The 224,299-nt window shown below is 59.2% G+C and carries 216 protein-coding genes, 6 tRNA genes, 1 pseudogene and 1 other annotated feature (2 of these 224 running past the window's edge); of the genes and pseudogenes, 130 read left to right on the top strand and 93 right to left on the bottom strand.

What is annotated here, in order from left to right:
• The 3 genes in view from CFBP5499_RS04755 to CFBP5499_RS04765 are tightly spaced (each overlapping or abutting the next) and all read right to left on the bottom strand, a layout consistent with a single transcriptional unit that may run on beyond the window.
• A protein-coding gene (locus CFBP5499_RS04755; RefSeq protein ID WP_080825378.1) for an LPS-assembly protein LptD crosses the window boundary here: on the bottom strand, positions 1-2,041 show its 5' portion. The gene continues 341 nt to the left of window position 1, outside the view; only the first 2,041 of its 2,382 coding nucleotides appear in the window; it begins with the start codon at positions 2,039-2,041; its stop codon lies off the left edge, out of view.
• On the bottom strand, positions 2,041-3,129 hold the full coding sequence (gene lptG, locus CFBP5499_RS04760) for an LPS export ABC transporter permease LptG (protein WP_080825377.1): 1,089 nt from the start codon (positions 3,127-3,129) through the stop codon (positions 2,041-2,043). The genes CFBP5499_RS04755 and lptG overlap by 1 nt, the downstream gene beginning before the upstream one ends.
• Positions 3,126-4,295 (bottom strand): LptF/LptG family permease, encoded by a 1,170-nt coding sequence (locus CFBP5499_RS04765; RefSeq protein ID WP_080825376.1) that lies wholly within the window; start codon positions 4,293-4,295, stop codon positions 3,126-3,128. Before CFBP5499_RS04765 ends, lptG begins: the two co-directional genes overlap by 4 nt.
• 298 nt (positions 4,296-4,593) lie before the next feature.
• On the opposite strand from CFBP5499_RS04765, the gene CFBP5499_RS04770 reads away from it, so the two are divergent.
• Positions 4,594-6,087 (top strand): leucyl aminopeptidase, encoded by a 1,494-nt coding sequence (locus CFBP5499_RS04770; protein WP_080827387.1) that lies wholly within the window; start codon positions 4,594-4,596, stop codon positions 6,085-6,087.
• A 25-nt stretch (positions 6,088-6,112) separates the two neighbouring features.
• Positions 6,113-6,562, top strand: coding sequence for a DNA polymerase III subunit chi (locus CFBP5499_RS04775; RefSeq protein ID WP_080825375.1), 450 nt, complete (start codon positions 6,113-6,115; stop codon positions 6,560-6,562).
• A gap of 129 nt (positions 6,563-6,691) precedes the next feature.
• On the opposite strand, the gene CFBP5499_RS04780 is transcribed toward CFBP5499_RS04775, so the two are convergent.
• Positions 6,692-7,618, bottom strand: coding sequence for a Gfo/Idh/MocA family protein (locus tag CFBP5499_RS04780; RefSeq protein WP_080825374.1), 927 nt, complete (start codon positions 7,616-7,618; stop codon positions 6,692-6,694).
• A gap of 458 nt (positions 7,619-8,076) precedes the next feature.
• Here CFBP5499_RS04780 and CFBP5499_RS04785 point away from each other — a divergent pair, with 458 nt between their 5' ends.
• On the top strand, positions 8,077-10,014 hold the full coding sequence (locus CFBP5499_RS04785; RefSeq protein WP_080825373.1) for an EAL domain-containing protein: 1,938 nt from the start codon (positions 8,077-8,079) through the stop codon (positions 10,012-10,014).
• A 108-nt stretch (positions 10,015-10,122) separates the two neighbouring features.
• On the opposite strand, the gene CFBP5499_RS04790 is transcribed toward CFBP5499_RS04785, so the two are convergent.
• On the bottom strand, positions 10,123-12,006 hold the full coding sequence (locus CFBP5499_RS04790) for an ABC-F family ATP-binding cassette domain-containing protein (protein WP_080827386.1): 1,884 nt from the start codon (positions 12,004-12,006) through the stop codon (positions 10,123-10,125).
• A 69-nt stretch (positions 12,007-12,075) separates the two neighbouring features.
• Positions 12,076-13,122 carry a GGDEF domain-containing protein gene (locus tag CFBP5499_RS04795; protein ID WP_175416619.1) on the bottom strand — a complete coding sequence of 349 codons (1,047 nt, stop codon included), beginning with the start codon at positions 13,120-13,122 and terminating at the stop codon, positions 12,076-12,078.
• Positions 13,123-13,379: 257 nt separating this feature from the next.
• Between CFBP5499_RS04795 and CFBP5499_RS04800 the strand changes: the two genes are divergently transcribed.
• Both CFBP5499_RS04800 and ndk read left to right on the top strand, forming a co-directional pair.
• Positions 13,380-14,075, top strand: coding sequence for a glutathione S-transferase family protein (locus tag CFBP5499_RS04800; protein ID WP_080825372.1), 696 nt, complete (start codon positions 13,380-13,382; stop codon positions 14,073-14,075).
• 103 nt (positions 14,076-14,178) lie between these two features.
• Positions 14,179-14,601 carry a nucleoside-diphosphate kinase gene (ndk, locus tag CFBP5499_RS04805; RefSeq protein WP_003502118.1) on the top strand — a complete coding sequence of 141 codons (423 nt, stop codon included), beginning with the start codon at positions 14,179-14,181 and terminating at the stop codon, positions 14,599-14,601.
• A 318-nt stretch (positions 14,602-14,919) separates the two neighbouring features.
• Here the strand turns inward: ndk and CFBP5499_RS04810 are convergent, their stop codons facing one another.
• Positions 14,920-15,429 (bottom strand): hypothetical protein, encoded by a 510-nt coding sequence (locus tag CFBP5499_RS04810; protein WP_080825371.1) that lies wholly within the window; start codon positions 15,427-15,429, stop codon positions 14,920-14,922.
• On the bottom strand, positions 15,426-15,983 hold the full coding sequence (locus tag CFBP5499_RS04815) for a CGNR zinc finger domain-containing protein (RefSeq protein ID WP_175416620.1): 558 nt from the start codon (positions 15,981-15,983) through the stop codon (positions 15,426-15,428). Before CFBP5499_RS04815 ends, CFBP5499_RS04810 begins: the two co-directional genes overlap by 4 nt.
• A 54-nt stretch (positions 15,984-16,037) precedes the next feature.
• Between CFBP5499_RS04815 and CFBP5499_RS04820 the strand changes: the two genes are divergently transcribed.
• Entirely contained in the window at positions 16,038-16,934 is an 897-nt protein-coding gene (locus tag CFBP5499_RS04820; protein WP_080825370.1) for a branched-chain amino acid ABC transporter permease, read from the top strand.
• A gap of 61 nt (positions 16,935-16,995) precedes the next feature.
• On the opposite strand, the gene CFBP5499_RS04825 is transcribed toward CFBP5499_RS04820, so the two are convergent.
• The 5 genes from CFBP5499_RS04825 to CFBP5499_RS04845 form a co-directional block, all read right to left on the bottom strand.
• A complete protein-coding gene (locus tag CFBP5499_RS04825) occupies positions 16,996-17,451 on the bottom strand; it encodes a molybdenum cofactor biosynthesis protein MoaE (RefSeq protein ID WP_080825369.1) in 456 nt (151 codons plus the stop codon).
• A gap of 4 nt (positions 17,452-17,455) precedes the next feature.
• Entirely contained in the window at positions 17,456-17,710 is a 255-nt protein-coding gene (moaD, locus tag CFBP5499_RS04830; protein WP_080825368.1) for a molybdopterin converting factor subunit 1, read from the bottom strand.
• Positions 17,710-18,297, bottom strand: a complete 588-nt coding sequence (gene pgsA, locus CFBP5499_RS04835) for a CDP-diacylglycerol--glycerol-3-phosphate 3-phosphatidyltransferase (RefSeq protein WP_080825367.1) — start codon at positions 18,295-18,297, stop codon at positions 17,710-17,712. The genes moaD and pgsA overlap by 1 nt, the downstream gene beginning before the upstream one ends.
• A 103-nt stretch (positions 18,298-18,400) precedes the next feature.
• Positions 18,401-20,446, bottom strand: a complete 2,046-nt coding sequence (uvrC, locus tag CFBP5499_RS04840) for an excinuclease ABC subunit UvrC (protein ID WP_175416621.1) — start codon at positions 20,444-20,446, stop codon at positions 18,401-18,403.
• The gene (locus CFBP5499_RS04845) at positions 20,443-21,231 is read right to left on the bottom strand and encodes an SDR family oxidoreductase (RefSeq protein ID WP_080825366.1); all 789 of its coding nucleotides are present in this window, start codon (positions 21,229-21,231) and stop codon (positions 20,443-20,445) included. Before CFBP5499_RS04845 ends, uvrC begins: the two co-directional genes overlap by 4 nt.
• A 348-nt stretch (positions 21,232-21,579) precedes the next feature.
• Here CFBP5499_RS04845 and CFBP5499_RS04850 point away from each other — a divergent pair, with 348 nt between their 5' ends.
• Positions 21,580-22,236: an outer membrane protein gene (locus tag CFBP5499_RS04850; RefSeq protein ID WP_080825365.1), complete on the top strand. Its 657-nt coding sequence runs from the start codon at positions 21,580-21,582 to the stop codon at positions 22,234-22,236.
• A gap of 115 nt (positions 22,237-22,351) precedes the next feature.
• Here the strand turns inward: CFBP5499_RS04850 and CFBP5499_RS04855 are convergent, their stop codons facing one another.
• Together CFBP5499_RS04855 and CFBP5499_RS04860 are read right to left on the bottom strand one after the other, a co-directional pair.
• Positions 22,352-22,948 (bottom strand): glutathione S-transferase, encoded by a 597-nt coding sequence (locus CFBP5499_RS04855; protein WP_080825364.1) that lies wholly within the window; start codon positions 22,946-22,948, stop codon positions 22,352-22,354.
• 31 nt (positions 22,949-22,979) lie between these two features.
• A complete protein-coding gene (locus CFBP5499_RS04860; RefSeq protein WP_080825363.1) occupies positions 22,980-23,738 on the bottom strand; it encodes a ribonuclease T2 family protein in 759 nt (252 codons plus the stop codon).
• Between the two features lie 198 nt (positions 23,739-23,936).
• Here CFBP5499_RS04860 and CFBP5499_RS04865 point away from each other — a divergent pair, with 198 nt between their 5' ends.
• A complete protein-coding gene (locus CFBP5499_RS04865) occupies positions 23,937-24,884 on the top strand; it encodes a lysylphosphatidylglycerol synthase domain-containing protein (RefSeq protein ID WP_080825362.1) in 948 nt (315 codons plus the stop codon).
• 4 nt (positions 24,885-24,888) lie between these two features.
• Here CFBP5499_RS04865 and CFBP5499_RS04870 read toward each other — a convergent pair whose 3' ends face one another.
• Positions 24,889-25,752, bottom strand: coding sequence for a 23S rRNA (adenine(2030)-N(6))-methyltransferase RlmJ (locus tag CFBP5499_RS04870; RefSeq protein WP_080825361.1), 864 nt, complete (start codon positions 25,750-25,752; stop codon positions 24,889-24,891).
• A gap of 41 nt (positions 25,753-25,793) precedes the next feature.
• Here CFBP5499_RS04870 and CFBP5499_RS04875 point away from each other — a divergent pair, with 41 nt between their 5' ends.
• Together CFBP5499_RS04875 and CFBP5499_RS04880 are read left to right on the top strand one after the other, a co-directional pair.
• A complete protein-coding gene (locus tag CFBP5499_RS04875; protein WP_175416622.1) occupies positions 25,794-28,019 on the top strand; it encodes a molybdopterin-containing oxidoreductase family protein in 2,226 nt (741 codons plus the stop codon).
• Between the two features lie 64 nt (positions 28,020-28,083).
• A complete protein-coding gene (locus tag CFBP5499_RS04880) occupies positions 28,084-28,710 on the top strand; it encodes an NUDIX domain-containing protein (RefSeq protein WP_080825360.1) in 627 nt (208 codons plus the stop codon).
• On the opposite strand, the gene CFBP5499_RS04885 is transcribed toward CFBP5499_RS04880, so the two are convergent.
• From CFBP5499_RS04885 to CFBP5499_RS29905, 7 genes are all read right to left on the bottom strand, one after another.
• Complete coding sequence (locus CFBP5499_RS04885; protein ID WP_080825359.1) at positions 28,707-29,105, bottom strand: type II toxin-antitoxin system VapC family toxin; 399 nt, start codon at positions 29,103-29,105, stop codon at positions 28,707-28,709. The two genes, CFBP5499_RS04880 and CFBP5499_RS04885, sit on opposite strands and share 4 nt — an antisense overlap.
• Positions 29,105-29,344, bottom strand: a complete 240-nt coding sequence (locus CFBP5499_RS04890; protein ID WP_080825358.1) for a type II toxin-antitoxin system Phd/YefM family antitoxin — start codon at positions 29,342-29,344, stop codon at positions 29,105-29,107. The genes CFBP5499_RS04885 and CFBP5499_RS04890 overlap by 1 nt, the downstream gene beginning before the upstream one ends.
• Before the next feature lie 102 nt (positions 29,345-29,446).
• Entirely contained in the window at positions 29,447-30,382 is a 936-nt protein-coding gene (locus CFBP5499_RS04895) for an omptin family outer membrane protease (RefSeq protein ID WP_080825357.1), read from the bottom strand.
• 131 nt (positions 30,383-30,513) lie between these two features.
• A complete protein-coding gene (gene purN, locus CFBP5499_RS04900; RefSeq protein WP_080825356.1) occupies positions 30,514-31,188 on the bottom strand; it encodes a phosphoribosylglycinamide formyltransferase in 675 nt (224 codons plus the stop codon).
• Positions 31,185-32,258, bottom strand: a complete 1,074-nt coding sequence (purM, locus tag CFBP5499_RS04905; protein ID WP_080825355.1) for a phosphoribosylformylglycinamidine cyclo-ligase — start codon at positions 32,256-32,258, stop codon at positions 31,185-31,187. Before purM ends, purN begins: the two co-directional genes overlap by 4 nt.
• Positions 32,259-32,380: 122 nt before the next feature.
• Positions 32,381-33,175: a class I SAM-dependent DNA methyltransferase gene (locus CFBP5499_RS04910; protein WP_080825354.1), complete on the bottom strand. Its 795-nt coding sequence runs from the start codon at positions 33,173-33,175 to the stop codon at positions 32,381-32,383.
• Between the two features lie 80 nt (positions 33,176-33,255).
• Positions 33,256-33,396 carry a hypothetical protein gene (locus tag CFBP5499_RS29905; RefSeq protein ID WP_158523270.1) on the bottom strand — a complete coding sequence of 47 codons (141 nt, stop codon included), beginning with the start codon at positions 33,394-33,396 and terminating at the stop codon, positions 33,256-33,258.
• 51 nt (positions 33,397-33,447) lie between these two features.
• On the opposite strand from CFBP5499_RS29905, the gene CFBP5499_RS04915 reads away from it, so the two are divergent.
• From CFBP5499_RS04915 to CFBP5499_RS04935, 5 genes are all read left to right on the top strand, one after another.
• Positions 33,448-34,605 carry an AI-2E family transporter gene (locus CFBP5499_RS04915; RefSeq protein WP_080825353.1) on the top strand — a complete coding sequence of 386 codons (1,158 nt, stop codon included), beginning with the start codon at positions 33,448-33,450 and terminating at the stop codon, positions 34,603-34,605.
• A 2-nt stretch (positions 34,606-34,607) separates the two neighbouring features.
• Positions 34,608-35,336: a DnaA regulatory inactivator HdaA gene (gene hdaA, locus CFBP5499_RS04920; RefSeq protein ID WP_080825352.1), complete on the top strand. Its 729-nt coding sequence runs from the start codon at positions 34,608-34,610 to the stop codon at positions 35,334-35,336.
• Positions 35,333-37,636, top strand: a complete 2,304-nt coding sequence (locus CFBP5499_RS04925) for an RNA degradosome polyphosphate kinase (protein WP_371506522.1) — start codon at positions 35,333-35,335, stop codon at positions 37,634-37,636. Before hdaA ends, CFBP5499_RS04925 begins: the two co-directional genes overlap by 4 nt.
• Entirely contained in the window at positions 37,633-39,156 is a 1,524-nt protein-coding gene (gene ppx / locus CFBP5499_RS04930; RefSeq protein ID WP_080825351.1) for an exopolyphosphatase, read from the top strand. Before CFBP5499_RS04925 ends, ppx begins: the two co-directional genes overlap by 4 nt.
• Before the next feature lie 219 nt (positions 39,157-39,375).
• The gene (locus CFBP5499_RS04935) at positions 39,376-40,299 is read left to right on the top strand and encodes a hypothetical protein (protein WP_080825350.1); all 924 of its coding nucleotides are present in this window, start codon (positions 39,376-39,378) and stop codon (positions 40,297-40,299) included.
• Between the two features lie 357 nt (positions 40,300-40,656).
• Here CFBP5499_RS04935 and CFBP5499_RS04945 read toward each other — a convergent pair whose 3' ends face one another.
• The 4 genes from CFBP5499_RS04945 to CFBP5499_RS04960 all read right to left on the bottom strand — a co-directional run bounded on the left by CFBP5499_RS04945 (position 40,657) and on the right by CFBP5499_RS04960 (position 45,073).
• Positions 40,657-41,685, bottom strand: coding sequence for an adenylate/guanylate cyclase domain-containing protein (locus CFBP5499_RS04945; protein ID WP_080825349.1), 1,029 nt, complete (start codon positions 41,683-41,685; stop codon positions 40,657-40,659).
• 180 nt (positions 41,686-41,865) lie between these two features.
• On the bottom strand, positions 41,866-42,459 hold the full coding sequence (locus CFBP5499_RS04950; protein WP_175416623.1) for a hypothetical protein: 594 nt from the start codon (positions 42,457-42,459) through the stop codon (positions 41,866-41,868).
• An 81-nt stretch (positions 42,460-42,540) separates the two neighbouring features.
• Positions 42,541-43,701, bottom strand: a complete 1,161-nt coding sequence (gene rnd, locus CFBP5499_RS04955) for a ribonuclease D (RefSeq protein ID WP_080825348.1) — start codon at positions 43,699-43,701, stop codon at positions 42,541-42,543.
• Between the two features lie 82 nt (positions 43,702-43,783).
• Positions 43,784-45,073: an MFS transporter gene (locus tag CFBP5499_RS04960; protein WP_080825347.1), complete on the bottom strand. Its 1,290-nt coding sequence runs from the start codon at positions 45,071-45,073 to the stop codon at positions 43,784-43,786.
• A gap of 191 nt (positions 45,074-45,264) precedes the next feature.
• Here CFBP5499_RS04960 and aspS point away from each other — a divergent pair, with 191 nt between their 5' ends.
• The 4 genes from aspS to CFBP5499_RS04980 all read left to right on the top strand — a co-directional run bounded on the left by aspS (position 45,265) and on the right by CFBP5499_RS04980 (position 50,919).
• The gene (gene aspS / locus CFBP5499_RS04965; RefSeq protein WP_080825346.1) at positions 45,265-47,052 is read left to right on the top strand and encodes an aspartate--tRNA ligase; all 1,788 of its coding nucleotides are present in this window, start codon (positions 45,265-45,267) and stop codon (positions 47,050-47,052) included.
• 2 nt (positions 47,053-47,054) lie between these two features.
• Positions 47,055-47,531: an FUSC family protein gene (locus CFBP5499_RS04970; RefSeq protein ID WP_080825345.1), complete on the top strand. Its 477-nt coding sequence runs from the start codon at positions 47,055-47,057 to the stop codon at positions 47,529-47,531.
• Positions 47,532-47,786: 255 nt separating this feature from the next.
• The gene (gene creD, locus CFBP5499_RS04975) at positions 47,787-49,229 is read left to right on the top strand and encodes a cell envelope integrity protein CreD (protein WP_175416624.1); all 1,443 of its coding nucleotides are present in this window, start codon (positions 47,787-47,789) and stop codon (positions 49,227-49,229) included.
• A gap of 78 nt (positions 49,230-49,307) precedes the next feature.
• Positions 49,308-49,363, top strand: a sequence feature (sul1 is cis-regulatory element that is thought to sense ions involved in sulfur or methionine metabolism; They are found in Alphaproteobacteria).
• A 74-nt stretch (positions 49,364-49,437) separates the two neighbouring features.
• Positions 49,438-50,919 (top strand): SulP family inorganic anion transporter, encoded by a 1,482-nt coding sequence (locus tag CFBP5499_RS04980; protein ID WP_080827379.1) that lies wholly within the window; start codon positions 49,438-49,440, stop codon positions 50,917-50,919.
• A 40-nt stretch (positions 50,920-50,959) separates the two neighbouring features.
• Here the strand turns inward: CFBP5499_RS04980 and CFBP5499_RS04985 are convergent, their stop codons facing one another.
• Entirely contained in the window at positions 50,960-52,150 is a 1,191-nt protein-coding gene (locus CFBP5499_RS04985) for a hypothetical protein (protein WP_080825344.1), read from the bottom strand.
• A 229-nt stretch (positions 52,151-52,379) separates the two neighbouring features.
• Between CFBP5499_RS04985 and parC the strand changes: the two genes are divergently transcribed.
• Entirely contained in the window at positions 52,380-54,632 is a 2,253-nt protein-coding gene (parC, locus tag CFBP5499_RS04990; protein WP_080825343.1) for a DNA topoisomerase IV subunit A, read from the top strand.
• Positions 54,633-54,754: 122 nt separating this feature from the next.
• Here the strand turns inward: parC and CFBP5499_RS04995 are convergent, their stop codons facing one another.
• The 3 genes from CFBP5499_RS04995 to hemB form a co-directional block, all read right to left on the bottom strand.
• Positions 54,755-55,513 (bottom strand): arginyltransferase, encoded by a 759-nt coding sequence (locus CFBP5499_RS04995; RefSeq protein ID WP_080825342.1) that lies wholly within the window; start codon positions 55,511-55,513, stop codon positions 54,755-54,757.
• Between the two features lie 176 nt (positions 55,514-55,689).
• The gene (locus tag CFBP5499_RS05000; protein WP_080825341.1) at positions 55,690-56,148 is read right to left on the bottom strand and encodes an RDD family protein; all 459 of its coding nucleotides are present in this window, start codon (positions 56,146-56,148) and stop codon (positions 55,690-55,692) included.
• 97 nt (positions 56,149-56,245) lie between these two features.
• Positions 56,246-57,259 carry a porphobilinogen synthase gene (gene hemB, locus CFBP5499_RS05005; protein ID WP_080825340.1) on the bottom strand — a complete coding sequence of 338 codons (1,014 nt, stop codon included), beginning with the start codon at positions 57,257-57,259 and terminating at the stop codon, positions 56,246-56,248.
• A 173-nt stretch (positions 57,260-57,432) separates the two neighbouring features.
• Between hemB and CFBP5499_RS05010 the strand changes: the two genes are divergently transcribed.
• The 14 genes from CFBP5499_RS05010 to CFBP5499_RS05075 all read left to right on the top strand — a co-directional run bounded on the left by CFBP5499_RS05010 (position 57,433) and on the right by CFBP5499_RS05075 (position 70,343).
• Positions 57,433-57,870 carry a DUF6163 family protein gene (locus CFBP5499_RS05010; RefSeq protein ID WP_006312832.1) on the top strand — a complete coding sequence of 146 codons (438 nt, stop codon included), beginning with the start codon at positions 57,433-57,435 and terminating at the stop codon, positions 57,868-57,870.
• Positions 57,871-58,104: 234 nt separating this feature from the next.
• Entirely contained in the window at positions 58,105-58,614 is a 510-nt protein-coding gene (gene ldtR / locus CFBP5499_RS05015; protein WP_175416762.1) for a transcriptional regulator LdtR, read from the top strand.
• 157 nt (positions 58,615-58,771) lie between these two features.
• Positions 58,772-58,981, top strand: a complete 210-nt coding sequence (locus tag CFBP5499_RS05020) for a hypothetical protein (protein WP_130932445.1) — start codon at positions 58,772-58,774, stop codon at positions 58,979-58,981.
• 5 nt (positions 58,982-58,986) lie between these two features.
• Positions 58,987-60,318 carry a L,D-transpeptidase family protein gene (locus CFBP5499_RS05025; protein WP_080825336.1) on the top strand — a complete coding sequence of 444 codons (1,332 nt, stop codon included), beginning with the start codon at positions 58,987-58,989 and terminating at the stop codon, positions 60,316-60,318.
• 355 nt (positions 60,319-60,673) lie between these two features.
• The gene (gene glyA / locus CFBP5499_RS05030) at positions 60,674-61,963 is read left to right on the top strand and encodes a serine hydroxymethyltransferase (protein ID WP_080825335.1); all 1,290 of its coding nucleotides are present in this window, start codon (positions 60,674-60,676) and stop codon (positions 61,961-61,963) included.
• Positions 61,964-61,975: 12 nt separating this feature from the next.
• Positions 61,976-62,455, top strand: a complete 480-nt coding sequence (gene nrdR / locus CFBP5499_RS05035; RefSeq protein WP_006312828.1) for a transcriptional regulator NrdR — start codon at positions 61,976-61,978, stop codon at positions 62,453-62,455.
• A 2-nt stretch (positions 62,456-62,457) separates the two neighbouring features.
• Positions 62,458-63,702: a bifunctional diaminohydroxyphosphoribosylaminopyrimidine deaminase/5-amino-6-(5-phosphoribosylamino)uracil reductase RibD gene (ribD, locus tag CFBP5499_RS05040; protein WP_137066248.1), complete on the top strand. Its 1,245-nt coding sequence runs from the start codon at positions 62,458-62,460 to the stop codon at positions 63,700-63,702.
• Complete coding sequence (locus CFBP5499_RS05045) at positions 63,702-64,337, top strand: riboflavin synthase (RefSeq protein ID WP_080825334.1); 636 nt, start codon at positions 63,702-63,704, stop codon at positions 64,335-64,337. The genes ribD and CFBP5499_RS05045 overlap by 1 nt, the downstream gene beginning before the upstream one ends.
• 1 nt (position 64,338) lies before the next feature.
• Positions 64,339-64,929, top strand: coding sequence for an NAD(P)H-dependent oxidoreductase (locus CFBP5499_RS05050; protein ID WP_080825333.1), 591 nt, complete (start codon positions 64,339-64,341; stop codon positions 64,927-64,929).
• Between the two features lie 53 nt (positions 64,930-64,982).
• On the top strand, positions 64,983-65,615 hold the full coding sequence (locus CFBP5499_RS05055; RefSeq protein WP_080825332.1) for a LysE family translocator: 633 nt from the start codon (positions 64,983-64,985) through the stop codon (positions 65,613-65,615).
• Positions 65,616-65,790: 175 nt separating this feature from the next.
• Entirely contained in the window at positions 65,791-66,237 is a 447-nt protein-coding gene (locus CFBP5499_RS05060; RefSeq protein ID WP_006312824.1) for a 6,7-dimethyl-8-ribityllumazine synthase, read from the top strand.
• 4 nt (positions 66,238-66,241) lie between these two features.
• Complete coding sequence (gene nusB / locus CFBP5499_RS05065) at positions 66,242-66,739, top strand: transcription antitermination factor NusB (RefSeq protein WP_010971444.1); 498 nt, start codon at positions 66,242-66,244, stop codon at positions 66,737-66,739.
• Positions 66,740-66,761: 22 nt separating this feature from the next.
• Positions 66,762-67,985: an MFS transporter gene (locus CFBP5499_RS05070; protein WP_080825331.1), complete on the top strand. Its 1,224-nt coding sequence runs from the start codon at positions 66,762-66,764 to the stop codon at positions 67,983-67,985.
• A gap of 219 nt (positions 67,986-68,204) precedes the next feature.
• A complete protein-coding gene (locus CFBP5499_RS05075) occupies positions 68,205-70,343 on the top strand; it encodes a sodium-translocating pyrophosphatase (RefSeq protein ID WP_080825330.1) in 2,139 nt (712 codons plus the stop codon).
• Between the two features lie 75 nt (positions 70,344-70,418).
• On the opposite strand, the gene CFBP5499_RS05080 is transcribed toward CFBP5499_RS05075, so the two are convergent.
• Positions 70,419-70,949 carry an outer membrane protein assembly factor BamE gene (locus CFBP5499_RS05080; protein WP_080825329.1) on the bottom strand — a complete coding sequence of 177 codons (531 nt, stop codon included), beginning with the start codon at positions 70,947-70,949 and terminating at the stop codon, positions 70,419-70,421.
• 270 nt (positions 70,950-71,219) lie between these two features.
• On the opposite strand from CFBP5499_RS05080, the gene CFBP5499_RS05085 reads away from it, so the two are divergent.
• The 8 genes from CFBP5499_RS05085 (at position 71,220) to CFBP5499_RS05120 (ending at position 76,887) form a co-directional block, all read left to right on the top strand.
• Complete coding sequence (locus CFBP5499_RS05085) at positions 71,220-71,759, top strand: ubiquinol-cytochrome C chaperone family protein (protein ID WP_080825328.1); 540 nt, start codon at positions 71,220-71,222, stop codon at positions 71,757-71,759.
• Between the two features lie 8 nt (positions 71,760-71,767).
• Positions 71,768-72,331 (top strand): YceD family protein, encoded by a 564-nt coding sequence (locus CFBP5499_RS05090; protein ID WP_080827378.1) that lies wholly within the window; start codon positions 71,768-71,770, stop codon positions 72,329-72,331.
• A gap of 100 nt (positions 72,332-72,431) precedes the next feature.
• Positions 72,432-73,493, top strand: coding sequence for a phosphate acyltransferase PlsX (plsX, locus tag CFBP5499_RS05095; RefSeq protein ID WP_006312806.1), 1,062 nt, complete (start codon positions 72,432-72,434; stop codon positions 73,491-73,493).
• 4 nt (positions 73,494-73,497) lie between these two features.
• Positions 73,498-74,469: a beta-ketoacyl-ACP synthase III gene (locus CFBP5499_RS05100; protein ID WP_080825327.1), complete on the top strand. Its 972-nt coding sequence runs from the start codon at positions 73,498-73,500 to the stop codon at positions 74,467-74,469.
• A 243-nt stretch (positions 74,470-74,712) separates the two neighbouring features.
• Positions 74,713-75,051 (top strand): integration host factor subunit alpha, encoded by a 339-nt coding sequence (locus CFBP5499_RS05105; protein WP_003502236.1) that lies wholly within the window; start codon positions 74,713-74,715, stop codon positions 75,049-75,051.
• Positions 75,052-75,325: 274 nt separating this feature from the next.
• Entirely contained in the window at positions 75,326-75,859 is a 534-nt protein-coding gene (locus CFBP5499_RS05110) for a MerR family transcriptional regulator (protein WP_080825326.1), read from the top strand.
• An 84-nt stretch (positions 75,860-75,943) separates the two neighbouring features.
• Positions 75,944-76,669, top strand: a complete 726-nt coding sequence (locus tag CFBP5499_RS05115; protein WP_080825325.1) for a thermonuclease family protein — start codon at positions 75,944-75,946, stop codon at positions 76,667-76,669.
• Between the two features lie 132 nt (positions 76,670-76,801).
• Positions 76,802-76,887, top strand: a tRNA-Leu gene (locus CFBP5499_RS05120).
• Positions 76,888-76,993: 106 nt separating this feature from the next.
• Here the strand turns inward: CFBP5499_RS05120 and CFBP5499_RS05125 are convergent.
• Entirely contained in the window at positions 76,994-77,524 is a 531-nt protein-coding gene (locus CFBP5499_RS05125; RefSeq protein WP_080825324.1) for a DUF4142 domain-containing protein, read from the bottom strand.
• Between the two features lie 252 nt (positions 77,525-77,776).
• Between CFBP5499_RS05125 and CFBP5499_RS05130 the strand changes: the two genes are divergently transcribed.
• From CFBP5499_RS05130 to CFBP5499_RS05165, 8 genes are all read left to right on the top strand, one after another.
• The gene (locus CFBP5499_RS05130) at positions 77,777-80,281 is read left to right on the top strand and encodes a heavy metal translocating P-type ATPase (RefSeq protein ID WP_175416625.1); all 2,505 of its coding nucleotides are present in this window, start codon (positions 77,777-77,779) and stop codon (positions 80,279-80,281) included.
• A 12-nt stretch (positions 80,282-80,293) separates the two neighbouring features.
• Entirely contained in the window at positions 80,294-81,304 is a 1,011-nt protein-coding gene (locus tag CFBP5499_RS05135) for a 2Fe-2S iron-sulfur cluster-binding protein (RefSeq protein WP_175416626.1), read from the top strand.
• Positions 81,305-81,315: 11 nt separating this feature from the next.
• Entirely contained in the window at positions 81,316-81,804 is a 489-nt protein-coding gene (gene cueR / locus CFBP5499_RS05140) for a Cu(I)-responsive transcriptional regulator (RefSeq protein ID WP_080825323.1), read from the top strand.
• Positions 81,805-81,877: 73 nt separating this feature from the next.
• Complete coding sequence (locus tag CFBP5499_RS05145) at positions 81,878-82,822, top strand: ABC transporter permease (protein ID WP_080825322.1); 945 nt, start codon at positions 81,878-81,880, stop codon at positions 82,820-82,822.
• Complete coding sequence (locus tag CFBP5499_RS05150; RefSeq protein WP_080825321.1) at positions 82,812-83,717, top strand: ABC transporter permease; 906 nt, start codon at positions 82,812-82,814, stop codon at positions 83,715-83,717. The genes CFBP5499_RS05145 and CFBP5499_RS05150 overlap by 11 nt, the downstream gene beginning before the upstream one ends.
• Positions 83,718-83,856: 139 nt before the next feature.
• Complete coding sequence (locus CFBP5499_RS05155) at positions 83,857-84,924, top strand: ABC transporter ATP-binding protein (RefSeq protein WP_080825320.1); 1,068 nt, start codon at positions 83,857-83,859, stop codon at positions 84,922-84,924.
• An 11-nt stretch (positions 84,925-84,935) separates the two neighbouring features.
• Entirely contained in the window at positions 84,936-85,946 is a 1,011-nt protein-coding gene (locus tag CFBP5499_RS05160; protein ID WP_175416627.1) for an ABC transporter ATP-binding protein, read from the top strand.
• Positions 85,947-86,185: 239 nt separating this feature from the next.
• Positions 86,186-87,679: an ABC transporter substrate-binding protein gene (locus CFBP5499_RS05165; protein ID WP_080825318.1), complete on the top strand. Its 1,494-nt coding sequence runs from the start codon at positions 86,186-86,188 to the stop codon at positions 87,677-87,679.
• A gap of 427 nt (positions 87,680-88,106) precedes the next feature.
• Here the strand turns inward: CFBP5499_RS05165 and CFBP5499_RS05170 are convergent, their stop codons facing one another.
• Both CFBP5499_RS05170 and CFBP5499_RS05175 read right to left on the bottom strand, forming a co-directional pair.
• The gene (locus CFBP5499_RS05170) at positions 88,107-88,361 is read right to left on the bottom strand and encodes a heavy-metal-associated domain-containing protein (RefSeq protein ID WP_080825317.1); all 255 of its coding nucleotides are present in this window, start codon (positions 88,359-88,361) and stop codon (positions 88,107-88,109) included.
• A 107-nt stretch (positions 88,362-88,468) separates the two neighbouring features.
• Complete coding sequence (locus CFBP5499_RS05175; protein WP_173986721.1) at positions 88,469-89,926, bottom strand: TrkH family potassium uptake protein; 1,458 nt, start codon at positions 89,924-89,926, stop codon at positions 88,469-88,471.
• A gap of 80 nt (positions 89,927-90,006) precedes the next feature.
• Here CFBP5499_RS05175 and ilvA point away from each other — a divergent pair, with 80 nt between their 5' ends.
• From ilvA to CFBP5499_RS05190, 3 genes are all read left to right on the top strand, one after another.
• Complete coding sequence (ilvA, locus tag CFBP5499_RS05180; protein WP_080827374.1) at positions 90,007-91,281, top strand: threonine ammonia-lyase; 1,275 nt, start codon at positions 90,007-90,009, stop codon at positions 91,279-91,281.
• A gap of 74 nt (positions 91,282-91,355) precedes the next feature.
• Positions 91,356-91,667: an HlyU family transcriptional regulator gene (locus CFBP5499_RS05185; protein WP_080825316.1), complete on the top strand. Its 312-nt coding sequence runs from the start codon at positions 91,356-91,358 to the stop codon at positions 91,665-91,667.
• A 117-nt stretch (positions 91,668-91,784) separates the two neighbouring features.
• Positions 91,785-93,050 carry a GGDEF domain-containing protein gene (locus tag CFBP5499_RS05190; protein WP_080825315.1) on the top strand — a complete coding sequence of 422 codons (1,266 nt, stop codon included), beginning with the start codon at positions 91,785-91,787 and terminating at the stop codon, positions 93,048-93,050.
• 40 nt (positions 93,051-93,090) lie between these two features.
• Here the strand turns inward: CFBP5499_RS05190 and CFBP5499_RS05195 are convergent, their stop codons facing one another.
• Positions 93,091-93,708: an FMN-dependent NADH-azoreductase gene (locus CFBP5499_RS05195; RefSeq protein WP_080825314.1), complete on the bottom strand. Its 618-nt coding sequence runs from the start codon at positions 93,706-93,708 to the stop codon at positions 93,091-93,093.
• A 151-nt stretch (positions 93,709-93,859) separates the two neighbouring features.
• Here CFBP5499_RS05195 and CFBP5499_RS05200 point away from each other — a divergent pair, with 151 nt between their 5' ends.
• Complete coding sequence (locus tag CFBP5499_RS05200) at positions 93,860-94,828, top strand: LysR family transcriptional regulator (protein ID WP_080825313.1); 969 nt, start codon at positions 93,860-93,862, stop codon at positions 94,826-94,828.
• A gap of 90 nt (positions 94,829-94,918) precedes the next feature.
• Here CFBP5499_RS05200 and CFBP5499_RS05205 read toward each other — a convergent pair whose 3' ends face one another.
• The 3 genes from CFBP5499_RS05205 to CFBP5499_RS05215 form a co-directional block, all read right to left on the bottom strand.
• Positions 94,919-96,907, bottom strand: coding sequence for a bifunctional 2',3'-cyclic-nucleotide 2'-phosphodiesterase/3'-nucleotidase (locus CFBP5499_RS05205; protein WP_080827373.1), 1,989 nt, complete (start codon positions 96,905-96,907; stop codon positions 94,919-94,921).
• A gap of 184 nt (positions 96,908-97,091) precedes the next feature.
• Positions 97,092-97,427, bottom strand: a complete 336-nt coding sequence (locus CFBP5499_RS05210; RefSeq protein ID WP_080827372.1) for a PilZ domain-containing protein — start codon at positions 97,425-97,427, stop codon at positions 97,092-97,094.
• A 98-nt stretch (positions 97,428-97,525) separates the two neighbouring features.
• On the bottom strand, positions 97,526-97,993 hold the full coding sequence (locus CFBP5499_RS05215) for a DUF1203 domain-containing protein (RefSeq protein ID WP_080825312.1): 468 nt from the start codon (positions 97,991-97,993) through the stop codon (positions 97,526-97,528).
• A gap of 163 nt (positions 97,994-98,156) precedes the next feature.
• Here CFBP5499_RS05215 and CFBP5499_RS05220 point away from each other — a divergent pair, with 163 nt between their 5' ends.
• Positions 98,157-99,041, top strand: coding sequence for a DUF4344 domain-containing metallopeptidase (locus CFBP5499_RS05220; protein WP_130932444.1), 885 nt, complete (start codon positions 98,157-98,159; stop codon positions 99,039-99,041).
• Positions 99,042-99,092: 51 nt separating this feature from the next.
• A pseudogene (locus CFBP5499_RS05225) lies at positions 99,093-99,736 on the top strand (dihydrofolate reductase family protein).
• Positions 99,737-99,808: 72 nt separating this feature from the next.
• Here CFBP5499_RS05225 and sseA read toward each other — a convergent pair.
• The 4 genes from sseA to CFBP5499_RS05245 all read right to left on the bottom strand — a co-directional run bounded on the left by sseA (position 99,809) and on the right by CFBP5499_RS05245 (position 104,596).
• Complete coding sequence (sseA, locus tag CFBP5499_RS05230) at positions 99,809-101,230, bottom strand: 3-mercaptopyruvate sulfurtransferase (RefSeq protein ID WP_080825311.1); 1,422 nt, start codon at positions 101,228-101,230, stop codon at positions 99,809-99,811.
• 16 nt (positions 101,231-101,246) lie between these two features.
• The gene (locus tag CFBP5499_RS05235; protein ID WP_080825310.1) at positions 101,247-101,984 is read right to left on the bottom strand and encodes an alanyl-tRNA editing protein; all 738 of its coding nucleotides are present in this window, start codon (positions 101,982-101,984) and stop codon (positions 101,247-101,249) included.
• Positions 101,985-101,996: 12 nt separating this feature from the next.
• The gene (locus CFBP5499_RS05240) at positions 101,997-103,034 is read right to left on the bottom strand and encodes a cysteine synthase A (RefSeq protein WP_080825309.1); all 1,038 of its coding nucleotides are present in this window, start codon (positions 103,032-103,034) and stop codon (positions 101,997-101,999) included.
• 122 nt (positions 103,035-103,156) lie between these two features.
• Positions 103,157-104,596, bottom strand: coding sequence for a cryptochrome/photolyase family protein (locus tag CFBP5499_RS05245; RefSeq protein WP_080825308.1), 1,440 nt, complete (start codon positions 104,594-104,596; stop codon positions 103,157-103,159).
• A 188-nt stretch (positions 104,597-104,784) separates the two neighbouring features.
• Here CFBP5499_RS05245 and CFBP5499_RS05250 point away from each other — a divergent pair, with 188 nt between their 5' ends.
• The 3 genes from CFBP5499_RS05250 (at position 104,785) to CFBP5499_RS05260 (ending at position 106,332) form a co-directional block, all read left to right on the top strand.
• Positions 104,785-105,066, top strand: a complete 282-nt coding sequence (locus tag CFBP5499_RS05250) for a DUF982 domain-containing protein (protein ID WP_173986733.1) — start codon at positions 104,785-104,787, stop codon at positions 105,064-105,066.
• Between the two features lie 151 nt (positions 105,067-105,217).
• Complete coding sequence (locus CFBP5499_RS05255) at positions 105,218-105,775, top strand: methylated-DNA--[protein]-cysteine S-methyltransferase (RefSeq protein WP_080825306.1); 558 nt, start codon at positions 105,218-105,220, stop codon at positions 105,773-105,775.
• A gap of 113 nt (positions 105,776-105,888) precedes the next feature.
• A complete protein-coding gene (locus tag CFBP5499_RS05260) occupies positions 105,889-106,332 on the top strand; it encodes a TIGR02594 family protein (RefSeq protein WP_010971481.1) in 444 nt (147 codons plus the stop codon).
• A 65-nt stretch (positions 106,333-106,397) separates the two neighbouring features.
• On the opposite strand, the gene CFBP5499_RS05265 is transcribed toward CFBP5499_RS05260, so the two are convergent.
• The gene (locus tag CFBP5499_RS05265) at positions 106,398-106,637 is read right to left on the bottom strand and encodes a hypothetical protein (protein WP_080825305.1); all 240 of its coding nucleotides are present in this window, start codon (positions 106,635-106,637) and stop codon (positions 106,398-106,400) included.
• 170 nt (positions 106,638-106,807) lie between these two features.
• On the opposite strand from CFBP5499_RS05265, the gene CFBP5499_RS05270 reads away from it, so the two are divergent.
• Positions 106,808-107,197 (top strand): DUF2934 domain-containing protein, encoded by a 390-nt coding sequence (locus CFBP5499_RS05270; RefSeq protein WP_080825304.1) that lies wholly within the window; start codon positions 106,808-106,810, stop codon positions 107,195-107,197.
• Positions 107,198-108,042: 845 nt separating this feature from the next.
• On the opposite strand, the gene CFBP5499_RS05280 is transcribed toward CFBP5499_RS05270, so the two are convergent.
• A tRNA-Asn gene (locus CFBP5499_RS05280) sits at positions 108,043-108,117 on the bottom strand.
• Positions 108,118-108,293: 176 nt separating this feature from the next.
• On the opposite strand from CFBP5499_RS05280, the gene CFBP5499_RS05285 reads away from it, so the two are divergent.
• On the top strand, positions 108,294-108,569 hold the full coding sequence (locus CFBP5499_RS05285; protein ID WP_080825302.1) for a hypothetical protein: 276 nt from the start codon (positions 108,294-108,296) through the stop codon (positions 108,567-108,569).
• A 5-nt stretch (positions 108,570-108,574) separates the two neighbouring features.
• On the opposite strand, the gene CFBP5499_RS05290 is transcribed toward CFBP5499_RS05285, so the two are convergent.
• Positions 108,575-109,219 carry an exopolysaccharide biosynthesis protein gene (locus CFBP5499_RS05290; RefSeq protein WP_080825301.1) on the bottom strand — a complete coding sequence of 215 codons (645 nt, stop codon included), beginning with the start codon at positions 109,217-109,219 and terminating at the stop codon, positions 108,575-108,577.
• 510 nt (positions 109,220-109,729) lie between these two features.
• Here CFBP5499_RS05290 and CFBP5499_RS05295 point away from each other — a divergent pair.
• From CFBP5499_RS05295 to CFBP5499_RS05320, 6 genes are all read left to right on the top strand, one after another.
• A complete protein-coding gene (locus tag CFBP5499_RS05295; RefSeq protein ID WP_080825300.1) occupies positions 109,730-110,317 on the top strand; it encodes a YqaA family protein in 588 nt (195 codons plus the stop codon).
• A 137-nt stretch (positions 110,318-110,454) separates the two neighbouring features.
• The gene (locus CFBP5499_RS05300) at positions 110,455-111,009 is read left to right on the top strand and encodes a dual specificity protein phosphatase family protein (RefSeq protein WP_175416763.1); all 555 of its coding nucleotides are present in this window, start codon (positions 110,455-110,457) and stop codon (positions 111,007-111,009) included.
• A 280-nt stretch (positions 111,010-111,289) separates the two neighbouring features.
• A complete protein-coding gene (locus tag CFBP5499_RS05305; RefSeq protein ID WP_080825298.1) occupies positions 111,290-112,402 on the top strand; it encodes an ABC transporter substrate-binding protein in 1,113 nt (370 codons plus the stop codon).
• A gap of 114 nt (positions 112,403-112,516) precedes the next feature.
• The gene (locus CFBP5499_RS05310; protein ID WP_080827370.1) at positions 112,517-113,569 is read left to right on the top strand and encodes a FecCD family ABC transporter permease; all 1,053 of its coding nucleotides are present in this window, start codon (positions 112,517-112,519) and stop codon (positions 113,567-113,569) included.
• Complete coding sequence (locus CFBP5499_RS05315) at positions 113,566-114,387, top strand: ABC transporter ATP-binding protein (RefSeq protein ID WP_080825297.1); 822 nt, start codon at positions 113,566-113,568, stop codon at positions 114,385-114,387. Before CFBP5499_RS05310 ends, CFBP5499_RS05315 begins: the two co-directional genes overlap by 4 nt.
• Complete coding sequence (locus CFBP5499_RS05320; RefSeq protein ID WP_080825296.1) at positions 114,384-114,839, top strand: pseudoazurin; 456 nt, start codon at positions 114,384-114,386, stop codon at positions 114,837-114,839. Before CFBP5499_RS05315 ends, CFBP5499_RS05320 begins: the two co-directional genes overlap by 4 nt.
• Before the next feature lie 124 nt (positions 114,840-114,963).
• Here CFBP5499_RS05320 and CFBP5499_RS29910 read toward each other — a convergent pair whose 3' ends face one another.
• The 3 genes from CFBP5499_RS29910 to CFBP5499_RS05335 all read right to left on the bottom strand — a co-directional run bounded on the left by CFBP5499_RS29910 (position 114,964) and on the right by CFBP5499_RS05335 (position 115,861).
• Complete coding sequence (locus CFBP5499_RS29910) at positions 114,964-115,167, bottom strand: hypothetical protein (protein ID WP_173986742.1); 204 nt, start codon at positions 115,165-115,167, stop codon at positions 114,964-114,966.
• Between the two features lie 219 nt (positions 115,168-115,386).
• Positions 115,387-115,647 carry a hypothetical protein gene (locus tag CFBP5499_RS29915; RefSeq protein ID WP_175416628.1) on the bottom strand — a complete coding sequence of 87 codons (261 nt, stop codon included), beginning with the start codon at positions 115,645-115,647 and terminating at the stop codon, positions 115,387-115,389.
• 137 nt (positions 115,648-115,784) lie between these two features.
• Positions 115,785-115,861: transfer RNA gene (locus tag CFBP5499_RS05335), tRNA-Pro, on the bottom strand.
• 229 nt (positions 115,862-116,090) lie between these two features.
• Here CFBP5499_RS05335 and CFBP5499_RS05340 point away from each other — a divergent pair.
• On the top strand, positions 116,091-116,627 hold the full coding sequence (locus CFBP5499_RS05340; RefSeq protein ID WP_080827369.1) for a DUF1269 domain-containing protein: 537 nt from the start codon (positions 116,091-116,093) through the stop codon (positions 116,625-116,627).
• Positions 116,628-116,697: 70 nt separating this feature from the next.
• Here the strand turns inward: CFBP5499_RS05340 and CFBP5499_RS05345 are convergent, their stop codons facing one another.
• From CFBP5499_RS05345 to uppC, 6 genes are all read right to left on the bottom strand, one after another.
• On the bottom strand, positions 116,698-117,339 hold the full coding sequence (locus CFBP5499_RS05345; protein WP_080827368.1) for a hypothetical protein: 642 nt from the start codon (positions 117,337-117,339) through the stop codon (positions 116,698-116,700).
• A 172-nt stretch (positions 117,340-117,511) separates the two neighbouring features.
• The gene (locus tag CFBP5499_RS05350; RefSeq protein ID WP_003521552.1) at positions 117,512-117,661 is read right to left on the bottom strand and encodes a hypothetical protein; all 150 of its coding nucleotides are present in this window, start codon (positions 117,659-117,661) and stop codon (positions 117,512-117,514) included.
• Between the two features lie 77 nt (positions 117,662-117,738).
• Positions 117,739-118,980 carry a polysaccharide biosynthesis O-antigen ligase family protein UppF gene (gene uppF / locus CFBP5499_RS05355; RefSeq protein ID WP_080825295.1) on the bottom strand — a complete coding sequence of 414 codons (1,242 nt, stop codon included), beginning with the start codon at positions 118,978-118,980 and terminating at the stop codon, positions 117,739-117,741.
• Positions 118,977-120,530 (bottom strand): polysaccharide biosynthesis glycosyltransferase UppE, encoded by a 1,554-nt coding sequence (gene uppE / locus CFBP5499_RS05360; protein ID WP_080827367.1) that lies wholly within the window; start codon positions 120,528-120,530, stop codon positions 118,977-118,979. The genes uppF and uppE overlap by 4 nt, the downstream gene beginning before the upstream one ends.
• Positions 120,531-120,752: 222 nt before the next feature.
• Complete coding sequence (gene uppD / locus CFBP5499_RS05365; protein WP_080827366.1) at positions 120,753-121,895, bottom strand: polysaccharide biosynthesis type 4 glycosyltransferase UppD; 1,143 nt, start codon at positions 121,893-121,895, stop codon at positions 120,753-120,755.
• Positions 121,896-121,912: 17 nt separating this feature from the next.
• On the bottom strand, positions 121,913-122,485 hold the full coding sequence (uppC, locus tag CFBP5499_RS05370) for a polysaccharide export protein UppC (RefSeq protein ID WP_080825294.1): 573 nt from the start codon (positions 122,483-122,485) through the stop codon (positions 121,913-121,915).
• A gap of 210 nt (positions 122,486-122,695) precedes the next feature.
• On the opposite strand from uppC, the gene uppB reads away from it, so the two are divergent.
• On the top strand, positions 122,696-124,957 hold the full coding sequence (gene uppB / locus CFBP5499_RS05375; protein WP_080825293.1) for a polysaccharide biosynthesis protein UppB: 2,262 nt from the start codon (positions 122,696-122,698) through the stop codon (positions 124,955-124,957).
• A gap of 18 nt (positions 124,958-124,975) precedes the next feature.
• Here uppB and uppA read toward each other — a convergent pair whose 3' ends face one another.
• Entirely contained in the window at positions 124,976-126,205 is a 1,230-nt protein-coding gene (gene uppA, locus CFBP5499_RS05380) for a polysaccharide biosynthesis GNAT family N-acetyltransferase UppA (RefSeq protein ID WP_080825292.1), read from the bottom strand.
• 95 nt (positions 126,206-126,300) lie between these two features.
• Complete coding sequence (locus CFBP5499_RS05385) at positions 126,301-126,513, bottom strand: DUF2842 domain-containing protein (protein WP_080825291.1); 213 nt, start codon at positions 126,511-126,513, stop codon at positions 126,301-126,303.
• A 142-nt stretch (positions 126,514-126,655) separates the two neighbouring features.
• On the opposite strand from CFBP5499_RS05385, the gene CFBP5499_RS05390 reads away from it, so the two are divergent.
• Complete coding sequence (locus tag CFBP5499_RS05390; protein ID WP_173986852.1) at positions 126,656-127,759, top strand: COX15/CtaA family protein; 1,104 nt, start codon at positions 126,656-126,658, stop codon at positions 127,757-127,759.
• Between the two features lie 6 nt (positions 127,760-127,765).
• Here the strand turns inward: CFBP5499_RS05390 and CFBP5499_RS05395 are convergent, their stop codons facing one another.
• The 6 genes from CFBP5499_RS05395 to CFBP5499_RS05420 form a co-directional block, all read right to left on the bottom strand.
• Positions 127,766-128,611, bottom strand: coding sequence for an aminoglycoside phosphotransferase family protein (locus CFBP5499_RS05395; protein WP_080825289.1), 846 nt, complete (start codon positions 128,609-128,611; stop codon positions 127,766-127,768).
• On the bottom strand, positions 128,608-129,540 hold the full coding sequence (gene argC / locus CFBP5499_RS05400) for an N-acetyl-gamma-glutamyl-phosphate reductase (protein WP_080825288.1): 933 nt from the start codon (positions 129,538-129,540) through the stop codon (positions 128,608-128,610). Before argC ends, CFBP5499_RS05395 begins: the two co-directional genes overlap by 4 nt.
• 70 nt (positions 129,541-129,610) lie before the next feature.
• A complete protein-coding gene (gene speB / locus CFBP5499_RS05405; protein ID WP_080825287.1) occupies positions 129,611-130,564 on the bottom strand; it encodes an agmatinase in 954 nt (317 codons plus the stop codon).
• A gap of 131 nt (positions 130,565-130,695) precedes the next feature.
• Positions 130,696-131,163, bottom strand: coding sequence for a 30S ribosomal protein S9 (gene rpsI, locus CFBP5499_RS05410; RefSeq protein ID WP_003496509.1), 468 nt, complete (start codon positions 131,161-131,163; stop codon positions 130,696-130,698).
• 2 nt (positions 131,164-131,165) lie between these two features.
• Positions 131,166-131,630, bottom strand: coding sequence for a 50S ribosomal protein L13 (gene rplM, locus CFBP5499_RS05415; RefSeq protein WP_006312738.1), 465 nt, complete (start codon positions 131,628-131,630; stop codon positions 131,166-131,168).
• Between the two features lie 252 nt (positions 131,631-131,882).
• Positions 131,883-132,719 (bottom strand): EamA family transporter, encoded by an 837-nt coding sequence (locus CFBP5499_RS05420; RefSeq protein WP_080825286.1) that lies wholly within the window; start codon positions 132,717-132,719, stop codon positions 131,883-131,885.
• Between the two features lie 902 nt (positions 132,720-133,621).
• Here CFBP5499_RS05420 and CFBP5499_RS05430 point away from each other — a divergent pair.
• From CFBP5499_RS05430 to CFBP5499_RS05440, 3 genes are all read left to right on the top strand, one after another.
• Positions 133,622-134,056 carry a CoA-binding protein gene (locus CFBP5499_RS05430; RefSeq protein ID WP_080825285.1) on the top strand — a complete coding sequence of 145 codons (435 nt, stop codon included), beginning with the start codon at positions 133,622-133,624 and terminating at the stop codon, positions 134,054-134,056.
• A 73-nt stretch (positions 134,057-134,129) separates the two neighbouring features.
• Positions 134,130-135,413 carry an O-acetylhomoserine aminocarboxypropyltransferase gene (locus CFBP5499_RS05435; RefSeq protein WP_080825284.1) on the top strand — a complete coding sequence of 428 codons (1,284 nt, stop codon included), beginning with the start codon at positions 134,130-134,132 and terminating at the stop codon, positions 135,411-135,413.
• 13 nt (positions 135,414-135,426) lie between these two features.
• Positions 135,427-135,771 (top strand): cupin domain-containing protein, encoded by a 345-nt coding sequence (locus tag CFBP5499_RS05440; protein WP_080825283.1) that lies wholly within the window; start codon positions 135,427-135,429, stop codon positions 135,769-135,771.
• 38 nt (positions 135,772-135,809) lie between these two features.
• Here CFBP5499_RS05440 and CFBP5499_RS05445 read toward each other — a convergent pair whose 3' ends face one another.
• Positions 135,810-137,057 carry a cytochrome P450 gene (locus CFBP5499_RS05445; protein WP_080825282.1) on the bottom strand — a complete coding sequence of 416 codons (1,248 nt, stop codon included), beginning with the start codon at positions 137,055-137,057 and terminating at the stop codon, positions 135,810-135,812.
• Positions 137,058-137,144: 87 nt separating this feature from the next.
• On the bottom strand, positions 137,145-138,392 hold the full coding sequence (locus CFBP5499_RS05450) for a GGDEF domain-containing protein (protein WP_080825281.1): 1,248 nt from the start codon (positions 138,390-138,392) through the stop codon (positions 137,145-137,147).
• A gap of 449 nt (positions 138,393-138,841) precedes the next feature.
• On the opposite strand from CFBP5499_RS05450, the gene clpP reads away from it, so the two are divergent.
• From clpP to CFBP5499_RS05480, 5 genes are all read left to right on the top strand, one after another.
• The gene (gene clpP, locus CFBP5499_RS05455; protein ID WP_003502355.1) at positions 138,842-139,474 is read left to right on the top strand and encodes an ATP-dependent Clp endopeptidase proteolytic subunit ClpP; all 633 of its coding nucleotides are present in this window, start codon (positions 138,842-138,844) and stop codon (positions 139,472-139,474) included.
• Between the two features lie 289 nt (positions 139,475-139,763).
• Positions 139,764-141,041: an ATP-dependent Clp protease ATP-binding subunit ClpX gene (clpX, locus tag CFBP5499_RS05460; protein ID WP_003496489.1), complete on the top strand. Its 1,278-nt coding sequence runs from the start codon at positions 139,764-139,766 to the stop codon at positions 141,039-141,041.
• Between the two features lie 414 nt (positions 141,042-141,455).
• The gene (gene lon / locus CFBP5499_RS05470) at positions 141,456-143,873 is read left to right on the top strand and encodes an endopeptidase La (protein WP_137066250.1); all 2,418 of its coding nucleotides are present in this window, start codon (positions 141,456-141,458) and stop codon (positions 143,871-143,873) included.
• A 288-nt stretch (positions 143,874-144,161) separates the two neighbouring features.
• On the top strand, positions 144,162-144,437 hold the full coding sequence (hupB, locus tag CFBP5499_RS05475; protein ID WP_006312721.1) for a DNA-binding protein HupB: 276 nt from the start codon (positions 144,162-144,164) through the stop codon (positions 144,435-144,437).
• A gap of 342 nt (positions 144,438-144,779) precedes the next feature.
• Positions 144,780-146,978: an esterase-like activity of phytase family protein gene (locus CFBP5499_RS05480; protein ID WP_080825279.1), complete on the top strand. Its 2,199-nt coding sequence runs from the start codon at positions 144,780-144,782 to the stop codon at positions 146,976-146,978.
• Positions 146,979-147,182: 204 nt separating this feature from the next.
• On the opposite strand, the gene CFBP5499_RS29920 is transcribed toward CFBP5499_RS05480, so the two are convergent.
• Together CFBP5499_RS29920 and CFBP5499_RS05485 are read right to left on the bottom strand one after the other, a co-directional pair.
• A complete protein-coding gene (locus CFBP5499_RS29920) occupies positions 147,183-147,320 on the bottom strand; it encodes a hypothetical protein (protein WP_173986760.1) in 138 nt (45 codons plus the stop codon).
• A 322-nt stretch (positions 147,321-147,642) separates the two neighbouring features.
• A tRNA-Val gene (locus CFBP5499_RS05485) sits at positions 147,643-147,718 on the bottom strand.
• A gap of 118 nt (positions 147,719-147,836) precedes the next feature.
• Between CFBP5499_RS05485 and CFBP5499_RS05490 the strand changes: the two genes are divergently transcribed.
• The 26 genes from CFBP5499_RS05490 to dnaE all read left to right on the top strand — a co-directional run bounded on the left by CFBP5499_RS05490 (position 147,837) and on the right by dnaE (position 175,733).
• Positions 147,837-148,076: a hypothetical protein gene (locus CFBP5499_RS05490; RefSeq protein WP_130932443.1), complete on the top strand. Its 240-nt coding sequence runs from the start codon at positions 147,837-147,839 to the stop codon at positions 148,074-148,076.
• Between the two features lie 87 nt (positions 148,077-148,163).
• Positions 148,164-148,240, top strand: a tRNA-Asp gene (locus CFBP5499_RS05495).
• A 41-nt stretch (positions 148,241-148,281) separates the two neighbouring features.
• Positions 148,282-148,358 (top strand) — tRNA-Asp (locus CFBP5499_RS05500).
• A gap of 439 nt (positions 148,359-148,797) precedes the next feature.
• On the top strand, positions 148,798-149,163 hold the full coding sequence (locus CFBP5499_RS05505; protein ID WP_003496469.1) for an NADH-quinone oxidoreductase subunit A: 366 nt from the start codon (positions 148,798-148,800) through the stop codon (positions 149,161-149,163).
• Positions 149,154-149,738 (top strand): NuoB/complex I 20 kDa subunit family protein, encoded by a 585-nt coding sequence (locus CFBP5499_RS05510; protein ID WP_003496467.1) that lies wholly within the window; start codon positions 149,154-149,156, stop codon positions 149,736-149,738. Before CFBP5499_RS05505 ends, CFBP5499_RS05510 begins: the two co-directional genes overlap by 10 nt.
• Before the next feature lie 21 nt (positions 149,739-149,759).
• A complete protein-coding gene (locus CFBP5499_RS05515) occupies positions 149,760-150,362 on the top strand; it encodes an NADH-quinone oxidoreductase subunit C (protein ID WP_080825278.1) in 603 nt (200 codons plus the stop codon).
• Positions 150,359-150,787, top strand: coding sequence for a GFA family protein (locus CFBP5499_RS05520; protein ID WP_080825277.1), 429 nt, complete (start codon positions 150,359-150,361; stop codon positions 150,785-150,787). The genes CFBP5499_RS05515 and CFBP5499_RS05520 overlap by 4 nt, the downstream gene beginning before the upstream one ends.
• A 1-nt stretch (position 150,788) precedes the next feature.
• Positions 150,789-151,979 carry an NADH-quinone oxidoreductase subunit D gene (locus CFBP5499_RS05525; protein WP_020012326.1) on the top strand — a complete coding sequence of 397 codons (1,191 nt, stop codon included), beginning with the start codon at positions 150,789-150,791 and terminating at the stop codon, positions 151,977-151,979.
• Positions 151,979-152,239 (top strand): hypothetical protein, encoded by a 261-nt coding sequence (locus tag CFBP5499_RS05530; RefSeq protein WP_080825276.1) that lies wholly within the window; start codon positions 151,979-151,981, stop codon positions 152,237-152,239. Before CFBP5499_RS05525 ends, CFBP5499_RS05530 begins: the two co-directional genes overlap by 1 nt.
• Before the next feature lie 16 nt (positions 152,240-152,255).
• Entirely contained in the window at positions 152,256-153,353 is a 1,098-nt protein-coding gene (locus CFBP5499_RS05535; protein WP_080825275.1) for an NADH-quinone oxidoreductase subunit E, read from the top strand.
• A gap of 10 nt (positions 153,354-153,363) precedes the next feature.
• Positions 153,364-154,668 (top strand): NADH-quinone oxidoreductase subunit NuoF, encoded by a 1,305-nt coding sequence (nuoF, locus tag CFBP5499_RS05540; RefSeq protein WP_080817174.1) that lies wholly within the window; start codon positions 153,364-153,366, stop codon positions 154,666-154,668.
• Positions 154,669-154,817: 149 nt separating this feature from the next.
• Positions 154,818-156,899 carry an NADH-quinone oxidoreductase subunit NuoG gene (gene nuoG / locus CFBP5499_RS05545; protein WP_080825274.1) on the top strand — a complete coding sequence of 694 codons (2,082 nt, stop codon included), beginning with the start codon at positions 154,818-154,820 and terminating at the stop codon, positions 156,897-156,899.
• A gap of 13 nt (positions 156,900-156,912) precedes the next feature.
• Positions 156,913-157,959, top strand: coding sequence for an NADH-quinone oxidoreductase subunit NuoH (nuoH, locus tag CFBP5499_RS05550; protein ID WP_080825273.1), 1,047 nt, complete (start codon positions 156,913-156,915; stop codon positions 157,957-157,959).
• A 36-nt stretch (positions 157,960-157,995) separates the two neighbouring features.
• Complete coding sequence (gene nuoI, locus CFBP5499_RS05555; RefSeq protein ID WP_004441327.1) at positions 157,996-158,487, top strand: NADH-quinone oxidoreductase subunit NuoI; 492 nt, start codon at positions 157,996-157,998, stop codon at positions 158,485-158,487.
• 137 nt (positions 158,488-158,624) lie between these two features.
• On the top strand, positions 158,625-159,239 hold the full coding sequence (locus tag CFBP5499_RS05560) for an NADH-quinone oxidoreductase subunit J (RefSeq protein WP_035217664.1): 615 nt from the start codon (positions 158,625-158,627) through the stop codon (positions 159,237-159,239).
• A 29-nt stretch (positions 159,240-159,268) separates the two neighbouring features.
• A complete protein-coding gene (gene nuoK / locus CFBP5499_RS05565; RefSeq protein ID WP_003502389.1) occupies positions 159,269-159,577 on the top strand; it encodes an NADH-quinone oxidoreductase subunit NuoK in 309 nt (102 codons plus the stop codon).
• A gap of 7 nt (positions 159,578-159,584) precedes the next feature.
• Complete coding sequence (gene nuoL / locus CFBP5499_RS05570; protein WP_080825272.1) at positions 159,585-161,582, top strand: NADH-quinone oxidoreductase subunit L; 1,998 nt, start codon at positions 159,585-159,587, stop codon at positions 161,580-161,582.
• Complete coding sequence (locus CFBP5499_RS05575) at positions 161,582-163,093, top strand: NADH-quinone oxidoreductase subunit M (RefSeq protein WP_080825271.1); 1,512 nt, start codon at positions 161,582-161,584, stop codon at positions 163,091-163,093. Before nuoL ends, CFBP5499_RS05575 begins: the two co-directional genes overlap by 1 nt.
• Before the next feature lie 18 nt (positions 163,094-163,111).
• Positions 163,112-164,554, top strand: a complete 1,443-nt coding sequence (gene nuoN, locus CFBP5499_RS05580) for an NADH-quinone oxidoreductase subunit NuoN (protein WP_080827364.1) — start codon at positions 163,112-163,114, stop codon at positions 164,552-164,554.
• 26 nt (positions 164,555-164,580) lie between these two features.
• On the top strand, positions 164,581-165,321 hold the full coding sequence (locus tag CFBP5499_RS05585; protein ID WP_175416629.1) for a biotin--[acetyl-CoA-carboxylase] ligase: 741 nt from the start codon (positions 164,581-164,583) through the stop codon (positions 165,319-165,321).
• Positions 165,322-165,528: 207 nt separating this feature from the next.
• The gene (locus CFBP5499_RS05590) at positions 165,529-167,196 is read left to right on the top strand and encodes a ribonuclease J (protein ID WP_080825268.1); all 1,668 of its coding nucleotides are present in this window, start codon (positions 165,529-165,531) and stop codon (positions 167,194-167,196) included.
• Positions 167,197-167,373: 177 nt separating this feature from the next.
• Entirely contained in the window at positions 167,374-167,643 is a 270-nt protein-coding gene (locus CFBP5499_RS05595) for a DUF1467 family protein (RefSeq protein WP_080825267.1), read from the top strand.
• Between the two features lie 667 nt (positions 167,644-168,310).
• Positions 168,311-169,633, top strand: a complete 1,323-nt coding sequence (gene proS / locus CFBP5499_RS05605; RefSeq protein WP_080827363.1) for a proline--tRNA ligase — start codon at positions 168,311-168,313, stop codon at positions 169,631-169,633.
• Between the two features lie 127 nt (positions 169,634-169,760).
• On the top strand, positions 169,761-171,068 hold the full coding sequence (locus CFBP5499_RS05610) for a lipoprotein-releasing ABC transporter permease subunit (RefSeq protein ID WP_080825266.1): 1,308 nt from the start codon (positions 169,761-169,763) through the stop codon (positions 171,066-171,068).
• Positions 171,069-171,083: 15 nt separating this feature from the next.
• Positions 171,084-171,767 (top strand): ABC transporter ATP-binding protein, encoded by a 684-nt coding sequence (locus tag CFBP5499_RS05615; protein WP_130932442.1) that lies wholly within the window; start codon positions 171,084-171,086, stop codon positions 171,765-171,767.
• Between the two features lie 465 nt (positions 171,768-172,232).
• Positions 172,233-175,733 carry a DNA polymerase III subunit alpha gene (gene dnaE / locus CFBP5499_RS05625; protein WP_080825265.1) on the top strand — a complete coding sequence of 1,167 codons (3,501 nt, stop codon included), beginning with the start codon at positions 172,233-172,235 and terminating at the stop codon, positions 175,731-175,733.
• A gap of 11 nt (positions 175,734-175,744) precedes the next feature.
• Here the strand turns inward: dnaE and CFBP5499_RS05630 are convergent, their stop codons facing one another.
• The 3 genes from CFBP5499_RS05630 to CFBP5499_RS30445 all read right to left on the bottom strand — a co-directional run bounded on the left by CFBP5499_RS05630 (position 175,745) and on the right by CFBP5499_RS30445 (position 178,797).
• On the bottom strand, positions 175,745-176,983 hold the full coding sequence (locus CFBP5499_RS05630; RefSeq protein WP_080825264.1) for a L,D-transpeptidase family protein: 1,239 nt from the start codon (positions 176,981-176,983) through the stop codon (positions 175,745-175,747).
• Between the two features lie 170 nt (positions 176,984-177,153).
• Positions 177,154-178,437 carry a DNA polymerase IV gene (locus CFBP5499_RS05635; RefSeq protein ID WP_080825263.1) on the bottom strand — a complete coding sequence of 428 codons (1,284 nt, stop codon included), beginning with the start codon at positions 178,435-178,437 and terminating at the stop codon, positions 177,154-177,156.
• 168 nt (positions 178,438-178,605) lie between these two features.
• Positions 178,606-178,797, bottom strand: coding sequence for a hypothetical protein (locus tag CFBP5499_RS30445; RefSeq protein WP_233284200.1), 192 nt, complete (start codon positions 178,795-178,797; stop codon positions 178,606-178,608).
• Here CFBP5499_RS30445 and CFBP5499_RS30450 point away from each other — a divergent pair.
• Both CFBP5499_RS30450 and CFBP5499_RS05645 read left to right on the top strand, forming a co-directional pair.
• Complete coding sequence (locus CFBP5499_RS30450) at positions 178,741-178,899, top strand: BrnT family toxin (RefSeq protein WP_233284178.1); 159 nt, start codon at positions 178,741-178,743, stop codon at positions 178,897-178,899. The two genes, CFBP5499_RS30445 and CFBP5499_RS30450, sit on opposite strands and share 57 nt — an antisense overlap.
• On the top strand, positions 178,865-179,125 hold the full coding sequence (locus CFBP5499_RS05645; RefSeq protein ID WP_080825262.1) for a BrnA antitoxin family protein: 261 nt from the start codon (positions 178,865-178,867) through the stop codon (positions 179,123-179,125). The genes CFBP5499_RS30450 and CFBP5499_RS05645 overlap by 35 nt, the downstream gene beginning before the upstream one ends.
• Positions 179,126-179,147: 22 nt before the next feature.
• Here the strand turns inward: CFBP5499_RS05645 and CFBP5499_RS05650 are convergent, their stop codons facing one another.
• The gene (locus tag CFBP5499_RS05650) at positions 179,148-179,456 is read right to left on the bottom strand and encodes a DUF3572 domain-containing protein (protein WP_080825261.1); all 309 of its coding nucleotides are present in this window, start codon (positions 179,454-179,456) and stop codon (positions 179,148-179,150) included.
• Between the two features lie 131 nt (positions 179,457-179,587).
• Here CFBP5499_RS05650 and CFBP5499_RS05655 point away from each other — a divergent pair, with 131 nt between their 5' ends.
• Together CFBP5499_RS05655 and CFBP5499_RS05660 are read left to right on the top strand one after the other, a co-directional pair.
• The gene (locus CFBP5499_RS05655; protein WP_003496409.1) at positions 179,588-179,959 is read left to right on the top strand and encodes a response regulator; all 372 of its coding nucleotides are present in this window, start codon (positions 179,588-179,590) and stop codon (positions 179,957-179,959) included.
• A gap of 18 nt (positions 179,960-179,977) precedes the next feature.
• Positions 179,978-181,348 carry a PleD family two-component system response regulator gene (locus tag CFBP5499_RS05660; RefSeq protein WP_080825260.1) on the top strand — a complete coding sequence of 457 codons (1,371 nt, stop codon included), beginning with the start codon at positions 179,978-179,980 and terminating at the stop codon, positions 181,346-181,348.
• Between the two features lie 892 nt (positions 181,349-182,240).
• Here CFBP5499_RS05660 and rpmG read toward each other — a convergent pair.
• The 6 genes from rpmG to topA form a co-directional block, all read right to left on the bottom strand.
• Positions 182,241-182,408 carry a 50S ribosomal protein L33 gene (rpmG, locus tag CFBP5499_RS05670; RefSeq protein ID WP_003496403.1) on the bottom strand — a complete coding sequence of 56 codons (168 nt, stop codon included), beginning with the start codon at positions 182,406-182,408 and terminating at the stop codon, positions 182,241-182,243.
• A 90-nt stretch (positions 182,409-182,498) separates the two neighbouring features.
• Complete coding sequence (locus CFBP5499_RS05675) at positions 182,499-183,665, bottom strand: MFS transporter (protein WP_175416764.1); 1,167 nt, start codon at positions 183,663-183,665, stop codon at positions 182,499-182,501.
• A gap of 17 nt (positions 183,666-183,682) precedes the next feature.
• On the bottom strand, positions 183,683-184,309 hold the full coding sequence (locus CFBP5499_RS05680) for an NUDIX hydrolase (protein ID WP_233284189.1): 627 nt from the start codon (positions 184,307-184,309) through the stop codon (positions 183,683-183,685).
• 62 nt (positions 184,310-184,371) lie between these two features.
• Complete coding sequence (locus CFBP5499_RS05685; protein WP_080825256.1) at positions 184,372-184,815, bottom strand: DUF983 domain-containing protein; 444 nt, start codon at positions 184,813-184,815, stop codon at positions 184,372-184,374.
• A gap of 55 nt (positions 184,816-184,870) precedes the next feature.
• Positions 184,871-187,225, bottom strand: coding sequence for a ribonuclease R (gene rnr / locus CFBP5499_RS05690; protein WP_080825255.1), 2,355 nt, complete (start codon positions 187,223-187,225; stop codon positions 184,871-184,873).
• On the bottom strand, positions 187,222-189,900 hold the full coding sequence (topA, locus tag CFBP5499_RS05695; protein WP_080825254.1) for a type I DNA topoisomerase: 2,679 nt from the start codon (positions 189,898-189,900) through the stop codon (positions 187,222-187,224). Before topA ends, rnr begins: the two co-directional genes overlap by 4 nt.
• 259 nt (positions 189,901-190,159) lie before the next feature.
• Here topA and CFBP5499_RS05700 point away from each other — a divergent pair, with 259 nt between their 5' ends.
• Entirely contained in the window at positions 190,160-190,393 is a 234-nt protein-coding gene (locus tag CFBP5499_RS05700) for a hypothetical protein (protein ID WP_080825253.1), read from the top strand.
• Here CFBP5499_RS05700 and dprA read toward each other — a convergent pair.
• From dprA to CFBP5499_RS05725, 5 genes are all read right to left on the bottom strand, one after another.
• On the bottom strand, positions 190,346-191,488 hold the full coding sequence (gene dprA / locus CFBP5499_RS05705; RefSeq protein WP_080825252.1) for a DNA-processing protein DprA: 1,143 nt from the start codon (positions 191,486-191,488) through the stop codon (positions 190,346-190,348). The two genes, CFBP5499_RS05700 and dprA, sit on opposite strands and share 48 nt — an antisense overlap.
• 22 nt (positions 191,489-191,510) lie before the next feature.
• Positions 191,511-192,128 carry a glycerol-3-phosphate 1-O-acyltransferase PlsY gene (gene plsY / locus CFBP5499_RS05710; RefSeq protein WP_175416631.1) on the bottom strand — a complete coding sequence of 206 codons (618 nt, stop codon included), beginning with the start codon at positions 192,126-192,128 and terminating at the stop codon, positions 191,511-191,513.
• Between the two features lie 48 nt (positions 192,129-192,176).
• Positions 192,177-193,469 (bottom strand): dihydroorotase, encoded by a 1,293-nt coding sequence (locus CFBP5499_RS05715; RefSeq protein ID WP_080825251.1) that lies wholly within the window; start codon positions 193,467-193,469, stop codon positions 192,177-192,179.
• Positions 193,466-194,407 (bottom strand): aspartate carbamoyltransferase catalytic subunit, encoded by a 942-nt coding sequence (locus CFBP5499_RS05720; protein WP_080827360.1) that lies wholly within the window; start codon positions 194,405-194,407, stop codon positions 193,466-193,468. Before CFBP5499_RS05720 ends, CFBP5499_RS05715 begins: the two co-directional genes overlap by 4 nt.
• 243 nt (positions 194,408-194,650) lie before the next feature.
• Positions 194,651-195,082 (bottom strand): hypothetical protein, encoded by a 432-nt coding sequence (locus CFBP5499_RS05725; protein ID WP_080825250.1) that lies wholly within the window; start codon positions 195,080-195,082, stop codon positions 194,651-194,653.
• Between the two features lie 366 nt (positions 195,083-195,448).
• Between CFBP5499_RS05725 and CFBP5499_RS05730 the strand changes: the two genes are divergently transcribed.
• The 5 genes from CFBP5499_RS05730 (at position 195,449) to CFBP5499_RS05745 (ending at position 199,375) form a co-directional block, all read left to right on the top strand.
• On the top strand, positions 195,449-197,101 hold the full coding sequence (locus CFBP5499_RS05730) for an acyl-CoA dehydrogenase family protein (RefSeq protein ID WP_080825249.1): 1,653 nt from the start codon (positions 195,449-195,451) through the stop codon (positions 197,099-197,101).
• A gap of 139 nt (positions 197,102-197,240) precedes the next feature.
• Positions 197,241-197,852, top strand: a complete 612-nt coding sequence (locus CFBP5499_RS05735) for a GNAT family N-acetyltransferase (RefSeq protein WP_080825248.1) — start codon at positions 197,241-197,243, stop codon at positions 197,850-197,852.
• A 154-nt stretch (positions 197,853-198,006) separates the two neighbouring features.
• On the top strand, positions 198,007-198,651 hold the full coding sequence (locus CFBP5499_RS05740; protein ID WP_080825247.1) for a TetR/AcrR family transcriptional regulator: 645 nt from the start codon (positions 198,007-198,009) through the stop codon (positions 198,649-198,651).
• A 248-nt stretch (positions 198,652-198,899) separates the two neighbouring features.
• Complete coding sequence (locus CFBP5499_RS29925) at positions 198,900-199,061, top strand: hypothetical protein (protein ID WP_158523269.1); 162 nt, start codon at positions 198,900-198,902, stop codon at positions 199,059-199,061.
• The gene (locus tag CFBP5499_RS05745) at positions 199,058-199,375 is read left to right on the top strand and encodes a DUF6105 family protein (RefSeq protein ID WP_080825246.1); all 318 of its coding nucleotides are present in this window, start codon (positions 199,058-199,060) and stop codon (positions 199,373-199,375) included. Before CFBP5499_RS29925 ends, CFBP5499_RS05745 begins: the two co-directional genes overlap by 4 nt.
• Here the strand turns inward: CFBP5499_RS05745 and ruvX are convergent.
• Both ruvX and CFBP5499_RS29930 read right to left on the bottom strand, forming a co-directional pair.
• Complete coding sequence (ruvX, locus tag CFBP5499_RS05750) at positions 199,327-199,806, bottom strand: Holliday junction resolvase RuvX (RefSeq protein ID WP_080825245.1); 480 nt, start codon at positions 199,804-199,806, stop codon at positions 199,327-199,329. The two genes, CFBP5499_RS05745 and ruvX, sit on opposite strands and share 49 nt — an antisense overlap.
• 14 nt (positions 199,807-199,820) lie before the next feature.
• The gene (locus CFBP5499_RS29930; RefSeq protein ID WP_167305589.1) at positions 199,821-200,123 is read right to left on the bottom strand and encodes an alkylphosphonate utilization protein; all 303 of its coding nucleotides are present in this window, start codon (positions 200,121-200,123) and stop codon (positions 199,821-199,823) included.
• Positions 200,124-200,207: 84 nt separating this feature from the next.
• Here CFBP5499_RS29930 and CFBP5499_RS29935 point away from each other — a divergent pair, with 84 nt between their 5' ends.
• The 3 genes from CFBP5499_RS29935 (at position 200,208) to gatA (ending at position 202,863) form a co-directional block, all read left to right on the top strand.
• Positions 200,208-200,912: a metal-dependent hydrolase gene (locus tag CFBP5499_RS29935; protein ID WP_175416632.1), complete on the top strand. Its 705-nt coding sequence runs from the start codon at positions 200,208-200,210 to the stop codon at positions 200,910-200,912.
• Between the two features lie 125 nt (positions 200,913-201,037).
• Entirely contained in the window at positions 201,038-201,325 is a 288-nt protein-coding gene (gatC, locus tag CFBP5499_RS05760) for an Asp-tRNA(Asn)/Glu-tRNA(Gln) amidotransferase subunit GatC (RefSeq protein WP_003521472.1), read from the top strand.
• Between the two features lie 56 nt (positions 201,326-201,381).
• The gene (gene gatA / locus CFBP5499_RS05765) at positions 201,382-202,863 is read left to right on the top strand and encodes an Asp-tRNA(Asn)/Glu-tRNA(Gln) amidotransferase subunit GatA (RefSeq protein ID WP_080825243.1); all 1,482 of its coding nucleotides are present in this window, start codon (positions 201,382-201,384) and stop codon (positions 202,861-202,863) included.
• Positions 202,864-202,923: 60 nt separating this feature from the next.
• Here the strand turns inward: gatA and CFBP5499_RS05770 are convergent, their stop codons facing one another.
• Positions 202,924-203,181 carry a YjhX family toxin gene (locus CFBP5499_RS05770; protein ID WP_080825242.1) on the bottom strand — a complete coding sequence of 86 codons (258 nt, stop codon included), beginning with the start codon at positions 203,179-203,181 and terminating at the stop codon, positions 202,924-202,926.
• A gap of 274 nt (positions 203,182-203,455) precedes the next feature.
• On the opposite strand from CFBP5499_RS05770, the gene CFBP5499_RS05775 reads away from it, so the two are divergent.
• Positions 203,456-203,965 carry a GNAT family N-acetyltransferase gene (locus CFBP5499_RS05775; RefSeq protein WP_080825241.1) on the top strand — a complete coding sequence of 170 codons (510 nt, stop codon included), beginning with the start codon at positions 203,456-203,458 and terminating at the stop codon, positions 203,963-203,965.
• Here CFBP5499_RS05775 and CFBP5499_RS05780 read toward each other — a convergent pair.
• Positions 203,947-204,279 carry a DUF1294 domain-containing protein gene (locus tag CFBP5499_RS05780; protein ID WP_175416765.1) on the bottom strand — a complete coding sequence of 111 codons (333 nt, stop codon included), beginning with the start codon at positions 204,277-204,279 and terminating at the stop codon, positions 203,947-203,949. The genes CFBP5499_RS05775 and CFBP5499_RS05780 overlap by 19 nt on opposite strands.
• Before the next feature lie 151 nt (positions 204,280-204,430).
• Between CFBP5499_RS05780 and gatB the strand changes: the two genes are divergently transcribed.
• The 5 genes from gatB to CFBP5499_RS05805 all read left to right on the top strand — a co-directional run bounded on the left by gatB (position 204,431) and on the right by CFBP5499_RS05805 (position 208,188).
• Entirely contained in the window at positions 204,431-205,936 is a 1,506-nt protein-coding gene (gene gatB, locus CFBP5499_RS05785) for an Asp-tRNA(Asn)/Glu-tRNA(Gln) amidotransferase subunit GatB (RefSeq protein ID WP_080827359.1), read from the top strand.
• Between the two features lie 206 nt (positions 205,937-206,142).
• The gene (locus tag CFBP5499_RS05790; protein ID WP_080825239.1) at positions 206,143-206,640 is read left to right on the top strand and encodes a GNAT family N-acetyltransferase; all 498 of its coding nucleotides are present in this window, start codon (positions 206,143-206,145) and stop codon (positions 206,638-206,640) included.
• Positions 206,637-207,110, top strand: a complete 474-nt coding sequence (locus tag CFBP5499_RS05795; protein WP_080825238.1) for a GNAT family N-acetyltransferase — start codon at positions 206,637-206,639, stop codon at positions 207,108-207,110. The genes CFBP5499_RS05790 and CFBP5499_RS05795 overlap by 4 nt, the downstream gene beginning before the upstream one ends.
• A 109-nt stretch (positions 207,111-207,219) precedes the next feature.
• The gene (locus CFBP5499_RS05800; RefSeq protein WP_080825237.1) at positions 207,220-207,618 is read left to right on the top strand and encodes an NADH:ubiquinone oxidoreductase subunit NDUFA12; all 399 of its coding nucleotides are present in this window, start codon (positions 207,220-207,222) and stop codon (positions 207,616-207,618) included.
• A 132-nt stretch (positions 207,619-207,750) separates the two neighbouring features.
• Positions 207,751-208,188: a DUF2155 domain-containing protein gene (locus CFBP5499_RS05805; protein ID WP_080825236.1), complete on the top strand. Its 438-nt coding sequence runs from the start codon at positions 207,751-207,753 to the stop codon at positions 208,186-208,188.
• Positions 208,189-208,201: 13 nt separating this feature from the next.
• Here CFBP5499_RS05805 and aat read toward each other — a convergent pair whose 3' ends face one another.
• The 5 genes from aat to CFBP5499_RS05830 all read right to left on the bottom strand — a co-directional run bounded on the left by aat (position 208,202) and on the right by CFBP5499_RS05830 (position 212,026).
• Positions 208,202-208,816 (bottom strand): leucyl/phenylalanyl-tRNA--protein transferase, encoded by a 615-nt coding sequence (aat, locus tag CFBP5499_RS05810; RefSeq protein WP_080825235.1) that lies wholly within the window; start codon positions 208,814-208,816, stop codon positions 208,202-208,204.
• A gap of 6 nt (positions 208,817-208,822) precedes the next feature.
• A complete protein-coding gene (gene accC, locus CFBP5499_RS05815; RefSeq protein WP_080825234.1) occupies positions 208,823-210,169 on the bottom strand; it encodes an acetyl-CoA carboxylase biotin carboxylase subunit in 1,347 nt (448 codons plus the stop codon).
• A gap of 12 nt (positions 210,170-210,181) precedes the next feature.
• Positions 210,182-210,670: an acetyl-CoA carboxylase biotin carboxyl carrier protein gene (gene accB / locus CFBP5499_RS05820; RefSeq protein WP_080825233.1), complete on the bottom strand. Its 489-nt coding sequence runs from the start codon at positions 210,668-210,670 to the stop codon at positions 210,182-210,184.
• A 25-nt stretch (positions 210,671-210,695) separates the two neighbouring features.
• The gene (gene aroQ, locus CFBP5499_RS05825) at positions 210,696-211,133 is read right to left on the bottom strand and encodes a type II 3-dehydroquinate dehydratase (RefSeq protein WP_080825232.1); all 438 of its coding nucleotides are present in this window, start codon (positions 211,131-211,133) and stop codon (positions 210,696-210,698) included.
• A 125-nt stretch (positions 211,134-211,258) separates the two neighbouring features.
• Positions 211,259-212,026 (bottom strand): DsbA family protein, encoded by a 768-nt coding sequence (locus CFBP5499_RS05830; protein WP_080825231.1) that lies wholly within the window; start codon positions 212,024-212,026, stop codon positions 211,259-211,261.
• 173 nt (positions 212,027-212,199) lie between these two features.
• Here CFBP5499_RS05830 and CFBP5499_RS05835 point away from each other — a divergent pair, with 173 nt between their 5' ends.
• The gene (locus tag CFBP5499_RS05835; protein WP_173986857.1) at positions 212,200-213,357 is read left to right on the top strand and encodes a pyridoxal phosphate-dependent aminotransferase; all 1,158 of its coding nucleotides are present in this window, start codon (positions 212,200-212,202) and stop codon (positions 213,355-213,357) included.
• 29 nt (positions 213,358-213,386) lie between these two features.
• On the opposite strand, the gene CFBP5499_RS05840 is transcribed toward CFBP5499_RS05835, so the two are convergent.
• On the bottom strand, positions 213,387-214,070 hold the full coding sequence (locus CFBP5499_RS05840) for an ArsR/SmtB family transcription factor (protein WP_080825229.1): 684 nt from the start codon (positions 214,068-214,070) through the stop codon (positions 213,387-213,389).
• A 74-nt stretch (positions 214,071-214,144) separates the two neighbouring features.
• On the opposite strand from CFBP5499_RS05840, the gene CFBP5499_RS05845 reads away from it, so the two are divergent.
• The 3 genes from CFBP5499_RS05845 to CFBP5499_RS05855 all read left to right on the top strand — a co-directional run bounded on the left by CFBP5499_RS05845 (position 214,145) and on the right by CFBP5499_RS05855 (position 215,665).
• Positions 214,145-214,471, top strand: a complete 327-nt coding sequence (locus tag CFBP5499_RS05845; protein WP_080825228.1) for an NIPSNAP family protein — start codon at positions 214,145-214,147, stop codon at positions 214,469-214,471.
• Positions 214,468-214,833, top strand: coding sequence for an antibiotic biosynthesis monooxygenase family protein (locus tag CFBP5499_RS05850; RefSeq protein WP_080825227.1), 366 nt, complete (start codon positions 214,468-214,470; stop codon positions 214,831-214,833). The genes CFBP5499_RS05845 and CFBP5499_RS05850 overlap by 4 nt, the downstream gene beginning before the upstream one ends.
• A 127-nt stretch (positions 214,834-214,960) precedes the next feature.
• Entirely contained in the window at positions 214,961-215,665 is a 705-nt protein-coding gene (locus CFBP5499_RS05855; protein ID WP_080825226.1) for an SDR family oxidoreductase, read from the top strand.
• Positions 215,666-215,776: 111 nt separating this feature from the next.
• Here the strand turns inward: CFBP5499_RS05855 and CFBP5499_RS05860 are convergent, their stop codons facing one another.
• Complete coding sequence (locus tag CFBP5499_RS05860) at positions 215,777-218,695, bottom strand: Rne/Rng family ribonuclease (protein WP_080825225.1); 2,919 nt, start codon at positions 218,693-218,695, stop codon at positions 215,777-215,779.
• Positions 218,696-219,340: 645 nt separating this feature from the next.
• On the opposite strand from CFBP5499_RS05860, the gene CFBP5499_RS05870 reads away from it, so the two are divergent.
• From CFBP5499_RS05870 to prfB, 3 genes are all read left to right on the top strand, one after another.
• Entirely contained in the window at positions 219,341-220,600 is a 1,260-nt protein-coding gene (locus tag CFBP5499_RS05870) for an N-acetylmuramoyl-L-alanine amidase (RefSeq protein WP_080825224.1), read from the top strand.
• A 326-nt stretch (positions 220,601-220,926) separates the two neighbouring features.
• On the top strand, positions 220,927-223,374 hold the full coding sequence (locus CFBP5499_RS05875; protein ID WP_080825223.1) for a penicillin-binding protein 1A: 2,448 nt from the start codon (positions 220,927-220,929) through the stop codon (positions 223,372-223,374).
• Between the two features lie 99 nt (positions 223,375-223,473).
• Positions 223,474-224,299, top strand: a protein-coding gene (gene prfB, locus CFBP5499_RS05880) for a peptide chain release factor 2 (protein WP_113519808.1) whose coding sequence is annotated in 2 segments (ribosomal slippage) — positions 223,474-223,542 and positions 223,544-224,299 — 1,131 coding nt in all (it continues 306 nt past the right edge of the window). Because the reading frame shifts where the segments join, the coding sequence is not laid out codon by codon here.

Genomic DNA, 224,299 nt, shown 5'->3' on the forward strand with positions numbered 1-224,299 from the left:
TGACCTGCGTGTAGCTGAGCTTGCCGTTGATGCGGCGATCCGAATAGCTGATGCCCGTTTCCGACCGGTTGATTTCGAAATTGTCCTTGTCGAGACGCAGGCTCGAGGACAGCGAAAGACCGATCGGTGCATCGAAGGCAGCCATGGCGACATAATCCGAACGATCGGATTCGAGGCCGGAATTGGCGCCCACATTCAGAAGGTCGTAGGAGGCGAAGGAATTGTCGCCCGCCAGATGGAAGGACTGACCGGCAATCGCACGAATGCCGTAACCATTGTCGAACGTGCCGTTATAACGGAAGCCGATATTCGCACGCGTGCCGCCTTCGATGCGGTCGAAGCCGGAGAACTTGTCGCGCTCGAACAGGTTGGTAGCGTCGAATACGAAGGCCTGCGCATCCTCGTTCGGGAAACGACCGGCATATTGCTCGTTCGGCCGCACGAAAATCTGCGCGATCGGCTCGATCACATGGCTGCTGTTGAGGGCCGTGAACAGCCAGGGATAACGCACTTCAAGGCCACCGGTGACCATGCCGCGCAACGCCGCATCGTCATGGATCATGCCTTCATAAGCATAGGAGGTGCCACCGGAGGTGAAGCTCGCCGCGGTCATGTCGGTCCACAGCGCGTCGCCGCGCGCTGCAAGGATCGGCGTGATCTGCAGGCCGCTATCCATCGTGAGGGTGCGCTTCCATTCCGCTTCGGTTGACAGGCGCGTATACGAGCCTTCCAGACCGTTGAAGCGCGGGAAACCGCCCATCGCGTAAGAATCCTGCGTCGTACGGCTGATGCTCGTGAAGTTCGTGGTCAGCGAAAGCTCGCCGCCATAGATCGGGTCCGGCAGGAAGTAACGATAGTCTACGACCGGATGAACGATCGCCTGCTTGCGTTCCTTGAGCTCCGAATTATCCGTGTCCTGAACGTTGAAGTAATAACCGCGGGCATCGAAGCTGTTGCGCTCGCCAGTGCCGGCCAGATAAATCTGGTTGGTCTGGACGTCGTTCTTGTAACCCTTCAGGCTGTAGGTACGCGAGAAGTTATTGTCGGTCTGCACCATGGCATCCCAGCCGAAGGCCCAGCGGGGATTGATGCTGAAATCACCCTTCGTCGCCACCATGCCGCGCTCATCGTTCAACGCGTCACTCGTTCCGGAGATGAACGTATCCGAGGATTGCTGGCTGATGCCGGCAATCGTCAGCGTGTGCATGCCGGTTTCGAAACGCTGGCGCAACTCGGCCTGGAGAAGCAGGCCCTGTTTTGTGTAATAGGTCGGCGTGACCGTGACGTCGGACGTATCGGACAGAACCTGGAAATAGGGGACACCGATACCGAAGCCGAGCTTGTTGGTCATGCTCATCTGCGGGAACAGGAAACCGGACTTCCGCTTGACCGTATTATCCGGAACCGTGAGGAACGGGATATAGGCGATCGAATGGCCGAAAAGCTGCAGGCGGGCCTTTTCCAGCCGCACCGTATGGGTCTTGCCGTCCTGAATGACGCGCTCAGCCTTGACCTGCCATAGCGGCGCCTTTTCAGGGCGTTCGGCGCAAGGCAAACAGGCGGTGTAGACGCCGTTGTTGAGGACCATCATGTCGCTGTTGAGACGCTCGGCGCTTTCGCCCGCGATACGGGTATTGTCCGTGGTCTCGACGCGCAGGGCATTCACGAAGCCCTGACCGAAATCGTCGGTGACGTCCATTTCGTCGGCATAGATCTTGTTGCCGCCCGGCTCGACCAGTTCGATGTTGCCATGGGCAATCACGCGACCGGTCTGCTGGTTGTATTCCACTTGCTGGGCCACCATGCGGTAGCCCGAATATTTCATGCGAACCACACCCTTCGCGATGACGCGCTGGGCATCGCGGTTATAGGTCAGTTCATTTGCTGTAAGCAGGAGTTTCGAATCGTCTTGGCTTGCCGACGCGAGCAGTCCATCCTGGCCGAAAGCGACCGGGCTGGATGCCAAATACGCGCACACAGCGGCACCTGTCAGAAGGGCCGTCCAAAGCCGCCTGATATTCCCGCGGTCATATACCGCCACTAGCCGTCCTCCTGATGAAGCAGAATGGTTGCCCCCAAAGCCAACGCCACGATGACTGGAACCCAGACAGCGACGCTGGGAGGGACAACACCACCACTCCCGAATGCCCTTACGAGCACGGTTACTACATAAAGCACGAAGCCGGAAACGATTCCACCCAGAATCACGGAGCGCGATTGGGCGAAGCGGCTGAACTTTAATGAAACGGTCGCGGCGATCAAGGTCATCGCGACCAGAAGCAGGGGCGTCGATAGCAGGAAATGATACTGCGTCTCAAGCGCCTTTGAAGATAGTCCAAAGGACTTTGCAACTTCGATCTTGTGAGAAAGGTCAAAGAAAGCAACGGTTTCCGTCTGCGTCATGCGCTCTTGAACGAATTCCCGTCTCAGATTGGTACTGATCCGTGTGCTTTCTTGCCGAACTGGCACATGTCCGGCGCGCGTTTCCGAAACGCCGTTAAGAAGCCAGTAACCATCTTCCAATTTAGCCGACTTCGCATCCTTCCGCGAGACGATGTTTCCGTCCTTGTCGAGGTCGATGAGAACCACGTCGAGAAGCATCGTTCCGTTGTCTTCGAAGCTCTTGGCGCCGATGATCGTATCCTGGCCGCCGCTCGACTGGCGCATCCACGGAATGATCTCCTGCTGGCGGCCGCCGCCTGCTTCGTTGCGCAGGCCGGCCTCCATGGCCAGCGACTTGTTCTGGCCCCATGCGGCGATGGGGTTGAGGACCATGATCGACAGGATACCGATGAAAACCGCACCGAGCACGAAAGGGAGGATGAATTGCCATGCGGAAATGCCGGCCGCACGCGTCACCACCAGTTCGTAACGCCGGTTGAGCGAGATCAGCGTCGTCATGCCGACGAAAAGCGCGATGAAGGGAACGGTCTGTTGCAGGATCAGCGGCAGGCGAAGCGCCGTCAGGCCGAGGGCGGCCGGAACGGAGTAGCCGGGCAGGCCGGACATGCGCCGAGCCGTTTCGCTGAAATCGGCGAGATAGATGATCGACGATACGCCGAGCAGGAACCAGACTGCGGTGATCAGATATCGCTTCAGGAAATAGCGGGCGAGCGTGTTGAAAATCATAGGCTACCGCTCCCCGAGTTTTTTGCCATTCGGCTGGAGAAGAGGCGGCGCAGGCGACCCGCCGCATCCGCGATCACCTTCGGCATTTTCGGCTTGCGGCCGGTCATCAGTACGAAGGCAGCTGCGGCACCGCTGAGACCCGGCACGGCATAGACCAGTGGAATGAAGGCAGCGCTCTGCTTGATCTGGTTGGTGACGTAAAAACCGAGCCAGCGCAGCATGAAGGCCGTCACCAGCGCTGCGACCATCGGATGCAGGCGCGCTTCGCGGTGCGACCGGGAATCGGCGGCGATGACGAGCGAAATCAGCGCGAAGGAAAAGGCGAACATCCAGTCCGACAGACGCTTGTGCAACTCGCTGCGGAAGGTCTCCGGCGAGCGCTTGTAGCTCGCATTGTTCTCGTCCGGCGAGAGAAGGAAGCTGAGGCTCGCATCACCGGGCGAAAGCGACGGCTCCGAATCCTGTTTTTCCGACATGGTCGAAAGGTCGAAGGCATAGGACAGGAACTTGACGATCGAGACCTTGCCGTCGGGCGTCTTCTGCTGCACTTCGCCGTCTCGCATGGTCAGCGACGTGCCGCTTTCATCGATCATGCCTTCCTTGGCATAATAAATAAGGTCGAAATTCGGATCGCGACGGTCGGCCACGAACAGGCCCTTGAGGATGCGGCCCTGCCGCTGGGCGATCTGCACATACAGGCCGTCCTGAATAGTGCGGAAGGTCTTTTCCTCGATGACCGAAGACAAGAGATCGGCATAGGCGGCAGCCACCATTTGCCGCGCGGAATTGCGGGCGGGCGGCTCGATGAAATTGGTGATGGTGAAGGAAAACAGGCTGAGAACGGCGGCCAGAATGAGAACCGGGCGATACATCACCGAACGCGGCGCTCCGGCCGCATCGATGATGGCAAGCTCGGAATCATTGTTCATCGTCGTGAAGATTTGGGTGATGCCGATGACAAGCGCGAAAGGCAGCACCACGGGGATAAGCGTCGGCAGGATCATCGTCGCGAGCGCCATGAAGGAACCCATCGACTGGCCCGTATCGGTGACGAGATTGATTCTCTGGAGAACCTGGATGGTCCAGATGATGGCCAGCACCGGCAACAGCGCGACCAGAAACATCTGCGTTGTCCGCCGCAGGATATAGTTCTCGAGAAGCTTCATACGGCCCTGTTCGACATTGTTTTTTCGTGCGATCGCTCGCCGAATTTCCGCCTATCTAATAGCATCGTTGGCGATTGGCTATTCCGGCATGCTCACAAATATGTTTTGCGCGATGATTTTTCCACGCCCTGTGTCTTTTTGTGGAACAAGCTGTCGGTTTCATGACGTGATATCGTCGTCCACAAAAATGCCTTTCCTTTAACGACTGTAGGCCTTTAAAGAATGCGGGGTTGCGCCCCGGGCCGAAAAGGCCATGATCACGCGCATCGTGCAAGTTGTAGAAGAAGAGCAGGAAAACATGTCCGCTAAATTCGATATTTCTTTCGCCAATTCCGCCTCGCTGGAAAATGCCCTGGCCATCGTGCTGCAGGCCTCGGGCGAGGCGCAGGCCGTCGCCGGTGCTTCCGAGGCTGATCCGGGTGGTGTGATCGAGAGGGCGTCGAAGATTTCCGGCTTTTCCGCAAAGGCGATGGCGACGCTCGACGTCATCGCGCCGCAGGGTTCCGCCGCCGACCGGCTGCTCGTCATCGGGCTCGGCAAGCCGTCGAAGCTGGTCGCCCATGACTGGCTGCGCGCCGGCGGCACCGCGGCTGCCCATTTCAAGAAGTCGGACAAGGTCGTTATCTATCTCGATGCCCCGGGCGTTGAGGTGAGCGCCGAAGCGGCCGCGGATTTCGCGCTGGGCCTGCTGCTGCGCGCCTATAGTTTCGATGCCTATAAGACCAAGAAGAAATCCGATGACGAAAAGACGCCGAAGAAAGTCGACGTCACCATCGTAACCGCCGCCCATAAGGACGCGGAAAAGGCGTTTGCCGTGTCGGAAGCCGTGGCTGGCGGCGTGGTACTGGCGCGTGATCTCGTCAACCTGCCGCCGAACGTGCTTGGTCCCGTCGAATTCGCCGAAAAGGCTGAGGAATTGCGCAAGCTCGGCGTTGATGTCGAGATTCTCGGCGAAAAGGAGATGAAGAAGCTCGGCATGAATGCGCTTCTCGGTGTTGCGCAGGGTTCGGCCCGCCCGCCGCGGCTGGCGGTCATGCAGTGGAACGGCGGTTCCAAGAAAGATGAACCCATTGCCTTCGTCGGCAAGGGCGTCGTTTTCGACACCGGTGGCATTTCGCTGAAGCCCGGCCTCAACATGGAAGATATGAAGGGTGATATGGGCGGCGCTGCTGCGGTCACCGGCCTGATGCATGTGCTCGCGGCCCGCAAGGCCAAGGCAAATGTGATCGGCGTCATCGGCCTTGTGGAAAACATGCCTGATGGCAATGCCCAGCGTCCCGGTGATATCGTCACCTCCATGTCCGGCCAGACCATCGAGATCATCAATACCGATGCCGAAGGCCGGCTGGTTCTGGCCGATGCGCTCTGGTACACCAAGGATCGCTTCAACCCGAAATTCATGATCAACCTCGCCACGCTGACGGGCGCGATCACTGTCGCGCTCGGCAATCTGCAAGCCGGTCTTTTCTCCAATGACGACGAACTGGCCGCGCGGCTTGCTGAGGCGGGAGAGGCGACGGCCGAGAAGCTGTGGCGCATGCCGCTCGGCAAGGATTACGACAAGATCATCGATTCCAAATTCGCCGACATGAAGAACAGTTCCGGCCGGCTGGCGGGCTCCGTCACTGCCGCGCAGTTCCTCAAACGTTTCGTGGGCGAAACACCGTGGGCGCATCTTGATATTGCCGGTACTGCCATGGGTTCGCCGCTGACCGAGATCAACCAGTCCTGGGGATCGGGCTACGGCGTGCGTCTGCTGAACGAACTCGTTCGTGCCCACTACGAAGATTGAAGCGAGCGGAGCGGCAAGTCTGCGAATGACTGAAATTCTGTTCTACCATCTGACGGAATCGAAGCTGGAGGACGCGCTGCCGCCTTTGCTCGAGAAATCGCTGGAACGCGGCTGGAAGGTCGCGATCCAGACGGTGGACGAGGAGCGCCGCGATTTCCTCGAGACACATCTGTGGACCTTTCGCGACGATAGTTTCCTGCCGCACGCCACCGACGCTTCACCTGCACCGCAGAGCCAGCCGATTCTTTTGACCGCATCGGTCGAAAACGGCAATGCGGCAAACGTGCGCTTTCTGGTCGACGGCGCCGAGCCGCCGCCGGTGGAGACCTATGAGCGTGTCGTGTTCATGTTCGACGGATATGACGCCTACCAGCTGGAAATGGCGCGTAACCACTGGAAAACGCTGAAGGCAGAGGGGCATTCCCTGACCTATTGGCAGCAGTCGCCGGAAGGTCGCTGGCAGAAAAAGGCCTGATCCGCCAAGGATCGGACGGCACTTCTGTCGCAGCGGCGATTAAGCCTGTAACAAGCCAAAAAAACAGGGCGCGACCGCTTCGTCAGCCGCGCCCTCTGAGGCTTGTATTCCGGGAAGCGTTCAGGCTTCTCAGTCGTAGAAGGAATCCACGAATTTGTGGCGGCCGAGCAGGAAGGCATCGGCCACATGGGTCAATGGCGCGAGGTCAACGTCCGATCGGCTCGCCTTGATGATCTCGGCGAAGCGCTCGTAAAGAGCCGGATATTCCCGTTCCGGCTGGGACAGTTTTTCCTCGCCGTTGATCGAGAGCTTCGCGCCGCCTTCGGACAACACCATCTGTCCCGCTGCCGTTTCGGCAACGATATCCCAGCTCTGCTTGCCGGTCTGGCGCCAGTCGAATTCGGCATGGACAGGCGTTTTCGCAACGTCGGAAAAATGCAGGTCGGCTGCGATCGGGGCGTCGCGGTTTTCCGGGAATTCCAGCGTCGCCTTGGTCAGGAACAGCGCGCGCGGCAGGATATGGGTGATGATCGACAGCGCATTGATGCCGGGATCGAACACGCCGAGACCGCCCGCCTGCCAGATCCAGGCCTGGTTCGGGTGCCAATGGCGAACATCCTCTTTCCAGATGACATGCACGCTGTCGATTTTCGTCGAGGCCAGAAACGCCTTCGCCGCCTCGACCGCCGGTGCATAACGGGAATGCCAGCTGGCAAACAGCGAAAGGCCCTTCGAATCCGCCAGGCGAACGAGATCCTGCACTTCCGAAAGTGTCGCGCCCGGAGGTTTTTCAAGGAAAACATGCTTGCCGGCATTCAGCGCCGCGTAAGCCGCCTCGTAACGATATTGCGGCGGCATGCACAGTGAAACCGCATTGATCGCCGGTTCTGCCTCCAGCATGGCCTCGATGGTGCCATAGGAAGAAACACCGTCCACGGTGCCGTGGCGGCTCGCGGTGCAGATCAATTCAAAATCCGGATTGCCTGCGATGGCGGGAAGATGCTGGTCGCGAACGATTTTGCCGACGCCGACGATGGCAAGCTTGGTGGCTGACATGGAGAGGAATCCGTTTGAGTGCTGCATGGGATAAAGTGTGACTTTACGGGTTTTTAGCAGAAACAGCCGAAGGGGCAAGGCGATGATCCAGCCCGTCGCGTCATTTTTTGTATCGCCGGGATGTGGCGTAATATTTAACTGTATATTCGAAATTAATAATAGGTGCAGTGCAGTAAGTATTTTTCTGGATAAGCGTCATTTCATTGAAATTTATATTTCAATTATGCTCTTTTGCGGTAATCTCCAACAGATTATTGCTCGTTATTTATTTTATTTTGATTTTTCCTTCAGGGCGGGGCTTGATGATTATATTGCAAAACGTAAGTGTAGGCGGTGTCTGCGATGCCCTTGCCCACGCTTAGGTCGGCTTTTTACCAATTGACCGCACGCGAAATCCAGCGTCCTTATCAAGGCGTGCTGCAATTCCGCTGCTGCCGTCATCCGGCGGTGAATTGCCGATGATGGAATTGATCTTCACCCAGGCATCCGCTTCAGCGGCCGAGCTTCCATTTCTGCTTCTTCAGGCCGCGGCTGTTGTCGGTATGGTGTCCATATTGATGCTGTTGCGACGAGACGTGGCAATCACTGACGCGCGTTACAGAATTTACTACGGCTTTGTGTTTGGAGTGGCCGGTTTTTTATTGACGATGCTGGTCTCCGACTTCATCAAGCTGCCCTCGAAGCCCTATATCCGCTCCGACCTGCTGTTTCTTGCCGGGGTGTTGGGCTCCTGGCAGGGAGGGCTGATAGGTTTCGCGTTGATTTCCGCAGGGCGCTTCCTGTTCGGTGGTCCGGCATTATTCGGCGCTGCCATTTTGGACATGAGCGTCATCTCGGCGTCTGGCATTGCCATGTATGCGTGGATGCGCGGCCGAAGCCTGACCGACCTCGGCATTCTGGAGATTGGTGGCGTCTTCGCGATCAGGATTTTCGCCGCCTTGCTTGCTGTGTCCTTGACCTTTGGTCTCGACATGATTGGTCAGGAGGTGTTTCTGAGTAACGTCGGGCGGCGCATTGTCGGCTCATCCGTGGGTCTGCCTATGATCGCGTGCCTTTTTCTGCTGCTGCGCAGTGAAGCGCGGGCGCGGGAGGCGGCAAAGAAACGCGATCTTGCGGCACGCACAGATTCCTCGACGGGCCTGCCCAACCGGCGTGCCCTTAGAGATCATATCGAACTGGTCATTCAACGGACGCCTTCGGCTCCCCATGCTCTTCTTTTGATCGAAATCGTCAACATCGCCGATGTCGCAGCCTATCAGGGCGAGGACTGGGCGGATTTATTCTGGCCCAAACTGGCGCAAGAAATCTGCGATGGCGATAATGGGCTCCTGTCGAAGTTCCAGACGCCGCAAAGCTTCATGTTCAGCGATGCAACGCTCGCGGTCCTCATAGAAGGGGTCTCATTCGAGAAATCGGAGAGCGCCCATCTGGTCATGCATCTACATGAGGCGCTGATCGCTTTTTCCCGCTCCACCGAGGCAGGCCCAGTTCCGCATCTGAAGATCGGGGCAGCGAATTTGGATAGGCTCTCCCATCAGAACATCGCATCATTTCTCAAACACCTCAGCCTCGCCCTGCAGAGAAGCGAAAGCGTCGTGCAGATATTCCCCTTTTCTTTTGCCGAAAAGGCGGCGCGGGACGAGGGTGTCCGGCAGATGCTGGTCGGGTGGATCAAGAATGGAAACCCGCCGATACTTTACCAGCCGAAGTTTGAAATCCATACTCGCCGCATGATTGGCGCCGAGGCGCTTTTACGTGCGGTCGATGCGCATGGGCAAACGCTTTCGCCCTACTACGTGCTGGAAATCGCCGAGCGTCACCGACTGCTGGCGGAATTCGAATGGTCGACCATCGACGCGGTGGTTCGAGACCTTGCGAAGTTACAGGATGTTGATCCTGATTTTCATCTTGCCGTGAATGTCTCCGCTTCGTCCCTTGCGATGCCATGTTTCGGGGAGAGGGTGGTGGCATTGCTGCTGACGGCGGCGGTGCCTGCGCACCGTCTATCGATCGAGGTGACGGAAATGAGCAAGATGCCGAGCATCGATGCCGTGCAACACAACTTCGATACGCTGATTGCGGCTGGCATAAGATTGGCACTCGATGATTTTGGCACCGGTTACGCGGCGCTCACCTTACTGGCAAGGTTTCCCTTCGAAGAGGTGAAGATCGATCATTGGATGACATCAAGGCTCGACCAGGCGCGCTTCAGGGACGCCGTCGTGCTCGCCTTCGAAAGCGCCGAACGATATGGCGCCAAGCTGGTGACGGAAGGCATAGAGACCGAAGAGCAGTGCCGGATACTGATGCAGATGGGAATCCGTTTCGGCCAGGGCTATCTCTATTCGCCTGCTGTCCCGCTTCAGCGCCTGTTTCGCCAGAGGAGATGCGCGTAACACATCGCGGTAGGACGTCGCCATGAGTTACCCTCGCAGCCGCAGACAGCGAGGGGGCTCATCCGGCGGGGACGGGGGGCATATGAGCCTCCCGTCGTTATCGCATCATCACGATGCCATCGCATCCTCGTATTCGCTCGAAAGCAGCAGCCATTGCTCCTCGGCGTCCGAAAGCTTGGCAGCGGCCTCGCCGCGCTCCTTCACTTTCAGCGCGGCCTTGGCGGGTGCTTTTTCGTATAAAGCAGGGTCCGCCAGCTCCTTATCGAGGGACTGAATCAGTTTCTCAAGCTTTGCCGTCAGGGATTCGATTTCGTTGATCTTTTTCTTGAGCGGCGCCAGCTGGCTGCGCTTTTCCGCATTGGCCTTGCGCTGGTCGGCTTTCGAGGTCTGGTCGGCGGCGGCCTCGGTCTTGTCATCCTTCTTTTTGCCGGAGGAGACGACGAGATCGCGATATTCCTCCATGTCGCCTTCGAAGGTCTTGACCGTGCCATCGGCCACCAGCCACAGCCGGTCCACCGTCGCCTCGATCAGGTGGCGGTCGTGCGAGATGAGGATGACCGCGCCGCTATAATCGTTCAGCGCCTCGATCAGTGCGCGGCGGCTGTCGATATCGAGATGGTTGGTTGGTTCGTCGAGGATCAACAGGTTCGGCGCATGGAAGGCTGCAAGCCCCATCAGCAGCCGGGCTTTTTCGCCACCGGACAAGTCCTTCGCCGCCGTCGCCATCTTTTCCGTCGCAAGGCCCATCTGCGCCACCCGCGCCCGCACCTGCGCTTCAGACGCCAGCGGCATCAGCTTGCGCACATGTTCGACCGGCGTTTGATCCGGCACGAGGTCATCCAGCTGGTGTTGCGCGAAGAAACCGATCTTGAGGCCCGAGGCGACGCGAAGATCGCCCGCCTGCGGCGCAAGCCTGCCGGAGATGAATTTCGCAAAGGTCGATTTGCCGTTGCCGTTGGAGCCGAGCAGCGCGATGCGGTCGTCATTGTCGATCCTGAGATTGAGCTGTTTCAGGATGGATTTGCCCGGCTCGTAACCGACGGCACCGCCATTGATGGCGACGATGGGAGAGGCGGGTTGCTTTTCCGGCTCCGGGAAGGTGATTGGCTGGACGTGATCCTCGATCACGGCGGCAACGGTGCCCATGCGCTCCAGCGCCTTGATGCGGCTCTGCGCCTGCCGTGCCTTGGTGGCCTTGGCGCGGAAACGGTCGATGAAGCTTTGCAGATGTTTGCGCGCGGCATCGTTTTTCGCCTTCGCCTTCATCTGCAATTCATCGGCCTCGGCCTTCTGCCGTTCGAACTGGTCGTAACCGCCGCGATAGAAGGTCAGCTTCTTCTGATCCAGGTGCACGATCGAATTGACGGCATTGTTGAGGAGATCGCGGTCGTGGCTGATGATGATGACGGTATGCGGATAACGCCGGATATAATCTTCCAGCCAGAGCGTGCCTTCGAGGTCGAGATAGTTGGTCGGCTCGTCGAGCAGCAACAGGTCCGGTTCGGCAAACAGCACAGAGGCGAGCGCCACGCGCATGCGCCAGCCGCCGGAGAAGGAGGAGGCGGGGCGCAGCTGCGCCTCGTGATCGAAACCGAGACCAGCAAGAATGCTGGAGGCGCGTGCTTCGGCCGAATGCGCATCGATATCGACAAGCCGCATCTGGATTTCGGCGATCCGGTGGGGATCGGTTGCGGTTTCCGCTTCCGCGAGAAGTGCGCTGCGCTCCTTGTCGGCGGCAAGCACGATCGAAATCAGTGATTCTTCCGTGCCGGGCGCCTCCTGAGCCACCTGGCCCATGCGGGCGAGTTTCGGGATCGTCACCGAACCGCCTTCCGCCGCAAGATCGCCGGTGATGACCCGGAACAGGGTGGATTTTCCGGCGCCGTTGCGGCCGACGAGACCCGCCTTCACACCGGCGGGAAGCGTCACGCTGGCATGGTCAAGAAGCAGACGCCCGGCGATGCGGGCGGAAAGATCGGTAATCGTAATCATGGCGCCGTTTTGGCCGAACTGTCTGGCCAAGGCAAGAGCCTCCGCGCCACACCGTGAGAGAATGCCGCTTCAGGAGCCGAGCTGCGCCAGATAGCTGTTGCGGCTGTGCTGCGCCACCTCCCGCGAGTAGCCGATAACGCAGTTGCGCGTGCCGCTGCGTGCCGAGAGCAAAGCGAGTTCGGCATGGCCGAAAAATTCCCCGGCTGTGGCGGTACCATCCACCTCCGCGACGCCGATCGAAACCGTCAGATGCTCGCCATCACCGCCACTGGTCGCGAAGCGCAGGGCCTCCACGCTTTGCCGCAGCCGCTCGGCAATGGCCTCGGCCGTATTCTGCGGCACGCCGGCAAACAGAAAGGCGAATTCATCGCCACCGATGCGAGCGACGAAATCGTCCTTCTTGACGGTCTTGCGAAACAGCGCGGCGAGCCGTCGCAGCGCCTTGTTACCGGCGGAAGAACCATATTTACCGTTGATTTCGCGGAAATGATCGATATCGAGCAACACCAGCGAGGTGGCGGACGCGGCCCGATCCTTCGCAAAAAGGGCGCCGAGCTTTTCCAGAAAGGCGGCCCGGTTGGGAAGCGCCGTCAAGCTGTCGCGCAGGGAGGCGGCCTGAAGTTCCACCCGGTTTCTTTCGGCTTCGCGGATTTTCACTAGCCCCATGGCGATGAAATGCCGAAGGCTCGTCTGCTCCTCATGAATGTCGCCCAAAAGCTCCAGGAAACGCTCCGTTGCCGGCGGCTCACCATCCTCGCCCTGCTGGAGGCCATCCATGAAGGTTTCGGTGCGCTGAAGGCTCGCCTCCAGCCGCGCGGAAATCTGCGTCAGCGTATCGAAGGCCGCGCTTGCCATCTGTTCGGCCTCGATTCGGGAAAAACCGGGCAGGTTGTGCCGCTGGCCGATAAGATCGATCTCATGCTGCTGCGGCGCGTTGCCGAGCGCGAGAATGTCGCGGCCCATGGCCGGATTGTGGCCCGACAATATTTCATAGATCAGTTCGTAATTGCGCGGTAAAGGCGCAATGTTCATCTTGGCGATGAATTGCGTGATTTTGGTAACGACAAGAGAACTTCTTGCCTGATCACGTTTCTTATCACCCGCCGATGTCGTCACTGACAGCCCCAATACCGATAGATTATTATGAATAGACCGGCGATAACCGATTGTGGAATGCGGCTATTCTTACAAGCAACGGTTTAAAATTGACTGAATCCGCGAAAAGTTTTGGCGTTGCGAAGCGAAAATTTCCACGTCGGACAGATCCACGGATCACACGCGTTTCCTGAGGGATTGTATGACAAATCCTGATTTGATTTCATGGCCCGGCCGCTCTTATATCGCTTCATCGATATTGCAGAAGAGGGCAGCCCATGACGACTTCCAGAACGCTTTACTCGTTGTGCGGAAGCGATATTTCCCGACCGTTCTCTCCCCATTGCTGGAAAACCGTGCTTTCGCTGGCCCATAAGGGGCTGGATTTCGAGGAACGTCCCTTGCCCTTCACGGTCATCCCGACGGTGGAGGATGGCTTTTCGAAGACCGTGCCGATCCTGCGCGATGGTGACCAGCTGGTGAGCGACAGTTTCGAAATCGCGCTTTATCTTGACGAGGCTTACCCGGAACGGCCTTCGCTGTTTGACGGGGAGGGCGGCAAGGCGATGGCCCGTTTTGTCGAAAGCTGGTCGCAGACGGTGCTTCACCCGGCCATCGTCCGCATTGCCGTGCTCGATATCCATAATATGCTGGACGAGCCGGATCGCCATTATTTCCGCGATAGCCGCACGAAAGCGCTCGGCCGCCCGCTCGAGGATGTGGTGGCAAACCGCGAGGCGGAAATCGCAGCCTTTCCGGCATTGCTTGCGCCGATCCGCCGCATGTTGAGCTTCCAGCCATTCATCGGTGGCACCTCGCCGCTGTTTGCGGATTACATCGTGTTTGGTGCCTTGCAATGGGCGCGGATCACCACCGGGGCGGATCTGTTTGCCGATAATGATCCGGTGCGGGATTGGTTCGAAGGCTGCCTTGATCTCTACGATGCCAAGGGCCGCAGTGTGACAGCGGCGTGAAATGTCTGCCGTCATCGTCGCAATCTCGTTGATCCCCCTTGTTTTCGGGCCTTTGGGCGGGTAAAGACCGCCCACTTTCTCTGAAGGAAAAGGAAACGGACACATGGCGATTGAACGCACATTTTCGATGATCAAGCCGGACGCAACCAAGCGTAACCTCACGGGCGCGATCACCAAGGTATTTGAAGACAACGGTCTGCGCATCGTCGCCTCCAAGCGCGTCTGGATGAGCAAGCGCGAAGCCGAAGGCTTCTACGCCGTTCACAAAGAGCGCCCCTTCTTCGGCGAACTCGTTGAAGGTATGACCTCCGGCCCGACCATCGTTCAGGTTCTGGAAGGCGAAAACGCCATCCTCAAGAACCGCGAAATCATGGGCGCCACCAACCCGGCCCAGGCCGCTGAAGGCACCATCCGCAAGTCCTTCGCGCTTTCGATCGGCGAAAACTCCGTACACGGTTCCGACGCTCCGGAAACCGCTGCACAGGAAATCGCCTACTGGTTCGCCGAAACCGAAATCGTCGGCTGATTCAAAATCTAAACGGCTTGAATCGCCCTCTCAGGCGATTGGCTGAGGCCGTTGAAAAGACTCGAAGAAACGGGGCCGAAAGGCTCCGTTTTTTTTGTTTTGGAGCGCTGTCCGCAAGACGATGCATTTTTGGCGGAGACCTCGCTCCATACTCCGTCACCCCGGACTGGATCCGGGGTCCAGTGCGATCAAGTCTTTGATCGAAAAAGACTCTTACGCCACGCAGACGCGCGGCTGCTGGATGCCGGGTCAAGCCCGGCATGACGGAAGAGAGGTTTGCCACCTCTTATAGGCATCCCGAAAGATTGCAATTTTTTGTTACGACGCCGGGCACCCCTGAACCGGCCGCATATCTGTCGTACCGTCAGGCTTGAACACCTCGGGATTGGGCGTATAGAGCGGGCCGATCACCAGCGGCTTGGCCGGTAAAGCCGACTGGTCGGTATCGGAGCGGATCGTGGTCTCGATCGTCTGCATGACATCGCCATCCGGCCCCTTGATGCGGATGGTGACCCGGTAAGGCCGGTCCTGCTTCACGCATTCGACCGGCGGGCTCTGAACGGTGATCTTTTCGTCTTTCGGAAAAATTCTCTCCCTGGTCGTGAGATCGGGGCCGCCGCGCGGGTTTTCGAAAGCCGCTTCCACGCTGCTGCCATCGCGGATCGGAGCGATGCGCTGAAGCGTCACCAGATAGGTGGCGATGGCGACGCGGTAATTGAAGACGAACATGCGCCCGGAAAGCTTCGCCACTTCACGCGGTTCATCGCGCTGGCAACCGGAAAGAGAAAGCATTGCCGCAATCGCCAGCAGGGGCAGGGCAATTCTCATGGCTGCACCTCCTTCTTGCGGTGATAATGCCGGCTGGCTTTTTGCCGGTTACCGCACACCGCCATGTCACACCAGATACGGCTTCTGTTCTTGCTGCGGTCGATGAACAGCCAGCCGCAATTGCCGCAAATCCGCAGCCGTTCCCGTGTCTCGCTGGCAAGCAGCGACAGGGCGGAATGGACGGTGGCGTTGGCGAGATTTTCGGACGTCGGGAATACCCGCAGCACCGTGCCGCCCGCAGAGAGAAACCGGGCCAGTTTACCATCATCATCGGCCCCGCCGGAGACAGACGAACGGAAATGATCGTCTATCGCCTCGCGCAGTTCGAGAAAAATGGGCCGTTTGTCCGCCTCCGGCGCGATGAGAGCAGGAAACCTGTCCCGTTCCGCACCAAGCCGCGTCGCCGCTTCGGCAAAGGCGGCGATCTGCTCCGACACGGCGAAACGGTCGAGCGTTCTTGCCGCGTCCGAACGCAGGATCACGCTGTTGGCGACATCGAGCGCCAATGCTCCACCTGCAAAACGATGTTCCGTCCAGCGAAATGTCATGCACATATTATAACTATCAAAAAGCATTTTAACAGTTATAATCGTGACGGGAGGACGGGCTTGGCTTATTTCCTGCAACAATTGCTGAATGCCGTGCCCGTCGCAGCCCTTTATGCGGTTCTGGCCTTCGGATACGCCATCGCCTTTTCGGTCACGAAACGCGCCGATGTGACCTATGGCGCCGTATTCGCCTTTGCTGGCCAGACCTGCCTCCTGTTTGCAGATTTCGGCTGGAACCGGCTGTGGCTGGTTCTGCCGGCAACGTTGGCGCTGGGGGCAGCGGCCGGCCTGTTCGGCGGGCTTTGGGCGGCGGGTTTCATCGGCAGGGCGGTGATGCGGCCGCTGGCGAAGGCCTCTCCCAATGCGGTGACCGTCGCCTCCATCGGCGTGCTGATTGCGCTTACGGAAAGTGCGAGACTTGCCGCCGATACAAGGCAACTATGGTTGCCGCCGCTTTTATCGCAGCCGGTGCGTTTCTGGACCGAGGGCGGCTTTGCGGTAACCCTGACGCCGATGCAGATGCTGAACACGGCGGTCTTCGTCCTGCTCATTCTCGCAGGCTCGCTTTATCTTCGCCGTTCCGCTTTCGGCAGGCGCTGGAAGGCGGTGTCGGATGACGCCCTTGCCGCTTCGCTCTTCGGGGTGAATGCGGGCAGGATATTTCTGATGTCCTATTGCGCGGCGGGCCTCGTTGCGGCCATCGCCGGTGTGCTGGCGACGTTTTATTACGGCACCATGGATTTCGGCGCGGGTCTCGTCTTCGGTCTGAAAGTCGTGCTGATCTCGGCGGCGGGCGGATATGCCAGCCCGCTCATCTGCGGCCTGGGGGCGGCGGCCGTCGGTTTTGCGGAAACATTCTGGGTCGGTTACGGCCCGGTCGCCTGGCGGGATGCGGCGGTTCTGGCTTTGCTGGTCGGCTGGCTGATCGTCATGCGCAGCAGGGTTGAAGCGCCTTAGAGCATTTCCAGGAAAAGTGGGCTCCGGTTTTCCGCCCGGAAATGCGAAAAAAGAACAGGCACTATCGCCACTTGCCCTTGGCCGTATCGTCGGTCGCCTTCGCAGCCACCCAGTCGCCCGTCGTGCCATCCCTGCCATGTTCCTTTTTCCAGAACGGGGCGGATGTCTTTAGATAATCCATTACGAAATTGGCGCCATCGAAGGCGGCCTGTCGATGCGATGAAGCTGCGATGACGAGGACGATGTTTTCGCCTGTCGCGATCTTGCCATGGCGGTGGATGGCGGTGAGGCCAAGTAGGCCGAACCGCTGCATAGCGAGTTTGGCGATGCGGGTGATTTCCGCTTCCGCCATGCCGGGATAATGTTCGAGTTCCAGTGCGGCCAGCGTGCCGCCGTCATCCCGACAGAGCCCGGTGAAGGCCACGACGGCGCCGATGCTTCTATCACCTTCCGTCAGCCGGCGGGTTTCTTCCGCAGCGTCGAAATTCTCTGACTGAACACGGACGGTCGGCTGCATCCGCTCATCCCCCCGTCATGGGCGGAAAGATGCCGATCTCGCGGGCGCCGACGATGCTTTCGTCGTGCTCGACGTGTTCCTGATTGACGGCGACGCGGATCACATTCGGAAACTCGAAGGCGGCTTCGTAATTTTCGCCGCGCGTCGCAAGCCAGGCGATCAGCTCGCCGGCGGTGGTGACGGAAGCAGGGATATCCAGCTCTTCCTCATCCGTGCCGATCTTTTCGCGAACCCAGGCGAAATAAACGATCCGTGTCATCAGTCTTCGTCCACGATGTGTTTGAGGCCCGCCTTGAAGTAATCATAACCTGTATACATGGTGAGCGCCGCAGCAAGCCACAGAAGCGTAATTCCCATTTCGGTCGTATAGGGCAGCACCTTGTCGCCCGCAGGACCCGCGAGCAGGAAGGCGATGGCGACCATCTGGATGGTGGTCTTCCATTTGGCGATCTGGGTGACGGGAACGCTGACCTTCAGCGCCGCCAGATATTCGCGCAGGCCAGAAACCAGAATTTCGCGGCAGAGAATGGTGATGGCAGCCCAGAGCGACCAGCCGGCAATGGTGCCATCCGCCGCCATCAACAGCAGCACGGAGGCGACCAGCAGCTTGTCGGCGATCGGGTCCAGCATGCGGCCGATATTGGACGTCTGGTTCCAGATGCGGGCCAGATAACCATCAAGAAAATCGGTCAGCGAAGCGATGATGAACAGCCAGAGCGCCGTCCAGCGCGCGAAATCCGAGCTTTCCAGCTTCCCTTCGATAAAAAAGCACAAGACGATGACAGGAACCGCGAGAATGCGGCCATAGGTCAGGAGGTTGGGAATGCTGTATGCGCGCGAAGCCATGGGAAACCTGTCAGTCTGAGATCAGCTGTCTTGATGCCGCCGCTAGGGCATAGCGTCAACACGTCATTATGTTTTTTTAGCAGTTCGGTCTCACCGTTCTGCGTCAATCGCCGCCGCTCTCGTGGAAGTGATTGTAAATTTGTCGCGCCACCGTCTCGGAAATGCCGGTAACAGTCATCAGATCGTTGAGGCCGGCGCGGGAAACCGCCTTGGCCGTGCCGAAATGCTGCAGCAGGGAGCGCTTGCGCCCCGGCCCGATTCCCGAGATTTCATCCAGCGGATTGCGCACCATTTCCTTCTTGCGTCGCGCCCGGTGTGAGCCGATGGCGAAGCGGTGGGCCTCGTCGCGCATGCGCTGGATGAAATAAAGCACGGGATCGCGCGGCGGCAGGGAAAAATCGCTGCGTCCGTCCGCGAAAAAGCGCTCGCGCCCCGCCTCGCGGTCCACACCTTTCGCCACGCCGATGGCCGTCACGCAGTCGCGAATGCCGAGTTCGTCGAGAATGGCCCGCACCGCCGTCATCTGCCCCTGGCCGCCATCGATCAGGATCACATCTGGCCAGGCGGGGAACGGCATGTCGGCGGCTTCTTCCGGTGTCGGCATCCGTTCGCGGTCCGGCTTGCCTTCCTCCTTCAGAAGGCGCGAAAAGCGACGGGTCATCACCTCTCGCATCATGCCGAAGTCATCACCGGGGGTGATGTCGGTCGATTTGATGTTGAACTTGCGATATTGGTTTTTGACAAAACCCTCCGGCCCCGCCACCACCATGCCGCCCACGGCATTGGTGCCCATGATGTGCGAGTTATCGTAGATTTCGATGCGTCGCGGCACGGTGGAAAGACCGAAGGTCTCCGCAAAACCCTTCAGCAACCGCGCCTGAGACGAGGTTTCCGCCAGCTTGCGGCCATGCGCCTCGCGGGCATTGGCCAGAACATGGTCGGTAATGTCCTTCTTCTCGCCGCGCTGCGGTACGCTGATCGTTACCTTGTGCCCGGCCTTTTCGCCAAGTGCTGCGGCCAGCAGCTCCTGTTCTTCCACCGTTTCGGACAGCAGAATCTGCTTCGGCACCGGCTTGTCGTCGTAAAACTGCGCGAGGAAGGCGTTGAGGATTTCCGAGCCGGGCAGGGAGGGATCGGCCTTCGGGAAATAGGCGCGGTTGCCCCAGTTCTGGCCGGTGCGGAAAAAGAACACCTGAATGCAGGAAATGCCACCTTCGTGGTGAATGGCGAAGACATCCGCTTCCTCGATACCGGCGGGGTTGATGCCCTGATGGCTCTGGACGTGCGAGAGCGCCGCCAGCCGGTCGCGATAGATGGCAGCGCGCTCGAAATCGAGATCCTCTGATGCCTCGTTCATCTGCCGCGCAATCGCGGTCTTGACGCTCTGGCTCTTGCCGGACAGGAAATCCTTGGCTTCCTTGACGAGTTCCGCATAACCCTCGTCGCTCACCTCATGGGTGCAGGGCCCGGAACAGCGCTTGATCTGGTAGAGAAGACAGGGGCGCGTGCGGGTCTCGAACACGCTGTCGGTGCAGGTGCGGATCAAAAAGGCGCGTTGCAGCGAATTGATCGTGCGGCCAACGGCCCCGGCCGACGCGAAGGGTCCGAAATAATCGCCCTTGCGCGCCCGTGCACCCCGATGCTTGAAGATCGCTGGAGCGCGATTATCGGCGGTGATGAGGATATAGGGAAACGACTTGTCGTCACGCAAAAGCACGTTAAAGCGCGGCCGTAAGCGTTTGATCAGATTCGCTTCCAGTAGAAGCGCCTCAGTCTCCGTGCGGGTGGTGACGAATTCCATATGGGTGGTGAAACGCACCATCTGGGCGATGCGGTTTGAATGCACGCGGCCTTGCGCATAGTTGCCGACACGTTTCTTCAGCGAGCGCGCCTTGCCGACGTAAAGAACGTCACCGGCCTCGTTGAACATGCGGTAGACACCCGGCGAATTCGGCAGGTGTTTGACGAATTCGCCGATGAGATCCATGCCCTTCAGGCCAGATTCGTTCCTCCAGCCCGCATTCCAGTCCATGCCGGCAACGCTGCTCGATGCCTCGGCCGTGTCGGTTGCGGCAAGGTTGGCATCGTCGTCTTCGTCGTCGGTTTCATCGAACAGAATACCGCCATCAGGCAGCTTCTTTCCGTTCATTCATTTATCTCCGCCACGTCAGGGGTTTCCCAGCCAAGGTGCTGGCCGCCGTCGAGCGCGATCATTTGTCCGGTGACCGACGGCGTATCGTAAAGAAAGCGAATCGTCCGGCCGAACTCATCCGGCGCGGGACCACGCTTTAATATAAGGCCGTCGATCTGCGCCTGAAAGTCCTGGGGCGCCTGTCTTTCGCTTTTGAAGGTGGGGCCAGGCCCGATGGCATTGACCCGCACACGCGGCGCAAAGCTCTGCGCCATGGTCCGCGTGGCGGTCCATAGCGCCGATTTCGAAAGTGTGTAGGAGTAAAAACGCGGTGTGAGCGCAAGCACACGCTGGTCGATGATATTGACGATCAGCCCGGATTTATCCGCAGGCAGTTGCTCGACAAAGGCGGCGGCGATGAGGGAAGGGGCTCGCACATGCACCGCGAAATGGGCATCGAAAACGGCCGGATCGGGCGTTTCGGCGGTATCGGCGAGAAAAACCGACGCATTATTGACGACGACGCCGATCGGGCCAAGCGCGGCGGCGGCCTTTTCGACAAGCGCCATGGTGGGGGCAGATTGTGTCAGATCCGCCTGAACGGCAGCGGCTCTGCCACCTTTTTGCCTTATTTCGTTAGCGAATTCCTCCGCCTGCGCCATGGATTCATTGGCATGGACGGCAATCGCAAAGCCGTGGGCTGCGAGATCGGTAGCGATCGCCCGCCCGAGCCGGCGGGCGGCGCCCGTTATCAAGACTGTCTTCGGTATATGTTCTTTCACGGCGGACCTGCATTTGCTCATACACGCCCTATTTGCTGGATATAAATGCAAATCGCAAGCTGTCACTCAGCCCCAAAAGAATTGGGCGATTTTTTATTCACAATGCAATTTCGGTTTAATTTGAATATAACTAAGTTTAAAGGCGATCTATTGCTGGTTAGGCTTCTGTTAGGGTTAATAAAACCCTTGTGGCAATTAGGCAACGTCTAATTCTAGTCACGCCTCTGCCCCAAACAATTCACATTTTGGCTCTTTGATCTCCGCATTCTCCCATCAAGTTCAGTTTCCAGAGGGGCAAATTAACCCGACGATTTTACCGCGTCTGAAAACAATGTTTTGAGTGCAGAGCGGTCCTGAAAGGAGAATAACATGCGTATTTTCGTAGCAACCCTTATGGCTTCGACCATGGCAGCCGCCGGTTTTTCGGCTGCTCACGCCGCTGACGCCGTAAATGAAGTGCCGCAGGCACCGGTAGCCTACGACCAGCCCGCCGCGGTCAAGGATTGGTCCGGCGCCTACCTCGGTGGTACGGTCAACTATGACTGGGGCCGTTTCAGCTCCAGCAATGACGGCCGTGACGCCAAGGGCTTCGGTGGCGGCCTCTACGGTGGTTACAACATGCAGAGCGGCCAGATCGTTTACGGTGCTGAAGCAGACGTGAACCTGGGCGACGAGAAGGGCTCCGCCGGTACGGTTGCCGGTCGCGCCGTCGAAGGCAAGCAGGGCGTCAACGGCTCGCTGCGTGGCCGCGTCGGTTACGACATGAACCCGTTCCTGCTCTATGGTACGGCCGGTCTTGCTGTCTCCGACAACAAGGTTCGTGACGGCGTCAACAAGGACAGCGCCACGGCTCTCGGTTACACGGTTGGTGCCGGTGTTGAAGCCATGGTTACCGACAACATCACCGCTCGTCTGGAATATCGCTACAGCGATTACCAGAAGAAGGACTACACGCTCGGCAACGACGCCTTCTCGCGTGGTTTTGACGACCACTCGGTCAAGGCCGGTATCGGCGTCAAGTTCTGATCCTTCTCGGATCGGTCAAAGAAAAGCCGGGGCCATGCTCCGGCTTTTTGTTTTTGAGATTCGCTCTTAGACAGGATGCCCGGCCGACGAAGCCGGGCATCCTGCTCACCTGGCCTCAGGCGGCAGCCTTCATTTCCGCATAGGCGTCGAAACGCTTGCCAAAGGTTTCTGGCCACGCTGCCAGCGCATCGCGTCCCTCGGCCCATTCACCGGCAAAACGCAGGTCGAGATAGCCGATCATCGCCGCAAGGGCGAAATGGCCGCCATGCAGCTTCTTGCCTGTCTTCGGCAGGTTGGCGTTGAGGTGATCGAGCCCGCGAACCACCTTGCTCCATTGCTTGTCGATCCACGGCTGGTGGATTTTATCTTCCGGGCGGAAACGCCGCTCGTAAACGATGGCGAGCAGGCAATCCATGATGCCGTCGCACAGCGCTTCCAGAATTTCGGCTTCGGTACGCTTGCCGTTCCCCTTGGGGTAAAGCTTGCCGCCCGAAAGGCGGTCGAGATAATGCATGATCGCCACGCTGTCATAGACCGAGCCGCCTTCATCCAGCAGCAGAACCGGGATTTTGCCGAGCGGATTGTTGTCCATCAGCGTGGCCGGTTCGGCATTGGTGTCGACGCGCACGGAGGTGACATCAATGTCGAGATGGCGGGCGGCCATGCGCACCTTGGCGGAGTAGGGGGAGGCGGGCGAATAAAGCAGTTCCATGGTCGGGTCCTATGGGGTTGATATGGCGTAATCAGCGTATGGGTATGATCTCGGTGGCGCTGGCGCGGCAGCCCTTGCGGTCCAGTTCAGGGCAATCGCGAAAGGTCATGTCCTTGTTGAGGCAGATGCGCACTTCCTCAAGTCGCCTGCCGTCGCAACTGATCGAGACGCCGCGTTTCGACAAGCCCGGATTGGCATCGCTGAAGGCGGTTTCGATGGCATCGGCGGAGAGCGTATTGGCCTGCGCGCCGGAGGAAATTTTCTCCGGCAACGTGATGGCCTGGAACGCCGCCCGTGTCGCCGCAAAATAATCCTTCTGCGACAGGCCGGAGCAGGCGCCGTGTTTGCGCCACTGGTGGCCGATCAGGCCCATGGACGGCATGATGTCGAACATGCTGCGGCCGATCGCGTCGGGAACCCGTTCCGGTTCGCTGCTTCGGCAGAATTCAGGATAGCCGTTCTCGTTCTGCGGCCACAGCCCGTGCACCACGAAACCGTAACGCCTGTCACTGCCGCATTGCTGGCGGTTGCCGGAACCTTCGGAACTGGCGCAGAATGCCGGCGACCAGGACAGGGAAAGCACGTAGAAATCGAAACCCGCACCGCGAGGGGGGTGGGCATTGTCCGCATTCTGCCGGGCCGTATTCTGTTGGGGGCGTGCAGCGGTTTGCTGCTGAGCCGGGGTCTGCCGGTCGGTTTCCGGTCCTTTCGAAGCGGGTTTTTCCTGCGCAAACCACAGTGCCGCAAGCGACAGAAGACCCAAGGCGATGAAACCTGCATATCGTTTCATTCGGTGCATGTTCCCCGGAGACTGGACCACCTCTTATCGCCGTCGGGCGATGATCCGGTCTTACATAAATTTGTGAACGAGGCAAACGGGCAAAAAGGTTGAAAGCTTCGCCGCATAACGAATAAAGTCGGGCGAATCTTCCGCGAAAGACGGAAACAGGGCTGCGGCGATGTTGGGGGAAATAGGCGGCATGACCGCATGAAATTCAAAAAATACATCTGGCCCGTCGTTGGTTTCGCGACGATCGGTTTTTCCGCCTGGTTGCTCTTTCACGAATTGCGTGGCCTGTCGCTTGATGATCTCTGGGACAGCCTGAAAGCCATTCGCGTGCGGGACTGGCTGTGTTCCGGCCTTGCAACCCTGCTGGCCTATGCCGCGCTTGCCGATTACGACCGCATCGCGCTGCAACACCTTGGCCGCAAGGTGAACTGGTTCTTCATCACGCTCACCTCTTTCACCACCTATGCGCTGTCCCACAATGTCGGGGCATCCGTATTCTCGGGGGCGGTGGTGCGATACCGGGCTTATACCTCCAAGGGGCTGAGCGTTGCGGAAGTGGGCGTCCTCGTCGGCCTCTGCTCCTTCACCTTCCTCATCGGCACGATCATGCTGATCGGTCTGGTGCTGTTATACGAGCCTGACATCACCGAACGGTTCACCGGCATCCTGCCCGTCGAAGCCTCGACCACGACGGGCATTGTGCTGCTTCTCTTCGTCAGCCTTTATGTCCTCGGCAGCCTGCTCAGACTGAAGCCGCTGAAAATCGGCTCCTTCGTGCTGCCATACCCCGCGCCGAAGCTGGTGGCGCAACAGCTGGTCATTGGCCCGATCGAGCTGATCGGCGCGGCCGGTATCATCTATTTTGCGCTGCCGGAGGCCGGGAATCCCGGTTACATGGTCATTCTCGGCATATTTCTGGTGTCTTTTTCGGCCGCGCTCATCTCGCATGCGCCGGGCGGGCTCGGCGTGCTGGAACTGGTCTTCGTCACCGGCCTGCCGGATATGAACCCTGCGGATGTCATCGCCGCACTTCTGGTGTTCCGCCTGTTCTACCTCATCATTCCCTTTATCATGGCGCTGTTCGTGATCCTGTTCTTTGAACGATCACAGCTTGCGCAGGCGCAGAAGCGGGAAGGGTTGCGGTAGAACCTCAATCCTCTTCCGGCTTCTCCTCGCCGCGCAGCCAGAAGGCGCGGTGCGATGCGTACCGATCCTGCGCCATCACCGTTTTTAGGAATGGCAGCAGCGTGTGCAGCTCGTCCTTCAGCGTATAGGGCGGGTTGACGATGATGAGGCCGGAACCGCTCAGGCCATCCAGCCGGTCGCTTCGGACGGAAAGCTCCGCGCACAGCATCTTCGGAATCTCGAAGGATTGCAGCCGCTCGTGGAAATCCTTGATCGGCGCGCCTTTCTTCAACGGATACCACAGGCAATAGGTGCCGGTGGAAAAACGCCGGTAAGCCTTGTTCAGGCCATCGGCCAGCCGCTGATATTCGTTTTCCAGTTCGAAGGGCGGATCGACGAGGACGAGGCCGCGCTTTTCCTTGGGCGGCAGATGCGCACCGAGCGACAGCCAGCCATCCAGTTCGGTGACGCGAACCTGATAATCGCCCTCGAAGAGCCGTGCCAGCGCGCGGCTATCATCCGGATGCAGTTCCATGGCCGAAAGCCGGTCCTGCGGGCGAAACAGCATACGGGCGAGTTTCGGCGAACCGGGATAGAATTGTATGCCGCCTTCCGGATTGAGCTCCTTCACGGCGGCAAGATAGGGCTCCAGCAATTCGGCGATGGGCGCGGGCAGATCGCCCTCCATCAGCTTGCCGATGCCGGTCTGCCATTCGCCAGTCTTTTGCGCCTCTTCCGAGGTGAGGTCGTAAAGCCCGATGCCGGCATGGGTGTCCAGCACCCGAAACGCCTTGTCCTTGTTCTGGAGATAACGCACGAGGCGGGTGAGAACGGCATGTTTGAGGACATCCGCGAAATTGCCGGCGTGATAGATGTGGCGGTAGTTCATGGATATGTCTCGCTTGCCGTTTACCGGGATGAATGGTCAGGATGAATATTCTTGATGGACGTCACTTCGGCCTTTTTGCCGCATCATTGATGCAATATACAAAAGACATGAACGTTGCGACCCCGATTTCCGCTGAAAAAGCCGCCTCCAGGGCCGAAGTCCGTATTGGCCATACGGTCTGTCCGCATGACTGTCCGAGCGCCTGCGCGCTGGAGGTCGATATCAATGCCGATGGCCGCATCGGCCGCGTGCGCGGAGCCAATGCCAATACATATACCGCCGGCGTCATCTGCGCCAAGGTGGCGCGGTATTCCGAGCGCATCTACCATCCCGGCCGTTTGCTGACGCCGAAGCGCCGCAAGGGCGCAAAAGGGGCAGGCGACTGGCAGGAGATTTCCTGGGAAGCGGCGCTGGACGAGGTGGCCGACGCTTTCGTCAAGGCCGAAGCCCGCCACGGCGCCGAGGCCATCTGGCCTTATTTTTACGCCGGCACCATGGGGCAGGTGCAGCGCGATTCCATCGAGCGGCTGCGCCACGCCAGGAAATATTCGGGCTTCTTCGGTTCGATCTGCACCAACATGGCCTGGACGGGTTATGTGATGGGCACCGGTGCGCTCCGTGGTCCAGATCCGCGCGAGATCGGCAAGGCCGATGTCGTCGTCATCTGGGGTACAAATGCGGTCGCCACGCAGGTCAACGTCATGACCCATGCGGTGAAAGCCCGCAAGGAGCGCGGCGCGAAGATCGTCGTTGTCGATATCTACGACAATCCGACCATGAAACAGGCGGATATGCGCCTCGTCGTCCGTCCCGGCACGGATGCCGCACTGGCCTGCGCCATCATGCACATTGCCTTCCGCGACGGTTATGCCGACCGCGATTACATGGCTCGCTTCGCCGACGATCCGGCGGGGCTCGAAGCACATCTGAAGTCGAAGACGCCGCAATGGGCATCCGAAATCACCGGTCTTTCCGTGGAGGAGATCGAGGCTTTCGCGCGGCTTGTCGGCACCACGAAAAAGACGTTCTTCCGGCTGGGTTACGGTTTTGCCCGCCAGCGCAATGGCGCGGTCGCCATGCATGCGGCGCTTTCGATCGCCACTGTGCTCGGGTCCTGGCAATATGAGGGCGGCGGCGCGTTCCACAATAATGGCGATATCTTCCGGCTCAACAAGGCGGAACTGATGGGCAGTTCCTACGCCGACCCTGATGTGCGCCAGCTCGACCAGTCGCAGATCGGCCGCGTGCTGACGGGGGACGCGGAAGCGCTGCGTCATGGCGGTCCGGTGACGGCGCTGCTCATCCAGAACACCAATCCCGTCAATGTCGCGCCCGAACAGCGGCTGGTGAAACAGGGTTTCCTGCGCGACGATCTCTTCGTAGCGGTGCATGAGCAGTTCATGACGGAGACGGCTGACGTGGCCGATATCGTGCTGCCGGCCACCATGTTTCTCGAACATGACGATATCTATCGCGCCGGCGGCCAGAACCACATTCTGCTCGGGCCCAAGCTGGTCGAGCCGCCGGAAACGGTGCGCACCAACCTCTTCGTCATCGAGGAACTGGCAAAACGCCTCGGTATCGACCATATGCCGGGCTTCGGCCTTTCGGCCCGCGATCACGTCGATCGCATGTTGAAAACCAGTGGCTGGGGCGATTTCGACACGCTGGCGGAAGAAAAGTGGATCGACGCGCAGCCGCCGTTTGAAGTGGCGCATTATCTCGAGGGCTTTGGTTATGGCGACGGAAAGTTCCGCTTCAGCCCGGAATGGGCAACCGGACCGTCTCCGAACAAGCCGCCGAAGAACATCGGCGTCATGGGGCCTGTCTCCGAGTTTCCGAAATTCCCCGATCAGGTCGATGTCATCGAGGTCGCGGATGCGGACCATCCCTTCCGGCTGGCGACCTCACCGGCGCGCAACTTCCTGAATTCCACCTTCGCGGAAACCAAAACCTCCGTACAGAAGGAAGGCCGTCCGGAATTGATGGTCTGTCCCGAAGATGCTGCCCGCAACGATATTGCGGATGGCGATATCGTCCGCATCGGCAACGCACGCGGCGAAGTGCGCCTCCATGCGAAGATCGTGGAGGGCGCAAGGCCGGGCGTGCTGATTGCCGAGGGCCTGTGGCCGAACAAGGCGCATCTGGACGGTGAGGGCATCAATGTTCTGACCGGTGCCGATGCCGTCGCCCCTTATGGCGGCGCGGCGTTTCACGACAATAAGGTGTGGCTGCGCCGCGACGACGAGGCTTGCGAGGCCGGCTAGGCTTGATATTGCACCGCAACACAGGCAGTCTGAAACAATCCCACGACAGGCAAGGACATATCCGTTGACACAGACGCAGGCGAAAAATCTTCCGACCGACTTGGACACCGGCAGAATCCGGCTGGTGGAAAAAGAAACGGTGTGGAAGGGCTTCGTGCACATGCAGAAGCTCATTTTCGACCAGCGTATGCCTGACGGTAGGACGATGCGCATCGTGCGGGAAGTGCATGACCACGGCAGCGCCGCCGCCATTCTTCTTTATGACGTGAAACGCGACAGCGTGGTGATGGTGCGCCAGTTTCGCCCCGCCGCTTTCGTGAACGATGACCCGAGCTTCATGATCGAGGTACCGGCGGGGCTTCTCGATGACGACGATGCCGCCGATGCCATTCGCCGCGAGGCGATGGAAGAGTCCGGTTATGCGGTCGAAAAAGTCGAGTATCTCTTCGATATGTATGCGAGCCCCGGCACGCTGACGGAAAAGGTGAGCCTCTTCGTCGCGCGCATCGACCTCGACGTGCAAGCCGGCAACGGCGGCGGGCTGGAGGACGAAGGCGAGGATCTGGAGGTTCTGACCTATGGCCTCGACGAGGCCTTCGCGATGATCGCATCAGGTGAAATCACCGATTCCAAGACGATCATCCTGCTGCAATGGGCGATGTTGAATCGCGCGGTTTTGAGCAAGCCTTAAACGAAGGCCATGCTCTCCATCTTGGCCGCTGCTGCGAGCTTCCTGTCATGCGTTGCGAGAGGCGCGTTGTGCGCGATTGCAAGCGATAGATAAGCGGCATCGTAGGCGGAGAGAGCGTGTTTTTGTGCCAGGCGAATGATTGAAACATGATCCGTGCTGGGGGAGAGCGTGAGCGGCAGACTGGAAAAACGCATCAGTATAGCAAAGATGTCATCTGCAGAAATGCGCTTCCGGCGTTCGGCTGACAGCAATATGTTGCGCAACTCGTGCAACAGAAGATCCGGTGCCAAAGCGTCCTGCGTTTTCAGCCGCGCCAGTGCTTCGTCGGCAACGGCACTATCCTCATCAGGCAGGAACCATGCCGCGACAACCGAGGCGTCCACAACAAAGGCCATTATTTGCGGCCTTCCTCTTTCCACGTCCTGATTTCATCCGCCGTCACACTCTTTCGGCGCGACCGCTCGGTGCGAATTGCAGCGATGAGCTGCTCTCGAGATTTTAGGTCGTTTGCTTTGACGAGGCGTGCCACAGGCTCGTTTCCTCGGGCAATGATGATCTCTTCTCCCGCTTCTACCTTCACAAGAAGCTCCGAGAGATGTGTTTTCGCTTCACCGATCTTGATCGTAATCGTCATTGCAGCCCAACCCAATCCTGTTTGTAATAAATAGGCCCGTAGGCGAGGTTGGTCAAGTGATTGGCCAAGTAGGTCGTGCCGCGACCAACACGGTGCGTGAAATCAAAAACGGCCTTTCACCCCGGCTCCCACAAAAAGCGACTGCATGTCGCCACCGCCTGCGTTTTTATAAACGAAGCCGTTGGAGCCGCCGATGGGCACCGCAGTTTTATCTCCATGGCCGAAGCCGGTATATTCATAAGCGCCGTCGAGATAGATGGAAGCGTTTTCGGTCAGATTGTAAGCAACGCCACCTTTCAATCCGAACATGCCACCGATATCGAACTTGTCAGTGAATCGGGTATTTCGTAGCCAGTGGTCGTCCGTCGCTTTGGCATACACCATCGCACCGCCTTCAAGGCCGGCATTGAGCGACCAGTTACCGAACTTCCTGCCCCCGCTGAGATTCCCATAGACAACGGGGATTTGTTGCCGATACGTGATTACTTTCAGATCGTCTTTCCATGCGCGCGGGCTGTCGCGAAAGGCCGCTGTGCTATAGGTTCCCGTACCCCCGTATCCGGACCATTTCACATCCGTGTAGCGAAAACCGATGCCAGCGCTCATATATTGCAGCGAATCTTCCAGCAATGTCCGGTTAAATTCCAGGCTTCCGGAGAAATAATGATCGAGGCGCGTGTCGTCGTGTTGTGAACGATGGCTCCAGCCATCCTTCGAGGTATCCCTGTAGTAGGGACGCAACCAGTCATAGTCAGTCAAATAGCCGTCACCTTCAAAACCAACGCGTCCTTCCGCCTTCACGCGCCAGTCGGGCGAGAGCTCCAAGCCGAGCGATCCGCGCAGGGCCATAGCATTCGTCGTTTTCCAGTCGAGTTGACTGTTTTTATGGCTTCCGTCGTAGAAAGTCTCTGTCGCCTTGATGTTAAGAACGCCCGCATCCAGCGAGGCGGTTATGCCGCCCGGTTCCGCCATTGCTGGCACGGTCGTGCTCATGGCCAAGGCGAGCGAAATCGGCAGTGAAAATCTCGAAAATGGCATAATCGCTCCTGAATGACCGGAGGGCCTGAAATGAAAGGCCGTTGACGCCATTAAAGATGATTATGGTAAATGATCGGTTTATTCAGAATAAATTACAATATTATTCGTTTTGTAATTTAGTAATAAAGAAATTATGAGGCGGATATCAGGCTTCGGTGCTCGGATTTAATTTCGTCGGCAGCGAAGATAGTCTTTCCGCCTTCCATTAGCACCTTGTCTTCAGCAAGCAATTTAAGGGCCAGCGGGTAAAGCTGGTGCTCGACTGTCAGAATCCGTGACGCAAGGGTATCGGCCGTGTCGTCGGAAAGCACCGGCACCGCGCCCTGCGCGATGGTGGGGCCTTCATCCATGCCTTCGGTGACGAAATGCACGGTGCAGCCGGAAATCTTCATGCCGCTGTCGATGGCCCGCTGATGGGTGTGAAGACCGGGAAAGAGCGGCAGCAGGGAAGGGTGGATATTGATGATCCGGCCTTCATAGGGGGCAATGAAATCCCCCGATATCAGCCGCATGTAACCGGCCAGGCAGATGATATCAGGCGCGATCTCGCCAAGTGCGGCCAGTATGGCACCTTCATGTTCGGCCTTGCTGCCATAGGTTTTGCGTTCGAACACCAGAGTCGCAATGCCGAGGTCCCGGGCTTTTGCCAGCCCGCCCGCGGACGCCTTGTCCGAGATTACGCAGGCGATTTCGGCCGGAAAATCCTTCGCCTGACAGGCCTTGGCCAGCGACACCATGTTGGAGCCGCCGCCGGAGATGAAAACGACGACACGTTTGCGGCCGGACGAGAAGGCGGCGCTCATCATAGGCCGAGAGTGCCCTTGTAGATCGTGCCATGCGCGCCTTCTTCGCGGGCGACCATGCGGCCGAGCGGGAAGACAGTTTCGCCTTCCGCCGTGAGCGCGTCGGTGACCTTGCCGGCATTTTCAGCCGAAACGACGACGATCATGCCGACACCGCAATTGAAGGTACGCAGCATTTCATTGGCTTCGACGCCGCCGGTCTTGGCAAGCCAGGAGAAGACGGCCGGAACCTTGATTGCGGCAAGATCGATCTCGGCGGCGAGATGTTTGGGCAGAACGCGCGGAATATTCTCCGGGAAACCGCCGCCAGTGATGTGCGCAAGCGCCTTCAGCGCGCCGGTCTCGCGGATCGCCTTCAGAAGCGGCTTCACATAGATGCGGGTCGGCGTCAGCAGCGCTTCGCCGAGCTTCTTGCCGTCGGCGAAGGGGGCGGGCGCGCTCCAGTCGAGACCGGAAATCGATACGATCTTGCGCACCAGCGAAAAACCGTTGGAGTGAACGCCGGAGGAGGAGAGGCCGAGAATGACGTCGCCTTCGGCAATATCACCGGCCGGCAGAAGCTGGCCGCGTTCGGCCGCACCCACGGCAAAGCCGGCGAGATCGTAGTCGCCATCGGAATACATGCCCGGCATTTCAGCGGTTTCACCGCCGATCAGCGCACAGCCGGATTCGCGGCAACCGGCGGCAATGCCGGAAACGATGGCCGCACCCTGGTCGGGGTCGAGCTTGCCGGTGGCGAAATAGTCGAGGAAGAACAGCGGCTCTGCGCCCTGGACGACGAGATCGTTGACGCACATGGCCACGAGATCGATGCCGACGGTGTCGTGATAGTCAGCGTCGATGGCGATCTTCAGCTTGGTGCCGACGCCGTCATTGGCGGCGACCAGAACCGGATCGGTGAAACCCGCCGCCTTCAGATCAAACAGGCCGCCGAAGCCGCCGATTTCGCCGTCTGCGCCGGGACGCCGCGTGGAGCGCACCGCCGGTTTGATCTTTTCGACCATCAGGTTGCCGGCGTCGATATCCACACCCGCATCACTATAGGTAAGACCGTTCTTGCCCGACTGGCTCATGGCTCTCGTCTCCGCTGGTTCCTTTGGCGTCGCCATTCGCACGGGACGGGGCCTGATGCAAGGGTTTGAGTGGCAAAAGCTCCGGTTTTTAACGGCTTTGGCAGGGCTGCCATGTCGGGCGCTCACGATGACTGCGAAGCGGCACGACAGACGAGATTGAGCAGGCCATCATTGGACGTATCGGAATTTTCCTCGATCCGCCGTCCGTTCTCGCCATAACGGGCGACCACCTCGAAGCCCGCATCCTGCAACTGGCGGGTCTGGGCGGCAAGGTCGATGAAATAAAACAGGCCGCTCCAGCGATGCGCCTGATCCGCGAGAATGGCATATTCAGGCGTTTGCCGCGTGGCGGATTGCAGCCGCAGATAATTGATCCAGCTTTGCGGATGCAGCGAATTCACCACCTCGCGCGGATGCCAGGAGCGTCGATGCAGCGGCATGCCGCCGGCCCGTTTCCACTGCCGATTATGAAACGAGAAGATGAAGTAACCATCCGGAGACAGGATGCTGCGGACCGCATGGATGATGGCGAGCCGGTCCTCATGATCGAAGGCGCTCAGGATGGCGAGTGCGCCAAGCACACAATCGAAGCGCTCCGCCCCGAATTGGCCGATTGCCCGCACATCCATGTCGAGAAATGTGGCCGTGGGAAAGTTGTGCCGCGCCAGCGAAAGCATCGGCTGCGAACGGTCTATGCCGATATAGTCGTCCACCAGCGGCAGAAGCGGTTTTGTCGTCCGTCCGGTGCCAACCCCGAGATCGAGCAGCCGCTTGCCGGCATAGGCATGGCGGAAGTCTTCGAGAATGATGCGTTCGGCGAGATAAAGCTGCTGGCCGTCGTACCATTCGGCAACTTCGGGGTTGTCGAAGAGACCGGCATTATATTCCGCGATGCCATTTTCACTTGATCTCTGCATCGTGCCTCCGGCCACCGGGCATGAGGAGCGTTTTTCGCCCGCCCGGCAATATTTGATAGTTGTCCAATATTTGCCCCAGGTCAACTTGCCGTTGCGGCAGGTTGGCCGGAAATGAGCGATTTTACCGATATGCAGGGCTTGCGCGGAAGACGCAGTGATCCGCAGGCGCTCTTCACAATGGCGCGGGCAACAGCGCCGGTCTTGACCATATGCATACGCACATCCTATCTCCATGATGGGCGATGATGGCACGGCGACAGAAGGATGAACGAATGCAACCCCATGTGAGCGGCACGAGCCTGCGCCGGCAGGTGTTTTTTTGGATCGGTGTGCTTGCCGTCTTTGTCCTCTTCCTGATGGTCTTCAGCTCCATTCTCCTTCCTTTCGTCGCGGGCATGGCGCTTGCCTATTTTCTCGATCCGGTGGCCGACTGGCTGGAGCGACGGGGCTTGAGCCGGTTGATGGCGACCGTCGTCATCCTCGTTTCCTTCGTGCTGATCTTTGCGCTGTCGCTCATCATCATCATTCCGTTGATCGTCGCCCAGGCGTCGGAATTCATCACGCGCATCCCGCAATATGTCTCCTCGTTGCAGCAGCTGATCGCCGGCGCCGATACCAATCTTCTTCCGGATTGGGTGAGCAGCCAGATCGACGCCGTGAAGGAGAATTTTTCGAAGCTGCTGACCGAGGGCGCAGGTTTCATCGGCACGCTTTTGACGCAGATCTGGAATTCCGGCAAATCGCTGGTTGATGTCATGTCGCTGCTGGTCGTCACGCCTGTCGTCGCCTTCTATCTGCTGCTCGACTGGGACCGGATGATCGACAAGGTCGACAGCTGGATACCGCGCGATTACGTGCATACCGTGCGCCAGATCGCCCGCGACATGGACAAGACGATTGCCGGTTTCGTGCGGGGGCAGGGGTCGCTCTGTATCATTCTGGGTGTGTATTATGCCGTCGGCCTGTCATTGGTTGGCCTGAATTTCGGCCTGCTGATCGGCCTTTTCTCCGGCCTCATCAGCTTCATTCCCTATATCGGCTCCATGGTCGGTCTCATCCTCGCCGTCGGCGTCGCCATCGTGCAGTTCTGGCCGGACTATATCTATGTCTTCCTGACGCTCGTCGTGTTCTTTTCCGGCCAGTTCATCGAAGGCAACATCCTGCAGCCGAAGCTTGTCGGCAAAAGCGTCGGCCTGCATCCGGTCTGGCTGATGTTCGCTCTCTTCGCCTTTGGTGCCCTTTTCGGTTTCGTCGGCCTTATGATCGCCGTGCCGGCTGCGGCGGCCGTTGGCGTGCTTGTCCGCTTTGCATTGTCGCGGTATCTTGAAAGCGATCTTTACCATGGGCACGCCGCCAACCTTCCCTGGGATGCCAACCCCGCCCTGGAAGAAGGGGAAGCGTCCTCCGGGAAGATTGACTCTCAGAGCTGACGATGACTGACCAAATCAAAACCGACAACGCCCGGTCGAAGGCTGAGCAGCTGCCGCTCGCATTCTCGCACCAGTCCGCTTCCGGCCGGGAGGATCTCCTCGTTTCCGCCTCGCTTGCGGCTGCCGTCAGCCTCATCGATGAATGGCCGCACTGGCCGTCGCCGGTCGTGGTGCTGGCCGGGCCGCCGGGTTCGGGCAAATCCCATCTCGCCAATATCTGGAAAAATATCAGCGATGCCCGCGACATTCATCCGGCGGCGGGCGCGGATGCCGCGCGTGCGGCTGAAACGGGACCGGTTCTTTTCGAGGATGCCGACCGGCGGGGTTTTGACGACACGGAACTTTTCCATGTCATCAACAGCGTGCGCCAGCACGGCACGACGCTTTTGATGACCAGCCGACAATGGCCCGCCGCATGGCCGGTGACGCTGCCGGACCTGCGTTCGCGCCTGAAAGCCGTGACCGTGGTGGAGACCGGTGAACCGGATGAGGGGCTGCTGGCGCAGGTGCTGGTAAAACTCTTTGCCGACCGGCAGCTTTATATGGATGACAAACTCATAGGCTACATCGTCAACAGGATGGAGCGTTCGCTCGATACGGCGCAGACGATCGTGGAGCGGATCGATAGGCTGGCGCTCTCGCGCGCAACGAGGATCACCCGCCCGCTGGTGGCGGAAGTCCTCAACGCGATGGACAATGCGGCGACGGGCGACGGGCCGGACGTCGATTGACTGTCACAGTTCCGTCGTCAAACTGTTATACGGGCAAGAGGGACGATCACGCGATGCAGCAGGATCACGGCACGGAAATAGGTCAGGGGATGGAACAGGGCATGGACGCTATCGCGCAGGAAGACTTCAACAAGGTTCAGCCGGTGGCTGAGGGCGAGAACCTCTGGGATAGTCCGGCGCGTTTCATCAACCGCGAATTCTCCTGGCTGCAGTTCAACCGCCGTGTTCTCGAGGAAACGCTGAACACGGATCATCCGCTGCTGGAGCGGCTGCGTTTTCTCTCCATCTCGGCCGCCAACCTCGATGAATTCTTCATGGTCCGCGTTGCCGGCCTTGAAGGACAGGTGCGCCAGAAGATCACCGTCAAGACGCCCGACGGCAAGACGCCGGCCGAGCAGCTGGAAGATATTCTGAAAGAAATCGACAATCTGCAGATGGAGCAGCAGGCCTCGCTTGCCGTCCTGCAGCAATATCTTGCCAAGGAAGAAATCTTCATCGTGCGTCCCGCCGCGCTGTCCGACGCCGACCGTGCATGGCTGGGGACCGAATTCGAGGAACGCATCTTCCCGGTGCTCACCCCGCTTTCCATCGACCCCGCGCACCCGTTCCCCTTCATCCCCAATCTCGGCTTCTCCATGGGATTGCAGCTCGACAGCGTCAACGGCCGCGAGCCGATGACCGCGCTGCTGCGCCTGCCGCCCGCGCTCGACCGCTTCGTGCGTTTGCCGGATGACAAGAACGCCATCCGCTACATCACGCTTGAAGATGTGGTCGGCCTGTTCATTCACCGGCTTTATCCGGGTTATACGGTCCGTGGATTCGGCACGTTCCGCATCATCCGCGACAGCGATATCGAGGTGGAGGAAGAAGCGGAAGATCTGGTCCGTTTTTTCGAAAGCGCGCTGAAGCGCCGCCGCCGCGGTTCGGTTATCCGCATCGAAACCGACAGCGAAATGCCGCAGTCTCTGCGTCAATTCGTGGTGCATGAGCTTGGCGTGCCGGACAACCGCGTCGCCGTTCTGCCCGGCCTTCTTGCGCTCAACACCATCTCGGAAATCGTGCGTGCACCGCGCGACGACCTGAAATTCGAACCCTACAACGCCCGTTTCCCCGAGCGCGTGCGCGAACATGCCGGCGATTGCCTCGCCGCCATCCGCGAAAAGGACATGGTGGTTCACCATCCCTATGAAAGCTTTGACGTGGTTGTGCAGTTCCTGTTGCAGGCGGCGCGCGATCCCGAGGTGCTTGCCATCAAGCAGACGCTTTACCGCACCTCCAACGATAGCCCGATCGTTCGCGCCCTGATCGACGCGGCGGAAGCCGGCAAATCCGTCACCGCGCTGGTGGAACTGAAGGCGCGTTTTGATGAAGAGGCAAACATCCGCTGGGCACGCGACCTGGAGCGCGCCGGTGTGCAGGTTGTGTTCGGCTTCATCGAACTGAAAACCCATGCCAAGATGTCGATGGTAGTGCGCCGCGAGGACGGCAAGCTCAGAACCTATTGCCACCTCGGCACCGGCAACTACCACCCGATCACGGCCAAGATCTACACCGACTTGTCCTTCTTCACCTGCAACCCGAAGATTGCCCATGACATGGCGAATATCTTCAACTTCATCACGGGTTACGGCGAACCGGAAGAGGGCATGAAGCTCGCCATTTCGCCCTATACGCTGCGCGCCCGCATCGTGAAGCACATCAATGAAGAGATCGAGCACGCCAAGCGCGGTGCGCCGGCGGCGATCTGGATGAAGATGAATTCGCTGGTCGATCCCGAAATCATCGATACGCTTTACCGCGCCAGCGCAGCAGGCGTGGAGATCGATCTGGTGATCCGCGGCATCTGCTGCCTGCGTCCGCAGGTGGCGGGCCTGTCGGACAATATCCGCGTGAAATCCATCGTCGGCCGCTTCCTCGAACACAGCCGCATCTTCTGCTTCGGCAACGGTTTCGGCCTGCCATCCGACAAGGCACTGGTCTATATCGGCTCGGCCGACATGATGCCGCGCAACCTCGACCGCCGTGTGGAAACGCTGGTTCCGCTTACCAATCCCACCGTACATGAGCAGGTTCTTTCACAGATTATGCTTGGCAATCTCATTGACAACCAGCAGAGCTACGAGATACTTGCGGACGGAACGTCGAGGCGCATCGAGGTGCGTAAAGGCGAAGAACCGTTCAACGCGCAGCACTATTTCATGACCAATCCCAGCCTTTCCGGACGTGGTGAAGCCTTGAAATCCAGTGCGCCCAAATTGATTGCCGGGTTGATTTCGTCCCGCAAGAAACAGGCTGAATGACTCGATCAGAAGCACAGGGGCGGCTGACCGGCCTTGCCCCCGTTTCCGTCATAGATATTGGTTCGAACTCCGTTCGTCTCGTCGTATATGAAGGCCTTTCCCGCGCCCCCGCGGTGCTGTTCAACGAAAAGGTCCTGTGCGGTCTCGGCAAGGGACTGGCGCTGACGGGCCGTATGCATGAGGAAGGCGTCACCCGGGCGCTGATGGCGCTGAGGCGCTTTCATGTGCTTTCCGAGCAGGCGCAGGCGCAGAAGCTGTATGTGCTTGCCACGGCGGCGGCGCGTGAGGCGGAAAACGGCCCGGATTTCATCCGCGAGGCCGAAGCCATTCTCGGCTGCGAGATCGAGGTTCTGTCAGGCGAGAAGGAAGCGCTTTATTCGGCCTATGGCGTGATCAGCGGTTTTTATCAACCCGATGGTATCGCCGGCGACCTCGGCGGCGGTTCGCTCGAACTCATCGACATCAAGGGCAAGAGCTGTGGCGAGGGCATCACCCTGCCGCTCGGTGGCCTGCGGTTGTCGGAACAATCGGACGGTTCGCTCGAAAAGGCGGCCACGATTGCCAGAAAACACGTCAAATCCTTCGCGAAGCTTCTGGCTGCGGGTGAGGGGCGCACCTTTTATGCGGTCGGCGGCACATGGCGAAACATCGCCAAGCTGCATATGGAGATATCAGGCTACCCGCTGCACATGATGCAGGGATATGAATTGCCGCTGGAAGAAATGCTGAATTTTCTGGAGGAGGTCATCGTCTCCAGAGATAGCAAGGATCCGGCCTGGCAGGCTGTCTCCAAGAACCGCCGTTCGCTCCTGCCCTTTGGCGCCATCGCCATGCGCGAAGTTCTGAGGGCGATGAAGCCGGCCAAGATCGCCTTCTCCGCGCAGGGCGTGCGTGAAGGATATCTCTATTCGCTGCTGACGGAAGCCGAGCGCGAATCCGATCCGCTGCTGGTCGCGGCGGATGAGCTTGCCATTTTGCGCGCCCGCTCGCCGGAACATGCGCGCGAACTGGCGGACTGGAGCGGTCGCACCTTTCCTGTCTTCGGTATCCAGGAGACGGAAGAGGAAAGCCGCTACCGGCAGGCGGCCTGCCTGCTGGCCGATATCAGCTGGCGCGCCCACCCGGATTACCGTGGTCTGCAGGCGCTCAACATCATCGCCCATTCGTCTTTCGTGGCCATCACCCATCCCGGCCGCGCCTATATTGCGCTTGCCAATTATTATCGCTTCGAAGGCCTGAACGACAACGGCACGACCGAACCGCTCGCGGCCATGGCGGGCGAACGTCTGCAGGAACTCGGCAAGCTGCTGGGCGGTCTGCTGCGCGTCGTTTACCTCTTCTCCGCCTCGATGCCGGGTGTCGTCGACCACCTGAAATTCCGCAAATCCGACAATCCGGATATCGATCTGGAATTCGTGATACCGCATGATTATTGCGATTTCGCCGGCGAACGGCTGGATGGCCGTTTGCAGCAACTGGCGAAGCTAACGGGCAAGCGGCTGGCCTTTGTATTCGAATAGACCGACTAAAAGCGCCAGCCCCGTCATTCCCCCTGTATTGTAGATATTAGCGATGTTTCTCAATTGAAGCCGTTGATCGATGTGATCGGCGGCTTTCTTTGTTGCCTGCATCTTTATCGTGGATCGCGTAACTGTAGGTTGATTTTTTATTGCAACCCATGCAGGAAAAGCTAAGAATTGAAGTATTAGTTTCACTTCACTTTTATTCAGGAGGCTTTTATGAAAATATTGAGTGCTGCGGCAATCTTTACTGCTGCAATTTTCGTATCGAGTTACGCCGCTGCCCAGTCGAAATGCGAAGGGAAAATCACCCGTGACATAAAGGGATTGAGTTCGGCAAAGATACTCACGGACAGTGGCGTGGTTGGTTACTCGAGGATACACATCAATATTGACGGATACGGAAAGGCTTACCATCCGAAAAATGCCGCCGCCGGGGCGTTGATTCATCTATGCAATGCTGGTCAGGTATATTTGCCTGACGGCAAGAAATATCACGGCTCGATCGATAATGCGACTTGCACCGGCGCCTTCATGAGCGATGTCGCGCGGATCGGGAATGCGGGCTGGAAAGACAAATCCATAGGCCTGGTCCGTTGGTACGGGATACTTGGCAAGGACGAGGTCTCCATGAACGGTGAAGTCGTGCGAGGGGTGGTACCGGTCAAACAAGCGGACGGCAGCGGTTTCTTTGTTTCACCAACAAAATTCGCCGATCAGAGCATCAAAGACGAGTCCATCCAGCGCCGCTACGTCAATCCGCTGAGAATTCCCGCCGGCGTCATTCCTGAAAGCGCCATTCTTGCTTCCAACGGTGTTATCATGGGGTCCTTCGGCGTCGCTATCCGCAAGGATAAAAGGATAGCGGTTCCGTTCGTGGTTGGTGACGCCGGTCCGAGAATCGGCGAGGGAACGCCGGCCCTAGCACGCGCTCTGGCAGGTTTCCCGATCACCGATAATGTCACTCGTGACAACAGATTTACCGGTCAGGTAGACGCTGCAAATGTCCTGTGGGTGTTTTTTGGAAAGAAGATTCCGGCGGTAAAATATGATGCCGACAACGAGAATGCCCTGATCGTCGCCTCCACGAAGGCGTTTGCTGATTGGGGCGGCAAGGAGCGGCTGGACGACTGCCTGAAATAATACGCCACATCAGAAAGACCAAAACCACGCCGGTTCGCAAATCGCTTGATTGAAGCGTTATCCACGCGCAGCTCCGACTTCTATGTCGGAGCTGTAGAGGTGGCCGACTCCTGTCCAAGTGGGTCAGAGCTGCCCGAGCGTCTTGCGGATAAAGGCGCTGAGACAGGAATATTGCAGTGGCGTTATCGTCGCCATGGCTTCCCTGCGGTTGGCGAGCCTGTCCTGATATCTCTCAATACCTGTTGAAGACAGGAGCGATAGGGTCGCTGCATGACAGGCAGGTGATTGCCGTTTGAAGCTTTGATGAAATTTTGTGACCGCCGTCACTGGCAGATGGCCTCCGGGTGCCGATAGCCCCTATGCGGCAGGGGCCTGATATTGGCTGAGGGTGCAGACGCCGAGCGTCTGGCCACGGCCTTTCACCGCATGTTCGCCGAGATATTCGCTGCGCACGCCCTTCGGAAGCACCAGCTGGTGGGCGAGATCGGCGGAAATCAGCACCGGATGGCCGAGCATCTTACTCAGCGATTCGAGCCGAGAGGTCGTGTTCACCGTATCGCCGAAATAGGTGATCTTGTGGTGGTCGACGCCTATTTCCGCAGTGATGACCGGCCCGCCATGGATGGCGAAACGCAGGCGCGGCATTTCACCGAAGCGGGAAATCCACATCTCCCGTTTTTCCTCGATAGTCGCCTGAACGTCGAAAACGCAGCGCACGCAGGCCGCCCGCCGGATCGCCATGTGATAGGGCCAGGTGATGATGGCGGCATCGCCGATGTAATCATCGATGACGCCGCCATGCCTTCTAACCGGCGCGGCATAGCTCGCGAAGATTTCGCCGAGAAATTCCTGGGCCTTCAGGTCGCCATGGGTTTCGGCGAAAGAGGTGGAGCCGACGAGATCGATGAAGATGAAGACGCGGTCTTCGCTGACTGGCCGACGATAGCGCCCAAGAATGAGGTCGATGAAGATATCGCGGCCGAGGAGCTCACGCACCCGCATGATGAACACGATGATGCCGCAAACGATGAGGGTGAAAATCAGCGTCTGCACTTCGGCATGCACCGCCCGCTTCCAGGTGCCAGGAAATATTCCGCTCAACCACAGGATCGTGCCACCGAGCCCGAAGCCACAGAAGACGAGGATGGCGTAGATGATGAGGCCGACGGCGATATAGGCCGGTGTCGGCAAGGCGCTCACCTGCCGCGACAGGCCGGGCATGATGTAACCGCGCTCAAAGGCGAGAATGGGCGCACAGGCAAACAGCGCATAGGTCGCGCCGATCAACGCGCCACCGCCATATTCCAGAAAGGCGTAGGCCACCCCGGCGCCGGCCACGGCAACGAAGAGCACAACGTAATCCAGAATGGGCAGCAATTTTCTCATGTCGGTTCTGATCTCGGAAAGGGAAGCCGGCGCTCCCTTCGGGCAAAGCTTCTGTTCAGGTCATATGCGACATTAGTGTGGAAAAAGCGCTGCAAAAAGTGAGCAATCGGTAAGGTTGCATGAAGGATTGGTAAGGCTGTTGCGCCGTTGCCGCAAACCTCTACGGACGTGGCACTGCTTCTAATAGGATGTTCTGTAATAGACGGTTTCAAGCGGGGATTGTGGCCGATCGTCGGGCGTGCGGTTCGACCATCTGACCGGAAAGGCAGCAAAACGCAGCTTGTTGCCATCGATCCAGGCGCGGTCGAACAGGGTTTCCCCCTTGCGGGCGAAGGTGATGGCGGCGCAGGTGCGGCCATCGACATCGAGGGCAATGTTCTCTTTCCAGCCGCTCAGGCCGCAACCCATGCCTTTCGGGTCGCGATTATAGTGTTCGACGACATCGCCATCATTCGGCGTCATGGTGATCGAGGTGATGGTGTGGGCAAAGAGCAGGCTGTCCTGATCTTTCAGGCCACCATCCAGCGTGCCCTCGTAACGCACCTGAACCGTCGGTCGCTGGCAGCCGTTGCGGGCATAAGTCTGCGACACTGCATGTATGCGACTATCGCGAATGGTGATGCCGTGGCGGTCGTTCTTGCCGATCTTCAGGCAGTCTGTCGTCCATTCACCCTGAAGATCGACCTTCTCCTCAGCAGCCCGGGCTGGAAGAGAGAGGACAATGCCTGCCGCCGCGACAAGTGCGGCGAGCAGCAGAGTGCGGGCAGGTTTCATGGCAAGACCCTCAAATCGCGCGACCATCGGTAGAGAGATGGGACGCGATGCGGGCAAAATTGGGGTGAGAAAGGCGCGCGGTTACGACTCGCTCGCCGCGACCTCAACCGCCTCGACCTTCTTGCCGGCAAAACGCAGGGCTACTTCGCCATTGATGAGTTTTAGCGCCACATCGCCGAACAGTTCGCGCCGCCAGCCGGTCAGTGCCGCAACCGTTGCGTTTTCACCTTCGGACGCGATCTTGTCCAGATCGTCGCTGTTGGCGATGACCTTGGCGGCGACGCCGTGCTTGTCTGCCGTCAGCTTCAGCAGAACCTTTAAAAGCTCCACAGCAGCACCGGAACCTTCCGGGGCATGGCTGTGGCGCGGCGCCTTCGGCATCTCTTCTTTCGGCAGCGTGAGCGCCGCATTCACCGTTTCTACGATGGCGGTGCCGGAGGCGGACCGTTCCCAGCCCTTGGGAATGGTGCGAAGCCGCGACAGCGCCTCGGCATCCTTCGGCTGCTGCTGAGCGATTTCGAAGATACCATCGTCCTTCAACACGCGTGAACGCGGCACGTTGCGCGACCGTGCCTCACGTTCGCGCCAGGCGGCGACGAATTTGAGGATGGCGAGTTCCGTCGGCTTGCGCAGGCGCGATTTCAACCGCAGCCATGCATCGTCGGGATGCATGTCATAGGTGTCGCGCGATTCCAGAATGTCCATCTCTTCGGTCAGCCACAGCGAGCGGCCTTCGCGCTCCAGCTGCGCCTTCAGCGCCAGATAGACATCGCGCAGATGGGTCACGTCGGCGAGCGCATAGTCCAGCTGCTTTTCGGTCAGCGGGCGGCGGCTCCAGTCGGTGAAACGCGAGGATTTGTCGATCTGCACATTCTTGATCTTCTGCACCAGCTGGTCGTAGGAGATCGAATCGCCGAAACCGCAGACCATGGCGGCGACCTGCGTGTCGAAGATCGGGTGCGGAATAAGCCCGCCGAGATGGTAGATGATCTCGATATCCTGCCGCGCGGCGTGGAAAACCTTCACGACGTTTGGATTGGCCATGAGTTCGAACATCGGCGTAAGATCGAGACCCTTGGCCAGCGGATCAACCAGTACTTCGAGCGTCGGGCTCGCCATCTGTACGAGGCACAGCTCCGGCCAGAAGGTCGTTTCCCGCAAAAATTCGGTGTCGATGGTAATGAATTCCGATTTCGCCAGTTCCGTGCAGGCTTCGGCGAGGGCGGCAGTCGTTTCAATCATTGCAAATGGCCACTCGTGAAAATTATCCGTCTTACTTTCCCTTTGCCGGGCGCATGTCAATACAAAGCCCGCTTTTCCGGCCTCAAGGATCGTTTTTCTCGGGCGGATCGGGCTCCGGTTCATCTTTTTTGGGGTGGTTGGCCTTTTTGGGCGGGGTGGGGGCGGCGAGCTTCTGGAAATAGGCGGATGTGCGCAAAAGCGAGCGGAACCGCCAGTTCCTCTCCTCGACGGGAACACCTTCGCGTACCTGCAGCCGGTACAGCGTGTAGGCGATGAAAACGATCTGGATCGCGGCCGTATAGCTGAACAGCGCCTTGGGGCCGAACTGGTCGATCAGGAGCGAGGCGAGAAGCGGTCCGACCGTCGCGCCTACCGACCAGAAGAACAGCAGCCCGGCCGACATCATCGCATGCTCGCCTTCTTTGGCGTGATCGTTGCCGTGCGCGGAACTCAGCGAATAAAGCGGTAGCGCAAAGGCGCCAAAGACGAAGACGCCGATGATGTTGCTCCACTCGTCGGCGCCGGCGAAGAAGGCGAGGAACAGGCCGACGATGACGGAGCCGGCAGTGGTCGCAAGAATGATGATGCGGCGGTCATAGCGGTCGGAATAGACGCCGAGCGGATATTGCAGCACCACACCGCCGATGATGCCGGCACTCATGAAGGTGGCGATGGCGGTGACGGACATTCCGATCTGTTCGGCATAGATCGGTCCCATATTGCGAAACGCCGCCATGCTGAGCCCGACGGCCACGCACCCGACCACGGCAAGCGGCGAGATGCGCCAGACCGCAAAAAGATTGAAGGGGATCTGCTTTGGCGGTGTGGGGTTGGATTTGTCGGCAAGCGAGATCGGCACCAGCGAAAGAGACAGGGCCATCGCGATCAGCGAAAACACCACCGGCCCACCGATGCCGGCGATGGGAATGATGTATTGCGCAAGCGTCACGGAGCCGAGATCGACGAAACGATAGATGGAGAGCGTGCGCGCCCGGTTGGAATTTGTGACCTGTGCATTGATCCAGCTTTCGATCACGGCGAAAAGACAGGCGACCGCAATGCCGATGACGAAACGCATCAGCATCCAGAACACAGGATGGATGATGAGCGGCATGGCGATCGATGCCGCGGAAGCGACCGCCGCCATGGTGGCGAAGGTTCTGATATGGCCGATCCGGCGCATAAGCCGCGTCACCGAAATACAGCCGAGCGCAAAGCCGATGCTGTAGGCGGCGCTGATGAGGCCGATGGTGCTGGCCGAGAACCCTTCGGACAGGCCGCGCAGTGCTATATAGGTTCCCTGCAGGCCGTTGCCGCCGATCAGGATGCCAGCGGTGACGAGAAGCGGGATAAGAGGTCTGATCTGGCTCATTGCGGGCCGACTCGGTTTGGCGGGCTGGATTAGTTCTATCTAAAGCGAAGGCAGGGGAAAGGACAGGCTGAAGGCGACATTGTTGTGCTTCGCCTTGACAAATCAGGCTGGCCATGCGCTTTTCCGGCAAATTTCGACAGTGCCGCCCATCTGGCCTCCAACGGGCCCACGACACGTTCCAGGATAAAAAAATGCATCGTTACCGCAGCCACACCTGTGCCGCTCTCCGCAAGTCCGACGTCGGCGAAACCGTTCGCCTTTCCGGTTGGGTTCACCGCGTGCGAGATCATGGCGGCGTTCTCTTCATCGACCTTCGCGACCATTACGGCATCACCCAGGTGGTAGCCGATCCTGATAGCCCGGCTTTCAAGGTCGCCGAGACCGTGCGCGGCGAATGGGTCATCCGCGTCGACGGCCTCGTCAAGGCGCGATCGGCAGACACCATCAACAAGGGCATGGCGACCGGCGAGATCGAGCTTTACGCTCAGGAGATCGAGGTTCTGGGCGTTGCCAAGGAACTGCCGCTGCCGGTCTTCGGCGAACCTGAGTACCCTGAAGATGTTCGACTGAAGTACCGCTTCCTCGACCTGCGTCGCGAAACCCTGCACAAGAACATCGTCAAGCGCACGCAGATCATCTCCGCCATGCGCGCCGGCATGGGCGATCTGGGCTTCGCCGAATATACGACGCCGATCCTCACCGCATCCTCGCCGGAAGGTGCTCGCGACTTCCTCGTGCCCTCGCGCATTCATGAAGGCCAGTTCTTCGCGTTGCCGCAGGCGCCGCAGCAGTACAAGCAGCTTCTGATGGTGGCCGGTTTCGACCGCTATTTCCAGATCGCTCCCTGCTTCCGCGATGAAGACCCGCGTGCCGACCGTCTGCCGGGCGAATTCTACCAGCTCGACGTCGAAATGAGCTTCGTAACCCAGGAAGATGTCTGGACCACGATGGAGCCGATGATGACGGCCGTGTTCGAGAAGTTCGCCGAAGGCAAGCCGGTGACGAAAGAGTGGCCGCGCATTCCCTACGACGAATCGATCCGCAAATACGGTTCCGACAAGCCGGACCTGCGCAACCCGATCGTCATGGAAGCCGTGACCGAGCATTTCGACGGTTCGGGCTTCAAGGTCTTCGCCAACATGATCGCCTCCAACCCCAAGGTTCAGGTCTGGGCGATCCCGGCCAAGACCGGTGGTTCGCGCGCATTCTGCGACCGCATGAACGCCTGGGCCCAGTCTCAGGGCCAGCCGGGCCTCGGCTACATCTTCTGGAAGGAAGAAGAAGGCAAGGTTGCCGGGTCGGGTCCGCTTGCCAAGAACATCGGTGAGGAGCGCACAGAAGCGCTGCGCCAGCAGCTCGGCCTTGAAGCGGGTGACGCCTGCTTCTTCGTCGCCGGTGATCCCGCCAAGTTCTACAAGTTTGCCGGCGAAGCGCGCACCCGCGCCGCCGACGAGCTGAACCTGATCGACCGCGACCGTTTCGAAATGTGCTGGATCGTCGATTTCCCCTTCTTCGAATACAACGACGAAGAAAAGAAGATTGACTTCGCCCACAACCCCTTCTCCATGCCGCAGGGCGGTCTGGAAGCGCTGGAAGGGCAGGACCCGCTCTCTATCAAGGCCTTCCAGTATGACGCGGTCTGCAACGGCTTTGAAATCGCCTCCGGCTCGATCCGTAACCAGTCGCCCGAGCTGATGGTCAAGGCCTTCGAGAAGGTTGGCCTGTCGCAGAGCGATGTGGAAGAACGCTTCGGCGGTCTCTATCGTGCCTTCCAGTATGGCGCTCCTCCGCATGGCGGTTGCGCATTCGGTATCGACCGCGTGGTCATGCTTCTCGTGGGTGCGAAGAACCTGCGCGAAATCACGCTGTTCCCGATGAACCAGCAGGCGCAGGACCTTCTGATGAACGCGCCGTCGCCGGCAACGCCGACGCAGCTTCGCGAACTGGCGCTACGCGTCGTTCCGTCGAAGAAGGACTGATCATGTTGAAGACGCTGCTCGAACGTGTTCGCGCAGCCTTCACCCGTGCATTGGCGGCCGCGCTTGCGGCCGCTTTTGCGTTCTGGGTCGCGCATCGGTGGCTCGGCCATCCGCAACCCGTCTTTGCCGCGATCAGCGCGCTGATCTGCCTGTCTCCCGGCATTCCAAGCCATGTTCGTCAGGGACTTGGGCTGATGGTCGGCGTTACCATCGGCATTCTGGTCGGGGAGGTTGCTCTTCTCGTCCCGCATGACTTCGCCGAAATTCGGCTGGCCTCGGCAACCTTCATCGCCATGATCCTCGCCACCCTGTTCGGCCTGCCGGCTGTCGTGCCGATACAGGCGGGCGCTTCGGCCATGCTCGTCCTGCTTATGGGGCCGCAGATCGCCGGTTTCGTCCGGTTTGTCGATGTCATCGTCGGTGTGGCAACCGGCATGGCTGTCGCGCTCGTGTTTTTTCGCGAGCGGCTGAAGTTCTAGCGCCGCTTACCCTCATCACTTTCGCTCCAATCCAGCTACCAGTGGGGGTGTAGCCCGTTGCCACTACGCTAATCCCGGCATCGCCACAATTTTACCGCGAGATTTGCCGAATTCCGCGAATAATCAGCCGAAATCAGCGCGCAGTATAGGTCTCGTGTCCGCTTGGGCACGCAAGCCAAATTGATTTTAAACCTGGGACGGCGCCAGCCGAAGTTTTTCCGGTCTTGGCGCGATCATATTTATGAGGATTTCAGAATGATAGACGAGACGGAAAAAGAGCCGGCTCCGGCCGCCGCGCCGCTTCCTTCAACCATGCCGCGCGGCAATTTTGCCGCCAGCCTGCGCTCACCCGGCGCGAAGTTTCTGATGATAGGTTTCATCTCGTTGGTGCTGCTGGTTCCGCTCATGCTCGTATGGGGGCTGACGGAAGAGCGCGCCTCGCGTGCGAGAGAGGTTTCCGCACGGATCGCGAACGGGTGGGGCGGCGATCAGGTTGTCAACGGCCCTTATCTAGCCGTGCCCTTCGATGTGGAGCGCCGCCGCGAGGTGGATGGCCGAACCATCGTGGACCGCACGACAGAGTGGGCGCTGGTCATGCCGGAAACGCTTCAGGTAACGGCCGATCTCACGACCGAGGAAAAGAAGCTGTCGATCTACAGCTTGCCCGTCTATAATGGCGATCTCGTGCTCAAGGGCCGCTTCGGGCAGGGCATCCAGCAGGATCTCACCCGTTTCGCCGGCACTCCACGCCTCGACAACGCCATCCTCGTCCTCAGCATAGGGGATATTACCGGCATCAGGTCGAGCGCCGGGGTTCGCATAAATGGCGGTGCAGTTTTGCCGTTCGATCCCGGCATGCGCGATATGTCCGTTATCGCAAGCCGCGCCGTTGAAAATAGCTCCATAAGATCCGATGCGGGCGTGCACAGGCCGATCGATAGAAGCCTGATTGAAAGCGGCTTTGATTTCGATATCGCATTCTCGCTCAACGGCTCCGGCAGTTTCGCCGTTGCGCCGGCCGGCCAGACAACGAGCTTCACGGCAAAAGCCGACTGGCCGCATCCCGGTTTTGAAGGCCTGTTCCTGCCGGAAGTCAAAACGGTCACGGCTGCGGATTTCAACGCCAGCTGGACGATTCCCTATCTCGCAAGGGGAATAGACCGCGTAGTGGAGGGCCCGCGACTGCCGCTCTCCAACAGCCTGATGACGATCAATCTCGTGGAACCGGTGAAGTTCTACCAGGTCATCGCCCGGACACTGAAATATTCCATCGGCTTCATCTCGCTTGTCTTCCTCGCTGTCTTCATCGTGGAACTCAAGGGCCGCAGCGTTGTGCACTGGATACAATATGTGCTGACGGGTCTGGCGCTCATCGTTTTCTATGTGCTGCTGCTTGCGCTTGCGGAACATACCGGTTTTACCGTTGCCTATGCCGTGGCCTCGTTCTCCACGGCAGCTCTGATTGCCTTTTATCTTGGCAGCGCCACCCGTAGTCGCAGCAACGGCCTTGCACTTTTCAGTGTTCTGGCGGTGGCCTATGGCGTGATGTATCTGGTTCTGAACGAAGACGAATATGCGCTGCTGGCCGGCGCGGTCATATCGTTCATCGCCATCGCCGCAACCATGTTTGCGACGCGCAGAGTCGATTGGTCTGGAGCCGGTGCCGCCTCAAACAGTGCGCCCTCTAACCCCGCCTGACGCGAGATCGCATGGTCTGAAAAGCGGGCTGCTTAACTTGCGGCCCGCTTTTTTGCCGTTTATAGATGGGCCACTCACCACGGACCCGGTGAAATCCCGGGTGGCTCTTCTGGCCGCCGATCCGCCAGACAACGCAAAGCACCGACATTTCATTTCAATCTACCGGACGTGGCTCCGGCCGGTGCGTCATTCTTTGCGAAAAAATCAGATGAACAGATTTCAGACTTACAGACGTGAGTGGTTTTCCAATATTCGCGGCGATCTCCTTTCCGGCATCGTCGTGGCGCTCGCCCTCATTCCCGAAGCCATCGGCTTTTCCGTCATTGCCGGTGTCGATCCGAAGGTAGGGCTGTTCGCCTCCTTCGCCATCGCCTGTGTTTCCGCCTTTACCGGCGGTCGTCCGGGCATGATTTCGGCGGCAACGGCCGCGACAGCCGTCCTGATGGTCACGCTCGTCAAGGAACACGGCCTGCAATATCTCTTCGCCGCCACCATCCTCATGGGCGTGCTGCAAATCCTGGCGGGTTTTGCGAAACTGGGCCGGGTGATGCGCTTCGTCTCGCGCTCGGTCATGACCGGCTTCGTCAATGCGCTGGCGATCCTCATCTTCATGGCGCAATTGCCAGAACTGATCGGCGTGCCGGTCGAAACCTACGTCATGATCGCGGCCGGCCTTGCGATCATCTATCTCTTTCCGCTGGTGACGAAGATCATCCCGTCGCCGCTGGTCGCCATCGTCGCCCTTACCTGTGTGGCGGTTTTCTCCGGCATGGATATCCGCACGGTCGGCGATCTCGGCGAATTGCCCTCGACGCTGCCGATCTTTGCCCTGCCGCAGGTGCCGCTGACCTTCGAGACGCTGCAGATCATCTTTCCCTATTCGGTGGCGCTCGCCGCCGTCGGCCTGCTGGAATCGCTGCTGACGGCGCAGATCGTCGACGACATGACGGATACGGGCAGCAACAAGAGCCAGGAATGCATCGGGCAGGGAACGAGCAACATCGCGTCGGCCCTCATCGGCGGCATGGGCGGCTGCGCCATGATCGGCCAGTCCGTCATCAATGTCAGTTCCGGTGGCAGGGGCCGGCTCTCCACCTTCGTGGCGGGCGCTTTCCTGCTGTTCCTCATTCTGGTGCTGGACGATCTCGTGCGCATCATTCCCATGGCAGCGCTGGTGGCTGTCATGATCATGGTCTCCATCGGCACCTTCTCGTGGCGTTCGATCCTCGATCTCCGCCGCAACCCGCCATCGTCAAGCATCGTCATGCTGGTCACGGTCGGCACGGTGCTGGCCACGCATGATCTTGCAAAGGGTGTGCTGGCAGGCGTGCTTCTCTCCGGCGTGTTTTTCGCGGGCAAGGTTTCGAAACTCTTCCACGTCCGCCCGGAGCTTTCAGCCGATGGCCGGGAGCGCATCTACCGCGTCGACGGCCAGATTTTCTTTGCTTCGACGGAAAGTTTCATCGCTGCCTTCGATTTCGCCGATGAGGTGGAGGCGGTGACGATTGACGTCAGCCAGGCGCATCTGTGGGACATTTCAGCGGTCGGTGCGCTGGACAAGGTGGTCCTGAAATTCCGAAAGGCCGGCAAAAGGGTCGAGGTCATCGGCGTCAATGAGGCGAGCGCTCATATGATCGACCGCTTCGCCCTGCACGACAAGCAGGATGCGGCGGCAGCGCCGTTGCACTGAGTAGAAAAAAGCCCCGGTCTTAAACCGGGGCTTTGTCATCCTATTCGTTTGCCGTCACCGTCACGCCGAGCATTTTCGGCAGGGTGTTCGGCGCACCCATCGCAGCGCCCATGATCATCGGGAATGGAACCGGCTTTTCCGGCTCTGCCGTGATCGAGAAGTTCTTCGGATTGTCGATATAGGTGTTGATCGCCGCCGACACCATGTTCTGCAATTCCGGAACATTGAGCGAGGCCATCATGATGGGGGCCATGCCCTTGATGGTCTGGGCAAGCTGGTCGCCCGTCATGCCCTGCTGGCTTGCCGCGTAATCGATGGCGCGCTTGGTGATGCTTGCGTCTTCGAAGCTGATTTCGGCATTGACGAAGGACAGCTGCTGCATCAGGCCGAGCATGGCAAGGCTTGCGGCCTGGTCCGCCTGTTCCTTGTTCGGGTTCGCAGCCTGCGCCTTCACCGTCTCCTGCATCGACTTGATGAAGGCGAGCGTGTAGCCGGAGAAACCGAACGACATGTTGAGACGGCCGACGTCATCGAGGTCGATGGCGTATTCCTCGACATCAACAGTACCGGAAGCCACTTCCCAGCTGCCGCTCATGGTCATGTCTCCGGAAAGAGCCTGCAGCTTCAGCTTTTCGACGGCGTCCTTGGTTGCCGGATCAGTGACTTCGCTGAGATCGGCCTTGAAGCCGGATGCATCGAGTTCAAAACCGATCGAAGCCTTGTCATCGCTGACGGACATCGTCGCGCTGGTTTCCTCAAGCGAGAAAGCCGGCTTGCCGTCGATGGAAACGGAAACCGGACCGCTATGCGCTTCGTCATAGAACATCAGCGCATCGATGGTGCCGGTGGTCGCATCGGCGGGAATAACGAGGCCGGACATGTAAATGTCGCTTGCCTTGATCTCCACTTTTTCCTGCTTGTAGTCGATATTGTCGAAACGGGCGTTCTTGATCTTGTAACCGCCGTTGTTTTCCTCGACGCCTTCAAGCGTGATGTTGCCGACCGGGATTTTCTTGGCCGGATCGGCGGCCGCATTGAACGTCACGCTGTTCAGCGTCACCGTCGAGCCGTTGACCGCAACCGAGCCGGCAGCGATCTCACCGCCCTGGGCGGCATAGGCTGCATTGATCTTCTTCAGCACATCCCCGCCATCCAGCGCAAAAGCCGGCGCCGAAAGCGTAAGAAGCGCGGCACTCGCGAAAAGAACCTGCCGGGTGGATTTCAGTCTCATGATGTTTCTTCCCTCAACGTGCGGCTGTGTGCCGTGTCCGAATTCGAATGGTGATACTTATATTCGCTGTTATTCAAAGGTCTATAGGATGTAGATCGATTCCCATGACGGCGGCATTGCGGCATTTACAACGCGGTTAATAAAAAACCGCATGAAAGAGGTGCTTTCATCCACAGGTGCGCCCCCTGAGTTTCTTGCCGGTTATCGGCATTTCCGCTAGTCAAGCACCATGGGAAAAGATCTTGTACCTCCGTCCGGCGGAGACGATAATATTCATCCGGTCGATTTGAAGGCGGCGCTTGAAGAGCGCTACCTCGCTTACGCCTTGTCCACGATCATGCATCGTGCGCTGCCGGATGTGCGTGACGGCCTGAAGCCGGTGCACCGCCGCATCATTCACGCCATGAGCGAAATGGGTATTCGTCCCAACTCGGCCTTCAAGAAATGCGCGCGCATCGTCGGTGACGTGATCGGTAAGTTCCACCCGCATGGCGACCAGTCGGTCTATGATGCGCTGGTGCGTCTCGCGCAGGATTTCTCGCAGCGTTATCCGATCGTCGACGGGCAGGGCAATTTCGGCAACATCGATGGCGACGGCGCCGCTGCCTATCGTTACACCGAAGCGCGCATGACCGATGTGGCCGCGTTGTTGCTGGAAGGCATCGGCGAGGATGCGGTGGACTTCCGCGCTACCTACAACGAGGAAGACGAAGAACCCGTCGTACTGCCGGGCGCTTTCCCCAATCTGCTCGCCAACGGCGCCTCCGGCATTGCGGTGGGCATGGCGACATCGATCCCGCCGCACAACGCCCATGAACTGTGCGACGCGGCGCTGCATCTCATCAAGCATCCCGATGCGACGGTGGAGAAGCTGGTGGAATTCATTCCCGGCCCCGACCTGCCGACCGGCGGGGTGATCGTAGAGAGCCGCGAGAATATTCTCGATGCCTATAAGACGGGTCGTGGCGGTTTTCGCGTCCGCGCGAAATGGGAAACGGAAGATCTCGGGCGCGGCGGCTACCAGATCGTCATCACCGAAATCCCGTTCCAGGTCCAGAAATCGCGCCTGATCGAAAAGATCGCCGAGCTGCTGATCGCCCGCAAGCTGCCGCTTCTGGAAGATATCAGAGACGAGTCCGCCGAAGACGTTCGCATCGTGCTGGTGCCGAAGAACCGCACCGTCGATGCGACGCTTTTGATGGAATCGCTCTTCCGCCTCTCCGACCTTGAAAGCCGTCTGCCGCTCAACATGAACGTGCTGTCGCTCGGCAAAGTGCCGAAGGTGATGGCGCTGAACGAGGTGCTGAGCGAATGGCTGACGCACCGCAAGGACGTGCTGGTCCGCCGTTCCCGCCATCGTCTGGCGGCCATCGACCGCAGGCTCGAGATTCTGGGCGGCCTTCTGGTTGCCTACCTCAATCTGGATGAGGTGATCCGCATCATCCGCGAGGAGGATGAGCCGAAACAAGTGATGATGGCCAAGTGGTCGCTCACCGACAACCAGGCCGAAGCCATCCTCAACATGCGGCTGCGCAATCTGCGCAAGCTCGAAGAAATCGAAATCCGCAAGGAACACGACGAACTCAGCAGCGAGAAGGCCGAAATCGAGGCGCTGCTGGCTTCCGATGAAAAGCAGTGGCAGACCGTCGCCTGGGAAATCGGCGAGGTCAAAAAGAAATACGCCAAGGCAACCGAGATCGGACGTCGCCGCACACAGTTTGCGGATGCGCCTGATGCCGATATCGAGGCCATCCAGCAGGCGATGATCGAGAAGGAACCGGTCACCATAGTCATCTCGCAGAAGGGCTGGATCAGGGCGCTGAAGGGGCACATGTCCGATACCTCGGCGCTCACCTTCAAGGAAGGCGACGGCCCGAAGCTCGCCTTCCCGGCGCAGACCACCGACAAGTTGCTGCTTTTGACCACCGGCGGCAAGGCCTATACGCTCGGCGCAGACAAGCTGCCGGGCGGGCGCGGTCACGGTGAGCCGATCCGCATCATGGTCGATATGGAGAACGATCAGGACATCCTGACCGCCTTCGTCCATGATCCGTCGCGCAAGCTGCTGCTCGTCTCCACTGCCGGCAACGGTTTCATCGTGCCGGAAAGCGAAATGGTTGCGAATACCCGCAAGGGCAAGCAGATCATGAACGTCTCCATGCCCGATGAAGCCAAGCTCGCGGTGCCGGTCACGGGCGACCATGTCGCCGTCGTCGGCGAAAACCGCAAGCTGCTGGCCTTCCCGCTCTCGCAGGTGCCGGAAATGTCGCGCGGCAAGGGCGTGCGCCTGCAACGCTACAAGGATGGCGGCGTGGTGGATGTGAAATGTTTCGCGCTGGCCGAGGGCCTCAGCTGGTCCGATACGGCTGGGCGCCTGTTCAACAAGGTCGGTGAGGAATTGCGCGAATGGCTGGCCGACCGCGCCACTGTGGGCCGCACCGTGCCGAAGGGCTTTCCTCGGAGCGGGAAGTTTGGTGGGTGATAACTGATTGACGTTCCCGGCACCGCCGGGACGTTTTCAATTGTGTTTGTTTGGTCGTCAAACCAAGCGAATGCTTATGGCTCCGCAAGCGTTTTCAAGGCAACGTGATACTTGCGCACTATTTATTCTTCTTCCGGCTTATAAACCTCCCACCCGCGCGGCGTCAGATGCTCCTGCGGATGGTAGCGGGTCTTGTAGCCCATCTTTTCCGAACCATCGACCCAGTAGCCGAGATAGACATGCGGCAGGCCGAGTGCGCGGGTGCGGGTGATATGATCAATGATCATGAAGGTGCCGAGCGAGCGCTTTTCCAGATCGGGATTGAAGAAGGAATAGACCATCGACAGGCCGTCGCTCATTACGTCGCTGAGCGCCACGGCCAGAAGCTCGCCGCGTTTGCTGGAATCGATGCCGGAGCCGGGTTCGCGCACGCGATATTCGATGATGCGTGTGTTCACATGCGTGTCTTCCACCATGATCGCATAGTCCAGCGCCGACATGTCGGACATGCCGCCCGACTGGTGGCGGTGGTCGAGGTAGCGGCGAAACAGGGCGAATTGTTCGGTGGAAGGTTCGGCGGCATGAACCGTGGCGACGACATCCCGGTTGGCGGCAAGAACGCGCCGCATCGATTTCGTCGGCTGGAACTGCTCGGTCAGGATGCGCACGGAGACGCAGGCGCGGCAGGTTTCGCAGGCAGGGCGATAGGCGATGTTCTGCGAGCGCCTGAAACCGCCCTGGGTCAGAAGATCGTTCATTTCCGAGGCGCGCGGGCCGACGAGATGGGTGAAGACCTTCCGCTCCATCTGGTTCGGCAGATAGGGGCATGTGGCCGGCGCCGTAAGATAGAATTGAGGAGAGGGCGTCGCCTGCGTGTTCATCGAACCGTGATCGCCTCCTGCGTCTGTTAGAAAGCGCGCCGCAATTTCACGGGGTCGTCGGCAGCGCTTCAAGCGACATGTATAATGTCACAGCATGGCAAAATGACGGAAAACGTCAACTGCGAGATGAGGTATTAGCCGGGTTGAAAGCCACGTTTGCGTGGCTTTCCCCTATATCAGCGCGTTCTGACGATGACGGTGCCGAGCAGGAAGTCGTGAACGAGGCGCGAGCGCTCGGTAAACAGGCCTGCGAGCAGGATCAACGGCGTCAAAACCGAGTTGATGATCCAGAAAAGCACGATGTGCACCGTCGCCAACAGGAAATCGATTCGCTGCCCGTCCATCCGCGCCATCGCAATCCCCATCGCCCGCATGCCGGGTGTGGCCTGGGAGGGGCCGCCGAGCGAAACACCGAAATAAAGCACCGCGACGATAACGAACAGCGCCGGGTAGAGGAAAAAGCCAAGACCGAGCGTGATCACGCCGAGAAAGAAAACGATCACGGCCGCCGGGATGCACAAGAGGAGAACGATCGCGTAGTCGATCAGGAACGCGAAGACACGCCGGCTCAGGACGCCGCTATAGGCGCGCCAGTCATCCGGTGCGGCATAGGTGGGGTTCTGTTCCAGGCTCATCGGTCGTTTTCTCCTGAGAGGGTCTGACAGCTCGGCATAATCGCCGTGTCAGCAGTGAATATGGGAAGAAAACGACCGAATACAATAAGCCCGGCTGTCAGCCCTTTGCCAGTTTGCGTGCGGCCTCGATGGCGAAATAGGTGAGAATACCGTCGCAACCTGCACGCTTGAAACAGAGAAGCGTTTCCATCATCACGCGCTCGCCATCGATCCAGCCATTCATGGCCGCCGCCTTGATCTGGGTATATTCGCCGGACACCTGATAGGCAAAGGTCGGTAGCCCGAAATTCTCCTTCAGCCGCCAGCAGATATCGAGATAGGGCAGGCCGGGTTTTACCATCAGCATATCGGCACCTTCTTCCACGTCGAGCGCTGCGTCGCGGATCGCCTCCATGCCGTTGGCGGGACTGATGTAATAACTGTTCTTGTCGCCCTTCAGCAGGCCGGCGGTGGAGATCGCTTCGCGATAGGGCCCATAATAGCCGGAGGCAAATTTCGTCGCATAGGCCATGATCCCGACATTCTGATGCCCCGCGGCATCGAGGCCGCGACGGATGGCGCCGATACGGCCATCCATCATCTCCGACGGGGAGATAATGTCCGAACCGGCCTCCGCTTGCAGGATGGCGGCCCGGACGACTTGCTCGACCGTTTCGTCATTGACGATCTCGTCGCCACGCAGAATCCCGTCATGCCCATGGCTGGTGAAGGGGTCGAGCGCGACATCGGTGATCATGCCGATATTTGGAACGGCTTTTTTGACTGCGATCGTCGCCTGGTTGATGAGATTATTGGCCTCGAGAGCATTCGAGCCGGTCTCGTCGCGCAGCTCCATCTCGATATTCGGAAAGGTCGCGATTGCGGGAATGCCGAGATCGGCGGCTTCCTTCGCCGCTTCCACCAGCCGGTCGATGCTCATGCGGTTGACGCCGGGCATGGCCGGAATGGGCTCGATAATATTGCTGCCCGGCACGATGAAAACCGGCCAGATGAGGTCATCAACGGTCAGGCGATTTTCCTGAACCAGACGGCGCGTCCAATCCGCCTTGCGATTGCGCCGCATGCGGCGATGGCCGGTGATCTCGTCGACCAGATGCGTTTTGTCCTGCATGTTAGAATGTCCTTCGATCAAATCTGGAAAGCTGCATAACATGAAGCGTGGCCCATGCGAATGCGACAATCTTCCCTCATCGCCTGCCTGACTGATGATGATGTTTTGACAAGGCAGGCGGTGGGATTCAATATGGACTGGTCGCCCGCCCGTCGAGACCTTATCTTCCGGCCATGGAACCTGATTCTCAACCTCTGCCAAAACGCCCGCTGACGGAAATCCTGTTTCTGGTCTTCATGAGACTGGTGGCGGTTTCCTGTTTCTGGTTCGGCCTGCAATATTGGGCGATGCTGACGGGCTATTCGCTTGGCGGTCATGGACGGTTCGATATGCTGAACCTGCCCTGGCGCGTGGCGGGCAGCGCGCTGGCGGTTATTTTCCCGGTGGCGGCCCTCGGTCTGTGGCTCGGCGCCTCCTGGGGCGCGGTCATGTGGGTCATGGGCGCCGGCACCCAGATCGCCATGTATAAGGTGTGGCCGCATATCTTCGGGGCCAACACGCTGGTGCCAGTCATGCACGGTCTCGTGGCAACCATTTATATACTGTTCCTGGTCGCTTTCTGGCTGGATCACCGCCAGAATGAGGAACGCGCAAGAATTGATTTACCATAAGAATAAAGCAATTCGGCCTGTTTTCGGGCCGGTTTTTTCGGTTAAGTCATTGATTTATATTGTTCTTGCTCAGGCCATTCCCGCTTCGCCACAAGTTCGGCCCCTTTGGGAAAATGCAGGTAACCATTTGTTAATCGTAGCTTTTAAGTAGAATTTTATGCGCATTGATTAGGTTCTCACTCAAGGCGGGAGACAAACAAACACACCGCCAAACAAAACAGTGAGGCAGTCATGATCAATAGCAAAGTTAAGCCGCAGGCCGTTGTTGCCGACGCACACGAAGATACCATCCGTTCGCTCTACATGGAGTCGCTGCACCTGGTGGAACGCCTCCACCGCCGCCTCCTCGATGTCATCAAGGACGAATTCGACCGTCAGGGTCGCGATGACGTCAACGCCGTTCAGGCCCTGCTGCTGTTCAACATCGGCAATTCCGAACTGACGGCCGGCGAACTTCGTTCCCGCGGTTATTACCTCGGCTCGAACGTCTCCTATAACGTCAAGAAGCTGGTCGACCTCGGCCTCATCAACCACCAGCGTTCGCGTGTCGACCGCCGCTCGGTCCGCATCAGCCTCACCGAAGAGGGCCAGGAAATCGCCGAAACGGTTGCCCGCCTTTATGAACGCCACGTCGGCTCGATCGAAAAGGTCGGCGGCATCGGCACCGGCGAGTTCTCCGAAATGAACAAGCTGCTGCAGCGCCTCGATCGCTTCTGGAACGACTCGATCGCTTACCGCCTGTAATTCCGCGACGGTTTCACTGTTTAAGCCGGGGGCATTCTGTGCTCCCGGCTTGCGGATTCTACGCGTCACCGCCACGCGTTTTTGCCTGTCAAGCCCGACCATCCGCAAAGCCTTCGCCCTGTTTTTCAGGGGAACACAGCTTTGTGAGAAGAGGGCCGTGACACGAATCGGCCATATTGATATGGGACGCGCAAGTCTAAGGAGCCGGCTGTTTCTCCTGTTGTTGCGGCAAGTGCCGATTGTACTGCCAGACACCAGCGCCCTGATCATGCGTATCGGGCATTACCGGCCGGCAGACACGTTGTACGTGTTTGTTAATCATATTGATTTAGGCATTGTTCAGAATGCCGAAGAGAGTGGCTGGTAGGTAGAATGACAAAGAAATCCGTTTCCGATCCCGTATCGCGCCGCACGCTTCTGCGTTCGGCGGTTTCCGTTGGTGTTGCCGCGCTTGCCGCGCCGGCCTTGGCGCAGGATGCGTTTAACGACCTGATGGGCTCTTCGCGCCGCGGCAACTGGGATGACCAGTTCGACGCCAATACCTCGCGTTCGGCCGTGGGCGTGGTTTCCAACAATCCGGTTCTCGGACGGGAAGCCCCGATCTACATGCAGCAGGCGATCATGCAATATCAGCAGATCGTTCAGAATGGTGGCTGGCCGGACGTGCCCACGTCCCAGCAGCGTCTCCAGATCGGCGTCTCCGATCCTTCCGTGCAGGCGTTGCGCCAGCGACTGATGGTATCGGGCGACCTGCCGCGCGAAGCCGGCATTTCCAGCGCCTTCGATTCCTATGTCGATGGCGCGCTGAAGCGTTTCCAGGCCCGTCATGGCCTTCCGGCTGATGGCGTCAGCGGCGAATACACCACCAAGGCGCTCAATGTTTCCGCGCAGATTCGTCTCGCGCAGCTGCAGACCAACCTCGTGCGCATCCAGTCCATGTCCGGTGATCTCGGCCAGCGTCACCTGATGGTGAATATTCCGGCTGCTGCCATCGAAGCGGTTGAAAATGAGCGCGTCGTCCTGCGCAACACCGCCGTTGTCGGCCGCGCCAGCCGCCCGACCCACGTCATCAATTCCAAGATTTACGAAGTCATCCTCAATCCTTACTGGACCGCGCCGCGTTCGATCGTCGAAAAGGACATCGTGCCGCTGATGCAGAAGGACCCGACCTATCTGGAGCGGAACAACATCCGCCTCATCGACGGCAAGGGACAGGAAGTCTCGCCGACCACGGTCGACTGGTTCGCGCCCAAGGCTCCGAACCTGATGTTCCGTCAGGATCCCGGCAAGATCAACGCCATGTCCTCGACGAAGATCAACTTCCACAATCCGAACAACGAATATATGCACGATACGCCGCAGCAGGGCCTGTTCAACAAGCTGATGCGTTTTGAATCGTCCGGTTGCGTGCGCGTGCAGAATGTTCGCGATCTGACGTCCTGGCTGCTGCGCGACACGTCCGGCTGGTCGCGCCAGGAAATGGAACGCGTCATCGCATCGCGCGTCAACACGCCGATCAAGCTCGCGCAGGAAGTGCCTGTCTATTTCGTCTACATCACCGCATGGTCGGCGAAGGACGGCGTGGTTCAGTTCCGCGACGATATCTACGGCAAGGACGGCAATGCCGAACTGGCGCTCAACACGACGGCAGGCATGGAGCAGCCGGCAGGTGCGGTGGACGACGATCTCTTGCCGCGCAACTGATCGGGCTTTTTTGCCGTCAGCGTGGAATTGTGGGCGAGGGGAGAGGTGATCGCTGGAAAGCCGGCCAGTCCCTCCGCCGTCATCCTCGGGCTTGTCCCGAGGATCTAATCACCTATCGTAAAATAGAAGCGTTGCAGATCCTCGGGACAAGCCCGAGGATGACGCGAGTGTGTGGCTTGGCCGCGCATCATCGAAGCGCCGCCTTTATTTTCCGTCGTATCCTGTTTTTCATAAAAACATCTGTCACTTTTCGCCGCAACGTCGCAGTTTGACGGGCAAATCTCGCTGCCCGTATTGCTCTTGTCCGGGCAGGGCGCTAAGACGCCATCGCATTACTGTTTCAGGAGCCTTCACCATGTCGAACACAGATGCTTTCTTCTCCCGTCCGCTTGCCGAAGTCGATCCGGATATTTTCGGCGCGATCGAGAAGGAACTGGGTCGCCAGCGCCACGAGATCGAACTGATCGCCTCGGAAAACATCGTTTCCCGCGCCGTGCTTGAAGCGCAGGGTTCGATCATGACCAACAAATATGCCGAAGGTTATCCGGGCAAGCGTTATTACGGCGGCTGCCAGTTCGTCGACATCGCTGAAGAGCTTGCCATCGAACGCGCCAAGAAGCTGTTCGGCGTCAACTTCGCCAACGTCCAGCCGAACTCCGGTTCGCAGATGAACCAGGCCGTGTTCCTCGCGCTGTTGCAGCCGGGTGATACCTTCATGGGGCTCGACCTGAACTCGGGAGGCCATCTGACGCACGGGTCGCCGGTCAACATGTCCGGCAAGTGGTTCAATGTCGTGTCCTACGGCGTGCGCGAAGGCGACAACCTGCTCGACATGGACGAAGTGGAGCGCAAGGCCAAGGAAACCCGGCCGAAGCTGATCCTCGCCGGCGGCACGGCCTATTCGCGCGTCTGGGACTGGAAGCGTTTCCGCGAGATCGCCGATGAAGTCGGCGCTTACCTCATGGTCGACATGGCCCACATCGCCGGTCTCGTCGCCGGTGGCCAGCATCCGTCGCCGTTCCCGCATTGCCACGTTGCCACCACCACCACGCACAAGTCGCTGCGCGGCCCGCGTGGCGGCATGATCCTCACCAATGACGAGGATCTGGCCAAGAAGTTCAACTCGGCAGTATTCCCCGGCCTGCAGGGCGGCCCGCTGATGCATGTCATCGCCGCCAAGGCGGTTGCCTTCGGTGAAGCATTACAGCCGGAATTCAAGGACTATGCCGCTCAGGTCGTCAAGAACGCCAAGGCACTGGCCGAAACCCTGATCGAAGGCGGCCTCGATGTCGTCTCCGGCGGCACCGACAACCACCTGATGCTGGTCGATCTCCGCAAGAAGAACGCTACCGGCAAGCGTGCGGAAGCAGCCCTCGGCCGCGCTTACGTGACCTGCAACAAAAACGGCATTCCTTTCGACCCGGAAAAGCCTTTCGTCACCTCTGGCGTCCGTCTCGGCACGCCGGCCGGCACGACGCGCGGTTTCAAGGAAGCGGAATTCCGCGAAATCGGCAAGCTGATCGTCGAGGTTCTCGACGGCCTGAAGGTTGCCAATTCGGACGAGGGCAATGCCTCGGTCGAGGCTGCGGTGCGTGAAAAGGTTGTCAGCCTGACCGACCGTTTCCCGATGTACCCTTACATGTAAGGAAAGAAGACGATGCGCTGCCCCTTTTGCGGTTCCGAAGACACACAGGTCAAGGACTCGCGTCCGGCGGAGGACAACACCTCCATCCGTCGGCGGCGCATCTGCCCGGATTGCGGCGGCCGCTTCACGACCTATGAGCGCGTGCAACTGCGCGAGCTGATGGTCATCAAGAAAAGCGGCCGCAAGTTGCCTTTCGATCGGGAAAAGCTGGTGCGATCCTTCGAGATCGCGCTGCGCAAGCGCCCGGTTGACCGCGACCGGATCGAGCGTGCCGTCTCCGGCATTGCCCGCCGCCTGGAAAGCTCCGGCGAGACGGAAATCCCCTCGGAAGAAATCGGCCTGCAGGTTCTGGAGGCGCTGAAAAGCCTCGATGACGTGGCTTTTGTGCGCTACGCCTCGGTCTATCGTGATTTCAGCCATGCCGAGGATTTCGAGAACGTGATTGCCGAAATCAACGCCAAAATCGCCCGCGATACGGACGCCGGAGTGTAGACGTGACGAGCCGTGCCGATGACGAAAAATTCATGGCAAGGGCAATCGAGGTTTCGCTTCGCCATCAGGGCCAGACGCTGACCAATCCCTCCGTTGGCTGCGTGCTCGTCAAAGACGGGAAAATCATCGCCGAAGCCGTGACCGCCATCGGCGGCCGGCCCCATGCTGAACGGCAGGCGCTGGAAATCGCCGGCGAGGCGGCCCGTGGTGCTACCGCCTATGTGACGCTCGAACCATGCTCGCACTGGGGCAAAACCCCGCCATGCGCCAATGCCCTGGTGGAATACGGCGTCGCCCGTGTGGTGGTGGCGGTGGATGATCCGGATGAGCGCGTTTCGGGCCGCGGCTATACGATTTTACGGGATGCCGGCATTGTGGTGGAAACCGGACTGCTGCGTGCCGAGGGGAAGCGGGCGCTTGCCGGTTACCTCACACGCCAGGTGAAAAAACGCCCGCATGTGATTCTGAAGCTTGCCGTTTCTGCCGATGGCATGATCGGCCGGGAAGGCGAGGGGCAGGTGGCGATTACCGGTCCTGAGTCGCGGCATGCGGTCCATGAACTGCGGGCGCGTTGCGATTGTATTCTCGTCGGTATTCGCACTGCGATAGCGGATGACCCGGAACTGACGGTGCGGATCGCCGGCATGGAGCAGCGCTCGCCGGTGCGCATCGTGCTGGACCGGCAGTTTGAATTGCCGCTGACGTCGAAGCTGGTGCGGAGTGCGCGTGAAATTCCGGTGGTGGTTGCCGCTTTACCCCCCTCTGCCCTGCCGGGCATCTCCCCCGCAAGGGGGGAGATCGATGGAGCGCCATCTAGCCCTGCATCGACGGGCAGAGAGGGTGAATCGAAGGCGAGATTTAAGCGCGAGGCTAGCCCTTTGCCGATCTCCCCCCTTGAGGGGGAGATGCCCGGCCGGGCAGAGGGGGGTAACCCCGACCACCGCCGCCAACTCCTGAGCAACGCCGGCGTGCAAATCCTAGAAGCGCCATCGCTCGAAAACCTCCTCCACATCCTCGCCGATAGCGGCATGTCGGAACTTCTGGTCGAAGGCGGCGCCTTTGCCGCAAAATCATTCCTTGAAGCCGGGCTGGTGGACCGTATCATGCTGTTCGAAAGCCCTGTCGTGATCGGTGAGGCCGGCATTGAAACGCCGCTTCGTCATGCCGATATCACGGGCGATTATGCTCTGGTCAGCGAAACCGCCTATGGGCCGGATCGCTGCTTCGATTATGAAAGGCCGATTTGATGTTTACCGGAATTGTCACCGATGTCGGAACCGTGTCCGAGCTGGAAGCGCTGCCGGAGGGTGTCCGCCTGCGCGTGGCGACCAATTACGATCCGAAGACCATCGATATGGGCGCATCGATCTCCCATGGCGGCGTGTGCCTGACGGTGACGAAGCTGCCTGATGACGGCAGCAATGAACGCTGGTACGAGGTCGAGGCGTGGGAAGAGGCGCTGCGCCTCACGACCATTGCAGGCTGGAAACAAGGCACCCACGTCAATCTGGAGCGGGCGCTCAAGATCGGCGACGAACTCGGTGGCCACATCGTCTCCGGCCATGTCGATGGCAGGGCGGAAATCCTGTCGGTCGAATCGGAAGGTGAGGCGGTGCGTATTCGCCTGCGCGCGCCTGCGCATCTGGCGAAATTCGTTGCCCCCAAGGGCTCCGTGGCGCTCGACGGTACGTCGCTCACCGTCAATGCCGTCGAAGGCACCGATTTCGACGTGCTGCTGATCCGTCACACGCTTGCCGTGACCACCTGGGGTGAACGACAGCCGGGTGATTTCGTCAATTTCGAAGTCGATACGATGGCGCGTTATGCCGCCAGGCTAGCGGAGTTTCCTTCGGCGTCAACCCGGCAGGAGCCCATTGCCTGAAATGCGGATTCTGGTGGTCCTCGCTCATCCACTGGAGGAAAGCTTCGCCGCGGGCGTTGCGGAGACAATACGGCGCAAACTCCTCGCGAACGGGCACACGGTCGATTTCCTGGATCTCTACCGAGAGAATTTCGATCCCCGGCTGACATCTGCCGAGCGCGCCGGTTATTTTCAGCCGGACTACGATGTTTCGGAGGCCGAGCCCTTCGTCTACCGTCTCCAGCAGGCGGATGGGCTTGTGCTGGTTTTCCCTCAGTGGTGGTTCAATTTTCCAGCGATCCTTAAAGGGTATGTCGATAGGGTTTTTGTTCCCGGCGTAGCCTTCGACAACGATCCGGCTGGTGGTCGACTCCGTCCAAAGCTTAAAAATATTCGCGTGTTGTGGGCCTTTACCACGACTGGCTCTCCATGGTGGATCGTGCATCTATATATGGGTAACCCCGTGAGAAGGCTGCTTGAGCGGGGCATCGCTGCATTTTGCGCGAGAGGTCTCGATTTCAAGCTGGTTAATCTCTACGATATGGACCGGTCGAACGAGGAGAAACGACGGGCGCATCTGGCACGAGTCGAGATGCTGGTCGGTCGCTTGTGAGCAGGAAAGCCATTTGCAGTCTACTTTCGGCCAAATGAGGTAGGGAAACCATCATGCCGTCTTTTGAACTGCTGACAGCCTTTTTCATCACCACTGCCCTGTTTGCCTATATTCCCGGCCCGGCCATGCTTTATGCGGCCGCGCAAACCATGGCGCGTGGCCGGTTTGCCGGGTTGATGGCGGTGCTCGGCATCCATGTCGGCTGCTATTTCCATATCTTCGCGGCGGCGGCGGGCCTTTCGGTGCTGTTTCAGGCGGTGCCGTGGCTTTACCTCGCGGTGAAGCTGTGTGGCGCGCTTTATCTGGTCTGGCTCGGTTTCTCGATGGTGCGCAGCAAGATGGAAGGGGAGGCGGTCAATCTGACCATCGAACCGAAATCGGCACGTCGCGCGTTCATCGACAGCATCATCGTTGATGTGCTCAACCCGAAGACCGCGCTGTTTTTTCTTGCCTTCCTGCCGCAATTCGTTGATCCCACCGCCGCCTTTCCTGTCTGGCTGCAGTTCCTGATCCTCGGCATCGCCGTCAATCTCATCTTCTCGTCTGCCGATCTGGTCGGCGTGCTTCTGGCGGGCGCCATGGTTGGGCGTCTGAAACGATCCAGCACCGTGCAGGCTCTGGCCCGCCGCGCCGCCGGAACGGTGCTCATGGGACTTGGGGTCCATCTGGCCTTCCAGAAAAGCTGATTTTTCAGCCGCACCGCATGCATATCAAGCCTTGCAGGATGCTGTGCAAACGGGTCATGCTGCGCGGGCAATGCATGAAAATACTTGCCAAGAACGGCCAGCCGTGGTTTGACCGCCGCAAATACCGGTATGATCCGGCGTAAAGCTTTTCGGGAAAATCCCCAGGAACCCTCACATGTCCAAACCCCATCTTCTTATCGTGGAAGCACGTTTTTATGACGATATGGCGGATGCCCTTCTCGAGGGCGCGAAGTTCGCGCTCGAGGAAGCTGGCGCCACCTATGACGTCATCACCGTTCCCGGCGCGCTGGAAATCCCTGCCGCCATCGCCATGGCGCTCGATGGAGCGGACAATGACGGCACGGAATATGACGGCTTCGTCGCACTCGGCATGGTCATTCGTGGCGAGACCTATCACTTCGATATCGTCTCCAACGAATCCTCCCGCGCCCTGATGGATCTCGCCGTCAGCGAATCGCTGCCGATCGGCAACGGCATCCTCACCGTCGAAAATGACGAGCAGGCCTGGGCGCGCGTGCGCCGCTCCGACAAGGACAAGGGCGGTTTCGCTGCCCGTGCGGCGCTCACGATGATCGAGCTGAAAAAGAAACTGGGTGGCTGAACGCATGTCGGATGTTGAAAACGGCGGCGAACCGCGCCAGCCTTCGGTAAAGCCCGCAAACCAGCGCGGCGCGGCCCGTCTTGCGGCCGTGCAGGCGCTTTACCAGATGGATGTCGGTGGAACCGGCGTGATGGAAGTCGTTGCCGAATATGAGGCGCACCGTCTGGGCCAGGAAGTCGATGGCGACACCTACCTGAAGGCCGATCCTTCGTGGTTCCGTTCGATCGTCTCGGGCGTCGTGCGCGATCAGACGAAAATCGATCCGCTCGTGCGCTCAGCCCTTCTGGAAGACTGGCCGCTTTCGCGTCTCGATGCCACCGTGCGCGCCATCCTGCGTGCCGGCACCTTCGAGATTCTGGAGCGTAAGGACGTGCCGGTTGCCGTCATCGTCACGGAATATGTCGAAATCGCCCGCGCTTTCTTCGAACATGACGAGCCCAAGCTGGTGAACGCGGTTCTGGACCGCATCGCCAAGCAGGTGCGCGGCGAGGCAAAACGCTGAAATAAAAACAGGTGAGGAAGAGATGAGCGCGGTTTCCGTCCCCGGACTAGAGGTTCAACTGGACGAGGCGAAGCGCAACGTCTTCCTTCTGACCATGGCGCAGGCGATCATGGGATCGGCCGCGCCTTTGAGCTTTTCGGTCGGCGCGCTCGCGGGTTATCAGTTGCTCGGCGCCGACAAGTCGCTGGCAACTGCGCCGCTCACCGGCTTCAACATCGGCGTGGCGTTTGGTGCCATCTGCGTTGCGGCTGCATCCCGTTTCCTCGGCCGCAAGGCCGGCTTCATGGTCGGCGCGCTGATGTGCTCCATCGGCGGCGGCATCGCCGCAGTCGCGCTCTTCCGCTCGGATTTCTGGCTGTTTGCCGTCGGACTGCTGCTGATCGGCATTTCTGGCGGCTTCACGCAGAAAATCCGCTTTGCGGCGGCCGACGCATCGCCGTCCTTTTACAAGCCTAAGGCAATCTCGTGGATTCTGGCGGGCGGCATCATCTCCGCCATTGTCGGGCCGCAACTGGCGATTCTCGGCAAGGATCTGCTTGCGCCGGTCACTTTTGCCGGCGCATTCATCGCGCTGGTGCCGCTCGGTCTCGTTTCGATCGCCATTCTGGCGTTCCTGAAATTACCCGACCCGAAGGCCGCGTCCATCCATACGGAGGCGGTGAGACCCCTGTCGGAAATCGTCCGTACCCAGCGTTTCGTCACCGGCATGATCTGCGGCATCGGTTCTTACGCCTTGATGACCTTCATGATGACCGGTGCGCCGCTTGCCATGGTGGTCGGCTGCGGTTTCCCGACCGAACTCGCCACGCTCGGCATCCAGTGGCACGTTCTCGCCATGTTCGCGCCGAGCTTCTTCACCGGCATGCTGATTTCCCGATTCGGCGCGGAAAAAATCGTGGCGGCTGGCCTCATCGTGCTGATGGCCTGCGCCGTCGTCGCCCATATGGGCATAGAACTGTGGAATTTCTGGGCAGCACTCGTTCTGCTCGGCCTTGGCTGGAATTTCGGTTTCATCGGCGCAACCGCCATCATCACATCAAGCTACCGCCCGCATGAGGCGGACAAGGTGCAGGGATTCCACGATATCGTGCTGTTCGGCACGGTGGCGTTGTCGTCCTTCTCCTCCGGCAAGGTGTTTACGGCCTGGGGCTGGTCGGTGATGAACCTTGTCATCTGGCCGGTTGCGGGCCTTTGCCTCGTGCTCGTCCTGTCGCTCCTGCTGAGGTCGCGCACGAACGCTGCGTAAGGTCGCGCTCGTTCTCTACCCCTTTCATGTTTCAGGCAAATTTGTGGGCTTGACGCCGCACCTTTCGCCAACGCAATCTTGCCGCGCAGGTCGTTTTTCCTTGGGAGGGGAATAAATGGCCACGACAGGACCTGGAGTGCGTTTCATCGCCCGGTCCTTGCACATGGTTCGCCACGCCGGGGAGGGAGTGAGACCCGGCCTTTTGGGAGGTAAGTGCGCATGACCGTAATACCCATAGTAATTTTATGCGGTGTCCTGTCCGTGGTTTACGCGGTATGGGCGACCAAGAGTGTTCTCGATGCCGATCAGGGCAACGAGCGTATGCGTGAAATAGCAGGTTATATCCGTGAAGGCGCACAGGCTTATCTCACCCGTCAATATCTCACCATCGCCGTCGTCGGACTGATCGTCGCCATTCTGGCCTGGTATCTCTTGTCCTCCATGGCGGCCATCGGCTTCATCATCGGCGCGGTTCTGTCTGGTGTCGCCGGTTTCGTCGGCATGCATGTTTCCGTGCGCGCCAATCTGCGCACCGCGCAGGCCGCCTCGCACAGCCTTTCCGCCGGTCTCGATATCGCCTTCAAGTCGGGCGCCATCACCGGCATGCTGGTGGCGGGTCTCGCGCTGCTCGGCGTCTCCATCTATTATTACATCCTGACAGCAGTGATGGGCCATCCGGCCGGCTCGCGTGAGGTGATCGATGCGCTGGTGTCGCTCGGCTTCGGCGCCTCGCTGATCTCCATCTTCGCCCGTCTCGGCGGCGGCATCTTTACCAAGGGCGCCGATGTCGGCGGCGATCTCGTCGGCAAGGTCGAGGCCGGCATTCCCGAGGACGACCCGCGCAACCCGGCAACCATCGCCGACAATGTCGGCGATAACGTCGGTGACTGCGCCGGTATGGCGGCGGACCTGTTCGAGACCTATGCCGTCTCTGTTGTCGCGACCATGGTTCTCGCCGCGATCTTCTTTGCCGGAACGCCGATACTGGAAAGCGCCATGGTCTATCCGCTGGCGATCTGCGGCGCCTGCATCCTGACCTCGATTGCCGGCACGTTCTTCGTGAAGCTCGGCACCAACAACTCCATCATGGGCGCACTCTACAAGGGGCTCATCGCCACCGGCATCTTCTCCGTCGTCGGCCTAGCGGTGGCAACCTATGCCACGGTCGGCTGGGGAACGATCGGCACGGTGGCCGGCATGGAGATCACCGGCACCAACCTCTTCTTCTGCGGATTGGTCGGCCTCGTCGTAACGGCGCTGATCGTCGTCATCACCGAATATTATACCGGCACCAACAAGCGGCCGGTCAACTCCATCGCCCAGGCATCGGTTACCGGCCATGGCACCAACGTCATCCAGGGCCTCGCGGTCTCGCTGGAATCAACGGCGCTGCCGGCCATCGTCATCGTCGGCGGCATCATCGCAACCTACCAGCTCGGCGGCCTGTTCGGCACAGGTATCGCCGTTACCGCCATGCTCGGACTGGCGGGCATGATCGTGGCACTCGACGCCTTCGGTCCGGTCACGGACAATGCCGGCGGCATTGCCGAAATGGCCGGTCTTGATCCGGATGTGCGCAAGGCGACCGACGCGCTGGATGCCGTCGGCAACACCACCAAGGCGGTGACCAAGGGTTACGCCATCGGTTCGGCCGGTCTCGGCGCGCTGGTATTGTTTGCGGCCTATGCCAACGACCTGTCCTATTTCGCGGCTAATGGCGATACCTATCCTTACTTCAAGGACGTCGGAGAAATCTCCTTCAGCCTCGCCAATCCTTACGTGGTTGCCGGCCTGCTGTTCGGCGGTCTCATCCCCTATCTCTTCGGCGGCATCGCCATGACGGCCGTGGGCAAGGCGGCAAGCGCCATCGTCGAGGAAGTCCGCCGCCAGTTCCGCGAAAAACCCGGCATCATGGCCGGTACGGAGAAACCTGATTACGGCAAGGCCGTGGACCTGCTGACCAAGGCTGCGATCAGGGAAATGGTCATCCCGTCGCTTCTGCCGGTTCTGGCGCCTCTCGTGGTTTATTTCGGGGTGCTGTTGATCTCGGGCTCCAAGGCATCAGCCTTTGCCGCGCTGGGTGCATCCTTGCTGGGTGTCATCATCAACGGGCTGTTCGTGGCAATTTCCATGACGTCTGGCGGTGGCGCATGGGACAATGCCAAGAAGAGCTTCGAAGACGGCTTCGTCGACAAGGACGGCGTGCGCCACGTCAAGGGTTCCGAGGCGCACAAGGCGTCGGTGACGGGCGACACGGTTGGTGATCCCTACAAGGATACCGCAGGTCCAGCCGTCAACCCGGCCATCAAGATCACCAATATCGTGGCGCTGCTGCTGCTGGCGGTTCTTGCCCACTAAAGGCTACTGTTTCCGACAAATGAAAAGGCCCGGGGAGCGATCCCCGGGCCTTTGAATTTTCCGTTCCTGCCGCGATCAGGGGGTGTTGCCGCCCTGGCCGAGAATGCTCTTGGCTATGTTGGAGCCCGAGGTGCCGCCAGAGAGCAACTGCTGCAGGAAGGTGAGATCCTTGCCGCCGGTCGGCGTGGTGCGCGAAATCGTATCGAAGACCTTGCCGTCCTGCAGCGCGTAATTGGCCTTGCGCTCGATCACGCCGTCCTTGTTGAAATAGATCGCGAGAATGTTCTGCTCCACCAGCGACGGCTTCATGAAGGCCACGCGGCGCACGCGCTTCTGCGAGATGTAATAGAATACCTCGTTGCCGAAGGTCGCCGTGGTGGAGGGCGTGCCCATGGTCAGGAGAACCTGCTCGCGGCTGGAACCTTCCGGGATCAGCTGCAGCGATTGGTCGTCCATGACGTAGCCGTTGTGGAATACATCTGTCGTGCTGGTGCAGGCGGAAAGCAGGCCGGATGCGAGCACGATTGCGATGGCGGTTTTGCTCAGAATTTTGCCGTGACTTGCGGATTTCTGCTTGCTCAACTGCTTTTCCCCGACTGCGATCATGAATGGCACCTTCCGGCATTGCTTGGTGCACAGTGTCTGTGCACATGATTGTGTCAATCCGGGGACGGAAAATCCCGATCACCCCCCAAATTCAATGCTTTCCCGGCCTTTTGGAACTCCTCCGGTTCTCTTCGACTGTTTCAGCCCAAAGACGAACGTGACCGTGACAGCATTGCAATTCGTGGATGCTTCGGTAAACCAGCTTTGACGATCATGCAACAAGTGCGATGGGCGGTAAGCGCATTCACCCGTCCCCTTCGGAAAAAAACGATGATATTCGGGCTGTTCAGACAGAAAAACAACAACCGCGCCATAGTCGATCGGCAATATGCGACCTTGACGGCGGCCGCGCGCACGCCCGGATTTTATCTCGATCTTGGTGTGCCCGATACCGTCATGGGCCGTTTCGAGATGCTCTCGGTCATCATGATTCTCTATTTTCGCCGCACCAAATCATCGGGCGTCAGCGGGCAGGAGATCGCCCAGGAGATCGTCGATGCCTTTTTCCAGGACATCGATCACTCCATCCGCGAATTGGGGATAGGCGACCAGGGTGTGCCGAAACGCATGAAGAAATTCGCTGGCATGTTCTATGGACGGCTCGAATCCTATGCGGCGGCGCTGGATGCATCCGACCGCGCCGCTCTTGCCGCAGCGCTCCGGCGCAATATATATCCGCAGGTAGACGACAAGGCCCCCGAGATGGATGGGCTGGCGGGCTGGATGATGGAAGCATCGCAAGCCCTTGCCGCCCAGTCCGAAGAGACGATTGCAACCGGAAGCCTGACGCTGCCCTTGCCTGGACAATGAGGTTCACGATGAACGCGCGACACCCCGCAAATGACGACCTGCCTTTTTCCTATCCCGTAAAGGTAGGTCATATTTCCGCCAATCCGGTCAGGATTGGTCTCGAAGCCAGTGCCGAGGAACTGAAGGCGCTGGCGAAATTCTGGGATGTGGTCTCCGTCGAATATCTGAAGGCGGAGCTGCAGGTCACCCGCTGGAAGAAGGATGGCATCAAGATCAAGGGCGAGGTGCATGCGACGGTGACCCAGGCTTGCGTCGTGACGCTTGAGCCGGTCATGAGCAAGATCGACGAGACCGTGGAGCATATTTTCGTGCCGGAAGGATCGAAGCTGGCTCGGATGGTGACGAATGAGGAAGGCGAGATCGTGATCGACTCTGATGGTCCCGACATTCCCGACCAGTTCACCGGCGATAGCATCGATGTTGGCGCCGTGGTTGCGGAATTCGCGGCCCTTGCGATCGATCCCTATCCGCGCAAGGCGGACATTGAATTTACCGATACGACCGTCAACGAACCCGAGGAAGAAAAGCGTCCGTCGCCTTTCGCCGTGTTGAAAGACTGGAAAAAAGACTGAATGGCCCGGACGGGCTGAAATAAATATATTGTATCAGAAGCCGGAAAAGGTATTTTCGCGCGAAATCCGCTTGAGTGGCGGCAAAAAGGATAAGGGACGAGTGATCAGAATTGCAATTGACGTCATGGGTGGCGATTTCGGCCCAGATGTTGCCATACCCGGTGCCGCCAAGGCGCTTGAACGGCACAACGATGTAACTTTTCTGCTCTACGGGCAGAAGAGCAAATGCGACCCCATTCTGGCACAATATCCCGCCCTTCGGGAAAAGTCGGTTTTTCACGATTGTGAAGTCTCGGTCAGCATGGACGAGAAGCCGAGCCAGGCGCTGCGCCGTGGCCGCTACGTTTCCAGCATGTGGCGCGCCATCGAGGCGGTGAAGCTCGGCGAGGCGGATGTTGCGGTTTCCGCCGGCAATACCGGGGCGCTGATGGCCATGGCCAAATTCTGTTTGCGCACCATGGCGCGGGTGGAACGCCCGGCGATTGCCGGCATCTGGCCGACGCTCAAAGGCGAAAGCATCGTGCTCGACGTTGGCGCGACGATTGGCGCTGATTCCCAGCAATTGCTCGATTTCGCCCTGATGGGCGGCGCGATGGCGCGTGCACTTTTCGATATCGACCGTCCCACCGTCGGCCTGCTCAATGTCGGCGTCGAGGAGGTGAAGGGTCAGGAAGAGGTGCGTGAGGCCGGACGGCTGATCCGCGAGGCCGACCTCGGCACCATCGATTATCGCGGTTTCGTCGAAGGCGACGATATAGGCAAGGGCACGGTGGACGTCGTGGTGACGGAAGGTTTCACCGGCAACATCGCGCTGAAGGCGGCTGAAGGCACGGCCCGCCAGATCACCACGCTTCTGCGTGAGGCGATCTCCCGCAGCTTCTTTGCCAAGATCGGTTATATCCTGGCCAAGAGCGCCTTCGATGTGCTCAGGGAAAAGATGGACCCGCGCAAGGTCAATGGCGGCGTGTTTCTCGGCCTGAACGGCATTGTCATCAAGAGCCATGGCGGCACGGATGCCATCGGTTTTGCCTCCGCCGTCGATGTCGGCTACGACATGGTGCATAACGGCCTGACGGCCAAAATAGAAAACGATCTGAAAATTTACCACGCAAGACGGCTTCCGCCCCCGGCGCCCGAAGCTCTCGTGGCTGACGAGGAATAAGGGAATGATCCGCTCTATAGTTCGTGGTTTCGGGGCAGCGCTTCCGAAGCGTGTCATGACCAACAGCGAAATCGAAGGGGTTGTCGAGACCTCCGACGAATGGATCGTGCAGCGCACCGGCATCCGTCAGCGCTACATCGCCGGCGAAGGTGAAACCACCGCGTCTCTCGGCGAGGCGGCGGCGCGCGCAGCGCTCGACAATGCGGGTCTCACACCCGACGATATCGATCTCATCATTCTGGCCACCTCGACCCCGGATAACACCTTTCCGGCAACCGCAGTGAACATCCAGAACCGTCTGGGCATGACCCATGGTTTCGCCTTCGACATGCAGGCTGTCTGCTCCGGCTTCGTTTATGCCGTATCGACCGCCGATCTCTATATTCGCGGCGGCATGGCCAAGCGCGTTCTGGTGATCGGTGCCGAGACCTTCTCGCGCATTCTCGACTGGAAGGACCGCACCACCTGCGTTCTCTTCGGCGATGGCGCCGGTGCGCTGGTTCTGGAAGCCGGCGAAGGCGAGGGGACGTCTGCCGATCGCGGCATCCTGACCGCGCAGCTGCGTTCCGACGGCTCGCACAAGGAAAAGCTTTATGTCGACGGCGGACCGTCCACGACAGGCACGGTCGGCCATCTGCGCATGGAAGGCCGGGAAGTGTTCAAGCACGCCGTCGGCATGATCACCGACGTCATCGAGCAGGCGTTTGAGGCGACTGGCACGACGTCCGACGATCTCGACTGGCTCGTTCCCCATCAGGCCAACAAGCGTATCATCGACGGATCGGCGAAGAAGCTCAACATCGATCCGGAAAAAGTCGTCATCACCGTCGATAAGCACGGCAATACCTCGGCCGCATCCATTCCGCTGGCGCTTGCCGTTGCGGCCGGCGACGGACGCATCAAAAAGGGCGATCTGGTGATGCTGGAGGCCATGGGCGGCGGTTTCACCTGGGGTGCAGTGCTGCTGCGCTGGTAGTGGCGCATTCCCGTGTTTGACACGGTGCAGGCGCGAAATCGGTTGTGTTTTTCGCGCTCACGCCACGGTCAGACGCGCCCGAGCGGCACCAGCCTGTGGCAAAACCGTACCGGCTGCTCTAAGCCCTTGCACTGATTGCCGAAAGCCTAAAATGAATCTGGAACAATCCCTTGACCGGTCGCCACAAGGGAAATAATCTCGGCGGCTCCTAGAGAAAAATTCAGACACGGTTTGTGGGGAAAAATGGCCGGGAAGACAGTGACACGCGCAGATCTTGCAGAATCTGTGTTTCGTAAAGTCGGGCTGTCCCGCACCGAATCCGCCGAACTGGTCGAGACGATCATCGACGAGATTTGCAACGCGATCACCCGCGGCGAGGTCGTCAAGCTTTCGTCCTTCGCCACTTTCCAGATCCGCGAAAAGAACGAGCGTATCGGCCGCAACCCGAAGACGGGTGAGGAAGTTCCGATTTCGCCGCGCCGTGTCATGACCTTCAAGGCCTCGAATGTGCTGAAACAGCGGATTCTCAAGGCGCACACGGCCCGCAAGGCCAAGCAGAAGGGCCAGAAGGCCGGGGCATAAGCCCGACCGGAAGCCGCCGCGACACGCGCTTTTTGCCGTATCGCAAGCCTTTCTACCCATTCTTCCTGTGAACATACTTGAATTTCAACGTGCAAGCCGTTGAAATCCGGTCGACTCACATCATAATCAATTTTAGTGATTTGTATCTCACCGCAAGGCGCCGGCGCGAGGGTCTGACGGACTTTCGCGTGGCATTTGAGCGGTGAGTGTAAAAGCGTTCTCGTTCAGTGTCCGGCCGGATGCATGGCGCTTCGGTTCGGATGGGAGTGGAAATTTGGACAAAAGCCCCGACGCGTTTCGGACGATCAGTGAAGTGGCGGATGAGCTGAACCTGCCGCAGCATGTGCTGCGTTTCTGGGAAACACGCTTTCCGCAGATCAAGCCGATGAAACGGGGCGGGGGCCGCCGTTATTACCGCCCTGACGATATCGATCTTCTGAAGGGCATCCGTCACCTTCTTTATGACCATGGCTACACCATCAAGGGTGTGCAGAAGCTTCTGAAGGCCAATGGCAACCGTTTCGTGGCGGCAATCGCCTCCGGCGATCTGGCAACCATGGAAGCCATCATGGCGGCGAGCGGTGAAAAGGAAGTTGCCGAACCGCGCGTCGTGGATCCAGACGGGGACGAGGTCGTCGGCCGTCCGAAGGCCAAGCCGAGCGGCCGTTTTTTCGGCTTCGGCGGCGGCAACAGCGATGCCGAAATATCGGTCGGCAAATCGAGCATCGGCAAGGATGATCAGGCACTGTTGCAGGAAGCCCTGTTCGATCTGCTCGAATGCAAGCGCCTGCTCGATCAGGTTCGCTGAGGGTTTTCCACAGCTGTTTTCGAATGCCAACCTTTCGGAAACTCCTTTGGCCGATAATGCGGCTCCGTTGAAAGGAGCCCGATCGTGAGCAACCGAAAATCGACAACACGACGCCGCACGGCGAAGAAATCGAGCGGCGGCAGCATTTGGCCCTGGGTGCTGATGCTGGGCGTCGTTGCCGGCGGCATTCAGGCTTACGAACATCGCGACAGCCTTATGCCGCAGCGGCATGCGAAGGTGACATCCCCAGCCACAAATTCCCCGAAAGTCGCGACGACCGCCAGACGCGATACCGTCACAACGGAGAAAGTGGCATCCATTCGCCCCACATCGCCCGGTCTGCCGGGTAGCGGCCCGGTGCCGCCGCGTTCGATCGCCATGCCATCCGCCGCGCAGCCAAGCCCGGTTGCCGCTATCCTGCCGGAAACGCGGCCCTCGGTCGAAAAAATCTCGCTCGGCGAAAAAAGCGGGGCCTTTGCCTTCTGCGGTCGCTCCGGCCTCAATAATTGCGTGGCCGACGGCAATACGTTCTGGATGAAGGGCACGAAGATGCAGCTCGCCGGCATCGAGGTCCCGCAGATCGACCGGGCGCGCTGCATGGAAGAGCGCCAGCGCGGTTTCATTGCAAAGGTCAGGCTTCGCGACATGTTGAATGCCGGCGCCTTCGATGTGGCGTCCACCGGCGATGCGGGCGGACAAACCACGGAACGCAAACGGCTTTCGCGTTCGGGCGTGTCTTTTGCCGATCAGCTCGTGCGGGAGGGGCTAGCACATCCAGTCTCGGCAAAAAATCAGTCCTGGTGTGGCTGAGGCCCCGTTGACCGAAACGGCCCCGCCTGTGTAGATGAGGCTCCGTCGCGTTTGGGATCGGCCGTTGGGTCGGACCCTGGGGATGACGGCTTTTTGCAGTGCCTTGGCCGTAACGGCGCAAGGTGCGGCAATGCGGACGTGGCGAAATCGGTAGACGCAGCAGACTTAAAATCTGCCGACCATTGGTCTTGCGGGTTCAAGTCCCGCCGTCCGCACCATCATCCACCCTTTCTACCATCTCGAATAGAATGCTGTCGCTCACCAACCGGGCAGCGCGCGAGTGCCTCACAGACCCGCGCTTCGATGCTGGCCGGACAGCAAGCGTCACTTTTTATCGAGACCCTGGGCCATTTCCAGGTGATGTTGCAGCGCCGGCAGGGTTTTTGCGGCCCATGCCTTCAGCTCGGCATTATCGCCTCCTTCAGCGTATCGCTTGAAAAGATCGACCGCATCCTCATGCGCATCGACCTGGTCATCGACGTATTCTTCGCTGAATTCCGCGCCGTCAAGTTTCGCGAGGCCGTCGATTTCTTCCTTGTGGTCGTCGGTAAGGGTGGTTGTTGGCGCTCCGGTCACCTTGCCGCCGGACAGCCGCGCTTTTAGTTCCGCACTGGTTTTTTCGTGTTCGGTAATCATCTGCTGGGCGAATGCCTTTGTGGCGTCGTCGCCCTTGGTCAGCGCAAGCTTGCTCGATTCGATTTCAAAGAGGTCGCTTGCGGAGACCTGCAGGATGAAGTCCTCGGTTTTGGGCGCCACGCCGAGTGCTGAATTCACACCCGTGGATTCCGTTGCGGACTGCGCCATAGCGGTGCTGGCAACCAGTGCGAGCGCGAGCGAGAGAACGGTCTTCTTCATCAATCTTCCTCCTGATGGTTAGAGGCACTCCAACCAAGGTTGAGAAAGATTGTTCCTGACAGGGATCGAAGAAACCTTTCGTCGAAGCCGTTTTCCCTTTGGATTGCTTCTATTTTTGGCAATTGCGCAGCAGGGAGCCATCCTTGTAGCCCGGCGCCATTGGCCAACGAAAGTTATCAAAAAGAACCTATTGACCTTGCCACGATGGGAAGCCCTATCTTTTTCAATATAAAGAAAAGAGGGGTCATACGCATGTCACAAATGGAGATTCGGGCGAGTCATCAGATTGCGATCGACGGCATGACCTGCGCTTCCTGTGTGGGTCGTGTGGAGAAGGCGATTGCCAAGGTTCCCGGCGTTTTGAAGGCCTCGGTCAATCTCGCGACGGAACGCGCCGACATCTCCTTTTCCGGGCCGCCCGACGTGTCCGCCGTGATTGCCGCGGTCCGGCATGCGGGTTATGGCGTCGAAGAAAAAACCGTCGAACTCGATATTGAAGGCATGACCTGCGCTTCCTGCGTCGGGCGCGTCGAAAAGGCGCTGAAGGCTGTTTCCGGTGTTTCCGATGCGAGTGTCAATCTCGCGACCGAGCGCGCCACCATTCGCGTGGCGGGCAATGCCGCCTCTGCCGCCACCCTGGCGGAAGCGATTAAACGGGCGGGTTACCAGGCGAAGGAGATCGTCGCCGACAAAGCCGGTGATGCGGAGCAGGACAGACGTGCAGCGGAAATGCGTAGCCTGAAAATCAGTCTCGCCGCGGCCGTTGTCCTGACATTGCCGGTCTTCGTGCTGGAAATGGGTTCGCATCTGGTGCCCGCCATCCATGATTTCGTCATGGAAACGGTCGGTATGCAGGAAAGCTGGTATCTGCAATTCGTGCTGACCACGCTGGTCCTGTTCGGGCCCGGCCTGCGCTTCTTCAAAAAGGGCATACCCGCGCTTCTGCGGCTCGCGCCGGATATGAATTCGCTTGTGGTGCTGGGCACTGCCGCCGCCTGGGGATTTTCGGTGGTCGCGACCTTCCTGCCCGAAATCCTGCCGCGCGGAACGGCCAATGTCTATTATGAGGCCGCAGCAGTCATCGTCACGCTGATCCTGCTCGGCCGTTTCCTTGAAGCGCGGGCCAAAGGCCGCACCAGCGAGGCGATAAAGCGGCTGGTCGGCCTGCAGGCCAAGTCGGCCCGCGTGCTGCGCGATGGTGAAACCATCGATGTACCGTTGCAGGACGTGCGAACGGGTGATGTGATCGTCGTTCGCCCCGGCGAGAAAGTGCCGGTCGATGGCTTGGTTCTCAGCGGCTCTTCCTATGTCGATGAATCGATGATCACGGGCGAGCCGGTCCCGGTTACAAAGACTGAGGGTGCTGAGGTCGTCGGCGGCACGGTGAACCGCAATGGCTCCTTCACCTTCCGCGCCACCAAGGTCGGCAGCGATACGCTGATCGCGCAGATCATCCGCATGGTGGAAGAGGCGCAGGCCGACAAGCTGCCCATTCAGGCGCTGGTGGACAAGGTAACCAACTGGTTCGTGCCGGCCGTGATGCTGGCGGCCGTTGTCACCTTCGCCGTCTGGTTCGTCTTTGGGCCCGATCCGGCCTTGACCTTCGCGCTCGTCAACGCGGTTGCGGTTCTTATCATCGCCTGTCCCTGCGCCATGGGCCTTGCCACGCCAACGTCTATCATGGTCGGCACCGGTCGCGCCGCTGAAATGGGCGTCCTGTTCCGGCGCGGCGATGCGCTCCAGACGCTGCGCGACGCCGATGTCATCGCGGTCGACAAGACCGGCACGCTGACACTTGGCAAACCGAAGCTGGTGCATTTCAACACGACGGAGGGTTTCGATGCGGATGAGGTGCTGCGCCTCGTTGCCTCGCTCGAGAACCGGTCGGAGCATCCGATTGCCGAGGCGATCGTCGAGGCTGCAAAACAGGGTGGCCTGACGCTTGCCGAGGCTGAAGCTTTCGAGGCGACCCCCGGCTTCGGTGTCGCGGCGCTGGTCGATGGCCGCCGGGTAGAGGCGGGTGCTGACCGGTTCATGGTGAAACTCGGTTATGATGTCGAGGCCTTCGCCGATGATGCCGAGCGGATGGGCAGGGAAGGGCAGTCGCCGCTTTATGCCGCCGTCGATGGCAGGCTGGCCGCGATCATCGCCGTTGCCGATCCCATCAAGCAGACGACACCGGAGGCGATTGCGGCGCTGCATGCGCTGGGCCTCAAGGTCACGATGATCACGGGTGATAATCGTCGCACGGCGGAAGCCATTGCCCGTCGCCTCGGCATTGATGAGGTGGTGGCGGAAGTGTTGCCCGATGGTAAGGTGGAGGCGGTCAAGAAGCTTGCCGCCGGCGGGCGACGGGTCGCCTTTGTCGGGGACGGCATCAATGATGCGCCGGCGCTCGCAGCCGCCGATGTCGGGCTTGCCATCGGCACGGGCACGGATGTCGCGATTGAAAGTGCCGATGTGGTGCTGATGTCCGGCGATCTGCGCGGTGTTGCCAACGCGATTGCTCTTTCCAAGGCGACGATCCGCAATATCGGCCAGAATCTCTTCTGGGCCTTCGCTTACAATGCTGCGCTTGTTCCCGTGGCGGCCGGCATATTGTATCCTGTCAACGGCGTTCTGCTGTCGCCTGTTCTTGCTGCCGGAGCCATGGCGCTTTCCAGTGTCTTCGTATTGACGAATGCGCTGCGTCTGAAAAGCTTCCGTGCACCGCTGGTGGACAGATCGTCCGACCTGCAGCTCGCAGCGGCAGAATAGGAGGCGGATGTGGTGACGCCTGGCAACACAATCTATCTGCCGCAGATCGGCCGCAGCATCATGGCGGCTGACGGTGAGACCGTGCTTCAGGCCGCACTCGCCGCCGGCATTGCCTATCCGCATGGCTGTCGCATGGGCCGCTGTGGCGCCTGCAAATCGCATCTCGTCTCCGGTGAGATCGATCTTCTCAAGCACACGCCATTCTCATTGACCGAAGAGGAAAAGGCTGAAGGCCTGACGCTCGCCTGCCGCGCCGTACCCTCGAGCGATGTGACAATCAGCTGGCTCGACGGCGAGGATGAGTTTGCCGATATCCCGACCGGCCGTTTCGAGGGTGTGGTTGAGGAAGCGGTGGATGCAACCCATGACATCAAGCTCATCCGCGTCAGGCTTGAGGATCGCGAGCAGTTCACCTTCAAACCCGGGCAATATGTGCGCCTGCTTTATCCGGACTGTTCACCGCGCGATTATTCGATCGCGAGCAGGGTGGACGAGGAACTGATTGAATTTCACATCCGGCATGTTCCCGGTGGCATGACGAGCGGCCGCATCTTTTCGCTCGCCAGAGCGGGTGATCCCGTCACGATCGTGGGGCCTTTCGGCTCTTCCTTCCTGCGGGAAAAACATTGCGGACCGATCCTCGGTATTGCAGGCGGTTCGGGGCTTGCCCCCGTGAAGGCCGTGGTCGAAGCGGCGCTCGCAACTGGCCGGGAACGTCCGGTACACGTCTATTTCGGCGCCCGCGCCGAGCGCGATCTTTATATGCTCGACCGTTTCGAAGACCTCACGACCCGGCACGGTAATCTGAGCTTCGTCCCGGTTCTCTCGAATGAAGACCATGCGAATATCCGTCGCGGTTATGTGGGTGCGGCTGTGGCGGATGATTTCGAGGATCTCGATGGCTGGAAAGCCTATATTGCCGGCCCGCCGGCCATGATCGAGGCAACGGTGCCGCAGCTCCTGGCGCGCGGCATGCGTACGGCCGACATTCATGCTGATGTATTTTTCACCCCGGAAAGATAGGAGCAGGATCGATGAACATTGGCACAGCCGCCACCGCCTCCGGCGTTTCTGCAAAAATGATCAGGCATTACGAGATGATCGGCCTGATCAAATCGGCAAACCGCACGGATTCGGGCTACAGGGTCTATACGGCCAATGATCTGGAAACGCTGCGCTTCATCCGGCGCGGACGCGATCTCGGTTTTTCCATCGAAAAGATCAGGCAGCTCATGACGCTCTGGCGCGATCCGGGCGGCGCCTCCTGCGATGTCAAACGCATCGTCATGGAACATGTCATCGACCTGGAAGCGAAGATGGATACGCTGCGGGAGATGGCCGATACGCTCCGAAACCTCGCGACCTATTGCCCTGACAATGGTGAGCCGGAGTGCCCGATCATTCAGGACCTCGCCCATGCGGAAGACCTCGATTTTTCAGCGGTTGCCGTCGTGCCCAAACGCACCGGCATGCTGAAGGGGACATCAGGTCCGGCGATGGAGCTACAACGCTCCGTGAAATAAGCCGCCGGTCCCCTTTTGGGAGCTGGCATCGAATGCAGTGCGAATTGCCAATCATGATGAAGGAGAGCAGGCCATGTGGATACAGATAATACAGCGCTTCTTTATTCTGTGCCTGATGCTGGCCATCGTTTCCGTCATCGCGTTTCTCTTGCCCTATATGACGGGTGGGGATCCGGCACGCACGATCCTGTTCTCGCGCATGCGCGATACCGCGCTCGATCCGCATGCGGTGGAGGCGTTGAGGACCAGTCTCGGGCTCGACCGGCCGCTTTACGTGCAATATTTCACATGGCTGTGGAATGCACTGCGCGGTGATCTCGGTTTTTCCTTCACCAGCAGTCAGCCCGTCGCCAACGAGCTTTTGCGCTCTCTCGGCGTATCGGTGACCCTGGCGCTGACGGCATTGGCCGTCGCGGTCGCCGTGGCGCTGCCACTCGGCACGCTGGCGGCCATGCGTCCAGGCGGACGGCTCGACAATTTCGCGACGCTGATGATCCAGACCTTCGTCGCGACACCGGAATATTGGTTTGCGCCCATGTCGGCGCTGGTCTTTGCGCTTTATCTCGGCTGGTTGCCCTCGGCCGGATGGGACAGCTGGCGTTCGCTGGTGCTTCCTGCGCTGACCCTGACACTGCGGCCACTCGCCTATTTCACCCAGGTCACGCGCGCCGCCATGGCCGAGGTGTTGCGCGCGCCCTATATTACGGCGGCACGCAGCCGCGGCCTCGGCATGCATGGTACGGTCATGCGCCACGGCATCCGCAACGGCTCGCTGCCGGTGGTCACCTTCTTTGCCCTGTGGCTTGCGGGCCTGCTTGGCGGATCGGTGGTAGTGGAAGTGATCTTCGCCATTCCCGGTATGGGCCGGCTTCTCTATGACGCCGTGATCAATCGTGACATCCCGATGCTGCAGGGTGGTTTCATCTGCATCGTGGCGCTCTCCATCCTGGTCAATACCCTGGCCGACAGCTTCTATGTTCTGATCAATCCAGCAATGCGAGGTCACCATGACCATTAGTCATTTCCCGAGCGCGCCTGCCGCCGCCATGCCGATGACCCTGCCCACGCGTCCCTCGACATTCTCCCGGTTCACGGATTTCATCCGCCGGCGGCACTGGACCTTCTATGCGGGATCTGCGATTTTTCTTGTCATCATCCTGCTTTTGGTGATCGCGCCGTGGATTTCGCCCTATAATCCGGCACAGCAGAACCTTCGCCTCCGGCTGAATGCGCCGAGCGCCGCCTATTGGCTCGGAACGGATCATCTCGGTCGCGATGTCCTGAGCCGGCTCCTGATCGGCGGCCGTTTCACGGTCACGATCGCCGCCATCACCGTCATTCTGTCGGTCGGCATCGGAACCTTCATCGGCATCATCAGCGGCCGCAGCCGCGGTATCCTCGATGAAGTGCTGATGCGCGTTGTCGACCTGCTTATCGCCATACCCGATGTGGTCATCGCGATTTTCCTCGTCGCCATCTTCGGCCCCGGATACGGAACCTTGATCGCGTCGCTGACCATCGTCGGCTGGACACCTTTTGCGCGGCTGGCGCGGGGGCTGACGCTGTCGATCAATTCCCGCGAGTATATCCGCGCCGCCGAGGTACTGGGCTGCACGCGGCGCTTCATCATCTTCCGGCATATCATTCCCAACACGATCTGGCCGATTGCGGCCGTGGCGTTCCTGCGCTTTGGCCACAAGCTGATCACGGTGGGCGGTTTGTCATTCCTGGGGCTCGGTGTGCAGCCGCCGGCCGCCGACTGGGCGCTGATGCTGTCCGATGCGCAGGCCTATGCCGAGCGCATGCCGGTTCTCGTGATCGCACCGGGTCTGGCAATCTTCCTGGCGGCACTCAGCGTGACCTGGATCGGCCATGGCCTCAATCTGGAAACGAAGAAAACGAACAGTCATTGATGCCTGCAAACGGGCAAAGACAGATTTGACTATTGTCAAACATAGATGAGGCCGCAGAGCCGGAAGGAGAGTAATATCGTCTGAAGCCGCATGAAAATACGCAAATGCCTCCGATTCAATAAAAATAAGGGGAACTCTTATGAATATCGAAGGACAAACGCTTGCCAACACGGCCCTGTCCCCCGAATGCGCACCGCTTCTGGAGATCGAGGACCTGCACGTTTCGGTGCCGGCGCAAAATGGCCGCAAGTTTGTTATTTCGGGCCTGACGCTTTCCGTCAATGCCGGGGAAGTCGTCGCTCTCGTCGGCGAATCCGGATCGGGAAAGAGCATGACGGCTCTATCGCTGATGCGGCTTCTGCCGCAGGGCGTGGAAATCAATTCCGGCCGCATTTCCTTTGCCGGACGTGACATTCTCGCTCTTTCATCCTCCGAACTCGATGCGCTGCGCGGCGCCGATATCAGCATGCTGTTCCAGCAGCCGCAGGCCATGCTGGACCCGACCAGCCGGGTGAGGACTCAAGTGGCCGAGCCGCTCTGGATCCATCGCAAGATGAGCCGCAGCGCGGCGCTGAACCGGGTCGTCGGCCTCCTGTCTGATGTCGGCATTCCCGATCCCTCGGCGCGGGCGCAATGTTTTGCGCATGAGCTTTCCGGCGGCATGGCGCAACGTGTGATGATTGCCGCAGCACTTTCGGGCAATCCGCAGCTCTTGATCGCCGACGAACCGACGACGGCGCTTGATGTCACCGTCCAGGCACAAATCCTGCGCCTGCTGGATGATGAACGCCGCAAACGCCGGCTGGCCACGCTGCTCATTACCCACGACCTCTCGGTCGTCGCCGCTTTCGCGGACCGTATTGCGGTTATGTATGCCGGGCGCATTGTCGAGGAGGGGCCGACGCAGGCGATCCTCAAGGCGCCGCAGCACCCCTATACCAAGGCGCTCATCAGTTGCTCTCTGCTAACTACTGACAGCGAGGGACAGTTGCTGACGATCCCCGGTTCAAGCGCACAGGCCCATGACATGTCCTGCGGCTGCCGGTTTCATCCGCGTTGCGCGCTTGCCAAGTCGGCAGGCATGGGAGGCCGCTGCATGGCGACCGAACCGGCTTTGAATACCTTGCCTGAAGGGCGCAAGGCGCGTTGCTGGGCAGTCGGCGACGACCATGCCGATCACGACCATGCCGGCCATGCGGTTTGTTGAAGGAGGCGATGATGTTATCCAAAGCCATGACACAGATGCCGCCATCGGCGGAAAACAGCAGCCGGCCCTATGTGGTTGCGAAGAACCTCTGCAAATATTATCCCATATCGGGCCTCGGTCACCGCGTGGTGAAATCCGTCGACGATGTTTCCCTGACGATCGGCGAGGGGGAGGTGCTGGGCCTCGTCGGTGAATCCGGCTGCGGCAAAAGCACCATAGCCGGATTGATCACGCGCCTAACGCACGCGACGCGGGGCGAGGTCAGCATCGGAGATCACGACATATTGCATATGCAGGGCGAAGCGCTCCGGCGCGTGCGCCAGGTTGTGCAACTGGTGTTTCAGGATCCCTATTCCGCGCTCGATCCGCGTATGCGCATTGGCCAGAGCATGGAAGCGCCGCTTGCCCAGCACGGCATCGGCACCCGCGAGGAGCGCACGGCGCGTGTTTTCCGGATGCTGGAGGAGGTCGGTCTCGACGGTTCTTTTTATGATCGGTATCCGAGCCAGTGTTCCGGCGGCCAGTTGCAGCGCGTCGTCATCGGCCGCGCGCTTCTTCTCAATCCGAGTTTCCTTGTCTGTGACGAACCGACATCGGCACTCGATGCCTCGATGCGTACGCAGATCCTGAACCTCCTGATGGACATGAAGCGCCGTCACGGCCTGACGGTTTTGATGATTTCCCATGACCTGCGCGTCGTGCGTTATCTCTGTGATCGCATCGCGGTGATGTATCTCGGACGCATCGTTGAAATCGCTGATCGCGAAGAGCTTTTCCGGGCGCCAAAGCACCCCTACACCAAGGCCCTCATCGCCTCGTCGATGCTTGACGAGACCGGGCTATATGCGCCGGAAATGCTTCTCGACGGCGATCTGCCGAGCCCGCTCAATCCGCCTGGTGGCTGCAAGTTTCACACCCGCTGCAAATATGCGACCGCGATCTGCGGTGAGGTGGAACCGGTTCTGGAAGGCGTTTCCGGCGAGCATTTTGCGCGCTGCCACCGCTGGCGGGAATTGGGCTGAAGGACGACGCAGTTGCAGTTTTCTGTTGCGGTAAAAACAGATGAATTGTGTGTTTGCGGACTAATATCGGAATAAAATTCCGAGTATAGAAACATAAAATGAATGATATTCAGATGGATTATCGAGAGATATCCATGGGGTATTCTTTTGATATGTTGAAATTCTGAAATTATTGAATGGAAATTCGTGAAATATGTGAATTGAGAGCGTTATCATCAAAAATAAAAGGGGAATATTCTATGATGAAGCACGCACTTTTGGCGACATGTGCCATTGTCGTCTCGTTTGGAACGCATGCGGCAAATGCCGGAACGATCACCTATGACGATTATACGGGCGTCAAGACCGGCTGGCAAATGGCCTCCGACGATGCCTATCTCGGTTCCCGCGCAGGCTGCTTCGAAAGTCTGGTGCGTGTCGGTTATGACACGAAACTGGAGCCGGGCCTCGCCGAATCCTGGACGCAGACTGCGCCGAAGGTCTGGGAATTCAAGCTGCGCAAGGGTGTGAAGTTCCAGAACGGCGAGCCGCTCAATGCCGCAGCCGCCGTCAATGCACTCACCAATCTCTTGAAGGCGCCGGTTCCGGCCCGTGCCTTTTCGCCGAAGTTGATCGCTGCCGTCGATGCTGGTGGCGACGATATTGTGAAGATCACGACCATCGAGCCATCGGTGCTGCTGCCAGCGCAAATGGGAAGCCCGGCGACGTCTATCCTCGCGCCGTCAGCTTATAAGGATGGTAAGGTCGATCCGATCGGAACCTGCACCGGGCCTTTCAAGATCACCAAGGTCGATGCCAACCAGTATATGGAGCTGACCGCAAACCATGACTATTGGGCCGGTATGCCGAAGCTTTCGGGCGGTCGTGTGAACTTTATTCCGGATGCCGATACGCGCGCCACCCAGATAAGAAGCGGTGAAGTGCAGATTTCGCGCATGATCCCACCCTGGACGGTAAAGACCGTTGAAGCGGCCAAGGGCGTCAAGGTTGCGCCGATTACGGTACCCCGGATTACCGAAATGCTGCTCAATAATTCAAAGGCGCCGTTCAAGGATATCAAGGTTCGGCAGGCGATCCGGGCCGCCGTCGACACCGCCGGTATTGCCGACAGCATCTATGAAGGCGTGGTAATGCCCGCAACGATGCCTTTCGCACCGGGAGAGCCGTGGGCGCCGAAAGACGTCACACCCGCTTATGACGTGGAGAAGGCAAAGGCTCTGCTGAAAGAGGCGGGAATTGCCCCCGGCAGCCTGAAGCTGACGCTTCTGGCCTACACTGAAAGAACCGAACTCAAGGATGTTGCTGCCGTTATCCAGGCGCAGCTGCAGGAAATCGGCATCAAGGTCGATGTTCGCGTTGCCGATTATACTGCGATCGAGCCCGATCTCCTGTCCGGCAATTTCGACATGGTCCTTCTGTCACGCGGTTATGCAACTGATGTTGCGGAACCAATCGGGTTCCTCAACGCCGACTACACCTGCGGAGGCGGCTACAACATCTCGCATTATTGCAGTGAGGAGACGGACAAGCTGATCAAATCGGCCTATGCGGTAGCGGAGCCGGCCAAGCGTTACGCCATCTATGCCGAGGCAGCGAAGAGGGTCTACGATGAAGCCGTCACCGTCTACCTCATCCATGAGACCGCTTTCGATGCCTATTCGGAGAAGGTCGTGAACTTCAAGCCGCATCCGATCAACTATTTCATCATGACCAAGGATCTGGCGACGAAATAAGCCAATCTGACGATGCTGACGAAGCATGGCCCGGCTCGCAAGAGCCGGGTTTTGGCTGTTATGGTGCCGTCCGCGCAGCAGCTAGGATGCCGGATCAGGTCCGCTGCTGCAGAGTTAAATTCCTGGGCAAGGATCATAATATTGATTTGGAATGACGAGTTACGCCAAACACTTCGGCGTCGTCCTCGGGCTTGTCCCGAGGATCTGCAACGTTCCTGTTTTTGCTGACGTGTTTAGATCCTCGGGACAAGCCCGAGGACGACGCCGAGAGGAATGAATTCTTCATAGTCGACTTCGGGAGAGGCATCCGCTGCTTAGGGACGAAACTCGATGTCGTCCAACGGCCGTCACGCAAGGTTCAGCGTGAGGCGAGGCAGGCAGGCAGGCGACCGGCGGCAGGGATGAGATGCCGCCGGCATCTTTTCGTTCAGGCGCGCGCTTCCGGCGTATAGCCAGCGGCGGTGATGATTTCGGCAATGCGGGCCGCATCGGAGACGCCGCCGACCACGACCGTGCGGCTTGCAGGGTCCGTATGCACAGCAGCACCGGGAACGGTCTTTTCGATCGCACCCTTGATCACCCCGGCGCAGTGACCGCAGGTCATGTCTTCAACGTGGAAAGAAAGGCCTGCATTATCGGGTGCAGCTGTGGTTTCGGCGTGATGCTGGTGAGCGGTGCACATAGGCGGTTCTCCATGGTTTGGAATTCTAACAGGACGGAGCCTGGACTATTCCAACGTGGGAAGGTCAAGCGCTTTATTCGCGCCTGTGCAACATGTGCATCGCCGGATCAGCTGCGCCAGAAAATAGGCATGAGAAGCACGAGCACCGTCAGGATTTCCAGACGCCCGAGCAGCATCAGCACCGACAGGAGATAGAGCGCCGGTTCGCTGATGGTGGAAAAATTGCCGGCCGGGCCGATGATCGGGCCGATGCCGGGGCCGACATTGGCAAGTGACGTTGCAACCGCCGAGGTGGCGGTGAGGAAATCATAGCCCATCAGGCTCATGGCGAGGCTGCCGGCGATCCAAAGTGCGATGAAGCAGCTGATGAAGAGGAAAATGGTGCGGATGGTTTCCGGATCGACCACCTGCTGGCCGTAACGCACGGAATAGACGGCGTTCGGATAGATCAGCTTCTTGAGGCCGGCTCTCGCCACGTTGAAGATGATGAGAAAACGATAGGCCTTGATGCCGCCCGCCGTCGAGCCGGAACAGCCACCCATGAAGGTCGCGAAAAAGGCGACGACAACGACGAAGGGACCCCAGAGCGTATAGTCATCGCTGGCGAAACCGCCGGTCGAGAGGATCGAGGTCATGTTGAAGAAGGAATGGCTGAGCGCATCATCCAGCGGCACGCCGTTCCTGAAATGATGATAGACGCCGACTGCAATCGAGATCGCGCAGAGATAGCCGAGGAAGACGGCGATCTGCGGATCGCGCAGCGTTTCCAGCCGGCGGCGCACGGCAAGCAGGATCATGACAGAGAAGGGCAGGCTGCCGAAGATCAGAAAGATGGTGGCAATCCACAAAAGGGCGGTATTGTCGAAATAGGCGAAAGAGGCGTCGTGGGTGGAAAACCCGCCGGTCGCGACCGTCGACATGGCATGGTTCAGCGCATCGAAATGCGACATGCCGGCAAAATCGAAGGCCACCGTGCAGGCGATGGTCATGACGATGTAGATCGCCACGAAAGCCCGGGTGAAGCTTGCCAGCCGCGCGAAGGGCCGATCGTTGCCGGTATCTGATGATTCCATGCGGAAGAAGGTCATGCCGCCGACGCGCAGGAGCGGCAGGATGAAGAGACCGAGCGCCACGATACCGATACCGCCGAGCCAGCAGAGCAGCGACCGCCAGAGGAGAATGCCCTGCGGCGCGTGGTCGAGCCCGGATATGGCGGTCGATCCTGTTGTGGTGATGGCCGAAACGGATTCGAAGAACGCCTGGCCGGGCGTCAGGTCGAGTTCGGAAAGATAAAGCGGGACTGCGCCGACGATGGAAAACACCAGCCAGAGAAGGTTGACGAGCAGGAAACCGAAACGTTTGTTGAAGGAGGTGATGGGCCCGCGGGTTGCGAGCGCGCAGGCCAGCGCGAAGCCGCCGCACATGAAACCCGACAGCGCAAACACCATCCAGTCGTCATTGCCGTAATAAAGATCGGTGAGCGCGGGCAGGAACATGGCCGTCGCGAGGTAGAGCCCGAAGATGGACGCCACATAGATGACCGAGCGCAGAAGGTTGCTGTTCAAGAAATGAAACCCAGGGTTCGTGGTCGCGCTGAAATGAATCTTTGTTTCTGACGCCTTCCTATGGCATAGCGGGTGCCATTATGAATTTCAATGGATTGACTATCGTGGACAAGCAGCTTGTGGAAGCAGCGCGGCGGGAAGTGCGGGAGATATTCCCGGAAACGCCGCTGCAGTTGAATGAACATCTCAGCCGTCGGTATGGCGCGTCGATTTGGCTGAAGCGTGAAGATCTGTCCCCGGTTCGTTCCTACAAGATTAGAGGCGCATTCAACTTTCTGCGCAAGGCGGTGGCCAAGGCTGGCAAGGACAAGGTTTTCGTCTGTGCGTCGGCCGGCAACCATGCCCAGGGCTTTGCTTTCGCCTGCCGCCATTTCGGCGTTCACGGCGTTGTTTTCATGCCGGTGACGACACCGCAGCAGAAGATCGAAAAGACCCGCATCTTTGGCGGAGAATTCATCAAGATCCGTCTGGTGGGCGACATATTCGACCAGTGTTACGCCGCGGCGCGTCAGCATGTGCAGGACAATTACGGCTACATGGTGCCGCCTTTCGACCATGAGGATATCATCGAGGGTCAGGCGACGGTCGCCGCCGAGATCATGGATCAGCTGCCGGAAGGCACGAAGCCTGACATCGTCGTCATGCCTGTTGGTGGTGGTGGTCTTTCCGCCGGCCTGACCGGTTTTCTGGCCGGCACGGTGAAGAAGGAGAACTTCGTGTTCTGCGAGCCTGAAGGCGCGCCGAGCCTGAAGAAGAGCCTCGAACGCGGCGAGCCCGTGACGCTGAACAAGATCGACAATTTCGTCGATGGCGCCGCCGTTGCCCGCATCGGCGACCTGAACTTCAAGGCACTGAAGGATTTCCCGGCCGAGCAGGTGATGCTCATCCCGGAAAATGCGATCTGCGTGACGATCATCGAGATGCTGAACCTCGAAGGCGTGGTGCTGGAGCCTGCGGGCGCCCTGTCCATCGCCGCGCTGGAAAAGCTCGGTCGCGAAAGGCTGGAAGGTAAAACGGTCATCGCCGTGGTCTCCGGCGGCAATTTCGATTTCGAGCGCCTGCCGGACGTGAAGGAACGCGCCATGCGTTACACCGGCGTGAAGAAATACTTCATCCTGCGTCTGCCGCAGCGCCCCGGCGCGCTGCGCGATTTCCTCAACCTGCTCGGCCCGGATGACGATATCGCCCGTTTCGAATATCTGAAGAAATCGGCCCGCAATTTCGGCTCGATCCTGATCGGCATCGAAACCAATGCGCAGGAAAACTTCGCGGGGCTTCTGGAGCGCTTCGAGGCGGCCGGTCTCGGTTATGAGGATATTACCGAAAACGACATCCTGTCGAACCTGATCATCTGATCAGGAAAAGGACGGCAGGGAAGGGCGGATGACCTCCGCCCTTCAAACGTGACATAGATAAGGGAGTGAAAGCCATGGCATCGTTTTTTTCCAAAATCCTCTCGGTCTTCGGCTCCGGTCAGCCGTCTTCCGACGCGCCGCAGAAGGTGGCGCAGGCCGAGCCGCATGCGCATGGCGACTATCTGATCTATGCGACCCCGATCAAGGAAGGCGGCCAGTTCCGCCTCGCGGGCCGCATCGAAAAAAAGGCCGGTGATGAAGTGCTGGTGCATGAGTTCGTGCGCGCCGATGTCTTCACCAGCCTGGACGATGCGGTGGAGTTCACGATCCGCAAGGCGAAACTCATCATCGATCAGAACGGCGCATCGCTTTTCCCAGGAAAATGATGACGTCTTCTTGCCTCGCACGTTAAGATTCCGTTGTCTGCTTCGGCCTATCGTCTTTGAGGCATGGAGTTGCGCGCCAATGACGCTGCGCAACGTGGATCGATAAGGCATGTGCCGATGCAATGGGCAAATCTCGCCCTCTTTCTGGCGGAAGCCGTCGTCTATTTTTCGGTAATGACGGCATTCCTTCATTACCGGCATATTCTCGGCATCGGTGTCTTCCTCACCGCGCTGGGCGTGATGCACTTCCTGGAAACCTATCTGGCGGCCGTCCTTTACGTGCAGCTACCCTTTGGCGTGGCATCACCGGGCTCCTCGATCCTTTTTGCCGGCAAGCTGATGATGATCCTCATGCTCTATATGCGCGAGGACGCGGCCGTGGTGCGGCAGCCGATATATGGTCTGTTTCTCGGCAATATATTGACCGTCATTATTGCACAGATCGTCCGTTTTCATGAGACGGTGGCGATCGTTCCCGGCCAATCCGTCAGTACCGGCTTCCTCGATGAAATGGGCATCCTGATGGTTTGGGGAACCAGCCTGCTCTACATCGACGCCATCGCCATCATCCTGTTTTACGAGAAGCTTGGACGGTATCTGCAGCGCCATATCGTGCTGCGCTTCGCGATCTGCGGCGTCGTTGTCCTGAGCTTCGATCAGGCGGGTTTTTATGGGGCGCTGCGATTGTTGTTCAACGCACCTGCTGATGTCTTTTATGATGGCTGGAAGGCTAAGATGGCGGCAGTCGGCATCTATTCGCTGCTCTTTGCCACCTATCTCTGGCTGACATCGGCCAAGGGCCGCTTTCTCACACGCCGAAGCGTTGCCGATGTCTTCAACGATCTCACTTTCAGGGAGCGTTACGAGGAGCTTTTATCCCGCTCCGGGCGCGATATGCTGACGGGCGTATCGGACCGCGCCCGCATGGAACTCGATGCGCCCTCCCTCGTCGTGGAATGCCTGGAGAAACAGCGGCCGGTCAGCGTACTGATCGTCGATATCGACAACTTCAAGACCGTCAACGACACCTTCGGGCACCTGCAGGGCGATGAGATATTGCGGGAGTTCGCCGCAGTCCTGAAACGCGCCGTGCAACCGTTGGGACATCTCTACCGTTTCGGCGGCGAGGAGTTCGTGGCGCTCCTGCCGGCGATGACGCATGAAACGGCGCTGGCATTTTCGGCCGGTCTCAGGGCGGCGGTTCTTGCCGATCTGCAACGGCCGGACGGTTCGCCGCTGACCGTCAGTATCGGCGTCGCTACCGCCTTCGAGGATGGGCAGCTTTTCCGCGCGCTTCTATCGGAGGCTGATGCGCGGCTCTACGCGGCAAAAAATAACGGCCGGGACCAGGTCCACGGCCGTCATGGCATGTGGGTCGGCTGATACCGGCGATCCCGCCGGCATCGGCCTTGATTGATGTGCCTCAGGCGGCCTGCGCCAGTTCTTCAACCTTGGCTTCGGCGGCAGCAACGGCCTTTTCGACCGCTTCCGGACCAAATGCCAGGCCTTCGACATAGATGACTTCCACGTCCGTCATGCCCAGGAAACCGAGAACGGTCTTGAGGTAAGGAACGGCGTGGTTCATCGAAACGGCCGGACCTTCGGAATAAACGCCGGCGGCGGCAAGCACGATATAGACCTTCTTGCCGGTGGCGAGGCCAACCGGTCCGGTTTCAGTGTATTTGAACGTCTGGCCGGCGCGGGCGACGTTGTCGATCCACGACTTCAGGCCGGAGTAGATGTTGAAGTTGATGAGGCCGGTGCCGATGACGACCGTGTCTGCGGCCAGAAGCTCGGTGACGAGCTTGTCGGAATAATCGGCGGCAACCGATTCTTCAGCCGTGCGCTGGTCGGCCGGCTTGCGGATCGCAGCGGTCTTCACGGTGTCGAGATGCGGGATCGGATCAGCGGCGAGATCGCGGTGGACAAGGGTGTTGGAAGCCGACTTGGCCTTCAGCTTGCTGGCGAGTTCGCCGGAAAACTTGTTCGAAATCGATTCGTCGCCACGCGGGCTGGAGGTGATGAGCAGAATGTTGGACATGGTCTTTTCCTTGCATATGCGATGAATTGACGGGCGCCTTGGGAGGGCGTGAAAGAGCTGCGGGCGCTTCCTTGCCTCCTATATGAAAAATTACTGCCATCAAGAAAACCGTGATAATGTGGAAGCGATCTATCGATGAAATGGATGGGACATGGACGCAAACCCCACACTCGATCAATTGCAGGTGTTTTTGACGGTCGCCGAGACCGGTAGTTTCTCCGCCGCGTCGCGGGCGCTGAACCGCGCCCAGTCGGTGGTCAGCTATACCATCGCCAATCTCGAGGCGCAGCTTGAAGTCACCCTTTTCGAGCGCAATGGCGTGCGCCAGCCGCGACTGACGGACGAGGGCCGCGCCATGCTGGAGGATGCACGACGCATCGTCGCCGGCCTGCAGGAGATGCGCGCCCGTGCCAAGGGACTGAAGCAGGGGCTTGAGGCGGAGCTTTCCGTTGCCATCAGCACCATGGTGCCGGCGGAGGCCGTCGTGGCAGTGCTGCGGGATTTTCGCCAGCAATTCCCCACCGTTACGCTCAGCCTCAATGTCGGCGAGTTGGGCATGGTCATGGAGATGGTGCTTTCCCGCAAGGCCGGCATCGGCATCGGCGGGGCGGTGTTGCGCCAGGATGATGAACTCGTCATGGAAAAGGTCGGCCATTCCTTCATGTTGCCGGTGGTTGCGGCCGATCACCCGCTAGCGCAGATCGAGCGGCCGGTGGTTCTCGCTGATGTCCGCGAGGAGGTTCAACTCGTGGTGACGGATGCGTCGGGTCTGACCAAGGGACGGGATTTCAACGTGCTGTCCTACAAGACATGGCGCGTCAGCGACATCGCCACAAAATACCAGCTCATCAAGGGCGGCCTCGGCTGGGGCGGTCTGCCTGCTTCGATCGTGCGTAATGATCTCACCAATGGCAGCTTGAAGGCGCTTGAACTCGAGGCCTATGAGCAGGGCGAATATCCGCTCTTCACGCTGCGGCGCGTCGATTCACCGGCAGGACCCGCCGGCCAATGGCTCGCCGAATCCTTCCAGCAGCGCCTGTCCGCCTGCCCGAACCATAAGGATTTCAACGGGATGCTGGAGGCGAGCAAGCAGAGGACAATGGCTGTCGCCGCGGAGTGACATAGACCGCAGTTACGACAGTTTTATCTGGGACGGGTGGTTGACGGCAGGCATCTCATTCTGCCGTCAACAGTCGAGAGACTGTATTCCCTAGAGAACCAGGCGGAACTTCGCGAAACCTTCCGCACCGTCGCCGGCATCCTCGATTTTCGCGCCCTTGATCTCCGCCGCATAGTGGCGTCCCTTGGGACCGGTCTCGAAGATTGCCGAGGTATTGGCCACCGGTGCGAAGGACCAGTTGGCATCCGCGGACGGATTGATGGTGCCCTGGTCGATGATATAGCGCACGATCACGTCGCGATTGGTGTCGGGCGCCACGAAGATCACCTTGTCCGCTGCGATATCGGGGAATTTGCCGCCGCCGCTTGCCCGGTAATTGTTGGTGACGACCACGAATTTCTGTTCGGGATCGATCGGCTTGCCGTTGAACTGAAGGTTCACGATGCGGTTGCTATCGGGATTGACGGCCTTGCCGTCCTTGTCGAATTTCGCCGGCTTGGAAATGTCGATCTGATAGGTGACACCGTCGATGACATCGAAATTATAGGACGGGAAGTCGGCGTTCAGCAGCGGCGCGTCCTTGGCACCGGCCTCGACCGTGTTGAACATGCCCGCGGACATTTCCAGCCAGTTCTTGACCTGCGCGCCGTTGATCAGCACCGCCTGCACCGTATTGGGATAGAGGTACAGGTCGGCAACGTTCTTGATGGCAATGTCACCAGCGGGGACATCGGTATAATAATCCGCGCCGCCGCGACCGCCGGACTTGAAGGGCGCCGCCGCAGAGAGCACCGGCAGGTCCTTATATTGCCCTTCCTTCAGCATGTCCTTGATGTACCAGGTCTGGGCATTGGAGACGATCTGCACGGACGGATCGTCAGCCACCAGCGCGAAATAGGAATAGAGCGGGGCGGATGTCTTGCCGACGGGACGGCGTACATAGGCAAGCGCTGCCTCGTGGTCAGTCTTGGCGGCGGCGAGAACCTCCGCCTTGTCGGTGAAATCGGCGACGATCTTGCGACTGTCGTCGCGGTGATAGATCGGCCGGGCCTCGGAGGTGAAATCGACGATCTTCCAGCTCTTGCCATCCTTTTCGAGCAAGAGGTCGATGAGACCCATATGCGAACCCCAGAAACCGGCCATGACTGCCGGCTTGCCCATCAGCGTGCCCTTGACCGCATCCGCACCCTCGATGCCGTCCCAGGTCTTCGGGCCGGGGAAGACAAGATGCTGGTGACCGGTGAAGATCGCGTCGATGCCTTCGACGCCCGCCAGATAAAGCGAGGCGTTTTCCATGCGCTCCGTCTGGCCTTTGCCGTCAATGCCGGAATGGGAAAGGGCGATGATGATATCGGCGCCTTCTTCCTTCATGACAGGCACCCAGGCTTTCGCGGCCTCGACGATGTCGCGCGTCTGGGCTTTGCCTTCGAGGTTCTTGGAATCCCACATCATGATCTGCGGCGGCACGAAGCCGATGATGCCGACCTTGACCGGGCTCGTCACGCCGCCGCCATCGCGGATCTGCTTTTCCAGAATGACATAAGGCTTGAAGAACAGCTCGTCGTTTTTCGGATCGGAAGCGAGCTGGCCCTTGGTGAGGTTGGCGCAGACGTAAGGAAAACCAGCGCCCGCCAGCGTGTTCGACATATAGTCGAGACCGTAATTGAATTCGTGGTTGCCTAGCGTGCCGCAATCGTAGCCCAGCACGTTCATGGCGTTGATGACGGGATGTTTGTCGCCGGCCTTCATGCCGCGCTCATAGGCGATATAGTCACCGAGAGGATTGCCCTGCAGGAAGTCGCCATTATCCACCAGCATCGAGTTTCCGGCCTCGGCGCGTATCTTGTCGATGATCGAGGCGGTGCGCGAAAGTCCCATCGTGTCGTTCGGCTTGTCGGCGTAATAATCATAGGGAAAGACGTGAACATGGATGTCAGTCGTTTCCATGATGCGCAGATGCGCCTGATTGGCCGCCGCACGGGCGGCAAAGGGATGCAGCAACACCAGTGCCGAGGAGGCCGCGATACCGCCGAGAAGCGAACGGCGAGTGATGGGGTGGAGAGCGAGAAGCGACGACATGGGAACTCCTTCGGATGAAGCTTGCTCTGTCAGGGAAAAGGACAGGGTAGAAGCAATCGCCGAGGAGTCCATCACCAAAATGACAAGCCCGTGACAGTCGGGCCTGTTTTCAACCGTTTGATAAATTTTTTGTCAGGGAAGCGCGACGCACGTGTGGGCACACTCCGGTTTCGGCGCCAAGGAATCAGCGGGCGAGCGTCGGTTTCACTTCTTCATGGAAGAAGCGGAAATAGGAGGAGAGCTGCGCTAGCGTGTTGGTGGAAAGCTTCAGCTGCAGTCCGAGGCGGTTCTGGTGCTGCCACTGCACCACACCCTCGATAAAGCCCAGATCGTCGCTCTGCACCTTGACCCGGCTGCCCTTGGCGGCGGCAAAAGGCCCGTCCAGTTCAAGCGCCATTCCGGTGGCGGAAAGATCAACCACACGGCCTCGGGTAGACTGGCTGAAATAATGCACCGTCGCGAAGATTCTCGTTTTGCTGCGGACTGCGCTGCGGGTCGCCATATTGAGGTTGTTTGTCATGTTGCTGCTCAAATAAATTGTTTCCGATACCATGCATCATGCTGCGGAAAGCTTGAGAGCCATTTAGTTCTTCAGTTAAAATTGCAGCTAATTGCCGATTATGCTGTATCGATACGGCACTGATAGCAATTGTTACGGGCGGAGCGCACATGTACATAAGCGACATCCGCACGCGCCAGAAGTTGCCGCGCGCGTGACACGATCTCGCCCGTCGCAGTCACCGCGCCGGTGCCGTAGACGATGCGATCGTCGGCCCCATATCCGCGCACGATATAATCCGGGCTGTCCAGCATCGGCGGAATAGCCGCGGTCTGCGGATAGCGCTCGCATGCTTCCGCATGCAGAAATACCGGCCCGGTTTCCGCGTAGGGTTGAAGCGAGGGAAAAGGCCGGTAGGCGAGGATCAGCATCGCTTCGCTTTCATCGATCTGGGACAGGCAGTGGCGACAGGGCATGCCGCCCGGCGAAACGGCCTTTTCCGGCATCCTTCCATAGGCGTCGGGGGAGCCTGCCCGGAAGGCCTCTGCTTCCTTAGCCGGCATTGCAGTAAAGACGAGATCGGTCATGGCGGGGCCTCTTGGATTGGGATCGGCGTTGCTTGTTTGCAGCTATGATCCCGAAATGGAGCACTATCCACCCGATTCTTGACAAGTGATGCAACCAGCCCATTGCGTGACTCGTTAGCTTCGGGAATCAGTGGCGCTCCTCGTTTCCGGAAGGTCTGATTTTATGTTGCGTCGTTTTCTGGCCGCCGTTCCGCTGGCTTTTGTTTCGTTGACGGCTCCGATCGAGGTGAATGCGCAGGTTGCCTCCGGTCTTGATGGCCTGTCCGACGATCAGCTGCAGCAGTCGGTCAATTTCGTCATCGGCAACGCGATCTTCTCGCTCTATCACGAGGGCGCGCGCATGCTGATTTCGGATTTCGGGACAGCGGAGACGGCAAGCGTCCAGGCCCCGGCCGATCAGCTGGCGGGCACGCTCATCCTGCAGGCCAATGAGGAATGGCTCGATACCGCGCTCGTCAACGCCACCGACAGCTGGTATCTGGCGCGCGAGGCGGAGACCTTGCCCGAGCATGAGGCTCCGGTGTTTTCCGCGCTGGTGCCGGATAGAAGCCGCGACCGCAACATGGCCTGCCTGATGGTGGGCCGCGACAAGGATGGTTATGGCGATCTCGCCGCGATGATGGGGCTTGCCAATACCGAATTCGACAAATGCGCCGCCGCCTATCCGGGCGTTGCTTCTGCCTGGGAGAATTTCCTCGCGCCTCATCGCAGCCAGACACCCTCGAAATTTTCCGTCAGCTACGTGCCGCCGCGCGACCCGGAACTTGAGCCCTATGCCATCATGGTCAAGGAATCGAAGATTCTCGATCTCATCAGCCGCAGTTTCAGCGGTTATGGCCTGAAGGGCGATGTCAAGCTGACGGCCAAGTCCTGCGGCCGTCCCGACGTCTACTGGTCGGCTGAAAAGCGCGAAATCACCTATTGCTACGAGCTTGGTAAATTCCAGGCGGAGCTGATCGCCGATCATCTCCTGAACAGCGTCACGGAAGACAAGGGCGCGGCCGGCGGGCAAATTCCTACAGCCGTCAATCTGGAACGCGAAATCTGAGGCTGGTTGCCGGACGCTGGTGAGCTGGCCTCCTTGAGGGAGGAGAATACCATGCCGAAGGTCGTCGTTCGCAATTTCGCCATTTCGCTTGACGGATATGGCGCAGGACCGGACCAGAGCCTGCAGAACCCCCTCGGCGTAAAGGGCGAAGAGCTGCACCAATGGGCCTTCAAGACCGCACCTTCCACCGCATGTTCGGCAAGGAGGGTGGCTCGACCGGTACGGACGAAAACTTTTCCGAAAAAAGCTTCGAAAATATCGGTGCCTGGGTTTTAGGGCGTAACATGTTCGGCCCTGTGCGCGGTGCATGGCCGGATGAAGGCTGGAAGGGCTGGTGGGGCGAGGAGCCGCCCTATCACGTCCCGGTCTTCGTCCTCACACACCATGCGCGCCATTCCTTCACCATGAAGGGTGGCACCGAATTCCATTTCGTCACCGACGGCATCGAGGCAGCGCTCGATCGGGCGCTCTCGGCGGCGAATGGCAAGGATGTCCGCATCGGCGGCGGCGTCTCCACCATCCGGCAATATATGGCGGCGGGCATGATCGACGAGCTGCATCTGGCCCTTGCACCGGTGTTTCTCGGCAAGGGGGAGCAGCTTTTCCAAGGGCTGGATTTGCCCGCACTCGGTTATCGCTGCATGGGAACGGTGGCGGGTGAGGGCGCCACGCATCTGATTATCGAGAAGGCGTGAGTGCCGTTTCCCCTTCCATCCGCATTCCTGTGACAAGCATAGGAATGCGGATGGAGTGGACCAGCCACTCCCTCAATTCCGCAGAGAGATTTCCAGAAGCTCCGTATCGGCAAGCGGCTCCACCCATGCCTCATAGGTGCCGACGGGCGAGAAGCCCATCATCTGGTAAAGCTGCAATGCGCGCGGATGGTCGAGCGTATTGGTCGTCACCGTCACCCGCTGCGGATTGTCCTGCCAGGCGGCGTAAAGCGCCTGCAGAAGGAACCATTTGCCGACGCCAGCCCCAATCGCCTCTTCGAGGAGGCCGAAATAGGAAAGCTCGGTCACTTCGTCGCTCGCCTTGTGCAATTCGAAGAAACCGGCCGGCGCGCCGTTCATATAGAGAACCGTGACGCTGTTTTTCGGATCGCGCAGGACGGCAGACAGTTCCGCATCGCTCATGCGCATACGCTTCTGCCAATGCCAGCGTTTCCCCACCCGCCAGTAGAGGTAGCGGTAGAAGTGAAGCGGAATATTATTGACCCGCATCAGCGCCGTCTGAAGGTTGACCGGGATCGGCAGACTGACCTTCGGCGGTGCGGTCATTTCCAGCTGCGTCACATGCGCCTTCAGCGGGCCATGGGAAATGACCGGCAGGGGATCGGCAGGGCCGGTGACGATAGGCGTGTCTTCTAGCCCGCCCCATTCCGACCAGGAACCGTCATAGAGCGAATTGTCCTGATGGCCGAGCGATTCCAGCGCAAGCGTAATGACGGCGGCGGTAACGCCCGAGCCGCAGCTCGTCACCACCGGCTTGGTAAGATCGATGCCGGCATCGCTGACCATCTTGCGAATGGCAGTCAGGTCCTTGAAGTGGCCGTTTTCTGAAAAGGCCGTCGCAGGCAGGCTGCGCGCGCCGGGCATATGGCCGGAACGCATGCCGGCACGCGGCTCGGCCTCGTCGCCGGTGAAGCGCCCCGCGCCACGGGCATCGGCAATCTGCTTGTCGCCGCTGTCGACGATGCCCCGCATGGTCGATAGTGAGGTCACACGCTTTTCGTTGAAGTCGGGTGTGAAGGTCGCAGGCTCAATCTCCGGCGTGCCCGTTTCAAGCGGCCGTCCTTCGCGCTTCCAGCTATCAAGGCCGCCATCCAGTACATAGGCTTTGCGCACGCCCATCACCCGCAACATCCACCAGACGCGCGGTGCGGAAAAGAAGCCGGGGCCGTCATAGACCACGATTGTGTCGGTATCGCTGAGGCCAAGCTTGCCAGCCTGTTCGGCGAAGAATTCCGGCGAGGGCAGGGAATGCGGCAGGCCGGTGGTGTGATCGGCGATTTTATCCTGGTCGAAGAAAACAGCGCCCGGCAGATGCCCTGCCGCGAACTCTTCCGCACCGTTGCGCTTATGCGCCGGCAGATACCAGGACGCATCCACGACACGAAACCCTGATGTGCCGAGCTGCTTCTCCACCCAGTCCGCCGAAACGACGAAACGGCTCTTATCCGTGCTCACGATGTCTCTCCCGATCTCAGGCAACAGCTTCAGGCGCGCCGAAACGAATGCGGAACCGCCTGTTCTCCTTGCCCTTCTTTTCTATCTTGGCAATGTGAATATCGCCCACTTCCCGCGTTTGCGAAACATGGGTTCCGCCGCAGGGCTGGCTGTCGATGCTGGAATTTTCGCCGATGCAGACGAGGCTGACCCGGCCAAGGCCGACCGGCGGGCGCACATTCTTGGATTTGACGATGCCCGGATTGGCCTGTAGCTCCTCGTCGGTGATCCATTGCAGGAAGACCGGATGGTTGGCTTTCACCAGCTCCATCAGCTTTGCCGTGACTTCATCCTTGTCGATGGTTTCCGACATGTCGAAATCGACACGCGACTCATCCTCGCCGACCGCCGCACCTGTGATCGGCCACTGGCAGACGACGGAGAGCAGATGGCAGGCCGTGTGCATGCGCATGAGTTTGTATCGGCGCTGCCAGTCTACGTGCAGGGTCAGTTTTTCACCGACCTCGGGGGAAGGCTGACCTTCCAGCGGCACATGGACGATCACGCTCTTGTCGGCACCGTTTCTGGTGATGCCAAGTTCGATGCGAGAGCCATCGGCCCGCTCGAGAAAGCCGCTATCGCCCGGCTGGCCGCCTGACGTGGCGTAAAAGCAGGTCTGGTCCAGTTCTATGCCGCCATCCTCATGCACCGCCGTGACGATCGCTTCTGCGGTGGAAAGATAAAAATCGTCACGGAACAGGGCATTCACAGGCATTTCGGCATGTCCTCAAACGGTTTCGTAGGGAACCGGAATCTCGCTCTTGGTCGCCAGCCACTGCGGCACGGGAAGTCCCTTGGAGCGCAGGAAATCCGGATTGAAGAGCTTCGACTGATAACGATTACCGTAGTCGCACAGTATCGTCACGATTGTATGCCCCGGACCAAGCTCGCGGGCAAGGCGGATCGCGCCGGCAATATTGATACCGGAGGAGCCACCGAGGCAAAGCCCTTCCTTCGTCACCAGATCGAACAGCACCGGCAGCGCTTCCGCATCGGAGACGCGATAGGAAAAGTCCGGCGTGAAACCTTCGAGATTGGCGGTGATACGGCCCTGGCCGATACCTTCCGTGATGGAAGAGCCTTCGGATTTCAGGACGCCATGCTTGTAGAATTCATAAAGGGCGGCACCCTCAGGGTCGGCAAGGCCGATCTTGATATCAGGGTTGAAGTCGCGCAGACCGTCGGCCACGCCCGCCAGCGTTCCGCCTGATCCGACCGAGCAAATGAAACCGTCAACCTTGCCGTCCGTCTGGTCCCAGATTTCGGGCGCCGTCGTTTCGATATGAGCCTGGCGGTTGGCAATATTGTCGAACTGGTTGGCCCAGATCGCGCCATTCTCATCGGTGGCGGCAAGCTGTTTTGCCAACCGGCCGGAGACCTTCACGTAGTTGTTCGGATTGGAATAAGGAGCGGCCGGAACCTCGACCAGCTTGGCGCCGAGAAGCTTCAGCGCATCCTTCTTTTCCTGGCTCTGCGTCTCGGGAATGACGATCACCGTCTTGTAGCCGAGCGCATTGGCCACCAGCGACAGGCCGATGCCGGTATTGCCGGCCGTGCCTTCCACGATGGTGCCGCCGGGGCGCAATTGCCCGCGCCGTTCGGCGTCGCGGATGATGTAGAGGGCGGCGCGATCCTTCACCGACTGGCCGGGATTGAGGAACTCCGCCTTGCCGAGGATTTCGCACCCCGTCGCTTCAGAGGCAGCCTTCAGACGGATGAGCGGCGTGTTGCCGATAGCACTGAGCGCAGAGGAATGAATGGTCATGATCGAGCCTTCTTGTCTGAGCGGAAATTAGGTGCCGTTATGTCCCGTTACAACCGCTTCAAGGCAAGAAATTATCTTCCCGGCTTTGGCTTAGCCACGCAAAATTTTGCCGATACCCAATTTTATGCGTTCTTCTTGACGTCGGCATAGGCCGCAAGCGCTCTTTCCCGCGCTTTTCCATGGTCAACGATCGGTAGCGGATAGGTCTTGCCAAGTTCGATGCCCGCCCTTTTCAGCACCTCCTTCGGCGCTTCGAACGGCTTGTGGATGTATTTCCGCTCGAGCTCTTCAAGCTCTGGCACGAACCGGCGCACATAATCGCCGTCGCCGTCGAATTTCTCTCCCTGCAATATGGGGTTAAAGATGCGGAAGAATGGCGAGGCATCCGCTCCCGAGCCAGCGACCCATTGCCAGTTGGCGGCGTTGGAGGCCGGGTCCGCATCCACAAGCGTATCGCGGAACCATTTCTCGCCCTTCCGCCAGTCGATCAGCAGATGTTTGATGAGGAAGGAGGCGACGATCATGCGCACCCGGTTGTGCATGATGCCGTGCTGCCACAATTGCCGCATGCCGGCGTCCACTATTGGATATCCCGTCATGCCTCGTGTCCAGGCCTTGAAGGATTTCTCGTCGTCCCGCCACTTAAAGGCGTCGAAACTGTCGTTCCAGTTCTTCTCGTCCAGCTCGGGGAAATGAAACAGAAGGTGGTAGCAGAATTCCCTCCAGGCGATCTCCTTGCGGAAACGGCTGATATCATTGGAGGCGATATGATGGGAAAGCCCTTTCGTCGCGTGCCAGACGGCAGCGGGCGATATCTCACCAGCAGCAAGATGCGGCGAAAGCAGCGAGGTCGCTGGTTTTGCCGGAAAATCCCGACCTTCTTCATAACCTTTCAGGGCGCCATCGATGAAATCATCAAGTTTTTCGCGCGCGCCGTTTTCGCCGGGCGTCCATATGTCACTGAAATCCTTCGCCCAGTCCGGCTTGGTGGGCAGCAATTTCCAGTCGGAGAGTTTTTCGGACTTCGGCCAGACCTCCGGCACCTCCAGGTTCTTGGGCGCATTCACCGGCGCATGTGGCTCCTCGCCACCCTCCAGCGCCCGCCAGAAGGGCGTATAGACGCGGTAAGGCCCGCCCGATTTCGTTTGCAGCCGCGATGGCTCATGCAGCAGCTGGCCAGAGAAGCTTCGCACCGTCAGGCCATCGTCGCGCAGCTTCTGTTTGAGTGCCGTGTCGGTGGCCATGCCGGCCGGATCATGACGGCGGTTCCAGAAAACCGCCTTTGCACCGGTTTCGGATATCAGGTGCCGCAACGTCTGCTCGGCATCACCGCTTAGAAGGACAAGATGGCTTCCGGCTTTTTCAAGCGCGGCGGAGAGGGCGAAAAGTGAATGGTGAAGCCACCATTCCTGCGCGCCGCCGAGCGGGCCGGAGGATTTTTCCCTGATATAGACGGGGATGACAGGCCCGCCATGCTCTACGGCGGCAAGCAAAGCGAGATTGTCCGAGAGGCGCAGGTCCTTGCGGAACCAGACGATGGCAGGGGAGGCTGTTGTCGGCATGTATGGACCCGGTTCACTTCCGCTTGAACGAGTGTTGAACCGCTTTGTTCCGCAAATCGGCTACAATGGGAAGATGGGGCACATGGTTTCTCGGGGGTTATTTTTTCGCTCTTGAAACCGCTGGTGAAGGGAACCAACTGGAGGAGCCGGCGTTTGTCGCGGGTTAATGAAGCATGGAAGTGCAATCAATGTTGCTGAACGATGTTAAGTGGGAAAAGCCCGTTACCATTTCCCTTGAAAACGGTGCCCCCCGGATTTTCAACGGCGTTTACGAAGCCTTCGATTTTCTCCAGCACGAATGGCCTGAGCGCGGAGATAAAGTGCATGAACAGGCATTGCGCCTGTGCCGTGCCTCGCTGATGGGCGACGTGGCGGGTGAAATCGCCCGCACCGCCTTCGTCGCGGCCAGCCGGCAGGCGCATTGCCTGATGGAGGACAAGGCGGAGGCACCGAATACGATCGCATCCTGAGCGTATTTCACGACCGATGCATTTTAAGGCCACCCAGCAAAATCGGGTGGCCTTGTTTTTTGGAGATAGGGTTTTTTGGAGATCAGGAAACGGGTTGTTTCGGACGCAGGATATGGCATCGTGTGCGCCGTAAAGCGGATGAACGAATACAATGACGAACCATTACGGCTATATTGTTTTTCCCACAGCGCTCGGCCATTGCGGCCTCGCATGGGCAGGGCGCGGCATAGCCCGTCTGCAATTGCCCGGCACCGACGCGGGCGAAACCGAAAAGCTTCTCCTCAGACGTCTGCCGTCCTCCACGATTGCGGTGCCGGAAACACGCACGCGTGAGGTGATCGCGATGATCACCCGTTATTTCAGCGGCGAGGCGATCGATTTCACCACCGTGGAACTCGATCTGGTCGGGCAGGAGCACTTCTTCCTCGATGTCTACGCAGTGGCACGGCAGATCGGCTGGGGCCGCACGACGACCTATGGCGGCATCGTGAAAGATCTCGGACTTGGCATGGAGAAAGCCCGCGATGTGGGGCAGGCCATGGCGAAAAATCCGGTGCCGCTTATCATTCCCTGTCACCGCGTTCTGGCCGCCGGCGGCAGGCTGGGTGGCTTTTCCGCACCAGGCGGAACCACTACCAAATTGCGCATGCTGGATCTCGAAAATGCCGGCCGCAACCGTGCCGATGAGGCGCAGGGTAGCCTGTTTTGAAGCAATGACAGATCATCGCGCATGAATAGCCGTCTGATTTTTGCCCATTTCTCGTCAAATTGTCGCTAAATTGTCACAATACACGGGCGCCCTCTAACATAAGGGCGAGACGTTTGAGAGTATCCGCGTTAATTCTATCCGTTGCCTTGTCTTTTACAGTCGTTGCATCGGCGTCGGCCGGCATGCTGAACCAGGCAGAAAAATACACCGGACTGCACGAGTCAAAGAACAATAAGAGCCTCAAGAACATTCTTGGCGCAAATCCGCGCAGCACCCCGTGGTGTGGCCTTTTCCTGCATGCGGTCGCCAGCAAGGCCGGCCGGCAATCTCCCAAATCCTTTGGATTTGCGAAGTCCTGGACATCTTTCGGTTACGCCGTTCCGGTCAACCAAGCCAAACCCGGCGACGTCGTCGTCATTCGAAACGGCCGCGGTTATCATGCAGGTATTCTAAAGAGCATGAGCGGCAAGACGGCGCAAATCCTCGGCGGCAATCAGTCCGGCCGGGTGCAGGTCTCCAATTTCAACCGCAAGGCAATCGTTTCTGTCCGCCGCTAACGACGGGGCAGCAGTATATTTCTGATAAAGGCGGGCTCTGACCCGCCTTATTCATTTCAAGAGGCCTACGGCTGCTCCCTGACGCCAGGTGCTGCCTCGCGTTGGTCGTCGTCCTCAAGGTCCGTGGCGACGATGAAGGCATCCTCGTGCTGCCGGGCCGCCTGCCGGCGGGCACGCAGGCTCATGCTCTCGTCCGGATAGATCTCTCCATCCTTGGCTTTCAGTTCACTGTCTGTCTCGAAGCGCGCCACGTCCTCATCGCGAATGTCGAGCGGTTCGGTTTTCTGTTTTTGCGGGGTGGTCATGGAATTGTCTCCTGCAGGTTTCTGCAGGACAAACGATCCGCGGTCGACGACGGTTCCCTTTCACGCGGAAATGCTCATTCCTTATGGGTCTTTGCGGAACAAACTCTGGCTTTTTCTGTTTTTTCAGTGGCACAATCAAAACCGGTGCAACAGGAAGAGGGAGGCCCGTTATGAGCCATGACCGCGAAGCCGCAATCCGTGAAAAAGCGCGCGCAATATGGGAGAGGGAAGGAAGACCCGACGGGCATCATGAGCGACATTGGGTCGAGGCGGAACGGGAACTATCCGCAGACGCGGAAGTAACAAAGGCTACAGGCGGAAATGGCGTGAAGAAATCCGCTGCCGCGAAGGCTTCGACGGCCAAGGCGCCCGCAAAGAAGGCACCCGCGGCAAAAGCCAAATCTCTGGCGGTAAAATCGCTTGAGAAGGAGCAGAAATCTGCGGGCAAGGACAGGGAAGACGATCTGACCGAGAGCCTTGAGGAGAGCTTTCCGGCAAGCGATCCTCCGGCGCTGACCAACGCCGCGAAGGCGACGAAACGGGCGGTCAAGAAAAGCTGATCCTACGCTTGCGACGAAGTCGCTGAGGAGGGCGAACCAGCGCCATCAACCGGGCTGATCGTTTCCTGCCGACATTGGCCGGACCGCTGGCCGGTCGCATGGACCGGCCAAAGTAGTGTTAGCCGTTAGCGGACAATCACGCCGTACATCTGGCCGTCACCGCGGTCGCGTGGGCGGTAGCGGTAATCACCGCGCCAATCCCGACGATCGCGCCATTCTCTTTGGTGTCGCCAGTTTCGGCGGTCGTAGTCGCGATAGTATCTGTCTCGATCATAAGAACGATAATAGACGCCAGACGAGTAATACCCGCCCGTCCGATATCCACTGTCGTCAACGCATCCGCTGAGGATGCCAACTGATACGAGGCAGATTGCTGCGGTTAGAAGCTTCATGATCTCGTCTCCCAATGAGCGACTTTAACGCGCCCTGATCTGCTCAGTTCCATTGCTGAGAGTGGGACTGCCGTGCTGAACCTCCGCTGAATAAATTATTTCCGCTAACAGCGGAGCACCGCGCCATAACCGTAATGAGAACAACACGACTTGGGAAAGGCTGCGCGTTGCTATCGAGGTTATGTTTCGTCACGAGGCGGCTGGTTTAATGCCAAATCGGCCAGCGGCGACCCGACAAGTACGGCATCACGTCATAAGAGAGACCAGCCAGACACCGCTCAGTGAATTTTTTAGCACTTATTTTGAAACATCTTCTGACTTCGTCCGTTTTCCCGAGCGTAAACGGAATGCAGCCAAATCAATAATGGCACAGTCTCGCGAGTATGGACTATGTAAGCGAATTATTGAGATTGGGCAGTTAGCGGTATGTTACTTTTCTCATTTGCAGAAAAGTGGCTCCCCGGGCCGGATTCGAACCGGCGACCTGTCGATTAACAGTCGAATGCTCTACCGCTGAGCTACCAGGGAACGTACGCCGCTTGGCGCGGTGTGAGCGGGGTAATACAAATGCTTTTCCGATTTGCCAAGCGGTTTTTTCAAAAAAAACGCATTCCTCTTGTTTTATCTCGCCGGAGTCCCGATTTTCCGGGCTTATCGGCGCTGAAAAATTTATCCACAGGCCAGATCAAAAAGGGCAGTAGGGAATGAAACTCGGTATGGACCACAGGACGGGTCGCCTCAACATCGGAAAGTGGAGCCTTGCCATGCCGCGTTCGCGGGTCGGCAGGATTGCCACCGGTTCGGCTCTGGTGGTTGGCGGAACACTTGGGTTTTTGCCCATTCTCGGTTTCTGGATGATTCCGCTCGGTCTCGTCGTACTCTCGCATGATCTGCCGGCGGTGCGCCGCGGGCGGCGTCGGCTGGCTGTATGGTGGGCATCGCGGCAGAACCGCCGCGAGACCCGCGATAGGGGCCGCTGAGGGGCCTAGCCGCCGATGGAGCTGCTGATGCCCTGTCCGGCCCAGAAGGCGGCATAGGCCAGCGCGGTAAAATAAATCGCCGTCAGTCCCATAAACAGATAGCCGCCAAGCACCGTGACGCCATCTCTCTGGATCATGCCTGCTGAAAGAAGCAGGATCGCCACGCCCGGCAATGTGTTGGAAAAGGGAATGAAACCGAGCGGCATCATCAGCAGCACGCCCGCCGTCATCAGCGCCAGCCCGTTTATCCGGTTGGCGACGATGCCCGTCGTCAGGGCTGGAATACGCGGGCGAATATATCCATCGAGCTTGGAGACGATGGCGACGCCTTTCTCCAGCGCGGGAACAAGCTTTGCCGTTTCCATCTGGCGGTCGAGGATTTTTGCCGGCAGCCATGGCAGGCGGTTCAGCGTGATTGCCAGGCTGACAAGGATGATCGCCGCACCGAAGACCGTGCTGACGCCCGGAATGGAAACCGGAATGAGAAAGGGCAGGGACGCGATCGCGCAGATAAGCAACAGGCCCTGTTCGCCGATCGCTTCCATCAACTCGCGCAACGTGATCGTCTGGCCCTGCAGCTTTCCGATCAGCTTTTCGAGCGTGGTGCTGAGCTTTTCAGACGTATCAGTGAATGCGAATTCGTTCGTCATGCGGCTTCCCGGGAGTTGTTTTACCTCCGGGGTTGATAACATTCATCCGGCCTCATGCCTATCGCCGATAGAAACGCAGCCTTCACATTTGGTCGAGTGATCCCGGTGAGATCAGTGCGAAACCCAGCTGCTGTAGGCGCCTGCAAGAAGAACCACCAGCAGAATGACAAGTATGACCGGATTGATCGATGTAACGAAGCTTACATATTCCATTATAACTTCCTCCTCATTCCTCCACCTCTTATTCTACAGCAAAAGGGCGAGTTAATCTACCGCAGGCTGAAATTTCGCATTGCAGCAACCGGCTTCCGAGAGGACGGGAAATGCTCGGCTTTATGATTTTTTGCGATGCAAAAATAAATCTTCCAACATTTGCCATTCTGTTGCGTTGTCTCTAATCCTCGCACGGGAGCCGGTCGCACCGGCCCGCGGCCTGCCGTCGGCAAACCGCATGAAGCACCACCGATATGCCTGCACTCCCTTCGCAACATTTTTCCCTGGGGACACGAAATGCTGAAAAACATCTATGCCTGGACGATGGCGCTCGCCGCGCGCAAAACGGCCGTGTGGTGGCTGGCGATCGTCGCTTTCGTGGAAAGCTCGGTTTTTGTCGTGCCTGCGGATGTGCTTTTCCTGCCCATGGTGCTGGCCAAGCCGAAAAAGGCGATGTTTTATGCGTTCGTGGCAACCGTTGCTTCGGTTCTCGGCGGCATTGCCGGCTGGTTTCTCGGCCATTATGCCTTTGAAAGCATCGCCCGGCCCATTCTCGAATTTTACGGCAAGCTCGACAGTTTTGAGCAGCTGAAGCACTCGGTGAATTACGAAACCATCGTTCTCCTGCTGGTGACCTCGGGGCTCGCGCATCTGCCGCCGATCAAGGTCGTGACGATCCTCTCGGGTGCCGCCAATATCAGCCTCGGCCTGTTCATTCTTTCGGCTGTCATCGCGCGCGGTGCGCGCTTTTTCATCCTCGCCGGGTTGCTGCAGAGATACGGGGAATCGGTGCGCCATTTCATCGAAAAACGTCTCGGCGCCATAACCGCCGCTGCCGCTGCCGCACTCATCGCGGTCTATGCGGTTTACGTTTTCGTGCGTTGACGAAGCGCAAATTTACACTCTTACAATACTGTCGCATATCTTTCAGCTTACTGTCAGAATCTACGGGTATCCGTTCTCTTGTCCAATGAGGGAACCGTTTTATTATGCGAAGATTCTGGAAGTGCTCCTTTTGGGGCATGGGTTTTGCTGTGCTTGCGGCAGGCGGTTACCTCTATGCCATTCAGCTCCTCGGCAATTTTCACGAGGTTGTCGCGGGGCAGTTTTATCGCTCCAATCAGCCCAGCAGTGAAGAGCTGGTTCGTTATGCCGAGGATCACGGAATCAAGACCGTGATCAATCTGCGCGGTGCAAACGAAGCCGAAAGCTGGTATCGCGACGAGCTGGAAACGTCGAGGAAGCTCGGCTTGAACCACATCGATTTCGGCATGTCGGCCAGCCGGGAGCTGAACATGAATCAGGTCAACCAGCTGGTTGCGATCATGCGCGATGCGCCGAAACCCATTCTCATCCATTGCAAGTCAGGCGCGGACAGAACCGGCCTGGCGACGGCGCTCTATCTCAGCCGCGTTGCGCGTCTCGGTGAAGAGGAAGCGGAGGGCCAACTGTCCATTCGTTATGGACATGTCGGCATTCCTTATCTCTCCGCAGCCTACGCCATGGACCGCACCTGGGAAAATGCGGAAAAAATGCCGATCATCGACGACTTCGCCATCGCATCCAACGAATATTGACGGCGGCTTTGGACAATGATCCCCAAGGCGGCGGTCGCGTGATCTCGACTTGGAGCTATCCTGAGGGTGCAGATCATCTGGACGGCATAAGCCTGTGGAACAGGTTTGGCCGAGCGCGTGCTGATACTGAGTGCACTGCCGGTATGCTTGGCCTGTCGCCAGGCGTACATGAGAGACGAAGTTTTTTATATATATTAGGAACTTATGCGATTTTATATTTAAGTTGACTATTTAGATCATCTTTTATAGAGCAGCGTTGTTTCAACGTCTGGATCGCATCATGACCATCAAAAAATTTATTGGCCGCATGGCCGCATCGCTCTTATCCGTTCTCTTTATCGCTCCCTCCGTTACGGCCGCAGAAAAGACCATCACCGACGTCATTGGACGTGAAGTGAAGGTTGATATACCTGCTAAACGCGTTGTTCTCGGGTTTTATTTCGAGGACTACATGGCGGTTGGCGGTGAAAAAGCCTACGATTCCGTCGTCGGCATTTCCCGTGAGGCCTGGGAAGGCTGGGTTCCCGCCAACTGGAAAATGCATCTCGCCCACCGCGCATCGCTTGCCGATATTGCCGATGTCGGCGAAGTCGAAGCCCAGACCTTCTCGGTCGAAAAAGTGCTGAGCCTCAACCCCGATCTGGTGATCCTCGCGGACTGGCAATACAAAGCACTGGGTCTCGATGCCGACCGTCTGGAAGAAGAGGGCATTCCCGTTGTCGTTGTTGATTATAACGCCCAGACGGTCGAACGCCACGTCGCTTCCACCCGGCTTTTCGGCCAACTCACCGGACAGGAACAGCGCGGCAAGGAAATTTCCGAATTTTACGCCGGTTCGCTGAAGGACGTCGCCGACCGCGTGGCGAAATCCGGTAAGCCGAAACCGAAGGTCTATGTCGAATTTGGCAATAAGGGGCCGGCCGAATATTCCTTCACCTACGGCAAGAACATGTGGGGCGCCATGTCCACTGCGGCGGGCGGCGACAATATCGCAGCACCCTTCGTCGAATGGTGGGGGCCGATCAATCCCGAGCAGGTTCTGGCCTCCAGGCCGGACGCCATCTTCGTTTCCGGCCGCGAAAACAACAAGAACCCGGCTGCGCTGCCGATGGGGCAGGCGGTGAAGGCTGCGGATGCCCGCGAAAAGCTCAAGGCCTTCGAAACCCGTCAGGGCTGGGGCGAGTTGCCGGCGATCAAGAACGGTCAGCTGTTCGGCGTTTATCAGGGTGCATCCCGCACGCTCTCCGATTTCGCCATGGTTCAATATATCGCCAAGCAGCTTTATCCCGAGCAGTTCAAGGATGTCGATCCGATCGCCAACTATCTCGGCTATTACAAGAAGTATCTGCCGGTCACGCCTGAAGGCACCTTTGCCATCGCCGTCAAGGATTGATGGCTCCGTTGCCGGCAGCGGAAAAGCACATTTGCTTCCCGCTGAAGGTTGGATTCTGCGGACGCCACCCCACGGCGTCCGCTTTTCAGCATCTTTTTTTCAAACAGGTTTTCCATGACAATTGCCGCCCGTAATGCCGAAGCCATCGGTGCGCACCGGCTGCGTGAACGTCGTCGCTGGCGCGTCGTCTCGATCTTTTTCGTGCTGATGGCGGTAAGCCTCGTTCTCGATATCGCCACAGGCCCCTCGCTGCTATCGCCCGCCGAAGTGGTGAAGTCGCTGACCGGCCTTGGCGAACGGGCGGCGATGACCGATTCCATCGTGCGCGGCCTTCGCCTGCCCATGGCGCTGATGGCACTTGCCGTCGGAGCGGCGCTCGGCGCCGGCGGCGCGCAGATGCAGACCTTGCTCAACAATCCCATGGCAAGCCCCTATACGCTCGGCATGGCGGCTGCGGCAGGCTTCGGTGCCGCGCTGGTGCTTGCGCTCGGCGGTCTCGGGCTGGATGCCATGATTGCCGTTCCGCTCGGCGCCTTCGTCTTTTCCATGCTCGCCGCGCTTTTCCTCTTCATGCTGGCCTCGATGCGGCAGATGACGGCCGAAACCATCATTCTCGGCGGCATTGCACTTCTTTTTCTGTTTCAGTCGCTCTTGTCGCTCATCCAGTTCCTGTCCTCCCCGGAACTATCGCAGCAAATACTCTTTTGGCTGTTCGGTAGCCTGACCAAGGCGACCTGGCCGACACTTGGCCTGACGGCCGCCGTCACCGCCTTGTGCTGCGCCCTGCTGATGGCAGATTGCTGGAAACTGACGGCGCTCAGAATGGGGGAAATGCGGGCGGCCAGCCTCGGCATCAATGTGCGCCGGCTGCGCATGAAGGTTCTCGTCATCGTCGCCATCATGACTGCGACGGCCACCAGTTTCGTTGGCGTCATCGGTTTCATCGGGCTGGTTGCGCCTCACATCGCCCGCATGACGGTAGGCGAGGATCAGCGCTTTTACCTGCCGATGTCGGTGGTAAGCGGCGCACTGATGCTGTCGGTTGCCTCGATCCTCTCAAAATCGATCATTCCCGGCGCTCTGTTCCCGGTTGGCATCGTCACCGCCATTGTCGGTGTGCCGTTTCTCCTGTGGCTGATTTTCGCTCCGAAGAGGCGCGGCCGATGATGGTTCTGGATAATGTTTCCGTTGAACGCGGCGGGCAGACCATTGTGAGAGACCTTACGGCTCGTCTGCAGGCCGGGCACATCCACGCGGTCATCGGCCCGAACGGAACGGGCAAGACAACCCTTCTGAGGGCAATCTTCGGTGACTTGCCGCTCGCCGGCGGCGCGATCAGCCTCGGCGATCGTCGCCTTGACGCCGGGGAAAGGGCAGCAAGGCACGGAAGGGACTGGCGGGATCGCTTCGCCTATATGCCGCAGGATACGGCCGCCGATATTGCGCTCAGCGTGCTGGAGGTGGTGGCGCTCGGTCGCTTCGGCCGGCTTTCGCTTCATATTGACGATGAAACGCTCGACCTTGCCATGACACGCCTGCATCAGGCGGGAATAGCCCATCTGGCGGGCCGGGAGATCGCCTCGCTCAGCGGCGGACAACGACAGATGGCGCTTTTCGCGCAGGTTCTGATGCGTGAGCCGCAGGCGATGCTGCTCGATGAGCCGGTCAGCGCGCTGGACCTTAGACATCAGGTGGCGCTTCTCGATCTGGTGCGGCAGGAAACCCGCACCAATGGCCGAGTGACGCTTGTCGTGCTGCATGATCTCAACCTGGCCTGCCAATATGCCGACAATCTGCTGGTGATTTCGGATGGTGCGCTGAAGGCGACTGGCGCACCGGGCGATATCGTCACGCCGGAGCTTATTTCCGAGACCTATGGCGTTGCCGTGGAAGTATTGCGCGACCGGCGCGGCAATCCCGTCATCCAGCCGGCGGGCGATCCGCCGCTCGAACATTTCAAAATCCTTGAAGGAATAATTGCATGAAACGATTTTTGATGACGCTTGCCACAGCTTTGGCCGTAATTCTGCCCGTCACGCCATCCCTTTCCGCCGAACACAAGGTCCTGATGCTCAATTACGGCAAGGATGGCGGCATGGTGTTCGAGCCTTCCTATGTGAAAGCGGAGCCGGGCGACACCATTGCCTTCGTGCCGCAAAATTCCAGCCACTATGTGCAGTCCTACGCGGTTCCGGAAGGCGCGAACCCCTGGAAAAGCAAGCTCGATGAGGCCTTCACCGTCACCGTCGATAAGGAGGGGGTCTATCTCTACTATTGCCCACCGCATCTGATGATGGCGATGATCGGCGTCATTCAGGTGGGCAAGCCCGTCAATCTCGAAGCCGTCAGACAAAAGGCCGAGAAGCTTCGGCCCAAGCTCGTGATGAAGAGCGAGAGGCTGGAAGTAGCGCTGGGGCAGGTGACATCGGCGCAATAACGCCCCGCCTTTCAAGCCGCGCCAATCCGCACAGAGTTGGCGCACAAGGGCCGATTACTGCGGTAGTTTCCGTTGCACTCCACAATCTGCGCCAAACACGGCTTGTGGAGTGTAAGTCGTCGGTTTAGTCGCGCCCGATATCCGGCGTCCACCCGCGCGTATATCCTTTTCCCATGATGGCGACGGCAAGGGAAAGCTGTTCCTGCAAATGCTCGATTTCGCAGAGAAGGGCCTCGACAGCCGCTTTCGCATCGCCGTCGTGACATTGTATGACGTATCCCGCGATGTCGTCAGGCCTGATGGGGGTAATTTTTTCAGCGTCGGACATATTGGGTGACCTCTCTTTTGTTCACTAAATGTTCTAATTTTAGCAGAGAGTCAACAAGGCAATGCGTGCCGTCCTTCGGCGGTGAGTCACGTTATAATTGAGCTTATATTTTCTGGAATTTAACCGGAGAACGCCTGAACAAAAAAGGGCCGTGGAGCCAACGGTCCCAGCGGGGCTTCGAGCCCAGGAACTTAAGGTTTGGCGTCGCAGAATCCCACGTCAATGAACCGAAGGATCCTCGCCTTCCAGAAAGCTGCGAATTCCGTCTTTCTCGCAGGTGGCCAGGAATTCTTCCCAGGCGTCCTTGTCGGTCGCGAAAGGCTCGTCCCAGGTGGTGACATCGTCGTGCTCGCTGATTACCTCGAGCGTCCAGTCTTGCTGGGTGCCAGCGGGCCGGTAAATATCAACGAGAACCGTGATACCGTCATCCTCAAACTCGCCCGAGAATTCCGAGTGTTCTATTTTTGTTTTTTTTGCCATCTCAGCACACCTAATTATCAGGCTTGGATAAATGCACACCCGAAACGGGTCTTTTCAATTCACGCATAGCGCCGGCGACAGAGAGCTAAAACAAATATAGCCAGCTCTGGGGGAACTGGCTATCTATCTGTTTTTAATGGTCGGAGCGGCGGGATTCGAACCCACGACCCCTTGACCCCCAGTCAAGTGCGCTACCGGGCTGCGCTACGCTCCGAACCTGAAAGCCGTTTATATATAAGCCTGTTAGGGCGCAAGCGGAAAATGGTCTTTTCATAAAAAAAGGAACAAGGGGTGTGGATGGCGGGAGAGGGCCGGAAAGGGGCAATGTGTCCTCTGGAGGAACCGCCGTCAAACGCATGACATATCCTCTTCCCATCATGGCCGGAACAAGCCACCTTGTTTGGCGTTCAATCGCAGCGGAATTGAAACTCAGGGAGACAATCATGTCCGAACTCGTCGTTGTTGGTTTTGACGGAACGGAAGAGGCCGATCGGGTTCTTCTGAAGCTTGCAGGTTTGAGAAAGGAATATCTGGTCGATCTCGAGGATGCCGTGGTCGTCGTCCGCGATGAAAACGGCAAGGTGCATCTGAAGCAGAGCGTCAATCTGACGGCGATCGGTGCAAGCTCCGGTTTCCTCTCCGGCGGTCTATGGGGCGGTCTCGTCGGTCTGCTGTTCCTCAACCCGCTGGCGGGTTTCGCCATTGGCGGGGCGATTGGTGCCGGTACGGGTGCACTTGCAGGTTCGCTTACGGATTTCGGCATCGATGACGATTTCATCAGGTCGCTGGGTGAGACTATCCCCAACGGCTCTTCGGCGCTTTTCGTGCTGATCCGCAAGGTGCAGCCGGAAAAGGTGCTGGCGGAACTGGAAGGCCTGCGCGGGCGTGTCATCAAGACCTCGCTGTCGCCGGAGCAGGAAGCGCAGCTGCAAAAGGCGCTGTCCGGCGGAGGCGAACCGGCTGCCGCGCCAGCTATCTGAACGAGTAAAACAGCAACGCTGCGGCATGGTTCATGTCGCAGCAATGCGTTTGAGGTGCCTGAACCGTTTATCAGACGGTCAGGGTGCCGTTCTTTGCCTGTGGCCAGGTGAGATAATAATAACGGCTGCCGACGCTGCCGAAAAACGCATTGTCGCCGGAGATGGTGTCGACATAAGCGCCGCTGGCGCCCTTGGCATAGATCGAGCCGTCGCGTTTCAGATGTTCCTTCAGAAAGTCGCTCCATCCAGTCGTGGTGATCTCAGTCGAAGGTTTGGAGGCGGTTTCTGTGTCGGATGCCACATCCCAGGCCTTGATCCGTGCACCCTCGGCCGGATCGGAAACCGTCAGCGTGCCGGCCTTCAAGGCTTCCAGCATGGCGTTGGCCTGCGACGCCTTGTCCGGATCCTTGCTCAGCTCCTCCAGCATTCCCTTCAGCCCTTTCATGAAATCGGCCTTGGTGATGTCGCCGGAAGAAGGCTGCGTATCCGTACCCTCGGTCTGCGTATCGTCGCCGGAAGCCTCGCCATATTGCGCCAGAAGCTGTGCCAGCCTGGTATTGGTGGAAGAGGAGCTGTCGATCCCATAGGAGCTGAGGAGAGCCGTCCGCGTCGAGGAGGATTGGTCGGCGGAACTGTCATCCTGCTGCTTGATGGCCTTGAGGGCCAGTCTCGTGGCGGTGAGGCGGGTGGAGAGGTCGATGGAGGAGACCATAGTGCTAACTGTTTCCATGATCGGGCGATACGCATCATTCGTATCGACCGGCTCGGCGGACATCGATCCCGCCTTTCGTCTCCTCTCATAAGAAGACCGGGTGCATCCAGGCCGCATTTTGGCTTGGGATGCACCCGGTCTTAATGGCCGGACTTTGCGCGACGCTTGCGCCTTAATTCTCCTGAACGGATACGCCGTTCGGACCGATGTTCATCTCGATCCCCTTTGGCTTGCTTTCTTCGTGCCAGACATAGATGCCAAGGCCGGCGATGACCACGATGAGGGCGCCGATGATGAGATAGAGATTATTGGTCTGCGTCATAAGATGTCTCCCCGTTTGACAATCAGAATCGGGGGCTAAACGCATGAAATGGTGTAAGGTTCCGTAAGGGTAGGTGTCTATGTGGCGCGTGGGCGGCGGCGCAGGCTCTCGCGTTTTTCCAGCGCCATGCATCCCCACAATATGCCGAGCAACAGGAAGAAATGCCGCCAGTGGTCGGTATCGATGACGGCGCCGATCATCACATGTCCAACGAAGGTCACCCAGGAAATGATCAGGAACGACTGCCAGGGGCGTGGCCGCAGCAGATGTCTAAAACCGGCTGCAATCGTCCAGCAGATGAGGGTGAGATAGATGACGAAGCCGAACCAGCCATGCGTGGTCAGGCTTTTCAGCCAGATATTATGTTCGGCGGCGGGAAAGATATTGTCGAATACCATCGGGCCAATGCCGAGCGGATGTTCCATGGCAAGCAGGAAACCGAGATAGTGGCGGGCAAAACGCCCGAGATGCCCGCCATCGTAAGATTGCACCGCCGAGGCGCGGCTGGAGAACAGATCCGCCACCTGCTTGAACTGCAGCGCGATGATGACAGCCGCGACCATCAGCCCCGCGGCGACGAGGAACAGCACGAGGATTTTCAGGCGAAACGCCGCCGTCCGCTCCTTCAGGAGCATGACGAAGACGAGGAGAATGGTGGCGAACAGAAAAAGGCCCCACGCCGCGCGTGAAAACGACAGGAAAATGCCAAGCGACAGGATGAGCAGCCCGACGATGCGCCAGGGCGCATGCATCGCCTTGCCGGTGAGAAGGCCATAGATGAGGTAAAGCGACGGTGTCACCAGGAAGGGACCGAAGACGTTGGGGTCCTGGAAGGCGCCCTTGGCACGATCGTAAAGGGTAAAGACCTCGAAGCCCGGAATGGCATGGAAATAACCGATGATGCCAAGCAGCGAGGTGATGAGCGCCGCCGTCAGCCAGGCCCGGAAAATCAACAGCAGCCGCTGGTACTTGTCTTCCACGATCGCCGCATAAAACACCGAGGTCAGCGCCAGAAAAGTCGAGACGGCGAGATAGAGCGGTCCCTCATCCAGATCGGCCATGGTGGTGAGAGAAAGATAACCGCCGACGTTGAAGGCAAGCAGCAGGCATAAAAGCAGGACGACGGTGCGCGAAAGGCGAAGGCCGAGCAGGAACCACAAGGCCACCTGTCCGACCATCATCAATTCGTAAGGCGCCGGTTCGGAAATCACGAAACCGGAGAGAAACACCCCAAACGCGATGAAGAGCGAGCCGATGAGCCGCATGGTGGCCAACGGTGCGTCAAAATTTTCCGCGTGCTGGTAACCGGTGTGGGTCAATAGGCATTTTCCGATTTGAGCAGCCGGATCGGCGTGAGGAACAGGATCTTCAGATCGAGAAACAACGACCAGTTCTCGATGTAATAGAGATCATATTCGGTCCGGAACTTGATCTTGTCGCCGTGGTCGATCTCGCCGCGCCAGCCATTGATCTGCGCCCAGCCGGTCACCCCGGGCTTGACCTTGTGTCGCGCGAAATAATGCTCCACCACCTCGGTATATTTCAGATCGCCCGTCTGCGCGTGAACGGCGTGCGGGCGCGGACCGACCAAAGAGAGGTCGCCGTAGAGAACGTTGAAAAGCTGCGGCAACTCGTCCATTGAGGATTTGCGCAGGAAGCGGCCGACCGGCGTGACGCGCGGATCGTTCTTCGTGACGGCCTTTTTCGCGGTGGGATCGCTGAGTTCCGTATACATGGAGCGGAACTTCCAGACATTGATCGTTTCATTGTTGAAGCCGTGGCGCTTCTGCTTGAAGAGGACCGGACCTTTGGAGGTCGTCTTCACGGCAATTCCCGCAGCCAGCATCACCGGCCAGAAAAGTGCGATCCCCAGGAGGCTGAAGGTGATGTCGAACAGTCGCTTCGCCACCGAATCCCAGTCGCGGATCGGCTTGTCGAACACATCCAGCATCGGCACCTTGCCGACATGGGAATAAGCGCGCGGGCGGAAACGCAATTTATTGGCATGGGCGGCGATGCGGATATCGACCGGCAGCACCCACAGCTTGCGCAGAAGCTGGAGAATGCGCGCCTCGGCGCTGAGCGGAAGGGCGATGATGAGCATGTCGAGCTTCGTCAGGCGAGCGAATTCCACCAGCTCCGCAAAGGTGCCGAGCTTGGGATAACCGGCGACGACCTCGGGAGATCGCTCGCTTTTCCGGTCGTCGAAAATACCGCAGATGCGGATGTCGTTGTCGGACTGCTGTTCCAGCGAACGGATCAGGTCTCTTGCGGCATCGCCGCCGCCGACGATGACGGCGCGGCGTTCCATGACACCATTGCGGCCCCAGTGGCGAATGGCAAAGCCGAGGATCAGCCGTCCGGCAAAAATCGCGATCGCGCCCGTTGCATACCAGACGGCGAAGGCTTGCCAGGAATGCAGCGTGTCGGGAAAGAAGAATAGAAGGAAACAGGCAATTCCCACGAAGGAAAGGCAGACGGCGCCCTGAATGCGGGCGAACATTTTCAGCGGCGTGCGCAGCGTCGGAAGCTGATAGCAATCACCCGCCTGCAGGAGAAAGACGCAGAGTGCCGCACCCAGCACGCCGCCGCTGAAAACCTTCAGGAAGGTTTCAAGGCCGCGATCGGCTGCAATGCCGTTGATGACGGCGGCTATGACCACGAGCATCGTGAATTCGAGAAGCCGCAATTGCCCGATCACCATGTTGGGTGAATGGTTGCCGGCGCGAAGCTGGTTGGCGATCTGCCGTGCAAGCGGGTTGAGAACGACGGTTTCGGATGCCGCAGCCCCCCCGGCTTCGTAGTCGGAGAGCTTCTTGCGCAATGACGCGAGATCGAATTGCAGTCTGTCCTTGTCAGTCTTGGTCATTGCTTTGGTCCGCACCATCAAGCGTATCGGCCCGAAACTCATATTCGATTTTCCACCGGACGATACGCAACTTCAAAGTGGTAAAGCCTCCCAGTCACGTCTGGATGGACGCAAGGGGCTCTACGAGCTGGAAACTAGCCGAAACATGCTAAGAAACGTTTATGATGAATTTCTACAGGACGGCTGGAATATACAATTAAAAATCGTGTTTTTGAAATGACTTTAGGTCGTCAGCAGGTCACGATAGAGTTTCATCATCTCATCGGCCATGACAGGGGTTGAAAATTTCGCCTTGAAGCCGTCGGGACGGGGCATGACCCGCAGCGCCCAGTCGGCATCCTCCGCATCCTTGACCATGATCCGCGCCAGCGCATCGGCGTCACCGGCCGGAACAAGCGCCTCGCTGTCTTCTCCAAGAACTTCGGGAATGCCGCCGACATGCGAGGCAATGACGGTTTTTCCCGCCGCAAGCGCTTCCAGAACGATATAGGGCATGGCTTCGGCGCGCGAAGGCACCACCACGGTGGCGGCGAGTTCGAAGGCCTGTCTCGCGGGCATGGCCGCATGCATGGAAATGCGTCGGGAAAGCCCGGCCGTGTCGATCATCGCCGCATATTTGTCCCTGTCGGGTCCGTCGCCGACGATGACGCCGGACATGGGCTGGCCGATGCTGCGCTCCATTTTTGCGAAGGCCCTGATGAAGACATCGGGTCCCTTGAGGTCACGCAACATGCCGATATAGAGGAAACGGGCGGCACCTTCGCGAGGAGGGACGGTTTCGAATTCGCTCTCCTGGACGCCGTTATAAATCATTGCGGTGCGGGTGCGCGGCTTGCCGACCTTGGCTTCGTAAGTCTCCTGCTCGAAATTGCAGACGAAGCAGAGCGCATCGGTGAAATGCTCCTGAAATCGCTCCAGCCGCAGGAAGAGCTGCCCCTTCAGGCTGTTTCGGGCATAATGCAGGCTGCCGCCATGCGGTGAATAGAGGCGGGCTACGCGATACCTGTTCGCCCGCAGGAGTGAGCCGATCAGCCGGGCAAGAGCGCCACCCTTGGCGCTGTGTCCGTGCAGAATGTCCGGCCGCAAACTTTTGATGTGCTTGTAGGATTTCCACAGCGCTAGGAGGTCGCCGGGGCTGATCGACCGGCGGATGGGCAGGCGGGTGAGGCCAAGCTCCAGCATCGGGGTGATCTGCGCGAAAAGCCGTTCCTCATGCGCACCGCCGGTGGAGCTGTCGCAGACGATGCCGACCTTGTGGCCCTGCCTGACGTGTTCCTCGATCAGATCGCGCACATGGCGGAAAACGCCGCCCACGGGTGAGCGGAAACAATGAATGATGCGCAGGGGAGGGCCGTCATCCGACACGTTCACCGCTCCGTTTTTTAGAAGAAGCGTTCGCGGACATAGACGGTATCGCCCGCCAGAATGGGTGCGGTGATACCGATGCGGCCGGTCATCACCTCGGTATTGATCTTGCGGGTAATGTCGACATCGGCCTGGTTGGCACGCGGGGTGAAACCGCCGGCAATGGCGATGGCGTTTTGCACGGTCATGCCCGGCACATAGGAATATTGGCCGGGACGACCCACTTCACCCATGATGAAAACAGGACGGTAACGGTCGATTTCGATGGTCACGTCGGGATCGCGCAGATACCCCTGCCGTAGCTTGGCGGCGATGGCGGCTTCGAGTTGCGGCAGCGTCTTGCCGCGTGCGGGAACCTGGCCGACGAGGGGGAAGGCGACGTAACCCGCCTGATCAACGGTATAGGTATTGGTCAGCCCGACCTGTTCGAAAACGTTGATGCGCAGCCTGTCGCCGCTATCGACGTGATATGGTTGCAGCGCAGTCTCATTAAATGAGCGCGGTGCGGGTTGATATGCCGCGCAACCGGAAAGGGCCGTCAAAACGGCGAGCGTCAGTGCGGTGACATGTCGTGATCCGGCGAGCGGCATCTCATCTGGCTCCGAGTCGATCTTTGACCATTCTTATCGTTCTGTTAGGGTTAATGGCCGGTAAACGTCAGGCGCGAGCGATGGTAATATCGGCTTTATTTCGTCGGATTCTCCGAGATTAACGGTTGTGTTACCGGCAAGACTTAAGCTTCGCGAAAATTGGCCATCTATATTTGAGCGCCCGAGGTTTGTCTCGGTTACGGAGCTTGCATGAACGGCGATCGCATTGACGACAGGGATGTGGATATCGACCTTGCGCAACTTGCTGCGGCGATATGGCGACGCAGGGGGCGGATCGCGGCGATTACCCTTCTCTCCGGGGGCGCCGCCTTCGTGGCTGCCAGCATGATGTCGCCTGCCTATAAGGGCGAGGCGCGCGTGCTCATCGAATCCCGCGCGGCCTCCTTCGGCGCGTCGCAGCAGTCCAATGCACCCGCCGAACCCGTGCTCGATGAATTGACCGTTTCCAGCCAGGTGCAGATCCTGCAATCAGTAGACCTCATCAAGCAGGTCGCGAAAGACATGAAGCTTTATGAGCTTGATGAGTTCGATCCGGAAGCCCATCCTTCCTTCGTGTCGCAGCTGCTGGTCGGGGTCGGCCTCAAGAAGGATCCGCTTCAGGTGCTGCCCGAAGAACGGGTGCTGAAGGCCTTCCGGGAGAAGCTGCAGGTCTATCAGGTCGAAAGCTCGCGCGTCATCACGGTCGAATTCTCCTCGCAGGACCCCAAGCTCGCATCCGCCATCCCCAATGAGATGATGAAGGCCTACATTGCGCTGCAGAGCGGCGCGAAGCTGGACACCAGCACGGAAGCGGCACGCTGGCTGGAGCCGGAAATCGCCAATCTGCGCGAAAAGGTGCGAGAGGCGGACAGGAAGGTCGCGGATTATCGCGCCTCGTCCGACCTTCTCTCGGCCGGGCAGGGCGAGACGCTTGCCACGCGGCAGCTCAGTGACATCTCTACCGAACTCGGCCGTATCCGTGGCGAGCGCGCCAATGCGGAAGCGAGAGCCGAGGGCGTGCGCAATGCGCTGGCAAGCGGCCGCGCGCTCGATACCTTTCCCGATGTCGTCGGCTCCCCAACGATCCAGAGGCTGAAGGAAAACGAAACGACGATCCGCAGCCAGATTTCCGATCTCACCTCCTCGTTGCTGGAGGGCCATCCGCGCATCAGGGCGCTGCGCAACCAGCTGACCGGCATAGAGCGGCAGATTCAGGAAGAGACCCGGAAGGTGCTCGCAAGCCTTGAAAACGAGGCGAATGTATCGCGGTTGCGCGAGCGGCAGCTCGTCCAGCAATTGAACGTGCTGAAATCGGAAAGCGTGCGGGCCGGTGAACAGCAGGTGGGGCTCAACGATCTCGAGCGCGAGGCCTCGGCCCAGCGGCAGCTTCTCGAAACCTATCTCGCCCGTTACCGCGAAGCGACGTCGCGTGCAGGCTCGGTGGATTCCACGCCCGCCGATGCCCGTGTCATTTCGGCAGCGGTGGAACCGCGTGAACCCTATTTCCCGAAAACCGGCGCCATCACCATTGTTGTGACGCTCGCAGCCTTTCTGCTTTCCTGCATCGTCGTCATGCTGGTGGAACTTTTCACCGGCCGGGCTCTGAAGCCAGTGGGCCGGAGCCAGGTTCCGCCGCTCTCCGATCCGCCACCGCCGGCACGCGCACGGGTCGAGGCGGATGAGGTGGCGGACGTACCGGAACAGCCCGTCACAGAGCGTCACGAGCCAATTCAGCCGGCTCCCCAGGCCATACCGGTCGCGGCGCACCATAAGCTCGCCGAGGAGGAGCGGCAGGTGCCTGTCGCGGCCATGGCTGCGATACCGGCCTTGCCAAAGGAAGATGCGGCTGCGGTGCAAGAGGCGGCAGAAGAGGACATCGACACGTCAGACGATTTTTCGATCGATGCCGTTGCGGATTTCCTTGCCACGCGGCTTGCCAAGCCGGTCGCCGCCGTCGTGTCTCCGGCCGGTGATAGCGGTTCGACCTCAACCGTGATGCTGGCGCGCGCCTTGTCCGAAATGGGCCGGTCGGTCGTTCTCGTTGATATGACGGCGTCCGGTTGTCCGACGCGGCTGATGGCACCCGAGGCCGGGCTTCCCGGGGTCATGGACCTTCTGGCCGGTGCGGCCGCCTTTGGTGAAACCATTCACGGAGACCGGCTGTCCGATGCCCATATCGTGCCGCGCGGCAACGCCCAGCCGCGTGAGGCCATGCGCGCCATAGACCGCCTGACGATGATCCTCGGTGCATTATCCGATGCCTACGACACGGTTCTCGTCGAATGTGGCGCGGTGCAGATTGCAAGTCTTGAAAAAATGCTGCGCAATCTGCCGGCGGAAATCATCGTTTCCGTTCCCGGCCGGGATGGCGAGATGCTGGAAAAGACGCTCGATGACCTGGTGGCACAGGGCTATGAGCAGGCGCTGCCGATGACCGGCATGCGCAAGCCGGATCATCTGAGCGCCGCCTGAGGGGTGGCGAAACCCCGCTCAGTCGGCGGCCGCGGCTTCCGCTCTTGGCCGCCCGGCGCGAAAACGCTGGATCAGCGCATAAAGCGCCGGATTGGATTTGATCAGGCTCTTCGTCCGGGCGATGGCGACATAGGCAGAGGCCGCTGCCCGGCCCTTCAGCGTCACCGGCAGGAATATATCGTGCTGCGCGGTGGAAAGCGGGCACCAGCTGCGTTTGTAGAGCTGATCGCCCACACCGAAATCGAAAATCGCCGCCTTATCGCGGCACGCCCTTTCGATCATCAACCAGAACAGCAATTCGCCGGGGCTGAGTTCCGAAACGGATTCATCTATCGAACCGAACTGGCAGATGATGTGATCCTGCTTGCGCGAAAGACCTGCTACGGCAGCGATGATGCCTTCATTTGCGCCATGCAGGCGAATCGCGTGCAGTTCCAGCAGGGTATCCGTACCCGTTTCCGGGAAGTTGGCGAGATCGTAGAAAAAGTCTTTCACCGATTGGTCGCGAAAGACATCGGGAATGCCCTGCGAGGCAAAACGGTTGGCCTTTTGCCGGAAGAATGTCTGTAATAACTCGCATTTTTCCTGCGGGGATCGGGCGATCACATGGCTGTAGCCGCCCATTTCCTCCGCCCTGCGGCTCTGGATTCGAAATTTCTTCCGGCGTCTCTTGGCATTGACCTGCCGAAGCGTAGCTTCGAAACTGTCGAGCAGCGGAAGCTGGAAGGCCGGGTTCTGGTTTTCGACGGAAGCCAGATAGGAGAGCGGACTGGTTCTGCCGCGCCAGATCAAAGGGATGTTCTGCAGCGCCAGAATATCGGCCCGGCCATCAAGCAGCTTGCGTGCCTCGCGGGCAATCGCCGCAGCGATTTCCTGTCCCGCTTGTTTCGCAAAAGCCGGTTCGAAAAGCCCCGTATTGATATTGTTGAAGCGGCCGCCGGGAAAACGGGCCTTTCGGATGCCGCCCTCCTGCACGATTTCGAGCGGAAGCAGGAAGATGGTCTTCCCCTCCTGTCGGCCGCGCAGGATCAGGAGGCCGCTCTCCTGCGTTTGCGCCCAGATGGAGCACCAGCCAAAGCCCTGATGCAGGGAATTGAGCGGGTCGTTTTCCAGCTGTTCCCAGTCGGAGCGGATGGTCGTTGCGTCATCGACGAGATCGATCACCAGACGATCGGCACCCCGCCGCTCGTTGTGCACGGCGGTCGGCGCTTTATCCTCGCTGATTGTGACCGGCCCCTCAGCCACCATCCACTCTCTCCGGTTGTTTCGGTCGGACTATATCGTTGAGCGGCAAACAATCGGTTTATAAAATTGCGACCTCAGGGTGTCGCGTGGCCGCCCGCTTAGCCCCGCTTTTTTGAGCCGGCCATCCATTTGATGATCAGCATGGCTGGCAGAATCCATAAGAGTCCGCTCAGCACGAAATAGGCGAGATGCACCCACCAGGGCGATTGCGCCAGCGTCGCCGACGCGATGGCCGTCGCCGCCACGGCGTAAACGACGACGAGGCAGATAATGACGACGGTGCCGATGAGCGATCTGAGGCGAGGGTGCATGAAATCTTCCGCTATTGAACATGTAGGACGACTATAGCGCCGCGACCCCATGCCGCAAACCCTGAGGCCTTGTTTTGTGCTGCCGGTTGGGGCTAATCAACATGACTGTATGATGGAGACCCGAAAGATGCGTTCGAACGGCATGACGATGGCAAATGGTTCTGTGGACATGGTGGTAGAGGCCGCCCTGCAGAAACAGGAGAAGGACCGTCGACTGCTGCGCATCTGGCTGCGCGTCGTGCTTTTCACGCTCTTCTGTCTGGTCCTCGTCGGCGGCGCCACGCGGCTCACCGAATCCGGCCTGTCGATCACGGAATGGAAGCCGATCCACGGCGCGATACCGCCGCTTTCCGTGGCCGAGTGGGAAGAGGAGTTCCAGCTCTACAAGCGTATTCCCCAATATCAGGAAATCAACAAGGGCATGTCGCTCGATGAGTTCAAGACGATTTTCTGGTGGGAATGGGCGCATCGCCTGCTTGCCCGCACCATCGGGCTCGTCTTCGCCCTCCCGCTTGCCTTCTTCTGGCTCACCGGCCGCGTTGAAAAGCGCCTGCGCCTGCCGCTGGTAGGCCTTCTGGCGCTTGGCGGTTTCCAGGGCTTCGTCGGTTGGTGGATGGTGTCATCAGGCCTCGTCAACCGCACGGATGTTTCACAATATCGCCTCGCCACCCATCTGACGATCGCCTGCCTCATCTTCGCGGGCTGCATGTGGATATTGCGCGGACTGTCGCATCATTCGCCTGATGCGGCGGATGAGCGGACGGGCAGGGGCTTTGCCGCGCTGCTGACGGTGCTCTGTCTGTTCCAGATTTATCTTGGCGCGCTGGTGGCGGGTCTGAATGCCGGCCTGTCCTATAATACCTGGCCGCTGATGGATGGTTCGCTCGTGCCGGGTGATCTCTTCCTGCAGCAGCCCTGGTGGATCAACCTCTTCGAAAACCCGAAGACGGTGCAATTCGCCCATCGCCTGGGTGCCTACACGCTGTTTGCCGCCACGCTTTGGCATATGGTGTCGATGGCCCGTGCCTTGCCCGGTACGCCGCATGCCCGCCGCGCGGTGCTGTTCTTCGTGCTCATCTCCATTCAGGCGGGGCTCGGCATCACCACGCTTCTGATGCACGTCGATATCCATGTCGCGCTCGCCCATCAGGGCATGGCGCTGATCGTGCTCGCCTTTTCGGTCGCCCATTGGCGCGGTTTCATCGGCGAATATCCGACGCCCGTCGCGGTCGAAGTCAGGGACTGACGCCGCTCAAAACTGTTTCAGGACTGCCTTGATTGTTGCCGCGACGGCGAGTTCGTTGTCGCGCTCTTGCGCATTTTCGTCCTCTTCGTGCCAGGTGGCCGAAAGGCAGCCATAGGCGAAGGCATATTGCAGCAACAGCCGTTCGTTCCGTTGCAGCGTCCGGGAAAAGATTGCCGCCATGGAAGCAATGCGTGCTTCGCTGCGGGTGAGGTCGAAACGGTCGAGCGGATTGGAGAACATGTTGGCGACATCGAATGCCGCATCGCCGATCAGGCCCGCCGGGTCGATGATGATCCAGCCGCGATCGCTGTGCATGATATTCTCGTGGTGCAGATCGCCATGCAGCGGCTTGATATCCCGCTGCTGGTCAATCAGCGTCTGCGCAAGCCTCGCTGCCTCGACAAAGGGGCTGTCGATCCCGTCGGAACGATCCTGCTCGGCCTTGCGGAACAGGCTTTCGAAATAGAGCGGCAGCGTCAGCAGGCTGGACGGCGGCGGCTGTTCGGATGGCTGGTGATATCTAAGCAGGACCTCGGCGGCGATTTCCGTGGTGGCATCGTCGTTGCCGTCGCGGAACAGCACGTCGCGAAGGGTCTCCTTGCCGGCATGTTCCATCAGTAGAATGTTGTCGGAACAGTCGAGCAGTTCGACGCAGCCGATACCCGCGCGCCATGCGATGAAATCCGCGCCGCGTAGACTGTCTTTCAGCACCTTCTTTTTCAGAACCTTGGCAATGGCAAGGGAGCCGTCCTTGCGCATCAGCTCATACACGATACCGGCCGGTGTATCGGCGATGCGTTTCGCGGCCTCGATATTCCACGAGGCCGGAAAAGACGGTGTCTTGCTGCTCATGCGGAGAGCATCAACTCCATGTTCTGCACCGCCGCGCCGGACGCGCCCTTGCCGAGATTGTCGAGCAGCGCCACGAGATTAATATGCTCACCATCCGGCGTACCGAAGACGAAGAGCTTCATCGTGTCCTTGCCGGCCAGTTCCTCGGCATCGATGCGGGAAAGCCCCTTGCTTTCGGCAAGCGGCACGACGCTGACGATGTCCTGACCCGCATAGTGCGCGGTCAGCGCGGCATGGATGGTTTCGATATCAGTGCCTTCCGAAAGGTCCGCAGCAAACAGCGGAACCTGGACGATCATGCCCTGCGGGAAACGTCCGACGGAGGGCGCAAACAGCGGTGCGCGGTCGAGCTGGCCGTGAATGGTCATTTCCGGCACATGCTTGTGCTTCAGCGTCAGGCCATACAGGAAATTATTGGCGCTGATCGCGTCGTCGCGGCTCTGGTCTTCCATCTGCGCGATCATCTGTTTGCCGCCGCCGGTGTAACCGGAGACCGCATTGACGCTGACCGGATAACCATCGGGCAGGAGGCCCGCGGCGCGCAGCGGACGCAGAAGCGCGATCGCGCCGGTCGGGTAGCAACCCGGATTGGCGACGAAACGGGCGGAACGAACCTTCTCGCCCTGATCCCGATCCATTTCGGCAAAACCGTAAGCCCAGTCCTGATGAACGCGATAGGCGGTCGAGGTGTCGATGATGCGGACATTGTTGTTGCCGGCCACCATGGAGACGGCCTCCTTCGAGGCATCATCCGGCAGGCAGAGGATCGAAATGTCGGCGTTGTTGAGCATATCCTCGCGCATCGCGGCATTGCGGCGCTCCGCTTCGGGAATGGACAGCAGTTCAATATCGCGGCGACCGGCAAGGCGCGTGCGGATCTGCAGACCCGTGGTGCCGTGTTCGCCATCGATGAAGATCTTCGCTGTCATGTCCTTGTCCTGACTTTTCAAAGGGTTGCGAGATTAATCGGAATCATTTTTCTAAGTGTCGGCCTCGTTGTCAGCCGGCCTTCGCCAGCCGTTCGGCGCGCAGGCCAAGCATATACATTGCAACGGTGGCTCCGGCAATGGCGGTAATATCAGCATGGTCGTAAGCGGGTGCGACTTCCACGACATCGGAGCCGCGAATATCGAGTTTTCCGAGCCCGCGCAGAACCGAGAGTATTTTGGCGCTGGTCGGCCCACCGGCGACGGGTGTGCCGGTCCCCGGTGCAAAAGCGGGGTCGAGGCAATCGATATCGAAGGTCAGGTAGGTGGGCATACCGCCCGTGTGCTTGACGATCAGCGAAGCAATATCGCTCGCCCGCATTTCTTCCACTTCGTAACCATGGAGAACGCGGATGCCGAAATCGTCAGGCGCATGGGTGCGGATACCGATCTGGATCGAACGGTCCGGGTCTATCAGCCCGTCGCGCACGGCGCGGGCCACAAAGGAGCCGTGGTCGATGCGCTTGCCATCATCGAACCAGGTGTCCTGATGCGCATCGAACTGCACCAGCGCCAGCCGCCCATGCTTGGCCACATGCGCTTTCAGCAATGGCCAGGTGATGAAGTGATCCCCGCCCAGCGTCAGCAGATAATCCGTCTTGGAAATGATGCTGCGCGCTTCTGTTTCGATCGTATCGGGTGTTTTCCAATGGTTGCCGTAGTCGAGCAGACAGTCGCCATAATCGATGGTCGGCATATGGGCGAAAAGATCGCGCGCGAAGGGATATTGCGGATCATTGTCGAAGATCGCCGAAGCACGGCGGATGGCTTGCGGCCCGAAGCGCGCACCCGGCCGGTTGGAGGTTGCCGCGTCAAAGGGAATACCCCACACGGCCGTCGAAACACCCTTGAGGTTCTTCGTGTATTTACGCCGCATGAAGGAGAGGACGCCCGCATGGGTCGGGTCGGTGGCGGCCGAAGTCAGCGTTGTCGAGGTAAAGGCATGGTCGATTGTTTTGGCCGGCATATGTCACCCCATCGCGTTTTGCGCTGAAGGTGCTGCCTTCTCGCCGAAAAAACAAGGGAGAATAGCCATGAAAAAAGGCGGAGCCGAAGCCCCGCCTTTCGAAGTTCTGAACGAACCGTTCTTGGAAGCGATTAACGCTTGGAGAACTGGAAGGACCGGCGGGCCTTGGCCTTACCGTACTTCTTACGCTCGACAACACGGCTGTCGCGGGTCAGGAAGCCACCCTTCTTCAGAACGGAGCGCAGGCCCGGTTCGAAGTAGGTGAGAGCCTTGGAAACACCGTGACGTACGGCACCGGCCTGGCCGGAAAGACCGCCGCCTGCAACCGTTGCAATGATGTCGAACTGACCCGAACGGGCAGCTGCGACCAGCGGCTGCTGGAGGATCATCTGCAGAACCGGACGTGCGAAATACGTGGTGAAATCGCGGCCGTTGATGATGATCTTGCCAGAACCGGCCTTAACCCATACGCGGGCTACGGCGTTCTTGCGCTTGCCGGTCGCGTAGGAGCGGCCGAGGGTGTCAACCTTGCGGACGTGCACGGGAGCCGAAGCTTCCGATGCCGGGGCGAGGTCTTTCAGAGAGGAAAGATCGGCCATTATCAGGCGCTCCTTACGTTCTTCTTGTTAAGCGCGGCCACGTCGAGAACGGTGGGCTGCTGTGCTTCGTGCGGGTGGTTCGAGCCGGCGTAAACGCGCAGGTTCTTCATCTGGCGACGGCCGAGCGGGCCGCGCGGGATCATGCGCTCGATAGCCTTTTCAACGACGCGCTCCGGGAAGCGGCCTTCGATGATCTGGCGAGCGGTGCGCTCCTTGATGCCACCCGGGTGACCGGTGTGCCAGTAGTACTTCTTGTCGGAATACTTCTTGCCGGTGAAGGCAACCTTTTCCGCATTGATAACGATGACGTTGTCGCCATCATCAACGTGGGGGGTAAAGGTAGCCTTGTGCTTGCCGCGCAGGCGGGTTGCAACGATGGTGGCGAGGCGACCAACAACGAGGCCTTCGGCGTCGATGATGATCCACTTCTTCTCCACCTCAGCGGGCTTCTGAACGAAAGTAGACATGGATTTCACTTTCTAACGTGGACCCGTCACACTCTTGACAAAAGAGCATACGGGCGTTTCTTGTTGCTTGATTTGGTTGCCGTTAAAGGCAACCGCAAATGACCCTATTCCGGCTGGAATCCGATCTGGCGCGCTTATACGGTGTGTGGGTGAAAGCGTCAATATGACCGATTTTGCAGGCTGTAAAAATAAACAAATAAAAACAGCACGTTAGCAATGGGGTATTATTTTACCCCATAAAATTGACCCATTTTAACCGAGCCGCATCACCAGAACGCCCGCTGCAATGATGCCGCCGGCGAGATAACGCCAGATGCTGGCGCGTTCCTTCAGGATGACGACGGAGATCACCAGCGCAAAGAGAATCGAGGTTTCACGGAGCGCCGCGACGACGGCGACGGGGGCCTTGGTCATGGCATAAAGCGCCAGACCGTAGGACAGAATGGAGCCGCCGCCGCCGATCAGGCCGCGCCACCAGTTGCGCCGCACATGCCGCGCGACCGGGCCGACGCCACGCTGGTAAAAGGCAAAACCGAACAGCAGCACCGGCGGCAGAAGCGACATCCACAGCGTATAGGAGATCGCATTACCGGAAAGCCGCGCTCCCACGCCGTCGACGAAAGTGTAGGAAGCGATCACGAAGGCGTTGAGAAGGGCGACGAGGATCGCCTTTCCGCCGCCGCGCCGCGCTTCGAAAGCGAGCGTCAGGATACCCGCAGAGATGACAGCGATGCCGGCGAGGGCGAGAGGACTTAAAACCTCGCTGAGGAACAGGCTGCTCGTTGCCGCCACGATCAACGGAGCAACGCCGCGCATGACGGGATAGACGAGGCCGATATCGCCGATCGTATAGGCGGCGGCGACAAGGCGGAAATAGGCGAATTGCAGAACGGCCGAGGCAATCAGAAAAGGAATGGCCACCGGCGCGGGAAAGGGCAGGAAAGGCAGGAAGGGTAAGGAGCAGGCCGCAGCCCCTGCCGCAATCAGCGAGGCGTCCAGCGATTTGTCGGATCCGGATTTGACCAGCGCATTCCATCCGGCATGCAGCACCGCGCCGAGAAGCACCAGAAGAAGAATGTCAAATGTCACAATAGAGACTCGCTCGCCGGCTACTTTGAGCAACCTATAGCATTGGTTTGAAAACCGGAATCGATTTTCGGCGATGTGGCGAGCGCTTTCCGATTATTGGGCGCGTGTTTTTAGCCGCGGGAACTGTCCAAGCCCGGCGTAATCGCCGCAGATATTGCTACACGCGTAAAATTTGCGCTTTGTGCATGTTATGGGGAAGCGGAATGATTTTGCGCGGGCGCGATGGGGCGTTCTGCTCAGGATTTCATCTGTCATAACCCGGCGCCAGCGCCGGATGCACGGCTGCAGTTCGACGTCAGGGCTTGTTTCGGTTGAAAATACGACCTCATCTGTCAAATATTCCCGCTGATATCCCGTTCGTATTTTGAAGGCAGGGTGTATCAATTTGAGGATGAAAGAGTTGAAAATAAATTTCTTAAATCTTACCAATACCAAACTGTAACGTTGCAGTTAGATATATTGATTGGTTTCCGACATAACTTTTTGAAAATTAGATATGCCTAATTTAACTGTGAACGGAATGAAAACAAACAGGAGACGAATGGCGCATGAATTGCACGTCAATGTTGTTTGCGCCGGTATTCAGGCCTGTCTGCGTCATCTGGGAAAACTGGACATAAATAGTCAATAAAATCTGAATTCCCCTGTTTGTTGAAATCATTTTGCGTGGACGAAAAATGACCGTCGCGAGACGGTCACCCCTCCCTGGCAGCGATTTTCAGGCGGACGGGGGTTCAAGAGGATGAAGAGGCTTCCTAGATGGGAGGGGCGGGCGCGATCGATAGCTTCAGGGCATTGTTCGCGAAATTATGCAGGAGACGCTATGCTCGGGGGGCTTTCAGATGGCGGATTTGCGCTGGCGTTCTTCAAACCAGGTGACGTTCCAAAAGGGATAAGTTGACATGCAGCATGATACTTACGAGCCCGACTATCTCAGAAGAATTCTGACTGACGTCAAAACCATCGCCCTGCTCGGCGCTTCTCCCAACCCCGACAGGCCGAGCCACGGCGTGATGCGCTTTCTGCTGTCAAAGGGTTACCGTGTGTTTCCGGTCAATCCAGGGCAGGCGGGCAAGGAGATATTGGGGCAGAAGGTCTATGCCAGGCTCGCCGATATCCCGGAGGCGATCGATATGATCGATGTTTTCCGCGCGCCGGAATATTTGTCGACCATTGTCGAAGAGGCGATTTTGCTGCCCGAAAGGCCACGGGTTATCTGGGGCCAGCTTTCCGTTCGCGACGACAATGCCGCCGCCAAGGCGGAAGCCTATGGCATCGAAGTGGTGATGGACCGTTGCCCCGCAATTGAGTATCCGCGTCTCAATATTGCGCGATAGTTGGTACGGATTGCACTTATCATTTGACGCCAAGACATTATGATCCCTTCAAAATTCCAATGGAGGAAACATAATGTCGAGCAACAATCCCGGATTTTCGACGCTGGCCGTTCACGCGGGCGCGCAGCCTGATCCGACCACCGGCGCACGCGCGACGCCGATTTATCAGACGACGGCCTATGCCTTCCGCGACGCCGATCACGCCGCCGCTTTGTTCGGGCTGAAAGAGTTCGGCAATATCTACACCCGCATCATGAACCCTACCCAGGCCGTTCTGGAGGAGCGCGTGGCGGCGCTTGAAGGCGGCACGGCGGCGCTCGCCGTCGCTTCCGGTCATGCGGCGCAGTTGCTGGTTTTCCATACGCTCATGCAATCCGGCGATAATTTCGTCGCGGCCCGCCAGCTTTATGGTGGCTCGATCAACCAGTTCGGCCACGCCTTCAAGGGTTTCGACTGGCAGGTGCGCTGGGCGGATGCCGCAGATCCGGCGAGCTTCGAGGCGCAGATCGATGAGCGCACGCGCGCCGTCTTCATCGAAAGCCTTGCTAATCCCGGCGGCACCTTCGTCGATATCGCCGCGATTGCCGATATCGCCCACCGTCACGGCCTGCCGCTCATCGTCGACAACACCATGGCGAGCCCCTATCTGCTGCGGCCACTGGAACACGGCGCGGATATCGTGTTGCATTCGCTGACGAAATTTCTTGGCGGACACGGCAATTCCATGGGCGGCATCATTGTCGATGGCGGCACCTTCGATTGGTCGGCGACTGATAAGTTCCCGGCGCTGTCGCAGCCGCGGCCGGAATATTCCGGCGTCGTGCTGCACCAGACCTTCGGCAATTTCGCCTTTGCCATCGCTTGCCGCGTTCTGGGACTGCGTGATCTCGGCCCGGCCATCTCGCCCTTCAACGCCTTCCTCATCCTGACTGGAATAGAGACGCTGCCGCTGCGCGTTCAGCGCCATTCCGACAATGCGCTCGCCGTCGCGCAATGGCTGAAGGCGCATCCCAAGGTCGGCTGGGTGCATTATGCGGGCCTGGAGGATAGCGACAACCACGCCATCCAGCAGCATTATTCGCCGAAGGGGGCGGGCTCGGTCTTCACCTTCGGCGTCAAGGGCGGTTATGCCGCCGGCAAGGCGCTGGTGGAAGGGCTGCAGCTTTTCTCCCATCTCGCCAATATCGGCGATACGCGCTCGCTCGTCATCCACCCGGCCTCCACCACCCATGCCCAGCTGACACCGGAACAGCAGACGGCGGCCGGCGCCGGGCCGGATGTGGTGCGCCTGTCGATCGGCATCGAAGACGTCAAGGACATCATCGCCGATCTCGAACAATCATTTGCAAAAATCTGAGGACCCTGCCGCGATGACAAATCTCGTGTCTTTTGAAAGCAGCACGGTTGAGGCGGAACACGGCGCACCCGCGCCGGAAAGACTGATATCAGGTGATCCCAGATTCACGACGTGGAATCTCGAAGAGGCCCCCGGCGGCATCTATGCCGGCATCTGGCAGTCCACGCCGGGCAAATGGCGGGTGGTCTATGATGAATGGGAATATTTCAACATTCTCGAAGGCCATTCCATCCTGACCGAGGACGGCGGTTCACCGCGTGATCTGCGGCCGGGCGACCGGCTGGTCTTGCGCCCAGGCTTCACAGGCACCTGGGAGGTCTTGGAAACGACGCGGAAGGATTACGTCATCCGGCTTTGAAGCCGGATGCTGCCTTCGAATCCTTTAACAACCAGATTTCACCACGCCAGATCGAGCCGCTCCAGACCATGGAAATGATAGACGTCCTTCACCTTGGGCGGCTCGGCGATCTTCCGGCCCGGCAGGCGTTTGAAAAGCAGGGGCAGGGCGAGATTGAGCTCCAGTCTCGCAAGCGGCGCGCCGATGCAGAAATGGATGCCGGCGCCGAAGGAGACGTTGGCGCCCTCGTTCCGATCCGGCAGGAAGGCGAGAGGATCAGAAAATTTTGCCGGATCGAGGTTGGCGGCGGCCAGGATGAGGCTGACCTTGTCGCCACGCTTGAACTGCACGCCGTCGATCTCGACCGGTTCGAGGACCCAGCGCTGGAAGATATGGACCGGCGCGCAGATGCGCAGCGTTTCCTCAACCGTGCGTTCCGTGGCCGTTTCGTCATGGAAGAGGGTCTCGGGGGCGATGCCGCTTTCCAGGATGATGCGCACGGAATTGCCGATCTGGTGCACCGTCGCCTCGTGACCGGCATTCAAGAGCACGATGGTGGTGGAGACCAGCTCGTCGTCAGTCAGGTACTGGCCCTTGTGCTCCGCATGGATCATGTGGCTCAAGAGATCGTCCTTCGGCTCCGCCCGCCGCTCGGCGATCACGCTGCGCACATAATCTGAAAATTCCTGCGCGGCCTTGTCGGCCAGAAGCTCGTCTTCGGGCGTGCGCTTGAACATGTACATGCCGACATAGGCATGTGACCATTTCAAAAGCTGCGGCCCCATCTCCTCGGGAATGCCGATCATGCGGGCGATCATCGTCACCGGAATGATATCGGCATAGGAGGAAAGCAGCTCTGTCTCGCCATTCGCTTCGAAGGCGTCGATCAGGCGGTTGGCGAGTTCCTCGATTTCCGGCTTCATCTTGTCGACATGCCGCGAAACGAAGGCGCGGTTGATCAGCGTACGCAGCCGCGTGTGCTCCGGTGGCTCCAGCTCCAGAAGCGAATGCTGCTCGGCCAGGTCGAAATGCTTCACATGGTCAAGGGGCTCCGGAAGGCCGATCTCTTCACGACTTGCCACATGCAGGATCTGCCGCCCGAACCGGCGGTCGCGCAGCAGCGTGCTGACATGGTCATAACAGGTGAAAAACCATTGTCGCTGCTCTTCCCAGTAGAAGGTGGGACATTGCGCGTGCAGGGCGGCATAAACCGGGTTCGGATCGTTGTAGAAGGCCGGATCGCGGGCGTTAAGTGAAACACGGCGGGTGGCGGGATCGATTTTGAGAAAGGGAAATGTCGCTGTCATGCTGTTGGTCTAATCCGCGTCTGGCGCTTTGGGAAGGGCGGGAAACGGCTGGTGGGTGCCGTCACCTGTCACCATATGGCGATATCCTCACCGGCTGGCGATGGCGGATATCCGGTTCAGTGCCGCGACCTGCCGGTCCGCATTGTTGTCCATCGGGTTTTCGTCCCGGTCCGGGGCGGGCACGACGACATTGGCCGAATTCACATGGATGACGGTCCGGTTGCGCCCGGCCTTCTTGGCGGCATAAAGCGCACGGTCGGCCTCGGTCATCATCACGCTCAGATCGGCATCCTTGATCAGGGCTTCGGATATGCCGACGCTGGTCGTCACCTTGATGGCTTCGCTGCGTGCGGTGATCTTCGAAAGACGCAGATTGCTACGGATGGATTCCGCAAGGGTCACGGTGCTGGAGGGGCTATCGACTTCGGCCACCAGCGCGAATTCCTCGCCGCCCATCCGGACGAAAAGGCCGCGATCGCCGATCACGCGCTGCGCGATATTGCAGAAATGCACAAGCACGGCATCGCCGGACTGATGTCCGTATCTGTCATTGATCTTCTTGAAATGATCGATGTCGAAGAGAACCAGCGCCACGTAGCGGTCGGAGCCGTGCGAGCGCTTCTTGATGTGTTCGAACTCCTCCAGCAGACCGCGCCGGTTGAGGACGCCGGTGAGATGATCGGTCATGGCGAGCCGGTGAAGACGAATCTCCGTATCCTCCATGATGATCTTGGCGCTGATCATGATGATGGCTGTAAAGCCGAGCATGCCGGAAATGGAGAGCGCCGATGTCATGGGAATGGCATTGGGAATAGCGGCATTGGCCGGGATGACGATGGATGCGACGATCGCTCCGGCAAAAGCCTGCAGGATCAGGATCGTGGCCAGTACCTTTCGGCTACGTGATCCGCGGGCCCTGCTGGCCAGAAGCACGCCGGCGAGCATGAAATAGCCCGTGGCCGCGCTGGCATGATAAAGCAGGATGCGAGCGACCATGTCTTCACGCACTGACGGCACGAACATTCCGGCGATCCACAGCAGGGCCGGAATGGCAATCCAGCCGCCGAGTTTGCGCTGCTCCAGACATAGCAGGCCCGCGAGCCAGAAACCGAAGGCGGAAAGCGCCAGCGTATTGCCGACCTGAATGGACAGAAAACTGGAAATATCCCCGCGAAGCGCCACCATGACGGTGCCGAAGCCTGTGGCGAGGAAACCGGCGGCGAAATAGAGAGTATGCCGGCGGGAAGGGCGGTGCAGCCACAACGTTCCCAAAAGCACGGCAAGGGTGAACGTCTCCGCCGCCCACAGTAGCGTGCTCGTCTTTGCATCCAGCATTGCAAAATCCTATCTGCGCCATCATGCGGTAAAAGCAGGCTCTTTCGCACGAGATGCGTTATGCCCGCTGGAATTGTTGTGCTGCCATTTCGCCCGGAAGGGCCATTCCCTGATGGGAACCGGAAATTCGCTGGGCAGTATCAGCAGTAAATACCTAACGAGTTCTTGCCGGTGAGAAGTTATATCTGTGCATGGAAGGCAATTTTTGCCTCCACCGCCCGCCATATTAAAAAATGGTGGCGGCGGGTGAAAGGGCCTCGGCCGGCCACGGCTGGTTCGAAACCCCTGCCAAGCCGGCCCCGACGGCCTGCAAACGCTGTTGAGCCGTTAAGGATATGCGGCTTCGTGTCTTGAAGTACGGGGCAGGGACACTCTATGTAGGGAGAATGAAGGTTAGAAGTGATTCCGGAGCGGTTTTCCGCGAAGGGCAGAGTTGACAAAGGACGGACATGAAAAATCCAGTTGATACCGCCATGGCTCTGGTGCCGATGGTCGTTGAGCAGACCAATCGCGGCGAACGCTCCTACGACATATTTTCCCGTCTTCTCAAGGAACGCATCATTTTCCTCACCGGCCCGGTGGAAGACCAGATGGCGTCGCTCGTCTGCGCGCAGCTCCTTTTCCTCGAGGCTGAAAACCCGAAGAAGGAAATCGCGCTCTACATCAATTCGCCGGGTGGCGTCGTGACCGCCGGCATGGCGATCTACGATACGATGCAGTTCATTCGCCCCGCGGTTTCGACGCTCTGCGTCGGCCAGGCGGCATCCATGGGCTCGCTGCTTCTGGCTGCCGGCGAAAAGGGTATGCGTTTCGCCACCCCGAATGCCCGCATCATGGTGCATCAGCCTTCCGGCGGCTTCCAGGGCCAGGCATCGGATATCGAGCGCCACGCCCGCGACATCATCAAGATGAAGCGCCGCCTGAATGAAGTCTACGTCAAGCATACCGGCCGCACGCTTGAAGAGGTTGAAAAAACCCTTGATCGCGACCATTTCATGGATGCAGACGAGGCGAAGGAATGGGGTGTGATCGACAAGATCCTGACCTCACGCCAGGAAATCGAAGGCGCCGCCGCGAATTGAGGCGCGCCGCTTTCTGACGTTTGTTTGACCCCGCAAAAGTAATTTCGGGGCTTTCAACCGCAACAGAAAGCGATATTAGTATATAAAGGCTATGTTGAGTTTTTATGACGTAGCCTTGTTTGATGGGGAATTCGTTGCAGCCGGTGGTCAGCTCATGTATCTGATACCGGTTAGTACCCCGGGAAACGAGGCGGATACGGCGATGCACCCCAAGGGCTGTCGTATCTGCGGGCGGTAAGTTGACCGCGATCCGTTTGGCGGACCTGCGGCGTGCTGGAAGGAAAGAGATATGAGCAAAGTCAGCGGCAGCAACGGCGGCGACTCTAAAAATACACTCTATTGTTCATTCTGCGGCAAGAGCCAGCACGAAGTCCGGAAACTCATTGCCGGACCGACAGTATTCATCTGCGATGAATGCGTCGAATTGTGCATGGACATCATCCGCGAGGAGAACAAGACGTCGATGGTGAAGTCGCGCGAGGGTGTTCCCACCCCGCAGGACATCATCAAGATCCTCGACGAATATGTCATCGGTCAGAAACAGGCGAAGAAAATCCTGTCGGTGGCCGTTCACAACCATTACAAGCGCCTCGCGCACGCCTCCAAGAATGGCGATGTCGAGCTTGCGAAGTCGAACATCATGCTCGTCGGTCCGACGGGTTGCGGCAAGACCTATCTTGCCCAGACGCTCGCCCGCATCATCGACGTTCCCTTCACCATGGCGGATGCAACGACGCTGACCGAAGCCGGTTATGTCGGCGAGGACGTGGAAAACATCATCCTGAAGCTGTTGCAGTCTGCGGATTACAACGTCGAACGCGCCCAGCGCGGCATCGTCTATATCGACGAAGTCGACAAGATTTCCCGCAAGTCGGACAACCCGTCCATCACGCGCGACGTGTCGGGCGAGGGCGTTCAGCAGGCGCTTCTGAAGATCATGGAAGGCACGGTCGCTTCCGTTCCGCCGCAGGGCGGCCGCAAGCATCCGCAGCAGGAATTCCTGCAGGTGGATACGACCAACATCCTGTTCATCTGCGGTGGCGCCTTTGCCGGCCTCGACAAGATCATCTCGGCCCGTGGTGAAAAGACCTCAATCGGCTTCGGTGCGACCGTCAAGGCGGAAGACGATCGTCGTGTGGGCGAAGTGCTGCGCGAGCTGGAGCCGGAAGATCTGGTGAAGTTCGGTCTTATCCCGGAATTCATCGGCCGTCTGCCGGTTCTCGCAACGCTGGAAGACCTCGATGAAGATGCGCTGATCCAAATCCTGTCCGAGCCGAAGAACGCGCTCGTCAAGCAGTACCAGCGCCTGTTTGAGATGGAAGATGTGGAACTGACCTTCCACGAGGACGCGCTGCGCGAGATCGCCCGCAAGGCGATCACCCGCAAGACCGGCGCCCGCGGCCTGCGCTCGATCATGGAAAAGATCCTGCTGGATACCATGTTCGAACTGCCGACCCTGGAAGGCGTACGCGAGGTTGTTATCTCCAACGACGTTGTCAGCGGTGTCGCACGTCCGCTCTACATCTATGCGGATCGTCAGGAAGAAAAGACCAACGTTTCGGCCTGATTGGCTGATCCGGTCTATGGTGAATTTGAAAGGCCCGCACCCGTGCGGGCCTTTTCTGTTGTGCCGGGGCCCCGAAACTTGCGCTTAACTTGGCGAAGCCAGATTTTGCGTTTGGAGCGGATTGCGCTTTGCTGATAAAGTCTTACAACTGATTTGCAGCGCGATATGACGGAAATGTGAATTGCCGTCGGCGACCCGGTTCCTGGCTCTTAAGGATAACCGGAAATGTCGGGAGTATAGCCGGCGCTGGGTTTTGTTGAGTTTTACGGTCTTGCCGGTGCGCGGGGCTGTCTCTTCCGGCGACTTGAAATCGGTGTTTCGAAACTCCACTTTCAGTCTCGAGAAATGAATATGCCGGATGCCCCCAAGATGTCCGGCAAAGTGTCCCGAAAGGGACCATGGAAAGGAAATGATATGACGAACATCACGTCTGCGGCATCTGGCGGTACCTATCCGGTACTTCCCCTGCGCGACATTGTCGTTTTCCCGCATATGATCGTTCCCCTGTTCGTCGGGCGGGAAAAATCCATTCGCGCGCTCGAGGAAGTCATGGGTTCGGACAAGCAGATCATGCTTGTCACCCAGATCAATGCCAGCGATGACGATCCGACCCCGGACGCTATCCACAAGGTCGGCACGGTGGCCAACGTTCTCCAGCTCCTGAAGCTGCCCGACGGCACCGTGAAGGTGCTGGTGGAAGGCAAGGGCCGCGCCCAGATCGATGAATATACCGGCCGCGAGGATTTCTACGAAGCCTCCGCGACGCCGTTGCAGGAACCTGCCGAAGATCCGGTCGAGATCGAGGCGCTGTCGCGTTCGGTCGTTTCGGAGTTCGAGAGCTATGTGAAGCTCAACAAGAAGATTTCGCCCGAGGTTGTCGGCGCTGCCGGCCAGATCGACGATTATTCGAAGCTGGCCGATACGGTCGCTTCGCACCTGTCGATCAAGATCACCGAAAAGCAGGAAATGCTGGAAACCGTCAGCGTGAAGCAGCGGCTTGAAAAGGCGCTCGGCTTCATGGAAGGCGAAATTTCCGTGCTTCAGGTTGAGAAGCGTATCCGCTCGCGCGTCAAGCGCCAGATGGAGAAGACGCAGCGCGAATATTACCTGAACGAACAGATGAAGGCGATCCAGAAGGAACTCGGCGACGGCGAAGACGGCCGTGACGAGATGGCCGAGCTGGAAGAGCGCATCGCCAAGACCAAGCTTTCCAAGGAGGCCAAGGACAAGGCCGAGGCGGAAATGAAGAAGCTTCGCCAGATGAGCCCGATGTCCGCGGAAGCGACCGTCGTGCGCAACTATTTGGACTGGCTGCTGGGTCTGCCCTGGGGCAAGAAGTCGAAGATCAAGACCGACCTCAACGCCGCCGAGACGATCCTGGATCAGGATCACTTCGGTCTGGACAAGGTCAAGGAACGCATCGTCGAATATCTGGCCGTGCAGGCGCGCGCCACCAAGATTCGCGGACCCATCCTGTGCCTCGTCGGCCCTCCGGGCGTCGGCAAGACCTCGCTCGCCAAGTCGATCGCCAAGGCGACCGGCCGCGAATATGTCCGCATGGCGCTGGGTGGCGTTCGGGACGAGGCGGAAATCCGCGGTCACCGCCGTACCTATATCGGCTCCATGCCGGGCAAGATCGTCCAGTCGATGAAGAAGGCCAAGAAGGCGAACCCGCTCTTCCTGCTCGACGAAATCGACAAGATGGGCATGGATTTCCGTGGCGATCCGTCGTCTGCTCTGCTCGAGGTTCTCGATCCGGAACAGAACTCCACCTTCATGGACCACTACCTTGAAGTGGAATACGATCTGTCCGACGTGATGTTCGTGACCACGGCCAACACGCTGAACATTCCGGGCCCCCTGATGGACCGTATGGAAGTGATCCGCATCGCCGGTTATACGGAAGACGAAAAACGCGAAATCGCCAAGCGTCACCTGTTGCCGAAGGCGATCAAGGAACATGCCCTGCGTCCGGAAGAGTTCTCGGTCAGCGACGATGCCCTTATGGCCATCAGCCAGCAGTACACACGCGAAGCCGGTGTGCGCAACTTTGAACGCGAATTGATGAAGCTTGCCCGCAAGGCGGTGACCGAAATCATCAAGGGTAAATCCAAGTCCGTTGCGGTCACTGCTGCAAACATCGAGGATTATCTGGGCGTTCCGCGGTTCCGCCACGGCGAGGCCGAGCGCGAGGATCAGGTCGGTGTCGTCACCGGTCTGGCCTGGACGGAAGTCGGCGGTGAGTTGCTCACCATCGAAGGCGTGATGATGCCGGGCAAGGGCCGCATGACGGTCACCGGCAACCTCAAGGAAGTGATGAAGGAATCCATTTCGGCGGCGGCCTCCTATGTTCGCTCGCGCGCCGTGGACTTCGGCATCGAACCGCCGCGTTTCGACAAGAGCGACATCCACGTTCACGTTCCGGAAGGGGCAACCCCGAAGGACGGACCGTCTGCCGGTGTCGCCATGGCAACCGCCATAGTTTCCATCATGACCGGCATTCCGGTCTCGAAGGATGTGGCGATGACGGGCGAGATCACGCTTCGTGGTCGCGTACTGCCCATCGGCGGCCTGAAGGAAAAGCTGCTTGCGGCTCTGCGCGGCGGCATCAAGAAGGTGCTGATTCCGGAAGAAAACGCCAAGGATTTGGCGGAGATTCCGGATAACGTGAAGAACGAGATGGAGATCATCCCGGTTTCGCGCATGGGCGAGGTTATCAAGCACGCGCTCATCCGCCAGCCGGAACCCATTGAGTGGGACGGCAGCATCGAGACGCCTGTTATCGCAACGGTCGAAGGTGTCGACGACGGCAACCAGACGATCGCGCATTGATGGATGCATCGTCGCGAGGGCGGGAATCGCCTTTCGCGACGGGCAGTGCATAGAATCAATGTGTTAGGTGTCAGAGCGCATACGCGGTGCTCAGCTCCGCGCAACTGATGCCAAATTGGCACGAATATGTGGAAGGCCGGCAGAAATGTCGGCCTTTTTTGTGAAAAAAATCGCAGACCCCTTGTTTTTCAGGCGATTCCAGCGCTTTTGAGTTGCTGTGCGCGGATGCGAATGTATTCTGCGCCGGCTTAATTTTAGTCGTTTCAAACCATTGAAAGGGGTGGAAACATGAACAAGAACGAGCTCGTCTCTGCTGTTGCCGAAAAGGCTGGTCTCACGAAGGCAGATGCTGCTTCCGCTGTTGATGCCGTATTCGAAACCGTACAGGGCGAACTGAAGAACGGTGGCGATATCCGTCTCGCCGGCTTCGGCAGCTTCTCCGTAAGCCGTCGTGAAGCCTCCAAGGGCCGTAACCCTTCCACGGGTGCTGAAGTCGATATCCCGGCTCGCAACGTGCCGAAGTTTTCCGCAGGCAAGGGCCTGAAGGACGCTGTCAACTCGTAAGGTTTCCGAAAAGCCGCGACGCCCGGCGGCGGGCGGGCGGTTTTTCAGGTTCACGAGGAAACATGTTGTAACGCGCTCATGCCATCATCAGGTGTGAGGTGGCCTTCGAAAGCTCTTTCGGGCGGCCCCGGTTTCACCCCGTATGGTTGGATTGAAAGTCTCGAGACGCCTGTGTAGCTTCCATCCGGACACACGGCGTTTCGAAACACGGAATGTGCGCATAAACACGAAAGCCCGGCCTCCATGGCCGGGCTTTTTGATTCTCCGCCATGAAATGTCATGCCACTGTCACGTCTTTGACGCAGAAGCCATGGGGTATTTCTGGATCCAAGGGGGATTAAAATGGCGTTCCGATTTTCTCATATGGCTTTGACGGCGGTACTGCTCACATCCGCTGCCTTCCCGGCCGCTGCCGAGCCGGTTTTCAACCGCATCGCGTCTTTCCCGGTAGCGAAGAACCTGCCTGCGGACAAGGACGCCAAGTCCGTCACCTCGGCTGAAATCATCACCGCCAGTGAAGATGGCAAGACGCTGATCTATTCGGACAGCCCGCTTGGCGGCATCGGTTTCATCGACATCACCGACGCGAAGGCCCCCAAGGCCGGCGGCGCGTTGTTGCTGCAGGGTGAACCGACTTCGGTTTCCGTTGCCGGTGCGAAGGTCCTGGCCGGCGTCAACACGTCGGAAAACCGTGCAAAGCCGTCCGGCAAGCTGGTGACGGTCGATATTGCCACCAGGAAGATCGAGGCGAGCTGTGATCTTGGCGGCCAGCCCGATTCTGTTGCCGTTTCCCCGGACAAGACCTTTGCCGCCATCGCGATCGAAAACGAGCGCGACGAAGAGGTGAATGAAGGCGCCCTGCCGCAGATGCCGGCCGGCTATCTCGTGACGGTCGGTCTGAAGAACGGCGTTGCCGATTGCGCGACCCTGAAGAAGATCGACGTGACCGGCCTTGCCGAAATCTCCCCTGAGGATCCGGAGCCTGAATTCGTGTCGATCAACGCCAATGGCGAGATCGCGCTCACGATGCAGGAAAACAATCATATCGTCATCATCGACGGCAAGACCGGCACGGTGAAGACGCATTTCTCCGCCGGCAAGGTTGATCTTGAAGGCATCGACACCAAGACCGATGGCCAGCTGAAGTTCACCGACAAGCAGGAAGGCCGCAAGCGCGAGCCGGATGCGGTGAAGTGGCTGGACAATGACCGTATCGTCATTGCCAATGAAGGCGACTGGCAGGGCGGTTCGCGCGGCTTCACCATCTTCGACAAGACCGGAAAGCTTCTTTATGAAGCCGGTGCTTCGCTCGAACACGCGGTTGCAGCCATCGGTCACTACCCGGAGAAGCGCTCCAAGGCCAAGGGCATCGAGCCGGAAGGTCTGGAAGCGGCAACCTTCGGCGATCAGAAATATTTCTTCGTACTTGCCGAGCGCGCCTCCGTCGTCGCGGTCTACAGGGACACCGGCAAAGAGCCGGAACTGACCCAGTTGCTGCCTTCGGGCGTTTCGCCGGAAGGCGCCGTTGCCATTCCGTCGCGCAATCTTCTTGTCACGGCAAATGAGGTCGATCTGGTCGAGGACGGCGGCGTTCGCTCGCACGTCATGCTCTATGAGCGCGCTGAAGGCCAGGCGGCCTATCCGCAGCTCGTTTCCGCCACCGTCGATGGCGCGCCGATCGGCTGGGGTGCTCTTTCCGGTCTGGTTGGCGATGCCGAAAAGCCCGGCATTCTCTATGCCGTGTCTGACTCGGTCTACGGCAACCAGCCGTCGATCTACACCATCGATGCGACGAAGAAGCCCGCCACCATCACCAGCGTCCTTCGCGTCAAGCGTGACGGTATCGCGGCCCAGAAACTTGATATCGAAGGCATCACGCTGGACGGCAAGGGCGGCTTCTGGCTGGCCTCGGAAGGCGACAGCGCCAAGCTCGTGTCCCACGCGCTCTACAACGTCAACGCCAAGGGCGAGATCAAGGCCGAGATCGCACTGCCAAAGGAACTGCTCGCTGGCGACACCCGCTTCGGTTTCGAAGGCGTGACCATGGTCGGCAAGGGTGATGATGCGACGCTCTGGATGGCCGTGCAGCGCGAATGGGGCACGGATGAGAAGGGCTTCGTCAAGCTCGTCTCCTATAATCCGAAGTCCAAGGAATGGGGCGCCGTGCGTTACCCGCTTGACAAGACCGAGGCCGGCTGGGTCGGCCTTTCTGAAATCACCGCGCATGGCGATAATGTCTATATCGTCGAACGCGACAACCAGATTGGCGACAAGGCCGGGATCAAGAAGCTCTACCGAGTCGCGATCACCGACCTGAAGCCGGGCAAGATCGGTGGCGAACTACCGCTGGTCGCCAAGCAGGAAGCGCATGACTTCCTGCCCGATCTCAAGGCTCAGACTAACGGCTACGTCGTCGACAAGCTCGAAGGCTTCACCTTCGACAAGGCTGGAACTGCCTATGCCGTGACCGACAATGACGGTGTCGATGATTCCTCCGGCGAGACGCTGTTCTTCACCGTCAATCTGAAGGCGATCAACTGATTACGCTGAATGGCATAGAAAAGAGAAAAGCCGGGCAATGCCCGGCTTTTTTATTTGGCGAGGAGAGCCGCCTCGGCCGTCGCCAATCTTGAACGATCCATCAAGAGGCAAGCCGCAATATCGGTATTGCTCTTTCAGTATCGAATCTTGGAGGATTTCATCCAGATGCCGTCCATGAAAATGCCGCGGATCGATCCTGACAGATCAGCGCCCCATGGACTTCGGACTTTTGGGAGTATCTGATTTTTCCGAATCCTGCTGGACCCAACGGAAAAAAATATAAACGGGCAGCGCAATAAGCGCGAGAGTTACAATCGCATCGATCGACATGGTTTCATCCATCAGTTCAACCGTTCATCATGAAACGGTACGCAAACAATGCCCGAAATCTCTTTAAAAAGTCTGAATCTGCTTATTTTTCGGTATGTTACGGAGTGGCACAGAGATTTGGTCCGGCTGTCGGAATCCGAAACAGGAGTCCCGATTTGGAATAGATGATGTCAGGAAAAAACGATTTCCCCGGTTCCGGATTACTAATCCGGTCCTTCGATGCTGAATCGGGGGAGAGGCAGTCTGATTCCCGTGGGGGGAATTCAAGACAAAGTGCAGCGCGATCCGGAAAAATAACGCGCTCGTAAGCATGTATTTGAGGAATTTGGAAAAATGGTGGGCGATGAGAGACTCGAACTCCCGACATCCTCGGTGTAAACGAGGCGCTCTACCAACTGAGCTAATCGCCCTTCGCGTGTCTCGGATCATGTCCGCCGCGTCGGTGGCCGTGATGTATTCGGATCGGAAAAAAACCGCAAGAGCTTTTGTGAAGTTTTTTTGTTTTTTTTCCTGGCAGTTTAGTCCAGCGTGAAAGGTGAGGGGCAAAAAAGCCGGGAACTGCGGGCTTTTGGCAAAATCAGGCCCCGGCAATGCCTTGATGGCTTTATAGAAAGCCCGCCGTGGAAGCCTGCGGCTGTGGACAAGTTTTTTGTTTTTGTTGGGAAAAGCCCGGAAACCAGGGCCTTTGCAGCAATCGTGCTTAAGGGCCTTCCGGTTTTTCCCGATCAAAATGAAGAAGCTTATTCTTTTGTCGTGAAACCTGCTTGACACCCCCGCACGAACGCCGTAGTTAGCCGCTCATCGAACAGCCGAGGCTGGTTCGAGCGGCGGGACAAGCTCCTGCCGTCAGGATAAGCGGGTGTAGCTCAGTTGGTTAGAGTGCCGGCCTGTCACGCCGGAGGTCGCGGGTTCGAGCCCCGTCACTCGCGCCATCCTGTTCCTCGGAAAATACGCAGACGCATGTCTGTGGAGCGCGGGTGTAGCTCAGTCGGTTAGAGTGCCGGCCTGTCACGCCGGAGGTCGCGGGTTCGAGCCCCGTCACTCGCGCCATTTCTTTTTTCCAGAAATGTCTCCCAAAAAATAAAAAATGACGCATCAAGCGTCCACTCTCGTATTGGCATTTCGGGTGGCTGATTCCAGCCTTTTTATGCACGATTTTTCCTGCGTTTTTTAGTCAAGTTTCGATTCCCGAAAACCGTCACTTCGTCACCATTCCGATGTAAAATTCGTGTGACTTTTTTGCGGTTGCGTCGTTCAATCGATTATTATTGTATTTGAGGGGCTTAGGCCGGAATTGTGGCCCAAATTTGCGTCAATTCCGGCAATATTGTTGCCAATCAATGCGGCAGGTGTCTTGAAATGGTGCCTAAACTCTTGCAGAGAGGGCGCGGCTGCGCTAACCACTTTGGCGTTGCAACATATTTGTCCGCTCTTTGAGACTCAAGGTCACAAAGGCAGGTCCGGCACCCGGCCGGGCAGGGAAGAGACCATGACTGAACTCCTCAGTTCCTACATTCCGATCGCAATTTTCATCGGTATCGCTCTTGTCATCGGCCTGGCGCTTCTCATTGCGCCTTTCGCTGTCGCTTACAAGGCGCCGGACCCGGAAAAGCTCTCCGCTTTCGAGTGCGGTTTCAACGCCTTCGACGATGCCCGCATGAAGTTCGATATCCGTTTTTATCTTGTATCGATCCTCTTCATCATCTTCGATCTGGAAGTCGCCTTCCTGTTTCCCTGGGCGGTGTCTTTCGGCGAGATGGGCTGGTTCGGTTTCTGGTCGATGATGGTGTTCCTTCTCGTTCTCACCATCGGCTTTATCTATGAGTGGAAGAAGGGAGCGCTGGAATGGGCATGAGCCAGAACAACAGCACGCTCGTTGCGCCGCAGCCAAAGGGGATCATCGATCCCTCGACCGGCAAGCCGGTTGGCAGCAACGATGCCTACTTCACGGAAATCAATGACGAGCTGGCCGACAAGGGCTTTCTCGTCACCTCGACCGACGAGCTGATCACCTGGGCGCGCACCGGTTCCTTGATGTGGATGCAGTTCGGTCTCGCCTGCTGCGCCGTTGAAGGCTTGATGCAGGCGTCCGGTCCGCGTTATGACATGGAACGCTTCGGCGTCGCCCCGCGCGCCTCGCCGCGCCAGTCGGACGTGATGATCGTTGCCGGCACGCTGACCAACAAGATGGCGCCCGCTCTGCGCAAGGTCTATGACCAGATGCCTGAGCCGCGTTACGTCATCTCCATGGGCTCCTGCGCCAATGGCGGCGGTTATTACCATTATTCCTACGCCGTGGTGCGCGGTTGCGACCGCGTCGTGCCTGTTGATATCTATGTCCCGGGCTGTCCCCCCACGGCCGAAGCGCTGCTTTACGGCGTGCTTCTGCTGCAGAAGAAGATCCGGCGTACCGGTACGATCGAGCGCTAAGGGCAAAGGACGGATTTAAGAATGAGCGAAGCTCTCAACGATCTTGCTGCTTACGTTAAGGAAGCGCGTGGTTCCCTCGTGGTGTCGGCTGATATCGCCTATGGCGAGCTGACGCTGAACACGACGCCGGAGAACGTCATTGCGCTTTTGACCTTCCTGCGCGACGACGTGCAGTGTGGTTTCGTCAACATCATCGATATTTGCGGCGTCGACTGGCCGCAGCGCGAGAAGCGTTTCGATGTCGTCTACCATCTGCTGTCGCCGCGCCAGAACCTGCGCGTGCGTATCAAGCTGCAGGTGGCGGAAGACGAGGGCGTTCCCTCGTCGACATCAGTCTATATGGGTGCGGAATGGTTCGAGCGCGAAGCCTGGGACATGTATGGCATTCCTTTCGAGGGCCATAAGGACCTGCGCCGCATCCTCACCGACTACGGCTTCGAAGGCCATCCGCTGCGCAAGGATTTTCCGGTTACCGGCTTCGTGGAAGTGCGTTACGATGACGTTCTGAAACGGGTTCTCTATGAACCGGTCGAACTGAAGCAGGAATTCCGTAACTTCGACTTCCTTTCCCCTTGGGAAGGAACGGAATATGTTCTCCCGGGTGACGAAAAGGCCAAGCAATGAGCGAAGCCCCCGCGACAGAGCATGGACAATGTCTTTGCGGCGCCGTTGGCTTCACAGCCACGCTCGGTGCCCGCGAATTCGGCGTTTGCCATTGCTCCATGTGCCGCCGCTGGTCCGGCGGTGCGTTCATGGCTGTCGAATGCACTGATATCACCTTCGAGAATGAGGAAACCCTTGGCGTTTATTCCTCGTCGGAATGGGGTGAGCGTTGCTTCTGCAAGAACTGCGGCAGCACGCTGGTCTGGCGTTCCAAGGATGGCAAGCATTTTGCCGTTTCGCTGCAGGCTTTCGACAACCCTTCCAGCTTCAAGTTCGCGTCGCAGATTTTCACGGATGAAAAGCCTTCGAGCTACTCTTTCGCGCAAACCACGCAGAACATGACCGGCCCCGAATTCATCGCCATGATCACCTCGGCGGAGCACTAGAATGACAGAGCATAACGTCCGCAATTTCACGATCAACTTCGGTCCGGAACATCCCTCCGCGCACGGCGTGCTGCGTCTGGTTCTGGAACTGGACGGCGAAATCGTCGAGCGCGTCGATCCGCATATCGGTCTTTTGCATCGCGGCACCGAAAAGCTGATCGAGACCAAGACCTATCTTCAGGCCGTTCCTTATTTCGATCGTCTCGACTATGTCGCGCCGATGAACCAGGAACACGCTTTCGCGCTCGCCGTTGAAAAGCTGCTGGGCCTCGAAATCCCGATGCGCGGCCAGCTGATCCGCGTTCTCTATTCGGAAATCGGCCGCATCCTGTCGCACATCATGAACGTGACGACGCAGGCCATGGACGTTGGTGCGATGACGCCGCCGGTCTGGGGTTTCGAGGAACGCGAAAAGCTGATGGTGTTCTACGAGCGTGCCTGTGGCGCCCGCATGCACTCGGCCTATGTTCGTCCGGGTGGCGTGCATCAGGACCTGCCGCCGGAGCTGGTGGACGATATCGGCAAATGGTGCGATCCGTTCCTGACCGTCCTCGACAATATCGAAGGTCTGCTGACAGACAACCGCATCTACAAGCAGCGTAACGTCGATATCGGCGTCGTGTCGCTGGAAGATGCGTTTGCATGGGGCTTTACGGGCGTGATGGTGCGCGGTTCGGGCGCTGCCTGGGATCTGCGCCGTTCGCAGCCTTACGAGTGTTATTCCGATCTGGAGTTCGATATTCCCGTCGGCAAGAACGGCGACTGCTACGACCGTTATCTGATCCGCATGCAGGAAATGCGTGAATCGGTAAAGATCATGAAGCAGTGCGTCGATCTTCTGTCCGGCAAGCATCGCATCGGCCCGGTCTCCTCGCTTGACGGTAAGGTGGTTCCGCCCAAGCGGGGGGAGATGAAGCGTTCGATGGAAGCGCTGATCCACCACTTCAAGCTTTATACTGAAGGTTATCACGTTCCCGCCGGCGAAGTTTACGCCGCCGTCGAAGCGCCGAAGGGCGAGTTTGGCGTCTACGTGGTCGCCGACGGTTCGAACAAGCCCTACCGCTGCAAGATCCGCGCGCCGGGTTATGCACATTTGCAGGCGATGGATTTCCTGTGCAAGGGACATCAGCTTGCCGACGTTACAGCCGTGCTCGGCTCTCTCGACATCGTGTTCGGGGAGGTCGACCGCTGATGCGTCTGCCGCTGGCCATTCCGGCTTTTCTCGCTGCGATGTCGGCGCCCGTTCTCGCCCAGACGGCGACGAACGAGCCTGAAGTATCGCTGTCGGGCGGCGGCTCTTCGACCATCAAGCAGCTTCTGTCGTCGGGATACGAGATCAAGGCCTCGGTTCCCAACGGCAGCAAGTTCATTGTGTTCATGCAGAAAGACAAGGCGGCTTACGCCTGCGAATTCGTCACGGTGGCGAGATCGCGTTGTGAGACGTTAAACTGAAAAGGCGTGAGGAAGTATGTCCGTTCGTCGACTAGCCGAAGATCAGTTCCAGCCCGTGGCGTTTGCCTTCAACGCGGATAATACCGTGTGGGCGGAAAAGACGATCCAGAAATATCCGCAGGGACGCCAGCAATCGGCGGTTATCCCGCTGCTCATGCGTGCGCAGGAGCAGGACGGCTGGGTTACCCGCGCCGCCATCGAAAAAATCGCCGACATGCTGGATATGGCCTATATCCGCGTCATGGAAGTGGCGACCTTCTATACGCAGTTCCAGCTGAAGCCGGTCGGCACGCGCGCCCACGTTCAGGTGTGTGGCACCACGCCCTGCATGCTGCGCGGTTCCGAAGCGCTGATGGATGTCTGCCGCAAGAAGATCCATCACGATCCGCTGCACACCAATGAGAGCGGCACGCTGTCCTGGGAAGAAGTGGAATGTCAGGGCGCCTGCGTCAACGCGCCGATGGTCATCATCTTCAAGGATGCCTATGAGGACCTGACGCCCGAGCGTCTGGAAGAGATCATCGACACGTTCGAGGCAGGCAAGGGCGACACGGTCAAGACCGGCCCGCAGATCGATCGTCACGAGTCGGTTCCGGTCGGCGGCCTGACGACGCTGACCGAAGAGATCAAGCCGGACCGTTCCAATCTCGACAAGCCGGCCGAAGTGCCTGCGGATGCCGCACCGGTTCCGCCGTCCAATGCCGCCAAGCCGAAGACGGATGCTCCGGAAACCGATCCGAAGCTGAAGACGCCGGCCAATGAGCCGAAGGCTGCGGAAGCCAATGTAAAGGCCGTCGAAAAGGAAGCTTCGGGATCTGCGAAACCCTCGCTCGATTCCAAGGATCGTCCAGCGGGCATCGAAAAGCCGGCGACGCCCGACGACCTGAAGCTGATTTCCGGCGTCGGTCCGAAAATCGAGGGCACGCTGCACGAGCTCGGCATCTTCACCTACGCGCAGATCGCCGGCTGGAAAAAGGCCGAATGCGATTGGGTCGACGGTTATCTGAATTTCAAGGGCCGCATCGAACGCGACGAGTGGATCAAGCAGGCCGAGGCGCTCGCCAAGGGTGGCGAAGCCGAGTATATCAGGGTCTTCGGCAAGAAGCCGCGGTAAGAGGTGAAGCATGTTAAAAGATCAGGATCGCATCTTTACCAATCTCTACGGCCTCAAGGACAAGTCCCTGAAGGGCGTTCGTGCGCGCGGCCATTGGGACGGCACCAAGCAGATCATCGAAAAGGGTCGTGACTGGATCATCAACGAGATGAAGGCATCAGGCCTTCGCGGTCGCGGTGGCGCTGGCTTCCCGACGGGTCTCAAATGGTCCTTCATGCCGAAGGAAAATGACGGCCGTCCGCATTATCTCGTCGTTAACGCCGACGAATCTGAACCCGGCACCTGCAAGGACCGCGAAATCCTGCGCAACGATCCGCATACGCTGATCGAAGGCTGCGTGATCGCCGGTTTCGCCATGGGCGCGCATACCGCCTATATCTACGTGCGCGGCGAATATATGCGCGAGCGTGAAGCGCTTCAGGCGGCCATCGACGAGTGCTACGATGCCGGCCTGCTCGGCAAGAACAACAAGAACGGCTGGGATTTCGACATCTACGTCCATCACGGCGCGGGTGCCTATATCTGCGGTGAAGAGACGGCTCTGCTCGAAAGCCTTGAAGGCAAGAAGGGCCAGCCGCGCCTCAAGCCGCCGTTCCCGGCCAATATGGGTCTTTACGGCTGCCCGACGACCGTCAACAACGTTGAATCGATCGCCGTTGCGCCGACCATCCTGCGCCGTGGCGCTGCCTGGTTCTCGGGGATCGGCCGTCCGAACAATGTCGGCACCAAGCTGTTCATGGTGTCAGGCCATGTCGAGCGTCCGTGCACCTTCGAAGATGCGCTGGGCCTGTCCTTCCGTGAACTGATCGAACACCATTGCGGTGGCATTCGCGGCGGCTGGGACAATCTGCTCGGCGTCATCCCCGGCGGCGCATCCTGCCCCATCGTGCGCGGTGAGGACATGAAGGACGCCATCATGGACTTCGATGGCATGCGCGAAGTGAAGTCTTCCTTCGGCACCGGCGGCATGATCGTCATGGACAAGTCCACCGACGTCATCAAGGCGATTGCCCGCATCGCGGCCTTCTTCAAGCATGAAAGCTGCGGCCAGTGCACGCCGTGCCGCGAAGGTACCGGCTGGATGTGGCGCGTGCTGGAGCGCATGGTCAAGGGCAACGCGCAGAAGCGCGAAATCGACATGCTGTTTGAAGTGACCAAGCAGATCGAAGGCCACACCATCTGTGCGCTCGGCGACGCCGCCGCATGGCCGGTACAGGCGCTGATCCGCAATTTCCGTCCGGAAATCGAAAAGCGCATCGACCAATATACCTACAGGGCCATGGATGATGGCGCTGTTCTGGAAGCCGCTGAATAAGCATCGAAGGCTTCGAGCGGAGCCGGAAATTTCCGGCCCCGCAACACCATGAAACGTCTGGCAAACCTTCGGATGCCGGGCGCGATTAAGGATTTGTTGCGGACCGTGTGAGACATGGGACGAACAGGCAACAGGACGTAAGTAGAACCATGGCAAAGCTCAAGGTTGACGGTAAAGAGATCGAGGTTCCGGATCATTTCACGCTGTTGCAGGCGTGCGAGGAGGCTGGTGCCGAAGTTCCGCGCTTTTGTTTTCATGAGCGCTTGTCGGTCGCGGGTAACTGCCGCATGTGTCTCATCGAGGTGAAGGGCGGACCGCCCAAGCCCGCCGCCTCCTGCGCCATGGGCGTGCGCGATGTTCGCGGCGGCCCGAACGGCGAACTGCCTGAGGTTTTCACCAATACGCCGATGGTCAAGAAGGCCCGCGAAGGCGTGATGGAATTCCTGCTCATCAACCACCCGCTGGATTGCCCGATCTGCGACCAGGGCGGCGAATGCGACCTGCAGGACCAGGCCATGGCCTTCGGTATCGCCGGTTCGCGTTACGCGGAAAACAAGCGCGCGGTTGAAGACAAATATATCGGCCCGCTCGTCAAGACGGTCATGAACCGCTGCATTCACTGCACGCGCTGCGTCCGTTTCACGACGGAAGTGGCAGGCATTGCCGAACTTGGCCTCATCGGCCGCGGCGAGGATGCCGAGATCACCACCTATCTCGAGCAGGCGATGACCTCGGAGCTTCAGGGCAACGTCGTTGACCTTTGCCCGGTCGGCGCGCTCACCTCCAAGCCTTTCGCCTTCACCGCCCGTCCGTGGGAACTGAACAAGACCGAAACCATCGACGTGATGGACGCGCTCGGTTCGGCCATCCGCGTCGATACCCGTGGCCGCGAAGTCATGCGCGTCATGCCGCGTGTCAACGAGGCGATCAACGAAGAGTGGATTTCCGACAAGAGCCGCTTCATCTGGGACGGCCTGAAGACCCAGCGTCTCGACCGGCCTTACGTCCGCAAGGATGGCCGTCTGCAGCCCGCCACCTGGGGCGAAGCTTTCGGTGCGATCAAGCAGGCTGTTGCCGCAACCTCCGGCAACAAGATCGGCGCGATCGCCGGTGATCTGTCGTCCGTGGAAGAAATGTTCGCGCTGAAGTCGCTTCTCGCCTCGCTCGGTTCGGCCAATGTCGATTGCCGTCAGGATGGCGCAGCGCTTGATCCGTCTTTGGGTCGCGCCAGCTACATCTTCAATTCCACCATTGAAGGCATCGAGCAGGCAGACGCGCTGCTGATCGTCGGCGCGAACCCGCGTTACGAAGCGGCGGTGCTCAACGCCCGCATCCGCAAGCGCTGGCGTCGTGGCGGTTTCCCGATCGGCGTGATCGGTGAAGCCGGCGAGCTGCGCTACAATTACGAATATCTCGGCTCGGGTGCGGAAACGCTGTCCGATCTCGCCAATGGTTCGCACAGCTTCATCGACAAGCTGAAGTCCGCCAAGAACCCGCTGATCATCATCGGTCAGGGCGCTCTTGCCCGCGCCGATGGTGCCGCCGTGCTCGCTGCCGCTGCCAAGCTTGCCGTTTCGGTCGGTGCTGTCAGCGAAGAGTGGAACGGTTTCTCGGTTCTGCACACTGCAGCTGCCCGCGTTGGCGGTCTCGATATCGGCTTCGTGCCGGGCGAGGGCGGTGTTGCTAGCGCCGACATGGTCGCCTCCATGGATGTTCTCTTCCTGCTCGGCGCCGATGAGCTCGACCTTTCCAACAAGGGCGCAAAGTTCACCGTCTATATCGGCAGCCATGGCGATCAGGGCGCGATGAATGCCGACGTCATCCTTCCGGGTGCGGCCTATACCGAGAAATCCGGTATCTGGGTCAACACCGAAGGCCGCGTTCAGGTCGGCAACCGCGCCGGTTTCGCACCGGGTGAAGCCCGTGAAGACTGGGCGATCCTGCGTGCGCTGTCCGACGTTCTCGGCAAGAAGCTGCCGTTCGATTCGCTGTCTGCCCTGCGCGGCCAGCTTTATGTCGCGCATCCGCATCTGGCGGAAACCGATGAGATCGTGGCCGGCAACGGCCAGGATATCGAGGCTTTGGCCGGCAAGACCGGCTCGCTCAACAAGTCGGCGTTTGCCTCGCCGGTAAAAGACTTTTATTTGACGAACCCGATTGCGCGCGCCTCTGCTGTCATGGCCGAGTGCTCCGCATTGGCCCGCAACAATTTCCAGGCTGCGGCAGAGTAAGGGTAGGGGATTTATGGAACAGTTTTTCTGGAGCTACGTCTGGCCCGCGCTGATCATGGTCGGCCAGTCCCTGCTGCTTCTCGTTTGCCTTCTGGTGGCCATCGCCTTCCTGCTGCTTGCCGACCGCAAGGTCTGGGCAGCCGTGCAGCTGCGCCGTGGTCCGAACGTCGTTGGTCCCTTCGGTCTCTTCCAGTCCTTCGCCGACCTCTTGAAGTTCATCCTGAAGGAGCCCGTCATTCCGGCCGGTGCCAACAAGGCGGTCTTCCTTCTGGCGCCGCTGGTTGCCGTGACGCTGGCGCTCGCCACCTACGCGGTCATTCCCTTCGCCGATGGCTGGGTCGTCGCCAATATCAATGTCGGCATTCTCTACATCTTCGCGATTTCTTCGCTTGAAGTGTACGGCATCATCATGGGCGGCTGGGCTTCGAACTCGAAGTATCCGTTCCTCGGCGCGCTGCGTTCGGCAGCGCAGATGGTGTCCTATGAAGTGTCGATCGGTCTCGTCATCGTCACGGTTCTGCTCTGCGTCGGCTCGCTGAACCTCACGGATATCGTTCTTGCCCAGCGTACCGGGCTTGGCACGATGATCGGCCTGCCGGCATCGTTCCTCGACTGGCACTGGCTGTCGCTGTTCCCGATGTTCGTCGTGTTCTTCATTTCGGGCCTTGCCGAAACCAACCGTCCGCCCTTCGACCTTCCGGAAGCGGAATCGGAACTGGTCGCCGGTCACATGGTCGAATATGGCTCCACGCCTTACATGATGTTCATGCTCGGCGAATATGCTGCGATCGTCCTGATCTGCTGCCTGACGACGATCCTGTTCCTCGGCGGCTGGCTCCCGATCGTGGATGTGTGGTTCCTGAACTGGGTTCCGGGCATAGTCTGGTTCGCGCTCAAGGGCTGCATGGTCTTCTTTATGATCGCGCTCACCAAGGCTTTCGTTCCGCGTTATCGTTATGACCAGCTCATGCGCCTCGGCTGGAAGGTGTTCCTGCCGCTGTCGCTCGCCATGGTCGTTATTGTTGCATTCGTATTGAAGCTGACGGGGTGGGCCGGTTGATGTCTGAACTCCTCGCTCAAAGATCTGGAGACTGAGATGGCAAGCCTCTCCCAAGCCGTCAACTCGCTGTTCCTGAAGGAATTCGTAGGCGCGATCTTCCTGACCATGCGCCACTTCTTCAAGCAGAAGGCGACGATCAACTATCCTTTCGAAAAGGGTCCGGTTTCTCCGCGCTTTCGTGGTGAGCACGCGTTGCGCCGTTATCCGAACGGTGAAGAACGTTGCATCGCCTGCAAGCTGTGTGAAGCGATCTGTCCTGCTCAGGCGATCACCATCGAAGCCGGCCCGCGCCGCAATGACGGCACCCGCCGCACGGTGCGTTACGACATCGACATGGTGAAGTGCATCTATTGCGGCTTCTGCCAGGAAGCCTGCCCGGTGGATGCCATCGTCGAAGGCCCGAACTTCGAATTCGCGACGGAAACCCGCGAGGAGCTTTATTTCGACAAGCAGAAGCTTCTCGACAATGGCGACCGCTGGGAGCGTGAAATCGCGCGCAACCTCGCACTGGATGCGCCTTATCGTTAAGGTGCAACCGTCTTTCCGGGGGAAACCCCGGAAAGCGATGAAAAAGTAAAATGCCTGCGCGGTTTTCGCCGGCGGGGACGAAACGGGTGAGGGGCCTTCGAGCCATCTTTGCCCGATGAGGACAAGAAGGCACCAACATGGGTCTGCACGCTGTATTCTTTTATATATTCGCTTTCGTCGCCGTGGCGTCTGCGTTCATGGTCATCGCATCGAAGAACCCAGTTCATTCGGTGCTGTTTCTGATTTTGACCTTCTTCAACGCAGCCGCGCTGTTCCTGCTGACGGGCGCCGAGTTTCTCGGCATGATCCTGCTGGTGGTCTATGTCGGCGCGGTGGCGGTGCTTTTCCTCTTCGTCGTCATGATGCTGGATGTGGATTTTGCCGAGCTGCGCTCGGGCGTGCTGCAATACGCCCCGGTCGGCGCGCTGATAGGTGTCATCCTCGCGGCCGAGCTGATCGTCGTGGTCGGCGGTAGCGTGCTGAACCCGCAGGCGGCGAAATCGATCACCATGCCGATCCCGCCGGTGACCGAGCGCACCAATACGGCCGCACTCGGTGATGTGCTCTATACCAATTACATCTACTTCTTCCAGCTTGCCGGTCTCGTACTGCTGGTGGCCATGATCGGCGCGATCGTGCTGACGCTGCGTCACCGCACCGATATCAAGCGGCAGGATATTTCCACGCAGGTCGGCCGAGACCCGAAGACCGCCGTCACCACGGTCAAGGTCAAGCCGGGTCAGGGCATCTGAAGGCGCGAACGGATTCAAGGAAACACAATATGGTAATCGGTCTTTCCCACTACCTGACGGTCAGCGCCATTCTCTTCACGATCGGCGTGTTCGGTATCTTCCTCAACCGGAAGAACGTCATCGTCATACTGATGTCGATCGAGCTCATCCTGCTGGCGGTCAACATCAACATGGTGGCGTTCTCGGCGTTCCTGAACGATATCGTCGGCCAGGTCTTCGCACTGTTCATTCTGACCGTCGCAGCTGCCGAAGCGGCCATCGGTCTTGCAATACTCGTTGTCTTCTACCGCAACCGCGGATCGATCGCCGTTGAAGACGTCAATATGATGAAGGGCTGATAAGGCTATGATCTACAAGGCTATCGTCTTTCTTCCCCTGATCGGCTTCCTGATCGCCGGCCTGTTCGGCCGCTCGATCGGCGCCAAGGCCTCGGAATATGTCACCACCGGTCTGATGATCGTGGTCGCCATCCTGTCGTGGATCGTCTTTTTCAACGTGGCGCTCGCCCATGGCGAGCCGGGCGAGGTGATCAAGGTCACCGTGCTGCGCTGGATCCAGTCCGGCGGCATCGACGTCGAATGGGCGTTCCGCATCGATACGCTGACGGCCGTCATGTTCGTGGTCGTCAACACGGTCTCGACGCTGGTGCATCTTTATTCGATCGGATACATGCACCACGATCCGCATCGTCCGCGTTTCTTTGCCTATCTGTCGCTCTTCACCTTCGCCATGCTGATGCTGGTGACTTCCGACAACCTGCTGCAGATGTTCTTCGGCTGGGAAGGCGTGGGTCTGGCGTCCTATCTGCTGATCGGCTTCTGGTTCAAGAAACCTTCGGCCTCTGCCGCCGCCATGAAGGCCTTCATCGTCAACCGCGTCGGTGACTTCGGCTTCATCCTCGGCATCTCGGGCGTCTTCGTGCTGTTCGGCTCGATCAATCTGGAGACGGTTTTCGCCGCCGCCGGCACCTATCTGCCGGCAGAAGGTGCGACCGCCTCCGAAACCGTCATCAACCTGTTCGGCATGCAGCTGGACAAGGCCAATGCGATGACCGGCGTCTGCCTGCTGCTTTTCATGGGCGCAATGGGTAAATCGGCGCAGTTCCTGCTGCACACTTGGTTGCCGGATGCGATGGAAGGCCCGACCCCGGTGTCTGCCCTCATTCACGCCGCAACCATGGTCACCGCCGGCGTCTTCCTCGTCGCCCGCATGTCGCCGCTGTTTGAACTGTCGCATGATGCCTTGACCGTTGTGACCCTGATTGGCGCGATCACCGCCTTCTTCGCGGCGACCGTCGGCCTCGTGCAGAACGACATCAAGCGCGTGATCGCCTATTCGACCTGCTCGCAGCTCGGTTACATGTTCGTGGCGCTCGGCGTCGGCGCTTATGGTGCTGCCGTCTTCCATCTCTTCACGCACGCCTTCTTCAAGGCTCTGCTGTTCCTGTGCGCCGGCTCGGTCATCCATGCTGTCGATGGCGAGCAGGACATGCGGTACATGGGTGGCCTGCGAAAGCACATTCCCATCACCTTCTGGACCATGACCGTTGGCACGCTGGCGCTCACCGGCGTCGGTATTCCGGGCACGATGATCGGCTTTGCCGGCTTCTTCTCGAAGGACGTCATCATCGAATCCGCTTACGCGTCCCATTCGGTGCTGTCCGGTTTCGCCTTCACGCTGCTGGTCATCGCCGCGCTGTTCACCAGCTTCTATTCCTGGCGTCTGGCGTTCATGACCTTCTTCGGCAAGCCGCGCGCGTCTGCCGATGTCATGCACCATGTTCATGAATCGCCGATGGTCATGCTGATCCCGCTCTTCATCCTCACGGTTGGCGCGATATTTGCCGGTGTTGCCTTCGAGGGTTATTTCTTCGGCCACGAATATGCCGAGTTCTGGAAGGGCGCTCTGTTCACGCTTCCGGAAAATGAAATCCTCGAAGAGTTCCACCACGTTCCGCTGTGGGTGAAGTGGAGCCCGTTCTTCGCCATGGCGCTTGGTTTCGTGACCGCTTGGTACATGTACATCAAGTCGCCGGAGACGCCGAAGCGTCTGGCCGAGACCCATCGTGGCCTCTACCAGTTCCTTCTGAACAAGTGGTACTTCGACGAACTCTACGACTTCCTGTTCGTACGTTCCGCAAAGGCGCTTGGCCGCTTCCTGTGGAAGAAGGGCGACGTCGCCGTCATCGACCACTACGGACCGAACGGCATTGCAGCGCGTGTGGTTGACGTGACCAACCGCATGGTCCGCCTGCAATCCGGTTACCTCTATCATTATGCCTTTGCGATGCTGATCGGCATCGCGGCGCTTGTCACCTGGATGATGCTCGGGAGTGCCCTCTGATGACCGATTGGCCCATTCTTTCAACGGTCACCTTTCTGCCGCTCGTCGGCGTGGTGCTCCTGCTGCTGACTAACGAGAACGGCCCTTTTGGTCGCCGTAGCATTCTCAATGTCTCGCTGCTGACGACCGTCTTCACCTTCATCGTGTCGCTGTTCGTCTGGATCGGTTTCGACAATTCGAACCCCGGTTTCCAGATGGTGGAAAAACACGCCTGGTTCGGTAATATCGCCGCCTATCATCTGGGTGTCGACGGCATCTCCATGCTGTTCGTCATCCTCACCACCTTCCTCATGCCCTTCTGCGTGCTGGCAAGCTGGAATTCGATTGAAAAGCGCGTCAAGGAATACATGATTGCCTTCCTGCTTCTGGAAGTCGTCATGGTCGGCGTCTTCGTGGCGCTGGACACGGTTCTTTTCTACGTGTTCTTCGAAGCGACGCTGATCCCGATGTTCATCATCATCGGTGTCTGGGGCGGCAAGGATCGCGTCTACGCATCCTACAAGTTCTTCCTCTACACGCTGCTCGGCTCCGTTTTGACCATGCTCGCCATCATGGCGATGTACTGGCAGTCCGGCACGACCGACATGACCGAGCTGCTGAAATACGGCTTCCCGGCAGGCATGCAGACCTGGCTCTGGCTTGCCTGTTTCGCCGCCTTCTCGGTCAAGATGCCGATGTGGCCGGTCCACACCTGGCTGCCGGATGCCCACGTTCAGGCGCCGACCGCAGGTTCGGTCATCCTGGCCGGCGTCATGCTGAAGCTCGGCGGTTACGGTTTCATCCGTTTCTCGCTGTCAATGTTCCCGCTAGCGTCGGACTATTTCGCACCCTTCGTCTTCACGCTGTCGGTTCTCGCCATCATCTACACCTCGCTGGTGGCGATGATGCAGGACGACATCAAGAAGCTGATCGCCTATTCCTCCGTCGCCCACATGGGTTACGTGACCATGGGCATCTTCGCCGCCAATGTGCAGGGCGTGCAGGGCGCTATCTTCCAGATGCTGTCGCACGGTATCGTGTCGGGCGCGCTCTTCCTCTGCGTCGGCGTTGTCTATGACCGGCTGCACACCCGCGAGATTTCGGCCTATGGCGGTCTCGTGAACAACATGCCGAAATATGCCGTCGCCTTCATGATCTTTACCATGGCCAATGTCGGTCTGCCCGGCACTTCCGGCTTTGTCGGCGAATTCCTGACGCTGATTGGCGTATTCCGCGCCAACACACTGGTCGCGCTGTTTGCGGCAACCGGCGTCATCCTCTCGGCCGCTTATGCGCTGTGGCTTTATCGCCGTGTGATTTTCGGCGCGCTCGAGAAGGAAAGCCTGAAATCGATGCTCGATCTATCGACCCGCGAAAAGGTCATCCTTTATCCGCTGGTTGCACTGACGATCTTCTTCGGCGTCTATCCGGCTCCGGTGTTCGATGCGACAGCCGCATCGGTCGATCTTCTGGTAAACAACTATTCGGCTGCATTGCAGGCGGCGCAAAATGTTGCGCTCACTATGAATTGACGACAGGACCCGTTGGACATGACCGCTGAAATCCTTTTTGCCAGTCTGCACATCGCGACGCCCGAGCTGATCCTTGCGGTCGGTGCGCTGGCGCTGCTCATGATTGGCGTCTTCTCGGGCGACAAGTCGACAACGACGGTGACCGGCCTTGCCGTCGCCCTCCTGCTCGTCGTCGGTCTTTGGATCATCTTCGCCCCCGCATCGGGCGTGGCCTTCGGCGGTGTTTACATCGCCGATGCCTTTGGCAACTTCATGAAGGTACTGGCGCTGATCGGCTCCATCACCGCCATGATCCTGGCCGTCGGCCAGGGCCGCTTCGAGCCCATCGGCCGTTTTGAATATCCGGTGCTGCTGGTGCTCGCGACGCTCGGCATCCTGCTGATGATCTCGGCCAACAATCTGATCTCGCTCTATATGGCGCTGGAGCTGCAGTCGCTTGCGCTCTACGTCGTCTGCGCCATCAACCGCGAGAGCCTGCGCTCCACGGAAGCGGGCCTGAAGTACTTCGTTCTCGGCGCGCTCTCCTCCGGTATGCTGCTTTACGGCATGTCGCTGGTTTACGGCTTCACCGGCAATACCGGCTTCACCGAAATCGCGCAGGTTCTGGCATCGGAAACCCGTTCGCTCGGCCTCGTCTTCGGTCTGGTCTTCGTTCTCGCCGGCCTTGCATTCAAGATTTCGGCCGTGCCGTTCCACATGTGGACGCCGGACGTTTATGAAGGCGCGCCGACCCCGGTTACCGCCTTCCTGTCCGCCGCACCGAAGATCGGCGCCATGGCGATCCTCGTTCGCATCGTCATCGAGGCTTTCCAGCCGGTCTTTGCCGACTGGCAGCAGATCGTCGTCTTCATCTCCATCGCTTCCATGTTGCTCGGCTCCTTCGCCGCAATCGGCCAGAAGAATATCAAGCGCCTGATGGCCTATTCCTCCATCGGTCACATGGGTTATGCGCTGGTCGGTCTTGCCGCCGGCACCCAGGCAGGTATTTCGGGCGTCATTCTTTACATGACCATCTACATGGTCATGACGCTTGGCACCTTCGCCTGCATTCTCTCCATGCGCCGCAAGGAAATCGGCAATGTCGAAACCGTCGAGGATCTTGCCGGGCTTTCGTCCTCCAACCCCTTCATGGCGGTTGTGCTGACGATCCTGATGTTCTCGCTTGCCGGCATTCCGCCGCTCGCCGGCTTCTTCGGCAAGTATTACGTCTTCCTCGCCGCCATCGAAGCGAAGCTTTATCCGCTCGCCGTCATCGGTGTGATCGGTTCGGTTGTCGGCGCCTATTATTATATCCGCGTCGTCAAGGTCATGTGGTTCGATGAAGCCAAGGACAAGTTCGAACGCCCGGCCGGCGAACTGAAGGTCGTTTACGCGCTTTCGGCCCTGTTCGTTGTCGCCTTCGTCGTCTTTGGCGGTGCACTCGGCAACGCGGTGACGGCTGCGGCAAAGACCTTCTTTTGAGCAGCACACACAGGCATACGGGCCGGATGTCCATCGATGACATCAGGCACGAAGCGATGGTGGAGACGCCATCGACCAATCTGGAATGTTTCGCCCGGGCAAGGGCGGGTGATGGCGGCAATCTCTGGGTTACCGCCATCCGCCAGACCGGCGGTCGCGGTCGCCGGGGCCGGCCATGGGTTTCTGAACCCGGCAATCTCTATGCCTCCCTTCTCCTGATCGATCCCGCGCCGGTGGAGCGCATTGGCTCCCTGCCGCTCGCGTTTGCGCTCGCGGTCTATCGCGCCATTCGTTCGGTGCTGCCGGCGGGCGGTGAAGCGGTTGAGATCAAATGGCCAAATGATGTGCTGATCGGTCGCCGCAAGACCTGCGGCATCCTTATGGAGGCGGAGCTTCTGCCTGACGGACGACGCGCCATCGTCATCGGTATCGGCATCAACATCGTCCATAAGCCGGAAAATCCGCTCTATCCCGTCACCATGCTCTCCGAACATGGAGCGTCCTGCTCGCCTGACGAGTTGTTCGCCCATCTCTTCCGTGAAACGGCGGAGGTCCTGGGCGACTGGGATGAAGGCAGGGGCGTTTCCGGCATCATGGCCGGCTGGCGGGCGGCGGCCTGCGGTATTGGCGAACATATCACCGTCAATTTCCCGGACCGTTCGATTGGCGGGCGTTTTGTCGGGATTGATGATAATGGTTATCTGCTGCTGGATGAGGATGAGGGCGCAAGGCGCTCCATCGCCGCCGGCGACGTGTTTTTCGGATGAGGTGAACGGTGCGGCTTTATAAAACGCCGCGCCGAACCCGATCCCACAGGTTGGAGTTTTCCTGCAGCTCATAAAAAGCAGGATGGCAGACCGGCTCCGCATCGGCCCGGTCGATCAGATGGTTCAACAGGTCCGATGCTGGATAGAGGCGGTGGGCGCGGCAAATTGCCGGCGCCTGCGCGCTTTCGTGAATGGATAAGAAAAACAATGGCTAAACAGGACGAACTGGTCTTTGTGCCGCTTGGCGGCGTGGGTGAAATCGGCATGAATCTGGCGCTTTACGGCTATGGGCCAGAAAGCAAGCGCCAATGGATCATGGTGGATTGCGGCGTGACCTTCGCCGGCCCGGACCTGCCGGGCGTCGATCTGGTGCTGCCTGATATCAGCTACATCGCCGAGCAGAAAAAGAACCTCAAGGGCATCATCATCACCCACGCGCATGAGGACCATTACGGTGCGCTGAACGATCTCTGGCCCGGCCTCAACGTGCCGGTCTATGCCTCGCCTTTCACCACCGGCATGCTGGAAGCCAAGCGCGCCTATGAGGGCACCCGTGCTGAAATTCCGGTGACGATCTTTAAGGCCGGCGATCGCATCAATGTCGGTCCATTCGAAATCGAGGCTGTTGGCGTCAACCACTCCATCCCGGAGCCTATGTCGCTGGTCATTCGCACGCCGCTCGGCAATGTCATCCACACCGGCGACTGGAAGATCGACGAAGCCCCGTCGCTTGGGCCGTTGACGGATGAGGCGCGCTTCCGCGCCATCGGCGAAGAGGGCGTGCTGGCGCTGATGTGCGACAGTACCAACTCGCTACGTGACGGCGTGTCGCCCTCCGAACACGAGGTTTCTGAAGGCCTGCGTCAGATCATCGAAAGTGCCGAAGGCCGCGTGGCCGTCACCACCTTCTCCTCCAATGTCGGGCGCATCCGCTCGATTGCGCAGGCGGCGGAAGCGGCTGGCCGCGAGGTATTGCTGCTCGGCTCCTCGCTGAAGCGGGTCGTCAACGTTTCGCAGGATCTCGGCATCATGGAAGGCATCAAGCCGTTCCTCGCCGAAGACGAATATGGCTATATTCCGCGTGACCGTGTGGTGCTGATCCTGACCGGTTCGCAGGGCGAACCGCGTGCGGCACTCGCCAAGCTTTCCCGCGATGAGATGCGCAATGTGGCGCTCGCTTCGGGAGATACTGTCGTCTTTTCCTCACGCGCCATTCCCGGCAACGAAAAGGCGATCATCGAGATCAAGAACGGCCTGATCGAGCAGGGCGTGCATATCGTGACCGACAATGAGGCTCTGGTGCATGTCTCGGGCCATCCGCGCCGCAACGAGCTTCTGCGGATGTACGAGTGGACGAAGCCGCAGATCGTCGTGCCTGTTCACGGCGAGGCGGCGCATCTGGTGGCGCAGAAGGAACTGGCCGAGCAGGCCGGTATTTCCCAGGTGCCGAAGGTGCGCAACGGCAACGTTCTTCGCCTCGCACCCGGCCCCGCGGAAGTCATCAACGACGTGCCGCATGGCCGCGTCTTCAAGGACGGTAATCTCGTCGGGGATATGGACGAGATGGGCATCAGCAATCGCCGCAAGCTGTCGTTCGCCGGCCATGTCGCCGTCAATGTTGTGCTGGACAGCCGTTACGATTTCCTCGGCGATCCCGATGTCGTTCCTTTCGGCCTGCCGGAATTTGATGATGAGGACGAGGCGATGGAGGACACGCTTTATGACGCCGTGCTCGGCGCCGTCGAAAGCATTCCGCGCGCTCGCCGCAAGGATCTGGCACTGCTGCGCGAATCGGTGCGCCGCGCTGTGCGCGCCGCTGCCAACCAGAGCTGGGGCAAGAAGCCGATCGTGACGGTTTTTGTGACGAAGGTCTGATCCGGAGAGGTGAGGGTGGAGTTCACGCACCCGCCGTCATCGCTTCGTTGAATGTAAGGGCCGCGCCGAAAAGCGCGGCCCTATTTGTTTCTTTGCGGCTTTTTGCGCTTCTTGCCGAGAATTGATTCCGGTTCGCCGATGAATGCGTTACAAGAGCGTATTGTGCAGGAGGATCACATGCCGCTTCTTTCGGTCTTCGCCGTTTATTTCATCGTCTGGTGGACGGTGCTTTTCATCGTGCTTCCGATCGGTCTGCGCACCCAGGACGAGGAAGGTGATGTGGCGTTGGGCACAGTGGCGAGCGCGCCAACCACATTCAAGGGCGGGCGGATCGTGCTGTGGACGACCCTGATCTCGGCGCTGATCTGTGGGCTCTGGTATGGCGGAACCTGGTGGTTCGGCTTCAGCCTCGATGACCTGCCGAGAATTATTCCGGTTTTCGACTGAAAAAGGCGGGCGATCTCCGCTCCGCATGTATCTGCCTAGTTAGCGTGACGGCAATCCGAAGGGTTTGCCTATGCATGCGGCAGTTTCCGGCAAATCTTGCCGAGCCCCTGTCATATGGATGTCATATCTATCGTGCACACAGCAGTAACGTAGCCGTGTGTGTGATTCACTCGCCGTAATTTTACCGGAATGATGGTTGGGAGCAGGGGAGCTGCGTGTAGAAGCAAAAAAAAACAAGGCATTTCAGCCTTGTTTTTCAGGTTTCGCGTGATCTGTAACCGTTGCCGGGGCAGCGACGAGCGCGCCTAAGATCTGATCCTCCCAAGACTGACCGCGAAAATGACAAGAATTTAAACTTCCTGCCTCTTTTGTAAGCTAAAGCTAGCTCAAACCCCCATGCTTGTCATCTCATTTTTTGCATATTTGTTACAGTCGGCAAAAAATTCTCTGTGGTGCATTTTGTCGCACCCGATCAAGAATATTATTCCGGCCAAAGCGTTTTGACGCGAATTAGCTATCGCGAAAATACCTTGAAATGGCCTTTATCACTCTTTTCATGCCGGGTTTTCTTCTTGGCGGGAAACGGCTATATCCGGCGCCAATATCCCTCTATTCGGGGCGATTCCCGCGCCTTTGGTCGCTATCGTCCCTATCAATGGAAGCCGTCATGCGTCTTAGCCGTTATTTCCTGCCCATCCTGAAGGAAAATCCCAAGGAAGCCGAGATTGTTTCTCACCGCCTCATGCTGCGCGCCGGCATGATCCGGCAGCAATCGGCTGGCATCTATTCCTGGCTGCCGCTTGGCAAGCGCGTGCTGGACAAGGTCAACAAGATCATCCGCGAGGAGCAGAACCGTGCCGGCGCCATCGAGCTTCTGATGCCGACGCTGCAAACGGCCGAACTTTGGCAGGAAAGCGGTCGTTACGATGACTACGGCAAGGAAATGCTGCGCATCAAGGACCGCCAGGACCGCCAGATGCTCTACGGCCCCACCAATGAGGAGATGATCACCGACATCTTCCGTTCCTATGTGAAGTCCTACAAGAACCTGCCGCTGAACCTCTATCACATCCAGCTGAAGTTCCGCGACGAGGTGCGTCCCCGTTTCGGCACCATGCGCTCGCGCGAGTTTCTGATGAAGGACGCTTATTCCTTCGACCTCACCAAGGAAGACGCGCTCCATTCCTATAACAAGATGTTCGTGGCCTATCTGCGTACCTTCGAGCGCCTTGGCCTGCGCGCCATTCCCATGCGCGCCGATACCGGCCCGATCGGCGGCAATCACAGCCATGAGTTCATCATTCTGGCCGATACCGGCGAATCCGAAGTCTTCTGCCACAAGAGCTTCCTTGACCGTGCCATCCCGGCCGAAAGCACCGATTTCGACGATGTCGAGGCGCTGCAGGGTGTGTTCGACGAATGGACGGCCGATTACGCCGCGACGTCAGAAATGCATGACGAAGCCGCCTACGACGCCATTCCCGATGGCGAGCGCCTTTCCGCGCGCGGGATCGAGGTTGGCCACATCTTCTATTTCGGCACGAAATATTCCGAGCCGATGGGCGCGAAAGTGCAGGGCAAGGATGGCAAGGAACACCCTGTCCACATGGGTTCCTATGGCATCGGACCGACACGCCTTGTTCCCGCCATCATTGAAGCATCGCATGACGAGAACGGAATCATCTGGCCGGCCTCGGTTGCTCCTTTCGATGTCGTGATCATCAACATGAAGGCTGGCGATGCGGCCTGCGATGCGGCTTGTGAAAAGCTGTATTATCAGCTCTCCAACGCCGGCAAGGATGTTCTCTACGACGACACGGACGACCGTGCGGGCCAGAAATTCGCCACCGCCGATCTGATCGGCGTGCCGGTGCAGATCATCGTCGGCCCGCGTTCCGTTGCGAACGGCGAAGTCGAAGTGAAGGATCGCAAGACCGGCGAACGTGAAACCGTCACAATAGAGGCGGCAATGAACAAGGCGCTTGGCTAAGCGCGAACGGAAAGATGGGGGCGGCCTTCCTGCGAAGACCGCTCCGATTTTATGGCGCAGGCGCCGCTACGATTGGGCCCGATCTTTGGAAAAGACCGATCCTGTGAATTGAGATCAGGGAGACGACATGGCAAAAGCCGAGGCTGAAAAGGGTGCGGCTGTTTCCGCCGGGGCAAAGACCGCCCGGCCGTTTTCCGCTTTTGAACGCATGGTTGCCTGGCGTTATCTGCGCTCGCGGCGCAAGGAAGCCTTCATCTCCGTCATCGCCGGTTTTTCCTTCGTCGGCATCATGCTCGGTGTGGCCACGCTGATCATCGTCATGGCTGTCATGAACGGTTTCCGCACCGAGTTGATTTCCCGCATTCTCGGCATTAACGGCCACATGATCGTGCAGCCGATCGACCAGCCCTTCAACAATTACGATGAGCTGGCGAAGAAGTTCTCCGCCGTTCCCGGTGTCACCATGGCCCTGCCGCTAGTAGAGGGCCAGACGCTTGCCTCCGGCCGTGGCGGCGCGGGTTCCGGCGCGCTAGTGCGCGGCGTGCGCCAGGAGGATATCGACAAGGTCAAGGAAGTCGCGACCAACATCAAGACCGGCGACCTCGTTGGCTTCATGGCGGGTGACGGCGTTCTCGTCGGTTCACGGCTCGCCGCCCAGCTCGGCGTAACGGCTGGTGACGACATTACCCTCATTTCTCCGGAAGGCGACGTGACGCCGATGGGCGTCAATCCGCGCGTCAAATCCTACAAGATATCAGGCGTCTTCGAGATCGGCATGTCGGAATATGACGCGTCGATGATCTACATGCCGCTGTCGGAAGCCCAGCTCTATTTCAATGCCGACGGCATCGTGCAATCCATCGAGCTTTATGTCAGCCGCCCCGATGATGTCGACGGCATCCGTCCGCTGGTGGAGCAGGCGGCCGGACGGCAAATCTATATCACCGACTGGAGGCAGCGGAACCAGACCTTCTTTTCCGCCCTGCAGGTGGAAAGAAACGTGATGTTCATGATCCTCACCCTCATCGTGCTGGTGGCGGCGCTGAACATCATTTCCGGCCTCATCATGCTGGTGAAGGACAAGGGCAGCGATATCGCCATCCTGCGCACCATGGGCGCAAGCTCGGGCGCGGTGATGCGCATCTTCTTCATGACCGGGGCTGCCATCGGTACGGTCGGCACCTTTGCCGGCGTGGCGCTTGGCGTCATCGTCTGCCTCAATGTGGAATCCATCCGGCAGTTCTTCTCCTGGATATCCGGCACGGTGCTGTTTGACCCGCAGCTTTATTTCCTGAGCCAGCTGCCGGCCGAAATGGATTTGAGCGAGACCATCACCGTCGTCATCATGGCGCTGACGCTTTCTTTCCTGGCAACGATCTTTCCGGCATGGCGGGCTTCCAAGCTCGATCCGGTGCAGGCCCTGCGTTACGAATAAGGACCGCTTCGCAATATGGCAAAAAAAACAGTGCTGCGGCTTACCGGTGTCGAGAGAACCTATGGTCAGGGCGAGACATCGCTTTCCATTCTGCGCAAGGCCGATTTTGAATTGAAGAGCGGTGAGATGGTGGCGCTGGTCGCCCCTTCGGGCACCGGAAAATCGACGTTGCTGCATCTGGCGGGGCTTCTGGAACACCCTGATGCGGGTGAGGTTTTCATCAACGGCGCGCCATGCAACGGTCTTCCGGATGAAACCCGCACGGCGATCCGCCGCAGCGATATCGGTTTCGTCTACCAGTTCCATCACCTCCTGCCGGAGTTTTCGGCGGTGGAAAATGTGATGATGCCGCAGCTCATCGCCGGTCTGACACAGGCCGAAGCGCGCAAGCGTGCCAGCGCCCTGCTGGATTACATGCGCGTCGGCCATCGCGGCGAACACCGCCCGGCCGAGCTATCCGGCGGCGAACAGCAGCGTGTGGCGATTGCGCGCGCGGTTGCCAACGCGCCGCTTCTGCTGCTGGCCGACGAGCCGACCGGCAATCTCGATCCCGAGACCGCGCATTATGTTTTCGATGCGCTGGAGGCACTGGTGCGTCAATCCGGCCTCGCGGCGATGATCGCCACCCATAACCACGACCTCGCTGCCCGTATGGACCGACGCGTAACGCTTGCAGACGGCAAGATCGTCGATTTCTGATCTTTACGGTCTAAGCGGGCGATATCGTTCACGAGGTTGAGTCGTTTCGCTGCGGCTCCTCCATAGGTCGGTTCTTTCTTCCACAATTGAATTTTTTGAGCCCGGAGGTGTTTTTGCCTCCGGGTTTTTCGCTTTGGAGTCAGGGGCTTGTTGCCCCTCATCCGGGAACCGAAGGCGATTCTGCTGCATTAGCAAGGGGAATATCAGCAAAACCCTGTTGACAATCGAACAAAATGAGAACAAAGTTGGAACATAACGAGTAAGGAGAGACCAATGACTGATTTCATCCGTGACGTTGCCGCTTTCGCCTCCATCGCTGTCTTTGTTGCCAGCTTTTCGGTGATCCTCACCGCCCTGTGAAGAAGACACCGGCGCAGAAGCCTGTATGGACGCCGCAAAATGGTGGACATTGAGCGCCGGAAATCGGAAAATCGCCCCCTCGATTCAGAATGACAGGAAGACGATATGGGCGATACGGTTGTGCGTGGAGAGACCTCTGGCGAAACGTTGAACACCCCCGGTTTCGTCCATCTTCGGGTTCATTCCGCTTATTCCCTGCTTGAGGGGGCGTTGCCCCTCAAGAAAATCATGTCCAAGGCCGTTGGCGACGGTCAGCCGGCCATTGCCATTACCGATACCAACAATCTCTTCGTTGCGCTGGAATTTTCCGAAAAGGCGCGGGACGAAGGTCTGCAGCCCATCATCGGCTGTCAGCTGTCCATCGACATGCAGGATGCGGCGGAGGATCGCCGTAACCACAACAGCCATCTCCAGAAGCTTCCGGCCATCGTTCTCCTCGCCGCCAATGCGGAAGGGTATGAGCGGCTGGTGGACCTCGTCAGCCGCGCCTATCTGGACGGCGAGGGCGGAAGCCATTCCGTGCACATTACCCGCGCATGGCTGGAGGAGGCCTCCAATGCCGGCCTCATCGCGCTGACCGGTGCTTCCGGCGGCCCTGTCGATATGGCGCTGAAGGAAGGCCACGCCGCACAGGCGAAGGAACGGCTCCTGGCGCTGAAGTCGCTCTTCGGTGACAGGCTCTATATGGAATTGCAGCGACAGTCCGGTTACGACCGCTCCCATGAGCGGCGCCTGATTGGTCTCGCTTATGAACACGACATTCCCCTTGTTGCTACCAACGAGGCGTTTTTCCCATCCAAGGCTGACTACGAGGCACATGATGCGCTGATGGCGGTGGCGCACAACGCCATCGTATCCGATGACAGCCGGTTCCGCCTGACACCCGATCATTACCTCAAGAGCCGTGCGGAGATGACGGCGCTGTTTGCCGATCTTCCCGAGGCGTTGGAAAATACTGTCGAGATTGCGCTCCGTTGCTCCTATGTGCTGAAGAAGCGCGGGCCGATCCTGCCGCGTTTCACCGGCGCCAGCGACGATCCGGAAGCGGCCGAACGCGCCGAAACCGAGGAGCTGCGCCGCCAGGCGGTGGAGGGGCTGGATCAGCGCCTTGCCGCACTCGGCATGGCGCCCGGTTATACGGAGCAGGATTATCGCGAGAGACTGGATTTCGAACTCGGCGTCATCTCGCGCATGAAGTTTCCCGGTTACTTCCTGATCGTTGCCGACTTCATCAAATGGGCCAAGCAGCATGATATTCCGGTCGGGCCGGGCCGTGGTTCGGGTGCGGGCTCTCTTGTCGCTTATGCGCTGACCATTACCGATGTCGATCCGCTGCGCTTCTCGCTGCTGTTCGAACGCTTTCTCAATCCTGAGCGCGTTTCGATGCCCGACTTCGATATCGACTTCTGCCAGGATCGCCGCGAAGAGGTGATCCGCTACGTGCAGGCCAAATATGGCCGCGAGCAGGTGGCGCAGATCATCACCTTCGGTTCGCTGCAGGCGCGCGCGGCCCTGCGCGACGTCGGCCGTGTGCTGGAAATGCCCTATGGCCAGGTGGACAAGATCTGCAAACTGGTGCCCAACAACCCGGCCAACCCGACGCCGCTGTCCAAGGCGATCGAGGAAGAGCCGCGCCTGCAGGAGGAGGCGGACAAGGAGCCGGTCGTCGCCCGCCTGCTGGATATCGCCCAGAAGATCGAAGGACTTTACCGCCACGCCTCCACCCACGCCGCCGGTATCGTCATCGGCGACCGGCCGCTCTCCAAACTCGTACCGATGTATCGCGATCCGCGATCCGATATGCCGGTCACCCAATTCAACATGAAATGGGTGGAAAGCGCCGGCCTCGTCAAATTCGACTTCCTCGGCCTGAAGACGCTGACGGTGCTGAAAGTGGCCGTCGATTTTGTTGCCAAGCGGGGCATCAAGGTCGATCTCGCGGCAATTCCGCTCGAAGACACCAAAACCTATGAGATGCTGTCGCGCGGCGAGACCATCGGCGTGTTCCAGGTGGAAAGTGCGGGCATGCGCAAGGCGCTGATCGGCATGCGCCCGGACTGCATCGAGGACATCATCGCGCTAGTGGCGCTTTATCGTCCCGGCCCGATGGAGAACATCCCGGTCTATAATGCCCGTAAACATGGCGAGGAGGAGCTGGAATCGATCCATCCGACCATCGACCATCTCCTCAAGGAAACGCAGGGCGTTATCGTCTATCAGGAACAGGTGATGCAGATCGCGCAGGTCCTGTCAGGATATTCGCTCGGCGAGGCCGATCTTCTGCGCCGCGCCATGGGCAAGAAGATCAAGGAGGAAATGGACCAGCAGCGCGAACGTTTCGTCGATGGTGCCATCAGGAACGGCGTGTCGAAGCCGCAGGCCGACACCATCTTCGATCTCCTGGCGAAATTCGCCAATTACGGCTTCAACAAAAGCCACGCCGCCGCTTACGCTATCGTGTCCTACCAGACCGCCTATATGAAGGCGCATTATCCGGTGGAGTTCCTCGCGGCCTCCATGACACTCGATATGGCCAACACGGAAAAGCTCAACGATTTCCGGCAGGATGCGGGCCGCCTCGGCATCGAGGTCGTCGCGCCCTCGGTGCAGACCTCCTTCCGCCAGTTCGAGACGGGTGAAAACCGCATCTATTATTCGCTGGCCGCCATCAAGGGCGTGGGTGAGGGGGCGGTGGAACACATCGTCCAGGTGCGCGGTGACAAGCCATTCACGAGCCTCGAGGACTTCTGCCTGCGCATCGATCCGAAACAGATCAACCGGCGTGTGCTGGAAAGCCTGATCAATGCCGGCGCCTTCGATTGTTTTGGCCGAGACCGCGCCGAGCTGATCGGCGGGCTGGATCGCATCATCGGTTATGCCCAGATGGCGCAGAACAACCGCACCATCGGGCAATCGGACATGTTCGGCTCCGGTGGCGGCAACGGCCCTGAAAAGCTTGTCCTGCCCGCCTTCCAGTCGTGGCTCGCCTCGGAAAAGCTGCTGCGCGAATATCAGGTACTCGGTTTCTACCTCACCGCCCATCCACTCGATACCTATCGCCCCATATTGGATAAGTTGCGGGTGCAGAATTTCGCTGATTTTTCCGCCGCGGTGAAACAGGGCGCCACCGCCGGGCGTCTGGCCGGCACGGTCACCGGCAAGCAGGAGCGCAAGACGCGCACCGGCAACAAGATGGGCATCGTCACCTTCTCGGATGCGTCAGGGCAATATGAGGCCGTGCTGTTTTCCGAAGGGCTCGGCCAATTCCGCGATCTGCTGGAAGTCGGCAAATCGCTTGTCATCACCGTACAGGCGGAAGAGCGGCCGGAGGGCATCGGCCTGCGTATCCAGACGGCTCAGTCGCTGGAAGAGAAATCCGTGCAGATGCAGAAGGCGCTTCGGGTCTATGTACGCGATTCCGGCCCGCTGAAGACGGTGGCCCGCCACCTCAACACTAAGGGCGACGGATCGGTTTATTTCATTGTCATCAAAGATGAGGGCAGCCGCGAGATCGAGGTGGAGCTGACGGAGAAATACCGCATTTCACCTGAGATCGCCGCCGCGCTGCGGTCCGCGCCCGGTGTCGTTGATGTGGAATTGGTGTAGGGCGAAAACCCTCACACCGGTCCTTCTTTCGTAACGGTGATGAAGTCGGTTCCGGTTCCTGTCTCCATTTGGTGACTGATGTCGGAAACGGTGATCGAGCTTCCGCTTGAAAGCTCCTGCTCGATCCGGTTGCGTATCTCCGTGGGGATTTCGAGGCGGCTGAGCACGGCGCTCAACTGGTCGAAACCGCCGGGCGCTTCGGTAACGGTGATGCCAAGCCGTTTGCGGGCGGCGGCCGGCAGATGATTTTCGAGCGTGACGCCGTTCCATTCGGCGGTTCCGGCTGCGCGGTCCACGGAAACGGCCTCGAGGAAATGGGTTCCGAGTGCCACTTCCGGATCCTTGATAGTGATGGCAGCTTCGAACAGCGGTTTGAAGTCCTGCCGCACCATGATCTGGCCATTCGGCGGATGATCCTCACCGGCGGACGTATAAAGCGCCGTCACAAAGGCGTCGGTCAGAAGCGGTCCTGATGTTTTCAGCCCTTTCCAGCGCTTGAACCCATTGATGGCGTTCACCGTCATCTCTCCGGCATAGCCATCGGCGGAACCGGCGTCGAATCCGAGACGGGTCAGTACAGCCTGGATATCCATCACCTTTTCCCGCTCGCCGCGACGCGTAATGAGGATGCGCAGCGGCGAGGAGGCTTTGGTCTTTGCCGCCGGTTTGATGGCCTGCGTCTTTTCATTGACGGCAACCTCGACCGCACCCAACGCCGCATCGAAGGTCGCCGGGCGCAGCTGCACATCCGACAGAAGCAGCTTGCCGTCATCGGCATCGTCGCGTGGCGCAAACAGCGCCGGATGCTCTACGAAACGCAGAGAAACCGGGCGATCGGTGATGATGACATGGACACCGGCCTGCGTATCACCGAAGAGTGACTTTGCAAATTTCGAGGGCAGGCGCACGCAGCCATGCGAGGCCGGATAATTCGGCACCTTGCCCTCGTGCAGCGCGATGCCAGACCATGTCAGCCGCTGCATGAAGGGCATGGGTGCGGCCGAATAGATATTCGACTCGTGATATTTCCGCTTTTCCAGAATGGAGAAGATGCCGCTCGGCGTCTCGTGCCCGGCCTTGCCGGTGGAGACTTTCGAGGTGGCGATGATCTCGCCATTCTCATAAAGCGAGAGCGACTGGTCGCTTTTGGACACCAGGATCTGCAGCGACCGGCTGTCGGCGGCAAGCGCCGGAAAGGCAAGAATGCTGGCCGACAGCATGCCGGTCAGAAGACGGAGGCGAAGGGACATGACGCAATACACCACATGCACAAAACTTCCCTCACTCAATCATGCGAAGTTTAATGAAGTTTAAGGAAGCCACGGCCGCAACATCACTAATTTGTGTAAAATCTAAAATACATGGGTACGGGTGATGGGAGACGCTGTTGAGCAGGTCCCGAATGGCCATCTTCAGATCTCTATTTGCGGGTGCCGAAGGTGTAGCCGGTCTCGACGCTGCCCTTGCCGAATTTGTCGCGCAGCTTGTCCATTGCTGCCTCCGCCGCCGCCCGCCGCGTGGCCTGTCTGTCGACGAGATCGGGCGGATCGGCGAGGCCAGCATCGCGCAGATCGCTGACGCCGATGCCGATGAGGCGGAATTTCGTGCCGTCCGTTTCTTTCTCCAGCAGCGCAAGGCCGGTGCGGAATATGCGGTCGGCAAGCTGGGTCGGGTCATCAAGCCTGCGGTTGCGGGTGCGGCTCTTGAAGTCGGCAGTCTTCATCTTCAGCACCACCGTCTGGCCGGCAATGCCGCTTTTCTTCAGCCGCCAGGCAACCTTCTCGGAAAGCGACCGCAGGATCGGGACGAGGTCCTCATGGCGGGAAATATCGTTGAAGAAGGTGGTTTCGGACGATACGCTTTTGACCGGATCGTTATTGTGCACATGTCGCTCGTCAATACCGCGCGAAAGTCGGAACAGTCGTTGCCCCATCACGCCGTAACGGCGCATCAGCTCGCTCTCCTCCATCTCCTGCAATTGCGCGATCATACGAATGCCATCCGCCTCCAGCGTCGCTGCAAAGGCCTTTCCCACGCCCCAGATGGTCGTGACCGGGCGCGCCGCCAGAAAGCACAGTGCCTCCGCTTCGCCGACTACCGAAAAGCCGCGCGGCTTTTGCAGGTCCGAGGCGACCTTGGCGAGAAACTTGCAATAGGAGAGCCCTGCCGAAACGCTCACCCCAACCTCTTTTTCCACGCGTCGGGTGAACTTCGCCAGCACACGCGCCGGCGGATCGTGATGCAGCTTCTCGGTGCCTGAAAGATCGAGAAATGCCTCGTCGATGGAAAGCGGCTGCACCAGCGGCGTCAATTCCTGCATCATCGCGCGGATTTCACGGCCGACACGGCTGTATTTTTCCATGTCGGGCTTGATGACCACCGCCTCCGGGCAGGCTTCCAGCGCCTTGAACATGGGCATGGCGGAGCGCACCCCGTGGATGCGGGCGATGTAACAGGCGGTGGAGACAACCCCGCGCTTGCCGCCGCCAACGATGACAGGCTTGTCGGCCAGTTCCGGATTGTCGCGTTTTTCGACAGAGGCATAAAAAGCGTCGCAATCGATATGAGCGATGCTCAGATCGTAGAGTTCGGAATGATAGAGGAGACGCGGGCTGCCACAGGCGCGACAACGCCTCAACCCTTCCGGCTGGCCAGCCAGACAGTCGCGGCAGAAACCGGGATCATAGCGGTGCGACGTGGACATGGGCCGAAAACAAAACCAGAACGTTGCCGACCATACTCCGGCCGTGGCGATGGCTCAAGAGCGTTCCGGACAAAGCCGGGATTTGGAAGCCGCGACACGCTGGAAAAACTTGCATATCGCGCAGAAATATTTGATCTTGATCTATATTGTAGTTACAATTGTGATTTTTTACGCATGTTCGAATGGGATGAAGACAAAAACCGGTCCAATATCCGAAAACACGGCGTCGGATTTCAGACCGCGATTCGAATCTTCGAAAACGTGGTCCTGTCCTGAGTCGATGAGCGCGCAGCCTATGGAGAGATGCGTCATCACACCATAGGGCAGATTGAAGGAGTTGTATTTTTGGCGGTCATTCATACCGATCGCGCCGGCAAAATCCGCATCATCTTCGCCCGGCCGGCGAACCGCCGCGAAAGGAAACGTTATGACGAAGAAATACGAAAAAGAGCTGAGCCTTGAAGAGCTCGCAGCTTTGCCGGACGAGAAGATAGACTACAGCGATATACCGGAACTGGATGAGAACTTCTGGGTGAACGCAAAGCTTGTGGAGCCGGAAGGAACGCAGCAGATTACGCTAAGGGTCAAGAAATCCGTGATCGAGGCCTATAAATCCACGGGCAAGGGATATCAGACCCGTATGAACGCCGTTCTGGAATCCTACGCCCGCACATTGCGAAAAAGCTGACGCCCGCTGCCTGCTCGTCCCGTCAATACACACCTGAATCCAGCCCCGGCCCGGAAAAATGGTGCCAGGCGGCGGCCACCGTTTCGGGGGATGTATCGGTGGCGGCACAGAACGCCATCAGGTCGGGCTCGTGGCTCATCAGGAAATCCGTCAGCCCCGCCAGAAAGCCGGGATCATTGACGGCCTGGCGCAGCATAGTGGCCTGTAATCCGCTCAAAGCCAGAAAACGCGCCAGCATGTCCGGTTCGTTTGCCAGCCAGCCAAGTATGGCGGCGGCCGTTTCTTGCGGATCCTGACCGGCATTGCCTTTGTTTTTCGTATCGCGCAGCATTTCTTCCCCGAAGTTACCTATTTTGAAACCAAATCCCTCTAGCCTTGCGCAACGAATGGACGATGGAATCGGTTCTCTGACAACTTATATGTCTGGATGAAGGTTTCAAAGCGAAACGGGGACTGCCCACCATGCCCAAGCAGGTCATGATAGTCGAAGACAACGAGCTGAACATGAAGCTCTTTCGCGACCTGATCGAAGCATCTGGCTATACGACGATTCAGACGCGCAACGGCATGGAGGCGCTCGATCTCGCCCGCAAGCACCGCCCGGACCTCATCCTCATGGATATCCAGCTGCCGGAGGTTTCCGGGCTGGAGGTGACGAAGTGGCTGAAGGAGGATGACGAGCTGCATGTCATCCCGGTCATCGCGGTCACGGCCTTTGCCATGAAGGGTGATGAGGAGCGTATTCGCCAGGGTGGATGCGAGGCCTATGTGTCGAAGCCGATTTCCGTCCCGAAATTCATCGAAATCATCAAGACTTATCTGGGCGATGCGTGAGGCGACTGGGGAACGGTTATGACGGCGAGAGTTCTGGTTGTTGACGATATTCCGGCCAATGTGAAGCTTCTCGAGGCCCGTCTTCTGGCGGAATATTTCGATGTCGTCACCGCCGAGGATGGTTTCAAGGCGCTGGCGATCTGCGATCAGGAACAGGTCGATATCATCCTGCTCGATATCATGATGCCGGGCATGGATGGTTTCGAGGTTTGCGAAAGGCTGAAGGCCAATCCAAATACCGCTCATATTCCGGTTGTCATGGTCACGGCTCTCGATCAGCCGTCGGACCGTGTGCGCGGCCTCAAGGCCGGCGCCGACGATTTTCTCACCAAACCGGTCAATGATCTTCAGCTGATCGCCCGTGTCAAAAGCCTGGTCCGTCTGAAGGCCGTCAGCGACGAGTTGCGGCTGCGTGCGGAAACTGCGCGGCAGATCGGCATCGAGGAGATGCTGCGCAGCGACGGCCTGATGCAGACGCCGGGCCGCGTGCTGGTCGCGGATGGCCGCGCCAGCTCGCAGGAACGCATCATCCGGGCGTTGAAGCCGGTTGCGGAGATCGACGCCGTCACGGAGCCGCAGGCGGCCTTGCTCAAGGCGGCGAGCAGCCCCTTCGAGCTCGTTATCGTCAATTCCAATTTCGAGGATTACGATCCGCTGAGACTGTGTTCGCAGCTTCGCTCGCTGGAGCGCACCCGTTTTCTGCCGTTGCTTCTGGTGGCGGAGCAGGGGGCGGACGAGATGGTGGCGCGTGCGCTCGATCTTGGGGTGAACGATTATATTCTCCGCCCGATCGATCCGAATGAACTCGTCGCCCGTTCGCTGACGCAGATCAGGCGCAAACGCTATAATGAACATCTGCGGCTCAATCTGCAGCACACCATGGAGCTTGCGATTGTGGACGGGCTGACGGGCCTCAACAATCGCCGTTATCTCGATAGTCATCTGAAGATACTTTTCGACCGTGCCGCCGTGCGTGGCCGCCCGATCTCCATCTGCATGACCGATATAGACCGCTTCAAGCTGGTCAATGACACCTATGGCCACGATGTCGGCGATGAGGTGCTACGGGAATTTGCAGCACGCATCCGCAGCACGGTGCGCGGCGCGGATCTCGCCTGCCGTTATGGCGGGGAGGAGTTCGTCGTTGTCATGCCCGATACGCCCATGGAGCTTGCGGCAAGCGTCGCCGAGCGCCTGCGGGCCATCGTGGAGGACAAACCCTTTTATGTTCGTTCCATCGACAGGGAGCTGAGCATTACCGCCTCCCTCGGCATCGCCACCAGCAGCGGCGCCTTCGGCGCGCCGGACGAGATATTGAAGCAGGCCGATAAGGCGCTTTACGAGGCTAAACACGCCGGACGCAACCGCGTCGTGGCCGCCGCGGCCTGAGCCGGCCGCGGCCAATTAACCAAGATTGTTTGCGCAGCCTCTCCGGCTTATCCCGGCGAAATAGTTATTCGGAAATCCAGGCGGACGTCGGGAGACCGCAAGCCATTGACCCTAGATGTATTTTATCTCTTTGCAATGAAGGGATGAATCTGGCCGGCCTTAATAGAGTTCAAGTTGAAAAATACGTTGAATTCAATCTCGCAGGAAACTATAGTGTGCCAGCTTGGTATATTTAACCATGTTTCTCAGGGGATGTATCTCTGGCTTAAGAATTTGTTGATTTTTATTTTACTTCTGCGCACACTCACAATCGAGAGTAACAGTTCTTCCGGCGGTTTGTCGGTCTTGCGATGATGGAATCATGGCGGCTTTTGTCGTCTCGATTTCGCTCGTCAGGGGCTGGTATTGCGTAGTTTGAATGCCCCATGATGCTCAGGTCCGCCGCATCTCCTGAATCGTGGGGTCGGTCGGCTGACGATGTCCGAATCGGTTCCTCGTGCCGTAATCACATCGTTGGCCGACCGCCTTATTCCCGAAAATAGCCTGTTGATGGCGCGCGTGTTTTGCGAGGTGCCGGTTTCCTGCCGGTTCCTGTGCAGAGCTGTGCGACGCGACACGGAGGTAGGGAATATAGGGCAGGGGTTGCCCGGAGCAGCCTTTGTGAATGCCTGCGGATATATATATCTTGGCGATCGTGTGTTTGAGCGGGCGGCAGGCTCATGCCCGTCAGTGCCGCGCGTGCTTTGCCTGGGGCAGCAGCGATGTCACGCCCTTATTTCCAGGATAGGGAAGCCTCTGGGTGCGAAGAGCGTCGTTGCGGCCTCTGTTCCTTCGGCACAAACAAAAAACGCGCCCATGGGGCGCGCTATTTGCCGGAGAACCGATCAAGAAATTACTTGATCTTGGTTTCCTTGAATTCAACGTGCTTGCGTACGACCGGGTCGTACTTCGTCTTCGTCATCTTGTCCGTGAACGTACGGCTGTTCTTGGTCGTGACGTAGAAGGTACCGGTGTCGGCTGTCGACAGCAGCTTGATCTTGATCGTTGTAGCTTTCGCCATGGTCGTCCTGCCTTATAAACAAAAGAGAAGCCGCAGGCGCTTCTCACCTCGGCTAAATCTGGCGCGAAACTACGTATCGCGCCCAAAAAGTCAAGTCTGTTTTGCCCGGAAAACAAAACGGAACCCATAAAGCACCACGTAAAGCCCGAAAAATACGGCAAGTGCCCAGGCGAAACCGTCAGTGCCCGCAACATCCATGGAAATACCGACGGCCTGCGGTCCGGCGATCGTACCCATGGCGTAACAGAAGATAAAGGCGGCATTGGCGGAGACCAGATCGGCACCTTTAAGCCGCGAGCCGAGGTGGGTGAGGCCCACAGTATACATGCCGGAGACGAGGCCACCCCAGAACAGCAGCAGCGCCGCCACGAGAATCCAGCTCTCGACCAGGAAAGGCAGCGCCAGCGTGCCGCAAACGCCCGCAAAGGCCATCAGGGCGAGCATGGTGCGCCGATCCTTCAGCCGGTCGGAAAGCAGGCCGATCGGTATCTGGAACACCATATTGCCGATTCCCATCACCGTCAGCAGAAGTGCTGCCTGCGATTCGTTGAAACCCTCACGGGTGGCGTAGATGGGAAAGAGCGACAGGCCACCTGCCTGCACGGACCCGAACACGAAAGCTGCGGCCGATGCCATTGGCACCAGCCAGACGTAACGGATGAAATGGTGATTGGGCCGCTCGTCCAGTTCCGGGCTTTCGCCGCGCGCCATGAAGATGGGAATGGCGGCCAGAAGGATGATCGCCGCTCCAACGATAAAGGGCAGGATGCCTTCGCTGCCCACGACGGAGAACAGCAGCGGACCAACGGCGAAACCGACTGCGAGGCCGGTGGCGTAGATGCCGAGAACCATGCCGCGTTTTTTCGGCGGCGCGGTCATGTTGATCCAGTATTCGGAGAGAATGAACAGAGTGGTGGTGGCGCCGTGGAAAACGATTCGCAGCGGAAACCACATCCAGAAGGCATCGGCGAAATAAAAACAGAGCGCGCTCAGCGCCGAAATAATCACGGCGAGCAGCATGGTTCGCGCCACGCCGAAATCATGGGCGATCTTGGTGGTGACCGGAGCCGCCATCATGGCAGCGACGCCGGCCATCGCCGAATTCACCCCGATCATGGTCGAGGAGATGCCGCGCTTCTCAAGAATGATCGACAGGAGCGGCAACCCGAGGCCGATGGCGACACCGACTGCACTGATGGCGGAAATCGCGGCGATCAGTGAGGGCCAGTGGATGGCGTCCGCTTCTTCGCATTTCATTTGTGACATGACGGCCTTTATACAAAGTCTCGAATGAACCGGCCGTGGCGCGTGACATAGAGCCGCGCGGGGCTTTCAAAGGGCAGTGAGGGATCACCTATCATGAGTTTTGTGACATCTTCGAGAACCGTACGCGTGATTTTGGGCATGTTCAGACCGGAAAGGTCTGTCATGTCAAGCCATTGCACGTTGGAGAGTTCATCGGAATCACGGGTTAGCCGGATATCGAGCCCCAACTCGTCGGTATAACAGCAGAAGAATCGCGTGTCGTAGCGCCGCACGTTGCCAGGCGGCGTGATGGCGCGTGCGACATATCTGAAACGGGAAAGATCCGGACCCTCGGCGCCCAATCCGAGATCCACGCCCGTTTCCTCGAAAAGCTCGCGCGCTGCCGCAAGCGCCAGCGCCCTTGCGCCGGCAGCACTGAGACGGCGCGCTGCGGAAGCGGTGAGTTTGTGGAGGACGGCGGGATGCAGATCGCCGGAAAAGGGCAGCGCATGGTCGCGCGGATCACGTTTGCCGCCCGGAAACACGTAAGCGCCCGGCATGAAGACGTGGGCGCTGCTGCGTTGACCCATCAGCACCCTGAGCTGCGGGGCGGAACGGTCGAACAGGATGAGGGAGGCGGCATCACGCGGCCGCAGAGGCGCGCTCACAGTCTCCGCATCCCGGGAGCGCTGAGGCTCATGCAAGGTCTCGCCCACGGTCAGTGAGAAGAGCCGTCTATCTGCGCTTTTGGTTGTTTTCGGTCGAAGCCGTGCATCCGCAGCGCCCATTGCAGGCCGATCACGCCGCCCTTGATGGGTTGCAGTGTCAAAAGTGCGGCGAGAATGGTGATCGGCACCCAGATGGCGAAATGCGCCCACATCGGAATGTTTAAGACCAAATCCGTCATCATGAAGCCGCCAACGGCGATATGGCCGATGATGACGATGGAAATATAAGGCGGCAGGTCGTCCGAACGGTGATGATGCATTTCCTCGCCGCAGGCCGCACAGGCATCCACTGGCTTCAGGAAGGCCCGGAACAGGCGGCCGCTGCCGCAGGCCGGGCAGCGGTTGGCCATGCCCCGCATGATCGAGCGGCCAAGCGGCCTCTCCGCGCTGCTGTCTCCGAAGGTGACCGTTTCCGAGCCCTGATGTGCACTCATCCTTAAGTCCTTCTCCCTTTCTTAAACCGCTTGTCGCGGTCTTGTTAGCGTCGTCCTACCGTCGCCCTCTGGGCGGCCGTGTCCCGGGCTTCGCGCCAGGACGCGATGTCCGCCGGCCTGCCTTGTGGAACGACCGCGAGCCGACCGGCATCTTACGCCCCGGGCTCAACATTTCAAAACGCAACGCGCCTGCGAGAGGCACCGCTTCTGCAAGCCGCACCTGAACCGTGTCGCCAAGCTGATAACCGAGACCGGTCTTTTCCCCTGTCAGAGCCTGATGGGCTTCATCGTAAAGGAAATAATCCGTTCCGAGTGTAGATATAGGAACAAATCCATCAGCGCCAAACTGCGGAAGCGCGACAAATAGTCCCGCCTTAGTGACACCTCCGACGCGGCCCTCGAATTCCTCGCCTACCCGTTCGGAGAGATGGTGCGCGATCAGCCGGTTGATGGTGTCGCGCTCGGCCGCCATGGCGCGGCGCTCGAAGGTCGAGATTTCGGCGGCGATATCGTCGAGCGTCGCTTCTTCCTGCGGCGTGATGCCGCCTTCACCGAGGCCGAGCGACCCCACCAGTGCGCGATGCACGATAAGATCGGCATAACGGCGGATCGGCGACGTGAAATGCGCATATTTCATCAGGTTGAGGCCGAAATGGCCGATATTGTCAGGACTGTAGATCGCCTGGCTCTGGCTGCGCAGCACCATCTCATTGACCATGATCTGATGCGGCGTGTCGAGCGCGCGTGCCAGAATGCCGTTGAAGGAATTGGCGCGCATAGCCACACCCTTGGCCATTGAAATGCCGATGGTGCCAAGGAATTCGCGCAGCACCTCCTGCTTGGAAAGCGTCGGCGCATCGTGGACGCGGTAGACCAGCGGCTGCTTTTTCTTTTCCAGCGTCTCGGCGGCGGCGACATTCGCCTGGATCATCATTTCTTCGATCAGCTTGTGCGCATCGAGGCGCTCGGGAATGACGACCTTGTCCACCGTGCCGTCCGGTCGCAGCTGAATCTTGCGCTCCGGCATGTCGAGTTCCAGCGGCTGGCGACGGTCGCGGCCGCGCTTCATCACCTCATAGGCGTGCCAAAGTGGCTTCAGGATCGGCTCCAGCAGCGGCCCTGTCTTGTCGTCAGGCTTGCCGTCAATGGCCGCCTGTGCCTGCTGGTAGGAGAGCTTGGCGGCACTCTTCATCATGATGCGATGGAAAGTATGGCCCGCTTTGCGGCCTTCCTTCGAGAAGGTCATCCGCACGGCAAGGGCAGGACGGTCAACGCCTTCCTTCAGCGAGCAGAGATCGTTGGAAATACGCTCCGGCAGCATCGGCACGACACGATCAGGGAAATAGACCGAGTTGCCACGCTTCAGCGCCTCGCGGTCGAGCGGCGCGCCCGGCCGCACATACCAGGAGACATCGGCAATCGCGACGGTGACGATGACGCCGTCAGGATTATCGGGCGAAGTGTCCGGCTCGGCATAGACCGCGTCGTCATGGTCCTTGGCATCGGCCGGATCGATGGTGATGAGCGGCAGGTCGCGCCAGTCCTCGCGGTGCGACATGGTCGCCGCCTTGGCCGCATCCGCTTCCGCCAGAACGTTCGGCGGGAAGATATGCGGAATGCCATGGGCATAAATCGCGATCATCGAGATCGCCTTTTCCGAGGCGACAGAGCCGACGACGGAGAGAACCTTCGCGCGCGTCAGGCCGTAACGGCCGCTGTTGCGCGAGGTTTCCACCTCGATCAGATCGCCATCCTTGGCATCGCCGACGCCATCGGGGTCGATGACCATTTCCTCACCACGCCGGTCGATTGGCATTAGCCGTCCGCCGCCGCCTTCCGTCTGCTTGAACACGCCGAGCAAAGCGTTCTGGCGACGGTCGATCAGCTTGACGACACGCGCCGTATAGGCCGGGCCGACGCTTTCTTTCGAAGGGAAAATCTTTGCCAGAATGCGGTCGCCGAGACCGGCGGCCGGCGCCTTCTTGCCGCGATCCTGCGAAGACTGGCGGATGAGAACGGCCGGTGCCGCGCCCATATCCTCCGGCCATTCCGCCGGCCGGCCGATCAATTCGCCGTCCTTGTCACGCGTGGTGATGTCGAGAACCGTGACGGGGGGCAGGCCGCCCGGCCGCGTCAGCGACTTGCGGCTCTTGTGCACCATGCCATCGGTTTCAAGTTCCTTCAGCAGCGCTTTCAGGACAACGCGGTTTTCGCCCTTGAGGCCAAAAGCCTTGGCGATTTCGCGTTTTGAGGCCTGCTGCGGATGGTCGGCGATGAATTTCAGCAGCACTTCGCGGGAAGGCACCTCGCCATGGATGATGCCTTCACCTTCGCTCACCCGCTTGCCGCGCCCGGTGCGTCCGAAACCGTCGCTGGCGGAACCCTGTCTCTGACGCGGCGTCTTGCTCACTCTGCTGCCTTCTTGGGTTTGGCCGCAGCCTTCGGCTTGGCGGCCGTCTTGCTCTTGGTTGCCGCCTTGGCCTTGGTGGCCTTCGGCTTCGCCGCTGCTTCACCATCTGCTTTCTTGGCGGTGGTCTTCTTGGCCTTGGCAGGCTTGCCGCCGGTGCCGGTCTTGGCAATGCGCTCGGCAATCAGAACCAGCGCCTCATCGAGCGTCACCGATGTCGGGTCCTGCCCCTTCGGAATGGTGGCGTTGACCTTGCCCCAGTTGACGTAAGCGCCATAACGCCCGTCGCGGACGGTGATAGCACCGCCATCGGGATGGTCGCCCAGCTCTTTCAGCGCCGCCGGCGTGCCGCTGCGGCCTGGTCCCTTGCTCTGCTTTTCGGCAATCACAGTCACGGCACGGTTGAGACCGATCGAGAACACGTCCTCGATGCTTTCCAGATTGGCATAGGAGCCATCATGCAAAAGGAACGGCCCATAGCGACCGAGGCCGGCGGAGATCATCTTGGCCGTCTCCGGGTGCTTGCCGATGTCGCGCGGCAGGTTGATGAGCGCCAGCGCCTTTTCGTGGTCGATATCCTCAGGCTTCCAGCCCTTGGGCAGCGAGGAACGCTTGGCTTCCTTGCCATCGCCGCGCTGGATATAGGGTCCGAAACGGCCGGAGCGCAATGTCAGCTCTTCGCCGGTCATCGGGTCGGCACCGAGTGCTTTCGGCTCGTTCGATGCCGCAGCGTCCGCTTCCGCACCGTCGGAGGTCAGCTGGCGGGTGTAGTTGCATTCCGGATAGTTGGAGCAACCGACGAAAGCGCCGTATTTGCCGAGCTTCAGCGAGAGATTGCCGGTGCCGCAAACCTGACAGATGCGTGGATCGGACCCGTCCTCGCGCTTCGGGAAGACCAGCGGCGCCAGAACTTCGTTCAGCGCATCAAGCACATTGGTAACGCGCAGTTCCTTGGTGTCTTCGATCTGGGCGAAGAAATCCTTCCAGAAATCGCGCAGCACCTGCTTCCAGTCCAGCTCGCCGGCGGAAATGCGGTCGAGCTTTTCTTCAAGCGCTGCGGTGAAATCGTATTCGACATATTTGGTGAAGAAGCTTTCGAGGAAAGCCGTCACCAGCCGTCCGCGCGAATGCGGGATCAGCTTGCGCTTATCGACGACGATATATTCGCGGTCGCTCAGCGTCTTCAACGTCGCCGCATAGGTGGAAGGACGGCCGATGCCGAGTTCTTCCATCTTCTTGATGAGCGAGGCTTCCGAATAGCGCGGCGGCGGTTCGGTGAAGTGCTGGCTGGCATTGATCTTCTGCTTGGCGAGGTTCTCGCGCGCATTGATCTGCGGCAGACGGCCTTCGTCGTCACCGTCGTCGCTCTGCTCGCCATCTTCCTTCTGGTCGGTATAGGCGGCGATGAAACCGTCAAAACGGATCACCGAGCCAACGGCACGAAGGCCGGCCTTCTCGCCGTTCTTATCCGCGAGGATTTCCACAGTGGTCCGCTCGATTTCGGCTGACGCCATCTGGCTGGCGATGCCGCGCTTCCAGATCAGGTCGTAAAGACGCAGCTGATCGGCATCGAGATAACGCTTCACCTGATCCGGCGTGCGGTTGAAATCAGTCGGGCGGATCGCCTCATGCGCTTCCTGGGCGTTCTTGGCCTTGGTGGAGTAAAAGCGCGCCTTTTCCGGCACGTAACGATCACCGAACTGCTCGCCGATGGCGCTGCGGGCGGCATCGATCGCCTCCGGGGCCATCTGCACACCGTCGGTACGCATATAGGTGATCAGGCCGACGGTTTCTCCGCCGATATCGATGCCTTCATAAAGCTTCTGCGCCACCTGCATCGTCCGCGAGGCACCAAAGCTCATGCGCGAAGACGCGGCCTGCTGAAGCGTCGAGGTGGTGAAGGGCGGGCCGGGATTACGCTTGACGGGCTTGGCCTCGACCGTATCCACTACATATGTCGCGCCTTCCAGCAGTGTCTTCAGCCGGTTTGCATCTTCGCCGGTCTTGATCCCGCGGCTTTGCAGCCGCTTGCCATCGGCCGAAACCAGCTTGGCCTCGAATTCGTCACCGCGCGGTGTCTTTAAAAGCGCGCTGATGTTCCAGTATTCTTCGGAGACGAAACGCTCGATCTCGGATTCACGGTCGCAGACGAGACGAAGCGCCACAGACTGAACACGACCGGCGGAACGCGCGCCCGGCAGCTTGCGCCACAGAACGGGGGAGAGGTTGAAGCCAACGAGATAATCGAGCGCGCGGCGGGCGAGATAGGCATCGACCAGCGGCACGTCGATGTCGCGCGGGTTAGCCATGGCGTCCAGAACCGCCTTCTTGGTGATGGCGTTGAAGACCACGCGCTTCACCGGCTTGTCACCGAGAACGCGCTTCTTCTTCAAAAGATCGAGAACGTGCCAGGAAATGGCCTCGCCTTCGCGATCCGGGTCGGTTGCGAGAAAGAGGCCGTCGGAGGATTTTACCGCATCGGCAATATCTTTCATGCGTTTGGCGGACGCGCTGTCGACTTCCCAGGACATTTCGAAATCCTGGTCGGGCAGCACCGATCCGTCCTTGGCAGGAAGGTCTCTGACATGGCCAAAGGATGCAAGAACCTTATAGCCCGAACCAAGATACTTGTTGATCGTCTTGGCTTTGGCAGGAGATTCTACGACAACGACATTCATATTGTTCTTCTCTGGAACTGGTCCGTTAACGTGGCCCCGGTCACGGCGCGGTGCCGCAATTGGCCTTCTTTATAATTCGACATGGACAGGTAATGCCCGCTGGTCAAGAGGCAAGCCCGATTTTCTCGCTTCCAGGCCACTGCAACCTATGGATAATCTATTGTTGTATTGCAATCTTTGGTAAATTGGTTATGATGGGCAACATCATTTGAATCGACTTAATGCTCCCCGTTTCAGTCTGAATTTCCAGGATAAATATATGGTCCCGAACGCGACAAACAATAATGCCGATAATGAGGGGACCAGAGAGAGCTTGGCATACATTCGCCAGATGCTGGCGGAGCTGCGCCAGGTCGCCAGCCGCGAGGGCGCGGACATGCTGTGTTACCTGATCGAGATGGCCTATGTCGAAGTCGGCGATATCCAGAGCGGCCGGCGCAAACTGTCAATCCGCGACGAACAGCGAAACGCGCCCCCCGGCGTGCCGGTTTAGACGTCCGGCAATATCAAGCTCCAGCAGCACCAGATGAACGGTTGCAGCGGAAAAACCTGTGTGACGGATGATATCGTCCGTTTCCACGGGCGAGGGACCGAGAGCGGCGGCGATGATGCTGCGCTCGTCGTCCCCCGGTGGTGACATCTCCGTGTCGGATCTCGGTTCCTCGATTTTGCGGTCATAGGGCAATTGCGGCTCCATCAGCGGTCGCATCGCTTCGAGAATATCGGCAGCGCCCGTGGTCAGCATGGCGCCTTCCTTGATCAGCCGGTTGGTGCCTTCACAGCGAGCATCGAGCGGGGAGCCGGGCACGGCAAAAACCAACCGTCCCGCTTCGCCGGCAAGCCGCGCCGTGATCAGCGAACCCGAACGCTCCGCCGCCTCCACGATGACGACGCCAAGCGAAACACCCGCGATCAACCGGTTGCGGCGCGGAAAATCGCGAGCGCGCGGCTCCCAGCCAAAGGGCATCTCGCTGATCGTCGCGCCGCCCCGATCATATATCTCCTGCAGAAGCCCGAAATTTTCCTGCGGGTAGGGACGGTCGAGACCGCCGGCCAGCATCGCCACCGTGCCGGTTGCAAGGCTTGCCCTGTGCGCTGCCGCATCGATGCCCCGCGCTAACCCTGATGCAATCGTATAACCGGCCCGTCCACAATCGCGTGCCAGCATGGCAGCGAATTTCGCGCCGTTGATGGAGGCGTTGCGCGAACCGACGATGCCGACGCAGGCTCTTGTCGCCGCATCCGCCGATCCCTTCATGGCGATCAGCGGCGGCGCGCCATCCATATGACGCAGGGCGGGCGGATAATCCGGCTCGCCGATGCCGACGAAACGCGCGCCGAATTTGTCCGCGGTTTCGATCTCGCCTTCCGCTTCCGCCTGCGTGGCAATGCGCGGGCTGCGCGAGGAACCACCGCGCCGCGAAAGCTCGGGCAGGGCGTCGAGCGCCTTTTCGGCGCTGCCGAAATGATTGATAAGTTCTCGGAAGGTAACGGGACCGATATTATCGCTGCGGATCAGCCTCAGCCACGCGACCCGCTGCCGCGCGGAAAGCTCTATGCCCTGCCGTGTTGTTTCCTCATGCGGCATGGCTTGTCCTCAATATTGGGGCTCAGCCCTTTTGACCGATCCTGCTTTCGGTGCCTGCCAGCAGACGCGCGATATTCTCCCGGTGTTTCCACCAGGAAATCACGCTGAGCAGCGTCACCAGCATCGCCGTCTTTTCCGGGCCAAGCACCCAGAGCGCCACGGGAATGATGACCATGGCCACGAGTGCCGAAAGCGACGAATAGCGGGTGATAAATGCGGTCGCGATCCAGATCAGCGCAAAGGCCAGCATCATCAGGGGCGCGGCACCGAGAAGCACGCCGATATAGGTCGCGACACCCTTGCCGCCCTTGAAGCCGAGCCACACCGGAAACAGGTGACCGAGAAAGGCGAAGAAGCCGGCGACCAGCGAGGCTTCGTAACCCCAGAGCGCATTGGCAACCAGAACCGCCGCCGTACCCTTCAGCGCGTCGAGCAGCAGGGTTGCGGCGGCGAGCTTCTTGTTGCCGGTGCGCAGTACGTTGGTCGCGCCGATATTGCCGGAGCCGATCTTGCGTACGTCACCCAGCCCCGCCATGCGGGTGAGAATGAGGCCGAAGGGGATGGAGCCGAACAGATAACCAATAAGCGCCGCCAGCGCGAGAAGGGCAGGCGCCGTCTGCCAGTCAGTCAAAGCACTCATTCAAACGTCCCCTCTGTCGCGCTGCCCGCGTGATCTCTATTGGTGATCTTATGCCAAGGAATGAACGGCTTTGCCAGCCACATAAGTGGCGACGGCACGGCCACTGAAACGGGCATCCTCGAACGGCGTGTTCTTGGATTTCGAGAGCAGTTGTTCCTTCGACACGAGCCATGGCTCATCGAGATCGATCAGGGTGATATCGGCCTTCGCACCGACTTGCAGCGTTCCCGCATCCAATCCGAAAATCTTCGCTGGACGGGTGGAAAGCGCATCGATCAGCCGCATCAGCGGAACCTCGCCGCTATGGTGCAGACGCAGCGCCGCCGCCAGCATGGTTTCCAGCCCCACCGCGCCGCTCGCCGCATCCGAAAACGGCAGGCGCTTGGTGTCGACATCCTGCGGGTCGTGCGAGGAGACGATGATATCGATCGTGCCGTCCTTCAGCGCTTCCACCATCGCCTTGCGATCGTCTTCGGCGCGCAGCGGCGGGGAAAGCTTGAAGAAGGTGCGATACTCGCCGATATCGTTTTCGTTCAGCGTCAGATGGTTGATCGATATACCGCAGGTGGCTTTCACGCCCCGCTGCCGGGCGACACGGATCGCTTCGGCCGATTCCGGCACGGAAATCTTGGCGGCGTGGTAGATCGCCTGCGTCAGACCGGCAATGCGCAGGTCACGCTCCAGCGGAATGATCTCGGCTTCTTTGGGAACGCCTGACAGCCCGAGCCAGCTTGCGAAAAGCCCCTCATTCATGTCACCGCCGCCGATATATTTATCGCGGGTCTCGAGTGCGATGACGGCACCCAGTTCGCGGGCATAGGTCATGGCGCGGCGCAGCACCAGCGTGTCGGAAAGCGCCTTGCGGCCGTTGGTAAAAGCAACCGCACCGGCTTCCTTCAACATGCCGAATTCGGTCATTTCCTCGCCACGGAGGCCCTTGGTGAGGGCCGCTGCCGGGTGGACGTTGACGATTGCCTTGTCGCGCGCGGTCTTCTTCACATATTCGACAAGCGCGATGTCATCGATAACAGGATCGGTATCCGGCATGACGATAATGCTGGTGACGCCGCCGGCCGCTGCCGCGCGTGAAGCGGATTCAATGGTCTCGCGGTGTTCTCCGCCCGGTTCGCCGACAAAGACGCGGGCATCCACCAGACCGGGAACGGCTATCACACCCTTGCAGTCGCGCACCGTCGCACCCTCAGGCGCGCCTTGATTGTGCGCATCCTTGCCGGCTGCGAGAATGGTGCCATCGGCTCCGATGACGATGCTGCCGGTCTCATCCAGATTGCGGGAGGGATCGACGATGCGGAGGTTCTTGAGAACGGTCACGGCACTCATACGCGCTCACCCTGATTTTGCGAGACAAGCAGGGTTTCCATGACCGCCATACGCACGGCAACCCCCATTTCCACCTGACTTTCGATGACGCTCTGCGGACCGTCTGCCACTTCGGAGGCGATTTCCACGCCGCGGTTCATCGGGCCGGGATGCATGACCAATGCATCTTCCTTCGCCGCCTTCAGCTTTTCGGCATCCAGACCGTAATAATGGAAATATTCGCGCACCGAAGGCACGAAGGAGCCGGACATGCGCTCGCGCTGCAGGCGCAGCATCATCACCACATCGGCATCCTTAAGCCCCTCCTTCATGTCGTGGAAAACTTCCACGCTCATGTCGCGAATGCCGGAGGGAAGAAGCGTTGCGGGGGCGACGACGCGCACGCGCGCGCCCATCTGGTTGAGAAGAATGATATTGGAGCGGGCGACGCGCGAATGCAGCACGTCGCCGCATATCGCCACCGTGATACCCGAAAGCTCGCCCTTGGCGCGGCGGATGGTCAGCGCGTCGAGCAGCGCCTGTGTCGGGTGCTCGTGCTGGCCGTCACCGGCATTGACCACGGAGCAGCCGACCTTTTGCGCCAGAAGCGCTGCGGCCCCTGCGGAGGAGTGGCGCACCACCAGCACATCCGGGTGCATGGCGTTGAGCGTCATCGCCGTGTCGATCAGCGTTTCGCCCTTCTTCACCGAGGAATTGCCGACCGACATGTTCATCACATCCGCGCCAAGGCGCTTTCCGGCAAGCTCGAAGGAGGATTGCGTTCGCGTCGAGGCTTCGAAGAACAGGTTGATCTGCGTGAGGCCCCTCAGCGTCGAGGTCTTTTTCTCGCGCTGGCGGCTGATTTTCACCGCCTCGTCGGCCTTGTCGAGAAGCAGGGTGATATCCTGATGGGAAAGCCCCTTGATGCCGAGGAGATGGCGATGGGGGAAGAAGACCATGCGGTTTGCCTCCTGACGGGCGCCGCATTTTCCCGTGAAAATGCCCGGAACGCCCGAATGCTGATCCGTGCGCTCCATTCGCTGTGAACTCGCCTCAGGAGTGCCGCGGAATTCGGTCCTGCGCTCTATAGAGATTGCTCGGCGCAGGAGCAAGCGCCAGCGGCCCGTGAAATGAAAACACGACGATGTTTCCCCAACCCTCGATATCCTTATTTCGGTGGGCGGTGATGGGACGGGTGCGTGTCAGACGATGCCGTGCTTTTTTAATAGCGCCTGCTCGTCGCCTGACGCCCAGCCGAAAACTTTCGGCGGCCCGTTCAGCTCCTGTACGAAGTAGTGAACATCGAAATCGATCGCGACATCCCGTTGCCCCTTGCGGACGAAGGTCGCCGTCCAGGCGACATGGGCGACGCAATGATGTTCATCGATGGGCGAGATACGGATGCCGCGTATCCTCATCTCCTTCGTTCCTATAGCCCGATAGCGCTCGTAGCTCTTCGTCATGACCTGCTTCAGGTGGTCATCATTCTTTCCGGTCATCACCCCGGCAGGGGATGCGGCGATGAAATCGGAGGCGTAGAGGGAGGCAACTTCCTCCATATTCATGTCACCTTTGAGGGACTTGTTGAAAAATCTCTCATATCGTTCGAAGAGTTTTCTTGCGCTGGCCTCCATGGCTTCCTCCCTGTGCAGGCTGTCAACACGTCGCCAACCAAGAAAGCCTGTCGCAGGTTCCAGTTCCAAATCAGTGGCGGATTAAGCAGAATGAACACGATGGCGTATGTAAAACGAGATCGACCGGCCGCTGCAGACATGGAGAATCTGGTGATATTTACGCCCGGTTCTCGAAATATAAGCCGTGCCATCGCCCTGGCTTGCCGGAAACGTGTCTGGCATTCTCCCTGCCGGACACCTAAATCAGGGTCACTCCCGAAAAATGCTGAAAGCGGCGGCTTAATCGTCTCAATCGCTTCCTGTGGGTGGAATTATGCAATATCACCCCACTATGCAATGCCAGTACAAAACAGCTAGAAGCAGCGGATGACCCAGAATTCCCGGACAGAAGAATCGCTCGCCGAACTGAACCAGCCAAGCCTCTGGTCCGGCGTCAACGCCTATCGTTCCGATCCGTTGATCGTCGATCTCACCTCCGGCCTGTCGCGCAATCTGAGGGACGAGTACGACCAGCTCGGCCGTTACGTTACCTCGCATGAGGCGCAGGAGCTGGCGCGCATGGCCAATCAGGGCGTGCCGCAGCTGCATACCCACGGCCCGCGCGGCGAGCGTCTGGATCAGGTGGAATTCCATCCCGCCTGGCATGCGCTGATGCGCCGTTCCATGTCATCAGGCCTGCATTCCAGCGTCTGGGAAAATTCCCCTGATACGCGCGGCAATGAGCACAAGGCGCGCGCCACGAAATTCTACCTGACTTCGCAGCTGGAGGCAGGCCACCTCTGCCCGCTGACCATGACGAGCGCCTCGGTTGCCGCCATCATGGCTTCGCCGCGTGTGCAGAAGGAATGGGCGCCGAAAATCCTGTCGCGCAAGTATGATTCCTCGCAGAAGCCGGCCCTGCAGAAAACCGCCGTGACCGTCGGCATGGGCATGACGGAAAAGCAGGGCGGTACGGACGTGCGCGCCAACCGCACCACGGCCGAGCGCGTGGGCGAGGGCATCTATCGCCTGTCCGGCCACAAATGGTTCCTGTCCGCGCCGATGAGCGACGGTTTCGTCATGCTCGCCCAGATGGGCGACGGCATGGGCTGCTTCCTCGTGCCGCGTTATCTCGAAGACGGTTCCAAGAACGGCCTGCATTTCCAGCGCCTGAAGGACAAGCTCGGCAACCGCTCCAATGCGTCGGCCGAAGTCGAATTCACCGATGCTTTCGGTTATCTGCTCGGCGATCCCGGCAGCGGCATCCGCACCATTCTCGACATGGTGACGCTGACGCGGCTTGATTGCGCGCTGGCGTCTGCGGGCATGATGCGAGCTTCCCTTGCCGAAGCCGTGCATTACGCTCGCGGTCGTTCGGTTTTCGGAAAAATGCTGGTCAGCCAGCCGATCATGACGCGTGTTCTTGCCGACATGGCGCTGGATGTGGCGGCTGCAACGGCACTCTCCTTCCGGCTGGCAACGGCCTTCGATGCCGCCCGCAACAATCCGGCAGAAGCCGCTTATGCCCGCGTCATGACGCCCATCGTCAAATACTGGTGCTGCAAGATTGCGCCCGCCCTCATCTATGAGGCCATGGAATGCCTTGGCGGCAACGGTTACGTGGAAGAGCGGCCGATTGCCCGCCACTATCGCGAAGCGCCCGTCAACGCCATCTGGGAAGGGTCCGGCAACGTCATGGCGCTGGATGTGCTGCGGGTTCTCCAGCGCGGCAAGGACCTGTTCGATCTCGTCTTCCAGACGCTGGAACGCGATCTTGGACCTGCCGGCAAGAAGACTACCGACGTGCTGCGCGCCGCAATCGCACTTGCCGAACGCGACGAAGGAGCGGCCCGCCTGCTGGTGGAGCAGTTCGCGCTTGCGGCCGCTGCCGCCGAGCTTTGCCGCCTGGGCGCTGGCAAGATCGCCGATGCCTTCCTCGAAACCCGTCTCGCGGGTGGCTGGCGGCACACTTACGGCATGCTCGATTCCCGCTTCGATCCGACTTATATAATCGATTTATTGTATCCGCCCGCATCCTGACCGATAAAGGGTGGAGGGCCATTGTTGCAGTCCCTGTGGGAGGGGTATCGGATTTGAGAAAATGCGTTGGCGTGGGGAGTATTCCTGTCTTTCAGACGGCTGGCGCGTGTTCGCGCACGGAGATGGAGGGCGCTCGCAAATGCTGACCTTCCGCTCGGCCCGCCCTGAAGATGAAGACGCGCTTTACGCCATAAGCCTTGCCACCGGCGATGCCGGGCAGGACGCCACCCCGCTCTATAATGACGGTCGCATGGTGGGGCACATATACTCCGTGCCCTATCTTCGTCTCTGGCCCGATGCTGTTTTCGTAGCGGAGGACGAGGAGGGTGTCTGTGGCTACATCGCCGGCGCGCTCGATACGGCTTCGCACGAGGAACGGCTGGAGCAGGAATGGTGGCCCCATCTGCGCGCCCTTTATCCCGATCCCGGCGGCGACCAGCAGATATGGGATGCCGACCAGCGCCGCGCCCATTTCATCCATCATCCGCGCCACACGCCTTCCTGGCTTACTGATCCCTTTCCGGCCCATATCCACATGAACCTGCTGCCGCGCACGCAGGGCAAGGGCGGCGGCACCCGGCTTCTGTCCCGCTGGCTCGATATGGCGAGACAGAACAACGTCTACGGCATCCACCTCGGTGCCAGCGAACGCAACCATGCCGGCATGCGGTTCTGGGAAACCCGCGGGTTCAAACGTCTCGACAGCCACGAAACGCCGGGCAGCGTGTGGTTCGGTATGGCACTGGAATAAGCGGCCGATTCCATGGGACGTGGGTTCTCGATTGTTGACGTCAAAAACCCTTCATCCACAGGAACCTTCTCCTCATCCATCCCACCACATTGTCCTTCCCTTCATGCTTTGTTAACCCCTGTAGTCAGGCCTTTCAGAAAACGGGTAGGGAATCATGCTGGCGACCGCAGAGGCGATTTCAGCCGACAGACCGGAAAAGCGCATCAAAGATCGCGCCCAGACCGAGAAGGCGATTTTTAATGCGGCGCGGTCGCTGCTTGCCGAAGAAGGGTTTCAGGGGTTCGGCATCAATGCCGTCGCCCGCCGCGCCGGTTGCGATAAGCAGCTCATCTACCGTTATTTCGGCGGCCTCGATGGCCTGATCGAGGCGATCGGCGAGGATCTCGGCTCCTGGGTGAAGGATCGTATTCCGGAAGACACCGGCGGCATGTTCCTTCTGACCTACGGCGATCTCATGGAAAAGCTGGCGCTTTATTTCATGGATGCGCTGCGTAGCGACCCGCTCGTCTGCAAGATCATCGCCTGGGAAGTCTCGGATGGCTCGCCGCAGGTCCGCCAGCTGGCCGAAGCCCGTGCAAAGTCGCTGGGCAAATGGTTGGAGCGCATGCGCGGCTCGCTTGCTGCTCCAAAGGGTGTGGATACCGCCGCCGTCAATGCCGTGCTGTTCGCCGCCATTCAGCACCTCGTCATTTCCGCCGCCACCAGCGGTCAGTTCGCCGGCGTGCCACTCAAATCCGATAAGGACTGGGATAAGATCACCACTGCCGTCAAAAGGTTAGTGCGCGGCGTTTATGGCTGATTGAAGTCGCTGCGACGGGTGGAAACACCCAAGGCAGGCGCGACGTTTACGAAAAATCAGCTATGTTTTCACCGGGCGCGCAACCGCCCGGTGCTTCCGTCCGTTCACGGGTCACATTCTTTTCCACATGTCGACCGCCCGTCGTTAACCATAATGACAGCTTTCATTTGCCTCGCCATGACGGTGGGTCCAGTGTGGGTTAATGAAATGTTAACCATGCGCAATGACTGCGCATAAGGGAGCCGCAAGTGAACCGCTGGACAGCCTTGGGCGTCATGATGACGTTTTTTGCTATGCTGCCGTTGGATATTGACGCGCCAGCGCTGAACCTTTGCCTGATGGCTGCGGTGCGCTGGGCGGTGCTTGCCGGCATTCCCGATACGTTTTTTGTGCGGGGGCAGACGGCATGAAGTGGTTTTTGATCCTCTGGGCCGGTCCCGTCGCGCTTCTGGGCAGCTGGTACTGGCTGTCCTACTACGACATGAGCTTCGGCTTCTACATGCTGACGCGTCAGACCCATGACCTGGTGTTCGAGATTTATGGCAATATTCTCGGCGTGCCGCCGGAAAGCCTGCCGCCGATGGTGGCGCGCGCCATAGCGGTCGATAGTGTGATCGTTTTTGCGATCCTCGCATACCGCAAGAGAAAGCAGATCGCCGCCTGGTGGCAGGGCCGTCAGTCGGCCGCGCGGGTCAGCGCGGAAAGCCTGTCCAGCGCACCCTGAAGAATGAAGCTCGCGGCGGCCGAATCGATGCGTTCGGCTCGCTTGGCGCGAGAGACGTCCATTTCCAGAAGCGCGCGCTCTGCCGCGACGGTTGAAAGCCGCTCATCCCAGAAGATAAAGGGCAGGGCGGTTTTTTCGCCCATGGTGCGCACGAAGGCGCGAGTCGCCTGCGCGCGTGGTCCGGCTGATCCATCCATATTTATCGGCAGGCCGATGACGAAGGCGGCAACCTTTTCCTTTTCGGCAAATGCCAGCAGCACCTGCGCATCCTGCGTGAATTTCACCCGCTTGAGGACGGGACGCGGCGTTGCGAAACGACGTGAGAGGTCCGACATGGCAAGCCCGATGGTCTTCGTGCCGAGGTCGAGGCCGGCAATCGCCTGTGCGGGCTGCAGCATCTGCGCCAGTTCCTCGATGGTGAGTGTCGCCATGTCGCGTGCTGCCTTTATCTTTTGCGGACGAATTCGGTGCGCAGCACCAGACCCTTGACCGCATCATGCCTGCAATCGATCTCTTCGGGATTGTCGGTCAGGCGGATCGACTTGATGACGGTGCCCTGCTTGATGACCGTGCTGGTGCCCTTGACCTTCAAGTCCTTGATCAGAGTTACGGAATCGCCGTCTTCAAGCACATTGCCGGCGGCATCGCGCACTTCCTTTGCACGGGCTGCCTCGGCGGCCAGTTCGGAAGCCGGCCGCCATTCGCCGCTCGCTTCGTCGTACACGTAATCGTCATTATCCGCGGCCATTGTCGCCTCTCTGAAATATCGGTAGTGCGGTTGTTCAGGCCGTCCTATGTCATAATATACCGGCAATACAAAGGAGAACTTCCCATGAAAATCACCTGGCTCGGCCATTCCGCCTTCCGTCTTGAAAACGGAAACGCGAAAATCCTCATCGATCCGTTCTTCACCGGTAATCCCGGTTTTGCCGGGCAGGATGTGAAGTCGGCGGCCGAAGGCATCACTCATATTCTCCTGACCCACGGCCATGGCGACCATGTCGGCGATACAGTCCAGCTTGCCCGCGAAACGGGTGCCACGGTGCTGGCCAATGCCGATCTTGCCGCCTGGCTTTCCGCAAAGGGTGTCGCCAAGGTCGATATGGGCAATACCGGCGGGACCGTACATTTCGACGGTTTTTCCGTCACCTTCACCAATGCGCTGCACTCCTCGGCCCAGATCACCGAAGACGGCGTCTCCCATTCGCTCGGTAACGCCAATGGCCTGATGCTGCATTTTGAGGATGGCCCGGCCGTCTATCACATGGGTGATACCGACATCTTCTCCGACATGAAGCTCATCAACGAACTGCACCAGCCGGATATCGGCCTTGTCCCGATTGGTGATCGCTTCACCATGGGCGGTGCCGTGGCGGCGCTCGCCTGCCAGCGCTTCTTCAAGTTCCAGAATGTCATTCCCTGCCATTACGGTTCCTTCCCGATCATCGACCAGACGCCGGACAAGTTCGTGGCCGGCATGGAAGGCTCGGAAGCGCGTGTCCACACGCCGAAGACGGGCGATACGCTCTCCTTCTAACGCTCCACCAGAGCATGTCGTTACCGCAAAACCGCTTCGCAGTTTGACGCGACATGCTTTCTACCGTTGCGAAGGACGGACATGGTGATTATAGCGGGTAGGAAAATTCCTACCGGAGTAAAACCATGTCCGTCGATCTCGCCACCGTAAAGCGCGTTGCGCGCCTTGCCCGTATCGCTGTCAGCGAAGAAGAAGCACAGAATATGCTCGGCCAGCTGAACGGCATACTCGGTTTCGTGGAGCAGCTTTCGGAAGTGAATGTCGATGGCGTCGAGCCGATGACATCGGTGACCCCGGTGGACATGAAAAAACGCGCCGACGTGGTGACCGACGGCAACAAGGCGGAAGACATTGTCGCCAATGCGCCCGCGACCGACCGGGACTTCTTCATGGTCCCGAAAGTGGTCGAATAATCCGACCGCCGTTTGCCGCCTGATTTTTCCGAGATTTTCGAAAGCCGTTGCCGACTATGACCGACCTGACGAGCCTGACCATTGCCGAAGCCCGCGAAAAGCTGAAGGCGAAAGAATTCTCAGCCCTCGAGCTGACCGACGCCTATCTCTCCGCCATCGATGCGGCCAACGGCGCGCTGAACGCCTATGTTGCGCTGACGCCTGAAAAGGCGCGCGACATGGCAAAAGCCTCCGACGAACGCATCAAAGCCGGTAAAGCCGGCGAGCTGGAAGGCGTTCCACTCGGCGTGAAGGACCTTTTCGCCACCCGCGACGTGCACACACAGGCGTGTTCGCATGTTCTCGACGGCTTCAAGCCGAAATACGAATCCACCGTCACCCAGAACCTCTGGGATCAGGGCGCCGTCATGCTCGGCAAGCTCAACATGGACGAATTCGCCATGGGCTCGTCCAATGAAAGCTCCTGGTACGGCCCTGCGATCAATCCGTGGCGCGCCAATGGTTCCGAACAGAAGCTCGTGCCCGGCGGCTCCTCCGGCGGTTCGGCGGCAGCCGTTGCTGCGCATCTCTGCGCAGGCGCCACCGCGACCGACACCGGCGGCTCCATCCGCCAGCCGGCGGCCTTCACCGGCACCGTCGGCATCAAGCCCACCTATGGCCGCTGCTCGCGCTTCGGCATCGTCGCTTATGCTTCCTCGCTTGATCAGGCAGGCCCGATCGCCCGTGACGTGCGTGATGCCGCGATCCTGTTGAAGTCCATGGCAAGCGTTGACGCCAAGGATACGACCTCCGTCGACCTGCCGGTGCCGGATTATGAAAAGGCCATCGGCCAGTCGCTGAAGGGCCTGAAGATCGGCATCCCGAAGGAATACCGCGTCGACGGCATGCCGGAAGAGATCGAAAAGCTTTGGGCCAAGGGCGTCGAGTGGCTGCGCGATGCGGGCGCCGAAGTGGTCGATATCTCGCTGCCGCACACCAAATACGCACTGCCCGCTTACTACATCGTCGCGCCCGCGGAAGCTTCTTCCAACCTCGCCCGTTATGACGGCGTGCGTTACGGCCTGCGTGTTGACGGCAAGGACATTGCCGACATGTACGAAAAGAGCCGTGCGGCCGGTTTCGGCAAGGAAGTGCAGCGCCGTATCATGGTTGGCACCTATGTGCTGTCGGCCGGTTATTACGATGCCTATTACTTGAAGGCGCAGAAGGTACGCACGCTGATCAAGCGCGACTTCGAAAACGTCTTCCACGAAGGCGTTGACGCGATCCTGGCCCCCATCACCCCGTCTTCCGCCTTCGCAGTCGGCGATGAGGAACTCGCTTCCGATCCGGTGAAGATGTATCTTCAGGACGTTTTCACCATCACCGTCAACATGGCCGGTCTCCCGGGCCTCTCGGTTCCGGCCGGTCTCGACGGCAAGGGCTTGCCGCTCGGCCTGCAGCTCATCGGCAAGCCTTTTGAGGAAGAAACCCTGTTCAAGACGGCCCATGCCATCGAACAGGCCGCCGGCAAGTTCACCCCCGCCAAGTGGTGGTAAGCGGCTCGGCAAAAGGTTTAAAGACATGGACGGGCGGCATCGAATGCCGCCCGTCCTGTTTTATCTGTTGTCGAGTTCACCCCGCACCAGTTCCAGCCCGCGCGTGGTGATGCGATAAGGCTTGCCGCCGGAAGAGGCTATCGCTCTCTTCTGTTTCAGCTTGCGGAAGGTGAGGAGATCGAGGCCACCGAAAATCCAGCCGTCGCGTGTGTAAAGCGCGATTTTTTCGATTTTGCGGGTATCGTCTCTCGTGAGTTCAATTTTGCCGCCCTGGGCGAGCAGGTGAAGAATGCGCTGTTCGGCGCGGGAAATGTCCATTTTTGGGAAGTCCGGTCAGCGTCACATGGACGCGTGAAAACAAACCCGGGTGCCGTTGGGGCAGCCGGCTCGGTTTCATCTGGCCCGGCGCGCAAGAAACTTGCGGGCAGGGCCGTTACCGGGACTCCGATTGAGCGAACATAAAAACTCCGTTCTTGCTCCCTTTGGTTAGCGGGTGGAATTTGCTCGGTCAAGTCTGGTGGAGGTGGGGAAAACCACACTGGCCGAATCGCGCCACCGGTGTTTTACTTTCCACGGCCAAGGAGGGCGCGGCTTGATCGTCATTCGCAATGCGCATGAGCAGGAAGCGGAGGCCTTAGCGGCCATTGGCCTCAGGGCATGGCGACAGGCAACTACGGCGCTTGGCATCACGCCGACGCTCTACGACAATGCGGCCAGCGCCTTTTCCAATTTCACCCGCTCGTCATGGCTGGCCATCCGGGTTGCGGAATTCGGTGGCTCAGTCGCCGGATGGGCGGCGCGGGAGCATTTCGACGAGACGATTTCCGATTTCTGGATCGATCCGGATTTTCATCGCAGGGGGGTCGGTAGCCGCCTGTTGGGCGACGTCGAAAGGCTGATAGAGGAAAAGGGTTTCGATGCCATCCGGCTTGAAACCCACGCCCAGAACGAACCGGCCGTCGCCTTCTTCCGCCACCATGGCTATAGCGTCCGATGGCTCTCCGTTTCCTATGCGCCGAAGCTTGACCGCGACGTGCAATCGGTGGGCCTGCAGAAGCAGTTGGCCGAGGTGGAGAGTGACCTTTATGGGCCTGTGTTTTGAAGCAGGGTCTTCAGGGCGCCCGCAAGCCGCATCGGCCAGTCCGGCATGATGGCGAGGGACGCGACAAGGCCTGCCTGCAATATCACAATGGACAGCAATATGCTGCGGAACGGTTCCTTGCGTGTCTTATGCCGTAGCAGCCGTTGCGCCGAAATAGCCCCCATGCTGCCGCCCACGAAGGCAAGCGATAACAGCGTGCTTTCCCGAATGCGCCATTCGCCATTCTTCGCCGCTTCCTTGTCCCACCAATAGACAAGAAAGACGAAAAGATTGAAGGCGATATAGGTCATGAAATAGAGAGCGATCGTCACCATGACGTGAATTGAAACCGGAAAGCGTAAAAAACGCGTATCCGGCATCGGTGAAAATTCCGGGCCAGGCGTGACAGGGTGCAAGATGTCTTGCGCCCGCGCTGCATTTGTTCTACCCACCAAGGCCAAAGAACCCGTATATCGTGAGCTTCAGATGACCCTTGTAGACGTGCGCACCCCCGACCCGAAACGCTTCATTCCCGGCGCCACCGGCGATTGGGAAATCGTGATCGGACTGGAAGTCCATGCGCAGGTTCTCTCCAATTCCAAGCTGTTTTCCGGTGCCTCCACTACCTTCGGCAATGCGCCGAATTCCAACGTGTCGCTTGTCGATGCCGCCATGCCCGGCATGCTGCCCGTCATCAACGAGGAATGCGTGAAGCAGGCGGTGCGCACCGGTCTCGGCCTGAAAGCGAAGATCAACAATCGCTCGATCTTCGACCGCAAGAACTACTTCTATCCGGATTTGCCGCAGGGCTACCAGATTTCGCAGTTCAAGGATCCGATCGTCGGTGAAGGCATCATCACCATTTCGCTGGGACCAGACCGTCAAGGCAATTTCGAGGATATCGAGATCGGCATCGAGCGCCTGCATCTGGAGCAGGACGCCGGCAAGTCCATGCACGACCAGCACCCGACCATGTCCTTCGTGGACCTCAACCGTTCGGGCGTGGCGCTGATGGAAATCGTCTCCAAGCCGGACATGCGCTCCTCGGATGAGGCCAAGGGTTACCTCACCAAGCTGCGCTCCATCGTGCGTTACCTGGGCACCTGCGACGGCAACATGGACGAAGGCTCTATGCGCGCCGACGTCAACGTCTCCGTGCGCCGTCCGGGTGAGGGTTTCGGCACGCGCTGCGAAATCAAGAACGTCAACTCCATCCGTTTCGTCGGTCAGGCCATCGAATATGAGGCGCGCCGTCAGATCGCCATTCTGGAGGATGGTGGCGTGATCGATCAGGAAACCCGCCTGTTCGATCCCGGCAAGGGCGAGACGCGGTCCATGCGCTCCAAGGAAGACGCGCATGATTACCGTTATTTCCCCGATCCTGATCTACTGCCGCTGGAATTCGACGATGCCTTCGTCGAGGCGCTGAAGGTCGATCTGCCCGAACTTCCTGATGACAAGAAGGCCCGTTTCGTGGCCGATCTCGGCCTGTCGGTCTATGACGCCTCGATCCTCGTATCGGAAAAGGCGATTGCCGATTATTACGAAGCGGTTGCTGCCGGTCGCGATGCGAAGGCCGCCGCCAACTGGGTCATCAACGATCTGCTCGGCGCGCTCAACAAGTTCGGCAAGGATATCGAGACCACGCCGGTTTCGCCGGAACAGCTCGGCGGTATCATCGATCTCATCAAGGCCGAGACCATTTCTGGCAAGATCGCTAAGGACCTGTTCGAGATCGTCTGGAACGAAGGCGGCAATCCGGCTGAGATCGTTGAGGTCCGCGGCATGAAGCAGGTGACGGATACCGGCGCCATCGAAAAGGCCGTGGATGATATCATCGCCGCGAACCCGGATCAGGTCGAGAAGGTCAAGGCGAAGCCGACGCTTGCAGGCTGGTTCGTCGGTCAGGTCATGAAGGCGACGGGCGGCAAGGCCAACCCGCAGGCCGTGCAGGCGCTGGTCAAGGCCAAGCTCGGCATCGAGGACGAGTAAGCCGCAGTGCTTCCTCCCATAGGAGGCACTGAGGTTGAACTCTCTCCTTCGTCATCCTCGGGCCTGTCCCGAGGATCTAACGAACCACAAGATAAACGTGCTCAGATCCTCGGGACAAGCCCGAGGATGACCTTGAGCGTTAGAGATTCGACACCACTTCTGCCGGGATAATACCCGGCATTTTTGTTTCAAGACGGAGCCCCATCATGTTTTTCATCCGCACGGCAGGTCTGCGAGATATCGAGCCGGTACGCACCCTGCTCGCCACGACATGGCACGCCACCTATGACGCGATCTACGGCGCGGACAAGGTGAACGAGCTGATTGCAGCCTGGCATTCGCCGCAGGCGATGAAGGACCGGGTTGAGAAAAAGGGCGGCGAATTTCTGGTGGCCGATGACGGCAAGCGGATTGGCGGCATGGCCTATGGCTCCATGTCCACCAAGATGGCGAAGACCGCCCTGCTGCACCAGCTCTATGTGGCGCCCGATCTTCAGCGGCAGGGTGTGGGCCGCGATCTCTTTGCCGAACTCGAAACCTGCTTTCCGGATGCGGAAATCATGCGTCTCGAGGTGGAGCCTAAAAATACTGTCGCAATTGCCTTTTATGAAGGCGTCGGATTTGTCGAGGTGGACCGAATCGAGCGCATGGCTGGCATCGAGGGGCTACCCGGCATCGTTATGGAAAAGAGCCTGAAACGATGAATGCGACAATGCAGACGCTGATTATACGCACGGCGCGCGAAGACGATCTCCCGGCGCTTGCCGCCATCTTTGCCGCCGACGAGATCGGCGGCCACGGCGATACGGCCGACGAATCGGCACAGCCGGACTATCTCGCCGCCTTCCGGGCGATCGAGGCGTCACCCAGCGAAACGCTTTACGTGGCGGAGCTGGATGGCGAGGTGGTCGGCACCTTCCAGACCGCGATCCTGACCAAGCTGGTCGGGCGAGGGGCGAAGTCGATGGTGATCGAAGCGGTGCAGACACGCGCCGACATGCGTGGTCGTGGCATCGGTGCGGTGATGATCAACCATTGCCTGGAAGAAGCCCGCCGTCAGGGGCTGAACGCCGCGCAGCTCACCTCCAACATGGCCCGGTTGGACGCGCATCGCTTCTACGAGCGGCTGGGTTTCGAGAAGCGGCATCTAGGCTTCAGGATGAAGCTGAAATAGCGCGGATATATCTCGAAATGCTGGACAATTGCCGTGAGGGGCGGCATAAGCATGTCTTGTGCCGTGCACGGAAAATCGCTGCGGCGCATTCAAGCCCGAGGAACGCATAATGAAGACTCTCCTGACGCAAATCTTCACCTGGTGGAATGGCCAGACGATCGGAACGCGGTTTCACACCTGGCGTTTCGGCAAGAAGGTAGGACAGGACGAGTTGGGCAACACCTATTATGAAGGCGGCACCACCTCCTGGGGCATGCCGCGTCGCTGGGTGATCTACAACGGTTACGCGGAAGCGTCGGCCATTCCGCCGGGCTGGCATGGCTGGATGCATTACCGCACCGACGTACCGCCGAGCCAGGAAAGCTACGCGGCTCGCGAATGGCAGAAGCCTCACCAGCCCAACCACACGGGCACGTCCAAGGCCTATCGCCCGCAGGGATCGCTGGCAGTGGCTGGCGAGCGCCCGCGCGTGACCGGCGACTACGACGCCTGGACCCCCGGCAACTAAGCATCTTGTGATGCGCGGTGTTGTGCAAAACGCCGCGCTTGTATCCGGCCTCACCGGTTTTTGCCACATTCCGCCCTTAGGCGTTGATCCGGTCGGCGTCTCGACACAGGCAAATATTTGGAGACATATCGTATGAGGAAAATCACGCGGGATCGTTCTTTGCGTGCGCTGACAGTCTCGCTGTTTGCAGCGGTCTCTGCTGTCCTCATCGTGTCACCCGTCTCCGCCGCCCGTCTGGAAAACCGCGTCGCGGTGTTTTCCGGCATCGACAAGATCACCGGCCGCATCACCTCCTTCGACGTTTATATCGACGAGACGGTGCAGTTTGGCGCACTTCAGGTGACGCCCAAGGTCTGTTATTCCCGCGACCAGACGGAAACCCAGAAGATCGACGCCTTTGTCGAGGTCGATGAAATAACACTCGACCGCAAGATCAAGCGGATTTTCACCGGCTGGATGTTTGCCGATAGCCCCGGCCTCAACGCCGTGGAACACCCGATCTATGACGTGTGGCTGACGGGTTGCAAGCAGGACTCCGACGTTCCGGCTCCCTCTACGGCAAGTAAATAACCTAACGTAAAGATTAGAATTGCAGGCTCGGCCGGTTGACGGCGAGATCGAGCATTCTGGCATAGTCCAGCTTCGGCACATCTATCGCGCCGAATGTCTTCAGATGCTCTGTGGTGAATTGCGTGTCGAGCAGCACGAAACCGCTCGCCCTCAACCGTTCGACCAGATGCACGAGGCAAATCTTCGATGCATTGGTGCGGCGAGAAAACATGCTTTCGCCGAAGAAGGCTGCCCCCAGCGAGACACCGTAGAGCCCGCCGACAAGCTCATCACCCTCCCATGCCTCGACACTGTGGGCATGACCGATCTGGTGCAGTTCGGTATAAAGCCGGCGGATGGTGGCATTGATCCAGGTGCTGGGCCGGTCCGGCGCTTCCGCCGCACAGCCCGCCATGACAGCTTCGAAAGCGGTGTTGAAGCGTATCTCGAACGGCTTCTTGCGCATCGCCTTGGCGAGGCTTTTGGAAACATGGAAATCATCGAGCGGAATAATACCGCGTATTTCCGGCTCGACCCAGAAAAGTTCGGGATCGTCAGCCGAATCGGCCATGGGAAACAGGCCGGCGGAATAGGCGCGCAGCAGAATATCGACCGTTATGCCGTTATTTCTGCTGCGCCGCCCAGCCATATCGTCTTAGTGAGACGCGTCACCGGCCAGGTATTTTTCCAGCCAGTGAATATCGTAATCGCCCTTCAGAATATCCTCGTTCTGGAGGAGGTCCTGGAAAAGCGGCAGCGTGGTCTTGATGCCATCGACGACAAACTCGTCCAGCGCCCGACGCAGACGGCGAATGCACTCGTCACGGTCGCGGCCGTGAACGATCAGCTTGCCGATCATGCTGTCGTAATAGGGTGGGATCTTGTAGCCCTGATAGGCGCCCGAATCGACGCGCACGCCAAGACCGCCCGGCGTATGGAAATAGGTCAGCGTGCCCGGCGAGGGAACGAAGGTGCGCGGGTCCTCGGCATTGATACGGCATTCAATGGCATGGCCATGGAATTCGATATCCGCCTGCGTGACCGACAGGCCCTGGCCGGAAGCGACCCTGATCTGTTCCTGCACGAGATCCATGCCGGTGATGGCTTCCGTCACCGGATGCTCCACCTGAAGACGGGTGTTCATTTCGATGAAATAGAACTCGCCGTTTTCATACAGGAACTCGATGGTGCCGGCGCCGCGATATTTCAGCTTGCGCATGGCATCGGCGCAAATTTCGCCGATCTTCATGCGCTGTTCGACCGTAAGTGCCGGCGAATTGGCTTCTTCCAGCACCTTCTGGTGACGGCGCTGAAGCGAGCAATCGCGTTCGCCCAGGTGAACGGCATTGCCTTCGCCATCGCCGAACACCTGCACTTCGATGTGGCGCGGCTTGCCGAGGTATTTTTCCATGTAGACGGCGTCGTTGCCGAAGGCTGCCGCCGCCTCGGAACGAGCAGTCGCAACCGCTTCTTCCAGGTCGGCTTCGGTCTTCGCCACCTTCATGCCGCGACCACCGCCGCCTGCCGTCGCCTTGATGAGGACCGGGAAGCCGATCGTCCGGGCGATCTCAAGAGCATTTTCAGGCTTCACTTCGCCATCGGAGCCGGGAACCACGGGAATGCCGAGTTCCTGCGCCGTCTGCTTGGCGGTGATCTTGTCGCCCATGATGCGGATATGTTCGGCGGTCGGCCCGATGAAGGTGATGCCATGCGCGTCAAGAATATCGGCAAATTTGGCGTTTTCCGACAGGAAGCCGTAACCGGGGTGAACGGCGTCTGCACCGGTTATTTCGCAGGCCGCAACGATCTGGTGGATGTTGAGGTAGCTGTCACGCGAGGGCGGCGGGCCGATGCAGACACTTTCGTCGGCAAGGCGCACATGCATGGCGTCGGCGTCGGCCGTGGAGTGCACGGCCACCGTCGGAATGCCAAGCTCCTTGGCGGCGCGCAGAACGCGCAGCGCAATCTCGCCGCGGTTGGCTATGAGGATCTTCGAAACCATGCTGAACCGCCTTTATTCGATGACCACGAGAGCTTCACCATACTCCACGGGCTGCGCGTCGTTGACGATGATTTCCACGATCTTGCCGGACTTGGGGGCCGGAATCTGGTTCATGGTCTTCATGGCCTCGACGATGAGGATGGTCTGGCCTTCCTTGACGGTCGCGCCCACTTCGATGAAGGGGCGTGCGCCCGGGGCAGGCGAGAGATAGACCGTGCCGACCATCGGCGAAGATACGGTGTTGGCCGGGTTGCGGGCCGGTGCTGCAGGTGCGGCCGGGGCAGCAACTGCCGCCACGGCAGCAGGTGCCGCTGCTGCCGGTGCGGGCGCATAAGCGGCGGGTGCTGCGGCATAGACCGTGGCGGGAACGGGAGCCGCGCGGGAAACGCGGATACGTAGGTCTTCCTGCTCCACTTCGATTTCCGAAAGGTCGGTATCATTGAGGATATTCGCGAGTTCGCGGATCAGTTCCTTGTCGATACCCTGTTTCTTTTCAGACATGACAAACCCTATTCTTTGTTTCTTTTTATGCCGTGATGTTCTTCAGCGCATGAAGCGCCATGACGTATCCATATGGTCCGAAACCGCAGATCATGCCCTTGGCGGCGGGCGAGACCATTGATTTGTGGCGGAATTCTTCCCGTGCATGGATATTGGAGATGTGCACTTCCACGACCGGAGTCGAAATTGCGCGAATGGCGTCGTGCAGGGCGATGGAGGTGTGGCTGTAAGCGCCGGGGTTGATGACGACACCCGCCGCCCGCTCGCCGGCCTCATGCAGCCAGTCCACAAGCACGCCCTCGTGGTTGGATTGGCGAAATTCCACCGAAAAACCGAGATCGGCTCCGGCGGTCACACAATCGTTTTCTATGTCTTTCAGCGTTTTGCCACCGTAGATACCCGGTTCCCGTTTTCCCAGCATGTTGAGATTGGGGCCGTTGATGACGATGATGATATTGCTCATTCGCGTTTCCATAAGAAAATCAGCGACACCTATAGACTGCGCAGCCTTCAAGGAAAAGCCCCTGCAAGCCCTAAACCGCAGGGGCTGCCCCTTATCTCACAGGCAATAAAGGCCTTTCGTCTGAATCACGAGCAGGTGGCTTTACCGCAGCTGCGCATATTGGCGATTTTTTCCTTCAGCGGGTCCGCACCGACAGCACCGAAAACCGCCTCGTCGCCAACGATATAGGAGGGCGTTCCGGTGATGCCGAGGCTGGTTGCAAGCTTGTAGGTCTCCTGCACCTGCGCGTCATTGGGGTTTTCCGCCATCGATTTGCGGATATCGGCTTCCTTGAGGCCCAGCGAGGTTGCGACTTCCATGGCGCTGTCCTCATTGGCCCGTCCACGGCCGCCAAGCAGTGTGCGCTGGAATTCGGCATATTTGGCAGGCGCCAAAAGCTTCACGGCGTTGGAGACGCGGTGTGCGGCAACCGATTCCGGCCCGAGGATCGGAAACTCCTTGAGGACGACGCGGACCTTCTTGTCGCCCTTCAGGATATTGTCCATGTCACCCATGGCGCGTTTGCAATAACCGCAATTATAGTCGAAAAACTCGACCAGTGTGACGTCGGCGTCGGGATTGCCGAGCGCCATGTCGTATTTCGATTCGAAGATGGCCTTCTTGTTGTCGGCAACCGCTTCCGCGGCCTTGGCGTTGCGCGAGGCATATTGCTTGCGTTCAAGCGCATCCTGAACCTCGAGCATGATTTCCGGGTTCTCGATCAGATACTGCTTGATGAACTCGCCCATTTCCTTCTTCTGCTGCTCATCGAGCGCATGCGCGGGCAGGGAGGCGAATACCGTCGAAAGGGCCGTCACGCTGGCGAGAAGGGTGGAACGGAGAAAATGCGCCATATCGGTCCTCATTCTGTTCGGCCGCAGCCTCTTGAAATCTTATGAAGGCAATTACCTTACTTTAAGCCAAATGCCATACGGCAAAAATACTTGTCCGCATTATGATCGCATGATTGTGAAGATTGTGATTCTGCGGCAAGTCTCTGAAATATGGTTCAGGAAAGAGCATGCCCTTGATTACGATGTCGAAGCGGAGCGCAGTCGAACCCTTTCACGCCATGGACATCCTGGCGGAAGCGAACAGGCGCAGGCAGGCGGGACGCCCCGTCATTTCCATGGCGGTCGGCCAGCCTTCCCACCCCGCACCGAAAGCCTCGCTGGCAGCGGCTGAGGCCGCGCTGAAACACGGGCGCATCGGATATACCGACGCGCTCGGCCTCCGCGAATTGCGCGAGGCGATCGCCGGCCATTACCGGCTGCGCCATCAGGTCGCCATCGATCCGGCCCGCATCGCCGTCACCACCGGTTCGTCAGCCGCCTTCAATCTTGCCTTCCTCAGCCTGTTCGATGCCGGCGACCATGTTGCCATCGCAAGGCCCGGTTACCCGGCCTATCGCAATATCCTGAAAGCGCTCGGCCTTAATGTCGTGGAAGTGCCGGTCACGGCCGAAACCGGCTATACGCTGACACCGGCAAGTCTCGAACGCGCGGAAACGAAAGCCGGCTGCAAGCTGAAGGGCGTGCTTCTGGCAAGCCCGGCCAATCCGACCGGCACGGTGACCGGCCGCGAGGCGCTGAAGCGGCTGGCGAGCTATTGCGAAAGCCGCGACATGGCCTTCATTTCCGACGAAATCTATCACGGCCTGACCTTTGTCGGCGAGGAAACGAGCGCGCTCGAAATCACCGACAATGCTGTCGTCATCAATTCTTTCTCCAAATATTATTGCATGACCGGCTGGCGCATCGGCTGGATGGTGCTGCCCGAAAATCTCGTCCGTCCGGTCGAGTGCCTGGCCCAGAGCCTTTATATCTCCCCGCCCGAACTCTCGCAGCTTGCGGCGACCGCGGCCTTTTCGGCAGCGGAGGAGCTCGATGTTTACCGGGAAAGCTATCGCACCAACCGCGATTTCCTGATGGCGCGCCTGCCGGAAATCGGCCTGCCGCTCGCATCCCCGATGGATGGGGCTTTTTACGCCTATGTCGATACCAGCCGTTTTTCCAATGACAGCATGGATTTCGCCAAGCGCATGCTGGCGGAAATCGACGTGGCGGCGACGCCGGGCATGGATTTCGATCCCGAGGAGGGCCACAGGGCGCTGCGCATTTCCTATGCGGGTTCGGTATCGGATATTGCCGAGGCGGTGGGACGTATTGCCGGATGGCTGAAATAAGCCACTGGACTGGCTTGGTTCACATGGGATCAGGCGGGTGCGCAGCTGAAGGTGCTGTTAAACGCCTTTTCGCCCTTTGCGGTGAAGGTCAGCACGCGACCGTTTCCGCGCCGCAGCCAGTCGCGCTGCTGCATGGCTTCCAGCAGCGAGGCGCCAAGCCCGCCGCCGAGGTGGTGGCGGCGTTCGCTCCAGTCCAGACAATGCAGGCAAACCGGGCGGCGGGCCTTTTCCAGCGGCGAAAGGTCGATGCCGAAGCTCGAGAAGAAATCGCGCCCGTCATCCGTCAGCGCTGGATCGTCACCTGATGTCACCAGTCCCTTGGCGATAATGGCGGCAAGCAGCGCCACACCGCTTTCCCCGGCCAGATGGTCGTAACAGATGCGCGCTTCACGCAGCGCCTTGTCCTTCGGCCCGGTGCGGACGCGGACCGCGCCCGTGCGTTGTGCAAGCCCCATCAAGGCTTCCAGAACATGCGCCACATCTTCGCCGGAGAGACGAAAATAACGATGCCGGCCCTGTTTCTCAGCCTTCAGCAATTGTGCCTCTGAGAGCTTGGCAAGATGCCCGCTGGCAGTCTGCAGGGTCACGCCGGCGGCCTCTGCAAGCTCGCTCGCCGTCAGCGCACGCCCATCCATCAGCGCCGTCAATATGTTGGCGCGGGCAGGGTCACCGATCAGGGCGGCGACATTGGCGATAAGAGGTCCATCCTTCATACTTCGACAATAACCGAAGTATTGATGTGGAGCAATGGTGTAAAAGGGAGAGATAGAGCACAAGGAGATCAACGATGTTGACCTGTTTCATCCGCTACGAAATCGACCCTTTCAAGGTCGATACCTTCGATCGATATGCCCGCAACTGGGGCGAGGCGATCCCGCGCTGCGGGGCTGATCTCATCGGTTATTACGCGCCAAAGGAGGGATCGAGCACGATTGCCTATGGTGTCTACAACATTGAAAATCTCGCCGCTTACGAAGCCTATAGGGCGCGGCTTGCCGCCGACCCGGCGGGGCGGGAAAATTATGAATTCGCCCGCCGTGAACAATTCATCCGCCGCGAGGACCGGCTGTTCCTGCGCCCTGCCTCCACTCCGGGTACGGGAGGCGGGCAATGATCGCCGTCATCTTCGAGGTCTGGCCGGCTGAGGGCGAAAAACAGCATTATCTCGATATAGCTGCCGGCCTGCGGGCCGAACTCGAAACCATCGATGGTTTCCTGTCCGTCGAGCGGTTTCAGAGCATCAGCAATCCGGAAAAGATGCTCTCTCTGTCCTTCTTCCGGGATGAAGAGGCGGTGAGGGCGTGGCGCAACACCCTGCCGCATCGCACAGCGCAAACCCTTGGCCGAGCCGGCGTCTTTTCCGACTATCGGTTGCGTATTGCGCATGTGATCCGCGATTATGGCCTGCAGGAACGGCAGGAAGCACCAGCCGACAGCTGGAGCGCCCATCCGGCAGGGGGCCGCGGCTTGGGCTGAGATTTCCAAAATCAGTTTTTCTGTATGCCGCTGCAAGGCTTTCTGGTTCGAACTCGTCTTTGAAACTCGTTATAGATGGGTCAATGTGGTGCGGGACCACCCGTCGGACTGGACATGGAGAAAAGCGATGTCGGCAGAAAAAGTGGCTATTGTAACGGCAGGCGGCAGCGGTATGGGCGCGGCTGTGGCGAAACGCCTGGCGGCGGATGGTTACAGGCTCGCGATCCTGTCCTCTTCCGGCAAGGGGGAGGCACTGGCGAAGGAGTTGGGCGGCATCGGTGTCACCGGCTCCAACCAGTCCAATGACGATCTCCAGCGGTTGACGGACCTGGCGCTCGAGAAATTCGGCCGCATCGACGTGCTGGTGAACAGCGCAGGCCACGGCCCACGCGCCTCCATTCTCGATATTACCGACGAACAATGGCACACCGGTCTCGATGTTTACCTGATGAACGTCATTCGCCCGACGCGGATCATCGCGCCCATCATGGTGAAGCAGAAGGCCGGTGCGATCGTCAACATCTCAACGGCCTGGGCTTTCGAACCCAGCGCCATGTTCCCGACATCGGCGGTGTTCCGCGCCGGTCTTGCCTCCTACACCAAGATTTTCGCCGATACCTATGCGGCCGACAATGTGCGTATGAACAATGTCCTGCCCGGCTGGATCGACAGCCTGCCAGCCACGGAGGAGCGCCGCGACAGCGTGCCGATGCTGCGCTATGGCAAGAGCGAAGAAATCGCCGCCACCGTGGCATTTCTCGCGTCTGAAGGGGCAGGGTATATTACCGGGCAGAATATCCGGGTCGATGGCGGGCTGACACGGTCTGTCTGACGGGCGGTTATTTCGACACTCTTTCCTGTGACATCGTCTGGCGCTCTAGCATCGACAAAACAAAACGCCCGCAACGATGTTGCGGGCGTTTTTCATTCAGTGCCGCTTCTCTCAGAAGAAGCCTTTGCGCTGCCACCAGCCACCCTTGCGCGGCTTCGGCTCATCGCCGTCGGGGTTGTTCGCGGGCGAACCGGAAGAGGTGACGACTGGTTCCGAACTGGAGACATTGCTGCCCCGGTTCGCGCGGGTCTTTTCTTCCGTCGCAGGAGCGTCCGCTTCCGGTGACAGATCGGCCGAGGCTTCAGCGACCTCTTCGATGGCGACATCGACAACAGTCGCTTCAACGACGGCTGGCTCGATGACTACCCGCTCGACCGTTTCGACGGTTTCAGCCTTCGGCGCCTCTTCGGTTTCGGTCTTGGTTTTCGCCTTGCGGGTGCGGCGGGGCTTCTTCGGGGCTTCTTCGGCCACGACGTCGGCAACCACGCCTTCCACCACTTCGGCGGCGGTGGCGGTTTCTTCCGTTACGGGCGCTGCGGCGGAAACCTCTTCGCCTTCCGCGCCTTCACCTTCCGTCTCGCCATCGGTGCCTGCAGCATCGAGAGCATCGTCACGGTTACGGCGGCCGCCACGCTTGCCGCGACGGCGGCGTTTGCGCTTGCCGTCTTCGTCGGCGTTTGCAGCTTCATTCGCACCGTTTTCGTCGGCATCTGCGCCGGCCTCATCGGTTTCGACGCCATCGTCGTCGCCTTCGGCATCGTCGTCTTCCGCGTCATTGCCGGACTGGCCATCGAGCGCACCATTCTGCTCGTTCTGGCCACCCTTGCCACGACGGCGGCGGCGACGCTTGCGCTTGCGCTTGCCGTCCTCGCCATTGTCGCCCTGCGGCTGCTGGCGTGGTTGGGTGCTCTCGGCCTTGACGATTTCTTCCTCGTCTTCGTCCTCTTCCACCTCGATGACGATATCGTCTTCTTCTTCGACGAAGTTCGGCAGCATCTGGATGAGGCTTTCGATCTTCACCGGATTTTCGACGGCTTCGCCGCGATCGATGGCGAAATGCTGCGCCCCGACGCTGGAATCGGCGGCGATGATGATCGCCACGCCGAAGCGGCCTTCATAATCAACGATCGAGCCGCGCTTGTGGTTGAGCAGGTAAAGCGCCGTTTCCGGCGTGCAGCGCACGGTGATGTTGTGGGTGGTGTTGCGCAGCAGATATTCCTCGACGCCGCGCAGTACATGCAGCGCGATGGAGGATTCCGAACGCACATGGCCCGTGCCGCCGCAATGCTGGCAGACCTGTGTGGTCGATTCCAGCACCGAAGCGCGGATACGCTGGCGCGACATTTCCAGAAGGCCGAAATGCGAGATACGGCCGACCTGGATGCGCGCGCGGTCGTTCTTCAGGCAATCCTTGAGCTTTTTCTCGACAGAGCGGTTGTTGCGCTTTTCTTCCATGTCGATGAAGTCGATGACGACAAGACCGGCAAGGTCGCGCAGACGCAGCTGGCGCGCCACTTCTTCCGCAGCCTCTAGGTTGGTCGTCAGCGCGGTTTCCTCGATGGAATGCTCGCGGGTCGAACGACCGGAGTTGACGTCGATCGAAACCAGCGCTTCCGTCTGGTTGATGATGAGGTAGCCGCCCGACTTCAGCGTGACCTGCGGCTGCAGCATCCGGTCGAGCTGGGCTTCAATGCCGGAGCGCGAGAAGATCGGGTGAATGTCGCGGTAAGGCTGAACCACCTTAGCGTGGCTCGGCATCAGCATCTTCATGAAGTCTTTCGCTTCACGATAGCCTTCCTCGCCGGAAACGATGATCTCGCCGATATCCTTGTTATAAAGGTCGCGGATCGAGCGCTTGATCAGCGAGCCTTCCTCGTAAACGAGGCAAGGAGCTGTGGAGTTCAGCGTCAGCGAGCGGACGTTTTCCCACAGGCGCATCAGATATTCGAAGTCGCGCTTGATCTCGACGCGGGTGCGGTTGGCGCCTGCGGTACGCAGAATGACGCCCATGCCCTGCGGAACCTCCAGATCGCGCGCGATTTCCTTCAGGCGCTTGCGGTCGGTCGGCTGGGTGATCTTGCGAGAAATGCCGCCGCCACGCGCCGTATTCGGCATCAGCACGGAATAACGGCCGGCAAGCGACAGATAGGTGGTGAGTGCGGCACCCTTGTTGCCACGTTCTTCCTTGGCAACCTGCACCAGAAGAATCTGGCGGCGCTTGATCACTTCCTGGATGCGATACTGCTTGCGCGGCTTGCGGGCGACGCGATCGGGAACTTCTTCCATGGCGTCTTCGGCGCCAACGGATTCGATCACTTCCTTTTCGTGATGATCGTCATCATCGTCGTCGTCATCATCGTCATTACCGCGACGAAGACCTTCGACTTCTTCGGAAATCGTATCGGTATCGACCATTGCGGCCATTTCGCCGCCGGTGCTGCCGTCGTCTTCGGAGGATGCCTCGGCTGCGATTTCTTCAGCTGTCTTCTTCTTGGCGCGGGGGCGGCGAACGCGCTTCTTCGGCTTTTCTTCCTCAGCGGGCGCTTCTTCCGCGACGGTCTCGACAGCCGTTTCCTCAGAAACCGCTTCCACGACGGGTGCAGCTTCTTCCGTGACAACGGCCTCAGTGGTTTCGCTTGCGGAAACAATGCCGACATCCGGCTGATCCACCTGCGACAGGTCGATCATCGGCGCGCCGGGCTCGGGCGCATCGGCCGATTCGAAATCGTCGCTGCGGCGATGATCCTCGGCTTCCGCCTTCAAGAGGGCCTGACGGTCAGCAAGCGGAATCTGGTAATAATCCGGATGGATTTCCGCAAAGGCGAGAAAGCCGTGGCGATTTCCACCGTAGTCAACGAAGGCCGCCTGAAGGGAAGGCTCAACGCGCGTAACCTTGGCAAGGTAAATATTGCCGCGGATCTGTTTCTTGTGTTCCGATTCAAAATCGAATTCTTCGATCCGGTTCCCACGGACAACGACTACGCGTGTCTCCTCTTCGTGGGAGGCGTCGATAAGCATTTTGTCTGCCATGTAAGCTGTGCTCCTCGGCGCAGCCTTGTTTTATACGAGAACAGGCCCGCCACATGGACGAGCCTTTCATATGAGTGCAAGGATGTGCCGGAAATGAAGTCTCCAGCCGGGCCTCTGTAAACTGGCAGCATCCGGACCGACGGCGAGGCGCTTGGCCTGCTCCTGGTATCCGGTTCATGTGAAAACTGCTGCGACATCATTGGCCAGGCGGAACGACAATAATATATAGACCCCTTGGGGTCCGATGAATTTGCTCTCCTCAGAGCGGCGGTGGCAACGCCACCGGGTAGGTCTCCGGCCACGGCCGGAATTGATCGAGTTTCAGGATAAATGTAACGACGGCAGATGATTGCCCGATGTGCAGCGCCAGCGTCTTTTTCGATTGGCAGCCGGCGGGCATCTATCCCGTCAACACTTTTAACCCTCCTCCATGTTGTATGTTTTCTCTGTCATAATAGCAATAGGCTGGCTAAATATGCCATATTATTGGTGGAATTTCCGAGTTAACAATTGGTTCACCAAGGCCTGCGATTGTGGGGCGCAAAGGCGCAAATTGTCGTACGGCGTGGTTGAAACGGCACCGTTACCGGCGTTTTTCCGCGCTGTTTATCGAAAATGACTGATATACGGAATTTCTTGAAGGCGATGGATTTCACGCGCAACGCAGCGATTTCAGGTGGGGCAGGGCGGCTTGGCGCGCGAATCGCGCGGGCTTCGGCGGTTCTGGCGTTTTTCGTCGCCACCTCCGTCTCCTTCTTGCCAGCAGCCCATGCGGTGGAGCCGCTTGTCGCCCACCAGGCGCGGATCATCGGGGATGAGGCGCGCACGCGCATCGTCCTCGACTTTGCCGAAGAGCCGGAGTTCGACGTTCACTATCTCGATTCGCCCGCCCGCATCGTCGTAGACTTTCCCGCCGTGAATTTCGCGTTCCCCACTTCCGATCTCAAGCCGACCGGTCTCTTTTCGGATATACGCTTCGGCACCATGGGCCAGAACAGCGCCCGTATCGTGCTGACGGCGAAAAAGCCGGTTCAGGTGACGGTTGCCGAAACGAAAAAGAGCGATGACGGGCAGTCTTTCCGTTTCGTGCTCGATACCGAGATCACCACCAAGGGTAAATTCGCGGAACTGGTGAAGGACCAGCAGTGGCGGGCGCCAGCCCCGGTGACGACAGCCGCGATCACCCCCGATGACAAGACATCACGGCCGGCGGAATTTGTCATCGCTGTTGATGCCGGCCATGGCGGCATCGATGCAGGTGCAACCGGCGCCACGACGGGCACCGAGGAGAAGGTCATCACTTTGACCTTTGCAAAGGAGCTTGTGGAGCGGTTGAACCGCGAACCGGGCATCAAGGCCTTCCTCACGCGTGATTCCGATACTTTCCTCGCCTTGTCCGAACGGGTGACGATCGCCCGCCAGAACAACGCCAATCTCTTTATTTCACTGCATGCGGATACTCTGAAGCAAAAGGGTATCCGGGGCGCGACCGTTTATACCCTGTCAGACCGGGCATCGGACCGGCAGGCGCAGGAGTTGGCGGAGCGCGAAAACAAGTCCGACCAGATCGCCGGCGTCGCGGCCTCCAGCGAGCCGCCTGAGGTTGCCGATATTCTTCTCGATTTCACCCGCCGTGAAACGCAGGCCTTTTCGGTAACGCTGGCCGAAAACATCGTCTCCTCCTTCGAGGGGCAGGTTGGCCTCATCAATAATCCGCACCGTTATGCCGGTTTCATGGTTCTGCGCGCCCATGATGTGCCATCGGTACTTCTTGAGCTTGGTTTTCTTTCGAATGCGGAGGACGAAAAGCTGCTTCTCGACATCGAGTGGCGCAAGAAAGTGGCCGACACATTGGCAACGGCCGTCGGGCGATACCGTTCCAAGGCCCTTGCGAACGGCGGATGATGGCGGAGATGGTGGGGTGGAGGGCTGTTGCCGCCCTGCCATCGGTGGTGGAAAAAACTGTTCAATTCTTGGGCCTTGCGGTCGATTAACGACCCCAAGCCCTATTTTACTCACATTCGCCGCGTTACTCGGAAACCGGATTCGGTGGCAATCCGTAAACGTCGGTGCGTGATTGCGGGCCTGCGGCCCGGTAACATATCAGCGAATGCTGCCATATCCGGCTTGTCATCGAAGGTATGGTGTGCAAAACGGCACGCGATATGCAAATATGCGCCCGTATTTCGTCGGGCGTGGATGGTTACGATTCGAATTATCGGTAGCTTGGTATGATCAGACTCATTGGATATTTTTTCGGCTTGGCCAGCGTGCTCTTCCTGTGCGCCGCCGTCGTCGGTGCGATTTATTTGCACGGCGTGACGAAGGACCTGCCGGATTATGCAGTTCTGAGCACGTATGAACCGCCGGTAACGACCCGCGTGCACGCCGGCAACGGCGCGCTGATGGCGGAATATGCCCATGAAAAGCGCCTGTTCCTGCCCATCCAGGCTATTCCCGACCGCGTGAAGGCCGCCTTCCTTTCCGCCGAAGACAAGAATTTCTACAATCACCCCGGTGTCGATATCTGGGGTCTCGGTCGCGCCATTCTCGTCAATCTCCAGAATGTCGGTTCCGGTCGCCGTCCGGTTGGTGCATCCACCATTACCCAGCAGGTGGCGAAGAACTTCCTTCTGACCAACGACCAGACCATCGACCGCAAGCTCAAGGAAGCCATTCTTTCCTTCCGCATCGAGCAGACCTATTCCAAGGACAAAATCCTCGAGCTTTATCTCAACGAGATATTTTTCGGCCTGAATTCCTACGGCATCGCCGGTGCGGCGCTCACCTATTTCAACAAGTCGGTAACGGAACTGACGATCGCAGAGACCGCCTATCTCGCATCGTTGCCCAAGGGGCCGGCCAATTACCATCCGATCCGTCGCGAAAAGGCTGCTCTGGAGCGCCGCGACTGGGTGATCGATCGCATGGCCGAAAACGGCTACATTACGGTGGCCGACGCCACGGATGCCAAGAAGCAGCCGCTCGGCGTCAACCTGCGCCGCGGCGGCGCGCATATTGCCGCCTCCGATTACTTCGCCGAGGAAGTCCGCCGCCAGATCGTTGAAAAATTCGGCGAGGAAGCGCTTCTTGAGGGGGGGCTTTCGGTCCGCACCTCCTTCGACCCGCAAATCCAGATGGAGGCGCGCAAGGCGCTTCAGGACGGACTTGTGCAATATGACGAACGCCGCGGTTTCCGTGGACCGGTGGAAAAGATCGAGACGGCCGGCGACTGGACGGCGGCGCTGGCCAAGGTCAAGGGTCTCCGGGACGTTCCCGAATGGAAGCTTGCAGTCGTCCTTGCAGTTGCCGCCGATGGCGTCGATATCGGTGTCCAGGCCGACCCCGATGCGGAAGATGGCGACAAGCGCACGCGCGGCCATATCTCCGCTGAAAACATGCGCTGGGCCTTTCGTGATGCGAGCGGCAAGAAAGCGACTGCCAAGTCGCCGGTCGGCGTTCTGACGGCGGGTGACGTTGTCTACGTCCAGCCGCTTTCCGGCTCCGGCAACGAATATCGTCTGCGTCAGCCGCCGAAGGTGCAGGGCGGCATGGTGGTGATGGACCCGCATACCGGCCGCGTTCTGGCCATGGTCGGCGGCTTCTCCTATGCGCAGTCGGAATTCAACCGCTCCACGCAGGCCATGCGCCAGCCCGGTTCTTCCTTCAAGCCATTTATCTATGCGGCCGCGCTCGACAACGGCTATACGCCGGCATCAGTCATTCTCGATGCACCGATCGAAGTCGTGTCCGGCGGTCAGGTCTGGAAACCGCAGAATTACGGCGGGGGTTCTGCCGGTCCTTCGACCCTGCGTCTCGGCATCGAAAAATCCCGTAACCTCATGACCGTGCGCCTGGCGCAGGATATGGGCATGAATCTTGTGGCGGAATATGCCGAACGCTTCGGCATCTACGATAAGATGCCGCCCCTTCTGTCCATGTCGCTCGGTTCAGGTGAAACCACCGTCATGCGCATGGTCTCGGCCTATTCTGTCCTCGCCAATGGCGGCAAGCAGATCAAGCCGACGCTGATCGACCGCATCCAGGACCGCTACGGCAAGACGATCTTCCGTCACGAAGAGCGTGCCTGCGAGGGCTGCAATGCGACGAGCTGGCAGAACCAGGACGAGCCCGTCATCGTCGACAATCGCGAGCAGGTTCTCGACCCGATGACCGCTTACCAGACGACCTCCATGCTGGAAGGCGTCGTGCAGCATGGTACGGCGGCCGGCAAGATCAAGGTCGATCTGCCGGTTGCCGGCAAAACGGGCACCACCAATGATGAAAAGGACGCCTGGTTCGTCGGTTACACGCCGGACATGGTTGCCGGCCTTTATATCGGCTTTGACTCTCCCGCACCGCTCGGTCGCGGCGGCACGGGTGGTTCGCTGTCGGCGCCGATCTTCGGTGAATTCATCGCCGATGCGGCCAAGCATCTGGAGCCGAGCAAGTTCATTGTTCCTGCTGGCATGAACTTCGTCGCCGTCAACCGCAAGACGGGCATGGCGGCGGCTGAAGGCGAACCGGACACGATCATGGAAGCCTTCAAACCCGGCACGGGTCCGGCTTCCACCTTCTCGGTGATCGGTGCGGAAGGCTACATGTCGCAGGAAGACATTCTGAAGACTTCGCCGCAGGCGCAGCAGGCCATCACCGGCGGTGGCGGCGGTCTTTATTGATCTCAAGTTCCGGGATCATCGGGGGGCGTGGGTCTTTACATCCGCGCCCCCCGCATTTATTTGAGCAGCAAGTTTCAATGAAGGCGAAGAACCAGCGAAATGCGCAATGAAATCGTGAACGTAGTCGACGAAATCAAGCAGGCCATAAGCCTGCTGAGGAGGCATCTTTGACTGGGACCAGGCGATAAGACGACTGGACTGGTTGAATAACAAGGCAGAGGACCCGACCCTCTGGAACGATGCCTCCGAGGCCCAGAAGCTGATGCGCGAACGCCAGCAGCTGGATGACAGCATCAACGGCGTCAAGGCCCTGGAGCAGCAGCTCAAGGATAACATCGAGCTGATCGAACTCGGCGAGATGGAAGGCGACGACGAGATCGTCAAGGACGCCGAAGATGCGCTGAAGGCGCTGAGAAGCGAGGCGAACCGCCGTCAGGTGGAGGCCATGCTTTCCGGCGAGGCCGACAGCAACGACACCTATGTGGAAGTGCATTCCGGCGCAGGCGGCACCGAAAGCCAGGATTGGGCGAACATGCTGCTGCGCATGTACACCCGCTGGGCCGAGCGTCAGGGCTTCAAGGTAGAAGTTCTCGAAATCCACGATGGCGATGAGGCGGGCATCAAGTCGGCCACGATCCTGGTCAAGGGCCATAACGCCTTCGGCTGGATGAAGACGGAATCAGGCGTGCACCGCCTCGTTCGCATCTCGCCCTATGACAGCAATGCCCGGCGTCACACCTCGTTTTCTTCCATCTGGGTCTATCCGGTGGTCGATGATTCGATCCAGATCGACATCAATGAAAGCGATTGCCGCATCGATACCTATCGTTCCTCAGGCGCGGGCGGACAGCACGTCAACACCACCGACTCGGCCGTGCGTATCACGCATATTCCGACCGGTATCGCCGTCGCCTGCCAGCAGGAG

It is taken from the genome of Agrobacterium tumefaciens (assembly GCF_005221325.1).
Classification (GTDB): domain Bacteria; phylum Pseudomonadota; class Alphaproteobacteria; order Rhizobiales; family Rhizobiaceae; genus Agrobacterium.

Excerpts from the sequence above, each read along its gene's own strand:
- lptG (WP_080825377.1), bottom strand. The coding sequence starts at position 3,129 with ATGATTTTCAACACGCTCGCCCGCTATTTCCTGAAGCGATATCTGATC.
- CFBP5499_RS04765 (WP_080825376.1), bottom strand. The coding sequence starts at position 4,295 with ATGAAGCTTCTCGAGAACTATATCCTGCGGCGGACAACGCAGATGTTT.
- CFBP5499_RS04770 (WP_080827387.1), top strand. The coding sequence starts at position 4,594 with ATGTCCGCTAAATTCGATATTTCTTTCGCCAATTCCGCCTCGCTGGAA.
- CFBP5499_RS04775 (WP_080825375.1), top strand. The coding sequence starts at position 6,113 with ATGACTGAAATTCTGTTCTACCATCTGACGGAATCGAAGCTGGAGGAC.
- CFBP5499_RS04780 (WP_080825374.1), bottom strand. The coding sequence starts at position 7,618 with ATGTCAGCCACCAAGCTTGCCATCGTCGGCGTCGGCAAAATCGTTCGC.
- CFBP5499_RS04785 (WP_080825373.1), top strand. The coding sequence starts at position 8,077 with ATGATGGAATTGATCTTCACCCAGGCATCCGCTTCAGCGGCCGAGCTT.
- CFBP5499_RS04790 (WP_080827386.1), bottom strand. The coding sequence starts at position 12,006 with ATGATTACGATTACCGATCTTTCCGCCCGCATCGCCGGGCGTCTGCTT.
- CFBP5499_RS04800 (WP_080825372.1), top strand. The coding sequence starts at position 13,380 with ATGACGACTTCCAGAACGCTTTACTCGTTGTGCGGAAGCGATATTTCC.
- ndk (WP_003502118.1), top strand. The coding sequence starts at position 14,179 with ATGGCGATTGAACGCACATTTTCGATGATCAAGCCGGACGCAACCAAG.
- CFBP5499_RS04810 (WP_080825371.1), bottom strand. The coding sequence starts at position 15,429 with ATGAGAATTGCCCTGCCCCTGCTGGCGATTGCGGCAATGCTTTCTCTT.
- CFBP5499_RS04815 (WP_175416620.1), bottom strand. The coding sequence starts at position 15,983 with ATGTGCATGACATTTCGCTGGACGGAACATCGTTTTGCAGGTGGAGCA.
- CFBP5499_RS04825 (WP_080825369.1), bottom strand. The coding sequence starts at position 17,451 with ATGCAGCCGACCGTCCGTGTTCAGTCAGAGAATTTCGACGCTGCGGAA.
- moaD (WP_080825368.1), bottom strand. The coding sequence starts at position 17,710 with ATGACACGGATCGTTTATTTCGCCTGGGTTCGCGAAAAGATCGGCACG.
- pgsA (WP_080825367.1), bottom strand. The coding sequence starts at position 18,297 with ATGGCTTCGCGCGCATACAGCATTCCCAACCTCCTGACCTATGGCCGC.
- uvrC (WP_175416621.1), bottom strand. The coding sequence starts at position 20,446 with ATGAACGGAAAGAAGCTGCCTGATGGCGGTATTCTGTTCGATGAAACC.
- CFBP5499_RS04845 (WP_080825366.1), bottom strand. The coding sequence starts at position 21,231 with ATGAGCAAATGCAGGTCCGCCGTGAAAGAACATATACCGAAGACAGTC.
- CFBP5499_RS04850 (WP_080825365.1), top strand. The coding sequence starts at position 21,580 with ATGCGTATTTTCGTAGCAACCCTTATGGCTTCGACCATGGCAGCCGCC.
- CFBP5499_RS04855 (WP_080825364.1), bottom strand. The coding sequence starts at position 22,948 with ATGGAACTGCTTTATTCGCCCGCCTCCCCCTACTCCGCCAAGGTGCGC.
- CFBP5499_RS04860 (WP_080825363.1), bottom strand. The coding sequence starts at position 23,738 with ATGAAACGATATGCAGGTTTCATCGCCTTGGGTCTTCTGTCGCTTGCG.
- CFBP5499_RS04865 (WP_080825362.1), top strand. The coding sequence starts at position 23,937 with ATGAAATTCAAAAAATACATCTGGCCCGTCGTTGGTTTCGCGACGATC.
- CFBP5499_RS04870 (WP_080825361.1), bottom strand. The coding sequence starts at position 25,752 with ATGAACTACCGCCACATCTATCACGCCGGCAATTTCGCGGATGTCCTC.
- CFBP5499_RS04875 (WP_175416622.1), top strand. The coding sequence starts at position 25,794 with ATGAATATTCTTGATGGACGTCACTTCGGCCTTTTTGCCGCATCATTG.
- CFBP5499_RS04885 (WP_080825359.1), bottom strand. The coding sequence starts at position 29,105 with ATGGCCTTTGTTGTGGACGCCTCGGTTGTCGCGGCATGGTTCCTGCCT.
- CFBP5499_RS04890 (WP_080825358.1), bottom strand. The coding sequence starts at position 29,344 with ATGACGATTACGATCAAGATCGGTGAAGCGAAAACACATCTCTCGGAG.
- CFBP5499_RS04895 (WP_080825357.1), bottom strand. The coding sequence starts at position 30,382 with ATGCCATTTTCGAGATTTTCACTGCCGATTTCGCTCGCCTTGGCCATG.
- purN (WP_080825356.1), bottom strand. The coding sequence starts at position 31,188 with ATGATGAGCGCCGCCTTCTCGTCCGGCCGCAAACGTGTCGTCGTTTTC.
- purM (WP_080825355.1), bottom strand. The coding sequence starts at position 32,258 with ATGAGCCAGTCGGGCAAGAACGGTCTTACCTATAGTGATGCGGGTGTG.
- CFBP5499_RS04910 (WP_080825354.1), bottom strand. The coding sequence starts at position 33,175 with ATGCAGAGATCAAGTGAAAATGGCATCGCGGAATATAATGCCGGTCTC.
- CFBP5499_RS04915 (WP_080825353.1), top strand. The coding sequence starts at position 33,448 with ATGCAACCCCATGTGAGCGGCACGAGCCTGCGCCGGCAGGTGTTTTTT.
- hdaA (WP_080825352.1), top strand. The coding sequence starts at position 34,608 with ATGACTGACCAAATCAAAACCGACAACGCCCGGTCGAAGGCTGAGCAG.
- ppx (WP_080825351.1), top strand. The coding sequence starts at position 37,633 with ATGACTCGATCAGAAGCACAGGGGCGGCTGACCGGCCTTGCCCCCGTT.
- CFBP5499_RS04935 (WP_080825350.1), top strand. The coding sequence starts at position 39,376 with ATGAAAATATTGAGTGCTGCGGCAATCTTTACTGCTGCAATTTTCGTA.
- CFBP5499_RS04945 (WP_080825349.1), bottom strand. The coding sequence starts at position 41,685 with ATGAGAAAATTGCTGCCCATTCTGGATTACGTTGTGCTCTTCGTTGCC.
- CFBP5499_RS04950 (WP_175416623.1), bottom strand. The coding sequence starts at position 42,459 with ATGAAACCTGCCCGCACTCTGCTGCTCGCCGCACTTGTCGCGGCGGCA.
- rnd (WP_080825348.1), bottom strand. The coding sequence starts at position 43,701 with ATGATTGAAACGACTGCCGCCCTCGCCGAAGCCTGCACGGAACTGGCG.
- CFBP5499_RS04960 (WP_080825347.1), bottom strand. The coding sequence starts at position 45,073 with ATGAGCCAGATCAGACCTCTTATCCCGCTTCTCGTCACCGCTGGCATC.
- aspS (WP_080825346.1), top strand. The coding sequence starts at position 45,265 with ATGCATCGTTACCGCAGCCACACCTGTGCCGCTCTCCGCAAGTCCGAC.
- CFBP5499_RS04970 (WP_080825345.1), top strand. The coding sequence starts at position 47,055 with ATGTTGAAGACGCTGCTCGAACGTGTTCGCGCAGCCTTCACCCGTGCA.
- creD (WP_175416624.1), top strand. The coding sequence starts at position 47,787 with ATGATAGACGAGACGGAAAAAGAGCCGGCTCCGGCCGCCGCGCCGCTT.
- CFBP5499_RS04980 (WP_080827379.1), top strand. The coding sequence starts at position 49,438 with ATGAACAGATTTCAGACTTACAGACGTGAGTGGTTTTCCAATATTCGC.
- CFBP5499_RS04985 (WP_080825344.1), bottom strand. The coding sequence starts at position 52,150 with ATGAGACTGAAATCCACCCGGCAGGTTCTTTTCGCGAGTGCCGCGCTT.
- parC (WP_080825343.1), top strand. The coding sequence starts at position 52,380 with ATGGGAAAAGATCTTGTACCTCCGTCCGGCGGAGACGATAATATTCAT.
- CFBP5499_RS04995 (WP_080825342.1), bottom strand. The coding sequence starts at position 55,513 with ATGAACACGCAGGCGACGCCCTCTCCTCAATTCTATCTTACGGCGCCG.
- CFBP5499_RS05000 (WP_080825341.1), bottom strand. The coding sequence starts at position 56,148 with ATGAGCCTGGAACAGAACCCCACCTATGCCGCACCGGATGACTGGCGC.
- hemB (WP_080825340.1), bottom strand. The coding sequence starts at position 57,259 with ATGCAGGACAAAACGCATCTGGTCGACGAGATCACCGGCCATCGCCGC.
- CFBP5499_RS05010 (WP_006312832.1), top strand. The coding sequence starts at position 57,433 with ATGGAACCTGATTCTCAACCTCTGCCAAAACGCCCGCTGACGGAAATC.
- CFBP5499_RS05025 (WP_080825336.1), top strand. The coding sequence starts at position 58,987 with ATGACAAAGAAATCCGTTTCCGATCCCGTATCGCGCCGCACGCTTCTG.
- glyA (WP_080825335.1), top strand. The coding sequence starts at position 60,674 with ATGTCGAACACAGATGCTTTCTTCTCCCGTCCGCTTGCCGAAGTCGAT.
- nrdR (WP_006312828.1), top strand. The coding sequence starts at position 61,976 with ATGCGCTGCCCCTTTTGCGGTTCCGAAGACACACAGGTCAAGGACTCG.
- CFBP5499_RS05045 (WP_080825334.1), top strand. The coding sequence starts at position 63,702 with ATGTTTACCGGAATTGTCACCGATGTCGGAACCGTGTCCGAGCTGGAA.
- CFBP5499_RS05050 (WP_080825333.1), top strand. The coding sequence starts at position 64,339 with ATGCGGATTCTGGTGGTCCTCGCTCATCCACTGGAGGAAAGCTTCGCC.
- CFBP5499_RS05055 (WP_080825332.1), top strand. The coding sequence starts at position 64,983 with ATGCCGTCTTTTGAACTGCTGACAGCCTTTTTCATCACCACTGCCCTG.
- CFBP5499_RS05060 (WP_006312824.1), top strand. The coding sequence starts at position 65,791 with ATGTCCAAACCCCATCTTCTTATCGTGGAAGCACGTTTTTATGACGAT.
- nusB (WP_010971444.1), top strand. The coding sequence starts at position 66,242 with ATGTCGGATGTTGAAAACGGCGGCGAACCGCGCCAGCCTTCGGTAAAG.
- CFBP5499_RS05070 (WP_080825331.1), top strand. The coding sequence starts at position 66,762 with ATGAGCGCGGTTTCCGTCCCCGGACTAGAGGTTCAACTGGACGAGGCG.
- CFBP5499_RS05075 (WP_080825330.1), top strand. The coding sequence starts at position 68,205 with ATGACCGTAATACCCATAGTAATTTTATGCGGTGTCCTGTCCGTGGTT.
- CFBP5499_RS05080 (WP_080825329.1), bottom strand. The coding sequence starts at position 70,949 with ATGATCGCAGTCGGGGAAAAGCAGTTGAGCAAGCAGAAATCCGCAAGT.
- CFBP5499_RS05085 (WP_080825328.1), top strand. The coding sequence starts at position 71,220 with ATGATATTCGGGCTGTTCAGACAGAAAAACAACAACCGCGCCATAGTC.
- CFBP5499_RS05090 (WP_080827378.1), top strand. The coding sequence starts at position 71,768 with ATGAACGCGCGACACCCCGCAAATGACGACCTGCCTTTTTCCTATCCC.
- CFBP5499_RS05100 (WP_080825327.1), top strand. The coding sequence starts at position 73,498 with ATGATCCGCTCTATAGTTCGTGGTTTCGGGGCAGCGCTTCCGAAGCGT.
- CFBP5499_RS05105 (WP_003502236.1), top strand. The coding sequence starts at position 74,713 with ATGGCCGGGAAGACAGTGACACGCGCAGATCTTGCAGAATCTGTGTTT.
- CFBP5499_RS05125 (WP_080825324.1), bottom strand. The coding sequence starts at position 77,524 with ATGAAGAAGACCGTTCTCTCGCTCGCGCTCGCACTGGTTGCCAGCACC.
- CFBP5499_RS05130 (WP_175416625.1), top strand. The coding sequence starts at position 77,777 with ATGTCACAAATGGAGATTCGGGCGAGTCATCAGATTGCGATCGACGGC.
- cueR (WP_080825323.1), top strand. The coding sequence starts at position 81,316 with ATGAACATTGGCACAGCCGCCACCGCCTCCGGCGTTTCTGCAAAAATG.
- CFBP5499_RS05145 (WP_080825322.1), top strand. The coding sequence starts at position 81,878 with ATGTGGATACAGATAATACAGCGCTTCTTTATTCTGTGCCTGATGCTG.
- CFBP5499_RS05150 (WP_080825321.1), top strand. The coding sequence starts at position 82,812 with ATGACCATTAGTCATTTCCCGAGCGCGCCTGCCGCCGCCATGCCGATG.
- CFBP5499_RS05155 (WP_080825320.1), top strand. The coding sequence starts at position 83,857 with ATGAATATCGAAGGACAAACGCTTGCCAACACGGCCCTGTCCCCCGAA.
- CFBP5499_RS05160 (WP_175416627.1), top strand. The coding sequence starts at position 84,936 with ATGTTATCCAAAGCCATGACACAGATGCCGCCATCGGCGGAAAACAGC.
- CFBP5499_RS05165 (WP_080825318.1), top strand. The coding sequence starts at position 86,186 with ATGATGAAGCACGCACTTTTGGCGACATGTGCCATTGTCGTCTCGTTT.
- CFBP5499_RS05170 (WP_080825317.1), bottom strand. The coding sequence starts at position 88,361 with ATGTGCACCGCTCACCAGCATCACGCCGAAACCACAGCTGCACCCGAT.
- ilvA (WP_080827374.1), top strand. The coding sequence starts at position 90,007 with ATGAATTTCAATGGATTGACTATCGTGGACAAGCAGCTTGTGGAAGCA.
- CFBP5499_RS05185 (WP_080825316.1), top strand. The coding sequence starts at position 91,356 with ATGGCATCGTTTTTTTCCAAAATCCTCTCGGTCTTCGGCTCCGGTCAG.
- CFBP5499_RS05190 (WP_080825315.1), top strand. The coding sequence starts at position 91,785 with ATGCAATGGGCAAATCTCGCCCTCTTTCTGGCGGAAGCCGTCGTCTAT.
- CFBP5499_RS05195 (WP_080825314.1), bottom strand. The coding sequence starts at position 93,708 with ATGTCCAACATTCTGCTCATCACCTCCAGCCCGCGTGGCGACGAATCG.
- CFBP5499_RS05200 (WP_080825313.1), top strand. The coding sequence starts at position 93,860 with ATGGACGCAAACCCCACACTCGATCAATTGCAGGTGTTTTTGACGGTC.
- CFBP5499_RS05205 (WP_080827373.1), bottom strand. The coding sequence starts at position 96,907 with ATGTCGTCGCTTCTCGCTCTCCACCCCATCACTCGCCGTTCGCTTCTC.
- CFBP5499_RS05210 (WP_080827372.1), bottom strand. The coding sequence starts at position 97,427 with ATGACAAACAACCTCAATATGGCGACCCGCAGCGCAGTCCGCAGCAAA.
- CFBP5499_RS05215 (WP_080825312.1), bottom strand. The coding sequence starts at position 97,993 with ATGACCGATCTCGTCTTTACTGCAATGCCGGCTAAGGAAGCAGAGGCC.
- CFBP5499_RS05220 (WP_130932444.1), top strand. The coding sequence starts at position 98,157 with ATGTTGCGTCGTTTTCTGGCCGCCGTTCCGCTGGCTTTTGTTTCGTTG.
- CFBP5499_RS05235 (WP_080825310.1), bottom strand. The coding sequence starts at position 101,984 with ATGCCTGTGAATGCCCTGTTCCGTGACGATTTTTATCTTTCCACCGCA.
- CFBP5499_RS05240 (WP_080825309.1), bottom strand. The coding sequence starts at position 103,034 with ATGACCATTCATTCCTCTGCGCTCAGTGCTATCGGCAACACGCCGCTC.
- CFBP5499_RS05245 (WP_080825308.1), bottom strand. The coding sequence starts at position 104,596 with ATGCCGACAACAGCCTCCCCTGCCATCGTCTGGTTCCGCAAGGACCTG.
- CFBP5499_RS05250 (WP_173986733.1), top strand. The coding sequence starts at position 104,785 with ATGTTGCTGAACGATGTTAAGTGGGAAAAGCCCGTTACCATTTCCCTT.
- CFBP5499_RS05255 (WP_080825306.1), top strand. The coding sequence starts at position 105,218 with ATGACGAACCATTACGGCTATATTGTTTTTCCCACAGCGCTCGGCCAT.
- CFBP5499_RS05265 (WP_080825305.1), bottom strand. The coding sequence starts at position 106,637 with ATGACCACCCCGCAAAAACAGAAAACCGAACCGCTCGACATTCGCGAT.
- CFBP5499_RS05270 (WP_080825304.1), top strand. The coding sequence starts at position 106,808 with ATGAGCCATGACCGCGAAGCCGCAATCCGTGAAAAAGCGCGCGCAATA.
- CFBP5499_RS05285 (WP_080825302.1), top strand. The coding sequence starts at position 108,294 with ATGAAACTCGGTATGGACCACAGGACGGGTCGCCTCAACATCGGAAAG.
- CFBP5499_RS05290 (WP_080825301.1), bottom strand. The coding sequence starts at position 109,219 with ATGACGAACGAATTCGCATTCACTGATACGTCTGAAAAGCTCAGCACC.
- CFBP5499_RS05295 (WP_080825300.1), top strand. The coding sequence starts at position 109,730 with ATGCTGAAAAACATCTATGCCTGGACGATGGCGCTCGCCGCGCGCAAA.
- CFBP5499_RS05300 (WP_175416763.1), top strand. The coding sequence starts at position 110,455 with ATGGGTTTTGCTGTGCTTGCGGCAGGCGGTTACCTCTATGCCATTCAG.
- CFBP5499_RS05305 (WP_080825298.1), top strand. The coding sequence starts at position 111,290 with ATGACCATCAAAAAATTTATTGGCCGCATGGCCGCATCGCTCTTATCC.
- CFBP5499_RS05310 (WP_080827370.1), top strand. The coding sequence starts at position 112,517 with ATGACAATTGCCGCCCGTAATGCCGAAGCCATCGGTGCGCACCGGCTG.
- CFBP5499_RS05315 (WP_080825297.1), top strand. The coding sequence starts at position 113,566 with ATGATGGTTCTGGATAATGTTTCCGTTGAACGCGGCGGGCAGACCATT.
- CFBP5499_RS05320 (WP_080825296.1), top strand. The coding sequence starts at position 114,384 with ATGAAACGATTTTTGATGACGCTTGCCACAGCTTTGGCCGTAATTCTG.
- CFBP5499_RS29910 (WP_173986742.1), bottom strand. The coding sequence starts at position 115,167 with ATGTCCGACGCTGAAAAAATTACCCCCATCAGGCCTGACGACATCGCG.
- CFBP5499_RS29915 (WP_175416628.1), bottom strand. The coding sequence starts at position 115,647 with ATGGCAAAAAAAACAAAAATAGAACACTCGGAATTCTCGGGCGAGTTT.
- CFBP5499_RS05340 (WP_080827369.1), top strand. The coding sequence starts at position 116,091 with ATGTCCGAACTCGTCGTTGTTGGTTTTGACGGAACGGAAGAGGCCGAT.
- CFBP5499_RS05345 (WP_080827368.1), bottom strand. The coding sequence starts at position 117,339 with ATGGTCTCCTCCATCGACCTCTCCACCCGCCTCACCGCCACGAGACTG.
- CFBP5499_RS05350 (WP_003521552.1), bottom strand. The coding sequence starts at position 117,661 with ATGACGCAGACCAATAATCTCTATCTCATCATCGGCGCCCTCATCGTG.
- uppE (WP_080827367.1), bottom strand. The coding sequence starts at position 120,530 with ATGACCAAGACTGACAAGGACAGACTGCAATTCGATCTCGCGTCATTG.
- uppC (WP_080825294.1), bottom strand. The coding sequence starts at position 122,485 with ATGCCGCTCGCCGGATCACGACATGTCACCGCACTGACGCTCGCCGTT.
- uppB (WP_080825293.1), top strand. The coding sequence starts at position 122,696 with ATGAACGGCGATCGCATTGACGACAGGGATGTGGATATCGACCTTGCG.
- uppA (WP_080825292.1), bottom strand. The coding sequence starts at position 126,205 with ATGGTGGCTGAGGGGCCGGTCACAATCAGCGAGGATAAAGCGCCGACC.
- CFBP5499_RS05385 (WP_080825291.1), bottom strand. The coding sequence starts at position 126,513 with ATGCACCCTCGCCTCAGATCGCTCATCGGCACCGTCGTCATTATCTGC.
- CFBP5499_RS05390 (WP_173986852.1), top strand. The coding sequence starts at position 126,656 with ATGACGATGGCAAATGGTTCTGTGGACATGGTGGTAGAGGCCGCCCTG.
- CFBP5499_RS05395 (WP_080825289.1), bottom strand. The coding sequence starts at position 128,611 with ATGAGCAGCAAGACACCGTCTTTTCCGGCCTCGTGGAATATCGAGGCC.
- argC (WP_080825288.1), bottom strand. The coding sequence starts at position 129,540 with ATGACAGCGAAGATCTTCATCGATGGCGAACACGGCACCACGGGTCTG.
- speB (WP_080825287.1), bottom strand. The coding sequence starts at position 130,564 with ATGCCGGCCAAAACAATCGACCATGCCTTTACCTCGACAACGCTGACT.
- rpsI (WP_003496509.1), bottom strand. The coding sequence starts at position 131,163 with ATGGCCGATCTTTCCTCTCTGAAAGACCTCGCCCCGGCATCGGAAGCT.
- rplM (WP_006312738.1), bottom strand. The coding sequence starts at position 131,630 with ATGTCTACTTTCGTTCAGAAGCCCGCTGAGGTGGAGAAGAAGTGGATC.
- CFBP5499_RS05430 (WP_080825285.1), top strand. The coding sequence starts at position 133,622 with ATGCAGCATGATACTTACGAGCCCGACTATCTCAGAAGAATTCTGACT.
- CFBP5499_RS05435 (WP_080825284.1), top strand. The coding sequence starts at position 134,130 with ATGTCGAGCAACAATCCCGGATTTTCGACGCTGGCCGTTCACGCGGGC.
- CFBP5499_RS05440 (WP_080825283.1), top strand. The coding sequence starts at position 135,427 with ATGACAAATCTCGTGTCTTTTGAAAGCAGCACGGTTGAGGCGGAACAC.
- CFBP5499_RS05445 (WP_080825282.1), bottom strand. The coding sequence starts at position 137,057 with ATGACAGCGACATTTCCCTTTCTCAAAATCGATCCCGCCACCCGCCGT.
- CFBP5499_RS05450 (WP_080825281.1), bottom strand. The coding sequence starts at position 138,392 with ATGCTGGATGCAAAGACGAGCACGCTACTGTGGGCGGCGGAGACGTTC.
- clpP (WP_003502355.1), top strand. The coding sequence starts at position 138,842 with ATGAAAAATCCAGTTGATACCGCCATGGCTCTGGTGCCGATGGTCGTT.
- clpX (WP_003496489.1), top strand. The coding sequence starts at position 139,764 with ATGAGCAAAGTCAGCGGCAGCAACGGCGGCGACTCTAAAAATACACTC.
- lon (WP_137066250.1), top strand. The coding sequence starts at position 141,456 with ATGACGAACATCACGTCTGCGGCATCTGGCGGTACCTATCCGGTACTT.
- hupB (WP_006312721.1), top strand. The coding sequence starts at position 144,162 with ATGAACAAGAACGAGCTCGTCTCTGCTGTTGCCGAAAAGGCTGGTCTC.
- CFBP5499_RS05480 (WP_080825279.1), top strand. The coding sequence starts at position 144,780 with ATGGCGTTCCGATTTTCTCATATGGCTTTGACGGCGGTACTGCTCACA.
- CFBP5499_RS29920 (WP_173986760.1), bottom strand. The coding sequence starts at position 147,320 with ATGGATGAAACCATGTCGATCGATGCGATTGTAACTCTCGCGCTTATT.
- CFBP5499_RS05505 (WP_003496469.1), top strand. The coding sequence starts at position 148,798 with ATGACTGAACTCCTCAGTTCCTACATTCCGATCGCAATTTTCATCGGT.
- CFBP5499_RS05510 (WP_003496467.1), top strand. The coding sequence starts at position 149,154 with ATGGGCATGAGCCAGAACAACAGCACGCTCGTTGCGCCGCAGCCAAAG.
- CFBP5499_RS05515 (WP_080825278.1), top strand. The coding sequence starts at position 149,760 with ATGAGCGAAGCTCTCAACGATCTTGCTGCTTACGTTAAGGAAGCGCGT.
- CFBP5499_RS05520 (WP_080825277.1), top strand. The coding sequence starts at position 150,359 with ATGAGCGAAGCCCCCGCGACAGAGCATGGACAATGTCTTTGCGGCGCC.
- CFBP5499_RS05525 (WP_020012326.1), top strand. The coding sequence starts at position 150,789 with ATGACAGAGCATAACGTCCGCAATTTCACGATCAACTTCGGTCCGGAA.
- CFBP5499_RS05530 (WP_080825276.1), top strand. The coding sequence starts at position 151,979 with ATGCGTCTGCCGCTGGCCATTCCGGCTTTTCTCGCTGCGATGTCGGCG.
- CFBP5499_RS05535 (WP_080825275.1), top strand. The coding sequence starts at position 152,256 with ATGTCCGTTCGTCGACTAGCCGAAGATCAGTTCCAGCCCGTGGCGTTT.
- nuoF (WP_080817174.1), top strand. The coding sequence starts at position 153,364 with ATGTTAAAAGATCAGGATCGCATCTTTACCAATCTCTACGGCCTCAAG.
- nuoG (WP_080825274.1), top strand. The coding sequence starts at position 154,818 with ATGGCAAAGCTCAAGGTTGACGGTAAAGAGATCGAGGTTCCGGATCAT.
- nuoH (WP_080825273.1), top strand. The coding sequence starts at position 156,913 with ATGGAACAGTTTTTCTGGAGCTACGTCTGGCCCGCGCTGATCATGGTC.
- nuoI (WP_004441327.1), top strand. The coding sequence starts at position 157,996 with ATGGCAAGCCTCTCCCAAGCCGTCAACTCGCTGTTCCTGAAGGAATTC.
- CFBP5499_RS05560 (WP_035217664.1), top strand. The coding sequence starts at position 158,625 with ATGGGTCTGCACGCTGTATTCTTTTATATATTCGCTTTCGTCGCCGTG.
- nuoK (WP_003502389.1), top strand. The coding sequence starts at position 159,269 with ATGGTAATCGGTCTTTCCCACTACCTGACGGTCAGCGCCATTCTCTTC.
- nuoL (WP_080825272.1), top strand. The coding sequence starts at position 159,585 with ATGATCTACAAGGCTATCGTCTTTCTTCCCCTGATCGGCTTCCTGATC.
- CFBP5499_RS05575 (WP_080825271.1), top strand. The coding sequence starts at position 161,582 with ATGACCGATTGGCCCATTCTTTCAACGGTCACCTTTCTGCCGCTCGTC.
- nuoN (WP_080827364.1), top strand. The coding sequence starts at position 163,112 with ATGACCGCTGAAATCCTTTTTGCCAGTCTGCACATCGCGACGCCCGAG.
- CFBP5499_RS05585 (WP_175416629.1), top strand. The coding sequence starts at position 164,581 with ATGTCCATCGATGACATCAGGCACGAAGCGATGGTGGAGACGCCATCG.
- CFBP5499_RS05590 (WP_080825268.1), top strand. The coding sequence starts at position 165,529 with ATGGCTAAACAGGACGAACTGGTCTTTGTGCCGCTTGGCGGCGTGGGT.
- CFBP5499_RS05595 (WP_080825267.1), top strand. The coding sequence starts at position 167,374 with ATGCCGCTTCTTTCGGTCTTCGCCGTTTATTTCATCGTCTGGTGGACG.
- proS (WP_080827363.1), top strand. The coding sequence starts at position 168,311 with ATGCGTCTTAGCCGTTATTTCCTGCCCATCCTGAAGGAAAATCCCAAG.
- CFBP5499_RS05610 (WP_080825266.1), top strand. The coding sequence starts at position 169,761 with ATGGCAAAAGCCGAGGCTGAAAAGGGTGCGGCTGTTTCCGCCGGGGCA.
- CFBP5499_RS05615 (WP_130932442.1), top strand. The coding sequence starts at position 171,084 with ATGGCAAAAAAAACAGTGCTGCGGCTTACCGGTGTCGAGAGAACCTAT.
- dnaE (WP_080825265.1), top strand. The coding sequence starts at position 172,233 with ATGGGCGATACGGTTGTGCGTGGAGAGACCTCTGGCGAAACGTTGAAC.
- CFBP5499_RS05630 (WP_080825264.1), bottom strand. The coding sequence starts at position 176,983 with ATGTCCCTTCGCCTCCGTCTTCTGACCGGCATGCTGTCGGCCAGCATT.
- CFBP5499_RS05635 (WP_080825263.1), bottom strand. The coding sequence starts at position 178,437 with ATGTCCACGTCGCACCGCTATGATCCCGGTTTCTGCCGCGACTGTCTG.
- CFBP5499_RS30450 (WP_233284178.1), top strand. The coding sequence starts at position 178,741 with ATGCGTCATCACACCATAGGGCAGATTGAAGGAGTTGTATTTTTGGCG.
- CFBP5499_RS30445 (WP_233284200.1), bottom strand. The coding sequence starts at position 178,797 with ATGAATGACCGCCAAAAATACAACTCCTTCAATCTGCCCTATGGTGTG.
- CFBP5499_RS05645 (WP_080825262.1), top strand. The coding sequence starts at position 178,865 with ATGACGAAGAAATACGAAAAAGAGCTGAGCCTTGAAGAGCTCGCAGCT.
- CFBP5499_RS05650 (WP_080825261.1), bottom strand. The coding sequence starts at position 179,456 with ATGCTGCGCGATACGAAAAACAAAGGCAATGCCGGTCAGGATCCGCAA.
- CFBP5499_RS05655 (WP_003496409.1), top strand. The coding sequence starts at position 179,588 with ATGCCCAAGCAGGTCATGATAGTCGAAGACAACGAGCTGAACATGAAG.
- CFBP5499_RS05660 (WP_080825260.1), top strand. The coding sequence starts at position 179,978 with ATGACGGCGAGAGTTCTGGTTGTTGACGATATTCCGGCCAATGTGAAG.
- rpmG (WP_003496403.1), bottom strand. The coding sequence starts at position 182,408 with ATGGCGAAAGCTACAACGATCAAGATCAAGCTGCTGTCGACAGCCGAC.
- CFBP5499_RS05675 (WP_175416764.1), bottom strand. The coding sequence starts at position 183,665 with ATGAAATGCGAAGAAGCGGACGCCATCCACTGGCCCTCACTGATCGCC.
- CFBP5499_RS05685 (WP_080825256.1), bottom strand. The coding sequence starts at position 184,815 with ATGAGTGCACATCAGGGCTCGGAAACGGTCACCTTCGGAGACAGCAGC.
- topA (WP_080825254.1), bottom strand. The coding sequence starts at position 189,900 with ATGAATGTCGTTGTCGTAGAATCTCCTGCCAAAGCCAAGACGATCAAC.
- CFBP5499_RS05700 (WP_080825253.1), top strand. The coding sequence starts at position 190,160 with ATGGTCCCGAACGCGACAAACAATAATGCCGATAATGAGGGGACCAGA.
- dprA (WP_080825252.1), bottom strand. The coding sequence starts at position 191,488 with ATGCCGCATGAGGAAACAACACGGCAGGGCATAGAGCTTTCCGCGCGG.
- plsY (WP_175416631.1), bottom strand. The coding sequence starts at position 192,128 with ATGAGTGCTTTGACTGACTGGCAGACGGCGCCTGCCCTTCTCGCGCTG.
- CFBP5499_RS05715 (WP_080825251.1), bottom strand. The coding sequence starts at position 193,469 with ATGAGTGCCGTGACCGTTCTCAAGAACCTCCGCATCGTCGATCCCTCC.
- CFBP5499_RS05720 (WP_080827360.1), bottom strand. The coding sequence starts at position 194,407 with ATGGTCTTCTTCCCCCATCGCCATCTCCTCGGCATCAAGGGGCTTTCC.
- CFBP5499_RS05725 (WP_080825250.1), bottom strand. The coding sequence starts at position 195,082 with ATGGAGGCCAGCGCAAGAAAACTCTTCGAACGATATGAGAGATTTTTC.
- CFBP5499_RS05730 (WP_080825249.1), top strand. The coding sequence starts at position 195,449 with ATGACCCAGAATTCCCGGACAGAAGAATCGCTCGCCGAACTGAACCAG.
- CFBP5499_RS05735 (WP_080825248.1), top strand. The coding sequence starts at position 197,241 with ATGCTGACCTTCCGCTCGGCCCGCCCTGAAGATGAAGACGCGCTTTAC.
- CFBP5499_RS05740 (WP_080825247.1), top strand. The coding sequence starts at position 198,007 with ATGCTGGCGACCGCAGAGGCGATTTCAGCCGACAGACCGGAAAAGCGC.
- CFBP5499_RS05745 (WP_080825246.1), top strand. The coding sequence starts at position 199,058 with ATGAAGTGGTTTTTGATCCTCTGGGCCGGTCCCGTCGCGCTTCTGGGC.
- ruvX (WP_080825245.1), bottom strand. The coding sequence starts at position 199,806 with ATGGCGACACTCACCATCGAGGAACTGGCGCAGATGCTGCAGCCCGCA.
- CFBP5499_RS29930 (WP_167305589.1), bottom strand. The coding sequence starts at position 200,123 with ATGGCCGCGGATAATGACGATTACGTGTACGACGAAGCGAGCGGCGAA.
- CFBP5499_RS29935 (WP_175416632.1), top strand. The coding sequence starts at position 200,208 with ATGAAAATCACCTGGCTCGGCCATTCCGCCTTCCGTCTTGAAAACGGA.
- gatC (WP_003521472.1), top strand. The coding sequence starts at position 201,038 with ATGTCCGTCGATCTCGCCACCGTAAAGCGCGTTGCGCGCCTTGCCCGT.
- gatA (WP_080825243.1), top strand. The coding sequence starts at position 201,382 with ATGACCGACCTGACGAGCCTGACCATTGCCGAAGCCCGCGAAAAGCTG.
- CFBP5499_RS05770 (WP_080825242.1), bottom strand. The coding sequence starts at position 203,181 with ATGGACATTTCCCGCGCCGAACAGCGCATTCTTCACCTGCTCGCCCAG.
- CFBP5499_RS05780 (WP_175416765.1), bottom strand. The coding sequence starts at position 204,279 with ATGGTGACGATCGCTCTCTATTTCATGACCTATATCGCCTTCAATCTT.
- gatB (WP_080827359.1), top strand. The coding sequence starts at position 204,431 with ATGACCCTTGTAGACGTGCGCACCCCCGACCCGAAACGCTTCATTCCC.
- CFBP5499_RS05790 (WP_080825239.1), top strand. The coding sequence starts at position 206,143 with ATGTTTTTCATCCGCACGGCAGGTCTGCGAGATATCGAGCCGGTACGC.
- CFBP5499_RS05795 (WP_080825238.1), top strand. The coding sequence starts at position 206,637 with ATGAATGCGACAATGCAGACGCTGATTATACGCACGGCGCGCGAAGAC.
- CFBP5499_RS05800 (WP_080825237.1), top strand. The coding sequence starts at position 207,220 with ATGAAGACTCTCCTGACGCAAATCTTCACCTGGTGGAATGGCCAGACG.
- CFBP5499_RS05805 (WP_080825236.1), top strand. The coding sequence starts at position 207,751 with ATGAGGAAAATCACGCGGGATCGTTCTTTGCGTGCGCTGACAGTCTCG.
- aat (WP_080825235.1), bottom strand. The coding sequence starts at position 208,816 with ATGGCTGGGCGGCGCAGCAGAAATAACGGCATAACGGTCGATATTCTG.
- accC (WP_080825234.1), bottom strand. The coding sequence starts at position 210,169 with ATGGTTTCGAAGATCCTCATAGCCAACCGCGGCGAGATTGCGCTGCGC.
- accB (WP_080825233.1), bottom strand. The coding sequence starts at position 210,670 with ATGTCTGAAAAGAAACAGGGTATCGACAAGGAACTGATCCGCGAACTC.
- aroQ (WP_080825232.1), bottom strand. The coding sequence starts at position 211,133 with ATGAGCAATATCATCATCGTCATCAACGGCCCCAATCTCAACATGCTG.
- CFBP5499_RS05830 (WP_080825231.1), bottom strand. The coding sequence starts at position 212,026 with ATGGCGCATTTTCTCCGTTCCACCCTTCTCGCCAGCGTGACGGCCCTT.
- CFBP5499_RS05840 (WP_080825229.1), bottom strand. The coding sequence starts at position 214,070 with ATGAAGGATGGACCTCTTATCGCCAATGTCGCCGCCCTGATCGGTGAC.
- CFBP5499_RS05845 (WP_080825228.1), top strand. The coding sequence starts at position 214,145 with ATGTTGACCTGTTTCATCCGCTACGAAATCGACCCTTTCAAGGTCGAT.
- CFBP5499_RS05850 (WP_080825227.1), top strand. The coding sequence starts at position 214,468 with ATGATCGCCGTCATCTTCGAGGTCTGGCCGGCTGAGGGCGAAAAACAG.
- CFBP5499_RS05855 (WP_080825226.1), top strand. The coding sequence starts at position 214,961 with ATGTCGGCAGAAAAAGTGGCTATTGTAACGGCAGGCGGCAGCGGTATG.
- CFBP5499_RS05860 (WP_080825225.1), bottom strand. The coding sequence starts at position 218,695 with ATGGCAGACAAAATGCTTATCGACGCCTCCCACGAAGAGGAGACACGC.
- CFBP5499_RS05870 (WP_080825224.1), top strand. The coding sequence starts at position 219,341 with ATGGATTTCACGCGCAACGCAGCGATTTCAGGTGGGGCAGGGCGGCTT.
- CFBP5499_RS05875 (WP_080825223.1), top strand. The coding sequence starts at position 220,927 with ATGATCAGACTCATTGGATATTTTTTCGGCTTGGCCAGCGTGCTCTTC.